At 71.6% G+C, this 228,767-nt stretch carries 199 protein-coding genes and 5 pseudogenes; 92 read left to right on the top strand and 112 right to left on the bottom strand.

The annotated features are described in order from the left end of the window. Window positions 1–108 precede the first annotated feature (108 nt). The 3 genes and pseudogenes from ACWD26_RS15420 to ACWD26_RS15430 form a co-directional block, all read right to left on the bottom strand. Window positions 109–743 (bottom strand): annotated as a pseudogene (locus ACWD26_RS15420) (DUF305 domain-containing protein). 93 nt (window positions 744–836) lie between these two features. Beyond that, a complete protein-coding gene (locus tag ACWD26_RS15425) occupies window positions 837–1,292 on the bottom strand; it encodes a DUF6153 family protein (protein ID WP_451270118.1) in 456 nt (151 codons plus the stop codon). Window positions 1,293–1,447: 155 nt separating this feature from the next. Beyond that, window positions 1,448–3,235, bottom strand: coding sequence for a serine hydrolase (locus ACWD26_RS15430; RefSeq protein ID WP_451270120.1), 1,788 nt, complete (start codon window positions 3,233–3,235; stop codon window positions 1,448–1,450). Window positions 3,236–3,453: 218 nt separating this feature from the next. Here ACWD26_RS15430 and ACWD26_RS15435 point away from each other — a divergent pair, with 218 nt between their 5' ends. Further along, entirely contained in the window at window positions 3,454–4,566 is a 1,113-nt protein-coding gene (locus tag ACWD26_RS15435; RefSeq protein WP_451270122.1) for an NAD(P)H-dependent flavin oxidoreductase, read from the top strand. A gap of 188 nt (window positions 4,567–4,754) precedes the next feature. Continuing rightward, on the top strand, window positions 4,755–6,248 hold the full coding sequence (locus ACWD26_RS15440; RefSeq protein WP_451270124.1) for an acyl-CoA synthetase: 1,494 nt from the start codon (window positions 4,755–4,757) through the stop codon (window positions 6,246–6,248). 90 nt (window positions 6,249–6,338) lie between these two features. On the opposite strand, the gene ACWD26_RS15445 is transcribed toward ACWD26_RS15440, so the two are convergent. Further along, the gene (locus tag ACWD26_RS15445; protein ID WP_451270126.1) at window positions 6,339–7,154 is read right to left on the bottom strand and encodes an SAM-dependent methyltransferase; all 816 of its coding nucleotides are present in this window, start codon (window positions 7,152–7,154) and stop codon (window positions 6,339–6,341) included. 81 nt (window positions 7,155–7,235) lie between these two features. Continuing rightward, complete coding sequence (locus ACWD26_RS15450) at window positions 7,236–9,656, bottom strand: penicillin acylase family protein (protein WP_451270128.1); 2,421 nt, start codon at window positions 9,654–9,656, stop codon at window positions 7,236–7,238. Window positions 9,657–9,887: 231 nt separating this feature from the next. Between ACWD26_RS15450 and ACWD26_RS15455 the strand changes: the two genes are divergently transcribed. Beyond that, entirely contained in the window at window positions 9,888–11,387 is a 1,500-nt protein-coding gene (locus ACWD26_RS15455; RefSeq protein WP_451270130.1) for an acyl-CoA synthetase, read from the top strand. Between the two features lie 99 nt (window positions 11,388–11,486). After that, on the top strand, window positions 11,487–12,326 hold the full coding sequence (locus ACWD26_RS15460) for an alpha/beta fold hydrolase (RefSeq protein WP_451270132.1): 840 nt from the start codon (window positions 11,487–11,489) through the stop codon (window positions 12,324–12,326). 22 nt (window positions 12,327–12,348) lie between these two features. Here the strand turns inward: ACWD26_RS15460 and ACWD26_RS15465 are convergent, their stop codons facing one another. Next, window positions 12,349–13,968 carry an acyl-CoA synthetase gene (locus ACWD26_RS15465; RefSeq protein ID WP_451270134.1) on the bottom strand — a complete coding sequence of 540 codons (1,620 nt, stop codon included), beginning with the start codon at window positions 13,966–13,968 and terminating at the stop codon, window positions 12,349–12,351. Between the two features lie 168 nt (window positions 13,969–14,136). Between ACWD26_RS15465 and ACWD26_RS15470 the strand changes: the two genes are divergently transcribed. The 5 genes from ACWD26_RS15470 to ACWD26_RS15490 all read left to right on the top strand — a co-directional run bounded on the left by ACWD26_RS15470 (window position 14,137) and on the right by ACWD26_RS15490 (window position 18,530). Further along, window positions 14,137–14,937, top strand: a complete 801-nt coding sequence (locus ACWD26_RS15470) for a crotonase/enoyl-CoA hydratase family protein (RefSeq protein ID WP_451270136.1) — start codon at window positions 14,137–14,139, stop codon at window positions 14,935–14,937. A 114-nt stretch (window positions 14,938–15,051) separates the two neighbouring features. Beyond that, window positions 15,052–15,993 (top strand): Zn-ribbon domain-containing OB-fold protein, encoded by a 942-nt coding sequence (locus ACWD26_RS15475; RefSeq protein WP_451270138.1) that lies wholly within the window; start codon window positions 15,052–15,054, stop codon window positions 15,991–15,993. Then, a complete protein-coding gene (locus ACWD26_RS15480) occupies window positions 15,990–17,039 on the top strand; it encodes a thiolase domain-containing protein (RefSeq protein ID WP_451270140.1) in 1,050 nt (349 codons plus the stop codon). Before ACWD26_RS15475 ends, ACWD26_RS15480 begins: the two co-directional genes overlap by 4 nt. Further along, on the top strand, window positions 17,036–18,202 hold the full coding sequence (locus ACWD26_RS15485; RefSeq protein ID WP_451270142.1) for a thiolase domain-containing protein: 1,167 nt from the start codon (window positions 17,036–17,038) through the stop codon (window positions 18,200–18,202). The genes ACWD26_RS15480 and ACWD26_RS15485 overlap by 4 nt, the downstream gene beginning before the upstream one ends. An 82-nt stretch (window positions 18,203–18,284) precedes the next feature. After that, window positions 18,285–18,530, top strand: a complete 246-nt coding sequence (locus ACWD26_RS15490; protein ID WP_451270144.1) for a DUF397 domain-containing protein — start codon at window positions 18,285–18,287, stop codon at window positions 18,528–18,530. 91 nt (window positions 18,531–18,621) lie between these two features. On the opposite strand, the gene ACWD26_RS15495 is transcribed toward ACWD26_RS15490, so the two are convergent. Next, window positions 18,622–19,563 (bottom strand): hypothetical protein, encoded by a 942-nt coding sequence (locus ACWD26_RS15495; RefSeq protein ID WP_451270146.1) that lies wholly within the window; start codon window positions 19,561–19,563, stop codon window positions 18,622–18,624. Between the two features lie 134 nt (window positions 19,564–19,697). Next, entirely contained in the window at window positions 19,698–20,618 is a 921-nt protein-coding gene (locus tag ACWD26_RS15500; protein ID WP_451270148.1) for a transglutaminase-like domain-containing protein, read from the bottom strand. A gap of 187 nt (window positions 20,619–20,805) precedes the next feature. Between ACWD26_RS15500 and ACWD26_RS15505 the strand changes: the two genes are divergently transcribed. Next, on the top strand, window positions 20,806–21,408 hold the full coding sequence (locus tag ACWD26_RS15505) for a CGNR zinc finger domain-containing protein (protein ID WP_451270150.1): 603 nt from the start codon (window positions 20,806–20,808) through the stop codon (window positions 21,406–21,408). A gap of 89 nt (window positions 21,409–21,497) precedes the next feature. Then, window positions 21,498–21,995, top strand: coding sequence for a hypothetical protein (locus tag ACWD26_RS15510; protein WP_451270152.1), 498 nt, complete (start codon window positions 21,498–21,500; stop codon window positions 21,993–21,995). A gap of 110 nt (window positions 21,996–22,105) precedes the next feature. On the opposite strand, the gene ACWD26_RS15515 is transcribed toward ACWD26_RS15510, so the two are convergent. Beyond that, window positions 22,106–24,079 (bottom strand): N-acetylmuramoyl-L-alanine amidase, encoded by a 1,974-nt coding sequence (locus ACWD26_RS15515; protein ID WP_451270154.1) that lies wholly within the window; start codon window positions 24,077–24,079, stop codon window positions 22,106–22,108. A gap of 162 nt (window positions 24,080–24,241) precedes the next feature. Next, a complete protein-coding gene (locus ACWD26_RS15520; RefSeq protein WP_451270156.1) occupies window positions 24,242–25,384 on the bottom strand; it encodes an aminoglycoside phosphotransferase family protein in 1,143 nt (380 codons plus the stop codon). A gap of 234 nt (window positions 25,385–25,618) precedes the next feature. On the opposite strand from ACWD26_RS15520, the gene ACWD26_RS15525 reads away from it, so the two are divergent. Beyond that, window positions 25,619–27,115: a DNA-binding protein NsdB gene (locus ACWD26_RS15525; RefSeq protein WP_451270158.1), complete on the top strand. Its 1,497-nt coding sequence runs from the start codon at window positions 25,619–25,621 to the stop codon at window positions 27,113–27,115. 24 nt (window positions 27,116–27,139) lie between these two features. Here ACWD26_RS15525 and ACWD26_RS15530 read toward each other — a convergent pair whose 3' ends face one another. Further along, complete coding sequence (locus ACWD26_RS15530) at window positions 27,140–28,570, bottom strand: PP2C family protein-serine/threonine phosphatase (RefSeq protein WP_451270160.1); 1,431 nt, start codon at window positions 28,568–28,570, stop codon at window positions 27,140–27,142. 478 nt (window positions 28,571–29,048) lie between these two features. On the opposite strand from ACWD26_RS15530, the gene ACWD26_RS15535 reads away from it, so the two are divergent. After that, on the top strand, window positions 29,049–29,462 hold the full coding sequence (locus tag ACWD26_RS15535; RefSeq protein ID WP_451270162.1) for an SsgA family sporulation/cell division regulator: 414 nt from the start codon (window positions 29,049–29,051) through the stop codon (window positions 29,460–29,462). Window positions 29,463–29,502: 40 nt separating this feature from the next. Here ACWD26_RS15535 and ACWD26_RS15540 read toward each other — a convergent pair whose 3' ends face one another. The 3 genes from ACWD26_RS15540 to ACWD26_RS15550 all read right to left on the bottom strand — a co-directional run bounded on the left by ACWD26_RS15540 (window position 29,503) and on the right by ACWD26_RS15550 (window position 33,068). After that, window positions 29,503–30,603 (bottom strand): baeRF3 domain-containing protein, encoded by a 1,101-nt coding sequence (locus ACWD26_RS15540; RefSeq protein WP_451270164.1) that lies wholly within the window; start codon window positions 30,601–30,603, stop codon window positions 29,503–29,505. Window positions 30,604–30,767: 164 nt separating this feature from the next. Continuing rightward, window positions 30,768–31,298, bottom strand: coding sequence for a DUF4232 domain-containing protein (locus ACWD26_RS15545; protein ID WP_451270166.1), 531 nt, complete (start codon window positions 31,296–31,298; stop codon window positions 30,768–30,770). A gap of 123 nt (window positions 31,299–31,421) precedes the next feature. Continuing rightward, window positions 31,422–33,068 carry an alpha/beta hydrolase gene (locus ACWD26_RS15550; protein WP_451270168.1) on the bottom strand — a complete coding sequence of 549 codons (1,647 nt, stop codon included), beginning with the start codon at window positions 33,066–33,068 and terminating at the stop codon, window positions 31,422–31,424. 349 nt (window positions 33,069–33,417) lie between these two features. Between ACWD26_RS15550 and ACWD26_RS15555 the strand changes: the two genes are divergently transcribed. Further along, window positions 33,418–34,266 carry a GNAT family N-acetyltransferase gene (locus ACWD26_RS15555; protein ID WP_451270170.1) on the top strand — a complete coding sequence of 283 codons (849 nt, stop codon included), beginning with the start codon at window positions 33,418–33,420 and terminating at the stop codon, window positions 34,264–34,266. On the opposite strand, the gene ACWD26_RS15560 is transcribed toward ACWD26_RS15555, so the two are convergent. Together ACWD26_RS15560 and ACWD26_RS15565 are read right to left on the bottom strand one after the other, a co-directional pair. After that, window positions 34,244–35,461, bottom strand: a complete 1,218-nt coding sequence (locus ACWD26_RS15560) for an acyltransferase family protein (RefSeq protein WP_451270172.1) — start codon at window positions 35,459–35,461, stop codon at window positions 34,244–34,246. The two genes, ACWD26_RS15555 and ACWD26_RS15560, sit on opposite strands and share 23 nt — an antisense overlap. A 61-nt stretch (window positions 35,462–35,522) precedes the next feature. Further along, on the bottom strand, window positions 35,523–36,023 hold the full coding sequence (locus ACWD26_RS15565) for a nucleoside deaminase (RefSeq protein ID WP_451270174.1): 501 nt from the start codon (window positions 36,021–36,023) through the stop codon (window positions 35,523–35,525). 217 nt (window positions 36,024–36,240) lie between these two features. On the opposite strand from ACWD26_RS15565, the gene ACWD26_RS15570 reads away from it, so the two are divergent. After that, on the top strand, window positions 36,241–37,035 hold the full coding sequence (locus ACWD26_RS15570; protein ID WP_451270176.1) for a GNAT family N-acetyltransferase: 795 nt from the start codon (window positions 36,241–36,243) through the stop codon (window positions 37,033–37,035). Between the two features lie 59 nt (window positions 37,036–37,094). On the opposite strand, the gene ACWD26_RS15575 is transcribed toward ACWD26_RS15570, so the two are convergent. From ACWD26_RS15575 to ACWD26_RS15585, 3 genes are all read right to left on the bottom strand, one after another. Next, window positions 37,095–37,997, bottom strand: coding sequence for an N-acetyltransferase family protein (locus tag ACWD26_RS15575; protein WP_451270178.1), 903 nt, complete (start codon window positions 37,995–37,997; stop codon window positions 37,095–37,097). 214 nt (window positions 37,998–38,211) lie between these two features. Beyond that, entirely contained in the window at window positions 38,212–38,475 is a 264-nt protein-coding gene (locus ACWD26_RS15580; RefSeq protein WP_451270180.1) for a GlsB/YeaQ/YmgE family stress response membrane protein, read from the bottom strand. Between the two features lie 207 nt (window positions 38,476–38,682). Next, window positions 38,683–39,903, bottom strand: a complete 1,221-nt coding sequence (locus ACWD26_RS15585; protein ID WP_451270182.1) for an aminoglycoside phosphotransferase family protein — start codon at window positions 39,901–39,903, stop codon at window positions 38,683–38,685. 165 nt (window positions 39,904–40,068) lie between these two features. Between ACWD26_RS15585 and ACWD26_RS15590 the strand changes: the two genes are divergently transcribed. After that, the gene (locus tag ACWD26_RS15590; protein ID WP_451270561.1) at window positions 40,069–40,839 is read left to right on the top strand and encodes an ArsR/SmtB family transcription factor; all 771 of its coding nucleotides are present in this window, start codon (window positions 40,069–40,071) and stop codon (window positions 40,837–40,839) included. A 95-nt stretch (window positions 40,840–40,934) separates the two neighbouring features. Here ACWD26_RS15590 and ACWD26_RS15595 read toward each other — a convergent pair whose 3' ends face one another. The 3 genes and pseudogenes from ACWD26_RS15595 to ACWD26_RS15605 form a co-directional block, all read right to left on the bottom strand. Beyond that, on the bottom strand, window positions 40,935–41,384 hold the full coding sequence (locus ACWD26_RS15595; RefSeq protein WP_451270184.1) for an SPW repeat protein: 450 nt from the start codon (window positions 41,382–41,384) through the stop codon (window positions 40,935–40,937). Between the two features lie 69 nt (window positions 41,385–41,453). Beyond that, the gene (locus ACWD26_RS15600; protein WP_451270186.1) at window positions 41,454–42,875 is read right to left on the bottom strand and encodes a cryptochrome/photolyase family protein; all 1,422 of its coding nucleotides are present in this window, start codon (window positions 42,873–42,875) and stop codon (window positions 41,454–41,456) included. Between the two features lie 139 nt (window positions 42,876–43,014). Then, a pseudogene (locus tag ACWD26_RS15605) lies at window positions 43,015–44,072 on the bottom strand (SDR family oxidoreductase). A 278-nt stretch (window positions 44,073–44,350) separates the two neighbouring features. Here ACWD26_RS15605 and ACWD26_RS15610 point away from each other — a divergent pair. Beyond that, window positions 44,351–44,428 (top strand): putative leader peptide, encoded by a 78-nt coding sequence (locus tag ACWD26_RS15610; RefSeq protein ID WP_351405193.1) that lies wholly within the window; start codon window positions 44,351–44,353, stop codon window positions 44,426–44,428. Window positions 44,429–44,722: 294 nt separating this feature from the next. Further along, window positions 44,723–45,874, top strand: a complete 1,152-nt coding sequence (locus tag ACWD26_RS15615; protein ID WP_451270188.1) for an LLM class flavin-dependent oxidoreductase — start codon at window positions 44,723–44,725, stop codon at window positions 45,872–45,874. Between the two features lie 32 nt (window positions 45,875–45,906). On the opposite strand, the gene ACWD26_RS15620 is transcribed toward ACWD26_RS15615, so the two are convergent. Continuing rightward, window positions 45,907–46,950, bottom strand: coding sequence for an acyl-CoA dehydrogenase family protein (locus ACWD26_RS15620; protein WP_451270190.1), 1,044 nt, complete (start codon window positions 46,948–46,950; stop codon window positions 45,907–45,909). 199 nt (window positions 46,951–47,149) lie between these two features. On the opposite strand from ACWD26_RS15620, the pseudogene ACWD26_RS15625 reads away from it, so the two are divergent. The 6 genes and pseudogenes from ACWD26_RS15625 to ACWD26_RS15650 all read left to right on the top strand — a co-directional run. Then, window positions 47,150–47,353: pseudogene (locus ACWD26_RS15625) on the top strand (winged helix-turn-helix domain-containing protein); the annotation flags it as partial. A 204-nt stretch (window positions 47,354–47,557) separates the two neighbouring features. Further along, window positions 47,558–48,445, top strand: coding sequence for a glycoside hydrolase family 19 protein (locus tag ACWD26_RS15630; RefSeq protein ID WP_451270192.1), 888 nt, complete (start codon window positions 47,558–47,560; stop codon window positions 48,443–48,445). 248 nt (window positions 48,446–48,693) lie between these two features. After that, the gene (locus ACWD26_RS15635) at window positions 48,694–49,632 is read left to right on the top strand and encodes an oxidoreductase (protein ID WP_451270193.1); all 939 of its coding nucleotides are present in this window, start codon (window positions 48,694–48,696) and stop codon (window positions 49,630–49,632) included. Between the two features lie 48 nt (window positions 49,633–49,680). Beyond that, window positions 49,681–50,901, top strand: a complete 1,221-nt coding sequence (locus ACWD26_RS15640) for a hypothetical protein (RefSeq protein ID WP_451270195.1) — start codon at window positions 49,681–49,683, stop codon at window positions 50,899–50,901. A gap of 216 nt (window positions 50,902–51,117) precedes the next feature. Beyond that, window positions 51,118–51,558 carry a VOC family protein gene (locus ACWD26_RS15645; protein WP_451270197.1) on the top strand — a complete coding sequence of 147 codons (441 nt, stop codon included), beginning with the start codon at window positions 51,118–51,120 and terminating at the stop codon, window positions 51,556–51,558. Between the two features lie 132 nt (window positions 51,559–51,690). Beyond that, complete coding sequence (locus tag ACWD26_RS15650; RefSeq protein WP_451270199.1) at window positions 51,691–52,761, top strand: adenosine deaminase; 1,071 nt, start codon at window positions 51,691–51,693, stop codon at window positions 52,759–52,761. On the opposite strand, the gene ACWD26_RS15655 is transcribed toward ACWD26_RS15650, so the two are convergent. The 3 genes from ACWD26_RS15655 to ACWD26_RS15665 form a co-directional block, all read right to left on the bottom strand. Continuing rightward, window positions 52,743–53,264: a mycothiol transferase gene (locus ACWD26_RS15655; RefSeq protein WP_451270201.1), complete on the bottom strand. Its 522-nt coding sequence runs from the start codon at window positions 53,262–53,264 to the stop codon at window positions 52,743–52,745. The genes ACWD26_RS15650 and ACWD26_RS15655 overlap by 19 nt on opposite strands. 86 nt (window positions 53,265–53,350) lie before the next feature. Continuing rightward, entirely contained in the window at window positions 53,351–53,815 is a 465-nt protein-coding gene (locus tag ACWD26_RS15660) for a hypothetical protein (RefSeq protein ID WP_451270203.1), read from the bottom strand. 43 nt (window positions 53,816–53,858) lie between these two features. Beyond that, on the bottom strand, window positions 53,859–54,479 hold the full coding sequence (locus ACWD26_RS15665) for a hypothetical protein (RefSeq protein WP_451270205.1): 621 nt from the start codon (window positions 54,477–54,479) through the stop codon (window positions 53,859–53,861). A 244-nt stretch (window positions 54,480–54,723) separates the two neighbouring features. Between ACWD26_RS15665 and ACWD26_RS15670 the strand changes: the two genes are divergently transcribed. Beyond that, window positions 54,724–56,127, top strand: coding sequence for a helix-turn-helix domain-containing protein (locus ACWD26_RS15670; RefSeq protein ID WP_451270207.1), 1,404 nt, complete (start codon window positions 54,724–54,726; stop codon window positions 56,125–56,127). Here ACWD26_RS15670 and ACWD26_RS15675 read toward each other — a convergent pair. Continuing rightward, complete coding sequence (locus tag ACWD26_RS15675; RefSeq protein WP_451270209.1) at window positions 56,117–57,022, bottom strand: LysR family transcriptional regulator; 906 nt, start codon at window positions 57,020–57,022, stop codon at window positions 56,117–56,119. The two genes, ACWD26_RS15670 and ACWD26_RS15675, sit on opposite strands and share 11 nt — an antisense overlap. Before the next feature lie 127 nt (window positions 57,023–57,149). Between ACWD26_RS15675 and mgrA the strand changes: the two genes are divergently transcribed. Next, complete coding sequence (mgrA, locus tag ACWD26_RS15680; protein ID WP_451270211.1) at window positions 57,150–58,148, top strand: L-glyceraldehyde 3-phosphate reductase; 999 nt, start codon at window positions 57,150–57,152, stop codon at window positions 58,146–58,148. Between the two features lie 107 nt (window positions 58,149–58,255). On the opposite strand, the gene ACWD26_RS15685 is transcribed toward mgrA, so the two are convergent. Then, window positions 58,256–58,669 carry a nuclear transport factor 2 family protein gene (locus tag ACWD26_RS15685; RefSeq protein WP_451270213.1) on the bottom strand — a complete coding sequence of 138 codons (414 nt, stop codon included), beginning with the start codon at window positions 58,667–58,669 and terminating at the stop codon, window positions 58,256–58,258. Between the two features lie 426 nt (window positions 58,670–59,095). Here ACWD26_RS15685 and ACWD26_RS15690 point away from each other — a divergent pair, with 426 nt between their 5' ends. From ACWD26_RS15690 to ACWD26_RS15705, 4 genes are read left to right on the top strand one after another with little or no spacing between them, the layout of a single operon-like run. Then, entirely contained in the window at window positions 59,096–59,506 is a 411-nt protein-coding gene (locus ACWD26_RS15690; RefSeq protein ID WP_451270215.1) for a hypothetical protein, read from the top strand. A gap of 58 nt (window positions 59,507–59,564) precedes the next feature. Beyond that, a complete protein-coding gene (locus ACWD26_RS15695) occupies window positions 59,565–61,889 on the top strand; it encodes an FHA domain-containing protein (RefSeq protein WP_451270216.1) in 2,325 nt (774 codons plus the stop codon). Between the two features lie 5 nt (window positions 61,890–61,894). Then, window positions 61,895–62,593 (top strand): hypothetical protein, encoded by a 699-nt coding sequence (locus tag ACWD26_RS15700; RefSeq protein WP_451270217.1) that lies wholly within the window; start codon window positions 61,895–61,897, stop codon window positions 62,591–62,593. Beyond that, complete coding sequence (locus ACWD26_RS15705) at window positions 62,586–63,590, top strand: serine/threonine-protein kinase (protein WP_451270219.1); 1,005 nt, start codon at window positions 62,586–62,588, stop codon at window positions 63,588–63,590. Before ACWD26_RS15700 ends, ACWD26_RS15705 begins: the two co-directional genes overlap by 8 nt. Here the strand turns inward: ACWD26_RS15705 and ACWD26_RS15710 are convergent. Then, a complete protein-coding gene (locus ACWD26_RS15710; protein ID WP_451270221.1) occupies window positions 63,565–64,026 on the bottom strand; it encodes an RpiB/LacA/LacB family sugar-phosphate isomerase in 462 nt (153 codons plus the stop codon). The genes ACWD26_RS15705 and ACWD26_RS15710 overlap by 26 nt on opposite strands. A 32-nt stretch (window positions 64,027–64,058) precedes the next feature. Further along, a complete protein-coding gene (locus tag ACWD26_RS15715; RefSeq protein WP_451270223.1) occupies window positions 64,059–64,514 on the bottom strand; it encodes a MarR family winged helix-turn-helix transcriptional regulator in 456 nt (151 codons plus the stop codon). A 190-nt stretch (window positions 64,515–64,704) separates the two neighbouring features. Between ACWD26_RS15715 and ACWD26_RS15720 the strand changes: the two genes are divergently transcribed. Next, complete coding sequence (locus ACWD26_RS15720; RefSeq protein ID WP_451270225.1) at window positions 64,705–66,168, top strand: MFS transporter; 1,464 nt, start codon at window positions 64,705–64,707, stop codon at window positions 66,166–66,168. A 134-nt stretch (window positions 66,169–66,302) separates the two neighbouring features. Here ACWD26_RS15720 and ACWD26_RS15725 read toward each other — a convergent pair whose 3' ends face one another. Together ACWD26_RS15725 and ACWD26_RS15730 are read right to left on the bottom strand one after the other, a co-directional pair. Continuing rightward, window positions 66,303–66,980: a hypothetical protein gene (locus ACWD26_RS15725; protein ID WP_451270227.1), complete on the bottom strand. Its 678-nt coding sequence runs from the start codon at window positions 66,978–66,980 to the stop codon at window positions 66,303–66,305. A gap of 83 nt (window positions 66,981–67,063) precedes the next feature. Then, complete coding sequence (locus tag ACWD26_RS15730) at window positions 67,064–68,626, bottom strand: amidohydrolase (protein WP_451270229.1); 1,563 nt, start codon at window positions 68,624–68,626, stop codon at window positions 67,064–67,066. A 227-nt stretch (window positions 68,627–68,853) separates the two neighbouring features. Between ACWD26_RS15730 and ACWD26_RS15735 the strand changes: the two genes are divergently transcribed. Genes ACWD26_RS15735 through ACWD26_RS15745 form a run of 3 tightly spaced genes read left to right on the top strand, consistent with a single transcriptional unit; the run spans window position 68,854 to window position 73,639 of the window. Beyond that, entirely contained in the window at window positions 68,854–70,563 is a 1,710-nt protein-coding gene (locus tag ACWD26_RS15735) for an ABC transporter ATP-binding protein (RefSeq protein ID WP_451270231.1), read from the top strand. Next, window positions 70,560–72,569: an ABC transporter ATP-binding protein gene (locus ACWD26_RS15740; protein ID WP_451270233.1), complete on the top strand. Its 2,010-nt coding sequence runs from the start codon at window positions 70,560–70,562 to the stop codon at window positions 72,567–72,569. The genes ACWD26_RS15735 and ACWD26_RS15740 overlap by 4 nt, the downstream gene beginning before the upstream one ends. After that, window positions 72,569–73,639 carry an iron-siderophore ABC transporter substrate-binding protein gene (locus ACWD26_RS15745; RefSeq protein ID WP_451270235.1) on the top strand — a complete coding sequence of 357 codons (1,071 nt, stop codon included), beginning with the start codon at window positions 72,569–72,571 and terminating at the stop codon, window positions 73,637–73,639. The genes ACWD26_RS15740 and ACWD26_RS15745 overlap by 1 nt, the downstream gene beginning before the upstream one ends. A gap of 62 nt (window positions 73,640–73,701) precedes the next feature. Here the strand turns inward: ACWD26_RS15745 and ACWD26_RS15750 are convergent, their stop codons facing one another. Both ACWD26_RS15750 and ACWD26_RS15755 read right to left on the bottom strand, forming a co-directional pair. Further along, the gene (locus ACWD26_RS15750) at window positions 73,702–73,911 is read right to left on the bottom strand and encodes an MbtH family protein (protein ID WP_257561783.1); all 210 of its coding nucleotides are present in this window, start codon (window positions 73,909–73,911) and stop codon (window positions 73,702–73,704) included. A gap of 14 nt (window positions 73,912–73,925) precedes the next feature. Continuing rightward, entirely contained in the window at window positions 73,926–92,810 is an 18,885-nt protein-coding gene (locus ACWD26_RS15755; protein ID WP_451270563.1) for an amino acid adenylation domain-containing protein, read from the bottom strand. 197 nt (window positions 92,811–93,007) lie between these two features. Between ACWD26_RS15755 and ACWD26_RS15760 the strand changes: the two genes are divergently transcribed. From ACWD26_RS15760 to ACWD26_RS15770, 3 genes are all read left to right on the top strand, one after another. After that, window positions 93,008–94,048: a FecCD family ABC transporter permease gene (locus ACWD26_RS15760; RefSeq protein ID WP_451270237.1), complete on the top strand. Its 1,041-nt coding sequence runs from the start codon at window positions 93,008–93,010 to the stop codon at window positions 94,046–94,048. 482 nt (window positions 94,049–94,530) lie between these two features. After that, a complete protein-coding gene (locus ACWD26_RS15765; RefSeq protein WP_451270239.1) occupies window positions 94,531–95,640 on the top strand; it encodes a FecCD family ABC transporter permease in 1,110 nt (369 codons plus the stop codon). Between the two features lie 205 nt (window positions 95,641–95,845). Continuing rightward, window positions 95,846–96,667 (top strand): ABC transporter ATP-binding protein, encoded by an 822-nt coding sequence (locus ACWD26_RS15770; protein WP_451270565.1) that lies wholly within the window; start codon window positions 95,846–95,848, stop codon window positions 96,665–96,667. A 29-nt stretch (window positions 96,668–96,696) separates the two neighbouring features. On the opposite strand, the gene ACWD26_RS15775 is transcribed toward ACWD26_RS15770, so the two are convergent. Continuing rightward, entirely contained in the window at window positions 96,697–97,644 is a 948-nt protein-coding gene (locus ACWD26_RS15775; protein ID WP_451270241.1) for a methionyl-tRNA formyltransferase, read from the bottom strand. Window positions 97,645–97,765: 121 nt separating this feature from the next. Here ACWD26_RS15775 and ACWD26_RS15780 point away from each other — a divergent pair, with 121 nt between their 5' ends. After that, on the top strand, window positions 97,766–99,082 hold the full coding sequence (locus ACWD26_RS15780) for a lysine N(6)-hydroxylase/L-ornithine N(5)-oxygenase family protein (RefSeq protein ID WP_451270243.1): 1,317 nt from the start codon (window positions 97,766–97,768) through the stop codon (window positions 99,080–99,082). Between the two features lie 140 nt (window positions 99,083–99,222). Then, complete coding sequence (locus ACWD26_RS15785; RefSeq protein ID WP_451270245.1) at window positions 99,223–100,047, top strand: ABC transporter permease; 825 nt, start codon at window positions 99,223–99,225, stop codon at window positions 100,045–100,047. Window positions 100,048–100,126: 79 nt separating this feature from the next. Here ACWD26_RS15785 and ACWD26_RS15790 read toward each other — a convergent pair whose 3' ends face one another. After that, complete coding sequence (locus ACWD26_RS15790; protein ID WP_451270246.1) at window positions 100,127–101,413, bottom strand: streptophobe family protein; 1,287 nt, start codon at window positions 101,411–101,413, stop codon at window positions 100,127–100,129. Between the two features lie 185 nt (window positions 101,414–101,598). On the opposite strand from ACWD26_RS15790, the gene ACWD26_RS15795 reads away from it, so the two are divergent. Then, a complete protein-coding gene (locus tag ACWD26_RS15795; RefSeq protein WP_451270248.1) occupies window positions 101,599–102,933 on the top strand; it encodes a DUF6777 domain-containing protein in 1,335 nt (444 codons plus the stop codon). A gap of 224 nt (window positions 102,934–103,157) precedes the next feature. Here the strand turns inward: ACWD26_RS15795 and ACWD26_RS15800 are convergent, their stop codons facing one another. From ACWD26_RS15800 to ACWD26_RS15830, 7 genes are all read right to left on the bottom strand, one after another. After that, a complete protein-coding gene (locus tag ACWD26_RS15800; protein WP_451270250.1) occupies window positions 103,158–103,292 on the bottom strand; it encodes a hypothetical protein in 135 nt (44 codons plus the stop codon). A gap of 159 nt (window positions 103,293–103,451) precedes the next feature. Then, the gene (locus tag ACWD26_RS15805) at window positions 103,452–104,294 is read right to left on the bottom strand and encodes an ABC transporter ATP-binding protein (protein ID WP_451270252.1); all 843 of its coding nucleotides are present in this window, start codon (window positions 104,292–104,294) and stop codon (window positions 103,452–103,454) included. Beyond that, the gene (locus tag ACWD26_RS15810; RefSeq protein ID WP_451270254.1) at window positions 104,291–105,256 is read right to left on the bottom strand and encodes an ABC transporter ATP-binding protein; all 966 of its coding nucleotides are present in this window, start codon (window positions 105,254–105,256) and stop codon (window positions 104,291–104,293) included. Before ACWD26_RS15810 ends, ACWD26_RS15805 begins: the two co-directional genes overlap by 4 nt. Beyond that, window positions 105,256–106,098, bottom strand: a complete 843-nt coding sequence (locus tag ACWD26_RS15815) for an ABC transporter permease (protein ID WP_451270256.1) — start codon at window positions 106,096–106,098, stop codon at window positions 105,256–105,258. Before ACWD26_RS15815 ends, ACWD26_RS15810 begins: the two co-directional genes overlap by 1 nt. Further along, on the bottom strand, window positions 106,095–107,048 hold the full coding sequence (locus ACWD26_RS15820) for an ABC transporter permease (RefSeq protein ID WP_451270258.1): 954 nt from the start codon (window positions 107,046–107,048) through the stop codon (window positions 106,095–106,097). Before ACWD26_RS15820 ends, ACWD26_RS15815 begins: the two co-directional genes overlap by 4 nt. 7 nt (window positions 107,049–107,055) lie before the next feature. Continuing rightward, window positions 107,056–108,714, bottom strand: coding sequence for an ABC transporter substrate-binding protein (locus tag ACWD26_RS15825; RefSeq protein WP_451270567.1), 1,659 nt, complete (start codon window positions 108,712–108,714; stop codon window positions 107,056–107,058). A gap of 26 nt (window positions 108,715–108,740) precedes the next feature. Further along, a complete protein-coding gene (locus tag ACWD26_RS15830; protein ID WP_451270260.1) occupies window positions 108,741–109,952 on the bottom strand; it encodes a C45 family autoproteolytic acyltransferase/hydolase in 1,212 nt (403 codons plus the stop codon). Between the two features lie 126 nt (window positions 109,953–110,078). On the opposite strand from ACWD26_RS15830, the gene ACWD26_RS15835 reads away from it, so the two are divergent. The 3 genes from ACWD26_RS15835 (at window position 110,079) to ACWD26_RS15845 (ending at window position 112,198) form a co-directional block, all read left to right on the top strand. After that, window positions 110,079–110,984: a MurR/RpiR family transcriptional regulator gene (locus tag ACWD26_RS15835; RefSeq protein ID WP_451270262.1), complete on the top strand. Its 906-nt coding sequence runs from the start codon at window positions 110,079–110,081 to the stop codon at window positions 110,982–110,984. 63 nt (window positions 110,985–111,047) lie between these two features. Then, window positions 111,048–111,638 carry a DinB family protein gene (locus tag ACWD26_RS15840; RefSeq protein ID WP_451270264.1) on the top strand — a complete coding sequence of 197 codons (591 nt, stop codon included), beginning with the start codon at window positions 111,048–111,050 and terminating at the stop codon, window positions 111,636–111,638. Between the two features lie 113 nt (window positions 111,639–111,751). Further along, on the top strand, window positions 111,752–112,198 hold the full coding sequence (locus tag ACWD26_RS15845) for a helix-turn-helix domain-containing protein (RefSeq protein WP_451270266.1): 447 nt from the start codon (window positions 111,752–111,754) through the stop codon (window positions 112,196–112,198). A 4-nt stretch (window positions 112,199–112,202) separates the two neighbouring features. Here ACWD26_RS15845 and ACWD26_RS15850 read toward each other — a convergent pair whose 3' ends face one another. From ACWD26_RS15850 to ACWD26_RS15860, 3 genes are read right to left on the bottom strand one after another with little or no spacing between them, the layout of a single operon-like run. Further along, window positions 112,203–112,643, bottom strand: coding sequence for a hypothetical protein (locus ACWD26_RS15850; protein WP_451270268.1), 441 nt, complete (start codon window positions 112,641–112,643; stop codon window positions 112,203–112,205). Window positions 112,644–112,686: 43 nt separating this feature from the next. Then, window positions 112,687–113,289: a ClpP family protease gene (locus tag ACWD26_RS15855; protein ID WP_451270270.1), complete on the bottom strand. Its 603-nt coding sequence runs from the start codon at window positions 113,287–113,289 to the stop codon at window positions 112,687–112,689. After that, window positions 113,289–113,945 (bottom strand): ATP-dependent Clp protease proteolytic subunit, encoded by a 657-nt coding sequence (locus ACWD26_RS15860; protein WP_451270272.1) that lies wholly within the window; start codon window positions 113,943–113,945, stop codon window positions 113,289–113,291. Before ACWD26_RS15860 ends, ACWD26_RS15855 begins: the two co-directional genes overlap by 1 nt. A 221-nt stretch (window positions 113,946–114,166) precedes the next feature. Here ACWD26_RS15860 and ACWD26_RS15865 point away from each other — a divergent pair, with 221 nt between their 5' ends. Continuing rightward, window positions 114,167–114,649, top strand: coding sequence for a VOC family protein (locus tag ACWD26_RS15865; RefSeq protein ID WP_451270274.1), 483 nt, complete (start codon window positions 114,167–114,169; stop codon window positions 114,647–114,649). Between the two features lie 158 nt (window positions 114,650–114,807). Further along, the gene (locus ACWD26_RS15870; protein WP_451270276.1) at window positions 114,808–115,809 is read left to right on the top strand and encodes a TerC family protein; all 1,002 of its coding nucleotides are present in this window, start codon (window positions 114,808–114,810) and stop codon (window positions 115,807–115,809) included. A gap of 29 nt (window positions 115,810–115,838) precedes the next feature. Here the strand turns inward: ACWD26_RS15870 and ACWD26_RS15875 are convergent, their stop codons facing one another. From ACWD26_RS15875 to ACWD26_RS15885, 3 genes are all read right to left on the bottom strand, one after another. After that, the gene (locus ACWD26_RS15875; RefSeq protein ID WP_451270278.1) at window positions 115,839–116,771 is read right to left on the bottom strand and encodes an SGNH/GDSL hydrolase family protein; all 933 of its coding nucleotides are present in this window, start codon (window positions 116,769–116,771) and stop codon (window positions 115,839–115,841) included. A 121-nt stretch (window positions 116,772–116,892) separates the two neighbouring features. Then, window positions 116,893–117,570, bottom strand: coding sequence for a DUF3105 domain-containing protein (locus ACWD26_RS15880; RefSeq protein ID WP_451270280.1), 678 nt, complete (start codon window positions 117,568–117,570; stop codon window positions 116,893–116,895). Between the two features lie 90 nt (window positions 117,571–117,660). Continuing rightward, window positions 117,661–118,071, bottom strand: coding sequence for a DUF6153 family protein (locus ACWD26_RS15885; RefSeq protein ID WP_451270282.1), 411 nt, complete (start codon window positions 118,069–118,071; stop codon window positions 117,661–117,663). A gap of 196 nt (window positions 118,072–118,267) precedes the next feature. Here ACWD26_RS15885 and ACWD26_RS15890 point away from each other — a divergent pair, with 196 nt between their 5' ends. Both ACWD26_RS15890 and ACWD26_RS15895 read left to right on the top strand, forming a co-directional pair. Then, window positions 118,268–119,077, top strand: a complete 810-nt coding sequence (locus tag ACWD26_RS15890) for a VOC family protein (RefSeq protein WP_451270284.1) — start codon at window positions 118,268–118,270, stop codon at window positions 119,075–119,077. 124 nt (window positions 119,078–119,201) lie between these two features. Next, the gene (locus tag ACWD26_RS15895) at window positions 119,202–119,930 is read left to right on the top strand and encodes a ribonuclease H family protein (protein ID WP_451270286.1); all 729 of its coding nucleotides are present in this window, start codon (window positions 119,202–119,204) and stop codon (window positions 119,928–119,930) included. 31 nt (window positions 119,931–119,961) lie between these two features. On the opposite strand, the gene ACWD26_RS15900 is transcribed toward ACWD26_RS15895, so the two are convergent. The 3 genes from ACWD26_RS15900 to melC1 all read right to left on the bottom strand — a co-directional run bounded on the left by ACWD26_RS15900 (window position 119,962) and on the right by melC1 (window position 121,775). After that, a complete protein-coding gene (locus ACWD26_RS15900; RefSeq protein WP_451270288.1) occupies window positions 119,962–120,414 on the bottom strand; it encodes an SRPBCC family protein in 453 nt (150 codons plus the stop codon). Between the two features lie 94 nt (window positions 120,415–120,508). Next, window positions 120,509–121,333: a tyrosinase MelC2 gene (gene melC2 / locus ACWD26_RS15905; RefSeq protein ID WP_451270290.1), complete on the bottom strand. Its 825-nt coding sequence runs from the start codon at window positions 121,331–121,333 to the stop codon at window positions 120,509–120,511. Between the two features lie 85 nt (window positions 121,334–121,418). Beyond that, window positions 121,419–121,775, bottom strand: coding sequence for an apotyrosinase chaperone MelC1 (melC1, locus tag ACWD26_RS15910; protein WP_451270292.1), 357 nt, complete (start codon window positions 121,773–121,775; stop codon window positions 121,419–121,421). A gap of 337 nt (window positions 121,776–122,112) precedes the next feature. On the opposite strand from melC1, the gene ACWD26_RS15915 reads away from it, so the two are divergent. Next, window positions 122,113–123,324, top strand: a complete 1,212-nt coding sequence (locus ACWD26_RS15915) for an FAD-dependent monooxygenase (RefSeq protein ID WP_451270294.1) — start codon at window positions 122,113–122,115, stop codon at window positions 123,322–123,324. Window positions 123,325–123,341: 17 nt separating this feature from the next. Here ACWD26_RS15915 and ACWD26_RS15920 read toward each other — a convergent pair whose 3' ends face one another. Then, window positions 123,342–123,968, bottom strand: coding sequence for an alpha-ketoglutarate-dependent dioxygenase AlkB (locus ACWD26_RS15920; protein WP_451270295.1), 627 nt, complete (start codon window positions 123,966–123,968; stop codon window positions 123,342–123,344). A 109-nt stretch (window positions 123,969–124,077) separates the two neighbouring features. Next, window positions 124,078–124,752 (bottom strand): AIM24 family protein, encoded by a 675-nt coding sequence (locus ACWD26_RS15925; protein ID WP_451270297.1) that lies wholly within the window; start codon window positions 124,750–124,752, stop codon window positions 124,078–124,080. Window positions 124,753–124,852: 100 nt separating this feature from the next. Between ACWD26_RS15925 and ACWD26_RS15930 the strand changes: the two genes are divergently transcribed. Beyond that, a complete protein-coding gene (locus tag ACWD26_RS15930) occupies window positions 124,853–125,536 on the top strand; it encodes an NUDIX domain-containing protein (RefSeq protein WP_451270299.1) in 684 nt (227 codons plus the stop codon). 19 nt (window positions 125,537–125,555) lie between these two features. Here the strand turns inward: ACWD26_RS15930 and ACWD26_RS15935 are convergent, their stop codons facing one another. After that, on the bottom strand, window positions 125,556–126,464 hold the full coding sequence (locus ACWD26_RS15935) for a LysR family transcriptional regulator ArgP (RefSeq protein WP_451270301.1): 909 nt from the start codon (window positions 126,462–126,464) through the stop codon (window positions 125,556–125,558). Between the two features lie 79 nt (window positions 126,465–126,543). On the opposite strand from ACWD26_RS15935, the gene ACWD26_RS15940 reads away from it, so the two are divergent. The 3 genes from ACWD26_RS15940 to ACWD26_RS15950 all read left to right on the top strand — a co-directional run bounded on the left by ACWD26_RS15940 (window position 126,544) and on the right by ACWD26_RS15950 (window position 129,623). After that, on the top strand, window positions 126,544–127,149 hold the full coding sequence (locus tag ACWD26_RS15940) for a LysE/ArgO family amino acid transporter (protein WP_451270569.1): 606 nt from the start codon (window positions 126,544–126,546) through the stop codon (window positions 127,147–127,149). 134 nt (window positions 127,150–127,283) lie between these two features. Then, window positions 127,284–128,612 (top strand): MFS transporter, encoded by a 1,329-nt coding sequence (locus ACWD26_RS15945; protein WP_451270303.1) that lies wholly within the window; start codon window positions 127,284–127,286, stop codon window positions 128,610–128,612. A 42-nt stretch (window positions 128,613–128,654) separates the two neighbouring features. After that, the gene (locus tag ACWD26_RS15950) at window positions 128,655–129,623 is read left to right on the top strand and encodes an aldo/keto reductase (RefSeq protein ID WP_451270305.1); all 969 of its coding nucleotides are present in this window, start codon (window positions 128,655–128,657) and stop codon (window positions 129,621–129,623) included. Window positions 129,624–129,675: 52 nt separating this feature from the next. Here ACWD26_RS15950 and ACWD26_RS15955 read toward each other — a convergent pair whose 3' ends face one another. After that, the gene (locus ACWD26_RS15955; RefSeq protein WP_451270307.1) at window positions 129,676–130,176 is read right to left on the bottom strand and encodes a hypothetical protein; all 501 of its coding nucleotides are present in this window, start codon (window positions 130,174–130,176) and stop codon (window positions 129,676–129,678) included. A gap of 651 nt (window positions 130,177–130,827) precedes the next feature. Between ACWD26_RS15955 and ACWD26_RS15960 the strand changes: the two genes are divergently transcribed. The 3 genes from ACWD26_RS15960 to ACWD26_RS15970 all read left to right on the top strand — a co-directional run bounded on the left by ACWD26_RS15960 (window position 130,828) and on the right by ACWD26_RS15970 (window position 133,737). Beyond that, window positions 130,828–132,234 carry a carboxylesterase family protein gene (locus ACWD26_RS15960; protein ID WP_451270309.1) on the top strand — a complete coding sequence of 469 codons (1,407 nt, stop codon included), beginning with the start codon at window positions 130,828–130,830 and terminating at the stop codon, window positions 132,232–132,234. A 129-nt stretch (window positions 132,235–132,363) separates the two neighbouring features. Then, window positions 132,364–133,386 (top strand): alcohol dehydrogenase catalytic domain-containing protein, encoded by a 1,023-nt coding sequence (locus ACWD26_RS15965; protein ID WP_451270311.1) that lies wholly within the window; start codon window positions 132,364–132,366, stop codon window positions 133,384–133,386. Between the two features lie 198 nt (window positions 133,387–133,584). Beyond that, window positions 133,585–133,737, top strand: coding sequence for a hypothetical protein (locus tag ACWD26_RS15970; protein WP_451270313.1), 153 nt, complete (start codon window positions 133,585–133,587; stop codon window positions 133,735–133,737). Window positions 133,738–133,768: 31 nt separating this feature from the next. Here the strand turns inward: ACWD26_RS15970 and ACWD26_RS15975 are convergent, their stop codons facing one another. After that, on the bottom strand, window positions 133,769–134,599 hold the full coding sequence (locus tag ACWD26_RS15975; protein WP_451270315.1) for a helix-turn-helix domain-containing protein: 831 nt from the start codon (window positions 134,597–134,599) through the stop codon (window positions 133,769–133,771). Window positions 134,600–134,812: 213 nt separating this feature from the next. On the opposite strand from ACWD26_RS15975, the gene ACWD26_RS15980 reads away from it, so the two are divergent. The 3 genes from ACWD26_RS15980 to mraY all read left to right on the top strand — a co-directional run bounded on the left by ACWD26_RS15980 (window position 134,813) and on the right by mraY (window position 136,590). Further along, window positions 134,813–135,208 carry an MmcQ/YjbR family DNA-binding protein gene (locus ACWD26_RS15980; RefSeq protein ID WP_451270317.1) on the top strand — a complete coding sequence of 132 codons (396 nt, stop codon included), beginning with the start codon at window positions 134,813–134,815 and terminating at the stop codon, window positions 135,206–135,208. Beyond that, a complete protein-coding gene (locus tag ACWD26_RS15985; protein WP_451270319.1) occupies window positions 135,205–135,444 on the top strand; it encodes an MmcQ/YjbR family DNA-binding protein in 240 nt (79 codons plus the stop codon). Before ACWD26_RS15980 ends, ACWD26_RS15985 begins: the two co-directional genes overlap by 4 nt. 78 nt (window positions 135,445–135,522) lie before the next feature. Then, window positions 135,523–136,590: a phospho-N-acetylmuramoyl-pentapeptide-transferase gene (gene mraY, locus ACWD26_RS15990; protein ID WP_451270321.1), complete on the top strand. Its 1,068-nt coding sequence runs from the start codon at window positions 135,523–135,525 to the stop codon at window positions 136,588–136,590. A 91-nt stretch (window positions 136,591–136,681) separates the two neighbouring features. Here the strand turns inward: mraY and ACWD26_RS15995 are convergent, their stop codons facing one another. Beyond that, entirely contained in the window at window positions 136,682–137,071 is a 390-nt protein-coding gene (locus ACWD26_RS15995) for a RidA family protein (RefSeq protein ID WP_451270323.1), read from the bottom strand. A 72-nt stretch (window positions 137,072–137,143) separates the two neighbouring features. Here ACWD26_RS15995 and ACWD26_RS16000 point away from each other — a divergent pair. Beyond that, window positions 137,144–138,053 (top strand): annotated as a pseudogene (locus ACWD26_RS16000) (LysR family transcriptional regulator). A gap of 40 nt (window positions 138,054–138,093) precedes the next feature. On the opposite strand, the gene ACWD26_RS16005 reads toward ACWD26_RS16000, so the two are convergent. The 6 genes from ACWD26_RS16005 to ACWD26_RS16030 form a co-directional block, all read right to left on the bottom strand. Continuing rightward, window positions 138,094–139,173: a protein kinase family protein gene (locus ACWD26_RS16005; protein WP_451270571.1), complete on the bottom strand. Its 1,080-nt coding sequence runs from the start codon at window positions 139,171–139,173 to the stop codon at window positions 138,094–138,096. A gap of 95 nt (window positions 139,174–139,268) precedes the next feature. Next, a complete protein-coding gene (locus tag ACWD26_RS16010) occupies window positions 139,269–139,826 on the bottom strand; it encodes a GNAT family N-acetyltransferase (RefSeq protein WP_451270325.1) in 558 nt (185 codons plus the stop codon). Window positions 139,827–140,372: 546 nt separating this feature from the next. Continuing rightward, window positions 140,373–140,912, bottom strand: a complete 540-nt coding sequence (locus ACWD26_RS16015; protein WP_451270327.1) for a DUF6624 domain-containing protein — start codon at window positions 140,910–140,912, stop codon at window positions 140,373–140,375. 14 nt (window positions 140,913–140,926) lie between these two features. Beyond that, complete coding sequence (locus ACWD26_RS16020; protein ID WP_451270329.1) at window positions 140,927–141,313, bottom strand: ATP-binding protein; 387 nt, start codon at window positions 141,311–141,313, stop codon at window positions 140,927–140,929. Between the two features lie 29 nt (window positions 141,314–141,342). Further along, window positions 141,343–141,474 carry a hypothetical protein gene (locus ACWD26_RS16025; RefSeq protein WP_451270331.1) on the bottom strand — a complete coding sequence of 44 codons (132 nt, stop codon included), beginning with the start codon at window positions 141,472–141,474 and terminating at the stop codon, window positions 141,343–141,345. Between the two features lie 251 nt (window positions 141,475–141,725). After that, window positions 141,726–143,138, bottom strand: a complete 1,413-nt coding sequence (locus ACWD26_RS16030; protein WP_451270333.1) for a hypothetical protein — start codon at window positions 143,136–143,138, stop codon at window positions 141,726–141,728. Between the two features lie 303 nt (window positions 143,139–143,441). Here ACWD26_RS16030 and ACWD26_RS16035 point away from each other — a divergent pair, with 303 nt between their 5' ends. From ACWD26_RS16035 to ACWD26_RS16050, 4 genes are all read left to right on the top strand, one after another. Beyond that, window positions 143,442–144,263 (top strand): helix-turn-helix domain-containing protein, encoded by an 822-nt coding sequence (locus ACWD26_RS16035; protein WP_451270573.1) that lies wholly within the window; start codon window positions 143,442–143,444, stop codon window positions 144,261–144,263. Window positions 144,264–144,266: 3 nt separating this feature from the next. Beyond that, entirely contained in the window at window positions 144,267–144,518 is a 252-nt protein-coding gene (locus tag ACWD26_RS16040; RefSeq protein ID WP_451270335.1) for a DUF397 domain-containing protein, read from the top strand. A gap of 400 nt (window positions 144,519–144,918) precedes the next feature. Further along, entirely contained in the window at window positions 144,919–145,728 is an 810-nt protein-coding gene (locus ACWD26_RS16045) for an SAM-dependent methyltransferase (RefSeq protein ID WP_451270337.1), read from the top strand. 89 nt (window positions 145,729–145,817) lie between these two features. Then, complete coding sequence (locus tag ACWD26_RS16050) at window positions 145,818–146,231, top strand: MarR family winged helix-turn-helix transcriptional regulator (RefSeq protein ID WP_451270339.1); 414 nt, start codon at window positions 145,818–145,820, stop codon at window positions 146,229–146,231. 4 nt (window positions 146,232–146,235) lie between these two features. Here the strand turns inward: ACWD26_RS16050 and ACWD26_RS16055 are convergent, their stop codons facing one another. From ACWD26_RS16055 to ACWD26_RS16080, 6 genes are read right to left on the bottom strand one after another with little or no spacing between them, the layout of a single operon-like run. Further along, window positions 146,236–147,981, bottom strand: coding sequence for a PP2C family protein-serine/threonine phosphatase (locus ACWD26_RS16055; RefSeq protein WP_451270341.1), 1,746 nt, complete (start codon window positions 147,979–147,981; stop codon window positions 146,236–146,238). Next, entirely contained in the window at window positions 147,978–149,048 is a 1,071-nt protein-coding gene (locus ACWD26_RS16060) for a SpoIIE family protein phosphatase (protein ID WP_451270343.1), read from the bottom strand. The genes ACWD26_RS16055 and ACWD26_RS16060 overlap by 4 nt, the downstream gene beginning before the upstream one ends. Beyond that, a complete protein-coding gene (locus tag ACWD26_RS16065; protein WP_451270575.1) occupies window positions 149,048–149,488 on the bottom strand; it encodes an anti-sigma regulatory factor in 441 nt (146 codons plus the stop codon). The genes ACWD26_RS16060 and ACWD26_RS16065 overlap by 1 nt, the downstream gene beginning before the upstream one ends. Further along, window positions 149,488–149,868, bottom strand: a complete 381-nt coding sequence (locus ACWD26_RS16070) for an STAS domain-containing protein (RefSeq protein ID WP_451270345.1) — start codon at window positions 149,866–149,868, stop codon at window positions 149,488–149,490. Before ACWD26_RS16070 ends, ACWD26_RS16065 begins: the two co-directional genes overlap by 1 nt. Before the next feature lie 56 nt (window positions 149,869–149,924). Next, entirely contained in the window at window positions 149,925–150,824 is a 900-nt protein-coding gene (locus tag ACWD26_RS16075) for an STAS domain-containing protein (RefSeq protein ID WP_451270347.1), read from the bottom strand. A 59-nt stretch (window positions 150,825–150,883) separates the two neighbouring features. Next, window positions 150,884–152,068 carry a PP2C family protein-serine/threonine phosphatase gene (locus tag ACWD26_RS16080; protein WP_451270349.1) on the bottom strand — a complete coding sequence of 395 codons (1,185 nt, stop codon included), beginning with the start codon at window positions 152,066–152,068 and terminating at the stop codon, window positions 150,884–150,886. 63 nt (window positions 152,069–152,131) lie between these two features. Between ACWD26_RS16080 and ACWD26_RS16085 the strand changes: the two genes are divergently transcribed. Continuing rightward, a complete protein-coding gene (locus tag ACWD26_RS16085) occupies window positions 152,132–152,605 on the top strand; it encodes a MarR family winged helix-turn-helix transcriptional regulator (protein WP_451270351.1) in 474 nt (157 codons plus the stop codon). A 180-nt stretch (window positions 152,606–152,785) separates the two neighbouring features. Here the strand turns inward: ACWD26_RS16085 and ACWD26_RS16090 are convergent, their stop codons facing one another. Continuing rightward, window positions 152,786–153,190, bottom strand: a complete 405-nt coding sequence (locus tag ACWD26_RS16090; RefSeq protein ID WP_451270353.1) for an STAS domain-containing protein — start codon at window positions 153,188–153,190, stop codon at window positions 152,786–152,788. 116 nt (window positions 153,191–153,306) lie between these two features. Next, window positions 153,307–154,179, bottom strand: a complete 873-nt coding sequence (locus tag ACWD26_RS16095; RefSeq protein WP_451270355.1) for an RNA polymerase sigma factor SigF — start codon at window positions 154,177–154,179, stop codon at window positions 153,307–153,309. A gap of 334 nt (window positions 154,180–154,513) precedes the next feature. Between ACWD26_RS16095 and ACWD26_RS16100 the strand changes: the two genes are divergently transcribed. From ACWD26_RS16100 to ACWD26_RS16110, 3 genes are all read left to right on the top strand, one after another. Beyond that, window positions 154,514–155,353 carry a SigB/SigF/SigG family RNA polymerase sigma factor gene (locus tag ACWD26_RS16100; RefSeq protein ID WP_451270357.1) on the top strand — a complete coding sequence of 280 codons (840 nt, stop codon included), beginning with the start codon at window positions 154,514–154,516 and terminating at the stop codon, window positions 155,351–155,353. A 106-nt stretch (window positions 155,354–155,459) separates the two neighbouring features. Next, entirely contained in the window at window positions 155,460–155,768 is a 309-nt protein-coding gene (locus ACWD26_RS16105) for a DUF5133 domain-containing protein (RefSeq protein ID WP_451270359.1), read from the top strand. 45 nt (window positions 155,769–155,813) lie between these two features. Continuing rightward, window positions 155,814–156,272 (top strand): ATP-binding protein, encoded by a 459-nt coding sequence (locus ACWD26_RS16110; RefSeq protein ID WP_451270361.1) that lies wholly within the window; start codon window positions 155,814–155,816, stop codon window positions 156,270–156,272. 39 nt (window positions 156,273–156,311) lie between these two features. On the opposite strand, the gene ACWD26_RS16115 is transcribed toward ACWD26_RS16110, so the two are convergent. The 3 genes from ACWD26_RS16115 to ACWD26_RS16125 form a co-directional block, all read right to left on the bottom strand. Beyond that, window positions 156,312–156,746, bottom strand: a complete 435-nt coding sequence (locus tag ACWD26_RS16115; protein ID WP_451270363.1) for an ATP-binding protein — start codon at window positions 156,744–156,746, stop codon at window positions 156,312–156,314. A gap of 171 nt (window positions 156,747–156,917) precedes the next feature. Beyond that, window positions 156,918–158,642, bottom strand: coding sequence for a SpoIIE family protein phosphatase (locus tag ACWD26_RS16120; RefSeq protein WP_451270365.1), 1,725 nt, complete (start codon window positions 158,640–158,642; stop codon window positions 156,918–156,920). A gap of 147 nt (window positions 158,643–158,789) precedes the next feature. After that, window positions 158,790–159,878 (bottom strand): glutamate--cysteine ligase 2, encoded by a 1,089-nt coding sequence (locus ACWD26_RS16125; protein WP_451270367.1) that lies wholly within the window; start codon window positions 159,876–159,878, stop codon window positions 158,790–158,792. A gap of 225 nt (window positions 159,879–160,103) precedes the next feature. Here ACWD26_RS16125 and ACWD26_RS16130 point away from each other — a divergent pair, with 225 nt between their 5' ends. Together ACWD26_RS16130 and rox are read left to right on the top strand one after the other, a co-directional pair. Next, complete coding sequence (locus ACWD26_RS16130) at window positions 160,104–160,337, top strand: hypothetical protein (RefSeq protein ID WP_451270369.1); 234 nt, start codon at window positions 160,104–160,106, stop codon at window positions 160,335–160,337. 386 nt (window positions 160,338–160,723) lie between these two features. Further along, window positions 160,724–162,148, top strand: a complete 1,425-nt coding sequence (gene rox / locus ACWD26_RS16135) for a rifampin monooxygenase (RefSeq protein ID WP_451270371.1) — start codon at window positions 160,724–160,726, stop codon at window positions 162,146–162,148. A gap of 27 nt (window positions 162,149–162,175) precedes the next feature. On the opposite strand, the gene ACWD26_RS16140 is transcribed toward rox, so the two are convergent. From ACWD26_RS16140 to ACWD26_RS16150, 3 genes are all read right to left on the bottom strand, one after another. Further along, window positions 162,176–163,042 carry an endonuclease/exonuclease/phosphatase family protein gene (locus ACWD26_RS16140; RefSeq protein WP_451270373.1) on the bottom strand — a complete coding sequence of 289 codons (867 nt, stop codon included), beginning with the start codon at window positions 163,040–163,042 and terminating at the stop codon, window positions 162,176–162,178. A 140-nt stretch (window positions 163,043–163,182) separates the two neighbouring features. Beyond that, window positions 163,183–163,341, bottom strand: coding sequence for a hypothetical protein (locus ACWD26_RS16145; RefSeq protein ID WP_451270374.1), 159 nt, complete (start codon window positions 163,339–163,341; stop codon window positions 163,183–163,185). 176 nt (window positions 163,342–163,517) lie between these two features. Further along, window positions 163,518–164,429 (bottom strand): squalene/phytoene synthase family protein, encoded by a 912-nt coding sequence (locus tag ACWD26_RS16150; RefSeq protein ID WP_451270376.1) that lies wholly within the window; start codon window positions 164,427–164,429, stop codon window positions 163,518–163,520. 200 nt (window positions 164,430–164,629) lie between these two features. On the opposite strand from ACWD26_RS16150, the gene ACWD26_RS16155 reads away from it, so the two are divergent. After that, entirely contained in the window at window positions 164,630–165,697 is a 1,068-nt protein-coding gene (locus ACWD26_RS16155) for an AraC family transcriptional regulator (protein ID WP_451270378.1), read from the top strand. Then, window positions 165,667–166,137, top strand: coding sequence for an SRPBCC domain-containing protein (locus ACWD26_RS16160; RefSeq protein WP_451270380.1), 471 nt, complete (start codon window positions 165,667–165,669; stop codon window positions 166,135–166,137). Before ACWD26_RS16155 ends, ACWD26_RS16160 begins: the two co-directional genes overlap by 31 nt. Before the next feature lie 42 nt (window positions 166,138–166,179). On the opposite strand, the gene ACWD26_RS16165 is transcribed toward ACWD26_RS16160, so the two are convergent. Then, window positions 166,180–167,904 carry an eCIS core domain-containing protein gene (locus tag ACWD26_RS16165; RefSeq protein WP_451270382.1) on the bottom strand — a complete coding sequence of 575 codons (1,725 nt, stop codon included), beginning with the start codon at window positions 167,902–167,904 and terminating at the stop codon, window positions 166,180–166,182. Window positions 167,905–168,083: 179 nt separating this feature from the next. Next, complete coding sequence (locus tag ACWD26_RS16170; RefSeq protein ID WP_451270577.1) at window positions 168,084–168,515, bottom strand: nuclear transport factor 2 family protein; 432 nt, start codon at window positions 168,513–168,515, stop codon at window positions 168,084–168,086. 302 nt (window positions 168,516–168,817) lie between these two features. On the opposite strand from ACWD26_RS16170, the gene ACWD26_RS16175 reads away from it, so the two are divergent. After that, a complete protein-coding gene (locus tag ACWD26_RS16175) occupies window positions 168,818–169,525 on the top strand; it encodes a haloacid dehalogenase type II (protein ID WP_451270384.1) in 708 nt (235 codons plus the stop codon). 105 nt (window positions 169,526–169,630) lie between these two features. Here ACWD26_RS16175 and ACWD26_RS16180 read toward each other — a convergent pair whose 3' ends face one another. Beyond that, window positions 169,631–170,470, bottom strand: coding sequence for an aldo/keto reductase (locus tag ACWD26_RS16180; RefSeq protein WP_451270386.1), 840 nt, complete (start codon window positions 170,468–170,470; stop codon window positions 169,631–169,633). Between the two features lie 188 nt (window positions 170,471–170,658). Between ACWD26_RS16180 and ACWD26_RS16185 the strand changes: the two genes are divergently transcribed. From ACWD26_RS16185 to ACWD26_RS16205, 5 genes and pseudogenes are all read left to right on the top strand, one after another. Further along, complete coding sequence (locus ACWD26_RS16185; protein ID WP_451270388.1) at window positions 170,659–171,156, top strand: DUF2975 domain-containing protein; 498 nt, start codon at window positions 170,659–170,661, stop codon at window positions 171,154–171,156. Further along, entirely contained in the window at window positions 171,156–171,374 is a 219-nt protein-coding gene (locus ACWD26_RS16190; protein ID WP_451270390.1) for a helix-turn-helix domain-containing protein, read from the top strand. The genes ACWD26_RS16185 and ACWD26_RS16190 overlap by 1 nt, the downstream gene beginning before the upstream one ends. Before the next feature lie 163 nt (window positions 171,375–171,537). Beyond that, window positions 171,538–171,831, top strand: a pseudogene (locus tag ACWD26_RS16195) (hypothetical protein); the annotation flags it as partial. Window positions 171,832–171,878: 47 nt separating this feature from the next. Beyond that, the gene (locus ACWD26_RS16200) at window positions 171,879–172,124 is read left to right on the top strand and encodes a hypothetical protein (RefSeq protein ID WP_451270392.1); all 246 of its coding nucleotides are present in this window, start codon (window positions 171,879–171,881) and stop codon (window positions 172,122–172,124) included. Between the two features lie 675 nt (window positions 172,125–172,799). Beyond that, on the top strand, window positions 172,800–173,516 hold the full coding sequence (locus tag ACWD26_RS16205; RefSeq protein ID WP_451270394.1) for a polysaccharide deacetylase family protein: 717 nt from the start codon (window positions 172,800–172,802) through the stop codon (window positions 173,514–173,516). Between the two features lie 153 nt (window positions 173,517–173,669). Here the strand turns inward: ACWD26_RS16205 and ACWD26_RS16210 are convergent, their stop codons facing one another. From ACWD26_RS16210 to ACWD26_RS16250, 9 genes are all read right to left on the bottom strand, one after another. Continuing rightward, complete coding sequence (locus ACWD26_RS16210) at window positions 173,670–174,368, bottom strand: CHAP domain-containing protein (protein WP_451270396.1); 699 nt, start codon at window positions 174,366–174,368, stop codon at window positions 173,670–173,672. Between the two features lie 116 nt (window positions 174,369–174,484). Next, window positions 174,485–177,685 carry an AfsR/SARP family transcriptional regulator gene (locus tag ACWD26_RS16215; protein ID WP_451270398.1) on the bottom strand — a complete coding sequence of 1,067 codons (3,201 nt, stop codon included), beginning with the start codon at window positions 177,683–177,685 and terminating at the stop codon, window positions 174,485–174,487. 251 nt (window positions 177,686–177,936) lie between these two features. Further along, window positions 177,937–179,016, bottom strand: a complete 1,080-nt coding sequence (locus ACWD26_RS16220) for a glycoside hydrolase family 5 protein (protein WP_451270400.1) — start codon at window positions 179,014–179,016, stop codon at window positions 177,937–177,939. Between the two features lie 210 nt (window positions 179,017–179,226). Next, window positions 179,227–180,087, bottom strand: coding sequence for a 3-hydroxybutyryl-CoA dehydrogenase (locus ACWD26_RS16225; RefSeq protein WP_451270402.1), 861 nt, complete (start codon window positions 180,085–180,087; stop codon window positions 179,227–179,229). A 21-nt stretch (window positions 180,088–180,108) separates the two neighbouring features. Beyond that, the gene (gene icmF, locus ACWD26_RS16230) at window positions 180,109–183,339 is read right to left on the bottom strand and encodes a fused isobutyryl-CoA mutase/GTPase IcmF (protein WP_451270404.1); all 3,231 of its coding nucleotides are present in this window, start codon (window positions 183,337–183,339) and stop codon (window positions 180,109–180,111) included. Between the two features lie 82 nt (window positions 183,340–183,421). Further along, the gene (locus tag ACWD26_RS16235; protein ID WP_451270406.1) at window positions 183,422–184,399 is read right to left on the bottom strand and encodes a PDR/VanB family oxidoreductase; all 978 of its coding nucleotides are present in this window, start codon (window positions 184,397–184,399) and stop codon (window positions 183,422–183,424) included. Between the two features lie 19 nt (window positions 184,400–184,418). Continuing rightward, complete coding sequence (locus ACWD26_RS16240) at window positions 184,419–185,609, bottom strand: acetyl-CoA C-acetyltransferase (protein ID WP_451270408.1); 1,191 nt, start codon at window positions 185,607–185,609, stop codon at window positions 184,419–184,421. Between the two features lie 30 nt (window positions 185,610–185,639). Further along, window positions 185,640–186,245 (bottom strand): histidine phosphatase family protein, encoded by a 606-nt coding sequence (locus tag ACWD26_RS16245; RefSeq protein ID WP_451270410.1) that lies wholly within the window; start codon window positions 186,243–186,245, stop codon window positions 185,640–185,642. 105 nt (window positions 186,246–186,350) lie between these two features. Continuing rightward, window positions 186,351–187,889, bottom strand: coding sequence for an AMP-binding protein (locus ACWD26_RS16250; protein ID WP_451270412.1), 1,539 nt, complete (start codon window positions 187,887–187,889; stop codon window positions 186,351–186,353). 196 nt (window positions 187,890–188,085) lie between these two features. Here ACWD26_RS16250 and ACWD26_RS16255 point away from each other — a divergent pair, with 196 nt between their 5' ends. The 3 genes from ACWD26_RS16255 to ACWD26_RS16265 all read left to right on the top strand — a co-directional run bounded on the left by ACWD26_RS16255 (window position 188,086) and on the right by ACWD26_RS16265 (window position 190,962). Then, the gene (locus ACWD26_RS16255) at window positions 188,086–189,324 is read left to right on the top strand and encodes an acyl-CoA dehydrogenase family protein (RefSeq protein ID WP_451270414.1); all 1,239 of its coding nucleotides are present in this window, start codon (window positions 188,086–188,088) and stop codon (window positions 189,322–189,324) included. A 72-nt stretch (window positions 189,325–189,396) separates the two neighbouring features. Continuing rightward, window positions 189,397–190,161, top strand: coding sequence for an SDR family NAD(P)-dependent oxidoreductase (locus ACWD26_RS16260; RefSeq protein WP_451270416.1), 765 nt, complete (start codon window positions 189,397–189,399; stop codon window positions 190,159–190,161). 3 nt (window positions 190,162–190,164) lie between these two features. Next, entirely contained in the window at window positions 190,165–190,962 is a 798-nt protein-coding gene (locus ACWD26_RS16265) for a ThuA domain-containing protein (protein WP_451270418.1), read from the top strand. 36 nt (window positions 190,963–190,998) lie between these two features. On the opposite strand, the gene ACWD26_RS16270 is transcribed toward ACWD26_RS16265, so the two are convergent. From ACWD26_RS16270 to ACWD26_RS16285, 4 genes are read right to left on the bottom strand one after another with little or no spacing between them, the layout of a single operon-like run. Further along, window positions 190,999–192,042 carry an NAD(P)-dependent alcohol dehydrogenase gene (locus ACWD26_RS16270; protein ID WP_451270579.1) on the bottom strand — a complete coding sequence of 348 codons (1,044 nt, stop codon included), beginning with the start codon at window positions 192,040–192,042 and terminating at the stop codon, window positions 190,999–191,001. Then, window positions 192,042–193,139 (bottom strand): ABC transporter permease, encoded by a 1,098-nt coding sequence (locus ACWD26_RS16275; protein WP_451270420.1) that lies wholly within the window; start codon window positions 193,137–193,139, stop codon window positions 192,042–192,044. The genes ACWD26_RS16270 and ACWD26_RS16275 overlap by 1 nt, the downstream gene beginning before the upstream one ends. A gap of 27 nt (window positions 193,140–193,166) precedes the next feature. Further along, window positions 193,167–194,687: a sugar ABC transporter ATP-binding protein gene (locus ACWD26_RS16280; RefSeq protein ID WP_451270422.1), complete on the bottom strand. Its 1,521-nt coding sequence runs from the start codon at window positions 194,685–194,687 to the stop codon at window positions 193,167–193,169. After that, window positions 194,684–195,826: a sugar ABC transporter substrate-binding protein gene (locus ACWD26_RS16285; protein WP_451270424.1), complete on the bottom strand. Its 1,143-nt coding sequence runs from the start codon at window positions 195,824–195,826 to the stop codon at window positions 194,684–194,686. Before ACWD26_RS16285 ends, ACWD26_RS16280 begins: the two co-directional genes overlap by 4 nt. Before the next feature lie 372 nt (window positions 195,827–196,198). Between ACWD26_RS16285 and ACWD26_RS16290 the strand changes: the two genes are divergently transcribed. From ACWD26_RS16290 to ACWD26_RS16305, 4 genes are read left to right on the top strand one after another with little or no spacing between them, the layout of a single operon-like run. Further along, window positions 196,199–197,605: an aromatic ring-hydroxylating oxygenase subunit alpha gene (locus ACWD26_RS16290; RefSeq protein WP_451270426.1), complete on the top strand. Its 1,407-nt coding sequence runs from the start codon at window positions 196,199–196,201 to the stop codon at window positions 197,603–197,605. Further along, entirely contained in the window at window positions 197,590–197,916 is a 327-nt protein-coding gene (locus ACWD26_RS16295) for a 2Fe-2S iron-sulfur cluster-binding protein (protein ID WP_451270428.1), read from the top strand. The genes ACWD26_RS16290 and ACWD26_RS16295 overlap by 16 nt, the downstream gene beginning before the upstream one ends. A 6-nt stretch (window positions 197,917–197,922) precedes the next feature. Further along, window positions 197,923–198,138 (top strand): transposase, encoded by a 216-nt coding sequence (locus ACWD26_RS16300; RefSeq protein ID WP_451270430.1) that lies wholly within the window; start codon window positions 197,923–197,925, stop codon window positions 198,136–198,138. 3 nt (window positions 198,139–198,141) lie between these two features. Continuing rightward, window positions 198,142–199,197, top strand: coding sequence for an NADP-dependent oxidoreductase (locus ACWD26_RS16305; RefSeq protein ID WP_451270432.1), 1,056 nt, complete (start codon window positions 198,142–198,144; stop codon window positions 199,195–199,197). A 13-nt stretch (window positions 199,198–199,210) separates the two neighbouring features. Here ACWD26_RS16305 and ACWD26_RS16310 read toward each other — a convergent pair whose 3' ends face one another. The 7 genes from ACWD26_RS16310 to ACWD26_RS16340 form a co-directional block, all read right to left on the bottom strand. Then, entirely contained in the window at window positions 199,211–200,227 is a 1,017-nt protein-coding gene (locus tag ACWD26_RS16310) for a glycosyltransferase family 2 protein (protein WP_451270434.1), read from the bottom strand. A 153-nt stretch (window positions 200,228–200,380) separates the two neighbouring features. Next, window positions 200,381–200,782: a hypothetical protein gene (locus tag ACWD26_RS16315; protein ID WP_451270436.1), complete on the bottom strand. Its 402-nt coding sequence runs from the start codon at window positions 200,780–200,782 to the stop codon at window positions 200,381–200,383. Window positions 200,783–200,943: 161 nt separating this feature from the next. Next, the gene (locus ACWD26_RS16320; protein WP_451270438.1) at window positions 200,944–203,322 is read right to left on the bottom strand and encodes a glycosyltransferase; all 2,379 of its coding nucleotides are present in this window, start codon (window positions 203,320–203,322) and stop codon (window positions 200,944–200,946) included. A gap of 133 nt (window positions 203,323–203,455) precedes the next feature. Then, on the bottom strand, window positions 203,456–203,770 hold the full coding sequence (locus ACWD26_RS16325) for a putative quinol monooxygenase (protein WP_451270440.1): 315 nt from the start codon (window positions 203,768–203,770) through the stop codon (window positions 203,456–203,458). Window positions 203,771–203,840: 70 nt separating this feature from the next. After that, a complete protein-coding gene (locus ACWD26_RS16330) occupies window positions 203,841–205,577 on the bottom strand; it encodes a PEP-utilizing enzyme (protein WP_451270442.1) in 1,737 nt (578 codons plus the stop codon). Window positions 205,578–205,629: 52 nt separating this feature from the next. Next, window positions 205,630–206,454 (bottom strand): SDR family NAD(P)-dependent oxidoreductase, encoded by an 825-nt coding sequence (locus tag ACWD26_RS16335; RefSeq protein ID WP_451270444.1) that lies wholly within the window; start codon window positions 206,452–206,454, stop codon window positions 205,630–205,632. Further along, window positions 206,451–207,758, bottom strand: a complete 1,308-nt coding sequence (locus tag ACWD26_RS16340) for an aromatic ring-hydroxylating oxygenase subunit alpha (protein ID WP_451270446.1) — start codon at window positions 207,756–207,758, stop codon at window positions 206,451–206,453. The genes ACWD26_RS16335 and ACWD26_RS16340 overlap by 4 nt, the downstream gene beginning before the upstream one ends. Window positions 207,759–207,913: 155 nt before the next feature. On the opposite strand from ACWD26_RS16340, the gene ACWD26_RS16345 reads away from it, so the two are divergent. The 4 genes from ACWD26_RS16345 (at window position 207,914) to ACWD26_RS16360 (ending at window position 212,012) form a co-directional block, all read left to right on the top strand. Then, window positions 207,914–208,369 (top strand): VOC family protein, encoded by a 456-nt coding sequence (locus ACWD26_RS16345; protein WP_451270448.1) that lies wholly within the window; start codon window positions 207,914–207,916, stop codon window positions 208,367–208,369. 96 nt (window positions 208,370–208,465) lie between these two features. Further along, window positions 208,466–209,470 carry a thiamine pyrophosphate-dependent dehydrogenase E1 component subunit alpha gene (locus tag ACWD26_RS16350; protein WP_451270450.1) on the top strand — a complete coding sequence of 335 codons (1,005 nt, stop codon included), beginning with the start codon at window positions 208,466–208,468 and terminating at the stop codon, window positions 209,468–209,470. A gap of 5 nt (window positions 209,471–209,475) precedes the next feature. Continuing rightward, entirely contained in the window at window positions 209,476–210,501 is a 1,026-nt protein-coding gene (locus ACWD26_RS16355) for an alpha-ketoacid dehydrogenase subunit beta (protein WP_451270452.1), read from the top strand. Between the two features lie 5 nt (window positions 210,502–210,506). Then, complete coding sequence (locus tag ACWD26_RS16360; protein WP_451270581.1) at window positions 210,507–212,012, top strand: 2-oxo acid dehydrogenase subunit E2; 1,506 nt, start codon at window positions 210,507–210,509, stop codon at window positions 212,010–212,012. Between the two features lie 40 nt (window positions 212,013–212,052). On the opposite strand, the gene ACWD26_RS16365 is transcribed toward ACWD26_RS16360, so the two are convergent. Next, window positions 212,053–212,658 carry a TetR/AcrR family transcriptional regulator gene (locus ACWD26_RS16365; protein ID WP_451270454.1) on the bottom strand — a complete coding sequence of 202 codons (606 nt, stop codon included), beginning with the start codon at window positions 212,656–212,658 and terminating at the stop codon, window positions 212,053–212,055. A 140-nt stretch (window positions 212,659–212,798) separates the two neighbouring features. Between ACWD26_RS16365 and ACWD26_RS16370 the strand changes: the two genes are divergently transcribed. Further along, a complete protein-coding gene (locus tag ACWD26_RS16370; protein ID WP_451270456.1) occupies window positions 212,799–213,443 on the top strand; it encodes a TetR/AcrR family transcriptional regulator in 645 nt (214 codons plus the stop codon). 76 nt (window positions 213,444–213,519) lie between these two features. On the opposite strand, the gene ACWD26_RS16375 is transcribed toward ACWD26_RS16370, so the two are convergent. The 6 genes from ACWD26_RS16375 to ACWD26_RS16400 form a co-directional block, all read right to left on the bottom strand. Next, on the bottom strand, window positions 213,520–214,674 hold the full coding sequence (locus tag ACWD26_RS16375) for a thiolase family protein (protein WP_451270457.1): 1,155 nt from the start codon (window positions 214,672–214,674) through the stop codon (window positions 213,520–213,522). Next, complete coding sequence (locus ACWD26_RS16380) at window positions 214,671–215,147, bottom strand: Zn-ribbon domain-containing OB-fold protein (protein WP_451270459.1); 477 nt, start codon at window positions 215,145–215,147, stop codon at window positions 214,671–214,673. The genes ACWD26_RS16375 and ACWD26_RS16380 overlap by 4 nt, the downstream gene beginning before the upstream one ends. A 25-nt stretch (window positions 215,148–215,172) precedes the next feature. Beyond that, window positions 215,173–216,291: an acyl-CoA dehydrogenase family protein gene (locus tag ACWD26_RS16385; protein WP_451270461.1), complete on the bottom strand. Its 1,119-nt coding sequence runs from the start codon at window positions 216,289–216,291 to the stop codon at window positions 215,173–215,175. Further along, the gene (locus tag ACWD26_RS16390; RefSeq protein ID WP_451270463.1) at window positions 216,288–218,945 is read right to left on the bottom strand and encodes a putative PEP-binding protein; all 2,658 of its coding nucleotides are present in this window, start codon (window positions 218,943–218,945) and stop codon (window positions 216,288–216,290) included. Before ACWD26_RS16390 ends, ACWD26_RS16385 begins: the two co-directional genes overlap by 4 nt. Then, window positions 218,942–219,574 carry a hypothetical protein gene (locus tag ACWD26_RS16395; protein WP_451270465.1) on the bottom strand — a complete coding sequence of 211 codons (633 nt, stop codon included), beginning with the start codon at window positions 219,572–219,574 and terminating at the stop codon, window positions 218,942–218,944. The genes ACWD26_RS16390 and ACWD26_RS16395 overlap by 4 nt, the downstream gene beginning before the upstream one ends. Before the next feature lie 94 nt (window positions 219,575–219,668). Beyond that, window positions 219,669–220,505 carry an enoyl-CoA hydratase/isomerase family protein gene (locus ACWD26_RS16400; RefSeq protein ID WP_451270467.1) on the bottom strand — a complete coding sequence of 279 codons (837 nt, stop codon included), beginning with the start codon at window positions 220,503–220,505 and terminating at the stop codon, window positions 219,669–219,671. A gap of 120 nt (window positions 220,506–220,625) precedes the next feature. Between ACWD26_RS16400 and ACWD26_RS16405 the strand changes: the two genes are divergently transcribed. Further along, window positions 220,626–221,843, top strand: a complete 1,218-nt coding sequence (locus ACWD26_RS16405; RefSeq protein ID WP_451270469.1) for an acyl-CoA dehydrogenase family protein — start codon at window positions 220,626–220,628, stop codon at window positions 221,841–221,843. Window positions 221,844–222,082: 239 nt separating this feature from the next. Beyond that, window positions 222,083–222,775: a DUF5701 family protein gene (locus tag ACWD26_RS16410; protein ID WP_451270471.1), complete on the top strand. Its 693-nt coding sequence runs from the start codon at window positions 222,083–222,085 to the stop codon at window positions 222,773–222,775. A 6-nt stretch (window positions 222,776–222,781) separates the two neighbouring features. Here ACWD26_RS16410 and ACWD26_RS16415 read toward each other — a convergent pair whose 3' ends face one another. After that, window positions 222,782–223,177 (bottom strand): Imm7 family immunity protein, encoded by a 396-nt coding sequence (locus ACWD26_RS16415; RefSeq protein ID WP_451270473.1) that lies wholly within the window; start codon window positions 223,175–223,177, stop codon window positions 222,782–222,784. Between the two features lie 79 nt (window positions 223,178–223,256). Then, entirely contained in the window at window positions 223,257–224,072 is an 816-nt protein-coding gene (locus ACWD26_RS16420; RefSeq protein WP_451270475.1) for an SAM-dependent methyltransferase, read from the bottom strand. 302 nt (window positions 224,073–224,374) lie between these two features. Here ACWD26_RS16420 and ACWD26_RS16425 point away from each other — a divergent pair, with 302 nt between their 5' ends. After that, window positions 224,375–225,949 carry a TIGR03086 family metal-binding protein gene (locus tag ACWD26_RS16425; protein ID WP_451270477.1) on the top strand — a complete coding sequence of 525 codons (1,575 nt, stop codon included), beginning with the start codon at window positions 224,375–224,377 and terminating at the stop codon, window positions 225,947–225,949. Between the two features lie 8 nt (window positions 225,950–225,957). On the opposite strand, the gene ACWD26_RS16430 is transcribed toward ACWD26_RS16425, so the two are convergent. Beyond that, window positions 225,958–227,625 carry a SpoIIE family protein phosphatase gene (locus tag ACWD26_RS16430; RefSeq protein ID WP_451270583.1) on the bottom strand — a complete coding sequence of 556 codons (1,668 nt, stop codon included), beginning with the start codon at window positions 227,623–227,625 and terminating at the stop codon, window positions 225,958–225,960. A 353-nt stretch (window positions 227,626–227,978) separates the two neighbouring features. Continuing rightward, the gene (locus tag ACWD26_RS16435) at window positions 227,979–228,659 is read right to left on the bottom strand and encodes a class I SAM-dependent DNA methyltransferase (RefSeq protein WP_451270479.1); all 681 of its coding nucleotides are present in this window, start codon (window positions 228,657–228,659) and stop codon (window positions 227,979–227,981) included. Between the last annotated feature and the right edge of the window lie 108 nt (window positions 228,660–228,767).

Raw genomic sequence — 228,767 nt, forward strand, 5'->3', positions numbered from 1 at the left:
CTCCCCTTCTGCCGCCCCGTCCCGGCCCCTGGGCGGTGGGGGTGGGGCGCGGGGCCGGGCCACGGGTGGGGCCCCGCCCGCCGACCGATCGGCTCGCGGCGCGGGTGGTCAGAGCCGGTCGAGGATGCGCTTCAGCTGCTCGACCTCGTCGGACTGGCCCTTCACGATGTCGCCCGCCATCTTCATGGCGTCGGCGTTCTCGCCCTTCTTCTGCTCGTCCTGGGCCATGCCGATGGCGCCGTTGTGATGCTCGATCATCATCTCGGCGAACATCTTGTCGAAGTCGGCGCCCTTCATGCCCTTCAGGTGCTCCATGCCCGAGTCGGACATCATGCCGTCGCCGTCGCCGTGCTCCATGCCGGGCATGGTCTCGGCGTCGGTCGGCCTGTTCCAGCCTCCAGCCAGCCCTTCAGCGTCTCGATCTCGGGGCGCTGGGCCTTCTCGATCTTCCCTGCGATGTCCTTGAGCTCCGTGTCGGAGGCCCGGTCGTCCGCGAGCCCGGCCATCTCCAGCGCCTGCTCGTGGTGCGGGATCATCATCTGCGCGAACATGACGTCCGCGTCGTTGAAGCCCGCGGATCCGGCCTCGTCGGTCGCGGACGTCGAGCTCTTGCCGCTGCCGTGATCCATGTCGCTCATGTCGCCGCCGCAGGCGGAGAGGAACAGGGCGCCGGCTGCGGCGGCGCCCGCGACGGCAGCGCGGCGGACGTGCTTGCGGCGCGGGGCATGCGTGTAGGCGGTCATGTCGATTCACCTCGTGTGTGGGTTCTTTGGCTGTTCGGGAGCAGGCGAAGCCGCGGGGCCGCGCGTGGCGCGCGCCCGCGAGAGCGGTTCGGCCTACAGCCGCAGAACTGACAGACGGGTGAGATCGGGTCCGTTGGGCGGGGGTTCGGGTCGAGCGACGGCGGCGACCTGGGCGAGAAGCCGGGTCAGCCACTCCTGGTGACGGCTGGGCGCCGACTTGGAGAGCGCGATGACCACCCACGCGCCGAAGAGGACCGCCACACAGAGGGACTCCATGTCCATGGCCATGGAGGACCCGGGCGAGGGCGTGGAATCCGACATGTCCGGGGCGTGGCCGCCGACGGCTCTGTCGCCGGGAACGCTCCTGGCGTCGTGGCCCGAAGCCGTCCCACCCGTCGCCGCCGAGTGCGGCGCGGTGCTCAGGGTGGAGTGCGCGGAGTCGCTGGGGTGTCCCATGCCGTGCATCGCGAAGACGCCCAGAGCGAGCACGGCGACGAGCAGCAGGTGCCCCAGGGCACCTCCCGCGCGCACGTACCAGCCCACCCTCACGCGTGACTCCATCGTTGACGGTTCCGGATCTGCTTCCCCGACAGTACCCAAGCGACGTCGGCCGTGCCGGGGGAGGGGGCGATCGCATACGACTGCCGAGCCACTGTCGGCGCCGCGGCGTCGCGCGCGGCGGAGCGGCACAGGCGTCGGCTCGCCTAGTCGGTGGCGGCGGTCCAGCCCACCGCGGTGATCCGCCCCGCGTCCGCCGGACGTGACTCGTCGAAGAGAGCCTGGCCGCCCGCCTCGATGCGCAGGTCGTCGACGTAGACGCCGCGGCCCACGTACTGCCGATCGGTCGTGTACCGCCAGCGGACGGTGAGTCCGGCGGCCTGCGGCAGAACCGCGGCGACCCGGTGCCATACCCGGCCCGACCAGCCCGTGACCGAGCCGGACGGATGCTCCTGAGGGGTGCCCTCGCCGCGTACGGTCATGAAGGGGGCCGGCTGCCAGGTGCCTCCGCCGTCGGTGGAGGTCTCCAGGAACAGGGCGTCGGATCGGGGTTCGGTGTCCCACCAGAGAGCGCACCGCAGGCGGGGCCGCCCGGCGGTGCCGGTGGTGGTGTCGAGCGGCGGGAGGGCGAGCGTGGCCGTGGTCGCCGTCGCCATGCCGGAGAACCAGGAGCTTCGGCCATGGGTGGGGCGTACGGGAACGGCCCGGGCGAGGTTGTTCGCCGCGGCGACCCGGGGTGCGGAGCCGGAGCGCCAACTGCGCACCGGATGCACGGAGTTGCCCAGGACGACGAGGAACGAGTCGGTGGTCGGGTCCAGGACGAGCGAGGTGCCGGTGAAGCCGGTGTGTCCGGCGGTGCGCGGGGTGGCCATCGCGCCCATGTACCAGTGCTGGTAGAGCTCGAAGCCCAGCCCGTGCTCGTCGCCGGGGAACGCGGTGTTGAAGTCGGTGAACATCAGCTCCACCGACTCGGCCTCCAGGATGCGGGCCCTGCCGTAGACGCCTCCGTTGAGCAGGGTGCGCCCGAGGACGGCCAGGTCCCAGGCGCAGGAGAAGACACCGGCATGGCCCGCGACCCCGCCGAGGGCGAAGGCGTTCTCGTCGTGCACCTGACCCCACACCAGACCACGGTCGAGGCCGGACCACGGGAGACGCGCGTCCTCGGTCGCCGCGATCCCCGGCTTCCAGGAGGCCGGAGGGTTGAAGCGAGTGCGGCGCATCCCGAGCGGATCGGTGATCTCGCTCCGGAGCAACTGGTCCAGAGGGCGCCCGGTGATCTCCTCCAGGACGAGTTGCAGCGAGATCAGGTTCAGGTCGGAGTACAGGTACTTCGTGCCCGGCGGGTTCAGTGGTGCCTCGTTCCAGATGAGCCGGAGCTTTCCCTCGTACGTCGGCTCCTTGTACAGCGGGATCCAGGCACGGAACCCCGAGGTGTGCGTGAGGAGTTGGCGCACGGTGATGTCCTGCTTGCCCGCCGCACCGAACTCGGGCAGATACGAGGCGACCTTCCCCTCCAGCTCCAGCGCGCCCCGCTCGATCTGCTGCACCGCGAGGATCGATGTGAACAGCTTCGACACCGAGGCGAGGTCGAAGACGGTGTCCTCGGCCATCGGGATTTGCCGCTCCGCCGGAAACTTGACCCCCGTGTCCGTCCCCTCGTCGTACGCCGAGTACCGCACCGCCATCCCGATGGGCCGGTGCAACGCCACCGTCCCACCCCGCCCGGCGAGCAACACGGCACCCGCGTACCAGGGGTGTTTGGGGGAGGGCCCCAGGAACGCCTCGGCGTCGGTCACGAGCCGGTCCAGATGCTCTGACAGCAGGCCGGCCCGCTCGGGAGACCCGCGACGCAGGGTCGGCCGAGCGCCGCCGGCGGAGGGGGAGGCGGCGGCCGGTCCGGCGGGGAAAGGGGCGACGGCGAGGGCGCCGCCCAGAGCCAGGAAGCGTTCACCCAGTTGACGGCGGCTCAGCTCACCCATCGCATCACCGGTCATCGCGAAGCCTCCCTGGAGTCGCCTGGAAACAGTCAACACCCGTGCCACCCACGCCCCAAGGGGGCGCGAGGAACTACGCCGAGCCCCCACAAACCCGCAGCCGCCGAACCGCCCCGTGGCACATCCCCAGGCACCCCCCCAGGCACCCGCCCACCAAATCTGACGGAGCATCAGAAAACCTCTTCCCTCGTCCGGAGGACTACGGCATCCTGCGCACCATGCAGACGGAGCTGAGCAACAAACTCGGAGTCCAGTACGCCGTCTTCGGCTTCACGCCGTTCCCCGCCGTCGCCGCTGCCATCAGCCGGGCCGGCGGCTTGGGCGTGCTCGGCGCGGTCCGCTACACGGCCCCCGACGACCTCAAGCGCGACCTCGACTGGATCGAGGCCCACGTCGACGGCAAGCCGTACGGGCTGGACGTCGTGATGCCGGCCAAGAAGGTCGAAGGTGTCACGGAGGCCGATGTCGAGGCGATGATCCCCGAGGGGCACCGGCAGTTCGTGAAGGACACCCTCGCCCAGTACGGCGTGCCCGAACTCGCCGAGGGGGAGGCCTCCGGCTGGCGCATCACGGGCTGGATGGAACAGGTCGCCCGTACCCAGCTCGACGTCGCCTTCGACTACCCCGTCCGGCTGCTCGCCAACGCGCTCGGCTCGCCCCCCGCCGACGTCATCGACCGCGCCCACGAACAGGATGTCCTCGTCGCCGCGCTCGCCGGCAGCGCCCGCCACGCCCGCAAGCACGCCGACGCCGGCATCGACATCGTCGTCGCCCAGGGCTACGAGGCCGGCGGGCACACCGGTGAGATCGCCTCCATGGTGCTGACCCCCGAGGTCGTCGACGCCGTAGCCCCGTTGCCCGTCCTCGCCGCCGGCGGCATCGGCAGCGGACAGCAGGTGGCCGCCGCCCTCGCGCTCGGCGCCCAGGGCGTCTGGCTCGGCTCGCTCTGGCTCACCACCACCGAGGCCGAACTGCCCTCGCCCCGGCTGATCGAGAAACTGCTCGCCGCCGGCTCCGGCGACACCGTCCGCTCCCGCGCCCTCACCGGCAAACCCGCGCGCCAGCTCCGTACCGAATGGACCGAGGCCTGGGACGACCCCGCCGGGCCCGGCACCCTCCCCATGCCCCTCCAGGGCCTGCTCGTCGCCGAGGCGGTCTCACGCATCCAGAAGTACGAGGTGGAGCCGCTGCTCGGTACCCCGGTCGGGCAGATCGTCGGCCGGATGAACAGCGAACGCAGTGTCCAGGCCGTGTTCGACGACCTCACCCGCGGGTTCGAGCAGGCCGTGGACCGCATCAACCGGATCGCCGGAAGGAGCGAGGGACAGTGAGCGAAGCCCACCAAGGCGCAGCCAACCAAGGCCCAGCGCCCCAAGGCGCAGCCAACCAAGGCCGAGCGCCCCAAGGCCCAGCCAACCAAGGCCGAGCGCCCCAAGGCCCAGCCTCCCAAGGCCAAGCACCCCATGGCCGGCCTCCCCAGGGTTTCTGGGCCCAGGCCACCGCCGACCCCGACCGCACGGTGCTCATCGCCCCCGACGGCGAGGTGTGGACCGCCGGGCGGCTGCACGCCGAGACCAACCGCCTGGTGCACGGACTGCGCGCGGCCGGACTGGAACGGGGCGACGCCTTCGCGGTCGTCCTCCCCAACAGCGTCGAGTTCCTCACCGCCTACCTCGCCGCCACCCAGGCCGGCTTCTACCTCGTCCCCGTCAACCACCACCTCGTCGGCCCCGAGATCGCCTGGATCGTCTCCGACTCCGGCGCCAAGGTGCTCATCGCCCACGAACGGTTCGCCGACGCCGCACGGCACGCCGCCGACGAGGCGAAGCTGCCCGGCAGCCAACGCTACGCGGTCGGCACGGTCGAGGGCTTCCGCCCGTACGCCGAACTCCTCGACGGGCAGCCGGAGTCGGTGCCCGAGGAGCGCACCCTCGGCTGGGTCATGAACTACACCTCGGGCACCACCGGCCGCCCCCGCGGCATCCGCCGCCCGCTGCCCGGCAACCTCCCCGAGGAGTCCTACCTCGGTGGCTTCCTCGGCATCTTCGGCATCCGGCCGTTCGACGACAACGTGCACCTGGTGTGTTCACCGCTCTACCACACGGCCGTCCTGCAGTTCGCGGGAGCGTCCCTGCACATCGGGCACCGGCTGGTGCTGATGGACAAGTGGACACCGGAGGAGATGCTCCGCCTCATCGACGCGTACCGCTGCACGCACACCCACATGGTCCCCACCCAGTTCCACCGGCTCCTCGCGCTGCCCGAGGAGGTGCGCGCCCGCTACGACGTGTCGTCGATGCGGCACGCCATCCACGGCGCCGCACCCTGCCCGGACCATGTGAAGCGGGCCATGATCGAGTGGTGGGGCGAGTGCGTCGAGGAGTACTACGCGGCCAGCGAGGGCGGTGGCGCCTTCGCCACCGCCGAGGACTGGCTGAAGAAGCCCGGCACGGTCGGCAAGGCCTGGCCGATCAGCGAACTCGCGGTCTTCGACGACGACGGCAACCGGCTGCCGCCCGGCGAACTCGGCACCGTCTACATGAAGATGAGCACCGGCGGCTTCTCGTACCACAAGGACGAGGGCAAGACGCGGAAGAACCGCATCGGCGACTTCTTCACCGTCGGCGACCTCGGCCTCATCGACGAGGACGGCTATCTCTTCCTGCGCGACCGCAAGATCGACCTCATCATCTCCGGCGGCGTCAACATCTACCCCGCCGAGATCGAGGCCGCCCTCCTCACCCACCCCGCCGTCGCCGACGCCGCCGCTTTCGGTATCCCGCACGACGACTGGGGCGAGGAGGTCAAGGCCGTGGTCGAGCCCGCCCCCGGCTTCACGCCGGGGCCGGCGCTGGCCGAGGAGATCCTCGCCCACTGCGCCCGTCGACTCGCCGGGTACAAGCGCCCGAAGAGCGTCGACTTCACCGAGGCGATGCCGCGCGATCCCAACGGCAAGCTCTACAAACGGCGGTTGCGGGAGCCGTACTGGGAGGGGCGTGAGCGGACGGTGTGAGGTGTCCGAGCACCGGTCGACGTGACGGGACGGCCGGTGCCGGCCCCTTCGACGGCCGGTGCGCCTGGGCCTCAGGCTCGCGCGTGGACCTCACGGCTTGCGTGCGACCCCGCCCACCGCGATCACCTCGCGCGGCCGGGAGGCCGCCGCCGGATCGGGACGCCAGTCGTTCAGCGGCACGACGCCCGGCTCCAGCAGCTCCAAACCGTCGAAGAAACCGGCGAGTCGGGCCGGGCTGCGGAGGCAGTAGGGGGCCGCGCCGCTCTCGTTGTAGCGGCGGGTGGCCTCGGCGTTGGCCTCGTTCGTGTCGACGCTGTCGTTGAACGCGAGGTAACTCCCCGACGGCAGGGCGGCCAACAGGGCGCCGACGATGGCGCGGGCCTCGTCGTAGTCCGCGATGTGCCCGCTCACCTGCATCAACGTCAGCGCCACGGGCCGGGAGAGGTCGAGGGTCCTGGTCGCCTCACGGAGGACCGTCTCGGGATCGTGCAGATCGGAGTCGATGTAGTCCGTCGCCCCCTCGGCGGTGCTGCTGAGCAGCGCCCGCGCGTGGGTGAGGACCAGCGGGTCGTTGTCCACGTAGACGATCCGCGCGTCCGGGGCCACCCGCTGGGCGATCTCGTGCGTGTTGTCCGCCGTCGGCAGGCCGGTGCCGATGTCGAGGAACTGGCGTATCCCGGCCTCACGGGCGAGGAAGGTCACCGCCCGGCCGAGGAAGGCCCGGGAGTCACGGGCCAGGTCGGTGATGCCGGGGAACACCGCGCGGAAGGCGTCGCCCGCCGCGTGGTCGACCGGGTAGTTGTCCTTGCCGCCCAGCCAGTAGTTCCAGATACGGGCCGAGTGCGGCACCGTCGTGTCGATCTTGGTGGTCGAATCCGTCGGGGGACGTAACGAGTCCTGCGCCACCGGGTGGCCTCCTCATGAGGAACGGTTATATGCCAAAGGCATGGTGCCGCCCCCGGGCGGGGCGGCACCACATCCCTTCGCTCATTGGCTCACACGGACCACCCTCAGTTTCGGCGAGGACAGGATGTCCTTCTCGCAGAAACGGGACGTCACCCACTTCTCCGCCGAGAACAGCCGCGTCTGGTCGAGATGGTGCGGCGAGTTCGGGTTCGAGGACTGCGAGTACGTCAGCAGCGTGCGGGCCACCGGGCAGCGGCCGCCGTCCCAGCCGACCGCCTGGATATGGCTGGAACCCGACGAGACCTCCGGGTAGACGCCCTCGGCGGGGCGCCACGGCGACTCGATCTTGTTCCACACGCCCAGCGCCTCCGTGCCGCCGGACACCGGGATGCGCCGGCCGTTCCGTACGACGAACTGGTGGTCGCCGAGCTTCGCGTCGAGCGCCACGCCCGCCGCCCGTAGATCCCTCACCGTGTCGGCGAGCGCCGTGGCCAAGCCGGGAGCGGCGGTGTTCAGCGTGTTCGGGGTGTTGACCGGGTCGGCGGCCGAGAAGGGCACCTTCCAGAACTGCTCGCGCGGCACCACGGCGTTCAGCCGCCGCCAGAATCGGTCGAAGAGCAGCGCGCCCCGGCTGTCGGTGTCGGTGGTCCGGTCCCAGGCCTTGAACACGGCGCACGCCTCGGACACGTCGACGACCTCGTCGTCACTGCCCGTCGCCGTGCCGCCCGGCAGCGCGGCACACGCCCGCGCCACGTCGTCGACGGTGAGATCGGCCGCGGGCACCCGGTTCGCGAACTGCTGCCGCTGGAGGTCCCGGACGGTGAGGCCGCCCCGGTCCGCCATCGCCGCCACGTCCTCGATCGCGCCCCGCGTCCGCATCGACCGCTGCGTGCCCACGTTGCCGAAGACCCGCTCGTACCCGGTCAGCGGCTGGTCCGCGTTGGCCAGCCAGGCGCTGTCGTTGGAGTTCTCCGCGTACGGCGCGTCCTTCAGCGTCGGCATCCTCGCGGGTCCGAAGATCCCCGGCTGCACGGCGTCGGCGTCGCTGCCGAGCGCGCAGTCGGCGCGGGACCCGTCCAGGACGGCGACACCCGCCGACGGATAGGTGGCCTTGCCCAGGGGTGTCGAGCAGCGGGCCGCCAGCTCGTCCGTGATCCGGGGGAGGGTCTGCGACTGGGTGAAGAGGGTGTGCCCGACCGAGTCGGCGGCGACGGTGTTCACCCAGGGCAGGCCCTGGTGCCGGGCGAGTGATGTGAGGACGTCCGCGGTGCCGCCCGCCCGCGCGAAGCCCAGCGAGGTGTCGGTGAAGCGGATGTTCGCCGCGTTGGGGTCGTTGAGGGCGTACGCCGTGCCGGCCGTCCAGGGCAGCGGGAGGTCGGCGCCGAGCGAGGTCACGACCGGGCCGTACCGCGTCCACCACTGGGCGCGGGTGACCGGGGAGCCGTCCTTCACGCCGACGGTGACGGTCCGCTTCGTCATCCGCTCCCGCTCGCCGTCCACCAGGTACGTGGTCGGGTCGGCCGGGTCCAGGGTCAGCTGATGGAGGTTCATGGGGACACCGGTCGCGACGGTGTGGCTCCACGCGACCTTCGCGTTGAACCCGATCTGGGTGATCGGCGAGCCGAGCAGTGCCCCGCCGGAGACGTTCAGCTCACCGGGGATCGTCTGCTGGGCCTGCCAGAAGCGGCGGCCGCCGGCCCACGGGTAGTGCGGGTTGCCCAGCAGCAGACCGCGGCCGTTCGCCGTGGTGTCGCCACTGAAGGCGACGGCGTTCGAACCCATGTCCGCGTTGCCGGCGTCGAACAACTCGCTCGCGGCCCGGGCGGCGGTCCTCGCGTCCGGCACGGCGGCCGTGCCCGCAGCGGTGCCAGAGGCGGGCGGTTGCGCGGTGGTGATCGTGTCCACCACCCTCCCCTCGCCGCCCAGCACGGCGAGGGCGTACGCGCGGGAGAACACGTCGAGCGTGGTGACCGGCCGCACCCAGGCGGCCCCCTTGCATGCGGGGTCCGTGATCCGGTTCTTCTCCAGCCACGCGTTGTAGCCGGCCGCCCAGCCCCGCATCAGGTCCTCGGCCTCGCGGCTCGGCCCGAGCGGCACGGGCTGGTCCATCAGCCGCCGCACCGTGCCCGCGTCCCGGACGCCCCGGAAGTACAGGTCGCTCGTGAGGTTCCTGGTGGCGGAGGAGAGCGAGAAGTCGGGCGCCGCGTCGGGCCCGAAGTAGCGGGAGCGCTCGCCCTTCACGGTCACGAACCCGTCGGCGAGCACGCACACCTGGTCGGCGGCCTGCGCCCAACCGGTGCCGAAGCCGAGGTTCGCGTAGTCCTTCGCGACGATGTGCGGAACGCCGTACTCGGTGTAGCGGATCACGGCGGACAGACCACCGTGGGCCGTGCGGCGGTCACGGGCCCGCTCGTCGTCGGCGGCGGTGGCCGACGGCAGTACGGCCGAGGCCGTGAACAGGGCGACGGCCGAGACCACGAGCTGTCTCAGGCGGGTGCGCATGGAGCCTCCCAACATCAGCGAGGGAAAGGACGGTTGAGCGTGTCAACACGAGCGTGCGTAGTCCATGTGTGTGATGGATCTTCCCCTCTGGTTGACTCGCGCCCCAAGGGCGGAAGTTGAGCCACTTCACGCCATGTGTGCCGGATTCCGGCCACGCGGGTGGTGTGCTTGACCTGGCTCGCGCGACGGACCGAGGATCGCGTCAGAACCGTGGACGAAGGAGCGGACAACATGACGGCTGGTCGCAGCGTGACGGTCGACGGGACACTGCGGCGCAGCGCCCGGCGGACCCCGGCCCGTGTCGCGATCCGCTACGGCGAACGGTCCTGGACCTACGCCGAGCTGGACGACGCCGTCTCCCGCGCCGCCCGCGTCCTGCGCGACACCGGACTGCGGCCGGGCGACCGGGTCGCCGCCTACGGCCACAACTCGGACGCCTACCTGATCGCCTTCCTTGCCGCCGCCCGCGCCGGTCTGGTCCACGTACCGGTCAACCAGAACCTCACCGGCGACGACCTGTCCTACCTCCTCGACCAGTCCGGCAGCACGCTCGTCCTCACCGACCCGGACCTCGCCGACCACCTCCCCGAGGGCACCCGCACCCTGCCGCTGCGCGACGCGGACGACTCACTCCTCGCCCGGCTCACCGCCACGGAGCCGTACGACGGCGAGGAACCCCGCGCCGAGGACCTCGTCCAGCTCCTCTACACCTCGGGCACCACCGCGCTGCCCAAGGGCGCGATGATGACGCACCGCGCGCTGGTGCACGAGTACCTCAGCGCGATCGCCGCCCTCGACCTCCAGGCCGGGGACCTGCCCGTGCACTCCCTGCCGCTGTACCACTCCGCGCAGATGCACGTCTTCCTGGTGCCCTATCTCGCGGTCGGCGCCACGAACACCATCCTCGACGCACCCGACGGCGACCGGATCCTGGACCTGGTGGAGCAGGGCCGCGCCGACAGCCTCTTCGCGCCGCCCACGGTGTGGATCGCCCTCTCCAACCGCCCCGACTTCGCGACCCGCGACCTCAGCGGCCTGCGCAAGGCGTACTACGGCGCCTCGATCATGCCCGTGCCCGTCCTCGAACGGCTCAGGGAACGCCTGCCCGAGCTCGCCTTCCACAACTGCTTCGGCCAGAGCGAGATCGGCCCGCTGTCCATGGTCCTCGGCCCCTACGAGCACAAGGGCCGGATGGACTCCTGCGGGCGACCCGTCATGTTCGTCGAGGCCAAGGTCGTCGACGAGGACGGCGAGGAGGTGCCCGACGGCACCCCCGGCGAGATCGTCTACCAGTCGCCGCAGCTCTGCGAGGGCTACTGGGAGAAGCCGGAGGAGACCGCCGAGACCTTCCGCGACGGCTGGTTCCACTCCGGTGACCTCGCCGTGCGCGACGCCCACGGGTTCTACACCGTCGTCGACCGCGTGAAGGACGTCATCAACTCCGGTGGCGTACTGATCGCCTCACGCCAGGTCGAGGACGCGCTCTACACCCACGACCAGGTCGCCGAGGTGGCGGTCATCGGCCTGCCCGACGACCACTGGATCGAGGCCGTCACGGCGGTCGTCGTACGCCGGGGCGAGGTGACCGAGGACGAACTCGTCGCCCACACCCGCGAGAAGCTCCCCCACTTCAAGGCGCCGAAGAAGGTGCTGTTCGTGGACGAGCTGCCGCGCAACGCGAGCGGAAAGATCCTCAAGCGGGAGTTGCGGGACCGGTTCGCGCAGGCCTGACCGGTTCGCTGAGGCCTGACCGGTTCGCTGAGGGACTGATCGCCGCCGCGCCGGTGTACTCCGTTGCGGTGGCCGACGCCCGACATGAAGATCGACGCCATGCCGACCTTCACCGCATCCGACGGAACCGAACTCGCCTACCACCTCCGGGGCGAGGGCGACCCCCTTGTCGTCCTTCCCGGCGGCGCGATGCGCGCCTCCGCCTACCTGGGCGACCTGGGCGGGCTGACCGCCCACCGCCGCCTGGTCCTGTTGGACCTGCGCGGTACGGGCGACTCGGCGACACCGGCCGACCCGGCGACCTACCGCTGCGACCGGCAGGTCGACGACGTGGAGGCACTCCGCGCCCACCTGGGCCTTGAGCGCATGGACCTCCTCGCCCACTCGGCCGGCGGCAACCTCGCCATGCTCTACGCGGCCCGGTTCCCGCGGCGGATGTCCCGCCTGGCGCTGATCACCGCCACGCCCTGGGCGGTGGGCCTGCCGGTGACCGTCGAGGACCGCCTCGCCGCCGCCCGCCTGCGTGAGGAGGAACCGTGGTTCGCCGAGGCGTATCCGGCCTTCGAGGCGGCCTGGACCGGCCGGGGCCCCTTCGACGACGCCATGATGCCCTTCTTCTACGGCCGCTGGGACGACACGGCCCGCGCGCACATGGCCGCCGAGGAACAGCAGACCAACGACGCGGCGGCCGCCGTGTACGGCTCGGCCGGTGCCTACGACCCACCTGCGACCCGGGCCGCCCTCGCCGGACTGCCGGCGCCCGTCCTCGTGTACGCGGGCGAACTCGACACCGGTCCGACCCCCGACCTGGCCCGCAGCGCGGCCGCCCTGTTCCCCGACTCCCGGTTCACGGTCCAGCCCGGCGGCGGGCACTTCCCGTGGCTCGACGACCCGGAGGGGTTCGTACGACGGGTGACCGCCTTCCTCGCCGGGCCCTGAGCCCGGGTCGGCTGCCGGGCGCTCAGCCCTCCGCCGCCACCGCCACCGACCGCGCCCAGCGGTAGTCCGCCTTGCCGCTGGGGGAGCGCTGGATGGTGTCGGTGAGGACGAGCTGACGGGGGATCTTGTAGCCGGCGAGGTGGGTGCGGCAGTGCGTCTGGATGTCCTCCAGGGAGGGGCGGGCGGCACCCTCGCGGAGCTGGACCACGGCCGCGACATGGTTGCCCCAGCGGGCGTCCGGCACCCCGGCGACCAGCGCGTCGTACACGTCGGGATGGGCCTTGAGGGCCTGCTCGACCTCCTCCGGATACACCTTCTCGCCCCCGGTGTTGATGCACTGCGAGCCCCGGCCGAGGACGGTGACGACACCCTCCTCGTCGACGGTCGCCATGTCACCGAGGAGAACCCAGCGCTCACCGTCCCGCTCGAAGAAGGTCTCGGCGCTCTTCCTCGGGTCGTTGTAGTAGCCGAGGGGGACATGGCCGCGCTGCGCGACCCGTCCCGGCACACCGACCGGGACCGGCTCGAACGTCGCCGGGTCCACGACCTGCGTACGGGAGTGCACGCGGATACGGAAACCGTCGCCCGCGCCCGAGTCCTCCGTCGCCGTGCCGTTGAAGCCCGACTCCGACGAGCCGAAGTTGTTCAGCAGCATCGCGTTCGGCACCAGGGCCTGGAACTGCCGCCGGACCGTCTCCGACATGATCGCGCCGGAGGACGACACGCTGAACAGCGACGAGCAGTCGGTGCCCTTCATCGGGCCGTTCAGCGCGTCGATGAGCGGGCGCAGCATCGCGTCGCCCACCAGGGACACACTGGTGACCTTCTCCCGCTCGATCGTCCGCAGGGCCTCCTCGGGCACGAACTTGCGGTGGATCACGACCCGTTGGCCGAAGTTGAACCCGATGAACGCCGTCAGCGTGGACGTGCCGTGCATCAGCGGGGCCGTGGGGAAGAACGTGATCCCGTCACCGCCGGCCGCGACCCGATCGGCCAGCTCCTCCGGGGCCTTCACCGGCTCGCCGGTCGGTGCGCCGCCGCCCAACCCTGAGAAGAACAGATCCTCCTGACGCCACATCACCCCCTTCGGCATGCCCGTCGTACCACCGGTGTAGATGATGAACTGGTCGTCGCCCGAGCGGGCCGGGAAGCCGCGCTCGGGCGACGCGGACGCCTCGGCCCAGGTGAAGTCCACGACGTCGAGCGCGGGCGCGTCCGGCGCAGGGGTCCCCACCCGCACCAGATGCCGCAGCTTCTCCGTCCGTGGTCGCGCCTTCGCCACCCGCTCGGTGAATTCCGCGTCGAAGACCAGGCCCACCAGATCCGCGTCCCGGTAGAGGTAGACCAACTCCTCCTCCACATACCGGTAGTTGACGTTGACCGGTATGATCCGCGCCTTCAGGCAGCCGAGCGCGGTCTGCAGATACTCGACGCCGTTGTAGAGGTGCAGCCCCACGTGCTCACCGGGCCTGATCCCGCTGTCGAGCAGGTGGTGGCCGATCCGGTTCGCCGCCGCGTCCAGCTCCGCGTAGGTGAGCCGGCGGTCCGCGCCCGTACCGGGGATGTCGAGGTACGCGAGCGCCGCCCGGTCGGGGACGACGTCGACGACCGACTCGAACAGGTCGGCAAGGTTGTACTCCACCGCGCTCCTCCTGACCTCGCTGCCCCTCGGTTGCCGGTCATCAGAGCAAAGGGCGGCACAACTGTGAAGAGGCCACGCACAGAAATCTGACTGTCTGTCAGAAAACCCTTGAAGTGCCGACCCGCCTCCTGCAACCTGTTCTCGTTTCCTGCGGACGGAGGACACCGGATGAGCGGCACCGAACACCTCACCGTGCGGCGCGAAGGCGCCACACTGGTGCTCACGCTCAACAGGCCCGAGGCCAAGAACGCGCTCTCGCTGCCGATGCTCGTCGGTCTGTACGACGGCTGGGTCGAGGCCGACGAGGACGACGAGGTCCGCTCGATCGTCCTCACGGGAGCCGGCGGTGCCTTCTGCGCCGGGATGGACCTCAAGGCCCTCGCGGGTAAGGGAATGGAGGGCCAGCAGTACCGGGACCGGCTCAAGGCTGACCCCGATCTGCACTGGAAGGCGATGCTCCGCCACCACCGGCCGCGCAAACCGGTGATCGCCGCGGTCGAGGGCCACTGCGTCGCCGGTGGCACCGAGATCCTCCAGGGCACGGACATCCGCGTCGCGGGGGAGTCGGCGACGTTCGGGCTCTTCGAGGTCAAGCGCGGGCTCTTCCCGATCGGTGGCTCCACGGTCCGGCTCCAGCGGCAGATTCCGCGCACGCACGCGTTGGAGATGCTGCTCACGGGGCGGCCGTACAGCGCGCGTGAGGCCGCCGGGATCGGGCTGATCGGGCATGTCGTGCCTGACGGCACGGCTCTGGCGAAGGCTCTGGAGATCGCCGAGCAGGTCAACGCGTGTGGGCCACTGGCCGTGGAGGCCGTGAAGGCGTCCGTGTACGAGACGGCCGAGATGACCGAAGCGGAGGGGCTGGCCGCCGAGTTGAAGCGGGGGTGGCCGATCTTCGACACCGGTGACGCGAGGGAGGGGGCTCGGGCGTTCGCCGAGAAGCGGCCGCCTGTCTACAAGCGGGCGTAGGTGCTCCGCTTGCAGAGCGGTTTTCGGCTGCGGGCCGCCCGTGGTCGGTCGCGCTCCCCGCGCCCCTTAAGGGGCGCGCCTGTCGCCCCCCTTTCTTGAAGGAGGCAAGCCCCCATGTCCGCAATTCTCAAGGCACCTCTCACCGTTGAGTTTCCTTTCACCCGCTCCCTCGGGCCGGTGCAGAGCGCTTTCCTCACCGGGCTGCGCGAACGCGTCGTCCTCGGTGTGCGTACCGGTGACGGCCGGGTCCTCGTGCCGCCCGTCGAGTACGACCCCGTCACCGCCGAGGAGATCCGCGATCTGGTCGAGGTCGCCCCCACCGGCACCGTGACCACCTGGGCCTGGAACCACGAACCGCGCCGCGGCCAGCCCCTCGCCACCCCCTTCGCCTGGGTCCTGGTGACGCACGACGGCGCCGACACCGCCCTGCTGCACGCCCTCGACGCCCCGGGCCCCGAAGCCGTACACACCGGTATGCGCGTCCGTGTCCGCTGGGCCGAGGAGCGTTCCGGCGCCATCACGGACATCGCCTGCTTCGAGCCGTACGACGGGGATCCGGTGGAACCGGCAGGTCACAGCGGCGAGTTCGTCGACCCCATCACCGGGATCGTCGCCACCGCCCGTCTCGACTACACCTACTCGCCCGGCCGCGCCCAGACCGGCTATATCAACGCCCTCGCCGAGCGCCGCAACGTCGGCGAGCGCTGCCCGTCCTGCCGCAAGGTGTACGTCCCGCCGAGGGGCGCCTGCCCCACCTGCGGTGTGGCCACGGCCGAGCAGGTGGAGGTCGGGCCGGGCGGCACGGTGACCACGTTCTGCATCGTCAACATCAAGGCCAAGAACCTGGACATCGAAGTCCCGTACGTCTACGCCCACATCGCCCTCGACGGAGCCGACCTCGCCCTGCACGGCCGAATCGCCGGCATCCCCTACGACCAGGTGCGGATCGGCCTGCGCGTCGAACCCGTGTGGACGGAAGGCGCTCGCTACCCCGACCACTACCGGCCCACCGGCGAGCCGGACGCCGAGTACGACACGTTCAAGGAGCTGCTGTGAACCGGGAGATCGCCGTCGTCGCCTTCGCCCAGACCGACCACCGGCGCACCAGCGACGACCTCTCCGAGGTGGAGATGCTCATGCCGGTGCTCCACCAGGTTCTGGAACGGACCGGGTTGAAGACCGCCGACATCGGCTTCACCTGTTCCGGCTCCAGCGACTACCTCGCCGGCCGCGCCTTCTCCTTCACCCTCGCCCTCGACGGCGTGGGCGCCTGGCCGCCGATCTCCGAGTCGCACGTCGAGATGGACGGCGCGTGGGCTCTGTACGAGGCCTGGGTGAAGCTCCAGACCGGGGACGCCGACACCGCTCTCGTCTACTCGTACGGCAAGTCCTCACCCGGGTCCGTACGGGACGTCCTGACCCGGCAGTTGGATCCGTACTACGTCGCACCCCTGTGGCCCGACTCCGTCGCCCTCGCCGCCCTCCAGGCCCAGGCGCTCATCGACGCGGGCAGGACGGACGAGTCGGCGCTGGCGGCCGTCGGGGCGCGCAGCCGTGCCGACGCCGCCGCCAACTCCCACGCACAGCTGAGGGGTTCGGTGCCTCAGGGCGATTACCTCGTATGGCCGTTGCGGACCGGCGACTGCCCGCCCGTCGGCGACGGGGCCGCCGCCGTGGTGCTCGCGGCGGGGGAGCGGGCCCGGGACCTGTGCGAGCGGCCCGCCTGGATCCGCGGCATCGACCATCGCATCGAAGCGCACGGCATCGGCGTACGCGAGCTGACCGACTCGCCGTCCACACGCCTCGCCGCCGAGCGGGCCGGAGCCTTCGAACGGCCTGTGGACACCGCCGAGTTGCACGCCCCGTTCAGCTCACAGGAGGTGATCCTGCGCGAGGCGCTGGAGCTCGACGACGACGTGCGCGTCAACCCGTCGGGCGGGGCCCTGGCCGCCAACCCGGTGATGGCCGCCGGGCTCATCCGGATCGGCGAGGCGGCCGCCCGTATCCACCGGGGCGAGTCCGACCGGGCGCTGGCGCACGCCACCTCCGGCCCCTGTCTGCAACAGAACCTGGTCGCCGTACTCGAAGGGGATCCGCGATGAGCAAGGAGCCCGTGGCCGTCGTAGGGGTCGGCCAGACCAAGCACGTGGCGGCGCGGCGGGACGTCTCGATCGCCGGACTCGTCCGCGAGGCCGCCCGACGGGCTCTCGACGACGCGGAGTTGACGTGGGCCGACATCGAGGCCGTCGTCATCGGCAAGGCGCCCGACTTCTTCGAGGGCGTGATGATGCCCGAGCTGTACCTCGCGGACGCGCTCGGCGCGGTGGGCAAGCCCATGATGCGGGTGCACACGGCGGGCTCGGTCGGCGGCTCGACCGCGCTGGTCGCCGCGAGCCTGGTCGCCGCCCGCGTCCACGGCACCGTACTGACGCTCGCCTTCGAGAAGCAGTCCGAGTCGAACGCCATGTGGGGCCTGTCCCTGCCGATCCCGTTCCAGCAGCCGCTGCTGGCCGGCGCGGGCGGCTTCTTCGCCCCGCACGTCCGGGCGTACATGCGGCGCAGCGGCGCCCCCGACACCGTCGGCTCCCTCGTGGCGTACAAGAACCGCCGCAACGCGCTGAAGAACCCGTACGCCCATCTCCACGAGCACGACATCACGCTGGAGAAGGTCCAGGCCTCGCCGATGCTGTGGGACCCGATCCGCTACTCGGAGACCTGCCCGTCCTCCGACGGGGCCGTCGCGATGGTGCTCACCGACCGTGCCGGGGCCGACCGGGCACCCCGCCCCGCCGCGTGGATGCACGGCGGCGCGATGCGCAGCGAACCGACGCTGTTCGCCGGCAAGGACAGCGTGTCGCCGCGCGCGGGGCGGGACTGCGCGGCCGACGTGTACCGGCAGGCGGGCATCGCCGACCCGCGGCGGGAGATCGACGCGGTGGAGATGTACGTGCCGTTCTCCTGGTACGAGCCGATGTGGCTGGAGAACCTCGGCTTCGCCGACGAGGGGGAGGGCTGGAAACTCACCGAGTCCGGCGTCACCGAACTGGGCGGGGATCTTCCGGTCGACATGTCCGGCGGGGTGCTGTCCACCAATCCGATCGGCGCCTCCGGCATGATCCGTTTCGCGGAGGCGGCGCTGCAGGTGCGGGGGTTGGCGGGAGAACACCAGGTAGAGGGTGCCCGCCGGGTGCTCGGGCACGCCTACGGCGGCGGATCGCAGTTCTTCTCGATGTGGCTCGTGGGCGCCGAGCCGCCCACCTCCTGAAGCTCCCCCTCGCGTGGCCTGTCGGCGGTGGAGGTCGATCGCTAGTCTGGCGGGCGGACGACGAACCGGGAGGAGCACGGACGTGGCCGAGAGCACCATGGAGCAGCGATCGCTCAACGGCTGGCACAAGCCGGCGCAACTGGACCTCAGCAACGCGGACTGGCGGTCGAGCAGCCAGGGGCGGGGGGATGTCCAGATCGCCTTTGTCGAGGGTTTCATCGCCATGCGCAACAGCGGCAGCCCCGAGAGCCCCTCGCTGATCTTCACCCCCGCCGAGTGGGGCGCCTTCGTCTCGGGGGCCCGCGAGGGCGAGTTCGACCTGACCTGAGCGGCCGGACGTGTCGAGTCGGTGGGCGGGCGGGGCCGCCGCCCGCCGACAGGGAGGGGAGCGCCCTGAGGCAGCGCTTCCCCGTGTGAGGTCAGCCGCTCAGTGGCCGCCACCGTTCTTCCCTCGCGGCGTCGACACTGCTGCCCCACACGAGCGTTCCATCGACCAGGCCGGGCCTGTCCCGTGTGGCCAGGGCCGGGGCTTCGAGCATGTCGGCGGCCTCTTCCAAGTAGGTGACCAGTGTGTCGAGTTCGTCGTCGGGGGCTTCGGCGTAGCGGGACCAGCGGCCCAGGTGGCCGGTCGTGGTGTCCAGGTACAGCCCCGAGGTGTTGTCGGCCGGGCCGAGGGCGACGACCGGGATCCAGGCCGGTTTCCACACGGTGATCCGCTCCTCTTCGGGGCGGCCGGCGTTGCGGGTCTCCTGGTCGGCCTGGGAGTCCGTCTTCAGCCTGTGGACGGCGGTCACGGCGTCCAGGGTCATCAGAGCCCGGTTGCCGGGCAGACAGCCCCGGCCGTCGGCCCCGTCGTCGCCCGCGGTCAGCATCCACAGGACGCGCAGCTCGACAGGTATCCGAACACCGAGGTCGCTCTCCAGAGCGGCTATGGCGGCGGGGCCGGCGCCGGCGCGGAGCGCGGCGTAGGAGTCGGGGGCATTGCGCCGGAGCCAGCGGGTGATGCGATGCCAGGCGTCGGCGACCCCCCGCACGATGATCGCGTCGGCAGCGGGGTCGGCGAGCCTCTCCTTCTCTCGCTCCTCTTCCTGGGCAGGCGCGGCGGGCTCGGCGGGGCGGGCCGGGTTCGCGTACCGGATCTCGATCCGGTCGGGCTCGCGGATGTAGCCGACCGCCAAGGCGGGGCAGTCCTCGAACAGGTCGCCGTCGACCGTCACGGTGAGGATGCCCGGCAGTCCCGACGACCGGCCCATGTCCGGGTCGTCCGCCAGCCGGCCCGCCAGCACCTTCAGGGCGTAGGGGACGCCGGCCCCGATCCCGGCGGCGGTGTCGCGCAAGAGCGGGTCGATCTCGACGTTCAAGCCTGATGCTCCTTACGGGTCGGACGGAGGTCGGTGCCCCTCACACAGGAGGAGGTCCGCTCTCACCGCAGGGAGAGACGGCCCAGGTACGGCTGACGGTACGCCGGGGCACGCCACGCGGCCCCGGCCCGCCGTCAGCGCAGGGCGACCTCGCGTGGGCCGTTGTACGGGGCCAGCGACAGCACGGTGCCCGGAGTCCTCAGCCCCTCGTGACCCGTGAACCACTCGCGTGCCGCGGCGAACTGGACCTCGTCGCCCACGACCGGCGCGACCTCGTCGTACAGCGCGCGGACCGGGTCCGTGAGCTCCTGGCCCGCCTCGGTCTCCGTCCCCCAGATGTCCCACAGCAGCGTCTCGACCTTGTTGAGGGCCGCGAGGTCGAGCCGGACGTTCCCCGCCACGAACCACTCCCCGTGCAGCGGTCCCTCCGCCGGCGGGTGGAGACCGAACGCGTCCGGGTCGGCCTCCCCGGACCGGATGGCCCGCCAGGCCTTGCCCGCGACGAGGAACCGGTCGCGCGGGACGTCCATCGGGTCGAAGTCGATCTTCCAGGCGTCGACGATCAACGGATCCGTCAGCTGCGCGTCGGCGAACAGCCAGCCCCGGGCCGGGTCCCAGTACTCGGTGACCACGTGGTCGCAGTGGAATCCGTCGCTGCCGAAATAGGTCGCGAAACCGGACCGCAGCCGGGCGGGCACACCCATATGGCGCAGGAGCGAGCAGTGCAACAGCGAGAAGTCCCGGCACACGCCGACGAAACGGTCCTCGGGCTCCCGGCGGTGCGACAGCGGCGCGTCGTCGCGCTCGACGACGATCCGCAGGATGTCGTCGAGGTAGCGGGTCTCGGCGTCGTTGTGCAGCCTGTCCTGCGGGTGGGCGTGGCGGAACATGGCGTCCTCGCCCCGATGGATCATCAGATCCCTTGCCACGCGGGCTAGTCGAGCCACGTCGCGCGGCAGGTCGGCGTAGAGCGGGGCGAGCTCGCCCGGATCGGTGAACGTGCTCTGCGTGGCGTAGAAGGCGGCGACGTCCGGTGCGAGATGTGCGGCTGGCACGACTGAACCCCCAGATGAATCGGCCACGCGTTCGATTTGCGGACCGGTTCGGCTCACCGTGCCAAAATTCCCCCGCAATTGTCCAGAGCTCCCGCATCCCCGCCGGGAATGCGGTCGCCCCGGAATATCCCCCTCAAATTCAATCCCCCTCCATTTAATGGATGGCGGCTCGCCTATCATTAGCATCATGGAGTACTCGATCAGCGTGGACGCGCGGCTCGCCCTGGACCTCGCCCTGACCGTCCGCCACGACGGCAACGGTGGCATCGCGGACGACCTGACCGAGCCCACGGGGCTCACGGCCTGGGTCCACGCGCACCCGGACGCCCTGCCGGGCACCTCCGGCTTCACCGCCGACGAGGCCACGCTCACCGCCGTACGCGATCTCCGCGCCGCCGTCAGGGCGCTCCTCGCCCGCGCCGTCAGCCCCGGCGCGCCCAGCCCGGCCGACGCCGCCCGGCTGCTGCCGGTCCCCGAGGCCCTGGCGCGCCTCAACGAGGCCGCCGCACTGACCCCGACCGTCCCGGTGCTCTCCTGGGGCCCCGACACCGAACCCGTCGTACGCCACCAGCCCGTCACCGGCGAGGACCTCCTCACCGCCACGCTCGCCCGCGCCGCCCTGGCCTTCCTCGCGAGCCCGGAACGACAGCGGCTGCGCGCCTGCCACGCGCCACGCTGTGTGCGCTACTTCCTCAAGGAGCACCCCCGCCAGGAGTGGTGCAAGCCGTCCTGCGGCAACCGCGCCCGTGTCGCCCGCCACCACGAGCGGCACAAGAAGATGGCGAGCTGACGGCCGAGGAGGCGCTGCCCGCCACCAGGAGCGCGGGGCCGGGACACTCTGCGGCTCCACCGCCGGACGGCACGCCGTACCATGGCGGCATGTCCTTCCTCCGCCGCCGCAGCGCCACCCCCGCCGGGCCCGATTTCGACGTACTGGCCATGGACCCGGGCGACTGGCCGGGCAATCTCGGTGCCGGCCTGCTGCCCGCTCCCGACGGCAGCTGCCAGGGCGTCTTCCTGCGCTACGACCTCTACGGCGGCCGTGGCCCCGCCATGATCATCGGCAACCTCCCGGAGGGTTCCCCGGCGCGCGAGGTCGCCGACGGCGAGATCCCCTTCGAGGTGGCCCAGCTGCTGATCGCGCTGGAGAACGAGGAGGACATCACCGTCGTCGGCTCCGAGGACCTCCCGGTGATGCAGGGCGACAACCTCCTGATCGTCCGCCGTCTCAAGCTCTCCGAGTCCCGGATCTCCTGCGTCCAGTTCGACCGCAGCGACAACGTCCTGGTGACGATCGCCGCCTGGGACCGCCCGATCACCGACGACCTGTACGCCCTGCTCAAGCCGCTTCCGGCGGAGCTCTTCCAGCAGGGCTGAGAGCAGAAGGACGAAGAGAAGACGAGAAAGGGCCGGGTTCACACCCGGCCCTTCTTCGTGCCCTCAGAAGGTCTCGTCCTCAGAAACCTCGTCGTCCGGAGGCCCCGTCCTCACGCGGTCGGCAGCACCAGCACATCCGCCGCCCGCACGAACGCCACCCGGTGGCCGAACTGGATCTCGTAGTAGAGGTCCTTGCCGACCACGACCCGGTGCCCGCTCGTGTCGAAGGAGACGGCGTAGTAGTACTCGCCGGGCACCCGGTCACCGGCGACGTACTTCTGGCCCTTGAGGAGCTTGTACGGCAGCGGGGAGACCGCCTGGGCGGGCACGCCCGCCGGGTATGCCCCCGCCTCCGGGTAGGCACGGCCGTACACCAGGATCTCGGTGAGCCCGTTCCTGGGCGTCACGACCACACCGGCCGCGCCGACCGCCGTCGGCTGCTTCTTCGGGTTCCTGAACCAGGCCTTCTGGCCCAGGTACCAGATCGCCGTCCAGTCGCCCTGCCGCCCGGCGACCGCGTACTGCTGCCCGGTGGAGACCCGCGAACCGAGGTCGTTCACATCGATCGTGGAGGCGTCGCCCCCAGGCCGCAGACCGATGTCCTTGATCAGGGGCGAGGTCACGTCGGGCTCGCTGTACAGGCGTACGGCGCTGGAACCATGCACCGCGCAGGGCTTGCCCCTGCTCACGCAACCGGTGAACTCGGGCCTGTTGTCGGGGTAGTTCGGGAGGATGGTGACCAGGGCGCTGTTGCTGTTGGACGTCGGGCCGAACGGCTTGCCCAGCAGCTCGAAGTAGTGCTGCCAGTCCCAGTAGGGGCCCGGGTCGGTGTGCATCCCCGGGATCGTCGCCGTCGTCGGTCCCGGCACGGTGTCATGGCCCAGGATGTGCCGGCGGTCCAGCGGGACGCCGTACCTGTCGGCCAGATACTTCACCAGCCGGGCCGACGTGCGGTACATCGCCTCCGTGTACCAGGCGTCGGGCGAGGCGAGGAAACCCTCGTGCTCCAGGCCGATCGACCCCGCGTTGACGTACCAGTTGCCCGCGTGCCAGCCCACGTCCTTGTTCTTGACGTGCTGGGCGATGTGCCCGTCCGTGGAGCGCAGCGAATAGTGCCACGACACATACGTCGGGTCCTGGACCAGCTGCAGGGTGGTGTCCCAGGTGGCCTCGGTGTCGTGGACGACGATGTACCGGATGCGCTGCGACTTCGGACGGTCGGCCAGGTCGTGGTTGCCGTAGTCGTTGTCGCCGGACTCCTTGTACGGCGCCGGGATCCACTCGCAGGACACCGTCGTCGGGCACTCCGTGCCGGCCGCGGCCGCCGCGCGCAGCCCCGCTCGGGACAGCTGCCCGGTGTCGGGGCGCAGCTCCGGCTCGCCGGCCAGCGTCACCCGCTGGCCGGCGTCCGTGATCCGCCCGGCGCCGTCGCGGATTACCGCGAAGACCTCGTCGGCGTAGGCCGCCGCGGTCGCCCGGTCGTCGGCGCCCGAGAAACGGGCCACCGCCCCGTACCAGGCCGCCGGATCGGCACTCGGCTCCGCCCCGAGCTCCCGCTGAGCGGCGGCCAGCAGCGCGGCACCGCCGGCCACATTGGCCTCGGCGTCCGTGCGCAGGGTTTCCGCGGGCAGGCCCGTCAGCTCGGCGGCCTTCGTCAATGTCCGCAGCCGGACCGGGAGTTCGGAGCCTTCGGGCAGATCCGCCTCGGGCACCAGAGGCGCCCGGGAATCGTCGCCGCGCGCGTCCTCCGCACCCTCGCTGTGGTGCGGGGCTTCGGCCAGGGCCGTCCGGGCGTCGGTGAGGTGCATGGGGCCGTAGCCGCCGGTGACACTGGGCGCACCGCCGTGCGCGTCCCAGCGGGACTGGAGATAGGACACGCCGAGCAGGACGCTGCGTGGCACGCCGTACTCGACGGCCGCGGCGGCGAAGGCGCCCTGCAGACGGGCGGAGGAGGACGACTGGGTGGCGGGCGGGGCCGCTCCCAGCAAGGGCAGCAGCAACACGGCGGGGGCCGCGGCCACCGCCGTGTTGCGGATACGTCTGGGGCGTGGGGTGGGCCTGCGGTCGGTGGGGGATCCTCGCAAGGCGGCCTCCTGGAACGGTGGGGCGTTGGCGGGGCGTGCGGGACCGAGTGCGGACAGTGCTATCGGTCGGCCGACGATCCGTCAATCATGCCCGGAGGACGGCATGACGAAGGTCCGCGGCGCGCCCCTCGTCCAGGGCGCACCGCGGACCTTCCCATTGCCTCAGCGAGTACCGACCGCCGCCCGTACGGCCTTGCGGGCCAGCTGGCAGTCGTCGTGCAGCCGCCTGAGCAGCAGCCGCTGTTCCTCGCCGGACGGCGCGGCAGCCGGGTGGGCCGGGCCGGGCGCCGCCGGGGTCGAGCCGTGCATCGAACGCTGCACGGCCGTCTCGTAGGTACGGATCTCCCGGGTCAGGACGAGCATCAGGTTCACCAGGAACGCGTCCCGTGAGGCCGGGCCCGCCGACTGCGCCAGCTGACTGATCTGCCGCCGCGCCACGGGGGCGTCGCCGAGGACGGCCCACAGCGTCGCCAGGTCGTACCCCGGCAGATACCACCCCGCGTGTTCCCAGTCCACCAGCACTGGACCGGCCGGTGAGAGCAGGATGTTCGACAGGAGGGCGTCGCCGTGGCAGAACTGGCCCATGCCCTGACGGCCCGACGCGTGCGCGATGCCGTGCAGCAGCTTCTGCAGATCGCCCATGTCCCGGTCGGTCAGCAGACCCAGCTCATGGAATCGCGAGATCCGCTCCGCGTAGTCCAACGGGGCGTCGAAGGTCCCCGCCGGTGGCCGCCACGCGTTCAGCCGGCAGATCGCGCCCAACGCCGCCCGGACGTCGGCGCGCGGCGGCGCCTCCACCGGATGCCGCTGGAGGGCGGCCACCCGGCCCGGCATGCGCTCGATCACCAAGGTGCAGTTGTCCGGGTCCGCCGCGATCAGTCTCGGCGCCCGCACCGGCGGGCGGTGCCGGACGAACGAGCGGTAAGCGGCTATCTCGTGCCGGAGCCGCTCCTCCCAGATGGACGAATGGTCCAGTAAACACTTGGCGACGGCCGTGCTGCGCCCTGTCGTACCGACGAGCAGCACCGAGCGGCCGCTTCGGCGCAGCACCTGGACCGGAGTGAACTCCGGACAGATGCGATGCACCGAGGCGATCGCCGTGCGCAGCTGCGCGCCCTGAGGGCCGGACAAGTCGAGTCTCCCGCTGAGCGGTTGGGTGCCGAGCCCCGGAACGCGCCGCGTCCGGCCGGCACCGAGCACCGGGGCCGCCGTGCGCGTGGGGTCGAGGTAGGGGCCGCCGCTGCCCGGCTGGCGGGGGTGCAGCGACCGGGGAGGAGCGGACACGGAGGACGATGCTGCGTACATGGGGGAAGACAGATCCCTTCGTGTGCCGGCGGTTTCACGCGCTACCCGCCCCGGCCGTCCAGATGCACCCTGGGGAGTGTCCGTCGGGCGACCGGGTCGGGGTGGCGCTTTCCTACCTGACACCGGATGGGCCGTGGCACACCATCTAGCGCACCCTGGCGAAGCCTGGCGAATAGTCCCCGAGCAACTGACAGCGGGCTACATTCAACTCAGCCGAGAACCTGGGGGCTTGACGTGAGCGGACAACCCAATACCCGACTCGCAGACCTGTTCGGCCTGGCCGGCTGGTCGAAGGGAGAGCTCGCGAGGCTGGTCAACCGGCAGGCGGCGGCCATGGGCCACCCCCAGCTGGCGACCGACACCTCACGGGTGCGGCGGTGGATCGACATGGGAGAGATCCCGCGCGATCCCGTGCCGCGGGTGCTGGCGGCGCTGTTCACCGAGCGTCTCGGCCGTGTCGTGACCATCGAGGACCTCGGTCTGGTCCGGCACGGGCGTACGGGAAAGCGGCAGGGCGGCGGGAATGTGGAACATCCCGACGGTGTGCCGTGGGCGCCCGAACGGACTGCCGCGGTCCTCACCGAATTCACGGGAATGGACCTCATGCTCAACCGACGCGGCTTGGTGGGTGCGGGCGTCGCGCTCACCGCGGGACCCGCACTCAGCAGCGCCATGCACGACTGGCTGCACACCGATCCGGCCCTCGCGGCCGACGCCCCCGACCTCGACCACCCCCTGCACGCCGACCCCGCCGGGTTCGACCGCTACGAGGCCGCCCCCATCGGGTCGCAGGAGATCGAGGAACTGGAGCGCTCGGTCGAGGTGTTCCGGGCCTGGGACGCGGCCCGCGGCGGCGGGCTGCAACGCAAGGCTGTCGTGGGGCAGCTGAACGAGGTGGGTGGCATGCTCTCCTACCGCCACCCCGAACATCTCCAGCGGCGCCTGTGGGGCGTCGCCGCCAACCTGGCCGTCCTCGCCGGCTGGATGTCGCACGACGTCGGCCTCGAACCCACCGCCCAGAAGTACTTCATCATCGCCGCCCACGCCGCCAGGGAGGGCGGTGACCGGCCCCGCGCCGGCGAAGCCCTCTCCCGGGCGGCCCGACAGCTGGTGCACCTCGGCAAACCCGACGAGGCGCTCGACCTCATGAAGCTCGCCCAGTCCGGTTCCGGTGAGCAGGTGCTGCCGCGCACCAAGGCCATGCTCCACACGGTCGAGGCCTGGGCGCAGGCCTCCATGGGCAAGGGCCAGGCCATGCGCCGCACCCTGGGCCAGGCCGAGGATCTGTTCGTCTCCGACCGGGGGGACGTGCCGCCGCCCAGCTGGATGCAGATGTTCAAGGAGGAAGACCTCTACGGCATGCAGGCCCTGGCCTACCGCACCCTCGCGGAGCACGACCCGGCGGCGGCCAAGCAGGCACAGCACTTCGCGGAGAAGGCCCTCGAACTGCGCGTCGACGGCAGGCAGCGCTCGAAGATCTTCGACTTCCTGTCCATGGCCTCGGCGTCCTTCATCGCCGACGACCCGGAACAGGCGGCCAGCTACGCCCGTCTCGCCCTGGTGTCGATGGGCTCCAACTCCTCCCACCGCACCTGGGACCGGCTGCGTCAGATGTACCGGCTCACCGGTCAGTACTCCAGCTATCCGAAGATCCAGGACCTGCGGGAGGAGATCAAGCTCGCCCTGCCCAAGATCCCCTCGAAGAACAAGGGCGACATCGCCTCGGCATGACCGCCGGGCACGGCCACTGAACCGTCAGGAACCGACCCTGGCCACGAGCACACAGGCGTCGTCAGCGCGCTCGGTCTCGCCGAACTCCTCCACCACTGTCCGTACACACTCCTGGGCCGTACGGGCCTCGCCGAACCGTGGGGCCAGGTCCAACAGCCGCTGGACGGCTGCCGCTCCGTCCCGCCGGGGGACCAGTCCGTCGGTGTGCAGGAGCAGCAGATCGCCCTGTTCGAGCGTCACTTCGGCCTGCCCGTAGACGGCACCCGAGGTCGCTCCGAGCAGGACGCCGTCCGGTGAGGTCAACACACGCCCCGTCCCGTCGCGGAACAGCAGCGGGGCGGGGTGTCCCGCCTGCGCCCAGACGAGGGTGCGGGTCGCGGGCCGGTAGCGGCAGCAGACGGCGCTGCCGAGGGCCGGTTGCACGGTGGCGTCCAGTAACTGGTTGAGGCAGGCCATCAGCTGCCCCGGCTCGGTGCCCGCCACCGCCATCCCGCGCAGCGCGCCGATCAGCATCGCCATGCCCGAGGTGACGGTGACGCCGTGCCCGGTGAGGTCGCCGACGCTCAACAGGCTCTCCCCACCTGGCAGTTCGAGGGCGTCGTACCAGTCGCCCCCGATCAGGGCGCTGGTCGAGCAGGGAAGATAACGGGCCGCCAGGTCCAGTCTCGAGGGCCCCTGTTGCGGGAGCTGCAGGGAGCCGCGCCACGGCGGCAGCACGGCCTCCTGCAGCTCGACCGCGATCCGGTGCTCGGCCTGCGCGATATGCCGTTGACGGTGCAGCGAGTCACGGGTCTCGTTCACCGCCCGCTGGCTGCGCCGCAGTTCGCTGACGTCCCGCAGCACGGCCCACATCGAGGCCGTACCGCCGTCGTCGTCGAGCACGGGTTCGCCCATCATGTGCACGGTGCGTACCCCGCCGTCGGGGAGCACGATCCGGAACTCCCCGTCGATGCGTTGCGCGTCGATGAGGCAGTCCGTGACCATCGCCGTCAGCTTCGGCCGGTCCTCGTCGAGCACCAGCGAGGGCAGTTCGTCGAGGGTGAGCGGCGGGGCGGCCGGGTCGCGGCCGAGGATCTGGTACAGCTCCCCGGACCAGCTCGCCTCGTCCGTCAGCAGGTTCCACTCGGCGCTGCCGACTCGGCTGAGCAGCGACTCCCGCCGGGGCGCCGGGGCGGGTGCGACCGGGAGACCGGGTGGGGGCACGGGGGCCGACGGCGGGGCCGGGCCGTCCCGCAGCTGGGCCAAGTGGTCGTCCAGGTCGCTGAGTTGGTGCAGTGCCAGGTCGTAGAGCGCGCGCTGCCAGCGGCCCTCGGGGTCCCCTCCGTCGTCGGGCGCGTCACGCCGTACGGCGTCCATGTCGCCCCGTAGCCGTCGCGTCTGCGAGATGAGCGCGTCGACCGTGCCGCGTCGGGGCGGCTGGGCGGCGGGACGATCCGCAGAGAGAGGGGACGGCATCACGTACTCCGATGGGGGACGGTACGACCAACGCTGACGTAAGGGCCGAATACGACTGTTGCACAGCCCGCGACGCGCTGTAAGGGATTTGGCAAGACACGATACGGTGGTGCTTCTGGCATATGCCACCGTCCTTGCGGCTGGGGTCTTCCACGGCAAGTCGGTACGCGCCCTTAGAGGCCAAGTCGTAGAGATGGTACGCGACTTGACGGATCGTCGGCCGTATTCACATGTCTCTCATTCCCATGTTCGAGGGGCATATGTGCGAGCCCTCTCGATTACATAGAGCGGCATATGTAAATCCGAACGCATCGACGCTCGTGGACGCGTCGGGAGCCGAGAGATGGGTGACATAGCTCACACGGATGAATCCAGGAAGCCGCGTCATGCGAAAGCCCTCCGAGAGGTCGAAGAGGCACGTCGGCGCACCGGTCGGCCCGCACCGCAGGAAGAGCTTCACCCGAAACGGAGATCGTTCATGACCGTCACGCTGGAACAGGCCGCCCGCGCCCTCCTCGTCACCGCCGAGGACCGGGAGGTCCCGGTGCCCGCGAGCCTGCGCTACTCCTCCGACGATCCGCTGGCCGTGCATCTCGACTTCCCGGCCGACATCTCGCTCAACGGTGACATGGTGACGTGGACCTTCTCCCGCGGCCTGCTGGAGGAAGGGGTGCTCGCACCCGCCGGCGCGGGCGACGTACACATCTGGCCCTGTGGACGCTTCCGCACCGTGGTGGAGCTGCACTCGCCGTACGGCATGGCCCTGCTCCAGTTCGAGAAGGCGGCTCTCCAGCGCTTCCTGCTGCGCAGTTACGCCGTCGTCGCCGCTGGAAGAGAGGAGCTGGGCCCGGCGCTCGACCGGGGTCTGGCGTCCCTCATCGGCGGTGTCTGACGCCCGGCCCGGCGGGACCTCCGTGTGCGCGGGCCGGCACTCAGTACCGCAGGACGCCCGCGATGCCCCGGGCGTCGCCGAGCGTGCCGTCGGGTACGAAGCGGACCTCGGCGCCCGTGTCCAGGCACCGCTCGACGATCTCGTCCACGATGTCCTCGCGCGCGTCGAGGTCGCCGCTCTCGGCCGGGACGAGGTGACCGCCGTCGCTGTCGGCGCGGACGGTCGTCCGGTAGTTCTCCTCCACGGCCAGGAGCTGGATGCGACCCTGCTGCGCGTTCTGCCGGACCTCGTCGACACCGGCCGCGAACGCCTTGTGTCCACGGGCCGCTTCGAGCCGCCGGGCCACGGTGTCGGCGTTCCGGCGGTCCTCCGCGGCGACGAGGGGCCGGACGGCCTGCCACACGGTGTCCGGGGTGCCGTGCGCGAGACCGCCGTGCGGGATGTGGGTGGCGTCCTTGGTGATCGTGCCGATCTCGTCGAGCAGGGACAGCGCCGCCGTCTCCCCGGTGACGTACAGGGGCCTGGGGCGCGTGCGCAGCACACGGGCCAGCGCGGTGTCGGCATCGCGCAGGAAGTGGCGGGTGTCCTCGTCACGGAAGGCGGACGGCAGGTCGCCGATCTGTTCCTGGCGCTCGGCGTCGAAATTGTCGCGATCCCTGGTCAGAGGGAAGCCGCCGACCTGTGCCTCGGTGACGCGGTCACCGCCGCCGTCCCACAGCGTGACCCGGTCGGAGGAGACCGAGAGCACCCAGAACGGCCGCTCGGCGGCCTGCGCGGCCACCAGGTTGCGGGTGAGGAAGGTGTCCGAGAGCACCACACGCTCCGGCACCGGGCGGGCCAGTGACCAGACCTGGTGCTCGCCGGGCGCGGCGAAGATCACCAGACCGTCCTCGGTGTGCGTCAGGTCCACCTCGGCCAGTGCCTGGTCCAGCTGTTCGGCCACGTCGTTGCGCCGCTCCCGCGTCACCGCGGGATCGTGCTCCAGTCGCTTCTTCGCCTCGGCGACTACATTGCGCAGCCGGACCGGATCCTGGGCCTTCTCGGGTTCCCGGCGGTGCGTCGGCGTCAGCACCGACACCGCGGGATAGGGGCGCGGACGGCGCAGTTCGGTGAGGGTCGCGGGACTGAGGGCATGCTCCATGACTTCACGATAGGACTGATTCGCGTGTCGGGCATTTGGGGTAAACCGGATGCCGGTGCGGGCGGTCCGAGCGGCCGGAGGCGAGCATGGGAGGAGCCCGTCGGCACACCGCGGAGAAGGTGTGTGCCGACGGGCTCCCCGGTGGTGGGTGCCTGCCGCGTGGGTCAGCCGACTTCCTTCTTCAGCGCCTTGTCGGCGGCGGCCTTGGAGGGCTTCCACCAGGTCGTCACCGGCTCCCAGACCTTGACCTTCTTGCCCGCGCCCAGCTGCTTCGCCGTGAAGGTACGGCCGTTGTAGTTCGGGTTGGCGGACACGGTGACCGTGCCGACGCGGCGCGCCTCCGGGTCCTTGAGGTCGGCGATCGTGCGCACCGCCGCGTACACCGTCTTCCCCGCACCGACCTTGTACGGACCGCTCTCGCCCGACGGCACCGGCAGGGCCGCCCCGTCGAGGTCGCCGAAGGTGACGACGGGAAGGCGGTCGATCGTGCAGGTGCGGGCGCCGGTGTTCTTGACGGAGATGTGCACGACCCTTGCGTCCTTGGACTGCTTGGCCCCCAGCTTCAGGACCTTCGCCTTGCACACCGGGGTCTTGGCGGCCGGCTGCGCGGCCAGGCCCTGCGGGGCGCCCGCGAGGAGCAGCGCGGCGCCGGCGGTCGCCGCGGTCGAGAGAGTGAGAACGGAACGGATACGCATCGGTGGAATCCCCCAGTTTTGGTCACGTACGGGTACGGCACGCCCAAAGGCGACGCGCAACAGTGTGACGCGCGAGATGTGCGCGGGGTTGTACCGAAACGGTCCGTGTTACAGGCCCGATGCTCAACCGTCGGCTCCGCATGAACTTCCGTCGTCCGGCAGCGATCCGTACAGCAGGAAGTCGTCGACCTTCTCGTGCACGCACTTCGACGATCCGTACCCGGTGTGCCCCTTGCCCTTGTTGTCGAGGACGACCGCCGAGGAGCCGAGCCGCTTCGCCGTCTCCACGGTCCAGCGGTAGGGGGTGGCCGGGTCGCCCCGGGTGCCCACGAGCAGCATCTTCGGGGTGCCGACGTCCTTTACCTTCTCGCGGATGAAGTCGGTGCCCGCGGGGCGGCCGTGGCACAGGAGCACCTGGGTGAGCCGTTGTCGGCCGAACACGGGGGAGGCGTCCTCGTACTCCGCGCGCATGTCCGCCAGGTTTTCGGTGATCTGTTCGGCGGTGGGCCGGTCGGGGTCGTCGGCGCAGTTGATCGCCATCAGCGCGGCGGGATAGTTGTCCAGCGGGACGTCCTCCGGGTCCACGAGGCCGCCGTCCGCGGACGGTGTCCGGGACGCGCCGGGCTCGGTGGGCTCGGTGGGCTCGTGCGGACGGTTTGGTGCCGAAGACCGGTGCGGGCCGCTCGGCGCGGCGAAGCCGCCGCCCGCGAGCGCCACGACGCCCCGGGTGTCGCCGTCGTGGACGAGCATGTTGAGCGCCTGGGTGAGCGCGGGCCACATCTGTTCGCTGTAGAGAGCGTGGCTGATGGCGCCCACGAGGTCCTGGCCCGAGAACTCCTGCCCGAAGTCCGTCGGCACGGGGTACTCGTCCAGCGAGTCGACCAGCATGACGACCTGCTCACGGGCCGAGCGGGCGTCCTGCCCGAACGGGCACGTCAGTTCCTCGGTGCACGCGTCGAGGTAGTCCTCCAGCGCGGTCTGCTGGCCCTCGGCGCCCACCAGGCCTCGCTCGGTCAGCGGTTCGGTGAGGGTGTCCACCCCGTCGAGGACCATCCGGCCCACCTTCCGGGGGAACTGCGTCGCGTACACCGCGCCCAGCCGGGTGCCGTAGGAGAAGCCCAGGTAGTTGAGCTTCTTGTCGCCGAGGGCGGCGCGCATCACGTCCAGGTCCCGGGAGGCGTTGAGGGTGCCGATGTGGGGCAGCACCGGCCCGGAGTTCTTCCGGCACGCCTCCGCGGCCCGCCGCAGCCGCTCGAGCGCCGCCCGCGGGTCGTTCACGCCCTCGCCGTTCTCGGTCACCTCAAGGGCCTCGCCGGTGCCGTCGCCACAGCTGACGGGCGAGGAGCGGCCCACGCCGCGCGGATCGAAGGAGACGACGTCGTAACCCTTCGTGAGAGTCATGAACTCGTCGCCGCCGTAGGCGAGTTCGGGGACGCCCGGGCTCCCGGGGCCGCCGAAGTTCAGCAGGAGCGAACCGCGCGAGTCGCCGGTGGCCCGGTAGCGGGCCATCGCCAGGTCGAGGGTCCCGGCCTTGGGCCGGGAGTAGTCGAGCGGCACGGTGACCTTGCCGCACCGCAGATCCTTGGGCACCTCCATGCCCTCACACTTCGACCAGGTGATCTTCTGTTTGTAGAAGCGGGCCAGGTCGGACTGCTTGTCGTCCTTCTTGCCGTCGGTGCCCGCCGCTGTGGCCGACAGTCCGGCCACCAGCAGGGCCAGCACCGCGACCGCGGCTCCGGCGAGCGGGCGCCGTCTGTGCGTGGACCGCATGCGTGCCTCCAGGGAAGCCCGGCCAGGGGCGGACGGGGACAACCCCCGGATCACGATAAGCGGGCCCTCGCGGCCACGCCTCCCGGCGGGCGGGACCCACGAAATCGCCGTATCCTGCGCCGCGCCGATCTCGTGCGCCGGTCGTGGACGTGTCGCTCGTACGCGTGAACCGGGCCGTCGGCGCGGCCTCGCGGAGCCGCTCGGAACAGGCCCGTCGCCCGGCACATCGGCCGTTTCCCGCGTCGCGGGCGCGCTCGGCCGTCGGCGAGGATGCTGCGGGGACGCGGCCGACCACCGCGTCCGCGGCCGCACGGCGGCCGCACCGCCGCCTCGGCGAAGGAGCGCACAGATGACCTCTCCGGCCCGTCAGGACCTCGTCGTCACCCCGGCCACGCTCGACGACTGGGCGGTGGTCGCCCGATGGGCCGGCGACGAGGGCTGGAACCCGGGGCTCTCCGATCCGTCGTGCTTCTTCGCCCAGGACCCCGACGGCTTCTTCATCGGCCGGCTCGACGGGGAACCGGTCTCGTCCGTCTCCGTCGTGAACTACGGCGACGACTACGCCTTCCTCGGCTTCTATCTCGTACGGCCCGACCTGCGCGGCCACGGCCACGGCCTCGCCACCTGGAAGACCGCCCTCGCCCACGCCGGCAGCCGCACGGTCGGCCTCGACGGCGTGGTCGCGCAGCAGGACAACTACCGGCAGTCGGGCTTCGAGCCCGCCCACCGCACCTTCCGGTACTCCGGAGTCGTGCCCGGGACCACCGTGCCCGCCGATGTCCGGCGCGTCGAGGACGCCCGCTCCGTCGCGGCGTACGACAGCGCCTGCCACCCGGCCGACCGCCCCCGTTTCCTGGAGCACTGGCTGACAACCGACGGACACCGGGCCCTCGCCCGGATCGTCGACGGGCGGCTCACCGGCTACGGCGTCATCCGCCCCGGTCGGGACGCCCCGCGGATCGGCCCGCTGTTCGCCGACACCGCCGCGGACGCCCGGGCGCTCCTCGTCGGACTGGCCGCCGAGGCCGCGGGCCGTGAGCTCGCCATCGACGTGCCGGAGCCGAACGCGGCCGCCGTGGCGCTGGTCGAGGAGTACGGGCTGACGCCCTCCTTCGAGACGGCCCGGATGTACACGGGGCCGATCCGGCCGTACGCCGAGGACCGCGTCTTCGGGATCACGACTCTGGAACTCGGCTAGGCGACGGGGCGGTGTCTCCCGTCCCGGCCGGGGGAGCGGCCTGTCCCGTCCTGGCCGGGGAAGCGGTGTCTCCCGTCCCGGATGGGGGAGCGGCCTCTCCCGCCCTGGCCGGCCGGGCGGCGTCGCCCTTCTTGAAGGCCCACTCCATGCGCGGCTCCACGACACAGCGGAGCACGGTCCGCACGGGCGAGGTGCACAGCAGGGTGATGCCGCCGACCGCTGCGGCCGTGACCGCCAGTTCCCCGAGCGGGGTGTGCAGCCACTCCACGGCGTACCAGTCCCGGAAACGCGCCCACTTGATCACGAAGCCGTGCAGCAGATAGCCATACATCGTGCCCGCGCCCAGCGCCGTGAACCACAGGTGCCGGCGCGGGACCCAGGCCAGGAAGCAGGCCGTCAGCAGGACCGCCAGACAGAACAGGGCGGGCGTGGTCAGCAGGCCCGCCCAGCGGGACACACCCTGGCCGGTGACGCTGCCCCGGTGATAGAACCAGCCCGCGTCGAACCACGGCGCCACCCAGTACGCCGCCACGACCGACCCCAGCCCGACCGGGAGCAGGCACAGACGCACCCGGCGGCTGCGCAAGCGCTCGAAGTGCTCGGCCCGCAGGGTCAGCCCCAGCACGAAGAACGGCAGGAACCCCAGGACCCGCTGGATGGAGACGTCGCCCCCGAGATCCGGTGAGACGGCCGCCAGCATCGCCAGCCCCAGGGCGATCGGCAGGGGGTGACGCAGCATCAGCCACAGGGGAGTGGTCAGCCGCCAGATGAACAGCGCGACCAGGAACCACATCACGTACCAGGGATCCAGCAGGCTCAGCGGATAGCCCGGGTCGTCCTGCGCCCACCGGTAGAACAGCGTGTACGCCGTCTCGAACACGACGTACGGCAGGACCACGCCCGTCAGCAGCCGTTTCAGCCGGCCGGGCGCCATGTCGAAGCCGCGCGAGAAGTAGCCGGAGATCAGCGCGAAGGCCGGCATGTGGAAGGCGTAGACGGTGAGGTACGCGGCCGTCGCGGCCCGGCTGCCGTACGTCAACGGCTCCCACGCGTGACCGCAGGCCACCAGCACGATGGTGAGGTACTTCGCGTTGTCGAAGTACGGGTCCCGCGAGGTCCGCCCCGGTCGCGGCTTCTCCTGGTCGGGCGGGGCCGCGGGGGCGGGGCGGGAGTGCTGTACCACGTCTTCGGACATCGGCGAAAGGTCTCCGGACAACGACAACGGAACCCGGACCGCCTGCCCCGTCCCGCCGGCCTCACTCATCACCGGCGAGACTCCCGCCGGTTTTGGCGTGGAACCGACGGTGCAGGGCCCGCACCTCCCCGACCAGCTCCGGCACCGGCCCCTCGACCGTCACCCCGGGGGCGATCTCCTGCACGGGCAGGGTCCGCACCGGCGGCGCGGGAACCCCCAACTCGACCAACCATGCGGCGAGTTCGGAGGAGGCGACGTACACGATACGGCCGAGACCCACCCAGGCATGGGCGGCCGCGCACATCGGGCAGTGCTCTCCCGAGGTGTACACGGTCGCCACGGCGCGCTCCCCAGGTGTGAGGTGGGCGGCCGACCAGCGCGCCAGTTCGAACTCCGGGTGACGGGTGCGGTCACCTCCCGCCACCCGGTTGTGGTCCTCGGCCAGCACCATGCCGTCACCGCCGACCAGGACCGAACCGAACGGTTCGTCACCGGCCTCCAGCGCCTCGGTCGCGAGCTCCACACAGCGTCGTAGGTACACCAGTTCGGAATCGTTCACCATTGTCGTACGCACCCTCCTCATGGACCGCTCGGCCGCGCTCCGCCGGGTGCACCCTACGGCGTGTGTCCGAAGGCGCGCGGCCGTTCGCGAGCGACACCCGTACGGCCGCACGGGCGGCTCAGCGAACGGTGCGGGCACGGGGGTGGCGGCGCCGCACGTGCGGGAGAAGCGGGTGAATTCCGTTGCCAGGGCGAACGACTGATGATGGAGTGAGCGCATGGATCACGCTGCTGTGCTGGCACTGTTCGACCGGGACATGCGGGAGGGCGCTCGCCCCGACGGGCCCGGAGCCCGGATCGAGCGCGTGGGCAAGGTGGTGCGCCAGGTCGGTTCCGAGAACGGCTGGAGCGGTGTCGTCTGGTCCGACCTGGATGAGGCGGGCGCCGACGAGGCCGTCGCCGAGCAGATCCGGTACTTCTCCGGCCTCGGACGCGACTTCGAGTGGAAGCTGTACGGCCACGATCTCCCCGTCGACCTGGGGCAACGCCTGCGCACGGCCGGTTTCACGCCCGCTCCGGAGGAGACGCTGATGGTCGCCGAGGTCGCCGACCTCAGCCTCGACGTCGAGCCGCCGGAAGGCGTACGGATCCTGCCGGTCACCGACCGCGAAGGCGTGGACATGGTGGCCGAGGTCCACGAGAAGGCCTTCGGTACGGACAGCTCCCGGATGCGCCACCAGCTTCTGGCCCAGCTCACCGGGGACACCGACCAGGTCGTGGCCGTCGTGGCCCTCGCCGGTGACGAACCGGTGAGCGCCGCCCGTATGGAGCTGCTTCCCGGGACGCGCTTCGCCGGTCTGTGGGGCGGCGGCACCGTCGAGGGCTGGCGCGGCCGGGGCGTCTACCGGGCCCTCGTCGCCCACCGAGCCCGTGTCGCCGCCGACCGGGGCTACCGCTACGTGCAGGTCGACGCCCTGGCCCGCAGCCGACCGATCCTGGCCCGCCTGGGCTTCGAGCCGCTCACGACGACCACGCCGTACGAGTACGCGGTGGGGAGCTCGGCTGCGGCGTGACCGGAGAAGGTGGGGTCACCCGGCGCCCCGCCGGGTGACCCGGCGGGGCGCCGGGTGCGTCACAGGTCGAGCTGGTACTCGATCGCATGGTGCGTGGGCCGGTAGCCGAGGGCGTCGTTGACCTGGCGCATCGGGGTGTTGTCCGCCGCGGTGTCGGTGAGCAGGGCGACATCGGGGTCCAGAGCGTGGGCGTGGAGGATCGCCGCCGCCTTCATCCAGAGGCCGATCCCGTGGCCCCGGTGCTCGGGGAGCACGGCCGTACCGTAGTGCTGACCGTCCCCCTTGCCGTCGCCCTTCCCGTCGCCCTTCCCGTCGCCCGGCAGCACCAGCTCCGAGAAACCGACGATCGTGCCGCTCGCTGTGTGCACGGCCGCCACGGTGTACAGCGAGTCGCCGCGCTTCGCGATCGCCTCGGCGGCCGACACGACGCGCTCGACGTCCCAGACCACGGTCCCGTAGTCGGTGTCGCCCATCGGCATGTCGTCCATCGCGCGACGCGAATCCGCGTAGGTGGGGGCGAGTTCGGTGGGCACGACACCTGTCCAACGGGCCAAGTGGTAGCCCGGAGGGGGCAGTTCGACGATCCGGGTGAGGTGGCCGGGGTCGATGTCGGCGAGTTCGAGCCGGGCGTACGTCAGGGACAGCACCGTGCGGAAGCCGCGCGCCGCGAGGAACGCGTCGCCGGGGGAGCCCTGTTCGGCCTGGGCGAGGATCGCGCGGCGCCGCTCGGCCCGGGCCGTTTCGACCGCCGCGTCGAGCAGGGCGGAGCCCACGCTCCGCCGGCGCTCGGATGGGTGCACGGCGAGGTCCAGTTCCGCCAGATGCCTCTGCCCTTCCTTGGTGAACAGCCGCAGGAAGGCGGAGCCGAGGGGTGTGCCGTCCGTCCCGGACGCCAGCCAGGCCAGACGGCGGCTCGACGGGGAGGCGGCGGGGTCGATGAGCTGGGTGACACGCGGCGGCAAGAGAGCTCCGGGGCTGGTCGGCGAACGGGATGGCGAGGCCATGCGACGCTAACGGCCGCATGCGACCACCCGCAACGGGTTTCCGGGCGCACGCGGGCCCCGGCCATCAGCTCGACCTGCAGCACATACGAGCGTTGGCCGTCGTCTCGGCACGCATGATCACTGGCCGCCCTTCCCGGGCCCGCGTGACCGCCGACCGCCCCCGCGCGACCCCTCAGCGCCGGGCCTTCGTGCGGTCCAGTGCCGCGACGCCCAGGGCCGCCAGGCCGATCTGGATGAGCCACTCGACCCAGTCGACGCCATCGGTGTCGGCCACGCCGACCCCCGCGGCGATCGCGGATCCGATCAGCGCCGCGACGATGCCCACGAGGATCGTCAGCAGGATGCCGATGCGCTGCCGGCCCGGCACGACGAGTCGGCCGAGCACACCTATGACAATGCCGATGATGATGGCACTGATGATGCCGTCGATCTCCATCTGATCTCCGCCCCTTGTCGTCGGAATCCCCGCAACCGTGCGAGTGCCCTTCGAACGCGAGTGCAGTCCCCTCCCTGTCGCGGGTTCTTCACGAGGCTGCCACCCCTCCCGTGACGGTCGGCGCCTCCGCGGCGATGTCCATGACGTCCGCCCGTGGGTCGCCACCCGGACCGTGTCCGCCGGCGTCCGCTCGTCGGCACGATCCCGCTAGCCCGCCACCTCCGAGAAGTCGGAGCTCGGGCGTGCGGCGCACCGGAGTGCCTTCCGGATCACCGCCGCCGGGTCTCCCTCGTGATACGGCCGCTCCGAGGCCTCGATGCCGTCGAGGAACTCCTGGTAGCGCACGGCGTGGGCGAGGTGCGCCAGCGGCTCGGCCACGGCGAGCGCGCGGGCGGGGTCGCTCGCCGGGACATGTGTCTTCCAGGCGTCGCTCCAGACGCTGACGGCCGTGGAGCGTACGGCCTCGGGGAGGAAGTCGTACAGACGCAGACAGTCGAGGACGGGGTTGCCCCAGTGGGCGTCGGCGAAGTCCACGACCACGGGCGGGCGGCCGTCGCTGCGCCAGTTGCCCGGATGGAAGTCGGCGTGGACGAGCGTGTCGGGGAGCCCGCAATCGGCGAGCCGGTCCCACCGGCCCGCCAACTCCCTTGCCGCGTCCCGCTCCTGTTCCGTGATGTCCAACTCGGCGGTGCGGTCGAGCAGTTCGCGCACCAGCTCGCCGAGGACCCGGTCCCGCCGGTCCCGGAGCCCCGGTGGTCGCCGGTCGGTCAGCGCGGCCTGCGCGGCGACGAACCGGCGGACCCCGGCCTCGACCGTGGCGGCGTCGGCGGCCCAGCAGTCCTCGCCGGGGATGTGTTCCAGCAGCACCCGCCGCTCGCCCGAGGCGAGGACCGTCGGTACCAGCTCCGCGTCCACCTGGGCGTACGTGGCGATGACCGTGGCCTCGTCGGAGGCGAAGGGCGGCGTCGCCTTGAGCCACACCGGCCCCTCCTCCGTGGGCAGCCGGAAGAGCGCCGCCAGGTTCCACGTCCGTCGCTGCTCGACCGGCCCTGTCACCGGTCGCCCCAGCGCGGCCAGCGTCCTTGCGGCCCAGTCGAGCAGTTCCCGCGATCCGTCGGCGCCGGCCCACGGCGATCGACGTACGTCGTCGGTGTCCAACAGCCCCCGGTCCACCTGGTGTCGGTCGAGCAGCCCCGGCTCTGGCGGCTCCAACGCCTCGACGTGATACGTCACATGCCCGTCCCGGCCACCCTCGCCCCCGTCGACTCGCAGGAGTCGCAGGACGAGCACGGGTACGCCGAGTGCGCGCTCCAACTGCCTCACGACCGGCTCGACTTCGGCCCACCACGGAACGTCGACGGGGAAGGGGCCTGCGACACCGAGGAAGTCCTCACCCGATGTCACCCATGCGCTCACGGTTCGACTCACGGCGACAGTCTGAGCGCCGGAACGGTCGGCGGCGAACGAAATATCGCCGAGGGGCCCGCTGCCGCTGCCGCTGCCGCTGCCGCTCCCGCTACGAGCGGGAGGACGATTGACATGCAGGTAATTGCCTGCATAACGTGGAGTGTGCGATCAGAGAACGACCCCGCGATGGACAAGGTCTTCAAGGCGCTGGCCGACGAGACGCGCAGGAGGCTGCTGGACCGGTTGCACGAGCACAACGGTCAGACGCTGGGTGAACTGTGCGAGCGGATCGACATGGCCCGGCAGTCGGTGACACAGCACCTGACCGTCCTGGAAGCCGCCAACCTGATCAGCGCGGTGCGGCGGGGGCGGGAGAAGCTGCACTACCTCAATCCGGTCCCGCTCCACGAGATCCGGGAGAGGTGGATCGACAAGTTCGAGCGCCCGCGGCTGAGGGCGCTCGGCGCCGTGAAACGACGAGCCGAGGAAGCCATGACCGGCAAGCCCACATTCGTGTACGTCACCTATGTCGCGAGCACACCCGAGAAGGTCTGGGAGGCGCTGACCAGCGCCGATCTGACCGCTGCCTACTGGGGGCACAGGAACGAGTCGGACTGGCGCCGGGGCTCGCGCTGGGCGCACGTCCGCACTGACGGCTCAGGCGTCGAGGACGTCGTCGGCACGGTCGTCGAGAGCGAGCCCCCGACCCGCCTCGTCACCACCTGGACCTCGCCGGAGAACGAGGGCGAGGAGGACACATACTCGCGGGTCACCTTCGACATCGAGCGGCACGCCGACATCGTGCGGCTCACCGTGACCCATGAGGACCTGGAGGACGAGGACGCGCTCGCCGAGGTGTCCTTCGGCTGGCCCGCGGTCCTGTCCAACCTCAAGTCGCTGCTCGAGACCGGCAGTGTGCTGCCGCAGGAGCCGTGGGAGGTGCCGCGCACGCGGTGAGGCCGGTCATGGGGGCCGGCCGGGGTGGACGGCGACGGCCGACCCGCCTGAGCGGGTCGGCCGCCGTTACCCCTCGCGGGCGTTCCTGTGTACCCCTACGGTGTGCGTCCCGCACGTGTGCCGCCCTTGGCCGCGGCGCCCGCGCACACCATCCCCAGCAGCAGGGCCAGGCAGCCGATGATGATGTTGTTGACCACGACACCGGCGTCCGGGCTGTCGCCCACGATCCACGCCGAGATGATCATCCAGACGCCCAGCGCGCACATGGCCCAGCTCAGGCCGTACATCCTCTGGGGCGCGGCGGTGAAGCCGAGGGCCAGCAGACCGATCGCGATGCCCACGATGAGGTTGTGGGGCACCAGCGAGGGCTGGCTGGTCGTGTAGTGCAGGATCCACGGGGACACGGCGCAGTACAGACCGAGCAGGAACACCGGTCCGTCCACGAGCGCCACATCGCGACCACCGAGCATGCGGGCGTACCGATCCTGCATTTCGGTTACATCAGGGTGGCTGGAGATGTCACCCCTGTGTGAGACGTTGGCCATGACTCGACTCCTTTGAACTCTGCAGGCCTGACCGCGTCTGGTGGGGTATGCGGTAAGCGCCGCGTACGTTCATTCTGCGCTTATTTCGCCTTTATGTGTAGTCGTCGCGGGGGAGTGGCTCCAGGGTTTGCGTCCGCGCAGGAACCGTTCCCGCCCCTCGGACAGGTCGACGACCGGATCCGGGTAGTCCAGCGTGGCGCGGTCGAGTCCGCGCAGCTTCCACGGCTCGTGCACGGCCGGCCCCTCGACGTCCGCCAACTCCGGTACCCAGCGCCGTACGTACGCCCCCTCCGGGTCGTACCGCTTCGCCTGGGTGACCGGGTTCAGGACGCGGTTGGGGCGGGTGTCGGTACCCGTGCCCGCCATCCACTGCCAGTTCAGCTGGTTGTTGGCGATGTCGCCGTCGACCAGCAGGTCCCGGAAGTGGCGGGCGCCCACGCGCCAGTCGACGTACAGCGTCTTGGTGAGGAAGCTCGCGGTGAGGAGCCGTCCCCGGTTGTGCATCCAGCCCTCGTGGAGCAGTTGGCGCATCGCCGCGTCCACCACCGGGTAGCCGGTGCGGCCCTCCCGCCACGCCCGGATGTCCTCGCGGGCCGTCCGCTCCGAACGCCAGCGGTCCCGCTTGGTGCGATAGTCGGCGACCGCCGCGTCCGGTCGGGCGGCCAGGACCTGGCGGTGGAAGTCGCGCCAGGCGAGCTGCCGTACGAACGCCTCGGTGCCGGGCCCGCCCGCCGCCCGCGCCCGCTGCACGACCTCGACGGCTGAGACGGTGCCGAAACGCAGGTGCGGCGAGAGCCGGGAGGTCGCGTCGCCGGCGAGGTCGTCGTGGCGGTCCTCGTACGACTCGATGCCCGACCGCAGCCAGGCGGTGAGCCGTGCGCGGCCCACCGCCTCGCCGCCTGCCGCCAGGCCGGGGGACAGGCCGGACAGCTCCTCGCGTGACGGGACCCTCTCCGAGGCGATCCCGTCCGGCACCCGCACGGTGCGCGGGGCGGCCAGGGGGTCGCGGAGCCGTTGGCGCGACCAGTGGCCGAAGTACGGCGTGAAGACCGCGAAGTGGTCCGAGCCGGCCGGCGCGACCGCGCCGGGGTCCACGGCGGATGTCACCGTGTCGTGGACGTGCAGGCGCACGCCCTCGCCCTCCAGCGCGCGCCGCAGCCGTTCCTCCCGGCGCTGGGCGTACGCGCTGACGTCGGCGGCCAGATGGATCTCCTCGGCGTCGGCCTCGGTGGCCACCTTGCACACCTCCTCCACCACGTCCCCGGAGCGCACCACGAGCCGGCCGCCCCGCGCGCGCAGTCCCGCGTCGAGGTCGCGCAGACAGTCGGCGAGGAACGCCAGCCGGTTGGGCACGGCGAACCCGGCCCCCGCCACGGCCCGGTCGCGCACGAACAGCGGGACCACCTGCCGCGATCCGTCGAGGGCCGCGCGCAGCGGCGGATGGTCGTGCAGACGCAGATCGGCGGTGAACAGGACGACCGAGACGTTCATGGACGCACTCCGGGGAAGGGAAACGGATCACGCACTGCTTGCGGCGGAAGGCGCCCGGCGGATGCACCGGTCGAAGACGGAGGGCCGGGACAGGCGGCCCCGGAGCAGGCCAGGGCGTAGGCATCTGCTCCCGCGCCGGTCAGGGGGTGGGTGCCCGCTTCCGCGCACGGGCCGTCGCGTCCGCCACCGCGGCCCGTGCGATGTTGCGGGCCATGCCGCCGAACACGACGGCATGGAAGGGCGAGACGCTCCACCAGTACACGTGGCCGAGCAGTCCGCGCGGATGCAACAGGGCACGCTGGCGGAACAGGGTGCGCCCGTCGTCGTCCGTGTCCGCGCACAACCTCCAGCCACGCCAGGCCCGGCAGCCGCATCTCCGCCCGCAGGCGAAGCAGCCGCCCCGGCTCGATCTCCTCGACCCGTCAGAAGTCCAGCGGGTCGCCCACCCGTAGCCGCGCCGCGTCCCGGCGGCCCCGGCGCAGGCCCACCCCGCCCGCCAGCCGGTCGAGCCACCCCCGTACGGCCCAGGCCGGCGGAAAGGAGTACCAGCCGTTGTCCCCGCCGATGCCGTCCGGCAGACCCGCACAGCCGACGAGGGCCCAGCACGTCCCGGACGGCGACGGGCTGGATCCGGGTGCGCACCCATCTCGGGGTGACCATCACCGGCAGCCGCTCGGTGAGGTAGCGCGGCATCTCGAAGGAGGCCGACCCCGAGCCGGTGACGACCGCCGCCCGCAGCACGGCCGTGGGTACGCCCGAGTCCAGCAGGAAGCGGCCCACCTCGGGGCGCGAACGCAGATGCGGCGACAACTCCCGCGCCGGTACGCCGTACGGGGTGAGGCCGCCCGGGTAGACGAGCCGGCGCAGCCCGGCGGCCCGGGCCCGCTCCCCGAAGATCCGGGCGGCCCGCCGGTCCGTCTCCTCGAATTCCCTGCCCGTGCCCAGCGCGTGCACCAGGTAGAACCCGACGTCGGCGTCCCGCATCGCCCGTGCGACGGACTCCGCGTCGGTGACGTCCCCACGCACCACCTCGACCGCGCCGGCCCACGGATGGCCGCGCAGCCGGTCCGGTGAGCGGGCCAGGCAGCGCACCCGCAGGCCCGCCTCCAGCAGCTCCGGGACGAGCCGGCCGCCGATGTACCCCGTCGCACCGGTCACCAGGCAGAGCGGTTCGCTACCGCGTTCGAATCCCGTCATGGTTCCTCGGTTTCTCGGTTCCTCGGTCCTTCGCGTGGACGTCCCCCGGAATCACTTCCCCCGGAAGGGTTGTCACGGATACGCCGGAGGAGCGGCGCCGCGCGATCGGGTGAGTTCGGTCCACCTGTACGGGGCGGGTGACAGGAACGTGTGGTGATGTCCGTGCAGTTCAAGCGTTCCCGGCACGCCTTTGTGGAATTCGATGGTCCGCGATACGAGACCGGTCGGGTTCTCCTTGACCGCCGTCACCGGCAACTGCCACGATCGACGGCATGCAGATGCGACTGGACCTCACGCGGCGACGCCATGTCGACCTCGCACGCGTCTCCAGCGCCTCCTGTCGCGCCGCAGCCTGATCGCCCCTCTGCGATCCGCCGCACTTTTCTCCTTTCCCGCCTGAATTCACCGTGCTCGGGCACCCCTTGAAACACCTGCGCGCCTCTTGAAGCGCCCACGTACCCCCTGAATTCGGCGTGCCCGAAAACACTCCGCGATCCGCACACTTCACAATCCGCTCACTCCACAACCCGCGCACTCCACAATCCGCAGTTCCGCATGCCTGTGGCGCCCTCATTCCATGAATTCGACGCCATGGGCGCGACTCCCCGACGAGCTGTTGAGCCGCGGGCATTCCCGAACGGAGACCCCACGTGTCCCTCACCTTCCACTGGTTCCTGCCCACCAACGGCGACAGCCGGCATGTCGTCGGTGGCGGTCACGGCACCCCCGCCACGGCGTCCGGCCGGGACCGGCCGCCGACGGTCGCCTATCTGAGCCAGATCGCCCGTGCCGCCGAGGACCTCGGTTTCGTCGGCGCGCTCACCCCCACCGGTGCCTGGTGCGAGGACGCCTGGCTGACCACCGCGATGGTCAGCCAGAACACCGAGCGTCTGAAATTCCTGGTCGCCTTCCGACCCGGCTTCGTCTCACCCACCCTGGCCGCCCAGATGGCCTCCACCTTCCAGCGCCAGACCGGCGGCCGGCTCCTCCTCAACGTCGTCACCGGAGGCGAGAGCCAGGAACAACGCGCCTACGGCGACTTCCTCGACAAGGACGACCGGTACCGCCGAACCGGCGAATTCCTGGAGATCGTCAGGGAGTTGTGGGCGGGCAGGACCGTCGACCTGAAGGGCGAACACCTCCAGGTCGAGGACGCGAGGCTGGCCCGGCTGCCCGACCCGGTGCCCGAGCTGTACTTCGGCGGCTCCTCACCCATCGCCGGGGAGATCGCGGCGCGGCACGTCGAGGTCTACCTCACCTGGGGCGAGCCGCCCGCCAAGGTCGCCGAGAAGATCGCCTGGATCAGGTCCCTCGCGGCGAAACAGGGCCGCACCCTCCGCTTCGGCATCCGGCTGCACGTCATCACCCGCGACACCGCCGAGCAGGCCTGGGCGGAGGCGAACCGGCTGTTCGACGGCTTCGACCCCGAGACCGTACGGTCCGTCCAGGCGGGGCTCGCCCGCAGCGAGTCCGAGGGCCAGCAGCGCATGCTCGCCCTGCACGGCGGCAACCGCGACAGCCTGGAGATCCACCCCAACCTCTGGGCCGGCATCGGCCTGGTGCGCGGTGGCGTGGGCACCGCCCTGGTCGGCAGCCACGACGAGGTCGCCGAGCGCGTCAAGGAGTACCACGCCCTCGGCATCGACGAGTTCGTCCTCTCCGGCTACCCACACCTGGAGGAGGCGTACTGGTTCGGCGAGAACGTCCTCCCACGCCTCGCCGCCCAGGGCCTGTGGCGGCACCCCTTCGCCGAGCCGGTCACCCCGGTCGCCCCGGCGGCACAGGTGCCGTTCGCGAGCTGACGCGAGGCGCGGAACCGCGAGGGGGCACGGGGTCAGTAAGCGGCCGACAGTGAGCCGAGGTGTGCCCGGCGCACCTCGGCGGTCTGCCCCTGCACCAGCAGGAACATCGCCTCACGGGCCAGCCGTTGGGCGCGGTTGTCCAGGGCGAGAGCCCGTCCGCCGACGACGACGACCGCGGCGGTCGTCGCCGTGCGCATCAGGTCGAACGCCTTGGTCTTGAGGGCCAGCCGCTCCTCCATGTGCTCGTGCGGCGCCGGATGGTCGGCGAGGGCGTACGCCTGCCGCCGTACCTTGTCCAGCCGCAGACGCAGCGCCTTGGTCGTGGGATCGTCCTGGTCCAGCAGACCGAGGGCGGACTCGGCGACCCCGAACACCGCCGGTGAGGCGTTCGTGGGCTTGGGGCGGTCGCTCGCGGCCCAGGACTCGTACGGCGCGTGCAGGGCCACGGCGTCGTCGGGGATCCAGAGCCCGTCGAGCTGGAGCGAGACCGTGCGGGCCGCCGTGAGCGCCGCGAGCCGCACGGGCGCGGAGGCCTTGAGCCCGGACTGCTGCCTGGCCTCGGTGAAGGCGAACACCACCTCGTCCGCGTCCGTCACCCCGGCCAGCAGCATCACGTCGTTGAGCCCCCACCCGGTGTACCAGGGGACCGTCCCGTGGAACCGCCAGCCGCCCCGCTTCGGCACGGCCCGTACCGGAACCCGGGGGTACCTCCGCAGGTGGGCGTATGCGACACCGGACAGCAGCTCGCCCGTGGCCAGCTTCCTCAACAGGCTTTCGCGGGCGGGGAGTTCGCTCTTCACGAGGGTCAGCACGGGTGTGTGGTGCTGGGTCTGCACGAACCATGTGGAGCAGCACGCCCCCGCCAGGATCTCCGCGGTCTCCCGCGCGACGGAGTTGGGGGCGCCGGACCCGCCGTACGCCACCGGCGCGCTCACTCCGAGCAGCCCCGACCGCTTGATCGCCTGAATACTGCTCGCGGGCACCCCCTCCTGATCGACGCGCTCCGCCTGAGGCGTGAGCACCTCGGCGGCGAGTGCCTGCGCCTGGACGACGAGGGGGTGCGGTGACGTGGTCATGGGACGATTCTCCCCGGCTCCGGCCCCGAAGATCACACCTTTGACGACCGGAAGATCACATCCTCTCCACCTTGCGTGGCGGCGAATCCGCACACCCAGGACGAACCGAGGTACGCGGCGCAGGCCCGAACGAGGCGGAATTGCTTGACTTAGGCAAACTTCTGCTACGGTAGCGGCATGTCCCCACCGCGCCCCACCGAAGCTGCTGAGCCATCTGCTGGCCAACGCGGAGCGGGTGCTCTCCAAGGAGCGGATCAGCCGTCACGTGTGGGGAGAGTTCCGCGCCCATGGCGTGATCGAGAAGCTCGTCGCCCGGCTTCGCCGCAAGGTCGACCGGGAGGAGTCCGCGCTGATCCACACCCGCCGGGGCTTCGGCTACTGGCTCGGCTGCCCCGGCGACTGACCTGACCTCGCGTCATGCGAGTTGACTGGTCTACACCCTTGACTGGTACAGACCAACGCGGTTGAGTGTGCCACCACACCCCCCACCACGGCCGCCCCCACGCCGTGGCCGGCTCCGCCGGCGCGTGCGCGCGAGGTCCTGTCCCCGTCATGCCCTTCGGGCCCCCGCCCGGGTGCGGCCGTGCTCCACGAAGGAGTTGGTCCCGTGTCGAGGCGCCGTATATCCGCCCTGCTGGCCGCGCTGGTCATCGGCGGTTCCGCACCCCTGCTGCTGCCCGCCCAGAGTGCGTCCGCCGCACCGTGTTCGAGCTACGCGAGCTGGGTGGCCGGCAAGTCCTACGTCACCGGCGACATCGTGCGCTACAGCGACGGCAAGGCGTACATCGCCGAGCACGACAACCCGGGGTACGACCCCACCATCAGCACCTGGTACTGGGAGCCGTACGCCTGTGAGAACGGCCCCACCAACCCCTCCGGTTTCGTGGTGAGCGAGGCGCAGTTCAACCAGATGTTCCCGAACCGGAACGCCTTCTACACGTACAGCGGGCTGCGGGCGGCCATGAGCGCCTACCCGGCCTTCGCCAACACCGGCAGCGACACCGTCAAGAAGCAGGAGGCGGCCGCCTTCCTCGCCAACGTCAACCACGAGACCGGCGGGCTCGTCCACATCGTCGAGCAGAACACCGCCAACTATCCGACCTACTGCGACTGGGGCAGGCCGTACGGCTGCCCGGCGGGACAGGCGGCTTACTACGGCCGAGGCCCCATCCAGCTCAGCTGGAACTTCAACTACAAGGCCGCCGGTGACGCGCTCGGTCTGAACCTCCTGGGCAACCCCTGGCTGGTGCAGAACGACGCGGCCGTCGCCTGGAAGACCGCCCTGTGGTACTGGAACACCCAGACCGGCCCCGGCACCATGACCGGCCACCACGCGATGGTCAGCGGCGCGGGCTTCGGGCACACGATCCGCAGCATCAACGGCTCCCTGGAGTGCGACGGCAAGAACCCCGCGCAGGTGCAGAGTCGAGTGAGCGCGTACCAGCGGTTCGTCCAGATCCTCGGCACCTCGGCGGGCGGCAATCTGTACTGCTGACCTCGACGCGACGGTCATGATGTCATGCACCTGACTTCTTGCGGGGGCTCGGTCCACGGCCGGCCCCCGTTTTCCCTTCGACGCGAGGCGTGCGGGTTGTGGGGCAGGGAGGGCCGCACCCAAGAGGCGCGCCTCGGAATCCGGCACCGCGAGCGTCACGATCTCGACGACGAGTCGGCCCCAGCCGGACGTTGAAGACCAGGCAAAGCCCGCCGGGCGCGGCGGTCGGCGCGTGCGAGACTGCGTCGATGACCTCGGAGACGATCAACGCGGCCGCCGCGGGCACCTGGACACTCGGTGACCTGCCCGTCCATCGCGTCGGCTTCGGCGCGATGCGGCTGACGGGCAGCGCCGCCTTCCATCTCGGGGCGCCGAGGGAGCGCGAGCGGTCGATCGCCGTGCTGCGGCGCGCGGTCGAACTGGGCGTCAACCACATCGACACGGCCGCTTTCTACTTCTCCTCGCTGCGCTCCGCCAACGAACTGATCAACAGTGCGCTGGGCGGGCCGTACCCGGACGACCTGGTCATCGTCACCAAGGTCGGACCGCATCGCGAGTACTCGGGGGAGTGGGGCACGGCCGCCCGGCCCGACCAACTGCGCGGACAGGTCGAGGAGAATCTGCGGCAGTTGGGCCGCGACCACCTGGACGTCGTCAATCTGCGCCGGATGCGGCAGGACTCCATCGCCGAACACTTCGGCGCGCTGGCCGAGTTGCGGGACGCCGGACTCATCCGCCACCTCGGCGTCTCGGACGTCGAACCCCGGCACCTCGCCGAGGCCCGGGCGATCGCGCCCGTGGTCTGCGTCCAGAACCAGTACGGCCTGCACAGCCCGGACCCCGACGCCGACGAAGTACTCAGGGCCTGCGGCGAAGCGGGCATCGCGTTCGTCCCGTTCTACGCGATCGCCGGCGACGCCGGCCCCCGGGGCGCGAGCACCGCGCACGACGACGAACTGCTCGCCGTCGCCCGCGCCCACGAGGTCACCCCCGCTCAGATCCGGCTCGCCTGGACCCTCCACCAGGGGCGGCACGTTCTCGCCATCCCCGGCACGGGAGACCCGGACCATCTCGCGGAGAACATCGCCGCGGGAGCCCTCCGGCTCACGGCGGAGGAGGTGGCCCGGCTGGACGCGGTGCACCGAGGCGAGGCATCAGCGCAAAGCGGCACCAACAGGTTCATATAGGCTGCCTGTTCTGCCCCTGTCGTTCGTCACCCCCCGGGAGAGTCACCCGTGAGCGTAGCCACCGCCCACTCCGCATCGGCCGTACCGCCCGCCGACGGGACGCCCGCCACGCCGGAGGCCACCGGGGGAATCCCGACGCGGGACGACGGCTTCTGGGTCGAGCCCGGCGCGGCCGAGGAGCAGACCCCCGAGGGTGCTTCCGGCGCCGAGGTGCCGGCCCAGTCGTCCGGCGAGGAGGCTCCCGCACAGGCGCCCGGCGATGACGCCCCGGCCGATGTCGTGGACGAGCAAGTCGCCCGCGACGCACGTGAGTTCGGGGTGTACGCCCGCACCGGCGGCTGGGCGTTCGCGCTGAAGGTGGCGCGGAGCGTGCGGCCCGGCGGGGAGGCGGCGGGCGAGACGCCGAAGGTGTCGGCGAAGCGGTTCGCCGAGCTGGCCGGGTGCTCGCCGGAGCGGGTCATGCGCTACTACAAGGCGTGGGACAAGGCGGCCGACGACGGCATGGTCCCGCACTTCGAGGCGCTGACCCCCGGCGAGGAGATCGACCTGCCGGACTCGGACGTGTGGCTGACGTACTACAGCTCCCGCTCCAGCGCGACCTCCGACCGCGGCACCGCGATCACGGCCGCGGCCGAGGCCGAGGGCATCCGCCCGACCAAGGCCCTGGAGGTCGCCGAGAACCCCACCGCGCTGCGCGCGGCGATCCTCGCAGACCCGTCCACCGCACAGGCGGCCCGCACCGCCCTCCTCGACCGCCTCAAGGAGGACCCCTCCCTCCAGACGGAACTGGCCCGCGACATCGCCCGCACCGACGAGCTCAAGAAGGCTGTGGCGAGCGAGACCCAGGCGGCCAGCCGTATCGGCTACGTCCGCCAGATCGTCGAGAACGGTCAGGTCAAGACCCCGGCAGGGCAGGTGATCGACGCCACCGCCGAACTGCGTGCCGAGGCCGAGCGGCACCTGTCCCTGATCGACGAGCTGGACGACGACGAGGACACCGGTGAGTGGGCGACGGAGGCGTACGACTCCGTCAAGGAACTCGTCGTCCAGGCCGTGGAGGCCGACCCCGAGCTGCGGGTCCAGGAGCGCCGGACGAAGTTCTACAGCAGCCTGCAGAAGGCGACGAAGGTCTTCGAGGAGCTGACCCTCGACGACGCCGTCGACCTCGACGCCATCTACGAGGACGACATGCTCCAGCGTCTGGAGGAACTGCAGCAGGCCCTCACCACCTGCATCGCCGCCCTCCGCAAGGCCTCGCCGGGCGAGTGATCCCGGGCTGCGGCCCTCCCCTGACCTGAGGCCCCCTGAGCGGCAGGGGGCCTCAGTCGTGCCGTGCGGGACGCTCTCGCGCCGTGTGGGAAAGTGCCATTTGCCTCCGGAGCGTGTTACGTATAACCTCCCGGGAACCCCGAGCGACCCCCGAGCGATCTTCGGACGATCACCGCACCGTTTCCGCGAGATCCGCGCCCCACCCGAGAGGCCCCGATGAGACGCATAGCCCTGGTCACCCTCGTGGTCGACGACTACGACGAGGCGATCCGCTTCTACACCGAGGCGCTCGGCTTCCTGCTCGTCGAGGACGAACCGAGGCCCGACGGCAGCCGGTGGGTGGTCGTCGAACCGGGCGGCGAAGGACCGGGAAGCGAACAACCGGGCGGCGATGGACGGCGCGGCGAAGGACCGGGCGGCGGACTGCTGCTCGCGAGGGCCAAGGACGAGGCGCAGCGCGGCCGCATCGGCGACCAGACAGGCGGACGCGTGGGTTTCTTCCTGCACACCGACGACTTCGCCCGCGACCACGCCCGGATGCTGGCCGCCGGCGTCCGGTTCCTGGAGGAGCCGCGCCACGAGCCGTACGGGTCGGTCGCCGTCTTCGAGGACCTGTACGGAAACCGCTGGGACCTCCTCCAGCCCGCCACCGGCTGAACCGGGCCGACATCGCGGCCCGACCGGCCTGACGGCCGCCCCGGCGCAAACCCAGCCGCGCTGCCGCCGACCGAGTACTTCGTCACCCCGCTCCACCCACACCACCGCACCACCTGCCGAGGAACGAACGCCATGACCGAGCCCCGCATCGACGCCGACACCATCCGCCGCCTCCCCAAGGCCGTCCTGCACGACCACCTCGACGGCGGTCTGCGCCCCGCCACGCTGGTGGAACTCGCGGCGGAGGTCGGCCACACCCTCCCGGAGACCGACCCCGAGGCCCTCGCCGCCTGGTTCTACGAGGCCGCCAACTCCGGTGACCTGGTGCGCTACATAGCCACCTTCGAGCACACCCTCGCCGTGATGCAGACCCGGGAGGGCCTGCTGCGCACCGCCGAGGAGTACGTGCTCGACCTGGCCGCCGACGGCGTCGTCTACGGCGAGGTGCGCTACGCCCCCGAGTTGAACACGCGGGGCGGGCTCACGATGAGCGAAGTCGTCCAGACCGTGCAGGAGGGCCTGGCCGTCGGTATGGCCAAGGCGGCCGCGCAGGGCACCCCGGTCCGTGTCGGCACGCTGCTGTGCGGGATGCGCATGTTCGACCGTGTCCGCGAGGCCGCCGACCTGGCGGTGGCCTTCCGGGACGCCGGCGTCGTCGGCTTCGACATCGCGGGCGCCGAGGACGGCTTCCCGCCCGCCGACCACCTGGCCGCCTTCGAGCACCTGCGCCGCGAGAGCGTCCCCTTCACCATCCACGCCGGCGAGGCCCACGGCCTGCCCAGCATCCACCAGGCCCTCCAGGTCTGCGGCGCCCAGCGCATCGGCCACGGCGTCCGCATCACCGAGGACATCGTCGACGGCAAGCTCGGCCGCCTCGCCTCCTGGGTCCGCGACCGCCGTGTCGCCCTGGAGATGTGCCCCACCTCCAACCTCCAGACCGGCGCGGCCACCTCCATCGCCGAGCACCCCGTCACGGCTCTGAAGGACCTCGGCTTCCGCGTCACCCTCAACACCGACAACCGTCTGGTGTCGGGCACCACGATGACCCGCGAGATGACCCTGCTCGTCGAGGAGGCCCACTGGACCCTCGACGACCTGCGCACGGTCACCGTCAACGCCCTCAAGAGCGCCTTCATCCCGTTCGACGAGCGGGGCGCCCTCATCGAGGACGTCGTCCTGCCGGGCTACGCTGCCGCGTCCTGACTCCGCAGCAAACCCCGCACGTAAGCCGCCTGGCCGACGTGCTGAAGATCGTCGGCCAGGACACTGACCAGGCGTACGCCGAGGGTGACGGCCGGCGTCCACCGCTCGTCCACGATCCGGTCCAGGTCGTCGGGGCCGAGGCCGTGCACGAACTCCAGCGTCTGTTCGTGCACGGCGTCGAAGTACCCGGTGAGCAGGTCACCGGAGTCGACCCGCACCTCCGCGACCTGCGCCGGGTCGTGTCCGTAGCCCGTGTCACGCGCCGGCAGAGCGAGCCCGAAGCGCTTCTCCCAGCCCTGTGACAGCCAGACCTGGTCCAGCCCGGAGGCGTCGGCCACGTGGTCGTCCTGGATCCGGGTGAGGTGCCAGACCAGCCAGGCGACGGAGTTGGCGTCGGGGGCGGGACGGGCGTGGAGGTCCGCCGGGGACAGCCCGTCCACGGCGCCGTGGACCTCTTCCTTGATCCGGCCGTAAGCGTCGATGAGAACGTCCTTCACATCCATACGTCCACCATCGGGCATCGGGCCCGCGCCCGCACCGCCCACGCACCGCAGCGCCGGTCCCCCGATCCGGCGCTGCGAGGACCCTGTCAGCTTCCGGCGGCGCCCTTCGTGCCGATGTGGAAGATCTTCAGGTCGCGGGTCATGTCGACGACCAGCTTGGTGGTCCTGCCGTCGCCCCAGGTGAAGGTGATGCCGGCCTCGGTGTGGTTCGCGGTGCCGTTGTCGGTGACCTTCCACCGGGCCGGGGTGTTCTGGGCGCGCAGGACGCCGTCCGCGTTGTTCTTCTTCTCCCAGGCCTTGAGTTCCTTCTGCAGGGCGGGTGTCAGGTAGTACTTCCGCAGCTCCTCGGCGAGCTTCCCGCCGCCCTCCGGGTCGCTCCGGGCGTCGATGTAGGAGCCGTAGAAGTCGGCGATGCGGGTGATCGGGTCGGTCGGCTCGCCGGTGACGGTGCGCGGGCCGCCGGCCGACGCGGTGGCCGTCACGCCGAGGCCGAGGGCCAGGGCGAGGCCCGCCGCCAGAGCCGTACGGCGGGTGGTGCGCGTGCTGGTCATGTGTGTGTGGTCCCCGTTTTCCGGTGCTGAGTTCCTCGGTTGCTCAGTGGAGCTTGTTGACGGCGGTGGTCGTCGTCTTCTTGAAGGCCTTGACCGGCGCGTCCTTGAATCCGCCCATCTGCCCCCAGTCCACGACGGTGACGGTCCGGCCGTCCCGGCCCACGGACAGGAGCCGGATGTCCATGGCCCCCCACGACGTCACCGTGGCCACCCCGTGGACGCGGGCGCCCTCCTCGACGGGCAGCGTCCCGAGGTCCCGGTACTCGGCCTCGACGTCCGGGTCGGAGGAGTCGCTCACGCAGTTCCGGAAGTCCTTGTTCAGCCGCGTGGCGAGCGCCTTGGCCTTGCTGTCGCTGCCGGTGACGACGATCAGCTGCCTGGCACTGGTCTCCAGGTCCGTACGGAAGGAACGGTGGTTGATGTCGTACGCCAGGAGCGCGTCGCCCAGGCAGTACTGGAGCTCCTCGGGGACGCCGTCCTCGATCTCGCCGGCCGTCCAGGAGGACGAGGGGTGCGGCGGGAGCTCGGACGCCGAGAGGTACTTCGGTGCGCTGCTCGCCTTCGCGGCGGCGGCCGGTACGGCGCTGGCGGCGAGTGCGGAGCCCGCGGTGAGGCCCGCCACGACGAGTGCGGTGAGCGTGCGGGCTCGGGTGTGCTTGGGCATGGGTGTCCCCCGTGAACGAGTACCTGCATGGGTACGTGGATGAGTGGTGCTGCCGCGTCGCCGCCGACGCCGGATGGTCCGTCCGGCCCTGGTCGGTGCGACACCAAGAGCATCGGCCGTCACGGGGCGTGAGCGCAACGGCCGACGTCCGATCCGCGGCCATGGAACCATCCCAGCCCTTCTGACGTGCATGTATGGGGAGTGCCTGGGATGCCGTCCCGGGACGGGGAGGACGTGGAGAACAGTGTCGGCAGCACCGGACGACGTGCGGGAGTTAGCGGCGGCGCTCACGCGCATCAAGGAACGCACGGACCGCAGTTACGGGCAGCTGGCCCGCCGCCTCAACATGAACACCTCGACGCTGCACCGCTACTGCGCGGGCGACACCGTCCCGCTCGACTTCGCGCCCGTCGAACGCTTCGCCGCGCTCTGCGGAGCGACCGGGGCGGAGCGGCTCGAACTGCACCGGCTGTGGCTGCTCGCAGTGGCGGCACGGCAGCGGGCGCGTACGGGTGGGGGAGGGGCCTTTGCCGCGACGGCACCGGAACCGGCCGATCCGGTCCAGCCCGTCGACGCCGCCGATCCCGCCGAACCTGTTGCGTCCACCGAATCCGCCGAGCCGCCCGCGGAGTCCACTGAGCCCGCCGGGTCGGTCGAGCCCACGGAGCCGGTCGAGCCGGTCGCCGCGCTCATGTCGGTGCCCCCGCCCCGCCGCCCCTGGCACCGTCGCCGACGCACCCTCGTCGGCGCGGCCGTCCTGGCGGTGCTCGTCGCGACCCTGGGCAGCCTGGCGGCGCTGCCGTCCGGCAGTCCCCCGGCGGGCCGCAGCGCCCAGGGTGGCGAGCCGACACCGTCCCGTACGACCACGGGAGCCCAGCGTCCGTCGACCGCGCCCACGAGCGTGTCCCCCTCACCGGACAGCGGCGGCACGAAGAGCCCTTCGGGCACACCCTCGCCCTTGCCCACCGAGCCCGAAAGCAGTCCCCCGAAGAACGGGGACACCCAGGAGCGGCGGCCCCCGGCCACCGGGGTGCCACTGACCTGGACGGCGAACTCCCAGCTCTGGTCGCTCGGCTGCGGTCACGACTACGTCGTCGCCAAGCCGCCGAAGGAAGTGCCCCCGCCGCCGACGCCGCAGGACGCGGGCGTCTGGGCCGCGACGCAGCGGGGGGTGCACGGCCGGAACACGATCGTGGAGATCACGGTGCAGGGGCGGAAGTCCACGGCCGTCGTCCTGACGGCGCTGCGGGTCCGCGTCGTGGGACGCGCGGCTCCCGCCGAGGGCAACGCCTACGCGATGGACCAGGGATGCGGAGGACGGGTCAGCCCCCGGTACTTCGACGTGGATCTGGACAAGGACCGGCCGATCGCCCGCCCGGTCGACGGTGCCGACCTGGACGTGCGGATCCCGGCGGTGCGTCTTCCGTACCGTGTGTCGGCCGAGGACCCGGAGGTGCTGAGGGTCTCCGCCGAGACGGAGACCTGTGACTGCAGCTGGTACCTGGAACTGGAGTGGTCCTCCGAGGGCCGTACCGGCACGGTCCGGATCGACGACGACGGCCGCCCGTTCCGCACGACCGCGATCAAGGGACTGCCGCGCTACGAGTACGACACCTCGAACCGCCGGTGGTCGCCCGTCACCGGCTGACCTCGGGACAACCGGCCGGCGGGTCGAGCAGCCCCAACAGGGCACGCGCCGCCGGGCTCGTGGCCTGCGGGGGCGGCAGCAGGGCGACCGTCTCGTACACGGACTCGTCGGTGCCCTTGACGGTGAGGGCGACGAGGGAGTCGCGCTTGTGGGCGAAGTGGCGCGGGACCACGGCGATGCCGAGGTCCTCGGCCACGAGATCGAGGAGGCTGTGCACGTCGTTGACCTCCAGGGCGACGGCCCGGCGGACGCCCGCGGCGGCGAAGACCGCGTCGGTGGTGCGGCGCGGGCCCCAGTCCGGGTGGAAGTCGACGAAGACCTCGCCGCCCAGCTCCTCCGGCGTCACGGCGGCGCCGGCGACCGCGAGGCGGTGGCCGGCATGGCACAGGACGGTCATCGGCTCGCTGGACAGGGGCACGACCCGCAGTCGGTCGGTGTCCTCCTGCGCCGCCCGCACCGCGAAGGCCAGGTCGAGGCGGCCGCTCGCCACCTCCTCCGCGAGGGCGCCCGAGCCCGCCTGCCGCAGACAGATCTCCACATCGGGGTGGCGGCGCCGGAACGTGGCCAGCAGCCCGGCCACATGCACCCCGGCGACACACTGCTCCGACCCGAGCGCGAGCATTCCGCGCAGTACGCCCTGCACGGCGGCCACCGCCTCACGGGCCGACCGCACCTGCGCCAGGATCCGCTCCGCCTCGGTCAGCAGCGCCCGCCCGGCCGGTGTGAGCATCACCCGACGGGTCGTCCGCACGAACAGCGGGGTCTGCAACTCGCGCTCCAGGGCCCGTACGGAGGCGGACAGACCCGACTGGGACACCAGCAGACGTTCGGCGGCCCGGGTGAAGTGCTCCTCCTCGGCGACCGCGACGAAATGCTGGAGATGACGGAGTTCCATGACTCAGAAGCGTATGCGCTGAATCCCATCGGATTCTTCTGTTGGACCAATGCACCCAGGTCGCGAAAGAGTGGACACCGGTTCTCAGGGACTCCGGTCCCCCCGCGCCAACCTCTCTGGAGTCGCGTTGTACACCGCACACCCCGACCGCTACGCGGACATGCCCTACCGGCGCGCCGGACGCAGCGGTCTGAAACTGCCCGCGCTGTCGCTCGGTCTGTGGCACAACTTCGGCCCCGACCGGTCCGTCGAGACGCAGCGCGCGATCCTGCGCCGCGCCTTCGACCTGGGCGTCACCCACTTCGACCTGGCCAACAACTACGGCCCGCCGCCCGGCTCCGCCGAGTCCGCCTTCGGTGACGCCCTCAAGGCCGACTTCGCCGCGTACCGCGACGAGCTGATCATCTCCACCAAGGCGGGCTATCTGATGTGGCCCGGCCCGTACGGCGAGTGGGGCTCCCGCAAGTACGTGCTCTCCTCGCTCGACCAGAGCCTGAAGCGCATGGGCCTCGACTACGTCGACATCTTCTACTCGCACCGCCCCGACCCGGAGACTCCGCTGGAGGAGACGATGGGCGCGCTGCACTCGGCGGTCCAGCAGGGCAAGGCGCTGTACGTCGGTGTCTCCAATTACTCCGCCGAGCAGACCCGCGAGGCCGCCCGCATCCTGAAGGAGCTGGGCACCCCCCTCCTGATCCACCAGCCGCGCTACTCGATGCTCGACCGGCGCCCCGAGAGCGAGGGCCTGCTCGACGCCCTCGACGAGCTCCAGGTCGGCTCCATCGTCTTCTCCCCGCTGGAGCAGGGGCTGCTGACCGGCCGCTACCTCGACGGCATCCCGGAGGACTCGCGGGCCGCGAGCGACAGCCCCTTCCTGAACTCCGACGCCCTCACCGAGGACCTGGTGGGCAGGCTGCGCGCGCTGGACGAGGTCGCCAAGTCCCGGGGCCAGACCCTGGCCCAGCTCGCCCTGGCCTGGACGTTGCGCGGCGGTCGCGTCACCTCCGCCCTCGTCGGCGCCAGCAGCGCCCGGCAGATCGAGGACAGCGTCGGCGCCATCGCCAACCTCGACTTCGAGGCGGACGAACTGGCCCGCATCGACGCGATCATCGAGGGCAAGGGCTGAGGTCCCAGCCCTCGTGTCGTCCTTCGCTCCCGGTGGTCCTCTGCTGACCGGAGACCGCCGGGAGCGGAAACACTCATCGCGGGTCAGGGGACGGCGGGGCGGCCAGGTCAGGCCTCCGTCGCCGGGACCCGGTCCAGAAAGCCGTACACGCTGCGGATACGTCCCTCTGCGTCGAGCGTGATCACGTCGAACCCGGCGACCGGAGCGGTACCGCCCGCCTCGTCCACCAGCTCCCAGCCGAAGCGGGCGGTGTCATGGTGTCCGTCGACGGCCGTGACCAGATGGAAGGCGAGGCCGGGGAACTGTTTCCGGGCCGCCGTGATCAGCGCGGCGATCTCCTCGTGCCCCCGCACGTCGGCCAGCGGATCGGTGTAGCCGCCGTCGGCGGTCCACGCGGCGGCCACCGCTTCGGCCAGTGCCTCCTCGCCGCCCGCGTTCCAGGCCTCGAAGTAGCGGGCGACGGCGGTCTCGTAGCGGTCGCGGGCGACGGCGGTCTCGTAGCGGTCGTGAGTCGCGGGCATGATCGTTGAACCCTCCATCGAGGACGTACGTATGGGGCGGATACCGGGTCCGGGGCCGGCCGCGGCCTCCTCGTGATCCGGCACCGCACACGATGCCCGGCCGTGCCGAACGGCGTCGATTACCTCGGGGGTCATCCCGAGGGAGCCCCGGTCGGAGGGCCCGTCGAATCGTTTCAGCCATTCACACCTCCGCATATGCCAAGAGACTGGCCGAATTGGCATGGTGACAGAGGGTCAGGAGTGGCGATACTCGAGTGACAGGGCGATTGAGGCATGAACGAACGCGCCGCAGTGCGCGGTCATGACGTCACTGTGCGTGACTTCTCGTCGCCGGATGCGCACGACCAGCAAGTCTGCGAGGCGAGAGCAAGTCCGCGCGGCGAGTCGGGCCGGGCGGGGTCGGCGGTGCGATCGGGGGAGTGAAGCGTGCACGACGAATTCCTGTGCCATGTCACCGCGTACGGCATGTGCGGCGGCCAGCGCGTCGGCGTGCCCCTCGGTACCTATCGCGCCCCCACGTTGGCGTTGGCCCTGTGGTGGATGCGCGACCGCGCGTTATGGATCGCCGAACGCCTCGACCCGCGGCCCGAGAACCCCAACTTCCCCCCGAACGCGGTCGTTCCGGTCGCGGACACCGTCCCGGACGTGCCGAGCCTGCTGCGCGCCTGGTCCGCCGACGGCCGGCAACAGGAGCTGGTGGCCGAGGAGTTGGCCGCCGGGAACCTGGTCAGGATCGCCACCAACGACGACACCACCGAGTACGAGCTGCTCGCGGAGTCCGTCGACGCCGTGCGCATGCAGCGCATCGCCCAGAGAATCGCCGCTCCCGCCGCCTGACCCCGGTGCCGGCGGTACGGTCAGGCACATAACCGGGCGCATCGGTAGAATTTTCTCCATGGCAGAGCGGTCGATCGCACCGACTGCGCCCGAGCTCGTGCTGGAAACCGAGGCGGGCTCCGTGGTGATGACCCCCAGCCGCGAGTACCACGTGGGACGCGACCCGCTCAGCGACGTCGTCCTCGACGACGACCGGGTCTCATGGCACCACGCGGTGCTCCGGGCGGAGGTCGACCACTGGACGATCGAGGACGAGAACAGCACCAACGGCACGTACGCCGACGGTCACCGCGTCCACGAGTGGGACGTGGGCCCCGGCAGCGTCATCCACTTCGGGAGCCTGCCCGACGGCCCCCGGGCCGTGCTCACCGGCCTCGCCCCCGAGCGTCCCTCCGGTATCTCCCACCCCGCCTCCACCGGCACCTTCCGGCAGCCCACCAGCGTCCGCCCGCTGCCCGAGCGGACCGTCCGCATCGGCCGCGCCGCCGACAACGACCTCGTCATCGACGACCTCGTCGTATCCCGCCGCCACGCCGAGCTGCGGGCACTCCCGGACGGCACGTACGAGATCGTCGACGTCGGCAGCCACAACGGCACCTTCCTCAACGGCGCGCCCGTCGACCGGGCCCCGGTCACTCCCGGTGACATCGTCGGCATCGGCCACTCCGCGTTCTGCCTGGTCGGCGACGAACTCCAGGAGTACGTCGACACCGGTGAGATCTCCCTCGACGTCCAGGAACTGACCGTAGCCGTCGACCGAGGCCGAAAGACGCTCCTGGACGAGGTGACGTTTCCGGTCGGCGAGAAATGTCTCCTCGCCGTCGTCGGCCCGAGCGGCGCCGGCAAGTCCACCCTCCTGAACGCCCTGACCGGCCAGCGCCCCGCCGACAGCGGCACGGTCCTCTACGACGGCCGCGACCTGTACCGCGACTACGCCGAACTGCGCCAGCGCATCGGACTCGTCCCGCAGGACGACATCCTGCACGCCCAGCTGACCGTCCGCAGAGCCCTCGCCTACGCCGCCGAACTGCGCTTCCCCCAGGACACCGCGAAGGCCGAGCGGCAGGCACGCGTCGACGAGGTCATCCGCGAACTGGGCCTTCAGCAGCGTGCCCGCCAGCCCATCCACAGCCTCTCCGGCGGCCAGCGCAAACGGGTCAGTGTCGCCCTGGAACTGCTGACGAAACCGTCCCTGCTGTTCCTGGACGAGCCGACCTCCGGCCTCGACCCCGGCATGGACCGCTCCGTGATGCACATGCTGCGCGGCCTCGCCGACGACGGGCGTACGGTCATCGTCGTCACCCACAGCGTCCTCAGCCTCGACGTCTGCGACCGGCTCCTCGTCCTCGCGCCCGGCGGCAAGGTCGCCTACTACGGACCGCCGGACGACACCCTCGCCTTCTTCGGCTTCGAGCAGTGGCCGGAGGCGTTCGAGGCCTTCGAGCGGGACCAGGAGCGGGACTGGGCCGGGGAGTACCGCGACTCGCCCTTCCACCGCCATTACGTCACCGCGTCCATGAGCCGGCCCTATCTCCCCGAGGACGCGCCGGCCGAGGTGGCGCCGCCGCCCACACCGCAGAGCTGGGGCGCCCAGCTGGGCACCCTCGTCCGCCGGTACGCGGCGGCCCTCGGCGCCGACCGGACCTTCCTCGCCATCATGATCGCGCTGCCGTTCGTGATGGGCGCGATGGCCAGGGCGCTGGCCGGCAGCACGCTGGACCGGGAGACCGCCATGAACGCCCTGCTCATCCTCTGCGTGGGCGGTGTGCTGACCGGCGCGGCGAACGCCGTGCGCGAACTGGTCAAGGAACGGGTCATCTACCGGCGCGAACGAGCCGTCGGCCTGTCCAGATCCGCGTACCTCATGTCCAAGGTCGTCGTCCTCGGCACGATCACCGTCCTCCAGGCCGTCGTCCTCACCCTGGTCGCCCTGCTCGGTGTCGACCTCGGCGCCCCCGGCGGCGAAGGCGTGCTGCTGGCGCCGCTCGTGGAGATCACGGTGGCCGTGGCGCTGCTCGCGTTCACCGCGATGATGCTCGGCCTCGTCGTCTCCGCGCTGGTCCGCAAGGAGGAGGTCACCATGCCGCTGCTGGTGCTCCTCGCGATCGTCCAGGTCGTGTTCTGCGGCGCGCTGCTGGACGTGAAGGGCACGATCGTCCTCGAACAGCTGGCGTGGCTGGTGCCCTCGCGGTGGGCGTTCGCCGCGATGGCCGGCACGATCGACCTGGAACGGACCGTCCCCGACAAGTCGGACCCGCTGTTCGAGCACTCGGCGGGCGTGTGGCTGCTCGACCTGGGGATGCTCGTCGTCCTCTCGCTGCTCTGCGGTCTGCTCGTCGCCCGTCTGCTGCGCCGCGGCGAACCGGCCGTGATGCGGAAGTAGCCGTGATGACGACCCCCGGGTTCCTCCCCACGCATGTCGTCCCGCCGGGCGGCCTGCCCGCCTGGGAGACGCCCGACCCGTCCCGGCCCACCGTGTCCCTCGACGCGCTGCTGCCGGTCCAGCTCCTCGACCGACGCGGCGACTGGGGCCGCGTCCTGTGCGCCAACGGCTGGTCCGCCTGGGTGGACGGCCGCCTCCTCGTCGCCGTGCCGCAGGACCCGCCCGCCGCCGGCGCCGCCCTCGCCCGCACGGCCGACCCACGCCCCCTGCTGGCCCGCGCGGAGGAGGCTCTGACGCGCTACCGCACCGAGGCGGAGGCGCTGGCCGCCGGACATCGCGACGGGGAGACCTTCCGCGACCGTACGAAGGGTCTGCGGATCGGCGTCGTCGTCGACGGCGAGTCGCTGTGGCTCTTCGACGCCGCGCACGAACGGTGGGTGTACTGCGACGGGTCGCGGCTGAGCACGTTCGCGGTGGGGGACGAGCCGCACGAGACCCCGGCAGCCCCGCAGGTCCCGCCGGTCGCCGCCCCGGCACCGGAGCCGACCCGCGTCGTAGGGGAACCCGAACGCGGACCGGAGGACCCCCGGTCACCCGACCGGCGGCCGGGGGAGCACGGGTCGGCCGACCGGCGGCCGGGGGAGCACGGGTCGGCCGATGACGAACCCACCCGCCTGGTGCCACCGGTGACACCCGATGGGTGAGACGCGGCCGTACGCGGGGCGCCCGTCGGAGCTCGTCGGACGGCAGATCGCGGGCTATCGCATCGAACGCGAGATCGGCCGCGGCGGAATGGCCGTCGTCTACCAGGCCCTGGACCTGCGGCTGGAGCGGACGGTCGCGCTGAAGCTGCTCGCCCCGGAACTGGCGCGCAACGACACCTTCCGCCGCCGCTTCACCCACGAGTCACGGGTGGCCGCCGCGATCGACCACCCGCACATCGTGCCCGTCTTCGAGGCGGGGGAGACGGACGGCGTCCTCTACATCGCCATGCGGTACGTCGCCGGCAGCGACCTGCGCCATCTCCTGGACCGGGAGGGCCCGTTGCCGGTCACGACCGCCACCCGGATCGCCGCCCAGGTCGCCTCCGCGCTCGACGCGGCGCACGACCACGGTCTGGTGCACCGGGACGTGAAACCGGGCAACATCCTGGTCGCGCAGGGCACCGACAGCGACCACCCCGAGCACGTCTATCTCACCGACTTCGGCCTGACGAAGAAGTCGCTGTCCCTGACGGGCTTCACCAGCGTCGGCCAGTTCGTGGGGACGCTCGACTACGTGGCGCCGGAGCAGATCTCGGGCAAGCCCGTCGACGGCCGCTGCGACGTCTACAGCCTCGCCTGTGTCGTCCACGAGACACTCGCCGGCCGGCCGCCCTTCCAACGGGACGACGACATGGCCCTGTTGTGGGCCCACCAGTACGACGAGCCGCCCCCGCTCACCGGCGGGCGCCCCGACCTGCCGCCGGCCATGAATCAGGTCATGGCGACGGCGCTGGCCAAGTCCCCGGACGACCGGTACGACTCCTGCCTGTCCTTCGTGGCCGCGCTCAGGGCAGCGGGCACGACGCGCGGCTTCCCGCCCGGGCACGCCCCGACCCGGGCGGTCTCGCCGAAGACACCCGGACCGCCCGAGGCCCCACCGGAGCCGCCCCCCTGGGCCGGGCCCGTCTTCATCAGGTCCGGCCGGCACCCCGGCTGACGTCGAGCCGCTCGACGCGGGCCACGTTCTCCCGGTCGTCCGCGTCCTGGCTGGCCTCGGCGGCGAACCAGGCGTCCAGGATCTCCTTGAGCAACGGCTCGGAGGTCAGCCGCAGACCGATGGCCAGCACATTGGCGTCGTTCCAGCGGCGGGCGCCGTCGGCCGTGTACGCGTCCGTGCACAGGGCGGCCCGCACCCCGGGCACCTTGTTCGCCGCGATCGACGCGCCCGTACCCGTCCAGCAGCACACGACTGCCTGGTCCGACACACCGGAGGCGACCTCGCGCGCCGCCGCCTCCGAGCAGGCCGCCCACCGGGGGTCGTCCCCGGCACGCAGCGCGCCGTGGGTCACTACTTCGTGGCCCCGGCCGCGTAGCTCCGCGAGGAGGAGGCGGGCGACGGGCTCGTCCATGTCCGAGGAGACGGAGATCCGCATGCTCCCGAGGCTACCCCGCCCTCGCGCTCCGGCTACGGGCGCGGCCACGGCTTGCCGGCCAGCCGCTCGATGCTCGTGTTGAAGCGTTCGAGGTAGTCGGCGAACCCGGCGATGTCCTCGTCGGACCAGCCGGCCAACACCATGGCGAGCGTACGGACGTTGCCCTCCCGCTCCTCGTCGAGGCGACGCTCGCCCTCCTCGGTGATACGGAACTTGCGGGCCACGCCACCCTCAGGGTCGAGGATGTGCTCGACCAGCCCGGCCCGCAGGGCGGCGGCGGTCTGCCGGCGCAGGGTGGAGGCGTCGAGGCCGAAGGCGTCGCTCAGTTCGCTGATCGACATCGGTCCTTCGACACGGATGCGGCTGAGCAGGATGTACGCACTGCGCTCCAGCGTGGAGTCCTTGCGGCGCCCCTTGCTCTTGCTCAGATGCTGGTAACGCCCGAGCAGCATGTTCTCGTACTCGACCCGGCGCGTCGGCTCTTCCACGGTCGCCTACCTCCTCGTTGCGGTTACCGCCAGGGCGATCTTTCCATCCCGCCGGGCCGGGCCCGCCGAACCAGGCATCGTACCCAGAGTGTGCAAGATGCACGGGAGATGTGTCATGCACTAGGCAGGTAGGCTGCACGCCAGGTGCATGACGTATGCCCAGTCGCCGGTTCACCGCACGGAGGATCCCTTGACGGCCAACCCACCGCCCGCCACCCGCCCGGGCGGCGTCATCGCGACGCTCGCGCTCGCCGGCATCACCGCCTCGATCATGCAGACACTGGTGACACCGCTGCTCACCGAACTGCCCACGATCCTCGGCACCAGCGCCGCGAACGCCTCCTGGGTGATCACCGCGACGCTGCTCACCGCGACGGTCTGCGGTCCGATCGGCGGACGCCTCGGCGACCTCTACGGCAAGCGGCGCATGCTCCTGCTCTGCTGCACCCCGCTGGTGATCGGCTCGGTGGTGTGCGCGCTCTCCTCGACCGTCGTGCCGATGATCGTGGGCCGGGGTTTGCAGGGCATCGGCATGGGCGTGGTGCCGCTCGGCATCAGTCTGCTGCGGGACGTCATGGCGCCGGAGAAGCTCAGCGGCTCCATCGCCCTGGTCAGCGCCTCCCTGGGCATCGGCGCCGGCCTGGGCCTGCCGATCGCGGCCGCGGTCGCGCAGTACGCGAGCTGGCGGGTGCTGTTCTGGGGAGCCACCGGTCTCGCTCTCGCGGTCACCGCCATGATCTGGTTCCTCGTCCCCGAGACGCCGGCCGGCGCCAAGGGCCAGCGCTTCGACTTCGTGGGCGCCTTCGGCCTCGGCGGCGGCGTCGTGTGCCTGCTGCTCGCGGTCTCCAAGGGCGCGGACTGGGGCTGGGGTTCGGCGACCACGCTCGGCCTGTTCGCCGGAGCCGTCGTGCTGCTGCTGGGCTGGGGCCTGTGGGAACTGCGCACCCGTGAGCCGCTGGTCGACCTGCGCACCACCGCCCATCCGCGCGTGCTCCTCACCAATGTGGCCTCGATCCTCGTCGGCTTCGGCATGTACGCGCAGGCGCTGATCACTCCGCAGCTGCTCAGGTTGCCTGAGGCCACCGGCTATGGTCTCGGCCAGTCGATGCTGGCCATGGCCCTGTGGATGGCCCCGGCCGGGCTGATGATGATGGCGCTCTCTCCGCTCGGCGGAAAGCTCACCACCGCCCGCGGCCCCAAGTTCACCCTGGTCACCGGCTCCCTGGTGCTCGCCACCGGCTACGGGCTGTCGCTCGTGCTGATGGGCTCCACCTGGGGTCTGCTGATCATCTCCCTCGTCGTCAGCTCCGGCGTCGGCCTCGCCTACGGCGCCATGCCCGCACTGATCATGAGCACGGTCCCGCTGTCCGAGACAGCCTCCGCCAACAGCTTCAACACGTTGATGCGAGCGCTCGGCACCTCCACCGCCGCCGCCGTGGTCGGCGTGGTCCTCGCCCAGATGACCACCCCGTTCGGTGGCCTCAGCCTGCCGTCGGAGGACGGCTTCCGCACCGGCCTGATGATCGGCTGCGGTGCGGCCCTGGTCGCCGCCGCGGTCGCCGCGTTCATCCCCGCCGCCCGGGTGACCGCCGAGGAGACGGGCCCCGAGGAGCGGGAGCCGAGCAGCGCCCAGGCACCGGCTTCCGCAGCGTAGCGGCCGACGGGCCGGGCCCGTCGCCCGACCGCTCCGGCGCGGGAGGGCGAACCGGCGAGGCGGGAGGACTCATCGGCGGGCCGGGGATGGCGGAACCGCGGGAAGCTACACCGAGGCAGAAGAGGGTGATCCGCTCATGTGGTGGAAGGCGGGTCCAGGGGCCGCACGGTGAGGGACCACGGGCCGTCGGAGCGGGCGTAGATGAGGCAGGGGCCGGTGAGGGGCGCTTCGCCGTGCCAGGGGCCGACGTGGTTGGCCAGTTCGTCGAGGAAGCCGGTGCCGTCGGGTTCGAAGGTGTCGACGAGGAAGTAGCCACCGTCCTCGGCCTGCGGATCCCCCTCGTACCGCAGAGTCGCGATCCCCGGCCCGCCCGTGTGGCGCAGCACGTCCGAAGCCGGGCGTCGTGTGAGGCCCTCGCAGGTCAGCGCACTCGACACCGGGCTCACGTCGACCGTCCACGGTCCGTCCGCCTGGACGCGGAGCGCGCGCACCGGCCGGTCGTCGCCGTTCACCAGGGCTCGGCAGGAGAACGGCCCGTCGGTGTAGACGAGTTGGCTCTGCGAGTGCAGCCTCCCGTCCAGCGCGTCCACGACGAAGTGCCCGCTGCCCGTGTGCGTGATGTCGAGGATGACCGGCCCCGGGCCCGTGGTCAGCTGGGCGACCTTGTCGCCTTCGCCGCCGAGCCGCTGCAGCGCCGGGCCGCCCCCGGTGAGCAGCGGGGGCGCCTGCCGAGGCACGTCGTCGCTCTTGCCGACTCCGGAGAGCGGCACCACATCGGCCCGCTGCTTCGCCCCGCGCTGGAACCACCTCATCGCATGCCCCCTGGTGACGTCTGCGCACAGTATTGGGCGTACGGGTCTCCGCGTACACAGGGATCGGCCTTCGAGCCCCGCCGTCAGTACTCGTCCTCGCCCTCGACGAACGTCCGCACCACCTCGATCTCCCCGATCCGCGACACGTCCACCCGGCGTGGATCGTCTCCGAGCACCACGAGGTCGGCCCGCCTGCCGGGGGAGAGGCTGCCGGCGTCCGCCTCCCAGTGGCAGGCTCGGGCCGCTTCGACGGTGTACGCGCGCAGCGCCTCCTCGACCGTGATCGCCTCGGCGGGGCCGATGAGGCGGCCGGACTCGGAGGCGCGCTCGACCATGAACTGGATCGCCCGCAGCGGGGCGCCGTTCGCCACCGGGCGGTCGGAGCTGCCGGCGACCCGGACCCCGTGGTCGAGGAAGCCCCGGCCCCGGTACAGCCAGCCGGCTCGGTCCGCGCCCATGATCGTGGCGTAGTCGTCGCCGTAGTAGCGCAGGAAGCTCGGCTGGATGACGACGGTGACGCCCAGAGCGGCCAGCCGGGGGAGTTGGTCGGGGCGGACCAGGCCCGCGTGCTCGACACGATGGCGCGCCTCCGGGCGGGGGCTGAGCTTCCGGGCCTTCTCCAGCGCGTCCAGGGCGACATCGAGGGCCCGGTCGCCGATCGCGTGCACGGCGAGCTGCCAGCCGGCGAGATGACCCTCGACGATGGTGCTCTCCAGCACCTCGGGCTCGTGCATGAGCTGGCCCGAGCCGTCGCCGCCCAGGTAGGGGCTGGTGAGGGCCGCCGTACGGGCCATCATGCCGCCGTCGGTGAAGACCTTGAGCGCGCCGAGGGAGAGGGGGCCCTCGCCGAAGCCCGTGCGCAGGCCGAGGTCGATCGCCCCGTGGGTGGTGTCCTCGGCGGCCGCGCCCACCGGGCGGAGCGCGTCGGCCGCCACCATCAGCCGTACCCGCAGCGGCAGTCGGCCCGACTCGTGGGCGAGCTGGTACGCGGCGCCCTCGATGGGGCTGTGCCCGAAGAGCCGGGCCCCGACCCCCGCCTCGGCGCACCCCGTGACGCCCTCGGAACGGCACACACGCGCGGCATGTCCGATCGCCGCCGCCAGATCGGTGAGCGAGTGCGGCGGCCGGGACCGCAGCGCGGCCCCCATCGCGCCCTCCGCGAGGAAGCCGTCCGGCCGGGCCACGTCCGCCGGAAGTCCGCTGAGGACCGCCGAGTTGACCAGGCAGGCGTGCCCGGAGAGGTGGCCCAGATACACCTTGCGCCCGGCGCTGACGGCGTCGAGGTCGACCGCCGTGAGAGGTCTGTCGAGGGTGCGCTGGTCGTAGCCGCCGAAGTCCACCCAGCCGCCCGCGGGGGCCTGCGCCACCGCCTCCGCCACCACGCGCAGCACGTCGTCGGCACGCCGGCTCGGCGCGACACTGGGCGACTTCGCCTTCAAGCCCGTCCACGCCAGATGCACATGGGCGTCGATGAAACCGGGGAGCACCGTGGCACCGCCCAGGTCCAGCGTCCGCCGGGCCGGCAGCCCCGCCACGTCCTCGTCCAGGCCGACTACGCGCCCCTGCCAGATCCCGAGTTCCCGCGCTTCCGGGCGGTCCGGATCCATCGTGACGATACGGGCGTTGGTGATCCTGGTGCTGAGCACGAACAGGTCCTTCCGGTCGGGCGGTCGCCCCGGTGAGGTCTCGTGTTGATGAACTGCCTTGATCTGTGCGCCAGTTGACGGTTCGGTCCGCTAATGTCCCGGCGTCCGTGGGGGGTCGGTTCGTCGCGACGGCGATTCAGGGCTGGTCCAAGAAGACAAATGTAGTTAGCCTTACCTAAGTTTTCTTGTTCGTTTCCTGTGTTGGCGAAACCGGTCCGGAGGGATGCGTGAGAAAAGCGGACCCGCCGGGACGGAAGGTTCTGTGGCGCGCGGTCGGCGGACAGCGTCGGGACGTCGTGCTGGGCGCGTTTCTGGGGATGGGACACCAGACGGGCGAGGCCCTCGTGCCGGTGCTCGTCGGACTGGTCATCGAGCGCGGAGTCGTGGACGGCGACGTCCCCGGACTGCTCCTGTGGCTCGGCATCCTCGCCGCCGTGTACGTCGGACTCTCCTTCAGCTTCCGCTTCAGCGCGAGAGCAGGGGAGCGCGCCTCCGTCACCGCCGCACACCACCTCAGGACCGCACTCGTCGGCCGTGTGCTCGCTCCCGAGGGTGGCGCCGAAGAGGGGCGCCTGCCGGGTGAGTTGACGAACATCGCCACCGAGGACGCCAAACGGGTCGGCGCCGTCGCCATGGCCCTCATCGTCGCCTTCGCGGCGACGGCGGGCCTGGTCGTCAGCGCGGTGGCCCTGCTGCGGGTCTCCCTCGTCCTCGGTCTGCTCGTCCTCCTCGGCACCCCGCTGCTGCTGTGGCTCGGACATCTGCTGAGCAAGCCCCTGGAGCGGCGCAGCGAGACCGAGCAGGAACGCGCGGCGCAGGCCTCCGGCGTCGCCGCGGACCTCGTGGCCGGGCTGCGCGTCCTCAAGGGCATCGGCGCCGAGCAGGCGGCCGTCGCCCGCTACCGGCGCGTCAGCCAGGACTCGCTCTCCGCCACCCTGCGCGCCGCCCGCGCCGAGGCCTGGCAGAACGGCGTCGTCACCATCCTCACCGGCGCCTTCATCGCCCTGGTCGCCCTCGTCGGCGGACGCCTCGCCGCCCGCGGCGACATCGGCCTCGGCGAACTCGTCTCCTCCGTCGGGCTCGCCCTGTTCATCGTCGGCCCGCTCACCGAATTCGCCTGGATCAACGCCGAGTTGGCCCAGGGCCGCGCCTCCGCCGCGCGTATCGCGGAAGTACTGGACGCCCCCGGCGCCGTGGCCCCGGGCCCGGCGACCGACGACACCTCGCCGAGCGGAGTCGAGGGCCGGCTGACGCTCCGCGCACTCTCCCACGGCACGTTGCGCGGCGTGGACGTCGACATCGCCCCCGGTGAGACCGTAGGCATCGCCACCACCGATCCCGCCGACGCCTCCGCGCTGCTGCGCTGTCTCGGCCGCCGCGTCGACCCCGACGAGGGCACCGTCGAACTGGACGGCACGGCACTTACCGCGCTCGGCCTGGGAGCCGTACGCTCCGCGATCCTCGTCGCCGAGCACGACGCCGACCTGTTCGAGGGCACGGTCCTGGAGAACGTCACGGCGGCGGCCGGCGCCCTCGCACCGGGGGGAGTCACGACCGTGCTGGCCGCCTCCGGCACCGACGAGGTCGCCCGCGCCCTGCCCGACGGCGTCGACACCGCCGTGAGCGCACGCGGCCGTTCGCTGTCCGGCGGGCAGCGGCAGCGCGTCGCCCTGGCCCGGGCCCTCGCCGCCGACGCGCCGGTCCTCGTCGTGCACGAGCCCGCCACCGCCGTCGACGCCGTCACCGAGACGCGGATCGCCGCCGGGATCAGGGACGTCCGCAGGGGGCGCACCACCCTCCTGGTGACCAACAGCCCTGCCCTGCTCGCCGTCACCGACCGGGTTCTGCTCCTGCGCGACGGCCGCGTCACCGCGACCGGCGACCACGACCGGCTCGTCCACGACAGCGCGGACTACCGTACGGCGGTGCTCACATGACCGAACCCGGCGAGACGGTGGAGGCGGCACCCGGCGAGGCGGTAAGGGCCGAATCCGGTGAGGCGGTGGAGGCCGTGCCCAGCGAGACCGCGGCGGCCTCACCCAGCCAGAGCCCGGCGTCCGCGCCCAGCGACACCCTGACGGCCGTGTCCGGCGAAACCGTGGGCCCCGCGACCCGCGGCGAGTACGCCGGCCCCGTTCTGCTCCCCGTCGCGACGCCCGCCCGCACCCGCGCCGCAGTCGCCGAACTGCTGCGTCCACAGCGGCGGTTGGCGCTGTCCGCGTTCACCGTCATGGTCGGCTCCACCGCCGTCGGCCTGCTCGTGCAGCCGCTGCTGGGCCGGATCGTCGACCTGGCGGCCGAGCGCGGATCCGTCGACGCCATCACGGCGACCGCCGGACTGCTGGTGGCCGTCGCCGTGGCGCAGGGCGTCACCGCGGGGTTCGGACTGTCGCAGATCGCCCGGCTCGGCGAGACGACCCTGGCCCGGCTGCGCGAACGCTTCGTCGAGCGGGCCCTGGCACTTCCGCTGGACCGGGTGGAGAAGGCCGGCGCCGGTGACCTCACCGCCCGGGTCACCGCCGATGTCTCCCTCATCGCCGACGCCGTACGCAACGCGCTGCCCGCACTGGGGCGTTCCCTGCTCACCATCTTCCTGACCCTCGGGGCGATGGCCCTGCTCGACTGGCGCTTCCTGCTGGCCGCGCTGCTCGCGGTCCCCGTCCAGGCGGCCACCGCACGCTGGTACGTCGCCCGCGCGATCCCTCTCTACGCCGAGCAGCGGGTGGCCGCCGGAGCCCAGCAACAGCAGATGCTCGACACCATCGGCGGCAGCTCCACCGTGCGGGCGTTCCGGCTGGGGCGGGAGCACACCGAGCGGGTCACCGAGCGGTCCCGGTCCGTGGTGGCGCTGACCATGCGGGGCGTACGGCTCGTCCTCGGCTTCTACAGCCGTCTGCACATCGCCGAGTACATAGGGCTCGCCGCCGTCCTGGTCACCGGCTACTGGCTGGTCCGCGAGGGCTCCGCCAGCATCGGTACGGCGACCGCGGCGGCCCTGTACTTCCACAGCCTGTTCGGGCCCGTCAACGCGGCGCTCGCCCTCCTCGACGACGCCCAGTCGGCCACGGCGGGCCTCGCCCGGCTCGTCGGCGTCACCGACGAACCCGTGCCTCCGGCGCCGAGTCACACCGTCGAGGCCGGCGGCGTCGACGTCACCGTACGAGGGCTCAACCACGCCTACCGGACCGGGCACCCCGTCCTCCACGACATCGACCTGACGATCCGCCACGGCGAACGCGTCGCCCTCGTCGGCGCCAGCGGGGCCGGCAAGACCACCCTGGCCCGACTGGTCGCGGGCATCCAGCCGCCCGCCGCCGGCACCGTCCTGGTCGGCGGCATCCCGCCCACCGAGCTCGGCTCCGCCGCCTCCCGCACCATCGCCCTGATCACCCAGGAGACCCATGTCTTCGCGGGCCCCCTCGCCGACGACCTGCGCCTCGCCAGACCCGACGCCACCGACGACGAACTGCGAGCCGCGCTCGACCGGGTCGACGCCCTCGCCTGGGCCGAGGCCCTGCCCGACGGGCTCGCCACGGTCGTCGGCGACGGCGGCCACCGGCTGAGCGGCGCGCGGACCCAGGCCCTCGCACTCGCCCGGCTGATCCTCGCCGACCCGCCGCTGGTGATCCTCGACGAGGCCACCGCCGAGGCGGGCAGCGCCGGTGCACGCGCCCTGGAGAAGGCGGTCGCCCGCGCCGTCGACGGCCGCACCGCGCTGATCGTCGCCCACCGCCTCAGCCAGGCCGCCACCGCCGACCGCGTCGTCGTCATGGACGCCGGCCGTGTCGTCGAGAGCGGCACCCACGACGAACTCCGCGCCGCGCGGGGCTCGTACGCCGCCCTCTGGTCGGCCTGGTCGGACGCCCGCGACACCGGCCCCCGGCCGGACCCCCAGACCCCCACACGTACCGCTCCACAGGAACCCGAACCGAAGGACCACTGATGTTCCGCTCCCGTAGAGCGCCACGGCTCGCCGTCGCACTCGCCTCCGCCACCCTGCTCCTCGCCACCGCCTGCGGTGGCGGCTCCGACGACGCCTCCGACGCGTCGGACGCCGGCGCGGAGGCGAGCACCTCCTCCGGCGAGTCCGCCTTCCCGGTCTCCATCGACCACAAGTACGGCAGCACGACGATCGAGGAAGAGCCCGAGCGGATCGTCACCGTCGGCCTCACCGACCAGGACGCGGTCCTCGCCCTCGGCAAGGTCCCCGTCGGCACCACCGAATGGCTCGGCGGCTACAAGGGCGCCATCGGCCCCTGGGCCGAGGACGAGCTCGGCTCCGCCGAGGCGCCCACCGTCCTCAAGGACACGGGCACCGGCCCGCAGGTGGAGAAGATCGCCGCTCTCAAGCCCGACCTGATCCTCGCGGTGTACGGCGGACTCACCAAGGAGCAGTACGAGTCCCTGTCCAAGTTCGCCCCCGTGGTCGCCCAGCCGAAGGCGTACAACGACTGGGGCGTCCCGTGGCAGGAGCAGACGGAGAGGATCGGCAAGGCGCTCGGCAAGCCCGAGGAGGCCGCCGCGGCGGTCGCCGACACGGAGGCGAAGATCAAGGCCGCCGCCGAGGAGAACCCCGGCTTCAAGGGCGCCACGGCGGTCATGGCCACGCCGTACGAGGGCATGTTCGTGTTCGGCAGCCAGGACCCGCGCTCGCACCTGCTCACCGACCTCGGTTTCTCCCTCCCCGCCGACCTCGACAAGGTGATCGGCGACCAGTTCGGCGCGAACATCAGCAAGGAGCGCACCGACCTGCTCGACCAGGACGCCCTCGTGTGGCAGGTCACCGACGTCACCAAGGACGCCGACAAGCTGCACAAGGACGCCTCCTACAAGGACCTGACCGTCGTCAAGGAGGGCCGCGAGATCTACGTCAGTGAGACCAGCGACTACGGCAACGCCCTGTCCATGGGCACCGTCCTCAGCCTGCCCTACGTGGTGGAGCGGCTGGCCCCGCAGCTGGCGGCGGCCGTCGACGGCAAGACGGACACCAAGGTGGAGCAGCCCGCGTCCTGACACGGCCCGGGTGCATGTGAAGCAGAGGGGGGCCGGTCGCCGACCGGCCCCCCTCTCGCGGGTCAGCCGTCCATCGACTCGGCCAGGCTGCGCGGCCGCATGTCGGTCCAGTGGGTCTCGACGTGGTCCAGGCACGACTGCCGCGAGTCGGGCCCGTGGACCACCCGCCAGCCGGCCGGCACGTCCACGAAGTCCGGCCACAGGCTGTGCTGGTTCTCGTCGTTGACCAGCACCAGGTAGACGCCCTCGGGGTCCTCGAACGGGTTGCTCATTCCACTCCTCTTCCTCATTTCGGGTTCCGCTCCGCCCACACGACGAGCCCGCGCAGGGCCCGGAACCAGGTCTCGGCGAGATCCTGGACCGTCTCGCGTGGCAGCAGTCCCTCCAGATACGACCAGTGCGCGGCCAGCACCGGCCCGTCCGCCCGGTCCTCGGTCACCACGTTGATCTCCAGCGCGTGACCCTCCCGCATCGAACCCTCCGGCCCGATGTCCGCCGCGTCCTCCTCCGGCGCGTACGACCAGTCCGTCTCCTCCGGGATGCCGAACCGGCCCAGGTAGTTGAACTCCACGCGCGCCGGCTCGTGGGCCGCCAGCGCCGCGCGCGTCCGCGGGTTGAGGTGCCGCAGCAGGCCGTACCCGACACCGTTCGCGGGCAACGACGCCAGATGCTCCCGCACCCGCCGTACGGCTTCCTCCGCCGCCCGGCCACCGGCGAACGCCTCGGCGATGTCCACCGGCCCCGGATCGAGCCGTACCGGGAAGACGCTGGTGAACCAGCCGACCGTACGGGACAGATCGACCCCGTCGCCGCCCAACTCCTCCTCGCGGCCGTGCCCTTCGAGGTCGACCAGGACCGAGGTGTCCGAACCGCCGTCCCGGCGCCGCCGGTCGGCGAAGGCGAGGCCGAGTCCGGCGAGCAGCACGTCGTTGACGGCGGCCCCGAACGCGGCCGGCACGGCCGACAGCAGGGGGCCGGTGTGCTCGGCGGGCATCCGGAGGACCACTTCGCGCCGGGTGGCGGTGGTGTCGCGGGCCGGATCGGGCTCCCGTACGAGCGGGAAGGGCTCCGAGTCCCCCTGCAAGATGCTCGCCCAGACGGGGAGTTCGGCTTCACGGGCCGGGTCCTGGGCCAGCTCGGTGAGCAGCCGCGACCAGCTTGCGAACGACGTCTCGACCGGGTCGAGACGCACCGGCCTCCCGGCGGAGACGTCCCGCCAGGCGGTGGCCAGGTCCGGCAGCAGCACGCGCCACGACACGCCGTCCACGACCAGGTGATGAGCCATCAGCAGCAGCCGGCCCGGCGCGTCGCCCGCGTCGAACCACACGGCCCTGACCATCACCCCCGCGTCGGGGGCGAGGAGCGCCCGGGCCGCGTGCGCCCGCTCGGCGACCACCTCGCCGAGAGCCGTCGCGTCGAGTCCGGCCACGTCCACCCGGTCGATCCACCCGGCGGCGTCGACCGCCCCGACGGCCGGCACATGCAGCGACCAGTTCTCGGTGGCGTCGGGCGCGGGCCGTACGAGGGTCGCCCGCAGCAGGTCGTGGCGGTCGGCGAGGGCCTGGAGCACCGCGGTCAGGCCGGGCAGGTCCAGTGCGGCGGGGGTGCGGACGAGCGCCGACTGGTGGTACGAGGCGAACGGGCCGCCCAGTTCGCGCAGCCAGTGCATGACCGGGGTGAGGGGCACGATGCCGGTGCCGTCGTCCTCGGGGCGGTGAGCGGTCGTCCCCACCGTCTCGGCGACCGCGCCCAGCGCCGCCACCGTGCGATGACGGAACACCAGCCGGGGGGTGATGCGGACGCCCGCCGCACGCGCACGGCCGACGAGCTGCATCGCGACGATGCTGTCACCGCCGAGGGTGAAGAAGTCGTCGTCCACGCCCACCCGTTCCAGCCCGAGGACGTCGGCGAAGACGGCGCAGAGCGTCCTCTCCACCTCGGTGGCGGGCGCGCGGCCCGACGACAGGGCGGAGAAGTCGGGCGCGGGCAGCGCGGCCCGGTCGAGCTTGCCGTTCGCCAGCTCCGGGAACCGGTCGAGGGCCACGACGGCCGCCGGGACCATGTGGTCGGGGAGCCGGGCGGCGACCTGGGCGCGCAGCGCCGCCGGGTCCGGGACTGCGCCCGGGGACGACGGGATCACGTACGCGACGAGCAGTTTGCGCGGGCCCTCCTGACGGACCGTCACCAGCGCCTGGCCCACGGCGGGATGGGCGGCGAGCACGGACTCGATCTCCGCCGGCTCGATACGGAAGCCACGGATCTTGACCTGGTCATCCGCCCGGCCGAGATAGTCAAGCCGTCCGTCGGCCGTCCAGCGGGCCAGGTCGCCCGTCCGGTACAGCCGCGAACCGGGCATCCCGAACGGGTCGGCCACGAACCGCTCGGCCGTCAGCCCGGGAGCGCCCAGATAGCCACGGGCGAGACCGCCGCCCGCGAGGTACAGCTCTCCGGTGACACCGGGCGGCACGGGCTGGAGGAGCCCGTCCAGGACGTACGCCCGGGTACCGGCCACCGGCCGGCCCACGAGCGGGCGTTCGCTGTCCCCGACCCGTCCCACCAGGGCGTCCACGGTCGACTCGGTCGGCCCGTAGAGGTTGAACGCCTCGGTGCCGCGCAGCTCGGCCAGCCGCCGCCACAGCGCGATCGGGACGGCCTCGCCGCCCACACCGACCACGGCGAGCGGGCAGTCGTCGTCGAGCGTCAGGCCGCTGTCGGCCATCTGGGCGAAGAACGACGGGGTGACCTCCAGGAAGTCGAACCGGTGCCGGACCACGGCCGCGGCGAGCAGTTCGGGGTCGCGCCGCACCTCCTCGGACACGATGTGCACACAGTGCCCGTCCAGCAGCCACAGCTGGGGCTGCCAGGACGCGTCGAAGAAGAACGACCAGGCGTGCCCCGCCCGGAGATGGCGCCGGCCGGTCGCCTCGACGGCCGGCGCGTAGAGCGTCTCGCGGTGGCTGTGGAACAGATTGCCCAGCGTCTCGTGGGTGATCACCACCCCCTTGGGGCGGCCGGTGGAGCCCGAGGTGTAGATGACGTACGCCGGGTGACGCGGCGTCAGAACACCGGTCCGGTCGGCGTCGGTGAGGTCCGTGGCCTCCCGGGCCGCGATCCGGTCGGCGGTGGCGGGATCGTCGAGCACCAAGGGCTCGGCGTCCGGTGGCAGGGCCGCCCGCAGTTCCCGGGTGGTGAGCGTCAGCACGGGCCGGGCGCCGTCGAGGACGTCCGCCGTACGTTCCGCCGGCGCGTCGGGGTCCAGCGGCAGGTAGGCCGCACCCGCCTTGTGCACGGCCAGCACGGCCACCAGGAACCGTGCGGTGCGCGGCAGCGCGAGAGCGACGAACCGCTCGGGCCCGGCGCCGAGTTCGACCAGCAGCCGAGCCAGGCGATTGGCTTCCGCGTTCAGTTCGGCGAAGGTCAGCTCCATGCCGTCCGAGGCGACGGCGGGCAGGCCCGGGTGCAGCCGTGCCCGCTCCTCGAAGAGCGCGGGCACGGTCGTCGGCCCCGCGACGAGCGGTCGGCTCTGCCAGCCGTCGGTCAGCTGCCGCCGCTCGTCCGCGTCGAGGATGTCGATGCGTCCGAGCGTCAGGTCCGGGTCGGCGACGACGGCCCGCAGGAGGCGCCGCAGCCGGTCGGCGAAGGACTGCGCGGTCGCGTGGTCGAACAGGTCGGCGCTGTACTCCAGCACACCGTCGACACCGCTGCCGTCGCCGCGCTCCACGAAGTCGAAGGACAGGTCGAACTTCGCGGTGGAGTTGACTACTTCGTCCCGGCGGGCCCGCAGCCCCGGCAGTCCGTCGTCCTCGTCGCCGGCCGCCAGATAGACGACCATCACCTGGAACAGGGGGTGCCGGGCCAGCGACCGGGCCGGGTTCAGCACCTCCACCAGCCGCTCGAACGGAACCTCCTGGTGGTCGAAGGCGGCCAGGTCGGCTTCCCGCACCCGGCCCAGCAGCTCCCGGAACGTGGGCTCGCCGGACGTGTCCGTCCGCAGCACCAGCGTGTTGAGGAAGAACCCGACCAGGTCCCCCAGCGCCGCGTCGGTCCGCCCGGAGATCGGGCTGCCGAGGGGGATGTCGTGACCGGCGCCGAGTCGACTGAGCAGGGTCGCCACGGCGGCCTGCATCACCATGAACACACTGACACCGTGATCACGTGCCAACGTGTCGATCCGGGCCGCCAGTTCGGCGTCCAGCGAGAGATCGGCGGCTCCGCCCCGGTAGGTCGACTCCAGCGGGCGCGGCCGGTCGACGGGCAGGACCAGCTCCTCCGGCAGGTCGGCCAAAGCACGCCGCCAGTAGGAGATCTGACGTGCCGCCAGGCTCGCCGGGTCCTTCTCGTCACCGAGGACGTCCCGCTGCCACAGGGTGTAGTCGGCGTACTGGAGCGGCAGCGGCTCCCACGTGGGCGCCCGTCCCGCCGTACGGGCCGCGTAGGCGATCGCCAGGTCCCGGTTCAGCGGGCCCTGCGACCACTCGTCACCGGCGATGTGGTGCAGCAGGAGCAGCAGCGTCCACTCCCCGGGGCCCGTGCGGAACACATGTACGCGCAACGGCAGTTCACGGTCCAGCTCGAAGCCGTACGCCCCCGCCCGCGCCAACCGCTCGGCGAGCCGCCCGGCGTCCGTGTCCTCCACCTCGAACGGCACCAGCACGTCGTCCGCGTCCAGCACCCGCTGGTAGGCCCGCCCCTCCTCGTCGGGGAAGACCGTGCGCAGCGTCTCGTGCCGTACGACGAGATCGTGCACGGCCGCCCGCAACGCCTCGACGTCCAGCTCACCGGTCAGCCGCCAGGCCGAGGGGATGTTGTACGTCGCACTCGGGCCCTCCACCTGGTACAGCACCCACAGGCGGCGCTGGGCCGACGACAGCGGCAGCCGCTCGGGACGCGCCCGCGTCCCGAGCGCCGGCCGGGCCCGGACATCGGCCGTGGAGCCCTCGGCCAGCCGCCGCGCGAGCCGGGTCACCGTCGGCGCGTCGAAGACCGCACGCAGCGACACCTCCGCCCCGAACGCCGCCCGCACCCCGGCGACCAGCCGCATCGCCAGCAGCGAGTGGCCGCCCAGGGCGAAGAAGTCGTCGTCGACGCCGACCCGGTCCACGCCCAGCACGTCCGCGAACAGACCGCAGAGGATCTCCTCACGGGGGTCACGCGCCCGGCCGCCGGTGCCGCTGCCCGCCCCGAAGTCGGGCGCGGGCAGCGCCCGGCGGTCCAGCTTGCCGTTGGGCGTCAGCGGCAGCGCGTCGAGGACGACGACGGCCGCGGGGACCATGTGCTCGGGCAGGGCGGCTGCGGTGTGGGCCCGCAGCACCGCCGGGTCGGCCGTCTGTCCGGTGACGGGGACGACGTACGCGACGAGGCGCTGCTCGTGCGGGACGACGACCGTGTGGGCCACGGACCCGTGCCGGGCGAGTACGGCCTCGATCTCGCCGGGCTCGACGCGCACGCCACGGATCTTGACCTGGTGGTCGCTGCGGCCGAGGAAGTCGAGTGTGCCGTCCGGCCGCCAGCGGGCCAGGTCGCCCGTGCGGTACATCCGGGCACCGGGGCCGCCGCAGGGGTCCGCGACGAACCGCTCGGCCGTGAGACCCGGGCGGTCGAGGTAGCCCCGGGCGAGCTGGACGCCCGCCAGATACAGCTCACCCGCCACACCCGGCGGCACCGGCCGCAGCGCCGCGTCCAGGACGTACGCCCGGGTGTTCCACACGGGACGCCCGATCACCACCCGGTCGGCTCCCGGCACCACCTGGCCCGCCGTGACGTCGACCGAGGCCTCCGTAGGCCCGTACAGGTTGTGCAGTTGCGCCGGCAGCACCGCGTGGAAGCGCTCCGCCACGGGCAGGGGCAGTGCTTCACCGCTGCACAGCACCCGCCGCAGGCTCGTGCACCGCGCGACGGTCGGCTCCTCCAGGAACACCTGGAGCATCGACGGTACGAAGTGCGCGGTCGTCACACCCTGTTCACGGATCAGCTCCGCCAGATACGCCGGGTCCTTGTGGCCCTCCGGCCGGGCGACCACCAGCGCGGCCCCCGTGATCAGCGGCCAGAAGAACTCCCACACCGACACATCGAAGCCGGACGGGGTCTTCTGCAGCACCCGGTCGTCGGCGCCGAGACCGTACGCGTCCCGCATCCACAGCAGCCGGTTGACGATGCCCTCGTGCGGCACGACCACCCCCTTGGGGCGACCGGTCGAACCGGAGGTGTAGATCACATAGGCCGGGCTCGACGGGGCGTACGTGGTGGGAAGTTCGCCCTCCGGTCCCTGAGGCAGCGCGTCCTCGACGACGCACACCGGCCGGGCCTCCTCCAGCATGAGCGCCATCCGCTCCCGTGGCTGGTCGGCGTCCAGCGGCAGATAGGCGCCACCCGCCCGGTGCACCGCCAGTAGGGCCACGACCAGGTCCACCGAACGCGGCAGCGCCACCGCCACCGTGCGCTCCGGGCCCACGCCCATCCCGGCCAGGACACGTGCCGTCCGCTCCACCCGTGCGTCCAGCTCCGCGTACGTCAGCCGCTGGTCGTCGTGGACGAGAGCGAGCGCGTCCGGCGTCCGCGCCACCTGCGCGCGGAACAGCTCCGGCAGAGTCGTCGCGGGTACGTCGTGCCCGGTGTCGTTCCACCGGACGAGCACCGACTCCCGCTCGGCCTCCTCCAGTACCTCCAGATCCCTCACGGGGGTGTCCGGTGCGACGGCGACCTGCTCCAGCAGCCGCGCCAGGCGCCCCGCCATGCGCTGGGCCGTCGCCTCGTCGCACAGGTCGAGCGCGTACTCCAGCAGCAGGGTGAGGCGACCTGGGCCCACCTCGTCCACGAACGTGAAGTGGAGGTCGAACTTGGCCATGCCCGTGTCCATGTCGAACCACTCGGTCGGCACACCGAACACATCCGGGTCGCCATCGGGCCGGTAGTGGTAGCCCAGCATGACCTGGAAGAGCGGATTGCGGCCGGCGACCCGAGGGGGATTCACGGCCTCGACGACGTGGTCGAAGGGGAGGTCCTGGTTCTCGAACGCCTCCAGGGCCGACTCCCGGACCCGCTCGAGGAGCTGGGTGAAGGTCAGGCCGGACTCCCCGTCCGACAGATCCGTGCGCAGCACCAGCGTGTTCACGAAGAACCCGACCAGATCGTCCAGCGCGTCGTCCGTGCGCCCCGCGATGGGCGCCCCCAGCGGAATGTCGTCGCCGGCGCCGAGCCGGTGCAGCAGCGCAGCCGTGGCCGCCTGGAACAGCATGAACATACTGGTGTTCGCGGCACCGGACAGCTCCCGCAGGGCCCGGGCCGTGGCGGGGGAGAGGTCCAGGCGCACCTTGCCGCCACGCCCGGTCGGCTCGTCCGGTCGGGGCCGGTCGAGGGGCAGGGGCAGTTCCTCCGGCAGGTCGCGCAGGGTCTCGGTCCAGTAAGCCAGCTGTGCCTCGCCGACCTGACCGAGCAGCGTGTCCTGCCAGAGCGTGTAGTCGGCGTACTGGACCGGCAGCGGCACCCACCGCGGTGCGCGGCCCTCGGCACGGGCCCGGTACGCGGTGGTGAGGTCCCCGAGGAACGGCCGGTCCGACCACTCGTCGGTGGTGATGTGATGCAGCACGAGCGCCACCACCTGGTCACCGTCGCCCAGCCTCAACACCTCGGCACGTACCGGGAGTTCGGTGGTCAGGTCGAAGGGCCGCCGCTGAGCCGCCTCGATCCGCGCGGCCAACTCGTCCTCGGTGACCTCGCGGACCTGGAACTCGGGCTCGGCCGCGCCCGGCGGCACGATCCACTGGTAGGGCTCGCCCTCCTCCTCCAGAAACCGTGTCCGCAACGCCTCATGACGGTCCGCCACATCAGTCAGCGCGGCCCGCAGCGCGTCGAGGTCCAGTTCGCCGCGCAGCCGGAAGACGAGCGGGAAGTTGTACGCCACCGCCCCACCGGTGATGCGCTCCACCAGCCACAGCCGCCGCTGGGCCGCCGACAGCGGAATGCGCGCGGGCCGCTCGGCCACCGGGCGCAGCACGGGCCGCGCGGGCCGGCCGCCCTCCGCCCGCAGCGCCAGCGCCTCGGGGGTGGGCGCCTCGAACAGGTCACGGATCGCCAGCTCGGCGCCCAGTTCGGTGCGGGCCCGGCTGATCAGCCGGGTCGCGAGCAGCGAGTGGCCGCCCAGGTCGAAGAAGTTGTCCTCCGCGCCGGTGCGGGGCAGCCCCAGCACCTCGGCGAAGAGCCGGCACAGCACCTCCTCGACAGGGGTCGCCGGATCCCGCCCCTCCGACAGGGCCACCACCGGCTCGGCGTCCGGCAGCGCCCGGACGTCGAGCTTGCCGTTGTCGTTCATCGGCAGCCGGGGCAGCACCACGAAGGCGGCGGGCAGCATGTAGCCGGGCAGCCGCTGCCCGAGGTCGTCGCGGAGCCGCCTGATGAGCGCGGTGTGGCCGCGCCCCGCGGCCGGGGTGTTGGCGAACGGGGCGTCGCCGCGGTCGGCGCGCGGCCGGTACAGGCCCGCCGTGCGGGAGGTGTCGGTGCTGGGCACGAACACCGCCTCGTAGAAGCCGGGTTCCTCGGACCACGTGGTGAGCAACCGGTGGCCGCGTGCCTCGGCCACCTCCCGCAGATCCTCCGGCTCCACACCCGTCGCGGCGACGGGCGACGGCCGGCCGGTGTCCAGGGCACGCAGCCCGGCGAGGTCGCCGGCCGTGCGGGCGTCCGGGACGCCCCGCACCCGCAGCGGTCCGGAGCCGTCGAGCCGGGCGAGGAGCGCGTCCCGCCCGCTCCAGTCGACCGCCGGGACGCCGTCCAGCGAGAGTGCCGGATCCCCCTCGTACAGCACCACGTCGTACCGGTAGCGGGTCAGTTCGTTGTGGTGGCGGCCCGCCTTGGTGCGCAGGTCGACGCCGACACCGAGGGTGGTGAACCAGTCCGGGTCGACGAGGAGTTCCTTCTCCAGGGCGAGCCCGCGCTCCACGGCGCGACGCACTGCCTCGGGCTCCGCGTCCGCGTCGACGCGGGCGGCCTGGATGCCTGCCTGGAACACGCGGGCCTGCCGCAGATCGCGCACGTCACCGAGGAACAGCGCGCCGCCCGGTGCCAGCAGCCTCAACGCACCCCGGATCACCTTGCGCAGATGGTCCAGGCTGGGGAAGTACTGCACGACGGAGTTGATGACGACCGTGTCGAAGAAGCCGGTCGGCAGCCCGTCGGTGACCTCCGCCGGCTGGCAGCGCAGCTCCACCTTCCGCGCCAGCTCGGGGTCGGCCCGCAGTTCGTCGCCGAGCTTGCGGATGACGGGCGCGGCGAAGTCCGTCGCCCAGTACGCCTCGGCGTCCGGGGCGAGCCGCGACAGCAGCAGACCCGAACCGACGCCGATCTCCAGGATGCGACGAGGCCGCAGCTCGCGGACGCGTTCGACCGTCGCCTCGCGCCACTCGCGCATGTGCTCCAGCGGGATCGGCTCGCCGTCGTAGGAGCTGTCCCAGCCCGCGAAGTCCTCGGTGAAGAGGGCGGTGCCGATCTCGGTGTACTCGGCGGAGTAGATCTCCCGCCACTCCCCGATCTGCTCCCGCTCGGCCGACTCCCTGGCGCCCGCGTCGGGTTCGGCCGGGACGACGTACCCGACGAGCCGCTTCGTTCCGGGCGCGGAGGTGTCGTCGCGGGCGATCACGGCGGCCTGCGACACCTCGGGATGCTGCGCGAGCGCGGTCTCGATCTCGCCCAGCTCCACCCGGTAGCCCCGGATCTTGATCTGGTCGTCGGTACGGCCGAGGAAGTCCAGGTTGCCGTCCGGGCGGCGGCGTACCAGGTCACCGGTGCGGTACATGCGCTCGCCCGGCTGCCCGTACGGGTCCGCCACGAACCGCTCGGCGGTCAGGCCGGGCCGGTCGAGGTAGCCGCGCGCCAGACCGACGCCCGCGATGTACAGCTCGCCCGCCACACCGTCCGGCACCGGCCGCAACCATGTGTCCAGGACGCGGGCCCGGGTGGCGCGGATCGGGCGGCCCACGGTCGGGGTCGCGCTGTCCTGCGTACCACCGCCGAGCGTGTTGATCGTGTACTCGGTCGGACCGTACAGGTTGTAGCCGTACGTGCCCTCCGTGTCCCGCAGCGTGTTCCACACCGTCTCGGTGACGGCCTCGCCGCCGAGCAGCACCAGCGGCGGCCGGTGGCCCTCCAACAGGCCCTCCTCGATGAGGAGATGGGCGTAGGTGGGGGTCACGTTGACGACGTCGACGCGGTGTTCCTCGCAGTACGCCACCAGCGCGGTCGCGTCCCGCCGCAACTCCTCGTCGCAGACGTGGACCTCATGCCCCTCGACGAGCCACAGCAGTTCCTCCCAGGACATGTCGAACGCGAACGACACGGTGTGCGCGATCCGCAGCCGCCGCCCGCCCGCCGACGCGATCGCCGGGGCGAAGATCTCCTTCTGGTGGTTGAGCTGCATGTTGGTCAGGCCGACGTACGGGGTGACGACACCCTTGGGGCGGCCCGTCGAGCCGGAGGTGTAGATGACGTACGCCGGGTGGTCCAGGCTGAAGGACACCGACACCGGGTCGGCCGGCAGGCCCGCCAGCTCGGCCGCCACCGCCGGGTCGTCGAGCAGCACACGCGGCGTGTCGCCCGTCAGCGTCCGCGACACGCCCCGCGTGGACAGCAGGAGCAGCGGGCGGGCGTCCGCCAGCATCAGCGACAGTCGCTCGGCCGGATGGTCGAGCTCCAGCGGCAGGTACGCCGACCCCGTGCGCAGCACCGCGAACAGCGCCACCACCATGTCGATCGAGCGCGGCAGCCCCAGCGCGACGACCCGTTCGGGTCCGGCGCCCCGCGCGATCAGCAGCCGCGCCATGCGGTTGCAGCGCGCGTCGAGCTCCGCGTACGTGAGGGTCTGCGCGCCGAAGACCAGGGCGGTCGCGTCCGGGGTGCGGGCGGCCTGCGCGGCCAGCATGTCCGCCACCGTCTCGTGCGGCACGGGCTGTCGCTGCCCGGACTCCTCGCGGGCGAGCGCGGCGGCCTCGGCGGGCAGCAGGGGGTCCAGGGAGCCGACGGGGGCGTACGGGTCGGCCACCAGCCGGTCGACCAGCAGCACGAAACGGTCCAACAGGCGTCGCGCGTAAGCGCCTTCCAGCAGGTCGGGCCGGTAGGCCAGCGTCACCCGGACCCGCTCACCGGGCGTCACCACCAGGTTCGCCGGATAGTGGGTGGCGTCCACATTGGCCACGGCCGTCGCGCCGTGCCGCTCGCGCAGCTCGGCCAGCCGCTCCTCGGTGTCGCCGTTGCGCAGCACGAACAACGTGTCGAACAGCCGCCGGTGACCGGTCTCCGCCTGGAGCACACCCAGGCCCAGGTACTCGTACGGCATGACCTCCAGCCGCTCGCTTTGGATGCGGCGCAGCAGAGCGAGGACCGGCTCACGGGGGTCGAAGGCGATGCGCGCGGGGACGGTGTTGAGGAACATGCCGATGACGTTCTCGACGTCCGGAACCTCGCTCGGCCGCCCGGCGACCGTCGTACCGAACGCGATGTCGGTACGGCCCGTCGCGCCGGCCAGGACCAGGCCCCAGGCCGCGTTGAGGACGGTGTTGAGGGTCAGGCCGTGGCCTCGCGCGATGCCGCGCAGCCGCTCGGCGACCGTCGCGTCGAGCACGGCCTCCAGATGCTCGGGGATCACCGGCTCCCGGTCCCGGTCGGAGGCGGCCGGCACCAGGAGCGTGGGCTCCTCGAAGCCGGACAGGGCCGCCCGCCAGGCCCGCGTCGCCTCGGTGTCGTCCTGCCGCTCCAGCCAGGTCAGGTAGTCACGGTACGAACCGGGACGGGCGAGGCCCGCCGGGTCGCCACCGCTCTCGTACAACGCGAACAGCTGGTCGAGGAAGAGCCAGGCCGACCAGCCGTCCCAGAGGATCAGATGACGGCCTACGATCAGCCGGTCGCCGCGCTCCTCACCGAGCCGCACGAGCAGCATCCGGAAGAGCAGAGGACGGGTGAGGTCGAAGCGCTGCGACCGCGACTCGGCCAGCAACTCGCCCATCCGCACGTCCTGTTCGGACTCCGGAAGCCCCGCCAGATCCACCTCCGTCAGCGGGATCTCGGCGTCCCGCACGATGAACTGCACCGGCTGGCGCAGCCCTTCGCTCGTGAACCCGGCCCGCAGGCTGGGGTTGCGGGCCAGCAGCGTGCGCACGGCGGCCGACAGCCGCCCGGCGTCCACGCGGTCGGCGAAGTCGAAGGACTCGTGGACCGTGTACACGTCCAGCGAGCTGTCGTCGAAGTTCGAGTGGAAGAAGAGGCCCTCCTGGAGCGGGGCGAGAGGCCACACGTCCTCGATCCGGCCCGGTGCGAGCCGCTCGACCCGCTCCCGCTCCTCCTCGGTCAGCGCGAACGCGGCCACGGCGGGCGCGTCTTGGGCGGCTGTCTCCTCCACCTGGGCCGCCGCCGCGAGCGCCGCCGGTGTGCGGTGCTCGAACACCTCGCGCGGGCCGATCAGCAGACCCGCACGGCGGGCCCGGCTGGAGACGGCGATCGAGCTGATGCTGTCACCGCCGAGCAGGAAGAAGTCGTCGTCGACACCGACCTCCGCCAGCTTCAGCACCGCCGCGAAGATCTCGGTGAGCAGCCGCTCCCGAGGGCTGCCGGGGGCCCGGGTGACCGTGGCCCGTACCGCCTGCGGGGCGGGCAGCGCGGCCCGGTCGAGCTTGCCGCTGGGCGTGAGCGGCAGCGCGTCGAGGACCACCCAGGCGCCGGGAACCATGGGGGAGGGCAGGGAGCCGGCCAACGCCTCGCGGAGGTCTGTCACCTCGGCGCCGCCGGCGGGCACGACGTAGGCGACCAGCGCGTCCTCCCGTACCGTCACGGCGGCCTGCGCCACCTCCGGCAGGCGTACGAGCGCGGCCTCGATCTCGCCGAGTTCGACGCGGTTGCCGCGCAGCTTGACCTGCCGGTCGGTGCGGCCCAGGTACTCGATCACCCCGTCCGCGCGCCGCCGGACCAGGTCGCCGGTGCGGTACATACGGCTGCCCGGCGGGCCGTAAGGGTCGGCGGTGAACCGCTCCGAGGTCAGCGCCGGGCGGGCGTGGTAGCCACGGGCGAGCTGGACGCCGGTCAGATACAGCTCGCCGGGGACGCCCTCGGGGACGGGCCGCAGACAGGCGTCGAGGACCCGGAGGCCGGTGTTCCACACGGGACGACCGATGGGCACGGACGCGCCCTGCTCCTCGTGGGAGGCATCGGGGGCGTAGGGGTGGTACGTGACGTCGACGGCGGCCTCGGTCGGGCCGTAGAGGTTGTGCAGCGGCACGCCCGTCAGCGCGTGCCAGCGGCGCGCGGCGGTGACCGGCAGCGCCTCGCCGCTGCTCAGCACGCGCCGCAGCGACACCGACCAGGCGGGGTCGCCGGTGACCTCGTCGTGCTGGAGGAAGGCCTCCAGCATCGACGGCACGAAGTGCAGGGTCGTGATGGCCTGCTCGCGTACGAGGCGCGCCAGGTAGGCGGGGTCGCGGTGGCCGTCGGGGCGGGCGAGCACCACGGTCGCGCCTTCGAGGAGCGGCCAGAAGAACTCCCACACGGACACGTCGAAGCTGGACGGCGTCTTCTGCAGCACGCGGTCGTCCGGGCCCAGCCCGTACTCGCCCTGCGTCCACGCCAGCCGGTTCACGATGGCGCGGTGGGTGACGACGACCCCCTTGGGGCGTCCGGTCGAGCCGGAGGTGTAGATCAGATAGGCGGGGTCGTCGGGGCATGCGGCGACGGGGGCGACGGGGTTCCCTACGGGTTCGTCGTCCGGGGTGTCGAGCAACAGCACTGAAGGAACGTTCCGCTCGGGCGGCCGGGGCGGTTCCGGCAGCCGGTCCGCCGTCGTGGACAGGGTGACCACCGTCGTGGCGCCGGAATCGGCGAGCATATGGGTCACCCGGTCGGCCGGATAGTCCAGGTCCACCGGCAGGTAGGCGGCACCCGACTTCAGCACCCCGAGCAACGCCACCATCAGCTCCGCCGAGCGCGGTACGGCGACCGCCACGAAGGCCCCCGGCCCGGCACCCCGGCCGCGCAGCCGGACGGCCAACTCCTCGGCGCGGGCGTTTAGTTCGGCGTAGCTCAGTTGCTCGCCCTCGAAGACGACGGCCGTCGCCCCCGGCGTCCGTGCGACCTGCGCGGCGAACGCCTCGGCCAGGGTGGTCTCCGGTACGGGGCGTTCCTCGCCGGCGGGATGGGCGCCGAGCGCCTCGTCGGGGGAGAGCAGCACGACAGAGGCGGCCGTACGGTCCGGTGCCTCGGCGATGGCCTCCAGGACACGGACCAGGCGGTCGCCGAGGGCACGGACGGTGTCGCCGTCGAGGCGTTCCGCGTGGTGCTTGAGCCGCAGGTCGAGCCGGCGCCCGGGCTTGACGACGAGGGCGAGGGGATAGTGCACGGCGTCGTGGAAGGCGTCGCCGGTGATCCGTACGGTGCCCGACGTGTCCCGGAGGTCCGACTCGGCGGGGTAGTTCTCGAACACCACGAGGGTGTCGAAGAGTTCGCCCGAGCCCGCGTGCCCGGTGAGCCGCTGGATCTCGGCCAGGCCCAGATGCTGGTGGTCGAGCAGCCGGGCCTGCTCCTCCTGGAGACGGACGAGCAGAGCGGCGAGGGACTCGCCGGGTGCCCAACGGAAACGCGTCGGGAGGGTGTTGATGAACAGGCCCACCATCGAGGCGATGCCGTCGACCTCGCCGTCGCGCCCCGAGACCGTCGTGCCGAACACGACGTCGTCCCGGCCGGTGAGCCGGCCCAGCAGCATTCCCCACGCGCCCTGGACCACCGTGCCGAGGGTGACACCGTGCTCACGGGCCCGCTCGCCGAGCCGCGCGGTGGTCCGCTCGGACAGTTCCACCCGCACCTGCTCCGGGTGTACGGGGGCTTCGTCGGCCGGAGCGCCGACCAGCCGCGTCGGCTCGTCCAGCCCGGCGAGCGCGTCCCGCCAGGCGTCGCGGGCGGCGTCGCGGTCCTGCTCGGCGAGGCGGCGCAGGAAGCCGCGGTACGGGGCGACCTCGGGCAGCGGGGGCGCGTCGTCGCCGTAGAACGCCATCAGTTCGCGGTGCAACACCGGCAACGACCAGCCGTCCGCCACGATGTGATGGAAGGTCAGTACCAGGCGGCTGCGCTCCTCACCGAGCCGCACCAGGGCGCAGCGCAGCAGCGGCGGTGCGGCCAGGTCGAAGCCCCGGGCGCGCTCGTCGGCGGCCACGGCCTCGCCCAGCGTCTCCCGCACCTCCCCGTCCTGCGACGCGAGGTCGACCTCCCGCCACGGCAGTTCGGCGTCCCGCGTGATGACCTGCACCGGAGTGCCGTCCGGACGCCGGCGGAAGGCGGCCCGCAGCGGCGCGTGCCGGTCCAGCAGGCGTTGCGCGGCCCGGCGCAGCACGGAGCCGTCGACCGGCCCGGCGAGATCGATTACCTGCTGGACGACATACGTGTCCCCGCCGGCGCCGCCGGTGAGGGAGTGGAAGAAGAAGCCCTGCTGAAGCGGGGTGAGGGGAAGCAGTTCCTCGACCGGCAGCGGGTGCGTGCCCTGGATCCCGGCGAGTTCGCGCTCGTCGACCTCCACCAGCGGCACATCGGCGGTGTGCTCGTCGACACGCTCGACGGCGGCCTTCGCCAGGGCCTCGACCGTACGGTGCCGGAACACCTCACGGGTGGTGAGCTTGAGGCCCGACTCCCTTGCGCGGATGAGGAGTTGGATGGCGCTGATGCTGTCGCCGCCGAGCGCGAGGAAGTCGTCCTCGGCCGTCACCGCGTCCAGCCCCAGCACCTCGGCGTACAGCGAGCACAGCAGCTTCTCACGGGGGGTGCGCGCAGCGCGGCCGGAGCTCATCACCGCGTAGTCCGGCGCCGGCAGCGCTCTCCCGTCGATCTTGCCGCTGGGAGTGACCGGCAGGGTGTGCAGCGGGACGAACGCCGAGGGGACCATGTAGTCGGGCAGCCACTCGGCGGCATGCCCGCGCAGGGTCCGCATCAGCGCGCCGACGTCACGGAAGGGCGCGGGCCGGTTGGCGTGCGGATAGGCGTCGGCCGTCCGGTAGAGCGGGCCGAAGTCGCCGTCCAGCGTGAACACCGCGTCGAACGCACCGTCGTCGGCGCTTCCGTTCCAGGTGAGCGCCGCCCGGCAGCCGTGCTCCGCCGCCAGCGCGTGCACGTCCTCCGGGTCGGTCCCGGGTGCCGCCTCCTGGCTGCTGCCCTCCAGCCGCCGCAGATCCGCCAGGTCGTCCGCGAGGCGCGCGTTGGGCACACCGGTCACGCGCAGCCCGCTCGGGCGCCCGGCCAGCAGCCGTGCCAGACCGTCGAGCCCGCCGACGGTCGACCAGCGCACCTCCGGCACTGCCCGAGGGGCCGCCGGAGCCCCGGCGCGCAGCACGACGTCGTACCGGTACCGGCTCAGCTCGTTGTGGTGTGTGGCCCGTTTGATGCGGATCTCGGCGTCGAAGCCGTCCAGCGCGGCGAAGAAGTCCGGGTCGAGAAGGAGTTCGCCCTCCCAGCGCACCGACCGCTCGACGGCCGCCCGCAGTGCGCTCTTGTCCTCGTCCTCGTCACCGGTCGCCCTCCGGGCCTCCACCGCCGCGCGCAGCGGGCGCAGCAGCCGCAGGTTGCGGACGTCGCCGACGAAGATCCGGCCGCCGGGGGCCAGCAGCCCCGACACCTGGCGCAGCACGTCGGTCAGGTACTCCCCGCTGGGGAAGTACTGGGCGACCGAGTTGATCACGACCGTGTCGAAGTACCCGGCCGGCAGCCCGTCGATGTCGTGGGCGGGCTGGGCCCGCAGCTCGACCTTCGCGGCCAGCTCGGCGTCGGCGTCCACCTGCGCGCGCAGGGCCGCCACGGCCCGTGCCGACAGGTCGGTGCCCCAGTAGGCCTCGCAGCCGGGCGCGATCGCGGACAGGATCAGGCCGCTGCCGACGCCGATCTCCAACACGCGCCGTACGCCGCCGAGTTCACGGATGCGTTCGACGGTCGCGGCCCGCCATTCGCGCATCTCCTCGACGGGGATCGGCGTGCCGTCGTACATGCTGTTCCAGCCCGCGTAGTTCTCGCGGAGGCCGGAACCGGCAGCGCCCTGTCCGCCCGCGTCCTCGGCGCCGGCCGCGCCGTAGAGGAGGTCGTGCAGCTCCTTCCACTCCTCGACCCGGGTGTCCGGGTCCGCGTCGCGGGGCCCGTCGAGGGCGGGGACGACATAGGCGGCGAGGCGGCGGTCGCCGGGCCGGTCCTCGCGGACGACCACGGTGACCTGGTCGACGGCCGGATGGCCGCGCAGCACCGACTCGATCTCGCCCGGTTCGATACGGAAACCGCGGATCTTGACCTGCGCGTCGGCGCGCCCCAGGAACTCCAGCCGCCCGTCGGCCCGCCAGCGGACCAGGTCACCCGTGCGGTAGAGCCGTTCACCGGGCTCTCCGAACGGATCGGCGACGAACCGCTCGGCGGTCAGATCAGGCCGCCCGAGATAGCCCCGGGCCAGGCCCGAGCCGCCCAGATACAGCTCGCCGGTGACCCCGGCGGGCACGGGCCGCAGGAACGCGTCCAGGACGTACGCCCGGGTCCCCGGGTCGGGCACCCCGATCGGGACGATCGCCCCGGCCGGGATGTCCGGATCGCACAGCCCGAGCGTGGAGTTGGTGGTGGCCTCGGTCGGGCCGTAGGCGTTGAACATCATCCGGCCGCGCGCGTACCGCCCCACCAGCTCGGGGGAGACGCGCTCGGTGCCCGCCAGCAGGGTCGCGTTCGGCGGGAGTCGCACGTCGTCGGGCATGGCGGCGAGCAGCGCGGGCGGGAGAATCATGAAGGTGATGCCGTGCGCGTTCGCGTAGTCGGCGAGGGGCGCGCCGGGCACCCGCCGTTCCGCCGGTACGACGACGAGGCGGCCACCGGACAGCAGCCCGAGGCACAGGTCCCAGAAGGCCACGTCGAAGCTGGGCGAGGCGAACTGCAGCACCCGGCTGTGCGGGCCGATGCCGAACCGCTCGCTCTGGGTGGCCACCAGCTTCGCCACGCCGCCGTGCGCCAGGACGACACCCTTGGGGCGGCCGGTCGAGCCCGAGGTGTAGATCACGTAGGCGGCGTTCAGGACGGTCAGGGGCGCCCCGCGGTCCGCTTCGGTGGGGTCGTGGGCCGGGCGCAGCGCCAACTCCGCGGCCGTGCCGGGCGAGTCCAGCTCCAGGACCGTCATGTCGTCGGCCGGGTCGGGGAGGTCCCGCGCGGTCTCCCCGGTGGTCACCATGCAGACGGGCCGCGCGTCGCCGAGCATGTACGCGATCCGGTCCGCAGGGTAGTCGTGGTCGATCGGCAGATAGGCGGCGCCCGCCTTCATGACGGCCACCTCCGCCACGATCAGCTCGGCGGAACGCGGCAGCGCCAGGGCGACGATCCGCTCGGGACCGGCGCCCCGGGCGATCAGCGCGTGTGCCAGACGGTTGGCGCGCTCGTCCAGCTCGGCGTAGGTGAGTTCCTCGTCCTCGAAGATCAACGCCACCGCGTCCGGCCGCTGCCGCACCTGCGCGGCGAACATCGCGGGCCAGGTGTCCGCGGGCACCGCGTGCGCGGTGTCGTTCCAGTCGAGGACGACCTGGCGGTACTCCTCCGGCCCCATCAGATCGAGACGAGCCACCGGCGTGTCGGGCCGGGCCAGCGCGTCGGTGAGGAGCGTCCGGTAGTGCCCGAGGAGCCGCTCGATCGTCGTCCCGTCGAAGAGACCCGGCGGGTACGACGCCCGCGCCGAGCCCTCGTCCACCTCCAGCAGCACGTCGACCGGGGCCGGCAGCTCCCCGGCGGGCCGCGCGCCCGTGGCGAACGCCGTGTTGAAGAACAGGCCGCCGCCACGCGTCGGCCGGGGCCGCAGCTCCTCCACCAGGAGGCCGACCGGCACCCGGTGGGTCTCCGCCTCCTGCCACGCCTGGGTCACCCGCCGCACCAACTCGGCGAAGGTGGGCTCGTGTTCGACGGACACCCGCAGCGGAAGCCCACCATGACCCACCGTCAGATCCGTCGCCCCGGTGTAGCGGTGCAACAGGGCGGCGAACGCCGCGAGTCGTACGGCGTCGGGGGCGTCCGGAACATCCGGCAGCACACGCGTCTCCCGTTCGGGAAGCGGCTGCGGCGGATGGGGCCGATCGGCGGGCAGTGAGATCTCCAGCGGAAGCGGCGAGAGCAACCGCCGCCAATGGGCCAGGACTTCCTCGGAACCGCACACAGCAGTGAGCCTCCCCAGCGGGTCGGGGTCCCGGCCCTGGGCCGGGGTCGCCGACATACTAAGGTAAGGGTTACCTAATTCACAGGGTGCTCATGGAGAGTTACCCACGAGACGGAACGGCAATCGACGGAAGACCTACAGTTCAACCCGCGCTCGCCCTACAGTTAAGGCAAGCCTCATCAAAGAAAGTTGAAGACGTGGGGACCTCGACGGTCCGGGCGGCGAAAGGCCCCCGCGCGGTACTGCTGCTGACGCTCTCGGGCGCGGCCCTGCTCACGCTGTGCGCCCTGTCGATGGCGTTCGGCGCGCTCGGCGTCCCCCTCGACCAGGTGTGGCACACTCTGCTCGGCGACGCCCCCGACACCCGTGTCGACACCGTCATCTGGTCCGTACGCCTGCCGCGCACCGCCCTCGGCCTCGCCACCGGCGCCGCGCTCGGCCTCTCGGGCGCGCTGATGCAGGCCCTGACCCGTAATCCGCTCGCCGACCCGGGCATCCTCGGCGTCAGCGCGGGCGCGGCCTTCGCGGTCGTCCTGTCGGTCGGGGTGCTCGGCATCGGCTCGCTGTACGGGTACATCTGGTTCGCCTTCGCCGGCGCGTTCGTCGCGAGCGTCCTGGTCTACCTCCTCGGCGGGCTCGGCCGGTCCGGCTCCACCCCGGTCAAACTCGCCCTGGCCGGGGTCGCCGTGACCTCCCTGCTGTTCTCGCTGACCAGCGCCATCGCCCTCACCGACCCGGACGCCCTCAACCGCTACCGCTTCTGGAACGCGGGCTCCCTCGCCAACCAGGACGAGGAGGTCCTGCTGCGGGTCCTGCCGTTCCTGGCGGTCGGCGCGATCCTCGCCCTCGCCAGCGCGCCGGCCCTCAACCGCCTTGCGCTCGGCGACGACGTCGCGAAGTCGCTCGGGCTCAAGCTCGGCCTGGTCCGTGTCCAGGGGGTCGTGGCCATCACCCTGCTCACCGGGGGAGCGGTCGCCGTCATCGGGCCCGTCGTCTTCGTCGGCCTGGTGGTCCCGCACATCGCCCGCGTCCTCGCCCAACTCGCCGGCATCGGCCCGGACCACCGCTGGCTGCTGCCGCTCTCCGCCGTACTCGCGCCCTGCCTCCTCCTGGCCGCCGACATCGCCGGCCGACTCATCGCCCGCCCGACCGAGGTCCAGGCCGGCATCCTGGTTGCCTTCATCGGCGGCCCCTTCTTCATCGCCCTGGTCCGCCGCCGACGCCTCGCGGAGCTGTGAACGATGACTTCTCGACCGTGGAGACACGGAGGTGTGGCCGGGGAGGCGGGGGGTGCGGTGGTTGTGACCGTCGGGCCTTCGGATGCGGTGGTAGTGACCGCCGAGCTGCGGGCTTCGCGGCCTGGGCTCACTGAGCCGTGGGGTGCGCGGCCTCTGGACGCCGAGTTGCGGGCTTCGCCGCCCGGGCTCACCGAGCCGTGGGCTTCGCGACCCGAGACAGCCGCGACACCCGCCACACCCGTGACAGACGAGGCGGGTACTGGCCAACTCATCGCCACCGCGCCCTCGATCGGCTGGTCCATGGTTCCCGAGCCGCGTATTCACCGGTCCATGGTCTTCGAGCCGGGTAACCGCCGCTCCCCGCTCCCCGCCCCGCGCAATCGCCGATCCACGGTCCCCGAGCCGTGCCACTGGCAACCCGGCGCCTACGCAACAGTGGCGCCGGCGGCCCATGACCACCGAACCCGTGGAGCTGTGAGCCGATGACCACCGAACTCGCGCCCGTGCCGCCCTCGAAGGGCGCCGTGGATCCGAGGCCCAGGCGCCGCACGGCCGACCGGATCGCCTTCCGGCTCCCGGTCCCGCCCGTGTCCGGTGTCGTACGTCCCCGGCTGCTGGCCGTCTGTCTGCTGCTCGCGGCCGCCGCGTTCCTGGCGTTCACCGTGGAGACCTCGATCGGGGACATCGCCCTCCCGCTCACCGATGTGATGCAGGCCCTGGTCGGCACGGGCGACCCCGCCACCGAGCTGATCGTCCACGAACTGCGGCTGCCGCGCGCCCTGGCCGGACTGCTCGTCGGAGTCGCCTTCGGCGTCTCCGGCGCCCTCCTCCAGACGGTCACCCTCAACCCGCTGGCCAGCCCCGACATGATGGGCATCACCCAGGGCGCCGGCACGGCGGTCGTCGCCGGGATCGTCCTCGGCTGGGACGGCGGCCTCGGCACCCAGGCCCTGGGCCTGCTCGGCGCGCTGACCGCCGGTCTGCTGGTGTACGTCCTGGCCTGGAAACGCGGCACCACCGGCTACCGCATCGTCCTCGTCGGCATCGGCATGGCCTGGATCTGTACGAGCGTCACCGACTACCTCATGGCCCGCGGCCAGCGCTTCCAGGCACAGGCCGCCCTCGGCTGGCTCGTCGGCAATCTCAACGGCCGCACCTGGGAACAGATCGGCCCGCTCGCCGTCACCATGGCCGTGCTGCTGCCCCCGGCGATCCTGCTCGGCCGGCAGATCCGTGTTCTGCAACTCGGGGACGACGTCGCCCGGGGCCTCGGCACCCGTGTGCAGATCGTCCGCGTGGCCGTCCTGCTCATCGCCGTCGTACTCGTGGCCTTCGGCACCGCCACCGCCGGGCCCGTCGCCTTCGTGGCGCTCGCCGCGCCCCAGGTCGCCCAGCGCCTGGCAGGCACCCCGTTCCCGCCACCCGTCGCCGCGGGGCTCACCGGCGCCGTACTGGTGCTCGTGTCCGACCTCGTCGCCCGGAAAGTCATCCCGGACACGGAACTTCCGGTCGGGGTCGTCACCGGTGTGCTCGGCGCACCCGTACTGCTGTGGCTGCTCATCCGCGCCAACCGCGCCGGTTCAGGAGGCTGAAGACGTGTCATCGAAGTACGAACCGGCCACCGCGCGCGACAGCCGCGCCGACAACGGCGCCGGCGACCGCGCCGCAGGACACGGTGGCCACCCCGCCGGGCCCGGTGGCCACCCCGCCGGACCCGCGGACCGCACCACCGGGCCCGGCCGCGACCGCACCACCGGCCCCGGTGGCAGTCCCGCCCGTCCCGTCGACGGCCCCGACCTGCGCGCCGAGGGCCTGCGCCTGGCCTACGACGACCGGATCGTCGTCGACGGCCTCGACCTGGCGATCCCCACCGGCCGGGTCACCGCGATCGTCGGCGCCAACGCCTGCGGCAAGTCCACCCTGCTGCGCGCCCTGGCCCGGCTGCTGACCCCCAAGGCGGGCGCCGTCCATCTCGACGGCCGCTCGGTGCACTCCATCCCGACCCGTACGCTCGCCCAGAAGCTCGGCATCCTCCCGCAGACCCCCGTCGCGCCCGAGGGCCTGACCGTCATCGACCTGGTGGGACGCGGGCGTTCACCGCACCAGACCTGGTGGCGGCAGTGGTCGCGGAGCGACGAGGAGGCCGTGCACGAGGCGCTCGCGGCCACCGCCATGACCGACCTCGCCCACCGGCCCGTCGACGAACTCTCCGGCGGACAGCGGCAACGCGCCTGGATCGCCATGGCCGTCGCCCAGGGCACCCCCGTGATGCTGCTGGACGAGCCGACGACCTATCTCGACCTCGCCCACCAGATCGACGTCCTCGACCTCGTCACCGACCTCAACCGGCACCAGGGCCGCACCGTGGTCATGGTGCTGCACGACCTCAACCAGGCCTGCCGGTACGCCGACCACATCATCGCCATGAAGGGCGGGCGCATCGCCGGAGAGGGCGCCCCCGCCGACGTCATCACCGCCGCGACGGTCGAGGACGTCTTCGGCCTGCGCTGCGTCGTCGGCGAGGACCCCGTCAGCCGCACCCCCATGGTCATCCCGATGGGCCGCCACCACGAGGGCACGGACTCCGCCGAGGTGTCCGTGTCGGGCACCACCGGTTGACGGAGAACCGGCGGCGCCGCGCTCCTGACCTACGGGCGGGCCGTCAGGTAACCGCCCATCGTGCGGAAGTAGTCCGTCGCCGCGTGCTCCGTGCCGTCCTCCGTCCGCACCCGCTCGACCACCAGTCCCGGCAGCCGCCCGGAGCGCGCCTCGGCACCGGCGACGATGACGACGCCGTCGCCCTCCCGGATGAAGATCCGGCCCGGCGTGCCGCCGTAGCGTCCCTCGGAGACGGTGGCCGAGATGATCCGGAGGCGTTCCCCGCGGTGGTGGGTGAACGCGTTCGGATACGGGTCGGATTGCGCCCGCACGAACCGTTCCAGGTCCTCCGCGGGCCATGTCCAGTCGATGCGGCTGTCCTCCAGGGACCGCTTGTGGAAGAAGCTCGACCGGGAGCGGTCCTGTGCCGTCCACACGGCCTTGCCGGAGGCGATGAGTTCGAGCGAATCGGTGACGAGCGGGCCGATCAGGTCGACCGTGCGGTGGAACAGGTCCGTGGCCGTGTCGTGCGGCCCGACCGGCACCGAGCGCTGCAACAGCACGTCGCCCATGTCGAGTTCGGCGTCCATGCGGTGGGCGGTGACACCGACCTCCTTCTCCCCGTTGATGAGCGCCCAGATGAGGGGGGAGAAGCCGGCGTACTGCGGCAGCAGCGAGTCGTGGATGTTGAGCGTGCCGTGCGGCGGCAGGTCGAAGATCTCGGGCGGCAGCCAGGTGCGCCAGTTGTTGGCCACGATGAGGTCCGGATCGGCCTCCTTGAGGGTGCGCAGAAGCTCGTCGTCGCCCGGCCGGTTGCGCAACAGCACCGGCACACCGTGCTGTTCGGCGAGATCGGCGACCGAGTCGCTCCAGATTTTTTCGTACGCGTGATCGCTCTTCGGATGGGTGACGGCAAGTATCACATCGTGTCCGGAGTCCAGCAGAGCCTGCAGCGTTCGGTGTCCCCAGGTCTGGTACCCGAACATGACGACCCGCATATGAGCCCTCCTCAGCCGTTGCTAGGTAAGGCTAACCTTATCTAACATGTCTCTGCTTGGGGGAGGCTGTGTTCCAGCTTGGGAATCTCTGTGACCCCTGTCTATGGGAGGCGATGACGCGGTGACGACGCTGCAGACCGGGCCTGACTCCATCTACGACGTACTGGGTATCGGGTTCGGTCCATCGAATCTCGCACTCGCCATCGCGCTCCACGAACACTCCGTCAACTCCGTTGACGGGGAAGGGCTTCGGGTCGGCTTCCTGGAGAGACAACCCCGGTTCGGATGGCATCGGGGCATGCTCATCGACGACGCCACCATGCAAGTGTCCTTCCTGAAGGACCTGGTGACGATGCGTGATCCCACCAGCGACTTCAGCTTCCTGTGCTATCTGCGGGACCGGGGTCGACTCGTCGACTTCCTCAACCTGAAGACGCTCTTCCCGCTGCGCATCGAGTTCCACGACTACTTCGAGTGGGCCGCCGCCCGGGTCTCCCACCTCGTCGAGTACTCCGCCGAGGTCGTCTCCGTGCGCCCCGTCACCCGCGACGGCGAGATCCGCTACTTCGACGTCACCAGCCGCGTACCGGGCGAACCGGAACGCCTGACCGTCCGCCGCGCCCGCAGCATCTGCGTCGCCACCGGCCTGGAACCGCACCTTCCGCCCGGCGCCGCCCTCTCCGAACGGGTCTGGCACAACAGCGAGTTGCTGCCGCGGGTCGAGCGTGCCCGGCGCTCCGGACAGCCGGTACGCCGCGCCGTCGTCCTGGGCGCCGGCCAGAGCGCGGCCGAGGCCGTGGACTACCTCCACCGCAACTTCCCCGAGGCGGAGATCTGCTCGGTCTTCGCCAAGTACGGCTACACACCCGCCGACGACAGCCCCTTCGCCAACAAGATCTTCGATCCCGCGGCCGTCGACCTGTACTACGGCGCGCCCCGCGAGGTGAAACAGTCGCTCTTCGACTACCACCGCAGCACCAACTACTCGGTCGTGGACATGGACTTGATCGAGTCCCTGTCCCGGGCCATGTACCAGGAGCAGGTCCAGGGCCGGGAACGGCTGCGGATGCTGAACGTCTCCCGGCTGCGCGAGGTCGAGGCGGGCACGGACGACGTCAAGGTGACCGTGGAGTTCCTGCCGACCGGGGAGCGCGAGATCCTCTCCTCCGACCTTCTCGTCTACGCCACCGGTTATCAACCCCAGGGCCTCGGTGACAACTTGGGGGAGGTAGGCAAACTCTGTCTGCGCGACGACGAGGACGCCCTGCGGGTCGGCCGCGACCACCGGGTGGCCACCGCCCCCAACGTCACCGCCGACATCTACCTCCAGGGCGGCACCGAACACACCCACGGCCTCACCTCGACCCTGCTGTCCACCACGGCCGTACGCGCCGGGGAGATCTGCGCCTCCCTCCTCGCACGCCGTGCGACGGTCTGACGGCGTCGGAGGGGTGACCGGAAGGGATGACGAAGGGGTGATGGAGGGATGATGTCGGACCGGATGCGTGTGAACAGGCACCGGAACGGACGGAGGCCGTCCTGATGTGGGCGGACGGGCCGCGCGGATAGGGTCGACGCGTGCGTCTGTTCGCCGCCGAGACACTGCTGCCGGTCGACGCGGCGCTCGCGGTGGCGCTCACGGTCCTGCTGATCGTGGCCACCGCGGTCACCGCCGTCTTCCGGCTGTCCCCGGACGGCGCGTACGGCCGGGCCCGCGAGATCGTGATCGCCGGTCTCAGGGCGACCGCCCAACTGGCCGCCGTCTCCGTGGTGATCGGCTGGGCCGTCCACCACACGGCGGCCCTGCTCGGCTTCCTGTTCCTGATGTTCGCCGTGGCGACCCGTACCGCCGGCCGTCGCGTCACCGCCAACCGCACCTGGTGGTGGGCGGCCCTGCCCCTCGGCGCCCCCGTGGCCCCCGTCGTCGCCGGACTCGTACTGGCCGACCTGCTCACCGTGCCCGGCATCGCCATCGTCCCCGTCACCGGCATCCTCATCGGCGGGGCCCTCACCGCGACCGTGCTCGCGGGCCGCCGCGCCCTGGACGAACTCACCCAGCGCCACGGCGAGGTGGAGGCCTGCCTGGCGCTCGGCTTCCTCGACCGCGACGCCCGCCTCGAAGTGGTCCGCGCGGCTGCCTCCGACGCCCTGCTGCCCGCCCTCGACCAGACCCGCACGGTCGGCCTCGTCACCCTGCCCGGCGCCTTCGTCGGCATGCTCCTGGCCGGCGCCTCACCCGTAGTCGCCGGCGCCGTCCAGGTGTTCGTCCTCATCGCCCTGCTCGCCGTCGAGGCACTCTCGGTAGCCCTCACCGTCGAACTCGTCGCCCGCCGCAGAATCCACCGGGACGCCGACCCGACCAGCCCCGGAGCTCGCCGTCCGACCGGCCCGGCCACCGGCTGACCCGGGGCGGGCGTCGTACGGCGTCCACCCTGCCACCGGCGGCACGCGGCGGCCCCCCACCTGCGGCCGGCGCCCACACCTACCGGTGGTCGGCGTCCGTGTCGACCGCACCCCGCCGCCGTACCCCCTTCGCCAGCACCCCGCCCAGGAACCCGGTCACCAGCCCCCACACCACGGCGAGCCCCAGCGCCGTCCAGGTCCGGGGCCGCAGGAACAGTTCGCCGCCCAGGTCGCCGCCGAGGTCGCCGATGCCGAGCACCGACAGCCCGTAGTGCGCGGAGATCCGGCCGACGAGACAGACCATCAGGACGGTGAGCACCAGGGCGGCCGCCATGTGCACGGCGTGCTGCCACAGCCGCACCCGGGCCGGGGAACGGGCCGCCATCACGAATGCGGCGAGCAGCAGCAGGACCGCGTTCACGACCACCAGCCACCACACCCGGTCGTCGTACTCGGCCAGCGAGCTCAGGTTCAGGGTGGAGACGTCGGGCCCGCGCAGCACCTCGTCCAGGAGCTTCGGCATCGGCAACCCGAAGGGCCCCTCGACCTGGCCGTCCCAGGTCGCCCCCAGACCGATCGTGAAGGTCAGCCAGACGACGTTCGGCAGGCCCAGCAGGATCACGGCGGCCGTCTCGGCGGCGTGCCCACGGGTCACTGCCACCACCACCGCGATCACCAGCCCAAGGGCGACGTACGCCAGCAGCAGCCCCACCATCGCGTACGCGGCCGGGCGTACCGACTCCTGGAACCGCAGCAGCCGTGCCGGGAGCGGGGCACCGCGCGACACCAGCAGCGCCAGGACGAGGACGCCGGCGAGCCAGAGCAGCCCGAAGAGGAGCGTCGGTGCCATGGCCGTCTCGAATCCCACGTCGGCGGAGACGCCGAAGAAGTCGGCCACCTCGCCGAGCGGGATGTCGAAGGTCTGCCGGGCCGCGAGCGCGAGGCCGACCAGCGCCGCCAGCCACAGGGCGGCGATCCGGGCGGCCCAGCCCGCCAGTTCGGCCGACCCCGCGACCGCCCGGTGCCGCAGGGGCCGCAGGAACCCGGCGGCGATCACCAGCGCGCCGACGAGGGTCACCGACAGCGGGATCACGGTCAGGCCCGCCTCGGTCTCGGCGATGGACCCGGCTTCGCCGGAGAGCTCGATGGTGCCGCCGACCGCCGTCACGACCGTGGCCGCGACGACACGGGGGAACGCGTTGTCCGGGAGGTCCGCCGCACCCGCCGCCCACAGCCCCAGCGACGCCGTCACGATCATCGCGAGAAGCCCGGCCAGGACCGTGCCGAGGGCCTGGAGCCAGCCGTGCCGGGCGACCGCCCGCTCCGGTGCTGTCGTCCGCTGAGGACGCAGGGTCTGGGGACTCACTCTTGCCACGCTAAGCACGGCGAAGGCACTCCGCGCGCCGGGAGGACCAGGCCTCCTTCGGCCGGGGGGCGGCGTCCCCCGGCTTGCGAGCGACAAGGGACCAGAGCACACAATGGGCCTGTTGTGTGAGAAAACGGCATAGAAGCTGCAAGTCGCCGCAGAATCCCTACGGCGGGAGAAGACCCGTGAGCGTCGATCAGCCGTCCTCCGGCCGCCCGACAGGACCGCCCTCCGGCCCCCTGTCCGGGCCGTCGCGACCCGGCCCCACCCCGCACGGCCCGACGCGGCCGGGCGGCGAGGTACCACCGGAACCGCCGAGCGACGCCTCGGGCCCGGGCGGAACCGCTGGCGGTCCGGGAGGACCAGGCGGACCGGGCGGATCTGGCGGCGGGCCAGGAGGACCGGGCGGGGGCTCCGGCGATTCCGGGCCGGGGCCCGGCGGCCCCGGCCGTCCGTGGTGGCGGTCCGGTCCCCGGATCGCCCTGATGGCCGTCGCGGCCGCCGTCGCGGTGATCCTGATCGTGGTCCTCACCCGCTCCGGCGACTCGGGCGACGCCGCCGACGGTGAGGTCTTCCTCCAGGCCGCGGGCAAGACCGGCCCCGACCCGTTCACCGAGTCGACGGCGACGGACAGTTCCACCCCTCCCGAGACCCCCGCGGCGACACCGAGCAGATCGGAACCCGCCAACGTGACGCGTGCCGTGGACGGTTCGGCCCCCGGCCTCTACGGCGGCACCCGCAACGTCGCCAGCTGCGACGTCGAGAAGCAGATCAAGGTGCTCCAGGCCAACCCCGCCAAGAACGAGGCGTTCGCCTCCGTCGCCGGCGTCAAGTCCTCCGACGTGCCCGCCCACCTGCGCTCGCTCACTCCGGTGCAGCTGCGCATGGACACCCGCGTCACCAACCACGGCTACCGCGACGGCGCCGCCACCAGCTACCAGGCCGTCCTGCAGGCCGGGACCGCCGTCCTCGTCGACGACCGAGGGGTGCCCCGGGTGCGCTGCGCCTGCGGCAACCCGCTGAAGCCACCGGTCGCCCTGAAGACCACACCCGAGCCGAAGGGCGACTCCTGGCCCTCGTACCGGCCGCAGAACGTCGTGGTCGTCGAGCCCTCGACGGTGATCATCAACGTCTTCGTCCTCTACGATCCCGAGCGCGACGACTGGTTCACCCGGCCGAGGGGCGACACGGGCGGGAAGGACAAGAAGACCACCCCACCCGTCAACCAGCCCTCGCCGTCGGTGTCGACGTCGTTCTCCGAGGAACCGCCCTCCAAGTCGCCCGAGCCGTGCCCCCCGACTCCGGGCGCCAAGCGCGAGAACGCCGACCCGTGCCCCTCGTCGTCCTCGGTGGCACCCTCCACCCCGACCCCGTCGAAACCGGAGACGGAGACCTCCGCACCCGAGCCCGAGCCGAAGCCGGAGAGCCCCGAGACGGCCGACTCGCCGGACGACACCACGACGAGCGAGTCGGCCCCCCTCGACCGGGTCCCGGAGGCGATCGGGGCCCCGGCCTCCTGACCGGTCACCGAGGCAGTCCGGGCCCCGCGTGGCTCACTCGTCGATCGCCGACCCGAACAGCGGGTCCACGTAGGGCGCCCCGAGCGACGCGCCGTTGTACGTCCACGACCCCGAGGCCATGATCGCGTCCGCGCCCGCCGGGAACACCCACACATGACCGTCCCCGGTGTTCTCGCCCGGCGCGGCGGCCAGCAGTCCGAAGCGGCCGTCGCCGTTCGGGTCCGTCAGCCGGACCTGGGCACCCCACTTGTCGCCCTGCCGGGCACCCCGGCGTACGCGGACGGCGCGGTGGCGATCGCCGCGCCGGAGACGAGAAGAAAGGTGGCCGCCGCGAGGGCGGCCGAACGGTTCTTGCGCATGTACGGCTCCAGACGGAAAGGACGGCCGGGCAGCGCGGGGGTGTCCGGAAAGGGCCCGTTCCTTGTCCGGCGCCCTGTTCGACGACGGATGGGGGGCGAGGGTTGCACGGGAGTGCACAGCACTTGAGGAGGCTCTTCCTCCGGGTGCGGCCCGGGTCCCTACTCGGCGAGTGCCGCCCGCGCCGCGACCGCGTCGTCCGGGTCCCAGCCCTCCCTCGGCACGGCGGCCAGCAGCAACCGCGTGTACGGGTCGGCCGGTTCGCCGAGCACCCGGTGTGTCGGCCCCTGCTCGACGACCTGTCCGCGCCGCATGACCAGCACCTCGTCGGTGATGTGCTGGACCACGGCGAGGTCATGGCTGACGAAGACCAGGGCGACACCGGTGTCGCGGCGGATCTCGTCGAGGAGGTGGAGGATCTGCGCCTGGATCGACACATCGAGGGCGGCGACCGCCTCGTCCAGTACCAGCACCCGAGGCTGGACGGCGATGGCCCGGGCGATGGCCAGCCGCTGCCGCTGCCCGCCGGACAGTTGCCGGGGCCGCGCGTCGTACTCCCGGGCGCCGAGCCCCACTTGATCGAGCAGTTCGGCGGCGAGCCCTTCCTCCCGGCCGTGCAGCCGCAGTGCCGTGCGCAGACACTGCCCGGCCGTCAGCCGTGGGTCGAGCGAGATGTACGGGTCCTGGAAGACCATCTGGATCTCGCGGGCCCTGGCCAGCCGGGTCTCCCGGCGCCTCGGGGCACGGGCTTCCCTCGGGCGGCCGTCGACCGCGACCGTGCCCGAGTCGGGGCGTACCAGCCCGACGAGCATCCGGGCCACGGTCGTCTTGCCCGACCCGGACTCCCCGACGATGCCCAGGCAGCCGCCGCGAGCCACCGTGAACGACACGGACTCGGCGGCGGTGAGACGCCCGAGCCCCGGCAGGGGGTAGGTCTTGCACAGCTTGTCGACGACGAGCGGGGCACCGCCGGCCGGATGCGTGCTGAGGGGGGTGTCGGTCATGTCGTCGTGGTCCTTTCCGCGGCGACGACGGACCCGGCGGCGGCCGGAACGCGCCGACAGGCCGCCGACCCCCCGTCCGGCAGTGTCACCGCCTCCGGCCGCCAGGTCTCGCAGTCGGGCTGGGCGTCGGGGCAGCGGGGCGCGAACGGGCAGCCCGGGAAGGTGTCGCCGAGGGACGGCGGACGGCCCGGGATCGGCAGGAGGGGCCGTGCCGTCTCGCCCAGGGTCGGCGAGCAGGACAGCAGGCCACGGGTGTAGGGGTGCGTGGGGTCGTCGAAGAGGGCTCCGGCGGTGCGCTCTTCGACGACCCGGCCCGCGTACATGACGTAGACACGGTCGCAGTACGCGGCGGCCAGGTGCAGGTCGTGGGTGATGAAGAGCAGCCCGGCCCCGGTCTCGGCCCGCAGGAGGCGCAGTTGGGCGAGGATCTCGGCCTGGGTGGTGACGTCGAGCGCGCTCGTCGCCTCGTCGGCCAGCAGCAGCCGGGGCCGCGCCGCGAGCGCTCCGGCGATGACGACGCGCTGGAGCATGCCGCCGGACAGTTCGTGCGGACGCTGCCGCAGCCGGTGTTCCGGGTCGGACAGACCCACGGCGGCGAGGAGTTCGACGGCCGTCTTCCGGTCGGCTCCGCGTTCGCGGAGGAAGTCGCCGATGCGGCGTACGGGGTTGAGGGCGGCCCGTGGGTCCTGGTGGATCATCGCGACGGTACGGGCGCGGTGGCGCCGCAACTCCTCCCCGGTCAGGGAGAGGACGTCCGCGTCGCCCATCCGTACGGTGCCCGAGACGCCCGCCCCGCCGGGCAGCAGCCCCAGCGCGGCCTTCGCGGTCGTCGACTTGCCGGAGCCGGACTCGCCGACCAGGCCGACGACCTCACCCGGGGCGACCCGCAGGGAGACGTCGTCGAGGGCCGGGCGCGCGGCACCCGGGATCGCGACGGTCAGGTGATCGATGGTGAGCAGCATCAGCCCTGCCTTCCGAGCCGGTCGGCCGCCCGGACACCGACCACGTTGAAGGACACGACGACCGCGGCGATGGCCGTGCCCGGGACGAGAGCGGGCAGCAACGCGCCCTGGACGACGGCAGCCTGCCCCTCCTGCACCATCAACCCCCAGTCCGAACTGGGTGGTTGGGCTCCGAAGCCGAGGTAGGAGAGGGTGGCCAGCGACATCAGCGCCTCTCCGAAGAGCACCACCAGATAGCCGGTCACCGCCCGGCCGAGGTTCGGCACCAGATGGAACGCGCAGATCCGGGCGCCTCCCATGCCCTGCACCCGGTAGGCGTCCACGTACGGTTTGCGGGCCTCGGAGAGGGCGAGGGAACGCGTGTACTTGGCGACGGTCGGTGTGTACGCGAGGCCGAGGGCCAGCACGGACGTGGTCATACCGGTGCCGAAGACGGCGATGATCAGGACGGTGAACAGCAGCCCGGGGAAGGCGTACATGACGTCCGTGACCCGGGAGACGAAGGCGTCGACCCAGCCGCCGCGCCACGCCGCGAGCACCCCGAGCGTGACGCCGAGCAGTGCGGCCACCGCGAGCAGCACCACGGGAGCGACCAGGCTGGTGCGGGCCCCGTACAGGACCCGCGAGAGCAGGTCCTGCCCGGAGGCGTCCGTGCCCAGGAGATGGTCGCCGCTGGTGCCGGCGAGCGACGCGGACAGGTCGATCGCGTCGGGCGCGTACGGCGCGAGGAGCGGTGCCAGCGCTGCGGCCAGGACGACCAGGGCCAGGAATCCGGCGGCGACCGTGACGCCGAGGGGACGGCGGGACCGTACCCCGACCGGGGCGAGTGTGAGGGTGGTCATGCGGTGCGGGCCTCCTCGCGGACGCGCGGATCGAGGAGCGGATGGACCAGGTCCACGACGGTGGTGACGGCGATGTAGCCGGTGACCATCAGCAGCAGGACGGCCTGGGCGACGGGGAAGTCATGGGTGTTGATCGCGCCGACGAGCAGCGAGCCGATGCCGCTCATCCCGAACGCGGTCTCCACGACGACCGTCCCGGCGAGCATCCCCGCCATGACCAGACCGCACATGGTGATGATCGGGCCGAGCGCGTTGCGCAGCACATGGCGGCGGACGATGTCGCGTTCCGGGATGCCGGAGGCACGGGCCGCCTCGACGTGGTCGGAGGCGGCGGCCTCCGCCATGGCCTGCCGGGTGACCCGGCTGATCAGGGCGAGCGCGCCGAGCGCCAACGACAGCGCGGGCAGCGTCAGATGGTGCACGGTGCCGGCGAACCCGTCGCCGCTGCCGGTCACCGGGAACCATCTAAACCGCACCCCGAACACGGACACGAGCGCGATCGCGGCGACGAACGACGGCACGGACGCGGCGAGCGTGGTCCCGCCCACCACCGCCGAGTCCACCCATGTGGACTGCTTCACCGCCGCCAGGACGCCCGCGCCCACCCCGAGGACGACGAAGAGCAGCGTGGCGTAGGCGACCAGGCCCAGGGTGGTCGGCAGCCGGGCCGTGAGCAGGTCGGACACCTGGTCGCTGTACTTGAAGGAGCGGCCGAGGTCGAGGTGGAGGCAGTCCCACAGCCAGCGGCCGTACTGCACGACCAGCGGCTCGTCCAGGTGGTACTGGGCCCGGACGGCCGCGAGCCGCTCGGGGGTGAGCTTGTCGCGGCCGCCGGCCAGGAAGACGGCGGGGTCTCCGGGCGCCGCGTACACGGCGGCGAAGATGACGAACGAGGCGGCGAAGAGCGTGGCCAGGAATCCGGCCAGCCGCCGCGCGATACGGGCGGGCATTGTGGGCTCAGCCCTTCTTGGCGCCGAGCCCGGCCGCCCACGGGTAGTAGAGATACGCCTGGGAGGCGGGCGCCCCGGTCAGCCTTTCGCTCAGCACCAGCACCGAGGGCACCTGAGCGACGGGGATCCACACGGCGGCGTCCGCGAACAGCTTCTGCACGTCGACGGCGAGGGCCGCCCGCTCGGTGTCGTCGAGGGTGCCCAGCGCCCGGCGCACCTTCTCGTCGTACGTGGCGTCCTCGTAGCCGACCCAGTTGTTGGACGAGTCGGACAGCCCGTTGTCGTAGAAGCCCATCGGGTCGGACTTGGAGATGTACCAGTCCGCGACCAGCACATCGATCTCGGCACGGGCCTGCGGATCGCTGTAGAACTCCTCGAACTGCGCGGCCGGCACCGTCTTGATCGTGGCCTTGACCCCGATGCGCTGGAGGGCGGCCCGTACGGCGTTGGCGACGACGGTACGGCCCTGGGTGGCGTCCGTGCCGATGACGATCGGCTCGCCGGGTGCCCCCGCCTCCTTGACCAGCTCCTTGGCCTCGGCGATGTCGTCGGCGTCCGGCGAGGCGGGTGCGGTGGCCGCCAGCTCCTTCTGCGCGGCGGCGAACTCGTCCTTGGCATAGCCCCAGGAACCCGAGCCGACCGGGCTCGCCCACGGCTCCACGTACCCGCCGTACCCCGACGTGGCGATACCCGCCCGGTCGAGCGCCAGCGACAGGGCCCTGCGGATCTCCGGGTCCTTCAGCCCGCCCCGCTCGGTGGGGATGAGGTCGATGGTCGCGGTCGAGGGGCCGTAGTACTGGGCGAGCCCCTCGACGCCACCCAGGGCGGAGGCCGTGTTGGGCGACTCGGCGAACGTGCCGTCGGCCGCTCCGGTCTTCAGCGCGTTGACCAGGGCGCTGTCGGACGCCCAGCGGAAGACGACCTCCTGGGTGAGCGGCTTCTCGCCCCAGTAGCCGTCGTGGGCACGGATGGTGATCGAGTCACCGGACTTCCAACCGCTCAGCTCGTACGGTCCCGAGCAGGCGTCGCTCTGGCCCGGCGTACCGAAGTCCTCGCCTGCCTGCTCCACCTGCTCCCTGTTCCAGACGATGCCGGCGTCACCGGCGAGCGCCTTGGTGAACAGGGCGTCGGGCTTCTTGAAGCGGATGGTGATCTCGGCGTCGCCGGTCTTCTCCATGGAGGCGACGTTGGGGAACTCGTCGCTCTGCTCCATGTCGGGGTCGGCGTGCCGCTTCAGGCTCCACAGCACGTCGTCGGCGGTGAGCTTCGAGCCGTCGTGGAAGGTCACCCCCTCGCGGACGGAAAGGACGAGGGTCTTGTCGTCGGGGGTGGTGGCCTTCTCGGCGAGGAAGGGCTTGATCGTCATGTCGGGCTGGAGCTGGTAGAGCCGCTCGCAGACATTGGTGAGGACGACGCGGCCGGCGCTGGTGCCCTGGGTGTCGAGGTCCAGGGAGTCGGGTTCGTCCTCCAGCAGCCAGTTCACCTTCTCCACGGCGCCCTGGGCGGCGGGGGTCGTCGCGGTGAGCTTCAGTTTCGCGGCGTCGGCCGGTGCGCCGCCGGTCGCGGCCGTGTCGGCGCCGCTGCAGCCGACGGTCGTGAGAAGACCCGCGACGGCCAGCCCGGCGGTCACCGCTCTCCGTGTGTTCGTTGTCTTCGTCCTCGTCATCGCCATCGGGATGAACTCCTGTGCTCTCAGCTGGGACAGTCGGTGGAGGGGGTGCCGTGCGGGCCGTCGTAGAGGTTCCAGGGCAGGTGCTGGTAGTCGCGGTCGCAGGGGGTGCCCGCCGTGACGTGGTAGTCGCCGCTGGTCAGGTCCACGCAGGAGGAGACGAGCGTGGTCCAGTGCTCCACGACGGGCCTGCGGGTGTCGGGGTGGGTGCAGAGCGACTCGGGCAGTCCGAGGTGGTCGGACATGGCCTGCTTGATGAGCTTGCGGGACTCGTCGGGCCCGGTGGAGCCGCGCAGCGCCCTCAGACCCTGCTCGGCGCGGGGTACGCGCACCAGCGAGTCGGAGGACAGCGGGCGGTAGCCGGCGGCGATGGCCGCGGGGACTCCCGCCTGGTAGTGGTTGCCGTGCACCAGGAGTCCGTCCCGCGCGTGCAGCCAGCCGTGCCCGGCGGGAGTGGTCTCCAGGTCGACGGCGAAGCCCTCGCGGCAGGTCAGCAAGGCGTTGGAGGCGATGTGCGCACGGGTGCGGCACAGCACGTCGAGGGCGTCCGTGATGCTCGCCTGGTCCAGCACACTGCGGCGTACGACGGTCTGCGGCAGGCCGACCGTGTCGTCGAAGCGCCCGCCCAGACCGTTGGCGTTGAGCGCGATGCCCGCCGAGTTGGCGCCCTGCCGGCCGACCTGACCGGCCTCGACCTGCATGATCAGGGTCGGTGCGGGTGGCTGCACGATCCGCAGCATGACGACCGTGTCGCTGGCGCCCGCCCGCCAGTCCCAGTTCTGCCCGGCCCACACATGGCCGTCGCCGCTGGCGGGCCCGTACAGCGCGAACGAGGTGCAGCCCTCGACCCGTTCCTCGGCGACCGTCTCCGTCTCCGACTCGGGCGCGGACATCTCGGCGAACGACTGGTCGTAGAGGACCTCGCCACGGGCGTTGAGCGCCAGCACGTCCAGCAGGGTCACGCCGGCCCCGTCGGCGATGCCCCGCATCTCCTCCAGCAGGTGCGGCGCGTACGAGGCCACCGGCTCCTGCCAGCGGGTGGCGCGGGCGGTGACCTGGTCCCAGGTCAGCCCGGCGGCGTGGCCGAAGGCCTCCTCGTAGTAGGCGAGCGCCGCGTGCAGTTGGGGCCGGACGGCCTCGCCGTACTGCCGTCCGCGCTCCAGGGGAGCGCCGGAGATCTCGACCAGGGGGAGAAAGCGGGATGAGGGGGCTGCCAGGGCAGAGGGGGATGCCATTCTTCTCCTCGCGACGGAGAGCTGCCCGTACCCACGACGTGCTGTAACGTCGGTTACGGGAATCTCTCCTCTTGGAATGCGTTGTCCAGGAGAGTAACGGTCGTCACAAGGAAGTCAATGTCTGTAATGAAAATTTCAGATCACGGGGATCTCGGAGAGGGCCTGGCCCGGCTCCGGGCGGCGGTCCGTGACCACTGGGAGAGCCTCTCCGCCTCCGAGCGCGCGGTCGCCCAGTACCTCGCCAGCGCCCCCGTCGAACAGCTCCTCTTCGCCGGCGCCCAGGAACTCGGCACGGCCAGCGGGACCAGCAACGCCACCGTGGTCCGCGCGCTCCAGCGCCTCGGTTACGCCGGCCTGCCCGCCCTCAAACGCGAGCTGGCCACCGGCTTCACCGCGGCCGTGGCCCCCGAGGTGCGGCTGAAGCAGCGCATCGCCCATGTCGGCCCGGACCTGGACGGCATCTGGGGCGATGTGCTCGACGAGGCCCAGGAGCGCATCGAGCAGACCCGACGCCTGACCGGACCGGACGCCCTGCGCGCTGCCGTGGCCGCACTCGCCGACGCCGGCGAGATCCACTGCTTCGGGATCGCCGCCTCCGAACCGGCCGCCCGCCACCTGTCCCTGGCGCTCGGCCGCATCGACCGCCGGTCCCGCTTCTCCGGCGCCACCGGCTTCGCCCTCGCCGACCACCTCCTCGCGCTGCGCCAGGGCGACGCTGTGGTGATCTTCCAACCGGGCCGTGCTCTGCACGAGTTGACCGTGCTCGTCGAACGCGCCCGGGCGGTCGGCGCCCGGGTCGTCCTCGTCACCGACGAACTCGCAGAGGAGTTCGGCGACCGGGTCGATGCCGTCCTGACCGCACCGCACACCCCGACGGGCATCACCTCGGAGGCCCTCACCGCGCTCGTCGTGGCGGACGTCCTGCTCCTCGCCCTGACCACCCTGGACGAGACGCGGGCCGTGGACACCTCCCATCAACTGACCGTGCTCCGCGACCAGTTGATGCCCACGAGGAACAACCGCAAGAACTGAGCACAGTGGTGCGGGACGAAAAGCGGTGGCGGAGGACCCCCGCGACCACCGAAGCTCCTCCGCATGACTGACCATGCTGAGAAGCGGCCCGACGAACAGCCCCTGCCGGAGCGGAAGCTCGGGTGGGGCGACCGGTTCGTCGGCCCCGAGGGCGATCCGCGCGGCGAAGGAGGCTTCGAGGGGGAGCGGGCCACACTGGTCGGGTATCTGCGCAACCAGCGGCTGACCCTGGAGCTGAAGTGCGAGGGGCTCGACGCCGAGGCCCTGGCGCGCCGCGCGGTGCCGCCGTCCACCATGTCGCTGCTCGGGCTCGTACGCCACCTGGCCGGCGTGGAACAGTACTGGTTCCGCGAGGCGTTGGCGGGCCGGGCGGCGCCGCGCCACTACCGCGCCGGCGACGACCCGGACGGGGACTTCAACGGCGCCGTGGCCGACCCCGAGGCCGTCGCCGACGCCTGGCGCACCTGGCGCTCGGAGGTCGACTTCGCCGAGAGATTCGTGGCGGCGGCCCCCGACCTCGCCGTCACCGGCCGTCACGACGACGAGCCCATCGCCCTCCGCGAGGTCCTGGTCCACATGATCGAGGAGTACGCCCGCCACAACGGCCACGCCGATCTCCTGCGCGAACGCATCGACGGCCGCATCGGCCAGTGACGCCTGGACCGGGCTCCGTTGCGGGATTTTTCTGAGGGATTTCCCTGCGGGATTTTTCTGAGGGCGGAACGCGGACCCCTTCCCCTCCCGCCCGGAGTTCCTAGGCTGAACAAGTGAGCCGACAAGCGCCGAACGAAGCCCGCGTCATTCCCCTGCGCCCGGCGCAGGCCCCTGCGACCGCCCCGCCTCCGCAAGGCCGCACCGCTCAGGGCCCCCGCCCGGTCCGCGCCCCCGAGGCCCCGCCCGTCAGGGAACCCCTGTGGCGCGACCTCGTGGGTGACGTGCTCCGCCGCGAACGACTCATCCAGAAGCGCACGCTGAAGGACGTGGCCGACGCGGCCCGCATCTCGATGCCGTACCTCTCCGAGGTGGAACGAGGCCGCAAGGAGGCCTCGTCGGAGGTCCTGGCGGCCGCCGCCCAGTCCCTCGGCCTGACCTTGGGCGACCTGCTGTCCCTGGCCCAGACCGAACTGACCCGCCACACGACATCCACCCGCCGCACGACCCCGCCCCGCACGACGACCAACGCCCCCTACAACGGGCTGTGCCTGGCCGCCTGATCACTCACCGCATCCCCGTCCCCAGCGAAGAGAGCTGTTCGCGCACCCACGCGGGATCGGGATTGACGTACGGCCGACCCGCCACCACGACGGTCGGCACGGTCTCGTCGCCGTCGTTGGCCGCCCGCACGGCCGGATCACGCCGGATGTCGACCCAGTGCAGCTGACGGGCGCCACGGCCGAGCCGGATACGCAGTCGCAGGCAGTACTTGCAGCCCGACCGCCAGAAGACCACCGGCCGGCCGTCGACCGCACTGCGGCGCCGTGCCTCCAGCGCGCCGATCGACCTCGGGAAGACCAGAGGTGAGTGCACAGCCGCGAGCAGCGCGGACACCAGCAGAAACGCCACCGCCGCGACGGGGCTCCCTGTGAGGATCAGCCCCGTCGCGGCGAGTGCGTCGCCCGAGAGCACAAGCAGCATCGGCAACATCCACGCACGCGTCATGAAGACGCAGGCTACCGAAGCGCTCAGCCCCCGTGGGCGGGCCTCAGACCTCCACCAACCGTCGGCTCAACACCTCGTCGGCGAGCCCGTACGCCACCGCCTCCTCCGCGGTGAAGACCTTGTCCCGGTCCATGTCGGCCCGCAGGTCCGCCACATCGCGATGCGTGTGCCGGGCGAGGACCTTCTCGACCTGGGCACGGATGCGGACCATCTCCTTGGCCTGGAGGGCGAGGTCGGAGATCGTGCCCTGGCGGCCCCCGCTCGCCGGCTGGCCCAGCAGCACCCGCGCGTGCTCCAGCACGAACCGCCGCCCCGGGTCCCCGCCCGCCAGCAACACCGCCGCCGTCGACGCCGCCTGCCCCACGCAGAACGTGGAGATCGGCGCCCGCACGTACGACATCGTGTCGTAGATCGCCATCAGCGAAGTGAACGATCCCCCGGGCGAGTTGATGTAGACCGCGATCTCGCTCTCGGGCGCCGACGACTCCAGATGGAGCAGTTGCGCGATGACGACGTTCGCCACCCCGTCGTCGATCTCCGTGCCGAGGAAGATGATCCGCTCGGACAGCAGCCGGCTGAACACGTCGTACGAACGCTCGCCCTGCGGGGTCCGCTCGACCACGTTCGGAATGGTGTACGTCCCCATCACTGCAGCCCCATCCGTCGACGTGAAGAGGCCGGCCGTACGTCGTCGAGCGACTCCACGACCCGGTCGACCATCCCGTACTCCCTGGCCTGCTCGGCCGTGAACCAGCGGTCGCGGTCGCCGTCCCGGGAGATCGTCTCCTCCGACTGTCCCGTGTGCTCGGCGGTGATCCGCTCGATGGCCTTCTTGATGAAGTCCAGGTTCTCCGCCTGGATCTCGATGTCGGCGGTGGTGCCGCCGATGCCCGCCGACGGCTGGTGCATCATGATCCGCGCGTTGGGCAGCGCGAACCGCTTGCCGGGCGCGCCCACGCTGAGCAGGAACTGGCCCATGCTCGCCGCGAAGCCCATCGCCAGCGTCGACACGTCGTTCGGGATCAGCCGCATCGTGTCGTAGATGGCGAGGCCCGCCGTCACCGCGCCACCGGGACTGTTGATGTACAGGCTGATGTCCGTGCGCGAATCCTCCGCCGACAGCAGCAGCAACTGGGCGCAGACGCGGTTGGCGGAGACCTCGTCGACCTGGGTGCCGAGGAAGACGATCCGCTGCGCGAGCAGTTGCGCGGCGAGATGCTCGTCGAAGCGTGACGGCGGGGTGCCGCCCTCGTCGGCACGCGGGGCGAGCGTCGGTGCCCAGCCGGTGATCAGTGGAGCCACGGTTCCTCCCTGAGGATGGACGCGACCTCGGTGGCCGCTGCCTCCACTCTCCCCACGAACCGCCCCTCACCTGGACTTTCTCTGCCGGTGGCAGATTCGCCGACAGCAGAGCGCCACCGCCCGCGCCTCGCCCGCCCCACCTCGTGCCCGCGCCACCGATGAGTTTCCGGACCAGGATCGGTCGACACAGAAGACGACACACTCCGCCGGAGGAGGCACACATGTCCAGCGACGGATTCACCACCTGCCTGTGGTTCGACGGCCAGGCCGAGGAGGCGGCCGCCCACTACGTCTCGATCTTCAAGAACTCCCGGATCGGGAGGGTCACGCACTACGGCGAGGGCGCGCCCCAGCCGGCCGGCTCGGTGCTCACCGTGGAGTTCGTGGCCAACGGCCAGCAGTTCGTCGCGCTGAACGGCGGCCCGGAGTTCAATTTCACCGAGGCCATCTCCTTCCAGATCCTCTGCGACGACCAGGACGAGGTCGACCACTACTGGAGCAGGCTCACCGAGGGGGGCGGCGAGGGCGGCCCGTGCGGCTGGCTCAAGGACAAGTTCGGTGTGTCCTGGCAGGTCGTCCCCAACGGGCTCATCGACATGATCAGCGACCCGGACCCGCAGAAGGCGGCCCGCGCGACCGCGGCGATGATGTCGATGGGCAAACTCGACATCGCCGCCCTGCAGAAGGCGTACGCGGGCGAATAGCTCCCCGACACCTTCCTCACCCTGGTGGGCGGCTCCCGTGACGGAGCCTCCCACCAGGAGGCACACAACACTTTCGAAAGTTCTTTACCGGAACCGGGTAGCGGTCGCACAGGAGGCCGGTGACTCTTTCCTGTGCACCACCTGTACCCGGAGGAACCTTGAACGTCTCCCTGACCACCTGGCTGCTCACCATCGTGGCCCTGTGCGTCCTCGTCGCCGTCGACTTCTTCATCGGCCGCAAACCCCACGATGTGTCGATCAAGGAGGCCGGCATCTGGTCGGCCGTCTGGATCGCCCTGGCGATCGCCTTCGGCCTGGGCGTGCTGGCCGTCGGCGGGGGCAAACCCGCGGGAGAGTTCTTCGCGGGCTTCATCACCGAGAAGTCCCTGAGCGTCGACAACCTCTTCGTCTTCGTCCTGATCATGGCGAAGTTCGCCGTGCCCTCGCAGTACCAGCAGCGTGTCCTGATGGTCGGCGTCCTGATGGCGCTGGTGCTCCGCGCGATCTTCATCGCGGCCGGCGCGGCGATCATCTCCAGCTTCTCCTGGGTGTTCTACATCTTCGGCGCGTTCCTGATCTACACCGCCTGGAAGCTGGTCGAGGACGCCCGCAAGGGCAGCCACGAGGAGGAGTACGAGGAGAACAAGCTCCTCAAAGCCGTGGAGAACCGTTTCGGGGTGGCCGACCGGTACCACGGCACCAAGCTGTGGATCGAGGAGAACGGCAAGCGCGTCATGACCCCGATGCTGGTCGTGATGCTCGCGATCGGCTCCACGGACGTCCTGTTCGCCCTGGACTCCATCCCCGCGATCTACGGCCTCACCCAGGACCCGTACATCGTCTTCACCGCCAACGCCTTCGCCCTGATGGGCCTGCGGCAGCTGTACTTCCTCATCGGCGGCCTCCTGAAGAAGCTCGTCCACCTCTCCTACGGACTGTCGATCATCCTCGGCTTCATCGGCGTCAAGCTCGTCCTCCACGCCCTGCACGAGTCCGGCGTCCACGTCCCGGAGATCTCCATCCCCTTCTCCCTCGGCTTCATCGTCCTGGTCCTCGCCGTGACGACGGTGACCAGCCTGTGGGCGTCGAAGAAGCAGGCGGAGCAGCAGCAGAAGGCGGTGGGGGGCACCGAGGACGAGCCCGCCTCCGAGGAGGTCTAGGCCGCGCCGCCCGAGAGCGATCCACTCGCTCAGTCGCTCGCGTCGGCGATCGTCCGGGTGATCTCCCGGGCGATCCGGGTGATACCGGGGGAGGGCACCGGGCACGGCTTCGGCTTGGACGTCGTGGGAGCCAGGCAGAAGTGCAGGTAGTCCTTGTCGTGGTGGAGAGCGGTACGGTCCTGGCCGGGCTGGGTGCAGTAGCCCTCGTGCTCGCGCTCGTACGCGGTGCACGGCAGGTACTGGGTCCACGTGTAGCGGTCGGAGGCCGGGCTCACGGTCCTGCCGGCGTCGGCGACGAGGTCACCGGAGGCCTTGGCCTGCCGCTCGTACAGGGCGTTCACCCGGCGTACCCGGTCGGGGGTCATCGGGTCCGGGCCCTGGAGCACCCACACGATCCTCGGCCGCTGCGTGCCGCCCGCGTTCGCGATCTGGTCGGTGAGCTGCTCGGCGGCGGCCGAGTACCGCTGGAAGTACTCCGCGCGGGCCTTGTCGTACGTGACGCCGTCCATGCACGGCGTGTAGTCCCAGGCGTTGCCCCAGAACTGCAGGACCACGTAGTCCGGTGTGATCCGCCGCACCAGCGCGGCCGCCTTGTCCTTCGGCGGGACGAGCGACCGGTCGGCGGTGCCCTCCAGGTAGTCGCAGAGGGTGGTACCCGAGTACGGAGCGCTCGTGTAGCGGGCGTCGAGATCGTCCTTGAGTAACTCGCCGAGGACCTTCTGGTTCTCCATGGCGAGGGAGTCCCCCAGGTAGAGCACCTTGGGCGCCGGCTTCGCCGCGTCGGCGTCCGCGTCGCCGCCCGGGGACGCGGTGGCGGCCCGCTGCCGGGTGGTCGCCGACGCGTCCGGTGCCGCGGCCGACGGCGGTGGCTCGTCGGGCCCGGACTCCGGATCCCCGCACGCGCCGAGCAGCAGCGCGGCGAGCACCGCCCCCGTCACTCCCACGATCCACGGCTTGCGCATACGGCGACTCCCGCCCCGGCCATCGAAACGGTTCCCCAGGCAAGCACAGCCCGGGACGAGGGGGAAGACCCGTGTCGGCCACGAGGGCGTCCGGCCCGGCCGGACGCCCCACGCGGTCAGCTCACGGCGTCATGCCGCCGGAGCACGCGGCACCCGGCTCCGGCGTCTGCTCGCCCTGCACGTACTTGTCGAGGAACTTCCGCACGCGCGGGTCGGACGCCTTGTCCACCTTCAGCTGGTGCTCCCAGGCGCTCAGCACGATCGGCGAGGACTGGTCCTCGTAGGGGCTCATGAAGGTGTACGTCGTCTTGTTCACGAGCTCGGTCAACGACTCGACGTCGGCCTTGGCCGCCTTGTCGTTGTACGTGATCCACACGGCGCCGTGCTCCAGCCCGTGCACGGCGTTCTCGTTCGGCACGGGCTTGGTGTACACCTGCTTGTCGCAGTTGACCCACACCTGGTTGTGGTCACCGCCGACCGGCGGGCTCATCTTGTAGTCGACGGTCTCGGTGACGTGGTTCTGGCTGAGCTTGGACCAGCTCTTCACGCCGTCGATCGGCGCGGCCTTGGCCTCGTCCTTCTCCTGTGCGGCGTTGATCAGATACCAGCCGCCGCCCACGAGCCCGGCGAGGATCGCGCCGGTGACGCCCAGAGTGATCAGGCGCATACGCCGCTCACGGGCCTGCTCCGCCTTGCGTAGCGCCTCGACGCGGGCGCGCCGCTCCGCCTCTTTGGCCTTCGGGCTGTTGTTCCTGCCCTTCGGTCCGCCGTTCTTGGCCTTGGACTTGGATGAAGCCATGGGGATCGTCCTTCTCCCCGCCGTGCCCGCACGGGCGTGGCGGTCCTGCGAGTCGTCTTGGGGTCTGTCCTGCGGGGGCCGGTGCTCGGCCTAGACGCGGAGCAACTGCAGTTCGTGGAGATCGGGAGGGCGGGCCCGTCCCGGCTTCCGGGAGCTGTCGGGCGCGACAGAGTCGGTAGCCGTCGCGGGCTGCCACGACGCGGCGGTGTGGTCCGCGCCGGGCAACGGCACCTGGCCGAGGACCGCGCGCGGGTCGGGGGAGTGGCAGCCGTGCTCGTCGGGGCCGTGCTCGCAGGGGTCGCGCTCCACCTGGTCCGCCTGCGTCGCGACCGGCCGCTCCGCCGACACCGAGTGCGGACGTTGCTCCGGCCCCTCGTCGGCGGGCGTGTCCGCACAGAACAACAGCAACGTGGCCAGGGCCGACGAGAGCACGAGCACCAGATGCGCCGACCGGCTCCGGGCGCACGGCATCGCCGTACGTCTGAACGGTCGGCCGTACATGGATGCACCTGATGAGTTGAGGCGAACGGGAGTGCGAGCGCCGCTGAAATTATCAGACACCGCACAGCTGTGGTCCCCTCCCACGGAAGTGGTGCTGGTTTCACGCGGTCTGTCCCGTTCGCCGCGCGTGCGGCGCGGCTCCTGGCTAGCGTGAGAGCCGGGGAAACCACCCGTCGAACCGAGGAGAGTGGCAGTCATGGCCGCACATCCCGAGGGAACGCCCTGTTGGGCCGACGCGATGTTCAGCGACATCGAGGGGGCGAAGAGTTTCTACGGCGACGTACTGGGCTGGACGTTCGGCGAGTCGTCCACCGAGTTCGGCAACTACACGCAGGCGTACGCGGACGGCAAGGCGGTGGCCGCGGTCGTCCCGCCGATGCCCGGGCAGGAGGGCCAGTCCGCCTGGTGCCTGTACTTCGCCTCGCCCGATGTGAACGCCACCGCCACGAAGATCCGTGACAACGGCGGCGAGCTGCTGATGGAACCGATGAAAGTCGGCGAGTTCGGCTCGATGCTGCTGGCCCGCTCCCCGGACGGCGTCGTCTTCGGGGTCTGGCAGGCCGGCGTCCACGAGGGCTTCGAGGCCATGGGCGTGCCCGGCGCGTACGTCTGGTCCGAGATCTTCACCCGCGAGCCGGAGAAGTCCGACACCTTCTTCCCGGCCGTCTTCCCGTTCCGGGCCAAGCAGATGGACGACCCGGACAACCCGCAGATGGACTTCCGGGTCTTCGACCTCGGGGCGAACCCGCTCCTCGGCCGGATGAAGATGACAGAGGAGGACTTCCCGCCGGAGGTGCCCTCGTACATCAACGTCTACTTCACCGTCGCCGACTGCGACGACGCGGTCGCCAAGGCCACGAAGCTGGGTGGCGTCCTGCGCTTCGGCCCGATGGACACCCCCTTCGGACGTTTCGCGGCGCTCAGCGACCCGCAGGGCGCGTCGTTCTCGGTCATCGACGTCACCAACACCCAGGGCGAGATGCCGACGCTCACCGACGTCGACTGAGCGGACGGGCTGAGTGGAGGGACTGAGTGGACGGACCGAACGGACACGGAGACGGACTGAGCGGACACGGAGACGTGCGCGGGGGCGTGGGACCCGTGGACGGTCCCACGCCCCCGCGCATGGCATGATCGAGCGCATGCCGGAACGTGTTGTGGCCGCCTGCGACGGAGCCTCCAAGGGAAACCCCGGACCAGCGGGCTGGGCCTGGGTGGTCGCCGAGAACGACGAGATCCCTTCGCGCTGGGAGGCCGGCCCGCTGGGCAGAGCCACCAACAACATCGCCGAACTCACCGCACTGGAGCGACTGTTGGCGGCCACCGACCCGGCCGTCCCGATCGAGATCCGGATGGACTCCCAGTACGCGATGAAGGCGGTCACCACCTGGCTGCCCGGCTGGAAGCGCAACGGCTGGCGCACGGCCGCCGGTAAGCCGGTCGCCAACCAGGAACTCGTGGTCCGTATCGACGAGTTGCTCGCCGACCGCTCTGTGGAGTTCCGCTACGTCCCCGCCCACCAGGTCGACGGCGACCGCCTCAACGACTTCGCCGACCGCGCGGCGAGCCAGGCGGCCACCGTCCAGGAGCCCGCCGGCACGGAGCTCGGCTCCCCGGAACCGCCGGCCGCACCCGACACGGTCCCGGGCCGCCGCGCCACGGCGAAGAAGCCCGGGAAGGCGGGTCGTACCGGCGGACGTTCCGGCTCGTCCTCCTCCTCGTCCCGCACCATCAAGGCGAAGTTCCCCGGCCGCTGTATGTGCGGCCGCCCGTACGCCGCGGGCGAGCCCATCGCCAAGAACGACCAGGGCTGGGGCCACCCGGAGTGCCGTACGGCGGAGACCACCGGGGCCCCGTAGCCCTTGGGGCGAGCACGGGAAGGCGCGGGCGTCACACGACGGTGCCGCGCCACTCCCCGGTCTCCCGGCCACGCTGCTCGATGAAGTCCCTGAAGCGCTCCAGGTCACCCTTGGTCTGCCGCTTCACGACACCCAGCTTGTCTGCCACCTTGTCGGCGGCGCCCTCGGGCTGGAACTCCATCTGCAGCATCACCTTCGTACGGCCCTCGGCGAGATGGTGGAAGGTGACGACGCCGGCCTGCCGGGCCTCACCGGCGACGGTCGTCCACGCGACCCGCTCGTCCGGGATCTGCTCGGTGATCTCCGCGTCGAACTCCCTGTGCACGCCGTCCACCTTGGTCACCCAGTGCGTGAGCGTGTCCGACCGCTGCTCGATCCGCTCGACCCCGCTCATGAACGCGGGGAACGTCTCGAACTGCGTCCACTGGTTGTAGGCGGTCCGCACGGGGACCTGGACCTCGATGGACTCCTCGATCTGCGTCATCGGTCGCCTCCTCACATCGTTGGCTTATCGGTCACGTCCGAGTCTGTCGGGCGCGTCCGGCGCGGGTACCCAGGTCCCCGGCGGATCAACGTCGTCAGGCCGCGTCGAACGTGTAGTGCGCGGTGTGGTCGAGCAGCGCCGCCGGGGTGGTGTCGTTCCACGGCTTCATCGTCTCGTTCAGGTCGACCACGTTCGGCGTCCCGGCGGCAGGCGCGTACGGGGAGCCCGGGTGCAGGCGCTGCCAGTCGGCCCACAGCTTGTCGACGAACGCGTGGTGGAGCCAGAACACCGGGTCGTTGGGGGAGACCCCCGTGCCCATCTGCCCGCCCACCCAGACATGCACCCGGTTGTGGAGGTTCACACCGCGCCATCCCTCCAGGTGATTGCGGAAACCGTCCGAGGCGCTGTTCCAGGGGGCCATGTCGTACGTGGACATCGCGAGCACGGAGTCCACCTCGGCCCGGGTGGGCAACTGCCGTACCGCGCCCCCGAGGTTCCGTCGCAGATAGGTGCGGCCGTCGACGCGGATGGTGATCGGCCAGTTCCCGGTGGACGCCGCGAACGGCCCGTCCATCACCCGTCCGTCGCGGCTGCGTCCGGTGCCGCCGAGGAAGTCGGGGGCCCACAGGGACGAGCCTGCCGTGCGGTCGGCCGTCCAGTCCCAGTAGGGCAGTGCGACGGTGGAGTCCACGGACTGCAGGGCCCGTTCGAACTCCAGCAGGAATCTGCGGTGCCAGGGCAGGAAGGAGGGCGAACGGTGGCCCGTGCGTTCGCCGTTGTCCGTGTCGCCGAGGATGAAGGCGTTGTGCGTCGCGACGAAGGCGTCGTAGCGGCCCGAGCGCTTCAGCGCGATCAGCGCGTCGACGAAGCGCCGCTTCTCGTCGGCGGTCAGGGTCGCCTGGTTCTTGCGTATGGTCATGACTCTGCGGCTCCTTGCGGTGGTTCGGTGCTGCGGGTGCGGGTGCGGGTGCGGGTGCGGGTGCGGGTGCGGGTGCGGGTGTGGGTCAGTTGAAGGGGACGAGACGGGCGCCCCGCAGTTCGTCGACCGCCGCGCGGGCGGCGGCGCGCGGGGTCGGCACGGGGGAGTAGTGGCTGACGACGCTGATCCAGCTGCCGTCGGCGTTCCGCATCACATGCAGCTCGGCCCCGTCGACGAAGACGGCGTACCCGGCGCCGTGATGGTGCCCGCCGCCCCCGGTCGCGTGGCCCTGTATCCGGCGGCCCCGGTAGACCTCGTCGAAGGACTCGGGCCCCTGGTGGCCGTCGTGGTCGTCCGCGACGGCGGCCGTGATCGGGGCACCGGCGGTCGCGGCGAGGGCGACCGCGGCTCCGAGAGCGCGACGGCGGGTGATTTCGGGCATGCGGAAACCTCCTGGGAGAGGGGGGCTGATGACTCGTCATGCCTATCGAGCAGGTGGAGAACAGGAGAAATCCCGGGAAGCCGGTTGGCTGTGATCCGGACAATTGGGCAGATGTCGTGCAAGGTTGAACAAAGATGATCTTGCTGCGGCGCGTGCTCGAGCGAGGGTGGAGGGGGAAATTCCGCCCGACGGTACGGGTGTCGCCGATGATCTTGCGGTATCCGTGTGAATTGAGTGGCCGGGGTCACGCGGGCAAAGTGACGCGAACCCGGACCGTGCACGCGCTGCTACTCTTCGTGGTCAATTGATCGCTTTGCGCAGCAAAATGGGAGTGTGCGTGAAGATCGCGTGCGTCGGCGGCGGACCCGCAAGCCTCTACTTCTCGATCCTGATGAAGCGGCAGGACCCGTCCCACGACATCACCGTCCATGAACGGAACCCGGCCGGATCGACGTACGGCTGGGGCGTGACCTACTGGTCCGAGCTGCTGGACAAGCTCCGCGAGAAGGATCCCGAGACGGCCCTCGCCATCAGCGAGAACTCCGTCACCTGGAACAGCGGGATCGCCCACGTCCGCGACCGTACGACGGTCCAGCCCGGCGACGACGGCTTCGGCATCGGCCGGCGCCGCCTGCTCGAACTGCTCGCCGAACGGGCCCGGTCCCTCGGCGTACGGGTGCGGTACGAGCACGAGATCACCGCCGACGCGCTGCCGGACGCCGACCTCGTCGTCGCCGGCGACGGCGTCAACAGCGCGGTGCGCGGCCGGTTCGCCGACCACTTCGGCAGCGACATCACGCTCGGCCGCAACGCCTACATCTGGCTCGGCACCACCAAGGTCTACGACGCCTTCACCTTCTCCTTCCAGGAGACCGACCACGGCTGGATCTGGGCCTACGCCTACCCGTTCAGCGACGAGCAGAGCACCTGTGTCATCGAGTGCTCTCCGAAGACGCTGAACGGCCTCGGCCTGGACCGCATCGGGGAAGCGGACGGACTCGCCCTGCTGGAGAAGCTCTTCGCCGACATCCTGGACGGCCACCCGCTCCTGGGCCGGGCCCAGGACGACGGCACCGCCCAGTGGCTCAGCTTCCGCACGCTGACCAACCGCTCCTGGCACCACGGCAACGTCGTCCTGCTCGGCGACGCCGCCCACACCACGCACTACTCCATCGGCGCCGGCACCACCCTCGCCCTGGAGGACGCCATCTGCCTGGCCGAAGCCCTCGGCGCCCACCGGGACACGGAGACCGCGCTCACCGCGTACGAGCGACGGCGCAAGGCCGAGCTGCTCCGGCCGCAGAGCGCGGCCCGCTACAGCGCCCAGTGGTACGAGAACATCCAGCGCTACATCGCCCTCCCCCCGGAGCAGATGTTCGCCCTCCTCGGCCAGCGGCACTCCCCGCTGCTGCCGTACGTGCCACCGCAGCTCTACTACCGGCTGGACCGCGCGGCCGGCCGCCTGGAGGCCCTGCGTCGTCTCAAGCGCTGGCTCGGTCCGAAGCTGGCCCGCACGTCGCAGTCACGTGCCCTCGCCGGCCGGAAGTAGTCGGCCCCGGACGGCCTCTAGCGCACGCCCCGCGGGCGGAACTGGATGCTGATGCGCGGCCCCACCGCCCGCGTCGACTTGGGTATCGCGTGGTCCCAGGTGCGCTGGCAGGAGCCGCCCATCACGATCAGGTCGCCATGGCCGAGCGGGAACCGGAGGGCCTCCCCGCCGCCGTGCGGGCGCAGGGCCAGATCGCGGGGGTCGCCCACGGACAGGATGGCCACCATCGTGTCCTCCCGGGCGCCCCGGCCGATCCGGTCGCCGTGCCAGGCCACGCTGTCCCGGCCGTCGCGGTAGTAGCACAGCCCCGCCGTGGCGAACGGCTCGCCCAGCTCGGAGCCGTAGTGCGCGGAGAGCGCCTCCCGGGCCTCGTCCAGGACGGGGTGCGGGAGGCGCTCTCCGACGCCGTAGTAGGCCAGCAGCCGGGGGACGTCCACGACCTGCTCGTACATCTGCCGCCGTTCGGCCTTCCAGGGCACCTCGTCGGCGAGCCGCGTGAACAGCGCGTCGGCCCCGGCCAGCCATCCGGGCAGGAGATCGACCCAGGCCCCGGCGCTCAGCTCACGTCGACGCAGGCCGTCCAGTGAGCCGAGCCGGAGGTCGTCCGACTGGTCGAAGAGGGAGCCCTGGAGGTGCATGGCCATACAACCAGCGTACCCCCCTATTCGAAAGCCTGTTCGCTCGCGTGGTGTCCTGGGTGGCGGACCCGTTCTCGGTGGCTTCGGGTGACGCCCCCTCCCTCGTCGCCCGCTGTCAGTGCTGCTGTGCCTGCGGGGTCAGCTCGCTCGGCCGGACGACCACGAAGCCCTCGCCCTCCAGTTTCAGCTGCACGGCCTCGCCGGAGCCGCCGCGGATCATCGAGCCGAAGGACTGGGAGCGGTGCAGCGAGGTGTTGAGGTGGGCCGACCAGCCCACGACCGCGTCCGTGTCGACGAACACGGGCAGCTGGGTCGAGACCGGGATGACGAGCGGGTTGCCGTCGCAGACCAGACCGAGCCTGCCCTGCCCGGTGAAGACGCTGTTGAACAGACCGCCGCCGGTCATGCCCGCACCCTTCACCGTCTTGATCTCGTACGACAGCGAGGCGTCGAAACAGAGCACGTTGCGGCCGTTGACGGTGAACGTGTCACCCGGCTCGATGTCGACGACGAAACAGTTCTGCGCCTCGTGCGCGAACCAGGCCTCGCCCTGACCGCGCACCGCCATCAGCGGCAGCCCCTCCCCGGTGACCGCGCGCTTGAGCATGCCGCCCACGCCCTGGCCCTTGCGTTCGAACTGCAGGTTCCCGCGATAGGCGATCATCGCGCCCTGCCGCGCGAGCATCTCGCCGTTGACGGCGTACTTGATGGACTTGGCGTTCTGCACGCTCATCCCCGGCGCGTGCGCCGGCTGGACCATGTTCTCGCTGGAGAAAAGATCGCTCTTCATACGGGCATGCTGTCCCGGAGTGCCCGATTCCGCCAAGCGACGCGCGAGGCAGCGGAATTGAGCGACTGACATCGCCCTGACCGGAATGGTAAAAGCGGACATGACCAACAAGACCGTCGGCGTCGACATCCCGGACCGCCGGGGCCGCACCGGACTCGACCGCACCGGCCGGGACCTCACCGGCAACCCACGGGTGAAGGTGCGGGAGGTGAAACTGCTCTCCAGCCACTGGTACGTGGAGCGCACCACGACCTTCGACTTCCAGCACGCCGACGGCACCTGGAGCACCCAGGAGCGGGAGACGCACGACCGGGGCAACGGCGCCACCGTCCTCCTCTACGACGCCGAACGCGAAACCGTGCTGCTCACCCGGCAGTTCCGCTACCCGGTGTATGTCAACGGCCACCCCGACGGGATGCTCGTCGAGACACCGGGCGGCCTGCTCGACGAGGAGGACGAGCATCCCGAGGTCGCCGTGCGCCGCGAGGTCGTCGAGGAGACCGGGCACACCATCGGCGAGATCCAGCACGTCTTCGACATCTACATGAGCCCCGGCTCCGTCACCGAACGCGTGAGCTTCTACGCCGCCTCGTACGGTCCGTCGACACGCACCCACGAGGGCGGTGGCCTCGACGAGGAGGGCGAGGACATCGAGATCGTCGAGCTGCCCTTCCGCCGTGCCCTGGAGATGATCCGCAGCGGCGAGATCGCCGACGCCAAGACCATCATGCTGCTCCAATGGGCGGCGCTGGAGGGGCCGTTCAGCGCCGGAGGCACGGCGTAAGGGCAGCGGCCCCCCCGCCTCAGGGGTCGAGTGCCTCGGCGGCCTCGGCGGCGACCGCCTCCGCCACGGCCGTCAGGGCGGGGGAGTCGAGCTTCCACTGCTGCCAGAACAGCGGGGCGTCCACCGTCCGCTCCGGCGCCAGGTTGACGAGCCGTCCGGTGGCGAGCAGCCGCTCGGCCTGGGCGGCGGGCACCATGCCCCAGCCCATCCCGGCGGCCACGGCGTCGACGAACCCCTCCGACGTCGGCACGTAGTGGCGCCGGGAACTGGCCGGGCGGCCATGCGTCAGGCCTCGGACGAAGGCGTCCTGGAACTCGTCGCGCCGGTCGAAGAACACGACCGGCGCGTCGGCGATCACGTCCGTCAGCGGTAGGCCCGATCCGACGCCGAGCCACCTCTCGGCGAAGGCGGGAGCGGCGCAGGGCAGGTAGCGCATCCGGCCGAGCGCCCGGACCGAGCAGCCGGCCACGGCGTCCTGGGCCGAGGTGACCGCGGCCATCACCAGCCCCTCGCGCAGCAGCCGGGCCGTGTGCTGCTCGTCCTCGCGGAGCAGCTCGTAACACGGGCGCAGTTCCTCGGGCACCCGGGTCAGGGCGGGCAGGAACCAGGTGGCCAGCGAGTCGGCGTTCACCGCGATCGATACGCGCGTGGCCTCCCCGGCGCCCGTCATACCGAGCGCGGCGTGCGCGTCGTGTTCGAGGCGGGCCAGCTGCCGCGCGAACCGGACGATCACCTCGCCGGATTCGGTCGGCCGCACCGGCTTCTCACGGATCAGCAGGACCCGGCCGACCCGCTGCTCCAACGTCTTGACCCGCTGGCTGACCGCGGACGGCGTCACATGCAGAGCACCGGCCGCCGCGTCGAACGTGCCCTCGTCCACCACCGCGAGCAGCGTGCGCACCAGATCGAGCGGGAGCTGAGTCATCACAGGTGCTAATGATACGTAAGAATCTTTAGCTGTACGCATGAGTGGTGTGTTTCCTAGCGTCATGGGTGTGTTCAGCGAAATGACCGCCCTCGCGGCCGGATTCGGCACCGGCCTGTCCCTGATCGTCGCCATCGGCGCCCAGAACGCCTTCGTCCTGCGCCAGGGGCTGCACCGCGACGCAGTCCTCCCGGTCGTGGCCATCTGCGCCCTCTCCGACGCGCTGCTGATCGCCCTCGGCGTGGCCGGGGTCGGCGCGGTGGTCGTCGCCTGGCCCGGAGCGCTGAAGGCGGTCGCCCTGGTCGGCGGCGGCTTCCTCCTGGTCTACGGAGCCCTGGCCGCCCGCCGCGTCCTGCGGCCCGGCGACGACGCGCTGCGCACGGAGAACGGGTCGGCGGGCTCCCGGCGCCGCGCCGTCCTCACCTGTCTCGCGTTGACCTGGCTCAACCCGCACGTCTACCTGGACACGGTGTTCCTGCTGGGCTCCATCGCCTCCGACCACGGCTCCCTGCGCTGGACCTTCGGCCTGGGCGCCGGCCTCGCCAGCCTCTGCTGGTTCGCGGCCCTCGGCTTCGGCGCACGGCTGCTCAGCCGCCACCTGGCCCGCCCCTCGGCCTGGCGCGTCCTCGACGGCCTGGTCGCGGTGACGATGCTCGTGCTCGGCGGCATGCTGATCGCCGGAGCGTGAGCCCAGGCACGCGCGGGGGCGGACGGGTCGCGGCGACAGCATGTGAGACGGCCGCGAATCCCGCTGTCCCGACGGGGGCGATCTCCGCGATAGTGGTGCCCGTATCGAAAGATGTATCGAGCATCAGGATGCCCGTGGACACCACCAAGAGCAGCGCCGGCGACGACACGGCCCCGGAGGACGACCCACCCGCGACACCCCGCCGGGGCTGGCGCCGCTGGGCGATGGACACCCGCCCCCTGCGCCGCCCCGCCTACCGGCGCCTGTGGTCCTCGACCATCGTCACGGCGGTCGGCAGCCAGCTGACCGCCGTCGCCGTGCCCAAGCAGATCTACGACATCACCGGCTCCTCCGCCTGGGTCGGCTACGCGAGCCTCGCCGGCCTGCTGCCCCTGGTGGTCTTCGCGCTGTGGGGCGGCGCGGTAGCCGACAGCGTGGACCGCCGCACCCTGCTGCTCGTCACCAACACCGGCATCGCCGTCACCTCGGTGCTCTTCTGGGTCCAGGCCGTCACCGGCCTGGAATCCGTGGGAGTCCTGATGGCCCTGCTCGCCCTCCAGCAGGCGTTCTTCGGCCTGAACTCACCCGCCCGCAACGCCTCCGTCGCCCGCCTCGTCCCCGCCGGCGAACTGGCCGCTGCAGCCGCCCTCGGCTCGACCGTGATGCAACTCGGCCTGGTGGCCGGGCCGTTGCTCGCCGGCGCCCTCATCCCGGTCATCGGCCTGGCCGAGCTCTACCTGATCGACGCGCTGGCCCTCTGCATCACCTTGTGGGCGGTCCACAAGCTGCCCTCGCTGCCGCCCCTGGACACCACCACGAACCGGCGGGCCGGCTGGCGGGAGGTCGTCGCGGGCTTCCGCTACATCGCCCTGCACAAGGTGCTGCTGCTGTCCTTCCTCGCCGACATCATCGCGATGGTCCTGGGCATGCCCCGCGCCCTCTTCCCGCAGCTGGCCGACACCACGTACGCGCCCTACGGCGAAGGCCTCGCCCTCGGCCTGCTGTTCGCGGCGATCCCCATCGGCGCCGTCGTCGGCGGCCTGATGTCGGGCACCTTCTCCCGATCGGACCGGCACGGCCTCATGGTCATCGCCGCCGTCATGGCCTGGGGCGCGGCCATCACCGGCTTCGGGCTGAGCACCAGCCTCTGGTTCGCCGTGCTGTTCCTCGCGGCCGCCGGTGTCGCCGACATGGTCTCCATGGTCTTCCGCGGCGCCATCCTGCTGTCCGCCGCCACCGACGAGATGCGCGGCCGGATGCAGGGCGTCTTCACCGTGGTCGTGGCCGGCGGCCCCCGCCTGGCCGACGTCCTGCACGGCACCGCCGGCGCGGCCTTCGGCGCCCGTACGGCGGTGGTGGGCGGCGGCCTGCTCGTCGTCGTCGCGATGCTGCTGCTGGCGACGGTGACACCGGCACTGCGTCGGTACCGAATCCGACGGACCGCCACACCTGGTCTTCCGTAGGCTGCTTGTCAGCCGCACACCCCACAGGCAGGAGCAGTGACGATGCAGTACGTGAAGCTCGGCGCGACGGGTCTGGACGTGTCCCGGATCTGTGTGGGATGCATGAGTTTCGGCCTCCCGGACCGAGGCACGCACGAGTGGACCCTGGACGAGGAGGCGTCACGGCCCTTGATCCGGCGGGCTCTGGACGCCGGCATCAACTTCTTCGACACGGCGAACGTGTACTCCGACGGCACCAGCGAGGAGATCGTCGGCCGCGCGCTCGCCGAGTTCGCGCGCCGCGAGGAGATCGTCGTCGCGACCAAGGTGAACGGCGCGATGCACCAGGGCCCCAACGCCAAGGGCCTGTCCCGCAAGGCGATCATGACGGAGATCGACAACAGCCTCCGGCGCCTCGGCACGGACTACGTGGACCTGTACCAGATCCATCGCTTCGACCCCCACACCCCGGTCGAGGAGACGATGGAAGCTCTGCACGACGTGGTGAAGGCGGGCAAGGCCCGCTATCTCGGGGCGAGTTCGATGTACGCCTGGCAGTTCGCCAAGATGCAGCACACCGCCCGGCTGAACGGCTGGACGCGGTTCGTGTCCATGCAGAACCACTACAACCTCCTCTACCGCGAGGAGGAGCGCGAGATGCTCCCGCTGTGCGAGGACCAGAGCGTCGCCACGCTGCCCTGGAGCCCGCTCGCCCGTGGCCGCCTCACCCGCGACTGGGGCGCCGTCACCGAACGCACCGAGACCGACAACTTCGGCAGGACCCTCTACCAGGAGGGTGACCGGGAGATCGTCGACACCGTCACCCGTATCGCCGGCGAGCGCGGGGTCCCCCGGGCCCAGGTCGCCCTCGCCTGGCTGCTGAGCCGGCCCACCGTGACAGCCCCGATCGTCGGCGCCACCAAGCCCCACCACCTCGACGACGCCGTGGCCTCCCTCGACATCACCCTCACGGAGAAGGAGACCGAAGAGCTGGAGCGCCCCTACACACCCCGCGCGATCAGCGGCCACTGAGACCGGCGGCGCCCGACTGCGAGAGGAGGGCCCGTGCGGGGAGGCGCGGGCGTCACAGCCGGGCGTACTCCAGGCGGACCGTGGTGGCGAGGCGGGCGAGGGCTTCCTCGGCGCCCTCGCGGTCGGTCTTGTCGAGGAGGGCGAGGGCGTCGGCGGCGGCCAGGCGTACCCGCTGGGGCACCTCGTCGAGCGCGGCCATGCGGTAGGCGATCGTACGGCGGGCCGCCCGCTCCTCGGCGCTGACGCCGTTCGGCCCGGTGCGGGGGAAGACGGCCGCCTCGTAGGCGGTCACGTGGATCAGGACTCCGTGTGCGATGCCCTCGGCGTAACCCCGCTGCCCGGCCTGCCGCTGGGCCATGGCGAAGTGCGCCATGGCCCGCCGCCGCACGATGAGCGAGCCCACCATGCCCACGAGTCCCGCACAGAGGGCCGCCCCCAAGGCCACGAGACCACCGCCGATCAGCGCGCCGATGAGGGCACCGCCCGCCATCAGCAGGCAGGTGAGCCCGGTGGTGAGCATCAGCAGGGCGCGCGCGGGGGTGAAGGAGGCCATGAGGTGCAGTGTCTCAGCCCTGGCGGGGTGCCTGAGCGGTGGGCCGGAGGCGAGGACGACGACGCGGTCCGTGCCGGACGCTCGGTCGGCGCCGGGGTGGCGGGTCACTGGCCACCGCGGGGGCCTGGATGGTCCCTGCGCGACAGCCGTGCCGTGAGCACCGTTTCGAGTGACTCGGCGTCGGCCGGCGCCGGCGACCCCGTAGCGGGTGTTCGTTGCGGGCGTCCTCGAAGTTCGCCTCCGTCCCCGGCTTGATCCATTCCGAGAGTCACGAGGCCGAGACCGGACGGCAGATGGCGTACTGCCGCCGCCTTCGTACGGGCCGCTCCCGGCAGCGGCAATCCCGCAGGACAGAAGGCTCACCCACCCTACGCGGTTCACGACGCCGGTACGGCACCGATCTGCTGCATCACCCCGAGGAGGTCGGGTCGGCCCCGTTCGCCGACGATTCGGCCGTCGGCCACGTAGTAGAAGTTCATGGCCTGCACCGAGATCGTGCTGCCGAAGTGTCACCTGATGACCACCGGGTGACTGCTGTCCGCTCGGCGGTCTACCGGAGTCCAGGGAATGCTTGGAGAGCGTCACCGCGAGCGATCAGTCGCCGGCACGCTGCGCGAAACACCCGAACCGCACTGGAAGGAATCTCACGCCATGACCGCGACCCCGCCCAAGGCTCCGACTGCACCAGGGGTGCGGTCCTGGTGGGGAATCCCGTACGCCACCGCCGAGCGGTACCGCCGCCCCGTGGTCGCGGACTTCGATCCGGACCGCCCCTATGACCGCAAGGGCGTCGTCTCTGTCCAGCCCGACGCCGGCGACTGGCTCGAAGCGGACAGCGGGATGGGCGAGGACTGCCTGAACCTGAACGTGTGGGCCCCCGAGCGGCCGGCCGACAGAGCGCTTCCGGTGGCCGTGTACATCCACGGCGGCGGATTCGAGTACGGCGCGAACACGCAGATCACCTCGAACGCCTCAGGTCTCGCCGCGACGGGGCGCGTGGTGGGCGTGTCGATCAACTACCGGCTCGGCGCCCTGGGTGCGCTCTCGCTCTCGCAGTACGGCGGCGCTCTCGCCGAGGCCGGCAACCTCTGTCTGCACGATGTCATCGCCGCGCTGATCTGGATCAAGCAGAACATCGCCCACTTCGGCGGTGACCCCGACAACGTCACCGTCTACGGCCACAGCGGCGGCGCCTTCGCCACCTTCGGGCTGCTCGGAGCCCCTTCCGCCAACGGCCTGTACCGGCGACTGGCCGGGTTCTCCGGCGGGCCCTCTCGTGGCATCCAGCCCTGGTGGGCCGAGGAACTCGCGCACCGGTTCGTCACCGAACTCGGCGTCGCGGACAACCCGGAGAAGCTTCTCGAGCTCGACACAGCCTCCCTGGTGGCCGCCCTGAGCAAGGTCTGTCCGACGGACCTCGGAGTCCGAGGCGGGATGGACAACCAGGTCATCGGCATCGTCCAGGACAACCCCCTGAACGTCCTGGCCTCGGGCACGCACCGCGATGTAGACGTGCTGTTGAGCATGGCCAGCGACGACATGGGCTGGTGGGTGGCGAACGACCTCGACCGGTTCGACCCGGGCACCGTCGACCGCATCACCGACCAGCTCGTGGGGTGGCGCATTCCCCGCTCCCGCGCCAAGAAGATCGTCCACGCCTACGACCAGGGCGGCCGCACCCCGGCCGAGGTCCGCGCCGCACTCCTGTCGGACTACATCTTCGGGCTCCCCGCGGCCCGCGCCGCCCTGGCGCACGCCGCTGCGGGCGGCAACGCCCATCTTCTGATGATCGGGTCCGCCGAGGGCGCGCCCGCCGTGCACGGCACCGAGATGTACGCCCTGGTCGGCCAGGAAAAGCCGGGCCGCAGCCCCGAACAGGCCGAGCGTGACACGCGTATCCGCGACATCGTGCTCGACTTCGCCACCGGCGAGCAGACCCGTCTGTGGCCCGCCGTCACGGACCGGCCCGCCGCGGAAAGCGTCGGCAACCCGCCCTTCGAGGCCGGCGCCCACTACCAGGCGGCCCTCGACCTCTGGGAGAGCATCGACCGCCCCTGACGGTCACCGGGCGATACCGAGATACGCAACGGCGCAGGGCCACCACTGACTGATCACCCGGGCACCTGCGCCCGGAGCCCCGGCTCCGCCTTCACCTCCCCGGGGGACGAACAGAGCAAGGAGCTCGGCATGAGCCAACCGACAGCAGCCGGCCACGCCGCACCGGCGACCATGCGGGCCGTCGTCGTCACTCGGCCCGGCGGCCTCGACGCACTGGAGATCAAGGATGTCCCGGTGCCCGTACGCAAGCCCGGCTGGGTGCGGATCAAGGTCAAGGCGTTCGGCGTCAATGAATCCGAGGTCACCACCCGCAAGGGTGAGTCGGACGCGGTGGTCACCTACCCGCGCGTTCCCGGCATCGAAGGCGTCGGCGTGGTCGACGAGGCCGACAAGGACAGCGGGCTGCGGCCGGGCCAGCAGGTGGCCACCATGATGGGCGGCATGGGCCGCTCCTACGACGGCGCGTACGCCCAGTACATGACCGTCCCCGCGGGGCAGGTCATCCCGTTCGAGACCGGCTTGCCGTGGGAGGTCGTCGGTGCGCTGCCGGAGATGTTCCAGACCGCCTACGGATCGCTGACCACCGGCCTGGACCTCAAGGCCGGGCAGACGCTGCTGATCCGCGGCGGCACTTCCACGGTCGGGCTGAGCGCGGCCACGATCGCGAAGGACCTCGGAGCCACCGTGCTGTCCACTACCCGCAGCCCGGAAAGGGCCGGGGAACTGCGGGCCGCGGGCGCCGACCATCCCCTCGTCGACAGCGGCACCCTCGCCGACCAGGTGAGAGAGCTGATGCCCGACGGTGTCGACGCCGTACTGGAACTGGTGGGCTGCTCGGTCCTCGCCGACACCCTCCGCACCGTCCGCCGGCACGGCACCGTCTGCTTCACCGGAGCTCTGGCGGGCCAGTGGACGATCCCCGACTTCACCCCGTTCATGATCCCGGGCGGGGTGCGGCTGACCTCCTACGGCGGTCAGGCCGCCGACCTCCCGGCCGACGTCTTCGCCCACCAGCTCCAGGCCATCGCCGCAGGGCGCCTCAAAGTCCGGGTCGCGAAGGTCTACCACGGCCTGGAACAGGTCCGTGACGCCCAGGCCGACGTCGAGTCCGGCACCACGCCGGGCAAGCACGTCGTCGTCCTGGACGACTGAGACCTGGGCACCTGGGAAACGACAACCAACCACCCCCGATGCACGACGGTCGACGACGGCCGGCACAGCATCCGTAAGAGGAACCGGCAGAGGAACCGATAGGGGCGTCGACAAGGCGGAGATCAGCAACACCATCCGGGAGTTGGGAGACGTCTTTCAACGAACGGTGGAGTGTGGGGAACTGGTCGTGAAGTGGTCGTGAACACCTACGTCCTCGACGACAACGGCAAGGAACGGCAACGGCGCGCCTGGGACGCCACCGAGGCGTACCGGCTGACCGGCGTCGATTGGCACATCGTGTACTTCCACGGGGCGTTCACGCAGACCGCGAAGGCAGCCGTCGCCTCCTGATGGGCAAGGGGCCTCCGCCGCCGGGCTTCCGTCACGCGTCGGTCCTCGCTTCGCGGCCCGCGAAGGCGGCCGGGGTGAGGCCGGTGCGGTCGCGGAAGAAGCGGCCGAAGTTCGCGGGATCGGTGAAGCCGAGGTGGACGGCCACAGTCCGGGCGTCCCACCGGGCACCTCCCAGCAGGCGCCGGGCTTCCAGGAGGCGCCGCTCGTCGATGAGTTCACGCACCCCCTTGCCGGTGGCGTCCCGGGCGGCACGGCTCAGGGTGCGGACCGAGCAGCCCAGCAACTCGGCGTAATCCGCGGCTTGATGCAGTTCACGGAAGTGCAGCTCCAGGGCGTCCAGGAAGCGCCCGTACCTGTCGGCGCGACCCGAGCCGGCCGTGGCCGTGTCGACCGGGACGATGCCCGGGGAGTTGGCGAGGCGCAGCAGCAGCGATTCGAGCAGGCTGCGCCGCAGGGCGTGGTGGACGTCGAGGGGGCGGCGCCCGAGTGCGCGGTGTTCGTCCAGGAGTTGGAGTGCCGTCTGCTGGAGCCAGGCGGCGTCGTCGGGGCGTGGGCTCAGCACCGCAGGGGCCGCGTGCGCGGTGAGCGGGGCCAGAAGACGGGCCAGGTCGGGCCGCAGCACGTCCGGCTCGAACAGGATGAACGGGCCGCGGGCCGCGCCGGGCGGATGCCAGCACTGCGCATGCCCCGGACGCACCCACAGCCACTGGCCGGGGGCGACGGTCCGCGTGACGTGGTCGACGTCATGTCGCAACTCACCCTCGGTGACCGCGATGAGGTAGTGGAAGGTGGCACGGCCCGGACGGGGCGGGTTCCACGGCCAGTCGTCGTGCTGGGCGAAGAAATCCTCGACGGTACTCACCTCAAGGCCGTAGGGAGTACCGACCGGGGGCTGGAAACCGTACAGCGGAACCTCAGCTGGGTCGGCCTGCCTGCTCGGCCCGGAGTGTCGCTTGTCGACCATCACGTGTCCGCAGCCTACCGCCTTTCCAGTCGGCTTCGACGGAAGGATGGGACGGGCCACCGCGCCCGCGCGGCGCGCCCTCCGCCCACCACCTGAGAAGGCTCACCACCCATGAACGGATCGGCCCTGCACAAGACCGCCGCCGACTGCGCGGAGGAACTCCCCGGAGCCCAGCTGGAGCACCCCTTCGGCCCCGACTGGGAGGTCTTCAAGGTACGCGGCAAGGTGTTCATGCTGATGACCGAGGTCCCGGGGCGGCCCGTCGTGATCCTCAAGGCGGACCCCGGCGAGGCTCACGCCCTGCGGGAGCAGTACAGCCACATCACCCCCGGCTACCACATGAACAAGAAGCACTGGATCACACTGGAGGGCGGAGAAGGTGTCGAAAAGGAGCTCGTCAGGGAGCTCGTCACCGACTCCTACCGGCTCGTCGTCGCCCGCTTGCCCAGGGCTGAGCAGCCCGTCGACCCGCACACCTACGGCACCGGTACGCGGGCGGCCCGGTGAGTGCGGCCGGCGACCGGCTCCAGGACAGGGCCCGCCAGGCGGCCCTCGCCCTCCCCGGCGTCAGCCACGGATACCCCTTCACCCAGGGACTCGACGTGTACAAGGTCGCGGGCAAGGTGTTCCTGATCGTCACCGACGACCCGGACGATCAAATCGTCACGGTCAAGTGCGTGCCGCGGGCCCTCGCCTTCGCCGCCAACTACCCACCGGCGTACGAAGATCAGGTGCCTGCATAGGGTGGTGCCTGTGAGAATCAGCGACACCGGTGAGGCAGTCGCGTATCCGAGCGCGACCGAGGGGGAGACCGCCGTCCGATGAACCAGATCCTGTTTGCCGGGGCCATCGGCCTGTTCCTGACCTTGATCGGCACACCCCTGCTGATCAAGCTGCTGGCTCGCAAGGGCTACGGGCAGTTCATCCGTGACGACGGCCCACGCGGCCACCACGGCAAGCGCGGAACCCCCACCATGGGCGGCATCGCCTTCATCCTGGCGACCCTCGCCGCGTACACGCTGACCAAGATCATCACCGGTGCGAGCCCGACCTACCCCGGTGTCCTGGTGCTCTTCCTCATGGCGGGCATGGGTGTGGTCGGCTTCCTCGACGACTACATCAAGATCGTGAAACGGCGGTCGCTGGGGCTGCGGGCCGGGGCGAAGATGGCCGGCCAGCTGATCGTCGGCATCGTGTTCGCGCTCCTCGCCATCCGGTTCGCGGACGACCGGGGCCAGACACCGGCGTCCCTGAAGCTGTCGTTCGTCACCGACTTCGGCTGGACCATCGGGCCGGTGCTGTTCGTCGTATGGGCACTCTTCATGATCCTGGCCATGTCGAACGGGGTGAACCTGACCGACGGTCTGGACGGCCTCGCCACCGGTGCGTCGGTGATGGTCTTCGGCGGCTACACCTTCATCGGTCTGTGGCAGTTCCAGAACTCGTGCGCCAACGCCATGGAACTCACCGACCCCGCCTCCTGCATCGAGGTACGTGACCCCCTCGACCTCGCCGTCGTCGCCGCCGCGTTGATGGGCGCGTGCTTCGGCTTCCTGTGGTGGAACACCTCGCCCGCCAAGATCTTCATGGGCGACACCGGCTCCCTGGCCCTCGGCGGCGCCCTCGCGGGACTCGCCATCTGCTCCCGCACCGAACTGCTCCTCGCCGTTCTCGGCGGGCTCTTCGTCCTGATCACCCTGTCGGTGGTCATCCAGGTCGGTTCGTTCAAGCTGACCGGCAAGCGGGTCTTTCGCATGGCCCCGCTCCAGCACCACTTCGAACTCAAGGGCTGGTCCGAAGTCCTGGTCGTGGTCCGCTTCTGGACCATCCAGGGCATATGCGTGATCGCGGGTCTTGGCCTCTTCTACGCGGGGTGGGCCGCGGGGTGAGGCGCTGACGGGTCCCGGGAACCGTCCGGTCGTCCGTCGGCCCGGCGCGTGGCCGTCCCGTCATCCGCTGGCCCGGCGCGTGCCCGTCCCGTCAGCCGCCGGCCCGGCGCGCGTACACCTCGATCTCGATCTTCATACGGGGGTCGGCGAGACCGCACACGAGCATGGTGGCGGCCGGGCGTATCTCCCCGAAGGCGCGGCGCAGGACCGGCCAGCAGGGCTCGAAGTCGTCCCGGTCGGGCAGCAGATACCGCACCCGCACCACGTCGGCGAGGGTGCGGTCCGCCTCGCTCAGCGCGGCTTCGATGGTGCGCAGACACTGCTCGGCCTGCTCCACCACGTCGTCGGAGATCGTCATGGTGGCGTAGTCGAACCCGGTCGTCCCGGACACATGCACCCAGTCCCCGTCGACCACGGCCCGGGCATAGCCGATCTGCTCCTCGAACGTCGAGCCGCTGAGGATCGCGCGTCGCTCTGTCATGCCCCGAACGCTAGGTGACCTGGGTGGACACGTCCAATACGGCACTGGGGACGGGCTGATATCTCTTGGCGTATGGAGCGCCCCGAACTTCCCCTCCCTCAACTGCACGCCTTCCTCGTGCTCGCCGAGGAACTCCACTTCGGCCGCGCAGCCGCCCGCCTGGGCATCGCCCAACCCCCGTTGAGCCAGCAGATTCGCCGTCTGGAGGAGAAGGTCGGCCACGCGCTGTTCCACCGTGCCCCAGGAGCCGTCACCCTCACCCCCGCCGGCCGGCAACTCCTGCCCGCCGCCCGCGGGACCCTCACCGGCCTCGCGGACGGCCTGGCTGCGGCCCGGGCCGCCGGCAGCGGCCGGACCGGCCGGCTGCGGATCGGCTTCGCCGCCTCCCTCGCGCTGACCGTCCTGCCGGGCCTGCTCCGCACCTTCCGAGAGCGGTTCCCCGACGTGGAGTTGGACATCCATGAGATGACGACGGCTCCGCAGATCGCCGCCCTGCACGACAGGACCATCGACATGGGCCTGCTGCGCGAGCCGCCCGACGGCGAGACGGACCTCGGCTTCAGGACGGTCCTGACGGAGCCCTTCGTGGCCGTCCTGCCGTCCACGCACCCCCTCGCCGCCCAACGGACCGTCGTCGTCGGCCAGTTGGCGGACTCGCCGTTCGTGCTCCTGCCCCGCGCGGTCGGCCCGCAACTCCACGACCGCATCATCGGCCTGTGCGTCGCGGCGGGCTTCACCCCCCCGAGTCGCCCAGCACGCGGTGGAATGGCAGACCGTCTGCGCCCTGGTGGAAGCGGGCCTGGGCGTCTCCCTCGCCCCGGCCGGCATCGGCCGCATCCGCCTCAAGGGCGTGGCCTTCCGGCGTATCGCCCCCCACACCGCCCACACCCGAGTCGCCGTGGCCTGGCGCGAGAACGACCCGAACCCCCTGCTCGCCAACCTCCTGACCACCATCGGCCAGGAGCTGCCGGGCGAGGCATGAGGGCCCGGATCCATGCCGAGCGCCGGCCTCCGGGCGGGCGTCAGCGCACGGGGGAGCCGTGCTCCCCGCCGAGCAGGCGGATCTCATCCAGCTGCGGGTACGGGGTCTGTCGGCTCCGGCGCTGGAACTCGCGCTCGAAGCCCGATACCGCGGCGGCGATCGGCGCGTGCCGGGCGATGATCGCCGCGGCCGCCTCCGGGATTCCTGTGGGGCGCTCGCCCTCCGCGAAGGCGCGCAGGAGAGCGTAGCGACCGTCCCCGTCCTCCCTCTGGTACCCGTACAGAGCGGTGACCAGCCATTTCACCAGATACGTGGCGGTGTAACAGCGATCGTAGAGCCGATGCCGGTCGAAGAAGTCGGCCTCGTCCTGCGACATCTCGAAGCGGGAGGAGACCGCGAGGCCGTAGTCCGCGAAGTAGAGGCGCCGGCCGTCGGTGAGAATGTTCTCGAAGTGCGCGTCGAAGTGCAGGAGCCCCCGCGCGTTCATGAACGAGGTGCCGGCTTCCAGGCCTTGCTCCACCAAGGCGCAGGCCCGGTCGGCGGCTTCGTCGCCCGCTTCGATCCGATCGCTCAGCCACTGGTGCAGGTTCTGCGGGATGTACTCCAGGAACAGCGCGACGCTCGCCGAGGACCGCTGGAGAGCCTCGATCCGGCGGCGCACCTGCGATCCGCCGCCCCAGTAAGCAACAGCCCGTTCGACGTCGGCCAGTTCCTCGGGCAGGGGCGTCGAGTCCGGCAGCACCCTCCAGTGGTACATCAGGGGGAAGCCCTCGTGCTCCGCCGCGAGCACCCAGTTCGTCGTCATGATGTGCACGGCGAGCTCTCTCCAGGCCCCGAAGCTCGGTGCGCCGAGGGCGCCGATGCCGTACTGGCAGAAGACGGGCAGCGCGAACAGATTCGCCGTGGACCGGACGTGCTCAGGTCTCCTCTCCAAGTCGGTGAGGGGCACCCGCTTCACGAAGACCGGCGTTCCGGCGACCTCCAGCAGGGCCGACTTCCCACCGATGCCGGACCCGACCGGCACGGCCGTGTCCACGAGCTCGCCCAGGGCGCGATCACTGCACAGGGCCAGGGATGTGGAAACGGCACCATGGGCGGCCAGACGCGCACCGCGCGACATGTCGGGGCGCTTCACTGCGGCGTAGGCGTCGAGCGGCTGACGTCGAGCCGGTGGCATCAGGGGCTCGGCCGAATCGTTCGCAGTCATGGACGAGCTCAGGATGACCAAGCGGACGCGGACAGTCGGAACACCACGTTCCGTCGTAGGGGTCCCTCCGGCATGCTCGGGTCGTCGAAGTCGTCGGTCGGGTCGTGGGTCATGTCGAGGCGTCGCATCACCGCCTGGGAGCGGAGGTTGGTGGCGGTGGTCACCGCGAGGATCTCCGGGAGGCCGAGGCTCTCGAAGCCGAACCGTACGGCGGCCCGCGCGGCCTCGGTGGCGTAGCCGTGGCCCCAGGCCGTACGCGCCAGTCGCCAGCCCGCCTCAACCCCGGAGAACGGCATGTCCTCCTCCACGGGGTCCAGCCCGGCGAAGCCGATGAACTCGCCCGTGGCCCGCACCTCCACCGCCCACCAGCCCCAGCCCCGCCGGTCGAGGTCGGCCTGGAAGCGGACGATGGACGCCTCGCTCTGCTCTTCCGTGAGGACACCCGGGAAGTGCTCGCGCACCTGCGGATCGGCGTTCATGGCCGCCCACGGGGCGAGGTCGGACGTCCGCCAGTCGCGCAGGAGCAGACGATCGGTTCGCAGCTCGAAGCCGCCGCTGTAGGACATCGCGCCAACCTAGCCCGATCACGGGGCGGGAGCGATCGAATATCCGGGGAGTACCGGGATCCTGCCAGCGGTTTGGGCGGCCGACGGGGCGCACCGGGGCCGGCGGCCGACTGGGTGCGGACGCGGCGCCTACGCGCTCTTGCCACCGGGCCGTCGCCCGGTCTCGCAGGCGCTGCTCGGGCAGAGGCGCCGGACGGTCGGCCACGACGGCGGCTCGCGGAAGCGGGTTGCCGGGGAGGGGGCGCGGACCTCTCGGCTGCCGCGTCGACGAGATCGAGGCTGCTGGCCCGGGGCGAACACATCGTGCCCATCCCCGGCACCCGCAGCGCGGAGCGCATGGAGGAGAACGCGGGCGCCGCCGACGTCACCCTGACCGGTACCGGCCTCGCCGCGATCGACGAGATCCTGCCCACGGCGGCTTCGGCGGCCGCTACGCCGAGGGACACGTGCCCACCTGGATCTGACCCGGGGCCGCACCGTCCTTCCCCTCGCTTTCACCCCGCAGGGCCCGCAGCGCGTCACCCCCGCCCGCGCCGAGCGCCATGCCTAGAGCCCGCCGCTCGCGCCCAACCCGCACCGCACCGCCCTCAGATGCTCGGCCAGGGGACCGAGGCCCACGTCGTGTCGGCGTTCGTCGACGGTCTCGGGGTTGCGGACGGGATACGGGAAGAGGGTGCCGGGGTTGATGCGGGTGCCGTAGAACTGCGGCTGGTTGAGTGCGACGGCGCAGTGGTCGGCGATGTAGGCGTGGTGTACGGCGGGGCAGCGGCCGTCCGCCACGGCCTCGGCGATCAGGTCGCGGCACGTGAGCTGGAAGCCGAGGTCGGGGGAGTGCAGGAGGATCATGAGGGCCGCTGTCGAGGCGGGTTCCCCGACCAGTTCGGCGGTGGGCCAGCCATGGCGGGCGACGATCGCGCGGAGCGCCTCCGCGTTGCCGGCGTGGCACTCGGCGATACGGTCGCGGGCCATCGCGGTCGGCGCGGACCGGGCCTCGTGGGCCAGCCGCCGCTCGTCCTCGGCCCTGCGGACCAGCTCGGCGGCGAGCACCTGCTTGCGGGGCGGCGCGGTGCCGGAGGTGGGTTCCATGGCCGGGGCGCCCTTCACACCGGCTCCCGGACGGCGAGCGAGAACCACACTCTCTTGCCCGCGTCCCCCGGTTCCGGCGGATCGGTGCCCCAGTCGTCGGCCAACGCGGCGACGATGGACAGCCCTCGTCCGGACTCGGCGTCCGCGTCCACGGACCGTGGCCGGGGCGGGGCGGGGGAGGGATCGGCGAGCGTCACGCGCAGCTCGCGCTCGGAGCACTCCAGGACGACGGCGATGGTGTCGGCGGGATCGGCGCTCGCATGCCGGACCGCGTTGGCGAACAACTCGTCGGTGGCGAGGACGGCGTCGTCGAGGATCGCGGACAGTTCCCAACGGGCAAGGTGCGCCGCCACCGTGCGCCGTACCCCGGCGGCGCACGACGGGTGCGCTGCCACCGCCATCCGGAGGAGGCGGGACCTCCTGAGTGAGATCAAGGCAGCCTCACCGCGCCCACGGAGCCGCCCGCCCCCTCGGACGGGGCGCCGTGGACGCTCCACCCGGGGTCGTGCACTGCTGCGGCAGGGGTCCGTCGGCGGGGCGTGCCGACACTGACTGCCGTCATCGAGTTCCTCCTTGTCACGCACGGCGGCGGGGCGGACCGGCGCGGCGGGTCGCCGGTGCTGTTGTCGAAGACAACAGCACCGGACACACGAAATACCAGGTGGTGGACGGGTTGTGCAGGTGCGGGCGGGTAGTGGCGCGCGCTGCATGGGTTTCCCGCCATGGTGAACGTCGACGAGAGCCCGTCCCTCCGGGAGCGGTGCGTCCCCGCCGGGTGGCCCGGTATGCGCGGCACCGCCCGCGACCGGCGCGTCAAGCGGCCGCCCCCAGCACCACCCGCGACCGGCGCTCGAAGTCCTGTACGAGGGGCTCGTGGCGGCGGGATGCCAGCCGGCCTCTGAAGTCGCGCAGGGCCTGGATCGAGCGTTCGCTGTGCACGCCGCTGAGCGCTTCGAGGGCGTCGCCGGCCGTGGCGATCGCTTCGTCGAGACGGTTCTGCTGGAGGTGGGCCGTCGCCAGGACGGACCGGCTGATGGCCTGGCGCCGACGGCGGTCGGCGTGGGCACGCACCGACTCACGCGCCGTGTGCTCGGCCTGCGCGGCGAGGCCCAGGTCACGGAAGCAGACGGCGGACTCGGCCTGCAGGTAGTGGTGGTCGAGGAACCGTACCCAGGGCGACTCCTGGGCGGCACCCCGGCTCGCGTCGAGCTGCTTCTCGGCGGCGCGCAGGGCCTCGGCGGTCTCACGGGGCCGGCCCAGCGCCGCGTGCCCGCGCGCGGACATGGCGTGCAGCCGCATCAGCCCGAGGGGACTGCCGGAGTCCTTGGCGGTGGCGACCCCGGCCCGGGCCAGGGCCACGCCCTCGTCGGGGCGGCCCAGGCTGGTCGCCAGATGGGACAGCCCGGCCAGGATCTGCCCGCCGAGCACATGGTCACGCCCTTCCGCGCAGAGCCTGAGTCCCTGCGTCATGTACCGCTGGGCCAGGCCGTACTCCCCGGCGTCGTACGAGCTCCAGCCCGCCATGGCGGCGAGCCGGGCGGCGGCGGCGAACAGTGCGCGGCGGTGGTGCGGTGGCGTGCCGCGCTGCTGGAGCAGGGGGACGACCTCGGTGGTGAGGTACTGCACGATGCTCGTGCGGATACCGCCGCCCCCGTAGTGGTTGTCCATCTCGTCGAACATCCGGAGCATCGCGTGGACCTGCTCCACCGGTCCGCCGGCCGACACCGGCGCGAGCCTGGGTGCGTCACGGCTCTCCACCAGCCAGAGCAGCCAGGCCCGCTGAGGGTTCGTCAGCGCACCCGGCACGAACGGCACCGAACCGAGCAGACTGCGCCGGGAGATGTCGGTGGACCCAAGCTCGGCCAGGGTGTGCAGGGTCTCCGCGACATTCTCGACGTACATCAACGCCCGTCCCGTCACCGGTCGTCCGCGGTCGAGCGGGAAACCGAGGTCGGCCGGAGTGAGCGCGCGGCCCAGCCGTTCGCCGAGCACCGCGGCGATCAACTCCGGTGTGTTTCCACGTGGTTGCTGGCCCTGGAGCCAGCGGGTGACGGAGGCCTTGTCGTAGTTGGTCTCCGAGCCCTGGCAGCGGCCCAGTTCATTGACCCGGAGAGCGAGGGAGGCGTACGAGCAGCCGGCTTCCTTGAGGGCAGTCGCCAGCGGCTTGTTGGGCCCGCCGGCCCCCTTGACCGGGTTCCTTGGTAATCCGTTCGTCACGGCGGCCATCCAGGTGTCGCATCGTGTCGGCGCGCGGCTTGACCCGTGCCCGCCGTGGCGCCAACTCCTGGGCGGGCCGGAGGAGTTCGAGAAACGCTGCCCGCGATGTGCGGCAGGTCACTCGAGCACTATGGTGGCCGAACAACTCAGCCCGCAACCGGCGTTCTGATAATTTCAGAATGAACTGCAAGGAGCTGTCCGTGTCAACGGATCGCGTGGCACACTGCACGCTGTGAATCCCGCCCCGGGAGGTTGCACGTGAGTGAGACCCGCGTCGGAGGGAGCGCCCCCGCGGCGCCCACGGTCCTGCGCATGGTCCTCGGAAAACGGCTCCGGCAGTTACGGGAGCGGGCCGGAGTCTCCTTCGACGACGCGGCACGCGCCATCGAGGTCACCGCTCTGACGGTCCGCCGCATGGAGAAGGCCGAAGTCGGCCTCCGCATCCCCTACGTGAAGGAGCTGCTGCGCACCTACGGCGTCCCCGGCCCCGAGATCGAGGACTTCCTCTCCCTGGCCCGCGAGGCCAACCAGCCCGGCTGGTGGCACAAGTTCCGTGACGTGCTGCCCGAGTGGTTCAGCGCCTACGTGAGCCTGGAGAGCGAAGCCGCCGTCATCCGCCTCTACGAACCCCAGTACGTCCCCGGCCTGTTGCAGACCCACGACTACGCCGCCGCCCTCATCCGCGTCGGCTTCCCCAACGCGAGCCCCGAGGAAGTCGAACGGCACGTCGCGCTGCGCCTCAGACGTCAGGACCTGCTGGTCAAGCCCGAGGCACCGGCCGTCTGGGCCATCCTCGACGAGACCGTGCTGCGCCGGGCCGTCGGCGGCCCCGACGTGATGCGGGCCCAGATCGACCGGCTCGCCGAGGCCACGGAACGGCCCAAGGTGAGGATCCAGATCATGCGGTTCGCCGCCGGCCCCCATCCCGGGGCGTACGGCCCCTTCCACTACTTCCGGTTCGGCTTCTCCGAACTCCCCGACATCGTCTACACCGAGGGCCTCGCGGGCGCCCAGTACGTCGACCAGCCCGCGGACGTCGTGACCTACCTGGAGGTTCTGGACCGGATGTCCGTGCAGGCGGAACCGGTGGCCCGGACCAGGGACATCCTGGCGGCACTACGCAAGGAGTTGTGACACATGGCAAGGACACCCGACGGCCCCGTCCACAGCGGCATGCCCGCACCCGAGCTCGGCGCGGAGGGCTGGCGCAAGCCCTGGAGCGGCACCAACGGCGGCTCCTGCGTGGAGGCCAAGCGGCTGCCCGACGGCAGCGTCGCCTTCCGGCAGTCCACCGACCCCGACGGCCCCGCCCTCGTCTACTCGCGGGAGGAGATGGTGGCGTTCCTGGAGGGCGCCAAGGCGGGACAGGCGGACTTCCTCATCGCCTGACCGCCTCCCGACCGAGCCGCTGACCGCTTCCCGACCGAGCCGCCCCGCTTCGTCCGACAGCCCTTCGGCCATCACGCGGATCACTACGCCCGCACAACCGGACAACCCGCACACGCACTCCCGTCACCTCCCGGCCGTGCACAGACTGGGGTCCTCCAGGCCGCGCACGGGCCCGGGAGCCGACACCCGCCACGCACCACCCGAAGGGAGCGGCATGCCTACGCCGCCTCGTGCTCCGCGTCGAGCCATGCCGCCCGCCGCGCGCGCCGGCCGCCCCGGCCGGGCCGCTCCCGAGGGTGGGGCCGTGTCCCCGCTTCTCGTCCGCCCCAACTCTGGCGAAACCCAGGGCAGTTGACGGTAGGTTAGCGACGACCACGCGATGTGAGGCAGGAGAGTTCCCATGGCAGACGGCCACCCCACTCCCGATCAGGAAGCCCTGTCGAAGATCGACACCACGGTGCCGCACTCGGCGCGCATCTGGAACTACTGGATGGGCGGCAAGGACAACTACGAGGTCGACCGCGTCGCGGGCGACGCCTACCGCGAGATCGCCCCCAACATCGAGGCGATGGCCCGCGCCTCCCGCGTCTACCTCATCCGCACCGTCACGTTCGTGGCCCGCGAGTGCGGCATCCGCCAGTTCCTGGACATCGGCACCGGCCTTCCGACGTACGACAACACCCACCAGGTCGCCCAGAAGGCCGCCCCCGAGTCCCGCATCGTCTACGTCGACAACGACCCGCTGGTACTGCGGCACGCGCAGGCCCTGCTCACCAGCACCCCAGAAGGGGTCACCGACTACGTCGACGCGGACCTCCACGACCCGGACACCATCCTCGAAGCCGCCGGGAAGATCCTCGACCTCGACAAGCCGGTGGCCCTGATGCTGATGGGCATCCTCGGCCACATCCAGGACTACGAGGAGGCCAAGGAGATCGTCCGACGCCTCCAGGCCGCCCTGCCGTCCGGCAGCTACTTCGTCCACTACGACAGCACGGACACCGACGCCGAACTCAAGCGCGCCCAGGAGGGCTACGACGACACCGGCGCCGTCCCCTACGTCCTGCGCAGCCCCCGGCAGCTGCACGCCTACTACGAGGGCCTCGAACTCCTGGAACCCGGGATCGTCTCCTGCCCCCTGTGGCGCCCGGAACCGGGCACGAACCCGGAGCCCACGGACGTGTACGGGGGAGTGGCCTACAAGGCGTAGCGACAACTGCCCGGTGCGGGAGGCTCGGGTGGACCGGGAGTGTGCGGTGACGGTCGTGTACTCCCGGGGACTTCGGGTAGGCCCCCCGCATGACCGGCCCCGCGGATCTCGCCCGGCAGGTTCTCGACGCTGTGGAGAGCCTGGCGCCGCTCTGGTTCTCGGCCGTCGAGGACGTGACCCCGCGGCTGTCCCCGAGACAGGTCCTGGCGCTGAGAGCGGTGCTTCACCGGCCCGAGCTGAACCTCACCTCTCTGGCCGAGCAGCTCGGCGTCGGCCTGCCCACGGCCAGCCGGCTCTGCGACCGGCTGGAGGCGGCCGGCATGCTCCAGCGGAGCGTCCGGCTCGACGACCGGCGCGAGGTGCGCCTGGTGGTGACCGCGCGCGGCCGCAGGTTCCTCGCGGACGTCACCGAGTCGCTGTCGGCACGTCTCAGCGACGTCCTCGGGGCGATGCCGCCGGCGGAGCGCGCGCGTGTCGAGCAGGTGCTCCGGGCCCTGGGGTGACTCCTCAGGGGAGCTGGGCCGTGATCTCCCCCGCCCCGCTGTGCACATGGCACAGCAGCAGGCACACGTCGTCCTCGTGCTCGTCGTCCAGCAGCGGGTGCAGGAGCCGGTCGGCCGACCCTTCGAGGTCGTCGTCGAGGGTGTCGGGCGGGAGCGTCCCGAGGGTCGCCGCCAGCTGCTCGATACCCGGGTCGATGCCCTGGGCGCGGCGCTCCACCAGCCCGTCCGTGTAGAGCGCCAGGGTCGACCCGGGCGCCAGCGGCACGGTGTGGTCGGCGATCTCCTGGTGGATGGGGATGCCGAGCATCGCGCCCGGCTTGGCGTCCAGGATCCGTACCTGCCCGTCGGGCGAGCGCAGCACGGGGGGCGGATGGCCCGCGGCGGCCCAGGTGAGGGTCGGCTCCTGCGGATGGAACCGGGCGATGACGGCGGTGGCGTAGAGGTCGGGCTGCAGATGGTGCAGGAACAGGTGGAGACGGGTGAGGAGCTGGCCGGGGGTCTTGCCGTCGACCGCGTAGGCGCGCAGCGCGGTCCGCAGCTGGCTCATCATGACGGCGGCGTGCAGCCCGTGCCCGGTGACGTCACCGATGATGGTGATCAGGCTGCCGTCGGGCTGGCGGAAGGCGTCGTACCAGTCGCCGCCGATGTTCAGGCCCCGGGTGGCAGGCAGATAGCGCGCGGCGAGCCGCAGCCCCGGGGTGGTGGGCAACTCGGTGAGCAGGGCGCGCTGCAGGGTCTCGGCGATGTCGCGGTTGTGCTCGAAGCGCCGGGCGTTCTCCAGGGCGACGCCGGCCCGCCGGGCGAGCTCGATCAGCATGAAGGCGTCGTCGGCGTCCCAGCGCTCGTCGTCGGGCGGTGACAGCGTCAGGACGCCGAGCGGAGCACGACGGGTCATCAGGGGCACGCACAGCAGCGGCCGGGTGGGATCGAGCGCGGAGGGCGGCTGGTCGTCGACACCGGGCAGACCGCCCGGGTGATCGGCGGCGTACTGGGGGCGCCCACGGCGGGCCGCGAGGACGGCGGCCGCCGGACGCGGCCCGCCCCGGCGCACATCACCCTCGCTGTCGAACAGCCATACGTCCGCCGTGCGGGCGTACCGGGGCACCAGCAGCGTCGGCAGCAGCCGCACGATCGCGTCCGGGTTCAGGGACGCCGTCAGGGCGGCACTCGCGTCGGCGAGGAAGGTGAGTCTGCCGCGGGCGTTCTCCGCCTCCTGGCGGGCCTTCTGCTCGGCGGCGAAGAGTTCGCGCTGCGCGCGACCGGCCGCGTCCAGCTCGGCGTGCAGGGCGAGGACGCCCTGGTTGGTCTGGTGGAGTTCCTCACGGTGGAAGGCGACCAGCGCCTCCTGCTCGTCGAGCTTCTCCAGCAGCAGCGCGGCGTCCTCGTCGGCCCCGAACAGGGCCTCCGCCAGCGTCGTCGGATCGCAGGCCACATGGTCGCTGTCCGGCAGCCGCGCCTCCTGCGAGCAGGCGACCGTCAGCCGCCAGGGCTGCCGGAACTCACCCGGCCGCCGGTTCGCCGACGTCACCTCGACCAGGAACCGGGTGCCGCCGGGCCGTGCCGTGGTGGCCCGCGCGGTCAGCAGCCATGTGCCGCCCTTGGTGAGGCACTGCCGCAGCTGCGCGCTGAGCACGGACACCAGCCGGGCCCGGTCGGTCGTGGACACCCCGTGCGCGGTGGCGAGCCGCGCGGTGGCGATACGCGCCCGAGCGGCGTCGGTGACGGAACTGACGTGCCAGGTACGGGTCATGGGAGGCGGTCCGGCGGGGAGGGGCTCAGTACCGCGACGGTGGTGTCGTCGCGTACCGGCCGGGCGGGGCTGCTCGCGTCGCGCACGATCACGGCGGCGATCACAGCGGGGTCGAGGCTGGGGCTGTGGGCGACGGGGCCCGGGCTCCAGCGGCTGGGCAGGCCGTCGCTGTGCAGCACGAGCAGACTGTCGTCCCCCCAGGCGACCTCGTGCTGCGGCAGGTGCGCCGCCCGGTGGGCGCCGACTATGCCGGGCCGTGACAGCAGTGGCTGCCAGCTCGCACCGGTGCGCAGCCGTGCCCCGATGTTGCCGACGCCGGCGAACAGCAACCGCCCGGCGGCGACGTCGAGTTGGGCCACGGCGACGGCCGCGCCCCGGGTGTCGCGCAGCGCGCCCTCCAGACGCCGCAGCAACTGCGCGGGAGGCAGCTCGGGCACCCGGCACAGCTGCTCCACGGCCGCCGAGGACGCGCGGGCCGCCGCCAGGCCGTGGCCCAGCCCGTCGGCCAGCATCAGCGTGGTGAGGTCGCCCGCCCGGACCCACGCCCAGGCGTCGCCGGAGAACTCCGCGCCGGCGAAGGGGACGTTGACACCCCCCGCGCGCACGGGCGGGGCGGGGGAGGGGGCCGGGCCGCCCCGGCGGCCCCGACGGGAACCGAGCCGCGCCAGGGCGACGGTGCCCCGGCCGACCGTGCTGTGCAGGTCGAAGTCGTCGGCGACCCGGCGGCAGGTGCCGAGGCCCGCGCCGAGCGAGGACGTGGTGGAGAAACCGTCGCGCAGGGCGCTCGCGACGTCGCGCACCCCCGGTCCGTGGTCGATCGCCACGATCTGCACCATGGAGGCCGCGCCGTCCGCCCGTTCGGGCGCGGGCCGGGCCACGACTTCCAGCAGTATCAGCCCGCCATCGGCGTGCTTGAGCAGATTGGTCGCCAGCTCGGTGGCCACCAGCGCGCAACCGGCGGCGCGGCCCTCGTCGAGCCCGGCACGGGCCGCCGCGGCCTCGGCGGCCACCCGGGCGTCGCGCACCCGGGTCGAGTCGTGCACCGGCACCTCCCAGACGCGTGGCATCAGCGCTCCTCGCGCGGTCGTGGCGCACCCGACAGCCAGGAGGTCACCGTCACCGTGGTGCCCGAACCGGGCCGGCTGTCGATCGCGAACTCGTGGACGAGCCGGCGTGCGCCGCCCAGCCCCATGCCCAGACCCTCGCCGGAGGTGTAGCCGTCGAGGAGCGCCTGGTCGAGGTCCGCGATGCCCGGCCCCTCGTCGCTGAAGGCCAGCCGCAGCCCACGCGTCCCACCCTTGTCCACGGGCTCGCAATCCATCTGGCCTCCGCCACCGTGGACCAGGGTGTTGCGCGCCAACTCACTGGCCGCGGTGACCAGTTTGGTCTGCTCGACCAGGCCGAAGCCGAGCTGGGCGGCCGCCTGCCGCACATGCTGCCGTACCCACACCAGATCCAGATCCGAGTGGATCGGCAGGCAGGCGGAGACACCGCCGGCGGTCTGCATCACGGACTCTCCTGGCGGGCGTGCCCACGGCGGGGGAAGGTCGGGTCCGATTCGCCGAGGAGACGCAGCGCGTCCTCGGTGCTGAGCGCGGTGCGCAGTCCGGGCAGGGTCAGCCCCAGCTCGACCAGGGTGATGGCCACCGCCGGACGCATGCCCGCCACCACCGTGCCGGCGGCGAGCAGACTCGTCTGGGCCGCGATGTCGCCGAGCACCCGGCCCAGGAACGAGTCGACGATCTCCACACCGGAGAGGTCGATGACCACACCCGTGGCCCCGCTGCGCGCGACCGTGTCGCTGATGTCCTGCTGGAGCTGTTCCGCCGCGCCGTCGTGCAGATCGCCCTGGAGCGACACCAGCAGGACGTCGCCGAGCTTGAGCACGGGTACGGGTGCCCCGTACGGGGACGGACCGCCGTAGGAGGCGGGCGGGCCGCCCCTCACCTGGACCTCGAACCGGCGTCGTCACGGGACACGATGTCCGTGCCCTGCTTCCGCAACGCATACGCCAGGGCGTCCGCGAGACTCGTGCGGGTGAGCACCGAGCTCAGGTCGATGCCCAGATGGACGATGGTCTGCGCGATGGGCGGGCGGATGCCGGAGACGATGCACTCGGCCCCCATCAGCCGCGCCGCGGCCACTGTCTTCATGAGGTGCTGGGCCACCAGGGAGTCGACGGTCGGGACCCCGGTGATGTCCAGGATGGCGAACTTGGCGTGCTGCTCGACGATCGAGTCGAGGAGCCTTTCCATCACCACCTGGCTGCGCGCGCTGTCCAGCGTGCCGATCAGTGGGACGGCGACGATGCCCTCCCACAGCTTGATCACCGGCGTGGCCACCTCCATCAGCTGCAGTCGCTGCCGGTGGATGAGCTCCTCGCCCTCGTTGAGCGCCGTCTCCAGCACCACCAGACGCAGGGTGCCCATCAGGACGGTGAGGGTGGTGGTGCACTCCCGCAGGTGCGTGGCCGGCGCGGCGGCGAACTCGGCGAGGAGGAGTTCGGTGATGGGCGGGCGCAGCGCGTCCACCTCGGCGGAGATCTGCGTGACGGTGGAGCCGGCCCGGGCCCGGGCGGCGGCCGTCCGCGCGAGCTGCTCGCGCACGACATGGAAACCGCCGGCCTCCGCGTCCTCGACGCTTTCCGACGCGGCCACGGCGGCGAGCGCGTCCACCACGGCCCGGCCCGCCTCCACCGCCTCGTCGCGGGAGTGGGTGAAGACGGTGCGGAACAGTGCGGCGTCGGCCCAGCGTTGCGCGATCTGTTCCTGGCGGTTGCGCAGGAAGCTCGCCACTTCCTGCGCCGGTGTCACCTGCTGGTCTGCCGTGTCCTGCTCCGGCACGGGTCTCTCCTCACTTGCTGTCGCGTCTTCCCGCTCCGGGAAACGCCTGGTGGACGGACTTATCGGTGGGACCGGTCGGCCTCCTCCCGGCCGAACCAGTCGAGACAGACCACGAGTGCGTCGTCGTCCGCCACGGGGGTGCCGCGGTGACCGGAGAGCTCTCTGAGTACCGCACCGGGGACATCGGCGGCGGGAAGCAGCCGCGTGGCGTTGACCGCGCGGGCCAGCGCCCGTTCCCCGTACGTCTCCCCGCCGGGCGTGGCGACGGAGTACACCCCGTCGCTGACGAAGACGAGCCGGTCGCCCGGCTCCACCGTCAGCTCCTGGGCGACGTACCGCGTCTCCTCGAACATGCCCAGCGGCAGCTGCGCCTCCAGGGCGACCAGGGTGACGCTCCCGTCACGCAGCAGCAGCATCCGGGGCGAGCCCGCGTCGACGACCTCCAGGCGCCCGGTGGTCAGGTCCAGATCCAGCAGGAGCACCGACAGATGGACGGACCCGCCGTACTGGGCGTGCACGGCCTGGTCGGCCAGGGCCGCCTGGTCGGCGATGGGCACGCCCGCCCGGCGGGCGTTGCGCAGCGCGTTGATCCCCAGATTGGTCAGCAGGGAGGCCTCGATGCCCTCGCCCATGCCGTTGGTGATGTACAGCATGAGGTGGTCCGCGTCGGCGGACCAGTCGAAGTTGTCGCCGAAGATGGCGTAGGCGGGCTCCAGTTGGCCGCCGAGCGCGTACTCGGGGCAGGTGGCGGAGCGGCCCGGCAGCAGCTGCCACTGCATCTCGGCCGCCAGGGTGAGCCGGCCGGCGCGACGCGCCCGGACGTACAGATCGGTGTCCCGCTCCGCGACGACCAGCTCGTGACCCAGGACCCCGGCCAGCTCGGCCAGTTCGGCGAGGCACTTGTCCGCGTACGCGGCGGACGGCAGCGCGAGACAGAGCACGCCGAGCCGGTCACCACGCACCGTGACCGGCAGATGTGCCCGTACCCGGCCGTCGCCGAGCTTCTCCACGTACGGCTCCTGCGCCCCGAACGCCCGGCCGGTGGGCCCGTCGTGCATCGGCAGGGGCTCCGGCGGGTCGGGGCGCGTGGACACCGGGCGCAGGGTGGTGAGCGAGTAGTCGGCCAGGTAGAGCTGGACGTCCCGCGCCGACCAGTCGTCGCTCAGTACGTCGCGGATCGCGTCCACCAGGTGGTGCGGAGCAGCGGAGCGAAGGGCTCGTTCGGCTGCCACGAATCTGTTCACGATGTCGGATACGCCGTTCTTTCCACAGCTGACAGTGTTCGAGATGCCTGGAAGAGTGGGGCCGTGACTTCCTCCTCCCACCCCCGGCCGGACGAGGTGGCCCGTGTGACCTCCGAGGCGGCCGAGCTGCTGGAGGTTCTGTGGGGACGCGCCTCGACGGCCCCGGTGTCCGCCTCCCAGCTCCGCGTGCTGTTCATCCTCGAGCACCACGACGGCATCAATCTGCGCATGCTCGCCGACGCTCTCGGCTCCACCCCGCCGTCCACCAGCCGGCTGTGCGACCGGCTGGAGGCGGTGGGCTTCGTCGAGCGCCGGGCCAGCACGGCCAGCAGGCGCGAACTCAGTCTGCGGCTGAGCCGCCGCGGACGATCCTTCCTGGTGGACCTGCGCGCCCGCCGCGAACACGCCCTGCGGTCGGTGCTGGAGGAGATGCCCGCCGCGAAGCGGACCGCGCTGCTGGAAGGGCTGGAGGCGTTCTGCGCCGCCGCCGCGTCACAGATCCACGAGGGCGATGCCGACGACGCCCGGAGCGCCTGACCGCCGCCGACCCGGTCCCGGTCCGACAGCCTCATCACAACCCTTCCCCTGCGCTTGGCCCCCGGCTCACTCTGTTGCCTCCCGGCCATAGTTGTCAAACGACAACTGTTGGCCATGTGCACGCCCGTTCCCGCCGACGGACCGGCCCGAGAGGCCCTGGCCGCCGGCGGGCGACAGGGCCTACTCCTGTGCCGGATGCTCGTCCGGCTGCGGGGCCACCTGACCGGAGTCCACGGCGGCCAGCGCCTCGTCCACGCTGTCCACCGTCGCCACGGTGATGCTGACGCCGGTCAGATCGAGAATCCGGCGTACGGCCGGTGCCGGGGCGATGACGTACACGCCGCCGGGGATCCGCCGCACCTCCTGGTACGTCCGCAGGATGATGTTCATGCCGGACGAGTCCATGAAGGGGACCGCCGACACGTCCAGCAGGAAGTGCCGTCGGCCGTGGCGAAGTTGGTTCGCCAGATGGTGCTGCAGCTCGGTCGCCGTGTCGATGTCCAGTTCCCCCTCGATCGTGAGCAGCACGGCGTCGTCACGAGGCAGATCGACCTTGATCGACAGGGGGTTCTGGGCAACGGACACGAGGGCCTCCTGGCTCTACCGACCGGGGGCACGGTGCCCCGATCCACGGATTCGACGCATCGCCCGGCGATGCGCTCGTGCGCATACCCGCGAATCGTCCGGACACACAGCCCCGATCAGGCGACTCCGGGTTCCAGCAGACCGGTGCGCAGCCGCTTGATGATGCGGCTGATCAACCGGGACACATGCATCTGGGACACCCCGAGCTGCTCGGCGATCTGCGACTGGGTCAGTTCCTCGACGAACCGCAGGTGCAGGATCCGGCGCTCCCGGTCGTCGAGTTCGGCGATCAGGGGTGCCAGCGACTGGAAGTCCTCGACGAGTTGCAGCGAGGGGTCCTCCTCGCCGATGAGGTCGCCCAGTACGGTGTCGCCCTCCTCGCCGCCGTCGGAGGTGAGCGCCGCGTCGAGCGAGGAGGTGTTGTAGCCGTTGGACGCCTTGCGCGCCTCGATGACCTCCTCCTCGGACAGGGACATCAGCTCGGACAGCTCACGCGTCGTCGGCATACGGCCCAGCCGGGACTGCAGCTCGTCCGTCGCGCGGGCCAGCTCCACCCGCGCCTCCTGCAACCGCCGCGGCACATGCACCGCCCAGCTCGTGTCCCGGAAGAACCGCTTGATCTCGCCGACGATGTACGGCACGGCGAACGTGGTGAACTCCACCTCCCGGGACAGCTCGAACCGGTCGATGGCCTTGATCAGCCCGATGGTGCCGACCTGGACGATGTCCTCCAGCGAGTCCTCCCGGCCCCGGAAGCGCGAGGCCGCGTACCGCACGAGCGACAGGTTCATCTCGATGAGCGTGTTGCGCACGTACTGGTGCGCGTGCGTGCCCTCCTCCAGCATGGTCAGCCGGTCGAAGAACTGCCGCGACATCTCCCGTGCGTCCTTCGGCCTGACCTGCGACGGATCCTCGATCAGGGGGAGATCCACCCCGTCCGTCACGACCCCCCGTGCCGTGGCCGTTGTCCGTGCCGTCACGGCTGCCATGCTGTCCACCCCTCTCGCCCGAAGCCTTGCTGCCATCCCACGCCTGCCCCGGTACCGGCGACTCAGTCCAACTCGTTCCTGAAAGGGACTGTGTTGCTCCGCACTCTGGCCGGAAGTCGTCGCCGCCCCCCGAAGCCGGGGATCACCGGCGGTCGACGGCCCGTCACGACGAACGCGCGCACCGCTGTTTGCCCACCGGATCGCGGGGCAAGCGGAGTTCCACGCCTCCGCATCGGAGGTGGTCGGCGGAAGCGGTGTTCCGTGCCCGGGCCTTGGTCGCTCGCCCACCGTTCCCGCCGCAAGTCCCTGAAAGCGTCGTTCAGGAGCGATTCCCATGCTGGTCAATGTGTCCGCAAACGGTTCCGGTACATCCGTACGTCCCGGTACGTCCGACAGGAGGACGCACGACGACGCCCCCGAGACCGCCGCCGCCTTCGCCCGCCTCGCGGCGATGGACGAAGGACCCGAGCGTGACGTCGTACGAGACGAACTGGTGCGGGCCTGGCTGCCCATGGCGCACCGCATCGCCGGCCGCTTCCGCAATCGCGGCGAGTCGCTGGAGGACCTGCGCCAGGTCGCGGCCATGGGCCTGGTCAAGGCGGTGGACCGCTACGAGCCCGACCGGGGCGCGTTCGAGAGCTACGCCGTACCCACCATCACCGGAGAGATCAAGAGGCACTTCCGCGACCGGATGTGGACGCTCCGCGTGCCCCGGCGCGTCCAGGACCTCCGCAACAAGGTGCGCGTGGCCCGCCGCGAACTCAGCCAGACCTCCGGCGGCGGCACCGAGCCCTCGATCGCCGACATCGCCACCCACACCGGGCTCACCGAGGAGGAGGTCAACGCCGGGATGGAGGCGCTCGACAGCTTCAGCGCCCTGTCCCTGGACGCCGAGATGTCCTCGGGCGACGACGGCTACAGCCTCGCCGACACGCTCGGCGCGCCCGACTCGGCGTTCGACGTCGTCGTGGACCGGGAGGCGGCCAAGGAAGGGCTGCGCCGGCTGCCCGAACGCGAGCGCGCCATCCTCTACATGCGCTTCTTCGAGGACATGACGCAGAACCGCATCGCCGACCGTCTCGGCATCTCCCAGATGCACGTCTCCCGTCTCATCAGCCGCAGTTGCGCCCGCGTCCGGGACGAGGCCCTCGGCCGGACCACCCCTCCTTCCTGACCGTCGGCCGCACGCCGCCGTCCCGGCCGGCCCCGAGGCGTACGCCGTGGTCCCGGCCGGTCCTTCCGACGTATTCCGAAGCCCCGATCACCCAGGAGCGAAACAGATGCTGATGCCCCATCCCGCGACCCTGCGCCGGCTCGTCGAGGAGTACGAGTCGCTCATGGCCCACGGGGGCGAGCAGAGCGATCTCCAGACCGCTCGCCGCGCGCAGGACCTGGCGTACACGTTGTGCGTGTCCACGGGCACTCGTGACGTCCGCCAGGCCCTGGAAGCGGCACGCCGGCAGCTCGCGGCCGCGCAGGCGACCACGACCGCCGAGCTGTGCGGGAAGCGGGTGGTGGTGCCCACGGGGGAGCTCGACAGCCATGGTCCGAGCGAGAGCGGGTATGTGGCGCTTCATGAACCGTGCTGAGCCGAGCTGTCCCGAACCGTCTATCCCCCGGACACGATGACATCGATGGAACGCCACCCGATCGGAAACCACGGCACCGCTCCTGTGGAGGCCTCGTCCGCGCGGGCGGGGCGTCCACCGGTCGCGATCACCAGTGCCGCCGCCGCCCGCGGCTATGTACGGGCGTTCGTGGGGGAGCGATGGCGTTCCGCGGCCGGACCGCCGACCGAGGAGTCGATGATCGATCTCATCCTCGTCGTCTCCGAACTGGTCACGAACGCCGTCCGGCACGGCGGGGGCATCGCGGGATTCGACGTCACCCTCACCCCCGAAGGCGTCCGGCTGAGCGTGCGCGACTACAGCACGGCCCTGCCCGTGGGCATCCACGGGCCGGGCGTGCTGCCCGGCGCCCACGAGGGCCGGGGCTACGGATGGCCGCTGATCAACCGGCTGTCCAGTGAGGTCGACGTGGAGCGCCGCCCGGCCGGCGGCAAGACGATCAGCGTGCTCGTACCGCTGAGCTGACCTCTCACCAGGCTCGTCTCACCAGGACAGCCTCACCTCTCACCAGGGCAGGAAGACGTGTACGTCCTTGCCCTGGGCGTGCACCACCACGCTCACCTCGTCGCACAGCGTGTGGATCAGGTACCAGCCGATACCCCCGCCCCCCTTGCTGGGGCTGAAGGGGCGCGGCGCGGGCGAGGTGGTGCTCGTGTCCCCCAGCGTCACATGCACCCCGTCGAGGGTGCGCCGCATCGTCAGCTCGAAGCGCCCCGGAGCGTACTGCACCGCGTTGGCGGCCAGCTCGGTGACGACCAGCAGGATGTCGTCCCAGTGCTCCACGGCCGCCGGCGGGGACGTGCGCGCCAATGTGCCAAGGAACCCCTCGGCGACCGTGCGGGCGCCCGTCACGTCGCCGAGTTCTCCGTCGAAGGCGGCGTGAGTGTCGTGGATCTCCTCGGCAGTCAGTTTGTCGTCCCTACGCGGCTCTGTTGCCATCTCGTCTTCCCCGGCTCGGCTCTTCGAGGCGCACGCGATGTCGCGTACCCCTCCGACGCACGTGTTTCCCGAGCGGGGAGGGGCTACGCGTGCGAAAGCGCAGGGATGTGTGAGGCCTTCGGGAAGAAAGCGGCCCCGCCACGCCTCCGGCCGACGCCGGCGCTCTACCGATCACCCCGCCTCACCGTCCTCGCCCGGCGTCCTGAAGACCAGCAGGGCCACGTCGTCGTCGTTGTCGACCGGACGGGTCCGCTCCAGGAGCAGGTCGCAGAACACATGCAGGGGCCGGTGGGCGAGCGCCGCCGCGTGCTGGCGCAGGCGCGCCATGCCCCGGTCGAGAGGGTGCGCCGGGGACTCGATCAGACCGTCCGTGTACAGCACGAGCGTCGACAGCGGCGGGAGCGGGGTGAGCGTGTCGGTACGCGGCCGGATCAGGCCCGTGCCCAGCAGGTGGTCGTGCTCCTCGTCCAGGAAACGGGACCGGCCGTCGCGCGTGATCAGCAGCGGCGGCGGATGCCCGGCATTGGTCCACCGCAGCGCCCACTCGCCGTCGCCCGTCCGCTCCACCCGGCCGAAGATCACGGTCGCCATGGACGCCTCGGTCACGTTCACCACGGCCTGGTCCAGCCGCTCCACGATCATGCTCGGCGGCTCGTCCAGCGCCCAGGCGTAGGCGCGGAGCATGTTGCGGACCTGCGCCATGCCGGCCGCCGCGTCGATGTTGTGCCCGACGACGTCTCCGATGGCCACCGCCAGGGACCCGTCGGCCAGCGAGAACGCGTCGTACCAGTCCCCGCCGACCTGCGTGGACTCCGACGCCGACTCGTAGCGCGCGGCCATCGACAGCCCCGGCACCTCCGGCATCTGGGGCAGCAGATGGCGCTGCATGGTCTCCGCGATGTGCCGCTGTCGCTGGTAGAGACGGGCGTTCTCCAGAGCGAGCCCGGCCCGGCGGGCTATGTCCTCCAACAGGGACAGCTCGGCGTCGGTGAAGGCCCCCGGCCGGTCGCTGAGGCCCAGCGTGAGGGCGCCGAGCACCGCGCGCGGGCCACGGATCGGCGCTATCGCCGCCGAGTGCAGACCGGTCGTCCGGAACAGCTCCTGCTGCGCGACCGTGATCCCCGAGTCCGCCGGCCCCTGGTAGGTCTCGGGCCCGGCCAGCGCCGACGCCGCCCCGCGCAGCGCCCGGGACAGCGGCATGAACGACTCCTCGTGCACCGGCGGCAGCGGGCCCTCCAGGTCCTCGCGCCGCACCACGGATCCATGGTGGTGGGTCGCCACCGTGGTGCGCCAGACGTCGTCGCTCTCGGTGATCAGATCCACGATCGCCCAGTCCGCCAGCCGGGGCACCACCAGCCGGACCAGGCGCGCGACCGCCTCCTCGGAGTCCAGCGTGGAGGTCAGCCGGGTCGTCGTCTCGGCGAGCAACGCCAGCCGGTCCAGCTGTGACAGCGTCGCCGCCCCGGCGGCCGGGACCACTCCACTGTCCGGGACGGACTCGTAGAAGAGCACCACCGCGCCGGTCGCGGCGCCGGCGAGCCGGCACGGTGTGACCAGCCAGGTCACCGGCAGCAGCGTGGCGTCACCGCGGCGGAACCACTCGCGGTCCCCGCCTCTCGTACGGCCGCTGAGGAACGCTTGCATCATCGAGCACGCCGCCCTGGGCATCGTCTGGCCGAGGTGATCGCGGTGCAGCAGCTCGTGGGCGTCCCGGCCGACGAGGCCCTCGGCCGGTATGCCGATCAGTTCCTCGGCCCGGCGGTTCACGGCGACGATGGAGCCGTGGTCGTCCACCGCGTACATGCCGGCGTGCACGAGATCCGGCAGGCCGTCCGGCAACCGCACAGCCGGGCCGGGCGGCTGCCAATCGGTGTGATCCGGACTCCACGTGCTCATGTTCGAGCTCCTCCGACTCCGTCGTCGACGGGACTATGACCGTACGCGCCGACGGGACGAGGGCCGCCGGTGCTGCACGCATTACCCCGTCCCCGACGACCTACGCGCACGAGGCCCTCGACCGCAGGTCCGAGTATGCGGGCGGCCTCACGCCTGGGTGTGCCGGACGCAGGCCGTGACGACCTCGCGCAGGCTCCCCGTCCGCTCCATCACCTCGCGCTGCACGCGCGCACCGTTGCCGCGCCCCATCAGCTCGGCGACGGCCGCACGGGCCCGCTCCGCGTCACCGTTGGCGACCAGGGCCTCCTCGACGTGGTCGAGCAGCGCGCCGATCACCTCGACTGCGGGCCGGGGCCGCATCGTCACGGGGTCAAGGAGGTTCTCCGACATCCCGGAGCGGGCGGCACGCCACGTCGCCAGCCGCAGCAGTCCCGCACTGTGCCCGAGCGGCTCCCGGCCGGCCCGCCACTCGCGCGCCGCGGTGTCGACGAGCCCGCGGGCCAGCGCCGCGACGAGGACCGCGGTGTCGGGGTGCAGACAGACATCCGCGACCCGGATCTCGACGGTCGGATACCGCTGCGACAGCCGGGCGTCGAAGTAGACCATCCCCTCGTCGCGGACGACGCCCGTGGCGATCAGGTCGCTGACGCACTGGTGGTACCGCTCGGCCGAGCCGAAGATGTCCGACGGACCGGCCATCGGCCACAGGTCCCACACCTGGGTGCGGTAACTGGCGTACTGGCTGTCCCGGCCCTGCCAGAAGGGCGAGTTCGCGCTCAGGGCCGTCAGGACGGACAGCCACGGCCGCATACGGTCCAGGACGGCGACACCCTCGTCGTCGGACTCCACGGAAACGTGCACATGACAGCCGCAGACCAGCTGTACCTGCGTGGCCAGGCCGAACTCCCGCGCCATCCACAGATACCTGCTGTTCATGGTGATCGTCGGGCTCACGGGCAACGGCGACGTGGCCAGCGCCGCGACCGCGCTGCCGAGCCCCTCGGCGTGCCGCGCCGCGTCCTTGCGGCAGCGGATGATCTCGGCCCCCAGAGCCGCCATCTCCGACTGCGGGTGCGTGGCGAACTCCACCTGCTCGTCGTGGAGTTCCTTCTCGAACACGTCCTGCCCCGCGCCCTCCTGCGCGGCCCGCGCGAGCACCGCCGCGGCCCGTGCTTGCGGCTCACCGGTCTCGGGATCGACCAGGAGCAGTTCCTCTTCCACTCCGACGGTACGCACGTCATCTGGCCCTTCTGCGGGGAGGTGGTGACAGCCGTGTGCCCTCGGACGGCGCCGGGACACCTCACCGGGTGACGAGCGGGCCGTTGTCCGCGCGAAGCCGTGCATGGGGCGACGGCGTCCACGCATGCCGTGTACGCGGCGACGGCCCGGGTACCCGTCCGGCGCTTCGGGAGCCGTACCGGGCAGGTGCGGCCCCTAGTCCGCGACACGGAGGAGGAGAACGTGACCAGCACCACCGAGACCGGCCACGTGACCGGAACGGCCGACAAGGACTACAACCTGATCTGGTACGTCGAGGCCTGCCTGGAGAACGCGCTGCGCCTCGAGTCGTACATCCAGGACGCGGAGCGGGCGAAGGACACCGAGGTGGTCGAGCTGTTCCGCAAGGCGCAGGCCGACAGCCGCAAGGGCGCCGACCTGGGCAAGCAGCTGCTGCGCCGCCGTCTGAGCGACTGACGCCCCGTCCTGGCCCCCCAACCGCACGCCCGGGTGAGAACGGCGCCTCACCCGGGCCGCCCGCGGCTCTCGTCAAGTGGGCCCGAGCCCGGGTCACGACCATCGGACGCTCCCTTCTCCCGAGGACAGAGGGAGGACCAGCGCCATTGTGGGCACGGTCGGGATCGTCACGCGAACCGGCCGGAGGGAAATCGGCTACGCCGCGCGCGGAGCCGCCGAGCGAGGTCTCGTCCCTCTGCAGCGGACGGAAAAGGCGAAGGCAAGGAGGGTCGACCCCACTCCTTGCCACTCTCAACTTATAGCGCGCACGGGGGCTTGCGGCAAGACCCGGGTCGTGCCGCAGAATCGCCGGCCGAAGCAGGAATCCATGCGCACAGGGGGTTGTGATGATCGACGTGATCGTGGCCGGCGGGGGGCCCACCGGACTGATGCTGGCGAGCGAACTGAGGCTCGCCGGGGTGCGTACGGTCGTCCTGGAGAAGCTGACCGCACCGAGCGGGGAATCCCGTGGGCAGGGTCTGCACGTGCGCAGCGTCGAGATCATGGATCAGCGCGGTCTGCTGGACCGGTTCCTCGAGGTCAGCAAGAAGTTCCAGGTCGGCGCTTTCTTCGGCGGCATCATGAAGACGTGGCCAGAGCGTTTGGACACGGCCCACGCGTACGGGCTCGCCACCCCGCAGCCGGTCACCGAGCGGCTGCTCGAGGAGCGTGCGCGCGAACTCGGCGCCGACCTCCGGCGCGGCCACGAAGTGGTCGGGCTGTCGCAGGACGAGAACGGGGTGAGCGTCGAGCTGGCGGACGGTACGCACCTGCGCTCGCGCTACCTCGTCGGATGCGACGGCGGCCGCAGTACGGTGCGCAGGCTGCTCGGCGTCGGATTCCCCGGTCAGCCCGCCACGGTCGAGACGCTGCTGGGCGAGATGGAGGTCACCGAGGATCCGGCGACGATCGCCGCGGTCGTCGAGGAGGTCCGCCGTACCCAACTGCGGTTCGGTGTCAGCCCCGGCGAGGACGGGGTGTGCCGTGTCATCGTGCCCGCCGACGGTGTGGCCGAGGACCGCGCGACCGCGCCGACCCTCGAGGAGTTCAAGCAGCGGTTGCGGGCGGTCGCGGGCACCGACTTCGGCGCGCACTCGCCGCGCTGGCTCTCCCGCTTCGGCGACGCCACCCGGCAGGCGGAGCGCTACCGGGTCGGCCGGGTGCTGCTGGCCGGCGACGCGGCGCACATCCACCCGCCGACCGGCGGGCAGGGGCTCAACCTGGGCGTGCAGGACGCGTTCAACCTCGGCTGGAAACTGGCCGCCGCGGTCGACGGCTGGGCACCGGACGGACTGCTGGACAGCTACCACGCCGAGCGGCACCCGGTGGGCGCCCGCGTGCTGGACAACACCCGCGCGCAGATCACGCTGCTGGGGACCGACCCGGGCGCGATCGCGCTGAGGGAGCTGTTCGGCAGGCTGATGGACTTCGAGGAGGCGAACCGGTACATCACCGGGATGATCACGGCGGTCGACGTCCGCTACGACTTCGGCGAGGGCCACGAACTGCTCGGCCGGCGGATGCGCGACCTGAGGCTGAAGAGGGGGCGCCTCTACGAGCTGATGCACGACGGCCGCGGACTGCTGCTCGACCAGACCGGCCGTCTCTCGGCGGCGGGCTGGGCGGACCGGGTCGACCACGTCGTCGACGTCAGTGAGGAACTGGACGTGCCCGCCGTGCTGTTGCGGCCGGACGGCCATGTGGCATGGGCCGGCGACGACCAGCGGGACCTGCTCGACCGACTCCCGCGGTGGTTCGGCGCCGCCGCCTGAGCGTGGGGTGCGGGGCCCCGGAGTCGTTCAGAGCGCGAGATCGACGACGACGGGCCGGTGGTCCGACACGGGCGTCCGAGGCGTACGCGCGCCGACGGCGGCACCCTGGGACGTCCCGTCCACCAGCACATGGTCGAACCGCACCAAGGGGCGGTGCGCGGGGTACGTCGGCACACGCGCCAGATCCCGCCACCCTCGACCACCCGTCGGGGAGACCGACTCGGCCGTGTTCAGGACGACTCGGGGAATCGCGCCGATCAGATTGAAGTCGCCCAGCAGGACATGAGGACGCGGAAGACCGGTGACCCAGTCGCGGACGGCGAGCAACTGCCCGATGTTCCACCCCGGGACGAACGAAAGGTGCACCGCCACCACCGTGAACGGCCCCCGCGGTCCCACCACCACGGCGGCCAGGGCCGCGCGGGGCTGATCGCGGACGAGGGTGAGCCCGGCCCTCCCGGCCACCCGCAGCGGCAGAGCGAACGGAGCCGGGGTGAACCGCCTGGCCCTCCACTCGCGCACCGGCAACCTGGACAGCAACGCGATGCCGTGCGAGGGAACGTCACCCTCCCGCCTCACCTCCCGGCGGCCGTACACCCGCAGTCCCGCCACGGCCGGGTCGAACACCCACCCCGCGCCGGGCACCGCACGGCCATGCGCCGCCGACGCGTACCGCCAGTCCCGCGCCCCCATCGCCTCGGCGGCGACCCATGCCTGATCCACACCCCCCGACCGCTCCTGCAGCCGGTCGACCTCCTGCAAGGCCACGACATCGGCATCCCACGACGCGACGGCCTCACCCAACGCGAGCCCCGCGTCCACCCCCGGCAGGTCAACAGGCCGGCCGTCCCGAAGGGTCCGCCCGTGCAGCACATTGAAGGTCCCGAACCTCATCGCCGCACCCTATGCCGGAGCCGCGCGGCGCCCGCACGCATCAAGACCGGGCGACCCCCGCCGACCGTCGCCGGCCGGCCACAGATCGTCGTGGGCGGCGTCCATGAACGCGACCTGCGCCCGATACAGCACGGCCTCCTCTACGCCGCGCCCCCGCGCGCCGCCTCGGTCAGACGGGCCGCGAAACGATAGACGGCGCCCCGCAACGGCTCACTCCTGGCCGCCCGATCGATCTCCGCGTGCGCGAGCCACATGGCGTCCACGAGCTCGCCGACGCCCGCATCGCCCTGCGCATCCACCTCCGCGTCACCACCCGCGGCGCACGGACTCCCTCCGCGACGTGGGCCGGAGCCCGCACCGCCTTCCGCCCAACGCCACACCCGCCGGGGACAGCACCGCCGGACCCAACGCACCCCAGATCCCATTCCGAGAGTCCCTCAGCCGCCTCTCACCGCTTCTCGGCGGACCGCCCTGCTCAGCGCTGTTCCCCATGAGCCTTTCGGCGAGCCTCCAGCAGGACCCGCAGTGTGCCCGCCGGCGGCGGGGACGCCGAGCCGCGCAGCAACCGGGTGCCACGTTCGAGCGCCGCGTCGGCGGTCAGCAGCTCGATCCGGATGACAGCGTCCACCAGCACGCCGGCGGGGCTCGCGGTCAGAGCGGGCAGTTCCCTGGCGGCCCGCAAGGAGCTACGCGCCTCCTCGATCTGATGCTCCACCAACTGCCGTACACCAGCGGACTCACGACGCTCTGCGAGATCCTCCACCGTGACCGAGAAGCGTTCCAGCGTCTCCAGCGGGATGCCCAGACGTCCTGCGGGCACGTCCTCGGCGAGATCGTTGACGAAGTCCAGCCGCTGGCTGCCGTCGATGAACGTACGGCACCCCGCGCGGAAGAGCCCGTCGTCGCTCTCCGGGCCCAGCAACGACGCGATCAGCATGAAACCGGGCAGCGAGTAGGCGTCCACATAGGCCTGGTAGTCCGCCTCGGTGGCGAACCCCGCGAACTCCAACTCGGCGGTGGCGGTGGACAGATACTCCTCCACCACCTCCCGAAGCCGCGGATACGCCCGCGTGGTGTGCAGCAGAGTACGGATCAGCGGATCGTCGCTCACCCCCGCGTCCAGCGCCTTGCGCACCTCCTGCTCCCATGCCGCCCACGCCGAGGCTCGCCGCGCCTTCGGGCCGCTGTCCAGGAGGTTGTCCCCGTGGTGCATCACCGCCGTCGCCGCCACGACATGGGGGAACACCGGTCGGGGCAGCAGCAGCCGAGCCGCGAGATACGAGGCCCGCCGAAAACGCGCCACCAGCTTCCGCTGGGCGCCGTAGTCCGAGCGCAACTCCGGCTCCAGCACACCCGCGGCGTCCAGGCTCCGCTTCCATGTACGCATGCGTTGATCGTAGAGGGACGCCGAGGCGGGACCGATGCCTCACAGGGGCCCGGTTGCCCCTGCGACCGTGCGCAGGGACCTGCCCCTTCACCTCTGGCGCCGGAACGGATGCGCCGGAGCGCATGCGCCGGAACCGCGGCGGTCTGCGCGTGTAAGGATGTCGCCGCGAATACCTGTCAGGCGTATCGGAGATGGACGCAATGATCGGAACCGTGTTCCGCAGCGAGGACGTACCTGCGGGAGACAGGTTCGACTACTGGCGAGAACTGATCGGCGCGACGCGTACGAGCGAGGTGATCAGCGCCCACGCCGCCGACTTCCGGGCGGAGGTGCGGCTGATGGAGCTGGGGCCCGTGACCGTGTGGCCGGCGTCGTTCCTGCCGACGCGCTACCGGCGCAGCCGGCGGATGGTGCGCCAGTCCGACCCCGAGCTGTACCACCTGACGCTGCTGCTCGACGGAGGGCTGGCCCTCGACCACGCCGGGCGGTACGACACGTTCGGCCCGCGTGACCTGCACCTGGCCGACAGCTCGCGGCCGTACGACCTCCGTGCGGCGGACGGCCGGGGAGCCGGCGTCATCAGGGGAGTGGGCGTCGACTTCCCCAAGGCGCTGCTGCCACTGCCACCGCACCAGGTCCGGGAGCTGCTGGGCCGGGGGCTGCCGGGACGGGACGGCCTCGGCGCCCTGCTGGTCGACTTCCTCCTGGGCCTGGAGCGGCAGGCCGACTTCCTCCAGCCGGCCGACGCGCCCCGTCTGGGCACGGTCGTACTCGATCTGCTGTCGGCCTGGTTCGCGCACGCGGTGGAGGCCGAGGCCGCCCTGCCGCCGGAGACCCGCCGGCATGCCCTGACGCAACGCATCCGGGCGTTCATCCGACAGAACCTCCACGACCCGGAACTCAGCCCACCGATGATCGCGGCCGCGCACCACATCTCCCTCAGCTACCTGCACCGCATCTTCCAGCAGGAGACCCAGGGCGAGACGGTGGCGGCCTGGATCCGCGCCCGCCGCCTGGAGGGTGCCCGCCGCGACCTGGCGGATCCCTCCCTGCGCACCACCCCGATCCACGTCGTCGCCGCCCGCTGGGGCATCCCCCGCGCCTCCGACTTCACCCGGGCCTTCCGGACCGCCCACGGTCTCTCACCCAGCGAGTTCCGGCTCCAGGCGCTGTCCGAACGGCAGGAGAGGACGGTCGATTCCGAGTCCGCGGGACGACGAAACGTTAGGTTGGGCCCATGTACTCGACGCAGGTCTCCAGGCATGTGAACGCCTCACGCCCGACCGTGTACCGGGCGCTTCTGGACGCGGACGCGATCGCGCGGTGGCGTGTCCCGGCCGGCATGAGCAGCCATGTGCACGAGTTCGACGCCCGCGAAGGAGGGAGGTTCCGTGTCTCGCTGACCTACGACGCGCCGACGGGCACCGGCAAGTCGGAGGCCCACACCGACACGTACCACGGCCACTTCGCGAAGCTCGTACCGAACGAGGAGGTGGTCGAGGTCCTCGCATTCGAAGCCGACGACCCGGCGTTGCGCGGCACGATGACGATGACCACCACGCTCACCGACGCGGACGGCGGCACCGATGTCCTGATGGTGCACGAAGGGATTCCCGACGCCGTACCGGCCGCCGACAACGAGACAGGCACGCGCATGGCACTGGCCAACCTCGCCCGGCTCGTCGAGGCGGAGGAGCGTTCCGCATAGCCGGCGGGCGCTCCGCGCAGCCCGTCGGGGCGGGGGTGCCGCTCACTTCTTGAGTGGCTTGCGGTCGGGGTTGTAGAGCCCCTTCGGCAGGAAGGTGCAGGTCGGCACGTTGTTGGTGGTGCAGTACTCGAAGAGGGTCTTGCGCCGGCCGGCCGACTTCCCTTCCTTCGGCGGCGGTACGGTCGTCGTGGTGAAGGGAATGTAGACGAACGTGCCCCTGACCTGGGCGTCGTTCACGGTCGCGCCGTAGTACTCGAAGTTGCCACCCGACGCGGCCGTCGTGAAATCGCGGTGCTTTCCGCTCACGACGTCGGCCATCGCCAACTTGAAGTAGGTGTAACCCCGGATGTGGGCCCGGCTCAGACCGGTGTCGGCCGCCAGAGCGTCCACGGTGGTGCCCTCCTTCACCTCCGTCCACTTGGCCGGATCGAAGTCGGCGACCTTCGCGTTCTTGGTGAGGGCCAGCATCTTCAGCAGCGTCGCCTGGGTCTTGTCGGCCGCGATGCCGGGCGTCTTGAGGTCCGTGCCGAGCGAGACGAGCTTGTCGAAATCCTTGGCGTTGAGCGAGGTGAAGTACTTGCCGTCGGTGTCGATGTCGTCCTTGCTCGCCGAAGGCTCGGCCCGCGTCGAGGTGTTGGGGCCGATGAACTGATTTCCGGCCTGCCACTCGAAGAACGACTGACGGATGTCCCCGTAGCTGATCCCGTACACGTTCTCGCTGTCCGGGACCTTCTGGTCGGCGAGTTTCTTGCGCAGGTCCCGCCGGAACTCCGGCGTGTTCGCACCGTCCGGCACCTTCACCTTGAGGTTGTCCAGCATCTGCTCGGTGATTTCACGGGGCACCGCCGCGGCGAGCACCTCACGCCTGCCGTTCTCGTCCAGTCTGCCGAGGGCACCGAGGAGCGTGGAGTGGGCCACGATGTGGTGCGCGGTCGTGGCCCACCCGTCGTGCTCGGCGGGCTTGGCGTACGGGTTGTCCTCACGCCGCTGCACGCTGGTCCCAGCCGAGGGCGGCGCCGCCACGGACCGCTGCGCGGCCACCGGCGCCATCGGTGCGGGCTGGGAGAGCGCCCGGGCCGCGTTGGCCTCCGCCGCGCGTTCGTAGGCGTCGCCGGGGTTGCTGATCCGCAGCCCGGAGCCGTTGTCCGTACCGGCGACGGGACCTTGGCGCTGCTGGATCACATGGGTCAACTCGTGGGCGAGCGTGTGCCGGTCGCCCCCGCCCTCGCCGATGACGACATGACTGCCGGAGGTGTAGGCGCGGGCACCGACCTCCGCCGCCGAGGCCCTCGCGGCGGCGTCGTCGTGGATGCGGACGTCGGAGAAGTCCGCGCCGAGCCGGGCCTCCATGTCGCCGCGCGTCGCCTCGTCGAGCGGCCGGCCGCCGGTGCGCAGCACGTCGTGCACGGCGGACCGCTGTACGTCCCGCACGCCCTGCGGCCACGCCTCGTCGCCTACGGCGGACTGCCGCACGTCTCGCTCGCCGGACCGCTGCACGGGGGGCCGCCCGCTCTCCGGATGACCGCACCCCGGCCCGTGCGTGTGCTGTTCCTCCGTCGTGCCGGCCCCCGCCCGGTCCCGCGCACCGGGATGCCCGGCCTGGCGGAGCAGTTGGACCACGGCGGAGTTCCCCGCGCTGCTCTGCAGGGCGGCCAACGCGTGCGACGGCGCCCCGGCTGCCGTCGCCGGCCCGGCCGAAGGGGTACGGGCGGGGCCGCGGCCGTGTCGCTCGGTTTCCGGTCGTCTGGCGTTGCCCTCGGCACGCATGGGGCCCTCTTCCCGCAGATGAACACACAACTCCCCGCCTGTCTACCGGCTCCGCGTCGGCGCGGACAGGTCCGGAAGGGCAGCGCCGGCCGTCCACGAGGGCACGGTGCGGGCGTCCCACGGACACGCGGGGGTCGTCCGATGATGGTGGGCTTACCGGGGCTCGTCCGCCCAGGCTCTCATGGGGTGCAGGCCTCGGCGATCGACAGGCTGTTCTCGTAGAGGTGGTGCCGGGTGATACGGCCGTCCTCGACGGTGAGGCGCAGCGCGAACGGGCCCTCGAAGGACTTCCCCGTCGCGCGTACGGTTCCCGACAGGTGCCCCGTCAGGACGGCGTCGGTGCCGTCGACGAGGAAGGCGTCGACGGACGCGCGCGCGTCCTCGGGCACGGTGTGCTCCATCAGGTCCGTGAACTGGGCGGCGCATTCGGCGGCGGTGGAGCGGGGGCGGATCCACGGGACGGCGGGGTTCTCGGCGAGCAGCCAGTCGACGTCGTCGGCGAAGAGCTCTGTGAGCCGCCCGGTGTCCCCGGCCATCCGGGCGGTGAGGAACTCCTGTACGACGGCCCGTGTGTTCTCGGCAACGGAACTCGCGGTGGCGGCCGAACCCATGGTGGTGGCCGAACTCGCCGTGGTGGCCGAACTCACCGTGGTGACGGTGGACTTGACGGACATGGTGCCCTCCTCGCTGCTGCGGCCGGATCCCGGCGGTCGTTCCCGCCGATGTGCTTGATCCTGCCGGGGGAGGGGAGAACGGTCGATTACCTCGGGGGTCATGAGCGGCGGACGACAGTGCGGGGCGGGGTCGGAATGAGGGCGGTTTCCCGCCGCGTTCACCTGGGAGTGTCCGAGTGTCCTTTCTCGCCCCTGCTCGGTGCCCCTCTTTTGCCCCTTCTCGACCAGGAGACTCCGCCATGCCAGAGCTGCTGGAGATCGACGCCGTCGTGTTCGACGTGCTCGGCACCCTCGTCGACGAACCCGCCGGTCTCCGCGCCGGCATGCGCGGACTCGTCCCGTCGCTCGACGACCCCGGCGTAGAACGGCTTTCGTCGCTGTGGCGGCAGCACATCGACCGCGAGCAACGCCGCGTCCTCGACGGCGTCCGGTCCTACGCCCCCAGCGACGTCCTCGACCTGGAGGCCGCCCGGCTCGTCGCCGACGCCGCCGGGGTCGACGACCCGACCGCCGTACGGGCGCTGGCCCTCTCAGGCCGCCGGCTTCCGCCGTGGCCGGACACCGTGGCGGGGCTCGCCCGCCTCGCCGAGCGGTTCCCGCTGATCGGTCTCTCCAACGCGAGCCGGACGGCGCTGCTGGAGCTCAACGCCCATGCCGGACTGCGCTGGCACCAAGCCCTGTCCGCCGAGGACGTCCGGACGTACAAGCCGGACCCGGCGGTCTACCAGCTGGCCGTCGCCGTCTCCGGACGACCTCCCGAGCGGTTGCTGATGGTCGCCGCCCACGCCTGGGACCTGCGCGGAGCACAGCACCTCGGCCTGCGCACCGCCTACGTCGCCCGCCCCGTGGGCGACCCGCCGACCCCCTCCGACCGCTTCACCCTGCACACCGCCGACCTGAACGACCTGGCCGACCAACTCGAACGTGCCCAACTCCGGCCCGGCTGAGGGTTGTTCTCGTGGTGCTCCGCAGGGGACATGAGGGCACCTGAGCAATCGGCTCGGATGCCAGTCACAGCCTGGCATGCCTGCGCCACCTGCCCGCAAAAAGCCCTACGCCGCCTCGGACAGACGGTCGAGGCGAGCGTGCTGCGCCGGGGCCAGTTCGAGACGTTCCGCGGCGAGGTTCTCCTCCAGGTGGTCGATCCGGGCGGTGCCGGGGATCGGGAGGATGATGGGGGAGTGGCCGAGGAGCCAGGCGAGCGCGACCTGCGTGGGGGTGGCACCGGACTCGGCCGCCACGGCGGCGACCTCCGCCTTCGCCCCCGACTCCCCCCAGGCGACAGGGCGCCACGGCAGGAACGCGATTCCCGCCGCCTCGCAGGCCGTGAGCACGGGCTCGTGCTCACGGGCGAGCAGGTTGTACCGGTTCTGCACGCTCGCGATGTCGACGATCTCCCGTGCCTGGTCGAGTTCGTCGACGGTGACCTCGGACAGCCCGATCCGGCTGATCTTGCCCTCGGCCTGAAGGTCCCGCAGCGTGCCCACCTGGTCGGCGAGCGGCGTCTCGGGGTCGATGCGATGCAGCTGGAGCAGCTCGATCCGCTCGACGCGCAGTCGGCGCAGGGCCTGCTCCACCTGCTCGCGCAGGACGGCCGGCCGCCCGTCGAGCCTCCACTCTCCGGCCTGGCCCGATCGAGAGACGCCGACCTTGGTGGTGATGAGCAGGCCCTCGGGGTAGGGGAAGAGGGCCTCGGCCAGGAGCTCCTCGTTTGCGCCTCCGCCGTACATATGGGCGGTGTCGATCAGCGTGACACCCAGCTCGACGGCCCGCCGGGCGACCGCGAGAGAGCTCTCGCGGTCCGCGCCCGGGTCCGTCGGCAGGTGCATCGCCCCGAACCCCAGCCGCCGTACGTGCAGATCCCCACCGATACAGAACACGGTCGATGCCACGTGTCGTCTTCTCCCCCTCGCTCAAGGGCCAACGCTAACAGCACGGTTGGTCACGACACCCGCCCGTCGACGAGGACCGGCCACCGGCCGGAACACCGGCTGGCCGAGGCGAAGGTGCGTCCTCCACCTCTTGCCCTGGTTATCGATTTTCGATAGATTTCCATCGCTGGTCGATGGGTGGAGGACTGATGGGGAAGCTGATGGTGCTGGCATTGCGTGCCGTGCTCGTGGCGCTGTTCGCGGGTTCGGTGTTCGTGCAGGGGGTGATGGTGCCGCTGCTGGCCGTGGATCTGGACAACGCCGGCGGGGACGCGGTGCCCGTGCGAACTCCGGTGCTCGTGATCGTGGTCCTGGGGATGGTGACGGTGCAGGTCGTCCTGGTCTGTGTGTGGCGGTTGGTCACGATGGTCCGGCGCGACACCGTGTTCTCCCACGCCGCATTTGGCTATGTGCACGGGGTGATCGGCGCGATGGCGGCCGCCTCGGTCCTGGTGTTCGCGCTCGGCGTGGTCCTGGCGCCGGGTGAGGCCGTACCCCCGGGCATCGTGCTCCTGCTGGGCGTGATCGGCCTGGCGGTCCTGGGGATGGCGCTGATCGTCCTCGTCCTGCGGATGCTGCTCGCGCAGGCCGTCACGCGCGACATCGAGGCGACGCGGATGCGGGCCGAGCTGGCCGAGGTGATCTGATGCCGATCGCCGTCGACATCGACGTGATGCTCGCCAAACGGAAGATGTCCGTGGGGGAACTCGCGGAACGCGTCGGCATCACCCCCGCCAACCTGGCGGTGCTCAAGAACGGCCGGGCGAAGGCGGTCCGCTTCACCACCCTCGCCGCGCTGTGTGAGGTACTCGAGTGCCAGCCGGGAGACCTGCTCCGCTGGGAGACCGAGACCCCCGTGGACTGACGCCCCCGTGGACTGACGCCACCGTGGACTGACCGCCCCGGCAGCCGCCCCGGCCCCGGCAGCCGCCGGGCCCCGGCTGTCCTGGCTGACCTGTCCGGCCGCGGAACACCGCCACTGCGAAACTCGGCGGCGCGCCTGGCCGGGAATCGATAACGTGCGAGTCATGGCTGACCATGCGGGCCGTCCGCTGCTCTTCCTGGACATCGACGGAACGCTCCTGCCGTACGGCGGAGGGCGGCTCCTCTCGGCCCCCGAGGAGTGGGACGGTTGGCAGGACCTGTCGAATCCCCAACTGGCGAAGATCGACCCGGCCCACGGTCCGCGTCTGCTGGCACTGCCCTGCGATCTGATGTGGGCCACCGCATGGATGGAGGACGCCAACGAGGTGTTGGCTCCACTGCTGGGGCTGTCAGCCCTCCCGGTCGTCGACCTGCCGGACGGGCCGGAGGAGGGTAGCGGTGTCGCGGGCGGGGCGAGCAGCGTGATTGTCGGTGGGAGAGCCTGATGACAGGCAGCAGGTCCAGCACGGATGTCAGGGGCGGCCACATCGGACTGGTCGTCACGATCACTGCCCTGGTCGTCATTGCCGGTTTCTCGGGCCCTCGCTGGACTGTGATCGTCGCGGGTTGCTTCACCGCCTGGTTCGTCCTCGCGCTGACCGTCATCCGCATCAGGGGTGGACGCGGCGCAGAGGCCATTCGACGGGCTTACGTCGCCACTTTCGGCTGGGGCGACTACGTCACCCCCTGAGGGAGTTAAACGGCACGCCTGCTCTAGTTCACGCACCGTGCTTCGGGACATCGGCAAGCGCAGGGCTTTGGCGCCTCCTGTCCCGGCACGTCCTTCACCGGCTGCCCCCCGCCCGCCACGCAGGCCCAACCTCGTCGGCAGTGGTCGCGTGCCGGTCGGAGTTGTGCCATTCGTCGTCCGAGTTTTTCGAGGAACTTCCAGACCCGTCCGCTCCCGGCCACCGCGAACAGATGACCGCCGCCGTCGTCGGCGAAGGTCACGGAGGGGTCCGTCGATGTGGAGCAGCGTGGTCAGATCCGCGGGGATCGGTGTCAGCTCCACGAGCGCGTCCGTCACGGTGTTGTGGCCGGGCGGGAATCCATGACGCGCCTCGAGCGACCGCGTCAGCCCCTTGAGCGCGCGGTCCGCCTGCTCGCACCCATCACGGACCCGGTCGGCGTTCAGACGCTCACCTGGCACGATCGACATCTCCCTGCCCCCGCCGAGCACGCCCTGCGATGGGGCCGATCTCGATCCGGGCCCCGGCCGTCGGTGTCGTAGCCGGTGTGCAAGCCGCGTATGAGCCCGTCATCGCACAAAAAGCCATAGAACATACGTACATCCTTGCCCGCGTCGGGTGCGTCTTACAGGAAGTCCACTGCCTGCACAGGAAGTTCACGGCTCCTGGAGGAACCGATGCACCGACGCCTCGTCACCTCGGCCATCACCGCCGCCCTTTGCGGTACCACGCTGGCCGGTACCGCCACCTCCGCCTCCGCCGCACCTGTGGCCGTCGACTGCCGCAAGGTGAAGTGCGTCGCGCTCACCTTCGACGACGGGCCGGTCGCCGACACCCAGCGGCTGCTGCGCCTCCTGAACGACCGTAACGTCAGAGCGACCTTCTACGCCGTCGGCCAGAACGTCCAGAGGAACCCGGCGACGGTGCGCGCCGCGGCGCTCGCCGGTCATCAGATAGGCAACCACAGCTGGGACCACGCCAACCTGACCAAACTCAGCGCCGCGAAGATCACGTCGCAGCTGTCCCGCACGGACACGGCGATCAAGCAGGCGACCGGCAAGAAGCCCACCACCGTCCGCGCCCCCTACGGTGCCCACAACGCGGCCGTCCGCAAGGCCGCCGGGCGCCCGCTGGTCCACTGGAGCGTCGACACCCTCGACTGGAAGTACCGAGACACCGCCCGGATCATCAAGACCGTCAACACGCAGACCAAGCCCGGGGACATCGTGCTCCTGCACGACATTCACAAGACCACGGTCGACGCCGTGCCCGGCATCATCAAGGCCCTCAAGGCACGCGGCTTCCACTTCGTGACCGTCGACCAGCTCTTCGCACCGACCAAGCTGCCCGCCGGAAAGGTCACCTACCACAACCGCGGCGCCTACCGGCCGTGACCAGGGGCAGCACCGCCACCCGAGCCGCACTGCGGGCGGGACCGTACGTGCCACCACGCGTTGGGTAGGAGGCGGTCGGCCCCCCGGGGCCGGTCTCACGACCGGCCCCGGGGGGCTCCCCCGTGGTGCCTGGCTCTCGTTGCCCGCCGCTCGTTACTTCTTGGGCGTCACGTAGCCGACGACGTCACCGGCCTTGGTGTTGTACCGGGTGCGCTGGTAGACGCCCTCGGTGCCGCCCTTGCCGTTCTTGGTGGTGTTGCCCTCGATGGTCGTCAGCGCCTTGGTCTTGGGGTTGTAGCCGATGACGATGCCGATGTGGTCGACGTCCCAGCCGTTGGTCCCGAGGCTCGGCGAGCTGCCGTCCCAGTCGTAGAGGACCGCGTCGCCGATCTTCGGGGTGTAGGAACCCCGCGCGTGCCACGCGCCGATGGACTTGCGGGCCCGGTAGAAGGAGCCGGCGAAGGCGTCGGTGCCCTTCGTCCGGGCGCCGGAGTTCTTCCAGACGTAGCGGACGAAGTCGGCGCACCAGTTGTTGGTGCGCCACTGCAGGCCGCCGACCTTCTTGCACTTGCCGACGGAGCCGCTCTTCGGGGCGGTGGCGACAGCGCTGTAGTAGTTGCAGTTGCCGGCCATCTCACGATTGCGCGGCGAGAGCTTCACCTGCTGCTGCGCCTTGCTCTTGATGGCCGTCTGGAGAGACACGGCCGCCGCCGAGGACGACTGCGTCGACACCGGCGCGGCCGAAGCCGCCTCCGCGGTCAGCGCTCCGCCCGCGAGAGCCGAGATCAGCAGGAGGGTGGCGGCGCGCCGCGCGGGCACCTTGGCCGAGCTGTGCTTGGTGATGCTGGACATCGGAAGTCCTTTCCCCGTTGAATCCCCGTTGGTGCCGGGGGAGTTCGGGCTGCTCCCGTTCCCCTCCGACACCAAGAAGCTTCGCGGGGCCCGCTACAACTTCCCTTCAGGTCCTCTCAACCTTCCTCTCTGCGTTCTTGCAGCCCCCTTGTAGTCCCGTCCGGCTCCCGTGCCTCGTGCGCCTCGTACGCGACGAAGACCTCGCCCGCCTCCGCCCGCAGGGCCGCCGCCCCCTGTCCGTCGCCGAGGCGATCGCGTACTTCCGCCAGGGAGCGCAGAGTACGGGCCCGGGGCAGGGGGAGCCGCAGGGCCTCCCACAGGGCGACCGACGCCCTGAGGTGGGTCTCCGCCTCGGTCAACTTCCCCTCGACGAGGGCGCATTCGCCGAGGGTGCGCCGCACCAGTGCCTCACCCCACCGGTCGTCGTACGTCCGGCACACGTCGAGCAGGCCGGCCAGGTCCGCCGCCGCTTCCCGGGTGCGGCCGAGCCGCAGGCGTGCCTTCGCCCGGGCCTGTGCGGCGTACGCGCTCATCAGACGGTCGCCGAACTCCTGGAGGATCGCCAGGGACCGGCCGGACAGTTCCTCGGCCGCCGCGTACTCGCCGAGCGCGCGGTGCAGCAGCCCGTACGTCCGCAGGGCGAGCGCCTCGCCGCGTCTGCTGCCGAGGCGACGGTAGGCCTCCAGGGACTCGTCGAGGAGAACGCGAGCGGTGGCGTACTCGCCGAGTTCGAGGTGGACCGACCCGGCGAGACGACAGGCCAGGCCGAGCCCCGTCGCGTCGTCGAGCCGTCTGAAGTCCTCGATGGCGCGGGTGAGTTCGCGCGCGGAGTCCCGTAACCGGCCCTGCTCGCGGTAGGTGCCGCCCAGACCCGCGAGGGCCGCCGCGTGGCCCCGCACGTCGCCGAGGTCGGCACACAGGTGGACCGCCCGCCGGTAGTGGTCCACGGACTCGGTGAAGTTGTCCTGCTCGTAACGGAGTTGGCCGAGGCCGATGAGCAGCAGAGCCTCCCCGGCGCGGTCCTCGGCGCGGCGTACGGCGGCCAGCGCGGCCTCGTGGGTGCGCGACCACGACTCGAAGCGGTTGTTGACGATGTAGGCGGACGAGCACAGCGTGACGGCGGCCTCGCGGGCCAGCGCGTGCAGATCCATGGCTGCGGCGCGCTCGACGGCGGCGGCGATCGCGCCGGCCTCCGCCTCGAACCATCCGGTCGGGTCGGCCAGCACCTGCCCGGCGGCCCGGTCGCCGACCGGCCACAGGGTGCGCGGGTTCTGGAGCACCACCTCCCCGGAGGGCCCCGCGGCGGTCGCCCGGGCGGTGAGCCACAGCCAGCCGCCGAGCGCCCGGCCGAGGGCGGCGGCGCGCTCGGCGCGCGGTTCCTCCGCCTCGGCGCGCTCGGCCGCGTACACCCGGACCAGGTCGTGCAGGCCGAAGCGCGGCTGCCCGGCGCGGTCGATGCCGGTGAAGTGCAGCAACTGCGCGTCGATGAGCCGCTCCACGACGGCCTCGGCGTTCTCGGCGTTCTCGACCTTCTCGGCGTCCTCGACGTCTCCGGTGTCCTCAGCCTCGGCCTCGGGTGTCTCCGGCAGATCCAGCAGCGCGCCCACCGTCCAGGCGGCCACGTCGGGCGCGCCGAGCAGGGCGAGGCGGCGCAGGGCGGTACGGCCGAGGTCGTCGAGCGCGTCGTAGCTGAGACCCAGTCCGGTGCGTACCTCCAGATCGCCGATGGTGAGCTCGTCGAGGCGGCGGCGTTCGTCGGCGAGGCGGTCGGCGAGCATGCGCGGCGTCCAGTGGCGGCGGGTCGCGAGACGGGCCCCGGCGATGCGCAGGGCCAGCGGCAGCCCGCCGCACAGGGCGACGATCCGGCGCGCCGCCTCGGGGTCGCGCCGGACGTGCTCGTCGCCGGCGATCCGGGCGAGGAGGTCGATGCCCAACTCGTCGCCCAGTACGTCGAGTCCGGTGCGGGCCACGCCGTCGAGGCCCGCCAGCCGGGCGCGGGAGGTGATCAGCACACCGCAGCTCGCGCTCCCCGGCAGCAGCGGTCGTATCTGTGCCTCACTGCCCGCGTCGTCGAGGACCAGCAGCACGCGGCGCCGGGCGAGCAGGCTGCGGAACAGGTCGCCGCGTTCGGGGAGACCGTCGGGCGGCTCGGCGCCCAGCGCGCGCAGCAGCCGGGCCAGCACCTCGGCGGGCGGCACCGGATCGCTGAAGCCGTGCAGTTCGGCGTAGAGCTGGCCGTCGGGGTAGTCGGCGGCGACCCGGTGCGCGACCTGTACGGCGAACGCGGATTTCCCGATGCCGCCGGGCCCGGACACGACCGCGACCGGCATCGCCTCACGGGGGCCGGTCAACAGAGCGGCCACCTCGGTGAGTTGTTCCTCCCGACCGGTGAAGTCACCGATGGCGGGCGGGAGGAGGGCGGCGCGGGGGCGGGGCCCGGGTCGCGGCCGCTCACCGCCCGGGCCCTCGCCCCCGGTGGCGTCGGAGGCGGTCGGCCGCCGGGAGGCAGTCCGACGGAGGGGGTCGCCCGCGCGGGGTTCGCTCTTCTCCACGGCGGGGGCCGGCATCAGATCCGGGTCCGACCGGAGAATCGCCGCGTGCAGCCGTCGTAGCCCCGGGCCCGGGTCGATGCCCAACTCGTCGGCGAGTACGGCACGTCCGTCCGCGTACACCGTCAGGGCGTCGGCCTGTCGGCCCAACCGGTAGAGGGCGAGCATCAGGTGCCCGCGCAGCCGCTCCCGCGTGGGGTGGGTGCCGACCAGGGCGGTCAGCTCGGCGACCAGGCTCTGCTCATGGCCGGGCAGGGCGAGGTCGGCGGAGATCCGGTCCTCCAGGGCGGCCTGCCTCGCCTCCTCCAACCGCTCGGCTTCGACGCGCAACGCCTCACCGATCCCGCCGAGGGCCGAGCCGCGCCACAACTCCAGCGCGTCGCGCAGGAACCGGGCGGCGCTCTGGTGGTCGCCGCAGGCCGCACGTTCCCGTCCCTGCGCCGTGAGCCGCTCGAAGTCCTCGAGGTCGATCCGGTCGCGGTCGCCGTCCACGCGCAGCAGATAGCCGGGCGGGCAGGTCTCGATCCCGTCGGCGTCGGTGGGCAGTGCGCGCCGTAGTCCGGAGACATACGTCTGGATCAACGCGCGCGCCGAGTCCGGTGGTTTGTCGCCCCAGATCGTGTCGATCAGCGTCCCGGCGGAGACCACCCGCCCGGGGCGCAGCAGCAGCGTGGCCAGCAGGGCGCGGGGTTTGGGCCCGCCGAGCGAGAGCCGGCGGCCGCCGGACCAGACCTCGACCGGGCCGAGCAGTCGGTACTCCAGGCTCACAGCGCCCCCGTCCCCGCACCCATTGCGCGTGCATGCCAATTGGGTCAGCTCGGGCATCGTACGCATCCGGCATATGGGGGGTCACGGAGAACATGCGCGGCTACGGAGGCCTCTTTCGCCTTCTGTGCGGCAGCGGTCGATCCGGGTTCTGTGCGGCGGCGGCCGAGGCGCGGCCGATGGGCCCGACGGTGCCCGACGGGAGCGGGTGGCTGTGTGCCGCCGAGCCGCTCCCGCCGACCCTTTCGCTCCGGTCAGAAGTCGTCCGCCGTCCTGATGCGGTCGCGGATCCAGACGCCCGCGGGCTTGAGGGAGGACGTGCCGGTCCACGGTCCGTTGCCGGCGCAGGTCCCCGGCTTGAAGACGGCGCCGGTGCGGCCGTCGTCGGAGAAGTTCCAGTTGACCCAGCTGATCTTCTTGGCCTTCATCAGGTCGAGGTAGCGCTGCGCCATGGCGAAGTCGTTCGCGCCCTCACCCGCGTAGTTCTGCGTGCCGAACTCGGTGACGAACACGGGTATGCGGTCGGCCGCGCGGGAGAGCGCCTGGAGGTACTCGTCCCGGTGCGAGTACGCGTAGAAGTGGAACGTGTACATGATGTTGGCCGCGTTCACCTGGTTGTTGATCACCTCGGACTCGTTCGAGCCCTCCGAGACGCCGAGCGAGGACCAGGCGCGGGTGCCGACCAGGATCGGGGTGTTCGGGTCCTTGGCCCTGATGACGGGGATGAGCTGCTCCGCGTAGCTCTTGACGCGGGACCAGCTCACCCCGCTGGGCTCGTTGGCGATCTCGTACAGCAGGTTGTTCTTGTCGCGGTGGCGCTGGGCGATCTCGGAGAAGAAGGTCTTGGCGCGGGCGAGGTTCTGGTGCGGGTCACCGGGGTCGAGCATGTGCCAGTCGACGATGGCGTACATGCCGCGGGCCGTGGCCTGCTCGATGGCGGAGTGGACGAGGTCGGTGAAGCGGCGCGGATCGGTCTCGTAGCCGCCCTCCTGGACGTACATGGAGATGCGCAGGACGTCCGCGTTCCAGTCGGTGGCGAGCGCGTTGAGCGAGCCGTTGGTGACGCACTGGCTGTACCACTGCAGACCGTGGGTGCTCATCCCACGGAGCTGGATCGTTTTTCTTTGCTGGTTGCAGAGCTTGGTGCCGCAGACGGCGAGCTGTCCGTTGGCGGCGACCGGTGTGGCCGCCGAGGGCGCCGTGGTCGCCGCGGGGGCCGCGGTCGCCGACGGGTGGGTGGGGGTCGCGGGGCCTGCCTGTGCGGTACCTGGGATCAGGGCAAGGCCGAGGAGGAGCAGCACGGCGACGAGCAGAACGGATCGTGCCGGTCTCATGGGGGTCTCCCGACAACTGGTAGGAAACTTTCCTAACGGTCAGGGAATAGCAGTTGGTCCGGACCTTTGCAAGGGACCTGGCAAACACGGCCGGCGCGATGGGCTTGTCGGGGGTGTTGGCGGCGCTGGTGGGGCCGGTGCGAGTGGCGTAGGGGAGGCCGGCGGGGAGCGGGTCGCCGGGGGCCCGCCCCGGCAGCCGGGAGTCCTCGTTCAGGTGTCGTAGGTGTGGAAACCCCGGCCGCTCTTACGGCCGAGGTGGCCCGCGGCGACCATGCGGCGCAGGAGGGCGGGAGGCGCGTACAGCGGCTCCTTGTACTCCTCGTACATCGACTCGGCCACGGCCTGGGCGGTGTCGAGGCCGATGAGGTCGAGCAGGCGCAAGGGCCCCATGGGGTGGGCGCATCCGAGTTCCATGCCCCGGTCGATGTCCTCCGGCCGCGCGGCGCCCGACTCCACCATCCGTACCGCGCTGAGCAGATAGGGCACCAGGAGGGCGTTGACGACGAAGCCGGAGCGGTCGGGCGCCTGGATGGCCTGTTTGCCCAGTTGCTCGGCGAAGTCGCGGGTGCGTCGCACGGTGTCCGCGCTGGTGGTGAGCGCGGGGATGATCTCGACCAGCTGCTGCACGGGCACGGGGTTGAAGAAGTGCATGCCGATGACCTGTGCCGGCCGCTCGGTGACCACGGCGAGATCGACGACGGGGATCGAGGAGGTGTTCGTGGCCAGGATCGCCCCGGGGTCCTCGACCGCCTTGTCGAGGGTGCGCAGGACATCGGTCTTGATGTCGCGGTTCTCGGCGACGGCCTCGACGACGAACTGGCGGTCGGCCAGGTCACTGAGGTCAGCGGTGAAGGAAAGCCTGGCGAGGGCCTGGTCCCGCTGCTCCTCACTGAGCTTGCCGCGCCGCAGGGCTCGGTCGAGGGAGGCGGTGAGTCGGCGGCGGCCTGACTCGAGCGCGTCCGGTGTGGCCTCGGCGACACGGACGTCGACGCCGCCGCGGGCGGCGACCTCGGCGATGCCGGAGCCCATGAGGCCGCATCCGACGACGCCGAGACGGGTGACGGGATTCATCTGAGGTCCTCTTTCGTTGAGTCAGACGTTGCGGCGGTACTGGCCGCCGACCTCGAAGAAGGCCTCGGTGATCTGCTGGAGCGAGCAGACACGGGCGGCGTCCATGAGGACGGCGAAGACGTTGTCACCGCTGACCGCGGCGTCCTTGAGGGCGGCCAGGGCCGCGTGGGCCGGCTCGTGGTGGGACATCTGGAACTCCCGGACACGCTCCAGTTGGGACTGCTTCTCCTGCTCGGTGGCGCGCGCCAGCTCGATCACGCCCGGCTCGGCGGTGTCCGCGTGGGGGCTGCGGAAGGTGTTGACGCCGATCAGGGGCAGGCTGCCGTCGTGCTTGCGCTGCTCGTAGAGCATCGACTCGTCCTGGATGCGGCCGCGCTGGTAGCCGGTCTCCATGGCGCCGAGCACACCACCGCGTTCGCTGATCCGCTCGAACTCCTGGAGGACGGCCTCCTCCACCAGGTCCGTGAGCTCGTCGATGATGAACGAGCCCTGCAGGGGGTTCTCGTTCATCGCCAGGCCCCATTCCCGGTTGATGATCAGCTGGATGGCCAGCGCCCTGCGGACCGAGTCCTCGGTGGGGGTGGTGACCGCCTCGTCGTAGGCGTTGGTGTGCAGGCTGTTGCAGTTGTCGTAGATCGCGATGAGGGCCTGCAGCGTCGTCCGGATGTCGTTGAAGTCCATCTCCTGGGCGTGCAGGGAGCGGCCGGAGGTCTGGACGTGGTACTTCAGCTTCTGGGACCGCTCGCCCGCCCCGTACTTCTCCCTCATCGCGACGGCCCAGATCCGGCGGGCGACCCGGCCGAGGACGGAGTATTCGGGGTCCATGCCGTTGGAGAAGAAGAACGACAGGTTCGGGGCGAAGTCGTCGACGCGCATGCCGCGGGCGAGGTAGGCCTCGACGTAGGTGAAGCCGTTGGCCAGGGTGAACGCCAGCTGGCTGATCGGGTTCGCGCCCGCTTCGGCGATGTGGTAGCCGGAGATCGACACCGAGTAGAAGTTGCGGACCCGGTTCGCGATGAACCACTCCTGGATGTCGGCCATCATCCGCAGGGAGAACTCGGTGGAGAACAGGCAGGTGTTCTGGCCCTGGTCCTCCTTGAGGATGTCGGCCTGCACCGTGCCGCGTACGTTCGCCAGCGCGTGCGCGCGCAGCTCGGCCGCCTCGTCCGGCGACGGATCGCGGCCCTCGGTGGCGCGGAACCTCTCGGTCTGCTGGTCGATGACGGTGTTGAGGAAGAACGCCAGGATCGTCGGCGCGGGTCCGTTGATCGTCATGGACACCGAGGTGGTCGGCGCGACCAGGTCGAAGCCCTCGTAGAGCGCCTTCATGTCCTCCAGCGTGGCCACCGAGACTCCGGAGGTGCCGACCTTGCCGTAGATGTCGGGGCGTTCGTCCGGGTCGCGGCCGTAGAGGGTGACGGAGTCGAAGGCGGTGGACAGGCGGGTGGCGGGCTGGCCCTCGGACAGCAGCTTGAACCGGCGGTTCGTGCGGAACGGGTCGCCTTCGCCGGCGAACATCCGCGCGGGGTCCTCGCCGTCGCGCTTGAAGGGGAACACCCCGGCCGTGAAGGGGAAGTGGCCCGGCAGGTTCTCCCGGCGCCAGAACCGCACCAGCTCCCCGTGGTCGGTGAACCGGGGCAGGGCGACGCGAGGGATCTTGTTGCCCGACAGGGACTCACGGGTCAGCCTGGTGCGGATCTCCCTGTCCCGCACCTTCACGACCTGCTCCTCGCCGGAGTAGGAGGCGACGACAGCGGGCCAGTTCTCGATCTGCTCCCCGACGTCGTGCGGAAGCCGCTTGCGGGCGTCGTCGAGCAGGGCCCGCACGTTCCCGGCGTCGGAGCCGGCCTCGACGAGCTCGCCCTCGACCGCCTCCAGACGCTGCACCCGCCGGGCCGCCTCGGCCAGCAGCCCGGTCTGAGCGTGGTACGCACGGACGGTGTCGGTGATCTCGGCGAGGTAGCGCACCCGGTCCGCCGGAACCACCTGCCGGATGCCGGAGGAGTGGCGCACGTCCACCGGCACCAGCGCGCCCTCGGACAGCGGCAGCCCCTTCTCGGCCAGGCAGGCCTTGAGGTGCTGGTGGAGCGCGGTGACACCGTCGTCGTTGAAGGTCGCCGCCGAGGTGCCGTACACCGGCATGTCCTCGGGTCGCATGCCGAACGCCTCGCGGTTGCGGACCAGTTGGCGGCCCACGTCGCGCAGCGCGTCCTTGGCGCCGCGCCGCTCGAACTTGTTGATCGCCACGACGTCGGCGAAGTCGAGCATGTCGATCTTCTCCAACTGCGAGGCCGCGCCGAACTCCGGTGTCATCACATACAGGGAGGTGTCCACGAACGGCACGATCGCCGCGTCGCCCTGGCCGATGCCCGGCGTCTCCACGATCACCAGGTCGAAGCCGGCCGCCTTCACCACGTCGATCACATCGGACAGGTGCTCGGGCAGTTCGCGGCTGCCTCGGGTGGCCAGGCTCCGGAAGAAGACCCGGTTCCCGTCGAGGGAGTTCATCCGGATACGGTCGCCGAGCAGCGCGCCGCCGCCCCGGCGCCGGGTCGGATCGACCGCGATCACCGCGATCCGCAGCTTGTCCTGCTGGTCGACACGGAAGCGGCGCACCAGTTCGTCGGTGAGCGAGGACTTGCCGGAGCCGCCGGTGCCGGTGATGCCGAGCACCGGCACGACCCGGGCCGCGGCGGCGGCGCGCAACTGCCCGAGGAGATCCGGGGGCAGCTTGCCCAGCTCCGCGCCGGTGAGGGCACGGGCGATGGCGAACCGGTCACCGGCGAGCACGGCGGCCGCGTCGGTCGGCCCGCTGTCCCAGAGGTCGAAGTCGCAGTCCAGCACCACCGAGTTGACCATCCCGGCGAGGCCCATCCGCTGGCCGTCCTCGGGGGAGAAGATGGTCACCCCGCTCCCGCGCAGCCTGGTGATCTCCTCGGGCACGATGACGCCGCCTCCGCCGCCCACCACGCGGATGTGCTCCGCTCCCTGCGAGCGCAGCGACTCGACCAGGTACTCGAAGTACTCGACGTGCCCGCCCTGGTACGAGGAGACCGCCACGCCGTGTGCGTCCTCCTCCAGCGCCGCGTCCACGACCTCCCGCACCGACCGGTTGTGTCCGAGGTGGATCACCTCGGCACCCTGGGACTGGAAGATGCGCCGCATGATGTTGATCGACGCGTCGTGCCCGTCGAACAGAGCCGAAGCGGTGACCAGGCGGACGGGGTGCACGGGCCGATGCAGAGCGCTCATGAAGGCCTTCCCGGGCAGGGCGGGGTACTGATGGACGAAGAAATAGTAGGACGTCCTAGTAAATTGCTGGAAGTGATCGCCGTCACAGATCGAGGACCAGCCGGGGCCCGCACGAGCGGGAGACGCAGATCAGCATGGTCTCGCCGGTGGCCCGCTCGTCCTCGGTCAGCAGTGAATCGCGGTGGTCGGGCCTGCCGTCGAGGACGTCGGTCTCGCAGGTACCGCACGTGCCCTCCCGGCAGGAGAAGTCCACGGTGACTCCGGCCTCCTCCACGGTTTCGAGCACCGAACGGCCCGGCTGCACGGTGAGGGTGAGCCCGGAACGGGCGAGCTCCAGCTCGAACGCCTCGCCCGGGTCGGTACCGGCCGTGCGCACCGGGGCGAACCGTTCGACGCCCAGCGTGCCGGGCGGCCAGCCCGCGCACCGCTCCTCCACCGCCCGCAGCAGGGCTTCGGGACCGCAGGCGTGCACCAGCGTGCCCTCCTCGGGCTCGCCGAGGTGGGCGGCGAGGTCCAGCAGACCGTACTCGTCCTGCGGACGGATGAGCACCCGGTCCCCGTACGGGGCGAGGCGGTCCAGGAACGCCATGGAGGCGCGGGTACGGCCGCCGTACAGCAGACGCCAGTCGGCCCGCGCCGCCTCGGCGGCCTCGACCATGGGAAGGAGGGGAGTGATACCGACGCCGCCGGCGATGAACAGATGGCGTGCGGCGGGCCGCAGCGGGAAGTTGTTCCGCGGTCCGCGCACCCGCACGGTGGTGCCTTCGCGCAGGTGGTCGTGGACGTACGCGGAGCCGCCGCGCCCCTGCGGCTCGCGCAGCACGGCGATCTGCCAGGCCCCGCGCTCGGCCGGGTCTCCGCACAGGGAGTACTGACGGACCAGGCCGCCGTCGCCCCCGTCTGCTCCGACCAGGTGTACGTCGATGTGGGCGCCCGGTGTCCAGGCGGGGAGCGGACCGCCGTCCGGGCGGCACAGGGTGAGGGAGACGACGCCGTCGGCGGCCCGGGTGCGGGTCGCCACGGCAAGGATCGTGTCGATCGAGGACAGGTGGTCGTTCATGGTGGTTCGGCTCCGGGGTTCAGGCCTGCGTCGGTACATGCAGCAACAGCGCGTCGCCCTGGCCGCCGCCCCCGCACAGCGACGCCGCGCCGCTGCCGCCTCCGCGTCGCCGCAGTTCCGCCGCGAGAGTCAGCACCAGCCGGGCTCCGGTCATGCCGACCGGGTGCCCGAGCGCGATCGCTCCGCCGTTGACGTTCACCTTGTCCAGCGGGAGGTCCAACTCCCGTATCGAGGCCAGGGCCACTCCCGCGAACGCCTCGTTGATCTCGCAGAGGTCCAGGTCGGCGGCCGTCAGCCGGCCGTCCCGGGACAGGGCGTCGCGGACCGCGCCGGCCGGCTGGACGAGCAGCGAGGGATCGGGGCCCGCGACCGTGCCGTAGGCGCCGATCTCGGCGAGCGGCATCAGGTCCTCCCGCCGGGCGCGCTCCGCGCTCATCACGACGACGGCCGCCGCGCCGTCGGACAGCTGTGACGAGTTGCCCGCGGTGATGGTGCCCGCGCCGGAGAAGGCCGGCTTCAGGCGCCCAAGGCTCTCGGCGGTGCTCCCCGGCCGCACGCCCTCGTCGGTGTCGACGACTGTCTCGCCCCCGCGTCCGGCCACGGTGACGGGGGCGATCTCCTCGGACAACGCTCCCGACTCCTGGGCGCGGGCGGCCCGTTGATGGGACAGCGCGCTGTACTCGTCCTGTTCCTCCCGGGTCAGGGCCAACGGCTGTTGGTAGCGCTCGGTGGCCGCGCCCATGGAGACGCCGTCGAAGGCGCAGACGAGCGCGTCGCGGTCGAGTGCGTCCTCCATCGCCGTCGAACCGTACTTCCAGCCGGTCCGAGCCCCGCGCACCAGGTGCGGGGCGCCCGACATGGACTCCATACCGCCCGCGACGACCACCTCGTGGCGGCCGGAAGCGATCATGAGGTCGGCCAGGGCGATGGCGTGCAGACCGGAGGGACAGAGTTTGTTGACGGTGCTCGCGGGGACGGAGAACGGAACACCGGCGCGGATCGCGGCCTGCCGGGCCGAGTTGGGGCCCGCCCCGGCCTGTACGACATGACCCATGACGACGGCCTCCACCGCCGAGGGGTCCAGGCGGGCGGCGGCCAGTGCCGCGCCGATGGCATGGGCGCCGAGGTCGACCGCGGTCAGAGTACTCAGGGCGCCCATCAGTCTTCCGATGGGCGTTCTGGCTCCGGCGACGATGACGGATCCGGGCATGGCCGGGACCTCCAGGGGTGAGGGACGGGGTCAGGCGATCGCGTCGACGGCACGTACGGCGATCATGTGGGCCGTCTCGTTCACCGAGTGCGGAACGATCCGGCCGCCGGGCATCCGCCGCACCCGGCTGACGGACGTGTAGTCGGGGTGGAACCAGAACATCGTGGGCAGGCCGAGCACCGTCGCCAGATAGGTGTTGGTGATGCCGCCGTGGCACACGGCGGCGACCCGGCCGCCGGGATGCGCGTCGAAAATGGTGTCCATGGCCCGTACGGCACGTCCGCGGAAGGCGTCCCAGTCCAGGTCGGGCACGAAGTCCTCGTAGCGACCCTCGGCGAGCGCCGTCGCCCGGGGATCGTCCGCGCCGATCTGCTCCGGTGGCGTGTAGGGCTGCGACACGTCGGTGTCCCACTCGCGCAGGTCGTCCAGCACGGTGGCGGACATGCCGGTGAGCCGTTCCAGGGGTGCCACGGTCTCGCGGGCACGGCGGAACGGGCTGACGTACAGGGCGTCGATGTCCTCGTGCACGAGCCAGGCGGCGAGGCGCTCGGCCTGGGCGGTGCCCTCGGGCGACAGCCCCGGGTCGAACACGCCCGCCAGGGGGAGGCCGTGCCGGATGAGGAGGAGTTCGGTCATGGATGATCCTTCGTACGCGGGAAGCCGGGAAGCCGGGAAGCCCGGAAGCGGGGAAGCAGAAAGCGGGAAGCCGGGAGGGCGGGAAGGCGAGAGGGGCGGGTCGGCTCAGCCGGCGATGGTCCGTTCCGAGCCCCAGTAGGGACGGCGCATCGCGCGCTTGTCGAGCTTGCCCATCGCGTTGCGCGGCAGCTCGGGAACGAACTCGTACGACTTCGGGCACTTGTAGGCGGCGAGGCGCTCGCGGCAGAACCGGTCCAGCTCATCGGCCGGCGGCTCGTCCCCTGCCACCACGACCAGCGCCCGCAGGGACTCGCCGAAGTCCGGGTCGGGCACGCCGATGACCGCGACCTCGGCGACCGCCGGGTGCTGCCGCAGTACCGCCTCGCTCTCGGCCGGGTAGAGGTTGACCCCGCCGGAGACCACGACGTCCGCGGCCCGGTCGGTGATGAAGATGTAGCCGTCGGCGTCGACGTAGCCGATGTCGCCGAGTGTGAAGACGCCGGGGGAGAGATAGGCGGACCTGGTCTTGTCCGGGTCCGCGTGGTAGCGCACGCCCTGGTCCTCCGGCGCCCGGAAGGCCAGCAGGCCCCGTTCGCCTGGCGGCAGACACCGGCCGTCCTCATCGGTGACCAGGACCTCGAACGGGGGCCGGACACGTCCGACCGAGCCCGGATGCGCCAGCCACTCGTCACTGCTGATGCGGGCCACGGTTCCCGCCTCGCTGGCGCCGTACGACTCGGTCAGCACCGGACCGAACCAGTCGATCATGGCTCGCTTCACGTCCGGCGGACACGCGGAGCCCGTGTGGGAGACCTGCCGCAGGCTGGAGACGTCGTACCGGGCGCGAACCTCGTCCGGGAGGGCGAGCAGCCGTTGGAAGTGGGTGGGCACCATCACCGTCGAGGAGACCCGCCACCTCCGCACACGGCTGAGGAACGTCTCCGCGTCGAATCTGTCGAGGACGACCACCGGCTGACCGGCCGCCAGGTGCCGCAGAGAGGTCAGCGGCGCGTTGTGCTGCAGGGGGCCGCACACCAGGTGCGCTCCCGGCGGGAATCCGGGCCGGGCGGACATCGCGGCGAGGTAGGCGGAGGCGTCGGCGACCGGGCCGCTCACCCAGCGCACCTCGGTGCCGCGCGCCCGTCCGGTGGTGCCCGAGGTGTAGACCAGCGGAGGCCGGGCGGGCCGGTCCGTCGGGAGGGCGCGACCGGCGCGCGCGGCCGCCAGCCACAGGTCCCAGTCGAAGGCGTGCCCGATCGCCGGGGTTCCGTGCAGCACCAGCGGCAGGCCCAGTTCCCGGGCCGCGTCGAGGGCGGCACCGGCGCCGACGGGTCCGGCGATGATCCCGGTCACGCCCGCGTCGATGATCTGGTCGACGAGTTCCCCCGACGTGAGGTTCCGGGACGTGGCCACGGTGCCGACCCCGGCCCGCAGACCTGCCAGATGGGCCACCAGCGTCGGGATCGCGTTGTCGCCGAGGACGGCGACGCGGTCGTGGGGGCCGGGCGCGAACTCCAGCAGCCGTGCCGCCGCCCGTGTCACCTGGTCGACGAGTGCGGACCAGGACAGCACGCCCAGGTCGTCCGCCAGGGCGGGCTCGTCGGGTGTCTCCTGGGCACGACGGTCGAGTGGCAGCAGCGACATGGCTCCTCCGACGGCTCCTCGGTCCTCTCCCGATTCGAGGGGGAGAGGGAATGCGGAGACTGTAGCGTTTATCAAGAAAGTACGGAACACTCTGATCCCGAGCAGAGGCGTTAGCACACGCTCAAGCGGTCGGACGGACACGCCTCATAAGACTCGTTACTGAATCTGTCGTCTGGTAAGTGCCCGAGGAGGAGCCATGTCCCAGCCCGATCCGGACGCCTGGCGCACACAGGTCCGGCAGTGGCTGGCCACCGTGCTCGAACCGGCGCGTGCGCCGGAGTCCGCCGGAGAGGCCGCCGATCTCGCCGTGTTCCACAGACTCCCGGAGGACGAGGAACGGCTGCTGCTGGAGCGCTGCCGCGCCTACCAGCGGGCCCGCTTCGATGCCGGCTACCAGGCGCTGACCCTCCCGGCGGACAAGGGTGGCGCGGGCCTGACCGCCGCCCATGTGGCGGCCTTCGCCGAGGAGGAGTCCGCCTTCGAGGTGCCACCGTCCACCGAGCTGATCAGCGTCACCGTGCGCCTGGTCGCGATGGCCGTCTCCCTGTTCGGCACGCTCGACCAACGCCATGACTACGCACGGCCGTTCCTGCGCACCGACCTGCTGGCCTGCCAGCTCTTCAGCGAGCCAGGGGCCGGCTCCGACCTCGCGGCCCTGCGCACCCGCGCCCGGGAAGAGGGCGACGACTGGGTGATCGACGGTCAGAAGGTGTGGACCTCGGGCGCCCAGTTCGCCGACTACGGTCTGCTGCTCGCCCGCACGGACCCGGACGTCGTCAAACAGGCCGGCATCACCGCCTTCCTGGTCCCGATGGACGCCCCCGGTGTGGAGGTGCGCCCCATCCGTCAGATGAGCGGCGGCGCCTCCTTCAACGAGGTCTTCCTGAGCGGCGTACGGGTCCCGGACCGGCTCCGGCTCGGGCGACCGGGCCAGGGCTGGGAGGTCGCCACCACCACCCTCGCCTTCGAGCGGACCGCCTCCGGCAGCGGCAACCGCCGCAAGGGCGGCACCTTCTCGGACGTGCTCGCCCTCGCCCGCTCCCTCGGCCGCACCGCAGACCCCCTGGTCCGCCAGCGCCTCGCCGACCTGTACGTACGGACTGCCCTGCGCGCGGCCACCGTGGACCGTGTCGCCAGGACGAGCGCCTCCGGCGGCCGGCCGGGTCCGGAGGCGTCGTTGACCAAGCTCATGGCCTCCGACCTGCTCACCCGCACGGGACAGGCCGCCGCCGAGCTGATGGGAGCGCGGATCAGCGCCGACACCGGGGAACCGGGCACCTTCGCCTGGACCCAGCACCTCCTCGGCGCCCCCGGCTACCGGCTGGCCGGAGGCACCGACCAGATTCAGCGCAATCTGATCGGTGAACGGGTGCTGAAGCTGCCGCCGGAGCCGCGCGCGGACCGGGCGCCGTTCTCGCAACTGCCCGGCAACTGAGAGGCCTTTCCCGGGAGCCGATCGACCGGGACCGTTTCGGCCATCACGGGCCATCACAAAGGAGTGACATCGATGGATCTGGGACTGACAGACGCGAAGGCACTGGTGACCGGCGCGAGCCGGGGCATCGGCCGCGCGATCGCCGCGACCCTGGCGGCCGAGGGCTGCGCGCTGGCGCTGTGCGCCCGGGGCGAGGAAGGGCTGGCCAAGGCCGCCGCCGAACTGCGGGCCGAGGGGGCCACCGTGTTCGCGGAGCCGGTCGACGTCACCGACCCGGCCGCACTCGCCGGTTTCGTGGAGCGGGCGGCCGGTGAACTCGGCGGCCTGGACCTGCTGGTGTCCAACGTGTCGGCGGGCAACGTGAAGGGCCCCGAGTCGTGGGAGGCCAGCCTGCGCGGCGACCTGATCCCGTTCGCGGGACTCGTCGAGGCGGCCCTGCCCCACCTGGAGGCCTCCGACCGGGCCGCCGTCGTGGCCATCGGCACCACCAACGCCTCCGACACCGCGCGCCCGGCCGGAGCGAACTCGTACTCCGCGCTCAAGGCGGCCGTCGTCCAGCACGCCTCGGCCCTCGCGCACGCTCTCGCGCCGAAGGGCATCCGCGTCAACACCGTCTCGCCCGGCCCGATCGACTTCCCCGGCGGCGCCTGGGAGACCATCCGCACCAGCCGCCCGGAGGTGTACGAGGAGGTGCTCGCCAAGCTGCCCATCGGCCGCTACGGCACGGCGGAGGACGTGGCCGCGGCGGTGGCGTTCCTGCTCGGGCGGACCGGCTCCTTCTGCGTCGGGGTCAACCTCGTGGTGGACGGCGGGCTGCTCACCCGCGTCCAGTACTGAGCCGTGGCGGGCCCGGCCGGCCGCCTGGACGCCGTACTGGTCTGCGGCGGCCGCTGGCACGACTTCGACCACGCGCGGCTGCGGCTGCTGGAACTGCTCGGTGAGCATCCGCGCGTGCGCACCACGGTGTACCAGGACTACGACTGCCTGGCCGCCCTCGACGACGCCGACCTGCTGGTCACCTACACCTGCGACGTCCGGCCCCGCCCGGCCCAACGGGCCGCACTGGCACGGTTCGCCGAGCGGGGCGGGCGCTGGCTCGCCCTGCACGGCACCAACGCGGTGATCGAACCGTCGACGGGTGCCGGACCGCTGGTGTTCACGACTCCACGGCTCCTCGGGGACGTGGCGGAGGTGCTCGGCAGCCAGTTCCTCGCCCACCCCCCGATCGAGCCATACGAGGTGCGCGTGACCCGGCCCGACCATCCGCTGGTCGCCGGGATCGGACCGTTCACGGTCACCGACGAGCTGTACGTGTGCGAGCTGTACGGGGAGCTGGAGGTGCTGCTGCACGCCGACTACACGGGACCGTGCCGCGGTTTCGCCGAGGGCGACACGGCGGCCCTCGACGGCGCGCCCCGGCCGGTGCTGTACCTCAAGCGGCACGGCCTCGGCGAGGTCTGCTACTTCACCCTCGGCCACTGCCGGGGCCGCTACGACATGCAGGACCTCGGCGTGGACGACACCGGGCGCGTGGACGTGGGGCCATGGCGGACACCGGAGTTCCTGACGGTGCTCCGACGCTGTGTGGAGCGGGCGGTGGAGGGGCGAAACCCGGCAGACGAGCGGGCCGGCGTCTGAGCGAGGCTCGGGCGCCGGCCCTGCGGAGCACGCGGCTCAGGCGTGCGGCACCACCACCGCGCGGCCGTTGATCTTCCCGGCGTGCAGGCGCTCGTACGCCTCGGGCGCCTGCTCCAGCGTGAAGGTCTCGACGTGGGAGGAGACGAGGCCCCGCCGCGCGAGTTCGAGGACCTCCATGAGCTCCGTCCGGCTGCCCCAGTACGGGAAGGAGGCCGACACCTCGAACGGCAGCCCGCCCCCGAAGCCCACGGCCAGCGTGCCGCCGCCGAGGCCGACGACGGTGACATCGCCCTCCACCGCCACCGACGCGGCGGCGACCGCCAGGGTCGCCTCGGCTCCGACGAAGTCCAGGACGACCTCCGCTCCCGTACCGGCGGTGAGTTCGCGGATCCGTGCGGCCGCCTCGCCGTCGGAGAGCAGCGTCTCGTGCGCGCCCACCTCGGCGGCCAGCTCCAGCTTCTCCTCGCTCACGTCGAGGGCGAGCACCCGGGCCGGGGTCAGCGCGCGCAGCAGTTGCACCGCGAGATGACCCAGACCGCCGACGCCGATCACCACCGCCGTGGTGCCGGGCAGGAGCTTCGGCAGCGACCTGCGGATCGCGTGATACGGGGTCAGCCCGGCGTCGGTGAGGGGAGCGGCCTGGACAGGGTCGACCCCGCTCAGCGGAACCAGGTGGCGGGGCGAGTCCACCAGCATGTACTCCGCGAGGGCACCGGGCCGGCCGAGCCCCGGCGGCAGGATGCCGAGGCCGGCGGCGTGCGGACAGCAGTTCTCCTTGCCTTCGGCGCACTTGTGGCAGCGTCCGCAGCCCCACGGGCCGTACACCGCCACCGCCTCGCCCTCCGTCACGGCCGTGACACCGGCGCCCACCGCCGCCACCGTCCCGACACCCTCGTGACCGAGCGTCATCGGCAGCGCGTAGGGGAACTGCTCCTCGGGCCAGCCCATCACGGCCAGGTCGGAGTGGCACAGCCCCGCCGCCGTCACCTTCAACAGCACCTGCCCCGGGCCGGGTTCGGGCACCGGGACCTCCACGACCTCGGGGGCGTGCCCCACCCGTCGGTACTGGACAGCCTTCATCATCGGATCTCCTTGCTGGTGGTCGGGTCCGGCCGGGGCGCCGTCCGGCGGCGCAGAACGGTGGGCAGGGCGATCCGGCCGCCGGTGAGGACCAGGGCCACGATGAGGACCGAGCCGGTGAACAGGCTCGCGGCCCACTGCGCGCTGGTGGCGAGCCCGAGTCCCGTGATGCCCGTGCCGAGCAGGAGGACCGCGAGGACCGTGCCCCAGGCGTTGAAGCGGCCCGCGCGCAACTGGGTCGCCCCGACGAACGCGGCGGCGTACGCCGACAGCAGATACGGGGTGCCCGCGGTCGGCGATCCGGATCCCACCGAGGCCGCGAAGACGACGCCGGCGAAACCGGCGAGCAGGGCCGAGGCCACCAGGGTCAGAAAGCGCAGCCGGTCGGTACGCACCCCTTGCAGCCGGGCCGCGTCGGCGTTGAAACCGGTCGCGTACAACCGCCGCCCGGTGGCGGTGTGTTCCAGCACGAACCAGATGGCGAGCGCGGCGAGCAGCAGATACAGCACCGGCAGCGTGATGCCGCCCGCGTCCAGCTGGGCGATGCTCGCGAACGGCTCGGCGAGCAGGCGCACACCGGTGATCGAGCTGTCGTTGGTGACCATGGTGATCAGGGACTGGATCAGCGCGCCGGTGGCCAGGGTGGCGATGAACGAGTCGACGCGCAGGACCACCACCACGATGCCGTTGACGACGCCGACCAGCAGCGCGGCGGTCATCGCCAGGGCGATCGCCGCGCCGGGACCGAGTCCGGCGGTGACCATGAAGTAGGCGGTCAGCACGCTGGTGAGCGACATCGTGTAGGCGATCGAGAGGTCGAAGACCCGTGCGGCCAGCGGCGGTACGACGCTGAGTGCCACCAGGCCCGCCACGGCGTTGCCGTTCAGTACCTGCTTGACCGTGATGGTGGTCGGGAACGTGTCCGGCGCCCAGACGCTGAAGAGCACGACGATGACCAGCCACACGTAGACGGCGCCGATGTTCCGGAAGGACAGGGCGGCCGCCGCCCGTCGGCCCGGTGTCCTCGGTACGGACACCGGGGATCTCTCCGGTGCGGACGGCGGGAGTTCCGCCGCCCGGGTCGGGGTGGACGTCATGCGACTCGGTTCCTTCCAGGGCTCATGTCACTCGGTTCCTTCCATGGCGTGCACGAGCGCGGACTCGGTGACTTCCCGGCCGCTGATCTCCCGTGCGATCCGGCCGTCCCGGACCACCAGGACACGGGTGCACAGTGCGAGCAGATCCTGTGTGTCGGAGGAGGAGACGATGACGCCCATGCCCTCACCGGCCTGACGCTCTATCAGGTCGTACAACTGCAGACGGGTGGCGATGTCCACCCCTGCCGTGGGTTCGCACATCGCCAGCACCGGAGCGCGCTGGGCCAGACAGCGGGCCATGACGACCTTCTGCTGGTTGCCGCCGCTCAGCGTGGTGATCCGGGCGCCGGCTGGACGGCGGCCGGCCGTACGCACCCCGACCCGCCGGATCCAGTCCTCCGCCAGGGCGGACTCACGGCGCCGGCGCAGCCGCCCGGAACGGGCGCGCAGCCGGTCCAGGAGCGGCAGGGTGAGGTTCTCGCCGACCGAGAAGTCGCCGATCACTCCCTCGCCCGCCCGGTCGGCCGGGACCAGCGGGAGGCCCAGGCCGTCGGCGTCACGCGCCTCGGTCCACCGCTCGGAGCGCTCCGACAGCCGCAGCCTGCCGCTGACCGGCCCGGCATGGGCCCCGCACACCGCGTACGGCACGATCTCGTGGCCTGAACCGACGAGACCGGTGATGCCCAGGCGCTCGCCCCTGGCCAGGTCGAAGCCGACTCCCCGCAGTGGCCCGGCCCACAGGTCGCGGACCTCCAGCACGGGGGCGGAGGGACCGGAAGGGGGCGCGGGACGGTGGTCGGTCTCCATCTCCTCGCCCGCCATCAGTTCCGCCAGCGAACGCGGAGTGAGTTCGGCGACCGGACGCGTGGCGATCCTGCGCCCGCCGCGGATCACGGTGACCCGGTCGGCGAGCGCGAAGATCTCGTCCATCCGGTGCGAGACGTACAGGACGGAGGCGCCGGCGTCGCGGATCTCCCGCACGATCTCGAACAGGCGGGCCACCTCGCCGGGTGGCAGTACGGCGGTGGGCTCGTCGAGCACCAGGACACCGCGGCGGCCCTCCCAGCCCTGCAATGCGGCGGCGATGGCCACCACCGTGCGCTGGACGGGGGTCGCCGTCGCCAGGGGCCGGCGCACGTCGATGCCGAGGCCGAACCGTTCGACGAGCGCGGTCGTCCGCCGCTCCATCTCACGCCAGCGGATGTTGCCGAAGGCCGTGCGCGCGAAGCCGTGGCTGAGCGCCAGGTTGTCGATGGCGCTCAGCTCGCCCACCAGCCCCAGCTCCTGGTGGACGAAGCGGAGCCGGTCGTGCCGGGAAGCGGTGACATGGCCCAGGTCGAAGGGCTCGCCGTCGAGTTCGGCCACCGCACCCGGCTCCGCGTGGTGGTAGCCGGCGAGGATCTTGATGAGCGTGGACTTGCCGGAGCCGTTGGGCCCGATCAGGGCGTGGATTTCGCCGGGTGCCACCTCGAGGTCGACGTCCTTCAGTGCCTGGGTGCCGCCGAACCTCTTCGACAGGGCGGCCACCCGGAGCACAGGGCCCGTCAACTCAGCCCCCAGAGCGCCTTGAACTGCGCCTGGTAGTCCTCGACGATCGGGAAGTCGCCGTCGGCCGAGGGCAGGTTGTCCTTGGTGACGAGCATGTTGGGCAGTGCGGCCTGCTGGTCCACGTCCATGGGCTGGCCGGTGAAGTGCCGGGCCAGCGCGTCGGCCTGGAGCCAGGCCGTCTCGTGGGAGTTGAGTGCCATCGCGCCGTCGGTGAGGCCGCTCTGGATGTACTGGTAGTTCTGCGCGTCACCGACGTTGACGACGATGTGCTTGCCGGTGATTCCGGCGGTCTTCAGCGCGGCCGGCACGCCCACGTTGAGCAGGCCCAGGGAGAAGACGACATGGGTCACCTTCGGGTGCGACCGGAGGTACGACACCACGCGGTCCGGCATGTCCTTGCCCACCGCGGTGATCGGCACGTCGACGTTGTCCAGTCCGCAACCGTCGCACCATTTCTCGTACTTGGCGGCGAAGGAGTCCTTGACGGGCTTGAGGATCGTGTACGCCGGAAGGTCGAAGTAGACGGTGTCCGCCTTGGCGTCACTGTTCGACACCACCCATGAGGCGAGCATCTCGCCCTGGACACCGACGTCGTCCGGCCCGTTCTTCAACAGGGAGATGCCGCCGCCCAGCAGGTCGTCGGCGTTCGACTGGAGGACGGGGATCTCGGCGGCCTTCAGCCGGGCCAGCTGCTTGGCGTAGACGGCACGCGGGAAACCGGAGGCGACGACGGCGTCCGGCTTGTCGCGCAGGGCCTGCTCGTAGGCGGCCTGGACGGACTCCGGGGTGCCCTGGGTGGCGATCTGCTTCACCTCCCAGCCGAGTTCCTCGGCGGCCTCGGTGAAGAAGTCGGCGAGGTCCTTGCAGGACTGGACGCCGCAGAGGATGAAGTCGATCTTCTTGCCCTTGGGGATCTTCTTGCCGACGGGCTGGGTGAGGGAGATGGAGTCCGGGCGCTCGGAGTACTTCGCCAGGGCCTCTCGGGCCGCCGTCAGACCGGGCGAATCGGGTGCCGCCGCCTGCGTCGAGTCGGCGGCCGGGGTGGTGCCGGTGCCGCACGCCGCCAGGGCGAGCAGGGAAGCGACGGGGACGGTCGCGGTGAAGGCGCGGCGGACCGCGCGACGGGGTCTGGAACTCATCGTTGAGTGCTCCCGTGGTGTGACGCCTGTGCTGCCGCGACCCGCGTCGCTCACGCGTCCGCGGCGGTCGGCTCCGGTCAGGCGGATCGATGCTGTGGGACTCCGGGGCGAGAACGCCGCGGCGCCGGGGCCGGGACGGGCAGTGACCGTCCCGGAACAGAGAAACTTATGAGGCACTACAGCCTCAAGTGGGTCGGAGTGTGACATGCCGCAGCGGGCTTGGGGAGAGGGTCGCCGTAATAAATTTCCAGGTGCACGGTGGAATTCCGTGGTGACCTCGGAAGGTGCGGAGGTCGTTCAGTGGCGGGAGTGTTGCTCCGGGCCGTAGCGTCTAACTACACTCACTCTAAAGTTTCTGCCGGAGGAGAGATGATGGACGAAACGTCGGAGCCGGCCAGTGCGCGGTGCCCCGGGCCCAGCGTCCAGGACTACCTCGACCAGGACAGCCGCCCCGTTCCCCCCGCCCTGAGGTACGAGCGGAACGACCACCTCGGCAGCGAGGACATCGACACCGCCCGCTTCACCTCCCGGGAGTGGGCCGAACGCGAGATGCGACAGGTCTGGCGGCGCGTCTGGCAGTTCGCCTGCCTGGAGAGCGAGATCCCCGAGGTCGGCGACCACGAGGTCTACGAGATCGGCGACGACTCCCTCATCGTCGTGCGCACGGCCCCCGACGAGATCCGCGCCTTCGTCAACGTCTGCCTGCACCGCGGACGCAAACTGCGCACCGGCGGCGGCAACGTCAGCGAGTTCCGCTGCTCGTTCCACGGCTTCGCCTGGAACCTCGACGGCACGATGCAGACCCCGCCCTGCGCCTGGGACTTCCCGCATGTCACCCCCGAGAAGTTCGCCCTCCCCGAGGCTCAGGTGGCCACCTGGCGGGGCTTCGTCTTCATCAACATGGACCCCTACGCCGAGTCCTTCGACAGCTACCGCGGCACCTTCGACGAGTACTACATCTGGCCGTTGGAGAACCGCTACAAGTCGCTGCACATCGGCAAGGTGCTGCCCTGCAACTGGAAGATCGCCCAGGACGCGTTCATCGAGTCCTTCCATGTGATCGCCACACACCCGCAGATGCTGCCGTGGCTCGCCGACGCCAACTCGCAGTACGACGTCATGGCGGACCAGCCGAACTGGAACCGGATGATCAACATCCAGGGCGCGCCCAGCCCGCACGTGGCGGACTCCGTCACGGAGGAGGACGTCCTGGAGACCTTCTACGACTCGCGCGCCTTCTACGCCGCCGCCCAGGGCCGTGACCTGGTGAGGCAGGAGGGCGACGAACTGCCGGCGATCCCGCCCGGCGGCACCGCCCGCCAGGTCCTCGCCGAGCGGATGCGCGCACAGCTCGCAGCCACCTCGCAGCAGGACTTCTCGGAGACCCCCGACACCGAACTGCTGGACGCCATCAACTACCTGCTGTTCCCCAACTTCAACCCCTGGGGCGGCGCCAAGTCCAACATCATCTACCGATTCCGGCCCAACGGCCTCGACCCCGACTCCTGCACCGCCGAGATCATCTTCATGTCGTCCCCGAAGCAGCCCGGCGAGATACCGCCCCCGGCGAAGATCCGCTGGGTGCCGGAGGACATGCTCTTCGCCGACATCCCCGAACTCGGCGTGCTCGGCCCCGTCTTCGACCAGGACTGCGAGAACCTGCCCTACGTCCAGCAGGGCCTGAAGGCCATGCGCAAGCCCGGCATCACCCTGGCCAACTACCAGGAGAGCCGCATCCGCCACTTCAACCGGACGCTCGACCAGTGGATGGACAAGTGACCCACCGGGTGGCGGTCAGACCCTCCGGCGTCGAGCTCGAAGTCCTCGACGGCGAGGACCTGTTCACCGCCGCCCAGCGGCTCGGCTACCGCTGGCCCACCGTCTGCGGCGGCAAGGGCACCTGCCGCACCTGCTTCGTCCGGGTCGAGGAGGGCGCCGAGAACTGTTCCCCCGTGGGCCCGCTGGAGCGCGAGGGCATCGAGGCCCTGCGCAGGCCGGTGGACGGCCTGACCCGGCTCGCCTGCCGGCTCCGGGTCGAGGGCCCGGTGACCGTGACCAAGAGCGGCGTGCGCCGCCGAGTGCAGGAGTGAGGCCCCATGTCCAAGCAAGTGATCCACCCGCTGACCGGGCATGTGTACCGGCTCACCGAGGACGGACTGGTCGAGGTGACCGACCCGAAGACCGGGACCCGGGGCATCTTCGACTTCCAGGCCCGGTGGCAGTCGGGCGAACTGCGCCACGCCGACCTGCAGATGGCCGGCTGGGTCGGCCGCCTCGCCCGGCGGCGTACGGCCCCGCAGCCGGAGGAGTGACCCGTGACGCCCCGCACCACCCGGGTGGTCTGTCTGGTGCGCCGACCCGACGGAGAACCGCTCCCCGGTGACTTCGCCGTCGAGGAACGCCCCCTGCCGCCCCTGGGGGAGGGGCAGCTGCTCGTGCGCAACCTCTACATGAGCGTCGACCCGTCCATGCGCGGACGCCTGGAGAGCACCGAGAAGCACTACACGCACAACTTCACCCCGGGCTCGCCGCTGGACGGCCGTGCCCTCGGCGTCGTGGAGGAGAGCCGCTGCGCCTCGGTGCCCCCGGGCACGTACGTACGCCACCAGCTCGGCTGGCGGGAGCGGGCCGTACTGGATGCGGCGCACACCGACGGCGCGGGCCGCATCGACCCCCGGCTCGCGCCGCTTCCCACCTGGTTGGGGCTGCTCGGCCAGACGGGATTCACCGCGTACGTCGGTCTCACCCGGATCGCCGCACTACGTCCCGGCGACACCGTCTTCGTGTCGGCGGCGGCCGGGGCCGTGGGCAGTGCCACCGGCCAGTTCGCGCGCCTGCTGGGCGCTGACCGCGTCATCGGGACCGCCGGAGGGCCGGACAAGTGCGCCCTGCTGGTGAAGGAGTTCGGCTACGACGCCGCCGCGGACTACCGTGCCGAACCGGTGCGCGAGGCACTGGCCCGGCTGGCGCCCGACGGCATCGACGTGTACTTCGACAACGTCGGCGGTGAGCAGCTGGCCGCCGCGCTGCACGCGTTGCGCACCGGTGGCCGGGTCGCGCTGTGCGGCATGATGTCGCAGTTCGGCGGCGACCGGCGGTCCGCCGACATCAACCAGTTGATCCAGGCGGTCCTCAAACGACTGACCCTGCGCGGCTTCATCGTCCGCGACCACGAGGACCTGCGCCCGGAGTTCGAGGACCGGGTCTCCGGCTGGCTGCGCTCGGGAGAGGTGGTCGCCCGAGAGACGGTCGCGGACGGCCTCGACAACGCGGCGCGGGCCCTGCTGTCCCTGCTGTCCGGCGGCAACACCGGCAAGATGCTGGTCCGGCTGGCACCGGACCCGTACGGCCGTACGTCGGCCACCGGATGAGCCGGCTCCCGCGTCAGACGGCGGAAACCGTCGCCGGGGCGGGAGCCTTCTCCCGGGCGGCGTCCTTCTCCGGGGCGGGAGCCCTCTCCGGGACGGGCGGACCGGCGGCGCCGTCGCGAGCGGCCAGTGCCTTCTGCAGTCGCTGGATGTGGTAGTACTGCACCCGCGCGGTGCGCTGCAGGGCCATGACGGCGGCCAGGAACTGGTCCATCTCGGCAGCCCGGGTGAGGATGTCGTCGGGTACCTGCTCGTCCCGCAGGCAGGCCTCCGCGTCCTGGCTGAGCACGGCCTGCGCCCAGCCCCGGGTGACCGGCTTGAACAGGCTCGGATGCTTGGCCACGATCCGCGCCCGGATGGCCAGGTCGTTCTCGGCGGCTTCCAGATGCAGTCCGGTGTCCTTGTTGCGCGCCCCGAACAGCGGCTCATGGATGTGGTGGGCGTCGAAGCCGTGCTCGACGCAGCCGATCCAGAAGTCCCAGTCCTCTCCGGCCCGCATGCTCTCGTCGTACCCGCCCACGGTCTGCCACACCTCACGCCGGTACAGCGAGCAGTAGAACATGATCAGCCGCTGGAGCATCAGCTCTCTGCTGTAGGCGGGGAGGGACATCGCCTGCGGGGGCAGATCGTCGTCGGTGAAGGTGAACACATCGGTCGAGGCGATGGCGATACCGGGGTTGGCGTCCAGGACCGCGACGGTCTTCTCCAGCATCGTGGGGGCGATCACGTCGTCGGCGTCCAGCGGAAGGACGTAGCGGCCGACGGCGGCCTCGATCCCGGTGTTGCGCGCGGCGGAGACGCCGGCGTTGGCCTGCTGGAGCAGCCTGACGCGCCGGTCGGGATGGCGGTCGATCAGGGACCGGACCACCTCGACGGTGTTGTCGGTGCTGCCGTCGTCCACGATGACGAGCTCCCAGTCCTGGAAGGTCTGGGCAAGGACGCTGGAATGGGCCTCGGGCAGATAGCGGGCGTAGTCATGGCAGGGGATGACCACCGAGACCACAGGGTCGGAACCACGGGGACTGTGGGGCATGTGCGGTCTTTCGCTTCGGAAGGGGAAGGCGGCGGGACGGAAGCCGGGAGGACGCGGGTGGCGACGGGTGGGCGGATGCGGTGTGCCGGGCGCGGGGGCGCCCCCCCCGACCCTCTTCGAGGGCCACGCCCGAACAGACCGCTGAGCCATGCCCTAGCTGCGCTGGTGCTGATCTGTGTAGCGGTGGTCGCGCACGGGCTCGTGCTGGTCACGTCCGTGCGCGTGGTGGTCCAGGCAGAACCCGTAGTCGGTGATGGTGACGTTGCCGATCGGAGTGCAGCAGTACCCGTACTCGGTGATCGTGACGTTGCCGATCGGCGTGCAGCAGTGCCCGTAGTCGGTGATCGTGACGTTGCCGATCGGCGTGCAGGGGGTCCCGGACCCGGGGGTGAGGCTGGCCTCGCCCTCTATGGACTGCCCTTGGTGTCCGTACTTCGCGGACGCCGTCAGCGTGTCCGGACCGATGGCGGCGTAGGCCGCCTCCGCGGTGTTGAGCAGACCGGCGGTGGCCAGTGCCGCGGGGAGGGCCAGCGAGGTGATCACACGGGCTTTCACGGTGGTGCCTTTCTGACAGGGGATGGGGACCTGCCCAGAAGCGCCGGAAACCTCCACGGCGAGGGCAGTGGAACCACCGTAAAATCGCTCACTTAATGTGTCAAAACGAACACTCACAGTGACAAGGGTGGCTGGGTCGACGCCCGCCCAGCCCCCACCGGTCAGGAAACGGGAACGGATTCGGCGCGCTCCGGTTCCGGTACGGCATGGTGCGGATGCACCACTTCCAGATCCGGCAGCGCCCAGCAGGCGGTGCCCATGTCCTGGGCCATCGCGGCCAGCCCCTCGGTCTCGATGAGGTGCCGGTAGGGGAAGGACGGGAAAGCGAGGCCGTCGCGGTGCAGGTCGGCGCGCACCAGCAACGCGGTGCCGCCGACCGAGTCGACACGGACGAGTCCTTGCCCGCGCAGCTCGTCGAGATACATCCGGCCGAATCCCCTGGGAGGCTGAAGAATGCCGTCGCGAAGCCACTGAGCCCAGTTGAGCGCACCGGATCCGGGCCTGAGGACAAAGGTGTTGAGGTCGTACGTGGGCCCACCGGGTGCGGTGGCGCAGTGCGGGACGACGATGTCCTTGCGTGCGCCGAGGAGGCGTTGGACGAGGTCCGTCGGGTAGTCCGTGACGTCGACGTCGAGCCACAGCACCCACTCCTCGTCGATCAGTGCCCGGGAGAGGAGGTGGTTGCGCACCTTGGCCAGCACCGACCGGCGCCGGCGCTGGATGCCGGGCTCCCAACGGGGACCGGCCAGTTGGAGGCCGAAATCGCGGTGTACGAGCGTCACCCGCCGGAACTCCGCATCGAGGTCCGGCAGGACCCGCCGGAGGAGTTCGGGCGTCGAGTCCCTGCTGTCGCCCTCCAGCAGGCCCAGCGAGATCGACTCGCGCGGATAGTCCAGGGCGCGCAGGCGGTCCAGGTAGACGGGCAGGAACGCGGCCGCGTCCTTGAGAGGGGTGAGCACCAGCACCGAGGGCCGCTCCTCGGCCGGCGCCGGGGCGGGCTCGGGGGTCGTCCGCGGTTTCGGCTCGCGGGTCCCGGCGGCGTCGGCTCCGGTCTCCGCGTGGGCGATGTCCCCCGGCTGGAGCGGCAGCCTGGTCGCCATGGCCAGCAATCGCTCGGCGTAGTCGCCGGGTTCGGCCCAGATCTGGGTCGCCACCTCGAAGTGCTCCGCGAAGTGCGACTCGTCGAACGTGTTGTTCCCGTGGCACACGTATGTGTACAGCTCGGGCGCGTCGACAGAGACGACCCGGCAGGTCCGGACCACCTCTTCCGCCACCGGGGTGTCCTCGCCCCGGCGCTGCGCCGGGTAGCGCGGGAGCCGGTCCTTCGCGCACACCATCGAGCCTTCCCAGACCCGCGCACAGGAGATCGCCAGCCGGCGGCGGGCGGGCCACCACAACCGCTCACGGGCGAGGAAGCAGGCCTCGGCGTCGAGCGAGAGAATCGCCGCCATCTGCGTCTCGACCCGCTCCGGGTCGTACAGGTCGTCGTCGTCCCACTGGCACACGTACGGTCCGGTGGCCCGGTCCACCGCCTCGTTGCGCAGTTCCCCCAGCGTCCGTCCCTCCGGGGGAAGCCGGTGATGGCGGATCCGCGGGTCGTCCAGATCGCGGATGTGCCGCTCCAGGATGTCATCGGTGCCGTCCTCCACCACGACCAGTTCGAGGTTCGGGTAGGTCTGGGCGCGGAAACACCTGATCGCACGCTGGGCCGTAGCCGACCGGTCCTTGGTCACCATCAGGCACGACACCGTCGGCGCGGGCGCGCCCGAGGCCCAGCGGCGGCGCTGTGCCTCCACGTTGAGCAGACCGTCGGCGACCGGTTGCAGCTCCTGGCTGACCCAGAACGGGAACCGTGTGCCAGGGGAGAGTCGCGGCGGGGCCGGGGTGTCGCACGCCCAGCTGCCCGACCAGTGGTGCACGGCGGTCGCACGGTCGTAGTCCGCTTCCTGCGGGCCGAACAGCTCTGTCGCGTACGGGCTCAGTTCGGGGTACAGGACCTCGGGGGCGAGAACCGTGATCGAGTCCGGCTCCGGGGCGCTGTCGATCGCTCGGGTGAGGAAGAACGGGCCTGTCGCGTCGAGCGTGTGGGACTGCTTGTGGGCGCCGACCAGTCGCCGGTGCACATGGGCCCAGAAGGGATGGCCCGGCCGTGACGCGATGAACGCGTTGCCGACGATGCGGTCGAGGCCGCGCCGCCGGGCGAGCAGCAGCCGTGTGTGCGCCTCGGGTTCGCAGCCGAGGACGAGTTCCCGTCCCTCAAGGATTTTGTCGACCGGGCTCAGGCACTCGAAGTCCAGATCCACGTAGAGCCCGCCGAAGTGGTCGAGCAGGAAATAGCGAATCGCGTCGGCCCGCATGATCGCTTCGGGGTAGCCGTCGTAGATCGGCAGGAACCAGGGATGGTGCTCCTGGAGGAATGCGCGGTTGTCCGCGTCGGTCCACAACCGGTACCCCCAGCCGGGGTGGTGCAGCCGCCAGGACTCGGACCACTTCTGCCATTTCGGCGGGAGATCGGAGTCCTTCCACGTCTGGTGGATCAAGGGGGGAATTGTCTTCTGTGTGGGCATTCACGCAGTATGTGGGACTGTCCGGTCAACGGGTTTTCCCGTGGGGTCCGTCGGTGGAGCATTCACCCGGGAGGCCCACCTCCTGGCAGCACGGCGGATGACGGACTCAGCGCATGGGCCGTGCCGCGGTGACGCCGAACGCGTCCAACGAGACCCCCACCCTGGTCAGTTCGGCCGCGGCGGTGCGGAAGTCCTTGATGTGCGGGGTGGCGAAGTGCTCGTCGAGGGCCTGCCGGGAGGCCCAGCGCTCGTACACCCGGATGCGCCGCTCGTCGGTGGGATCGGCGGTCATCGCGTAGTCCAGACAGCCGGGCTCCTCCTCACGGGTACGCCGTCCCAGCTCGACGAGATGCCCCAGCATCGTGTCGCGGTCGCCGGGCTCGTAGTCCATCCAGCCGGCGACGATGACTTCCTCTGCCACGGTGGTCCTTTCGTGGTCGTGCCCGCGGGCCCGTCGAACGGGCAGGGAGAGCCGACGGGCCCGCGGTGCTTCAGATGGCGGCTGCCGCCGGGACGCCGTCCACGGTGACCGTGCCCTTGTCGCCGTCGACCGTGACGACCATGCCGTCCCGCAGCCGCCGCGTCCCGCCCTCGACGGAGATCACCGCCGGGATGCCCAGCTCACGGCAGACCACCACGGCGTGGCTGTTGAGCGCCCCCACGTCGACGACGGCCGCTCCGGCGACCAGGAACAGTGGCGTCCAGGCCGCGTCCGTGATCGGGGCGACCAGCACCTCGCCGGGCTCCAGCGCCTCGCACGAAGCCGGGTCGGTGACCACCCGCACCCTTCCGGTGTAGGTGCCGTGGCTGCCGCCCACGCCACCGAGCACATCACCCTCGACGGCCGCCGGGGTCCGCTCCTCGGCGCGTCGCGGCCAGCTGTCGATCTCGGTCCGCGCGTCGTCGGCGACGAAGAACGGCGGCTCCAGCTCGTGCAGGCCCGCGTACTCCTCGAGCCGTCGCGCGATGACGGGACCGAAGGACCCCGGGTCGGCGACATAGTCGTCGAGTTCGGTGTCCAGCAGCATCATCACGTCCTCGGGCCGGGCGAAGAGCCCCGCCTCGACGCCGCGCCGGCCGAGCTCCCGTACGGCCATACGGATCTCGTTGACGACGGTGACGCAGTTCGCCTTGGTGCGCTCGCGGGCCGGGATCCACACCTGCGAGGCGTGCGTACCGGCGTCGAACAAGGGCTGCGCGTCCTCGGGCAGCGCGGCCCGGATCTCCCGCGCCGTCCGCTCACGCCCCTCCGTCAGCCGAGCGCGTCGGGCGGCCGGGGAGTCGTCGTCGGGGCTGTGCCGGATCCGGTCGACCAGGGCCAGCGCCTGGACGGGCGCCGCCTCCCAGGACAGCGCGTGGATGTCCCACTCGTTGGGGCCGCGATCGCCGGACTCCGCCAGGAACTCCTCGAAGGAGTCACGGAACGCCTTCACGTCACCGGTCGCCCCGTCGAGTGCCTCCTCCACCGCGGCCGGACCACGGTCGAACAGCGCGCTCAGCTCGGCCGAGGCCGCCACCTGGCGGGACAGCGTCCACAACCCGGTCGACGGGGAGGCGGAGTCGACGTCGCCGAGCCCGCCGATCAGGTCGAGCATCGCGCCGGGGCGGTCCACGCTCGCGCACAGCGGGCCGAGGATCGCGGGTCCCACGGACGCGGGCAGCGACGACTCGACGTGCCGCTGGAAGGTCGTCTCCACCTCGTCCAGCAACGACCGCGCGTGCGCCACCAGTTCGGCGTCGGACAGCCGCGTCAGGTCGGGGCGTGAGCGGCGCAGGGCGCGCAGCCGGTCCCGGTCGGCGTCGGCCTCCGGGAAGCCGGCCTGGCCGAGCATCCGCTGTAGCGTCGCGCCCGCCTTGGCGGTCAGCTCCTCGTCCTGGTCGTCCGGGTGCGCCACGTACACCGGCGTGTCGGAGCGCTGACCGACGAAGGCCGTGTCGATCTGGTCCGCCGTCTGACCCATGCGGATGCCGAACAGCCGCATGTGCGACAGGTTGAGGTAGAAGTGGCCGCCGAACATGCCGACGAACGGCGGTCGGGGGCCGGCCACCTCCTCCTCGCGGTAGATGCCGAACCCGACGAATCCGCGACGCCAACCCCGCAGGCCCCGCCCCCAGACCAGGGTCCAGCCCAGCGGGCTGGCGGGGTCCGGCAGGGTCTCGCCCGCGTTGGCCCGGGTGTAGTGCGGCAGCCGCTCACTGCGCTGCCAGTCCGTGATCCAGCTCTTCATGACGGAGATCTCCCGCTGTCCGTACCCGCGCCTGCCCCTGCCCGTCCCTCGCCTACCACTGCGCTGTTCCGCCGTCGACGCTGATCAGCGTGCCGGTGATGCCCGCCCCCGCCTCGCTCGCGAGCAACGAGGCGACCGCCGCGACCTGCTCCACGGTGGTGATCTTCTTGGTGGCGGCATGCTCGGCGAACCGGCCCAGCCACTCCTCGTACGAGATGCCCTCGGCCTCGGCCGCGGCGGGACCCGCGGCCCGCATGAGGTCGGTGTCGACGGCGCCGGGGCAGATGGCGTTGCAGGTGATGCCCTGGGTGCCGTACTCGAAGGCGGTCGCCTTGGTCAGACCGTGGATGGCGTGCTTGTTGGTGATGTAGTGGCTGATCGCGGGCTTGTTGGCCTGCTTGCCCTCCACCGACGAGATGTTGATGATGCGGCCCCAGCCGCCTTCCAGCATCTTCGGCAGCGCACGGCGGGTGCCGTAGAAGTAGCCGTTGACGTTCAGGTTGAGGGCGTCGTGCCACGCCTCGTCGCTGAGCTGGTGGATCGGGGCGAAGCCGGAGCTGCCGCCCACGTTGTTGACCCAGATGTCGAGCCTGCCGAAGCGCTCGGCGGCGAAGTCGGCGAGGCCCTCGATGTCCTCCTGGCTGTTGGCGTCGCAGGGGTGGAAGACGGCCCGGTCCCCGGCGCCCATCTCCTCCAGGGCCTGCTTGCCCTTGATCTCGCTGCGGCCGCTGACGACGACCGTGGCGCCGTCGGCCAGGAAGGCCTCGGCGATGGCGCGGCCGATGCTGCGCGTGCTGCCCGTGATCACCGCGACACGTCCGTCGAGGCTGCCCGTAGCCACCATGGTGTTCTCCCGCGAGTGTTGTTGGTTGCTCACCTGGCGGCTCTGGAGGCTGCTGTGGCGCCTTCGTCCAGGTGTCGGTGAATGGTGCGGTGGAAGTGCTGGAGTCCGGGCTCGTTGCGTCCGAAGACGAAGTCGGTCCCGTCGAGGGCCTTGAGGCCCTGCTGGACTCCGTAGGTGGTCGCGTAGTCCTCGTCGCGGACCACCTCGTGGAACCACGCGCCGAACCGGTCGGCGGCCTGGCGCTCCTCCTCGGTGACCGCCGGTTCCCGCAGCAGGATGATCTGCTGGGTCACCGACTCGGTGGCCGTCCGGGGGAGCACCAGGGAGACCGCGATCTTCTGGCGCCAGCCGCCGGCGATCGCGAGGCCCGGGAAGAGCCAGTAGATCGGCCCGACGCAGTCCCCGGGGTCACGCTGGTCCGGAGGCTGCTCGACCGCCTGCGCGATGGGGCGCAGGGCCGGTGCGATGCGTTGGTGGGGGCCCCAGGTGTCGTGGGCCATCATGTTCGAGAGGTTGGTCTCGAACACGGTCTTCGGGTGCAGCGAGGCGAAGTGGTACGTCTCCAGATACCCGTCGAGCGTGACCTTCCAGTTGGGGCTGGTCAGTTCGCCGGTGGAGTAGTGGTGGCACTCCGCCAGTCGCAGCCCCTCCAGCAGGGGCTGCAGATCGCCCAGCCAGGCGTCCAGGTCGGGCTCGGCCGCCGGGTCCAGCGAGACGAAGACGATCCCCGCGCGCTCCCCGGCCGGGAGCCTGACGAGGCCCCGGCCCTCGCGCGGAACCTCACCGAAGGTCTTCTCGGCGTACACGCCCCGCAGCTCCCCGGTCAGGTCGTACGACCAGGAGTGGTACGGGCAGGTGAGCCGCCTCGACACCCCGCAGCCGGGTTCGAGGAGCTTGGCCCCCCGGTGCCGGCACGCGTTGATCATCGCGTGCACCGTGCCCTGTCGGTCACGGGTGATCAGCACCGGGATGCCGAGCACGTCGATCGCCTTGTACGTGTTCGGCCCGGGAAGCTCACAGGACATGGCGAGCGGCAACGGGACGCTGCGGTGGACGGCGTCCGTCTCGCGCTGCCAGCGGTCGGCGTCGAGGTAGTGGGCCACGGGTTCCGTCCACTGGCCGTCCGCCTCGTGCGTCGTGTTGTCGCGGTAGTGCGCCATCACACGCTCGACGAGTTCGGCGGCCTCCCGACGCATCGTCACGGACGCGGCGTCGGTGGAGCGGTCCTGGCTGATCCACGACGAGTACTCGGGGGCCGAGGCGGCTGAGGCGGCTGAGGCCGACGGCCTGCGCCCGGCGTCCGTCTCCCGAATCTCCGGCGAACTGGTCTGGACCACGATGTCCTCACAATCCTCCCAGCCGCGAGCCGGTGACCGGCTTCGGAAAGCGACAGCTGGGTTGTGTCCGAAACGACAACAGGACTTAGTGTGCTCTGTCAATAGAAAGTGTCGAAGTCGCCGCTCGGTGTCCCGTGGGGGTGGATGTGATGGTCATGACCCGGCCGTTCGAGGTGGGTGTGGTGGTGCGGGACCTGGAGCTGATGGAGCGCTTCTACCGCGACGTGATCGGCTGTCGCGCCGAGCGCCGCTCACGCGTGCCGGAGTCCGTCGGGGGTCCGGCCGGGCTCGGGGGCGAGGTGGCCGTCGTCTGGTTGCGGGTGCCCTCCGGAGGGTGCGTCAAGTTGATCCTTCCCCGGTCGGCCTCGGTGTCGGTGTCCGCGGCGCCCATGCCGGCCGGGCGTCCGGGACTGTCGTATCTCACCTTCCACTTCGACGACCTGGACCCGGTGCTGGCGGCGCTGTCGGCTGCGGGTGCCCGGCCCGTGTCGGACCCGGTCGTGGTGCGGACGCGCGGCCGGCGGATCAGCTTCTGGGCGGATCCGGAGGGCAATGTCGTGGAGTTGGTGGACACCCGGGCCCACGACCCCGGTGCGAGGCATAGTAATTAGAGACGCTGTTCAGTAAGGTGCCCCATGCTGGTTACTGTAGACCGGCACAAGTAAGTCCGATTGCTTGGCAACCTCCCTCGGGCGAAGGGGCGGACGATGGCTCAACGAGCGTCGACGGCGTCGAAGAAATCCGCGCAGGTCAGCGGTCAGGTCGTCAAGGACCTGCACGAGCGCATGGTGCGCATCCGGCTGTTCGAGACCGAGGCGGGAAAGCTCATGGAGGCGGGCAAGCTGCCCGGTTTCCTGCACCTCTACGTCGGCCAGGAAGCCGTGGCCGCCGGCGTGATGACGGCCCTGCGCGACGACGACCAGATCACCTCCACCCACCGCGGCCACGGGCATGCCGTGGCCAAGGGCGTCGGCTTCCGCGAGATGTACGCCGAGCTGTACGGCCGGGTCACCGGCGCCTGCCTCGGCCGCGGCGGAAGCATGCACATCAACGACCTCACCCGCGGCATGCTCGGCGCCAACGGCATCGTCGGGGCCGGCGTCCCGATCGCCGTGGGCGCCGCCTTCGCCGCCCGGTACAAGGGTGAGGACAGCGTCGCCGTGACCTTCTTCGGCGACGGCGCCACGAATATCGGCGCCTTCCACGAGGGCGCCAACATGGCCGCGATCCTGGGCCTCCCCGTGGTCTTCGTCTGCGAGAACAACGGCTATGCGGAGTTCACCCCGCAGTCCGGGCACATGCTGCTCACCGACGTCGCCGACCGGGCCGCCGCCTACGGCATGCCCAGCGTGATCGTCGACGGCATGGACGCGGTCGCCGTCCACCGCGCTGCCGCCGATGCCGTCGCACGCGCCCGGGCAGGCGAGGGCCCCATGTTCATCGAGGCCAAGACCTACCGCTACTTCGACCACCAGGGCGTCAAGGGCCTGCGTCATCCCTACCGCTCGGACGAGGAGGTCGCCGAGTGGAAGGCCCGCGACCCCATCGACCTGATCGAGGCCCGGGCGGTCGCCGACGGCACCGCGACCCGTGCGGAGCTGGACGACGTATGGCGGCGCACGCGCGAGGAGATCGCCGAGGCCATCGCGTACGCCGAGGCGAGCCCGCTGCCCGACCCCGCCGACCTGCTGCTCAACGTCTACTCGGGATGACCGCCATGACCACCACCACCGAAGCGCCGTCCGTCCCCCCGGTCGCCGCCTCCCGCAAGCTGACCTACGTCAAGGCCTTCAACGAGGGTCTCGCGCAGGCCATGCGCGAGGACGAGAACGTCTTCGTCGCCGGTGAGGACGTGGCCGGATACGGCGGCGTCTTCCGCATGTTCGACAACCTGCTCGACGAGTTCGGCCCCCGGCGCATGATCGACACCCCGATCTCCGAAGCCGCCCTGGTCGGCCTCGGCGTGGGAGCCGCCGCCCGGGGTCTGCGTCCCGTCGTCGACCTGATGTTCATGGACTTCATCGGCGTCTGCCTGGACCAGATCGTCAACCAGGCGGCGAAGATGAAGTACATGTTCGGCGGCTCGGCGTCCGTGCCGCTCACCATCACCACCGCCTCCGGGGCGGGCCTGGGTGCCGCGGCCCAGCACAGCCAGAGCCTGGAGGCCTGGCTGGCCCATGTGCCCGGCCTCAAGGTGGTGATGCCGTGCGACGCCTACACCGCCAAGGGCCTGACCGTCTCGGCCATCCGGGACGACAACCCGGTCGTCGTCATGCTGAACAAGGTCCTGCTCGGCAGCGCCGGCGAGGTGCCCGAGGAGATCTACGGCATCCCGCTGGGCCGGGCGCACACGGCGCGAGCCGGCTCCGACGTCACCGTCATCGCCCTCGGCCGCATGGTGGGGGAGGCCCTCGCGGCGGCCGACGAACTCGCCGCCGAGGGCGTGGAGGTCGAGGTCATCGACCCCCGTACCGTGCAGCCCCTGGACACCGAGACGATGTTCGCCTCCGTCCGCCGCACCAACCGGGTGCTCGTGGTGCACGAGGCCGTCACCTTCGGCGGGCTCGGAGCGGAGATCGCCGCGCAGATCCAGGACGCCGCCTTCGACTACCTGGACGCGCCGGTCCTGCGCATCGGCGCCCCGTTCTCCCCGGTGCCCTTCTCTCCCGTCCTGGAGAAGGCCTACGTGCCCGATCGCGCCCGCATCGCCCAGGGCTGCCGGCGCCTTCTCGAAAGGGCGTGACCGACATGGCGGTCGAGGTTCTGCTGCCGAAGATCGGCCTGACCATGCAGGAAGGCACGATCGACGAATGGCTCGTCCCCACCGGCGCGGCCGTCGCGGAGGGCGACGCGCTGCTGCGGCTGGCCACCGACAAGGTCGACGTCGACGTCGAGGCGGAGGCCGGGGGACTGTTCCACCCCGTGGTCCCGGCGGGCACGACCCTCCCCGCCGGGGCCCTCATCGGCTGGCTGCTGGCCGAGGGCGAGCAGCCACCGGACCCGGCGAGTACGCCGATGCCCGCCGGGTCCGGGTCCAGCGCGGGCACGGCCTCGGTTGCCGTGCCCGCACCCGGCGGCGGTGCGGCTACGACTGCCGTGCCCGCACCCGGCGGCGGTGTGGGTATGGGCGTCCCGCGCGTCCTCGGCGGTGGTGTGGGTAGAGGCGCGCCGCCCGTCCTCACCGGTGCCGGGGCGGGCCCCGACGCCGCCGGTGCCGCCGTGGCGCCCACCGCCAACGGCACCGGTGACCGGCTGCTGTCCTCGCCGAACGCCCGGCGGGTCGCCGCTGCCGCCCACGTCGACCTCACCGCCGTACGCGGCACGGGGCCGGGCGGCCGGATCGTCTCCGAGGACGTGGAGGAGTTCCTCGCGGCCCTGCACGACGACCTCGTCGCACCGGCCCCGCCCGGCGGCGCCCCCTCCTCACCGCTGGTCCGCAAGCTGGCGAGGGAACGGGGTATCGACCTCACCGGCGTGAACGGCACCGGGCCCGGCGGCCGGATCCGCCGGTCCGACCTCGACGCCGTCACACCGGCGCCCGTTCGCCGGAACGCGGCCCCTCAGCCCGGTGACGTCCTCCCGCTCACCGGGATGCGCGGCACCATCGCCCGCAGGATGCACGCCAGCCTTCAGGAGATGGCGCAGCTGACGCACGGCTACGAGGTGCGGATGGACGCCGTGGTGGCCCTGCGGGACCGGCTCAAGGAGGAGTGGGCCGACGGCGAACTGCCGGTGCCCAGCCTCAACGACTTCCTGATGAAGGCCGCCGCCCTGGCCCTGCGCGAGCACCCGCTGCTCAACGCGACGGTGCGGGAGGACGGCATCCATCTGCTCGACGGCATCCACCTCGGCTTCGCGGTGGCCGTCCCGGGCGGTCTCATGGTCCCCGTGATCGAGGACGCGGTGGCACTGCCGCTGCCCGAGATCGCTCGCCGGTCGAGGGCCCTGGCCGAGGCCGCGCGCGAGGGCCGGATCTCCCCCGCACAGCTGGAAGGGGCCACCTTCACCGTCACCTCGCTGGGCGGATACGGCGTCGACTTCTTCACCCCCGTGATCAACCCCGGCAATGTCGCGATCCTCGGGGTGGGCAGGCTCAGGGACGGCGTCGAGTGGGCGGACGACCGGCCCCTGCGGACGCGGGTGCTCACGCTGAGCCTCACCTTCGACCACCGAGCCGTGGACGGGGCGCCCGCCGCCGAATACCTGTGCAGCGTCGGTGAGTTGCTGCGCAAGCCCCTGCGCCTGCTGGTGTGAGCCGGGCGTCGCGGGGCAGGCGGGACTTTCGCAACAGGCCCTAGACGGCCGGGTCGGCGATCCGCTCCGCGAGATCGCCGACCTCGCGGACGAAGAAGCGGTGTCCGAGCGACCGGTAGACGTCGTCGCCCCGGACCTGTGAGATCGCCGCGGTCTCCAGCAGCGCCAGCAGGCCCAGGCCGATCACCGCCGCCTCGGCGTCGGAGACGGACTCACGGGCCTTGCGGATCAGCCGGACCAGCTCGTTCAGCAACTGCGTACGGCTCTCCTGGCGCAGGGTCTCCGCTTCCTGGCTCATGCCGGCCGACGACACGAAGAACACGGTGGCGGCGGACCGGTGCTCGCCCAGCCAGGCCAGGAGCGTGGTGACCGCGGCTCCCACGTCCGAGCCGGGCTCATGGGCCTCCGTGATCGCCTCCAACTGGTCGCGCAGCGCGGTGGCGAACGCCCCCATGGCCGCCGCCAGGACCTGGTCCTTGGAGGAGAAGTGGTAGTACACCGCCGCCGAGGTCATCTCCGCGCGCGAGGCGATGTCGGCCACCGTCACCTCGTCCGGCGGCTGGGTGGCGAACAACTCCGTGGCCGCCTCGATCACCCACTGCTTGCGCGAGGGACGGTGAGCGGCGCGGGTTCCGGATGTCGTCATGCTGTCAAGTATGCCGCGAGCTCGGTGCCCCGGAGGCCAACGTGCAGCGGGAATCGTGCGGTCGGGCGGTCGGAGTTACTGGATACAATGGTCAGTACGCAGGACCCAAGGAAGCGGCTTGTCGGCAGCGGGCAGGGAGCATGATGGCCACCACGAAGAACGGCAAGCAGCCCGCACACCGACCCTCGCGGCGGCAGCACATCATCACCGCTGCCGTGCGGGTGTTCGGTCGCAACGGGTTCGCGGAGACCAGCATCCAGGACATCGCGGACGAGGCCCAGGTGGTCCCCACAGCCGTCTACTACCACTTCGACGGCAAGGAGGAACTGCTCGAACTCTCCATGCGCCGCGTCTTCGACCAGCTGAACGCGGTCGTGGAGGCGGCCCGGCCGGAGTCGGAGCCGGGGGACGCCGAGGGCCTGGTCCGTGTCATCGACGCCGTGTGGGACTGGGTGGAGAAGAACCCGGACGAGGCCCGCCTCTACCAGGTCCAGGTCGCCTCCGCCAACGGCAACGTCAAGGTGCTGCGGGACGAGTTCGAGCAGCGGCACATCCAGCGCGGCTACGACTATCTGCCCGAGGGCAGCACGCGCAGTCCCCGCGCGGCGAAGGCCCGGCACGCCGCACAGGCGCTCGCGGTCCGCACCCTGATCAGCACGACCATGCTCGTCACCGCACTGCGGGCGGAGGGCGGGCCACTGGCCCAACTGCCCTCCCGGTCCGTGCTGGAGGCGGTCAGGGCGCTGGCCCTGCGCATCGTCGCCGCCGAGCAGAAGCCGGCGTAGCCCCAGCCGCATCACCGGCCCGAGGCGGTCCACCAGGCACGGTCCCCTCGCCGTGCGGCGTGCTCGCCGCCTCCTCTCACACCGTCAGGACCGAGCACGCGCTGATCCCGGGCGCCCCGTACACATGGGTGAAGCCCACCCGGGGAGCGCCCGGCACCTGCACACCGGGCGCCCGGCCCTGCAACTGTCGGACGACCTCGTGGAACTGGCGCAGCCCGGACGCGCCCACGGGCTCCCCGCCGGCCAGACAGCCGCCGTCGGTGTTGACGGGTGTCCGGCCCGTGGGATCCGTGGCCCCGGCGGCCAGCAGCTCCTCCTGCTCGCCGTGCCCGCACAGCCCGGTCTCCGCCAGGTGGATCAGCTCCGAGCCGCTGTCGGTGTCCTGCAACTGGGCGACCTGTACGTCCGCGGGCCGCACCCCCGCCGCGCGGAAGGCCGCCTCAGCGGCGTCGACGCTGGGACTGCGGTGCGGTCCCGGCGGCAGCCAGGGGGAGAACACCTCGAACGAACCGAACCGCCGGGTCCGGAAGGCCAGTGACGCCAGCCGGACGGGCCGTTCGCACAGGTCGAACGCGCGGTCGCCGAGCGCGAGCACCAGTGCCGCCGCGCCCTGGCCGGGCGAACAGAACATGTACTGGGTGAGCGGGGGACTGACCTCGGTGGAGTCGAGGATCTCCCGCTCCGTCAGCGGCTTGCGGCGCCAGGCCAGAGGATGGTGCGAGCCGTTGCGGAAGGCCCGCGCGGCCACCATCGCCAGCGCCCGCTCCGAGATCCCGTGCTCGTACAGGTACCGCTGGGTCTTCAGCGCGAAGAACTGGGTCGTGAGCATCATGCCGGTCTCGGCGTACCAGTCGCCCAGGCCGTAGCGGGCCGCGGAGACGTGGAACGCGCCCCGCTCGTGCTTGTCGAACCCCACCGCCAGCCCCAGGGAGGCCTCGCCCGCGCGCAGGGCGCCTGCCACCGCGAGCACGGTGGAGGCACCGGTCGCGCAGCCGTTCTGCACATTGACGAACGGCACTCCGGTCAGGCCCAGCCGGCCCACCAGGGTGTCGGGCTTGCCGGACACGTCGGAGCCGCCGGCCGCGTAGCCGATGTCCGCCCAGGCGACGCCGGCGTCGGCCAGCGCCTCTCGCACCGCGCGCTCGGCCATGTCCATCCCGGTGACGCTCTCGTCGCGGCCGAAGGGATGCATCCCGCACCCGACCACGTACACCTCGCCGCGCCCGCTCATCGCTCCCCGTCCCGCTCCGGGCGGAACGCGAAGGTCACCACCTCGGTTCCGTCCTCGTCCCGGTACGCGGGCACCATGGTGAGCCGGACCGGCAGACCGATCCGTATCTCCGCGCGGGGCACCGCCAGCCGCGCTTCGACCAGCACCTCACCGAGGTCCACATAGCCGACGTGGTAGGGCCGGTGACCGCCGGACGGCGCCCGGTACGGTGGTTTCGGCGGGAACGCCTGAAGCGTCCACGACCACACCCGTCCGCTCACCGGCAGTACGTGCGCGGACATCATCCCGTCCGAACACCGGGGGCACGAGCCCTGGCGGGGGAAGACGACGGTGGCGCACCCGGAGCAGCGCGCGCCCACGAGACGCGGTGGGTCTCCGCCGTCGAACTCCCGGTTCCGCTGCTCCGGGCTCCGCTGGTCGTCCCGGTTCTCCCGGTTCTCGAACAGCGACTCGTCGATGAGCCTGGTGGTCACGTTCCGTTCCTCCTTCCTCTCCACGTCACCAGCCCAGCAGCCCGGCCAGCCGTTCCCGATGGTGTGCGGCGCCGCCCAGCAGCACCGCGTCGGACTGGGCGCGCCGGAAGTACAGGTGCGCGTCGTGCTCCCAGGTGAAGCCCATCCCGCCGTGGAACTGCACGCACTCGGCGGCGACCGAGACGAACGCCTCGCCGCACCACGCCTGCGCCACCGCCGCGGCCTCGGCCAGCGCCTGAGGCGAGCCGTCCGCCCGGACCGCGCGCACCACGGCCGACCGTGCGGCCTCGACCTGGAGCAGCATGTCGGCGCAGGCGTGCTTGACCGCCTGGAAGCCGCCGATCGCCCTGCCGAACTGGGTACGGTCGCGCACATGGGCCACCGTCATGTCCAACGCGGCCTGTGCTCCGCCCAGTTGCTCGGCGGCCAGCGCCACCAGAGCCACGTCCAGGGCCCGGGAGACGACACCCGCTCCCTCGCCGCCGCCGGTCAGCGCCCGGGCCCGGGCACCGCTGAAGGTGACCACCGCCTGGCCCCGGCTGAGGTCCAGGGTGGGCACCCGGCGCACCGTGACCCCCGGCTCGCGGGGGTCGGCCAGGAAGAGGTCCACCCCGTCGGCATCGGTGGCGGCCACCACCAGCGCCTCGGCGTCGGCGCCGTCGAGGACGAACGGCGCGGTGCCGTCCAGCAGCGGAACGCCACCCCGCCAGGAGACGGCGACCGGCACGGCGTCGGCCCGCCACGTCCCGTCGGGCGAGGCCACCGCCAAGGCGTGCACGGTGCCCTCGGCCAGCCCGGCCAGCACCTCGCCGGCCGTACCGCAGCCGGCCAGCACCTGCCCGGCCAGCACGGTGGAGGACAGCAGCGGCACCGGTGCCAGTGTCCTGCCCAGCTCCTCGCAGACGGCGGCGATCTCGGCGAGACCGCCGATGCCTCCCGCCGACTCGGGCAGACCGAGGGCCGCGAGGCCGACCTGCCGGCCGAGGGCGTCCCACAACCCGGCATCGATGCCGGGGGCCTCCTCGGACAGCCGGCGTACCGAAGCGGTGCCGCCCGCGTCCGCGCACACCGACCGTACGGTCTCGCGCAGGTCCTCAAGCTCGGTCTCCGACAGGGCCGCGCCGTCGGTCGTGGTGCTCGTCATCGTGCGCTCCCGCTCCAGGTTCCGCTCTCGTCGCGCCGCTCCTCGTCCTGCCGCCGACGCGGAGCACTGTGTGCCGCCGCCATCCGGGCCACCGGCACGCGGTGCGCGGAACAGGAGACGTAGTCGAGACCGAGGTCGTCGCAGAACGCGATCGACTCGGGGTCCCCGCCGTGCTCACCGCACACACCGAGCTTGATGCCGGGCCGTACGCCGCGTGCCCGCTCGGCCGCCAGAGCGACCAGGGCGCCCACCCCGTGGGGGTCGAGCCTCGCGAACGGGCTGGCGGTCAGGAATCCCCGCTCCCGGTACGAGGCGAGCACCTGCCGCTCGACGTCGTCCCGGGAGAACCCGTAGGTGAGCTGCGTGAGGTCGTTGGTGCCGAAGGAGAAGAACTCGGCGTGCTCGGCGAGTTCGCCAGCCAGCAGCGCGGCCCGCGGGGTCTCGATCATCGTGCCGAGCCGGTAGGGGACCTCGACCCCGGTGCGGGTGGCGACCGCGTCGGCGGCACCGCGTACGTACGCGGCCGCGGCGGCCAGTTCCTCCGGCATGCTGACGAGCGGGATCATCACCTCCAGCTCCGGCCGGACCCCGGTCGCGGCGACCTCGGTCCAGGCGGTGAAGAGCGCCTCGGCCTGCGCCGGGTAGAGCCGCTCGTGCAGCAGCGCCAGCCGCACCCCGCGCAGCCCCAGCATCGGGTTCGCCTCGCGCAGCGCGGCGGCCCGCTGCTCCTCGCCCGCGTCCAGGGCCTGCCCCGGGCCGGGCAGGAACTCGTGCAGCGGCGCGTCCAGCAGGCGCACGGTCACCGGACGGTTCCCGACCGCGGTCAGCAGAGCGTGGAAGTCCTCGTGCTGGGCGCGCTCCAGCGCCCGCAGCGCCTCGTCGCGGGCGTCCGGGTCGACGGCCAGGAGCACCCGGCGGATCAGCGGCAGCCGGTCGCCGAGGAACTGGTGTTCCGTACGGCACAGCCCGACCCCTTCCGCGCCCAGGGCGAGGGCCGTCTCCACCTCGGCGGCCGTGTCGGCGTTGACCCGCACGCCCAGTCGGCGCATGCCGTCCGCCCACTCCAACAAGGTGGACAGTTCGGGCGGCGGTCCGGCCACACTGACGCTCAGGGTCCCCGCGTACACGGCGCCGGTACGGCCGTCCAGCGAGACCGGATCGCCCTCGCGCACCACCCGCTCCCCGAAGCGGACCGTCCCGGCGGCCAGGTCGACGCGCAGCCCCTCGGCGCCGCACACGGCGGGCTTTCCGGCTCCCCGCGCCACCACGGCGGCATGCGAGGCGATACCGCCGCTGCCGGTCAGCACGGCGGCGGAGGCCAGCATCCCGGGCACGTCCGCCGGGGTCGTCTCGGCGGCCACGAGCACCACCCGCGTGCCGTCCGAGGCCAGTTCGAGGGCCCGTTCACTGGACAGCACGACCGCTCCGGTCGCCGCCCCCGGCGACGCGGGCAGCCCCCTCGTCAGGAGTTCCTCCCCGCCGGTCAGCCGCAGTTGTGCGTGCAGCAGTTCCTGCACCTGGGCGGGAGTGATCCGCCGTACGGCCTCCTCGTGGCCGAGCGCCCCGTCCCGGGCAAGGTCCGCGGCCAGACACACCGACGCCCGTAGCGGAGGGCGCGGTTGTGGTGAGGCGGCGAGCAGCGAGATCTCGTCGTCGCGCACCTCGAAGTCGACCGACACCGGCGCGCGCAGATGCCGCTCCAGGGTGAGCAGGGAGTGCTCGAGGAGCGCGCTGCCGCCCGCGAGCCGGTCCAGCGGTTCACCGGTGTGCGGCGGCGGGGCGCTACGCCGCACCCCCCGGAAGAAGGAGCCCTGGGGGGAGAGCCGCCCGGTCTCGGGATCGCGGCTGACCGCCGTGCCGTAGCCCGAGTGGTCCGCCGGGCCGATGCGCAGGGCCTGTACGTGCAGGGCGACGGCCAGATCGGCGGGGAGCCGCTGGGCCCGACGGGACCTTCTCGCACGCGGCGAGTCCCACCGGGCGAGGAGGGCCCGGGCGGCCAGCGCGAGCTGCCGCGCCGGGTCGTCGGGGAAGGGCCGGGAGCCGTGCTCCGCGACCAGGGCCAGCAGCACCTCCACGCGCGCCCGCGATCCGGGTGTGTCCAGGAGGGCGTCGTCGAGCAGCGCACCGGACACGTCGAGGGCGTACTCGGCGATCATGCGCACGGTGGTGGCCCACACCTCGTACAGCGCGTCCGCACGCCCGATGACGGCGCACAGGTCGTCGGCGCGGGCGGGGTCGACGCCGATGCAGGCCAGGTCGGGCGGGAGTCCGGCGATCTCCGTCGGCGCGCTCGCCGACAGGCGCAGCAGCAGGGGCCGGGCCGGGTCGCCGATCCGCCGCCCCGAGAGCTGTTCGACCAGGTCCACGGCGGCTTCGGCGGTGTCGCTCTCGCAGAGCGACGCGGCGGCGCCGGCGGGGACGGTGAGCCCCGGAACGACAGGCAGGCCGAGGGCCACCAGCCGGTCCATCGCCGCGCCGTGCGCGCCCAGCTCGTCGGCGTCGAGGCCCCGGATCCGCCCCTGCCCGTAGGGCACCAGGATCCGGCCGGGGGTCCCGGAGTTCCGTGACGTCCCGGAGATCCCTGATGCCCCGGAGGGCGCGCGGGGCGCCTCGGACTGTGCGAGCGGGCCCGCCTCGCGGTCGGTGAGGCTCAACCCCGGCTCCTTCTGACCAGCTCCTCTTCGCGGGCCTCGTCCTCGGCGCGGCTGATGCCCAGCACGAGCAGCAACTCCTGGTGCAGCCGCATCCACACGGTGTGGTACGAGTCGCACAGCGGCGAAGCCAGCCACTCCGGCGCGCCCTCGTCGAAGCAGTCGAGGGCGTCCTCCAGAGCCGTCAGGTACTGGCCGCTGCCCGCGAGCACCCGGTCCAGTCGGCGCAGCACGGGCTGGATGGCCTCGTGCACGTCTTCCAGCGACTCGCGCACCCCGGCGTCGTAGACGTCGTCGGAGTGGTCGTTGGCGGTGCCGTCGGGGCGGCACTGCCATGCCGTGCAGACGTCCCGGATCTTTCGGTTGACCGGTAGGAACGCCTCGTACGCCGCGGTGATCCGCTCCTCCTGCTCGGAGCCGGCGGGAACCCGCAGGATCCGCGCGGCGGCGGCCTTGGCACGCTCGGTCGGCAGCACCACCGGCCCCTTCACCATCGCCAGACCGGCGTCGACCAGCGGACGGTGCTCGGACTCCGGCCGGCCGCGCCACATACCACGCAGAACGAGGTCGACGACGGCTTCGGCGAGAGGCTCGTCGGACGCGTCCGGAAGGTCCACGGCAGCAGATTGCATCGCCACACCTTTTCCCCGGTTCTGTGGTGACCGGTTCCTCGGATCTGTGTTGCCCGGAGGTTACGCCCCGGCAGGCTGGTTAGTGAAGAGGGACTCAAGAAACACTTTCCGATCGTCTGGCCTCGGCCCGGCCGTCGCCCGCCTCCGGGCGGCCCCGCGCGGCGAGGAACGACGCCATGCGCTCCTGTGCCTCCCGGCCGTCCGCCAGGGCGGCGATCGACCGCGCCTCTTCAGCGAGGTGGCGGCGCAGATCGTTGCCGTCTCCGACGCCCAGCAGGCCCTTCGCGGCGCGCAGCGCGTCACCGGCGCCGGCGGCCAGATCGGCCGCGGTCCGATGCGCGACGGCGTCCAGTTCCTCGTCACCCACCGACCGGGAGACCAGGCCCCACCGTTCGGCGTCGTCGCCGGTCAGGACCCGATTGGTCAGGATCAGGTCCGCCGCCCTGCGCGGGCCCACCAGGCGCGGCAGGAACCATGACGCCCCGCAGTCCGGTGTGAGCCCGATCGCCGTGTACGCCAGCCGGAACCGCGCGGACCGGGCCGCCAGGACGATGTCGCCGACGAGGGCGAGACCGATCCCGCCGCCCGCGGCCGCGCCGCGCACGGCGGTCACCAACGGCACCGGCAGTCCGTGCAGGGCCTGTATCGCGGAGTGCGCGGCGCTCGCCACGGCGTGCACATACGCGCCGGTCTCCGCACCGCGACCGGCGAAGGCGCGCAGGTCACCCCCCACGCAGAAGCTGCCGCCCGCCGCCCGTAGCAGGACCGCGCCGCCCGGGTCCGCGGCCACCTCGGAGGCCGTGTCCCGCAGTGCCTCGGCAGTCCTGAGATCGAGGGCGTTTCCCCGCTCGGCGTCGTCCAGCCTCAGCTCCACGACGCCGTCCGGGTTGCGGACGATCCGGACCGGTTCGGTGCGCGCGGGGAGGCTCATGGGTGTTTCTCCTGTCGTCTTCCTGTCGCCGGGTGCTTCCCGGCAAGATACTGAAGACGCTATACAGTTTCTAGGATGCGACGGGTACCGACGCCCGTACGCCCTTCGGCGGGAGGTCCCGTGCCCATCCAGTTCGATGTCGATCCGACTGTCGCCCAACTCGCCGCGACCACCGCCGAATTCGTGCGCGAGGTGGTCATCCCGGCCGAGCGCGAGTGCGGCGGGTCCGTGCACGACGCCCCCGAGGCACTGCGCGAAACCCTGCAGAAAGCCGCCCGCGACGCGGGTGTGTTCGCACCCCACGTACCGACGCGGTGGGGCGGACACGGGCTCGACCTGCGCGGACAGGCGGGCGTCTTCGAAGCGGCGGGCTACTCGCTGCTCGGACCGCTGGCGCTGAACTGCGCGGCCCCGGACGAGGGCAACATGCACCTGCTGGAGAAGGTGGCCACGGAAGAGCAGAAGCGGAGGTATCTGCGTCCGCTCGCCGCGGGGGAGACCCGCTCATGCTTCGCCATGACCGAACCGGCTCCGGGAGCGGGCGCCGACCCCCGCTCGCTGCGGACCACCGCGACCCGCGTTCCCGGCGGCTGGCGCATCGACGGACGCAAGTGGTTCATCACCGGCGCCCATGGAGCCGGCTTCGCCATCGTCATGGCCCGGACCTCCGGCAGCCCAGGCGACCCGGGCGGCGCGACCATGTTCCTGGTCGACGCCGGCACTCCCGGTATGCGCCTCGTCCGGAACATCGAGACGCTGGACGAGTCGCTCTTCGCCGGGCACAGCGAGATCGTCTTCGAGGAGTGCGTGGTGGGGGAGGAGCAGGTGCTCGGCGCGGTGGACCGCGGTTTCGAAGGCGCCCAGGTCCGGCTCGGTCCCGCCCGGATGACCCACTGCATGCGCTGGCTGGGAGCCGCCCGCCGGGCCCAGGACGTCGCGCTGGAGCGGGCGGGCAGTCGGACGGCGTTCGGCTCGGCGCTGGGTGACCTCGGCATGGTCCAGCAGATGCTGGCCGACTCCGAGATCGACATCGAGGCGAGCCGCGCCCTGATCCTGCGTACCGCCTGGGAGTTGGACACCGGCTCCGCCGCGGCCTCGCAGCTCACCTCGGTGTCCAAGACCTTCGTGGCGGAGGCGGTGAACCGGGTGGTCGACCGTGCGGTGCAGATCTGCGGAGCACTCGGCATCTCGGCCGCCGACGCCCCGCTGGCCCGTCTCCTCAGGGAGGTGCGGCCGTTCCGGATCTACGACGGCCCGTCCGAGACGCACCGCTTCGCCATAGCGCGCCGCGCGGTACGGCCCTACCGACAGCCGCGCCCGGGCGCCGCCGACGGCTGATCCCGGCGTAGACGTCGAAGACGGGCCCCTCCCGCCGGGGATCGGAGACGTGCAGGATCCCTCCCGTCGGAGATCGGAGACGTTCCGGGCCCCTCCCGTCGGAGATCGGAGACGTTTCGGGCCTCACCCGCCGGCGATCCGCCTCCGCGACCGAACCGCTGATGATCACGCCCGGGAACGTCACGGCGGGCCGCCTCGTTATCCGTGAGCCCGTTTTCGTCGCCTTCTCTGGGAGCATCGTGCCCGAAACCACGCCCGTCACCGCCACAGCCCTCCCCGCACCTCCGACCCTGAGCGCGCAGGCCGAGCGACTGATCGGACTGGGCGTGCACGAGCTCGCCGGACTGCCCGCCGACGAGCTGCGCACCTTCGCCGAGGCATCCGAGGCCGCCGAGACATCCGCGGGCGGCGACGGTCCTCTGCTCGCGGTGCACCCCCGCCTTGCCCCCGCCTCGGCCCTCGCGCCGCTCCTCCGCCGCGACGACAAGCCGGGTTTCGTCGTCACCGACATGCCCGACGTCGACCGCTTCGCCCCCTGCGCCATCGAACTGCCTGACGCCCCTCTCTACCTGGTCACCGGCCTCGACCGCGGTGACCACATGGCGAACTGGAGCCCGGAGGAGGCACTGCCCGCCCTCACCGAGGAAGGGCGCACCCCGCTGCTGCTCACCGAGGGCATCCACTGGGTGCTCCAACAGCCGCCCGTCCTCGAGCGCAACCACTGCTTCATGACCATCGGTTCCCGGCTGCGCAAGGAGAACGGCACCCTGGACGCCCGCACCCCGGCGATCTGGATCAGCAACGGCACCGGGCGGGACGGCCGCGAACGCCGCGACGCACCCAAGGTCGGCTGGTGCTGGTGGGGCAACCGGCACACCTGGCTGGGCTTCGCCTCCGCGACGAGCCGCAGCGCCCCCAGGCCCACGACCTAACGGGCGTCAGGGGGCGAAGGGGTCCTCCAGCGCCGGGACGCATGGTGACAGCAGCGGCTCCGTATGGTGCGTGACGGTTCCCCGGACCAGTCTGAGGACGCGTACCTCGTTCTCATGGCCCGGGTCCTCGTCGTCGCGGACGTGGAGGAGCCCGTAGGAGCCGGGAGCGACCGCGGCCACATGCTCGAACAGAGCGGTGGCATCGGGCGATGAGCGGTGGTTGGAGTGGCCTCCCAGGTGGATGAACGGCTCACCGTTCATCCACCGGAGGTCAAGGAGATAGGGGCTGTCCATCCGGGCGATGCGCAGCCGAAGGTCATCGACGATCTGCCGCAGCCGGACGTCATCGTCGTCGTCGACCGCGCTCTGCCTGACCGTGATCCAGCCGTGGTACTCGAACACGGCGCGATCCTAGACCGCTCACCCGACGCCCCCTCGCTGACCGCCCGTCGCCCCGTCGCCCCGCCCCCGTGCGGCGGCGTCAGTTCTTCCGCGCCACCGCCCCCAACTGAGGTACGACCGTGGGCTCGTCCCCTGGGCCGGGGCGCCACAGGGAGCACGAAACGAGGCCGGGCTCCAGCAGGGTGAGGCCGTCGAAGTACCGGCTGATCTGCTTGCCGCTGCGTGCGGTGACCGGCGGTGTGGCGTTGGCGTTCCAGAATTCCATGGCCTCCAGTTGGAGGTCACCGCCGAGTTCGGGCTCGGTGGTGGGGTGGGTCAGCACGAGGAAACTACCGGGGGCGAGCGGCTCCAGAAGCCGACGCGCGATGGCCCGCGCCTCCGTGTCGTCGAGGACGAAGTTGAGGATGCCGAGCAGCATCAACGCGACGGGCTCGGTGTAGTCGAGGGTCTGGCCGGCGATGCGCAGGATCGTGTCGGGGTCGTGCGCATCGGCGTCGATGTAGGCCGTGGCGCCCTCCTCGGAACTGGTCAGCCGGGCCCGGGCGTGCGCCAGAACGACAGGGTCGTTGTCGACGTACACGATCCTCGACGAGGGCGCGACGCGCTGGGCGATCTCGTGGGTGTTCTCCAGCGCGGGCAGGCCGGTGCCGATGTCGAGGAACTGACGTATCCCTCGCTCCCCGGCCAGGTGACGCACCGCGCGGATCAGGAACTGCCGGTCGGCGAAGGCGATGTCGCGGATGACGGGAATCATCCCCGCGACGTGATCACCGACCTGCTGGTCGACCTCGTAGTGGTCCTTGCCGCCCTGCCAGTAGTTCCAGACACGGGCGTTGTGCGCCGTGCCGGTGTCGGGTCGCTTCTGCGGGGTGCCGGCGGCCTGGTTCTCGCTCACGTCTTCCTCTCCTCGACACGCCCAAGGATCCGATGGTGGCGGGCGGTTGAGGCCCCCCGCTGTGGCGTGACGTGGCGTCATTGTGTCGCCGCCGCTCCCCTCACGTCCGCGGTTTCGGCCGAGCGAGATCGGTTCCGACGGCCGAGCACCCGGACCGAGAGCGTCCGCACCGACGGCCACACCGGCTCGCCGCCGCCCGCGCCGCCCGCGTAGACCGCGCCGCCCCGGCCGCGACGGACGGACGCCGTGAGACGGTGGCACCGGTTGACTCTCCCTCCGTGGGAGACCCGAGGGTGGGGCGTATGCACGTCGGTGACAACACGTTCTGGAGCATCGGAGAGGTCGCGCGGAAGACCGGGCTGTCGGTGAAGCTCATCCGGCACTGGTCCGACATCGGCCTCATCCACCCGGCACACCGCACCCCGGCCGGCTACCGCCGGTACGGCACCGAAGCCCTGGCCCGTCTCCACCTGGCGCGGACACTGCGAGGGCTGGGTCTGGGACTGGCGACGATCCGGGACGTACTGGAGCGCGAGGACACCCTGTCGGAGGTGGCCGCGACCCACATCGACGCGCTGGAGACACAGATCCGCCTGCTGCGGACACAGCAGGCCGTGCTGCGCTCCGTCACCCGCCGCGACACCACTGCCGAGGGGCTCACCACCATGACCGAACTGGCGCGCATGTCCGCCGCCGAACGCCGTGCCGTCATCCAGGACTTCGTCACCGACACCCTGGGCGAACTGGACGTCCCCACCTATCGACGGGGCCTGCTGGCCGCCACCCCGGACCTTCCCGCCGACCCCACCGACGAACAGGTCGACGCCTGGCTCGAACTGGGCGAACTCGTCAGGACCCCGGCTCTGCGCGACGGCCTTCGCCGCATGGCCCACTATGCCGCCGAACACCATCCGGGCGAGCACGACGACAGCGCGCTGCGGGACGCGGAGCGGGTGACCGACGACTGGCTGCGGCGCGTGGACACGGCGATGGAGCGGGGGATCGCCCCGGACTCACCTGCGGCCGACCCCGTCGTCACCGCCGTCGTCGCGACATGGCTCCCCACACAGCCCACTGCGGACGGCGAGAGGCTCGCCGACGGTGCCCCGGCCAGAGCCCTGCTCCTCGAACAGCTCGAAGTCGCCTCCGACACCCACCTGGAGCGCTACTGGCACCTGCTGTGCGTCATCAACGGCCGGCCCGTGCGGCCCTCCATGGCGGCAGCCGGCCGCTGGCTGACCACGGCACTGCGGGCGCACCCCGAACCCGGTGCGCGGGCCGCGCGACTCGCCGAGCTGTACGACGCCGGACCGGACGCCTGGGAACCCCTCGGCGTGCTCCACGCCTGCGAACAAGTCCTGGACGCCGTCGACACGCTGGTCCTCGCGGTGGAGCCGGGCCAGTTCGACCGGCCGACGCCCTGCGCCGACTGGAACGTACGCACCCTCCTCGACCACCTGGTGTGGGAGAACCTGCTGTGGGCCGGCCTGGCCGACGGAACCCCCCGCGCCGACTTCACCGCCGACCACATCGGAGACGACCACATCGCGGCGTTCCGCACCGCGTCCCGGGCGGCACGGACCGCCTTCGCCCGCCCGGGGATGCTCGAGCGGCGCTACGGGCCCGCACCCGGACGACGGCTCGTCGAGCAGCTGGTGATCGAGATGCTGGTCCACGGCTGGGACCTGGCCAAGGCCACCGGACACCCCTACGACACCGTCCACCACCTCGCCGAGCCGGCCCTGAGCGTCGTACGGGAGATCTACGCCGACCTGCCCCGCCCCCCTGCCGGATCCTTCGCCCCACCGAGGCTGGCCCCCGAGAACGCCACCCCGCTCGACCGCCTGGCCGCCTACCTGGGCCGCACGGCCACCTGAAGTCCGGCTCAGCCGACGTCCTGGCCGGCGGTCAGGGGCTGTTCGAACCAGACCACCTTGCCCGTGCTCACCCGTGTCGCCCCCCAGCGCAGTGACAACTGGTCCACCAGGAAGAGTCCCCGGCCGCCCTCGTCGCTCAGCCGGGCGTGCCGCATCCTCGGCACCAGTGACGAGTCGTCGCCCACCTCGCAGCGCAGCACATCCGTGCAGAGCAGCCGCAGGGTGATCGGCCGGGAGGCGAAGCGGACGGCGTTCGCCACGACCTCGCTGACCATGAGCTCGGTGGACTCCACCAGGGAGTCGAGACCCCAGTCGCGCAGTGTCCTGCGGGTCAGCCGACGGGCCTGCCGCGCGGTCTGCGGACGAGGAGCCATGTACCAGTAGGCGACGGTCTCCGGCAGGATGCCCTCGAACCGGGCGGCGAGCAACGCGATGTCGTCGTCCCGGTCCCCCGCACCCAGAGTGCCGAGCGCCCGATCGCACAGCTCCTCCAGCGCCGGGGGCACGGACCCGGTGGCGGCTGCCCGCAGCCGTGCGCGCAGCCGGTCCACCCCGGTCAGCACGTCCGAGTCGCGGGACTCGACCAGACCGTCGGTGTACAGCAGCAGGGTCGCTCCGGTCGGCGCGTGCATCTCGGTGGACTTGAATCCACCGCCGCCCACGCCGATCGGCGCGCCGGGCGGGACCGGCAGGACCTCCGTACCGCCGTCGGGTCGCAGGAGAACCGGCGGCAGATGGCCGGCGTTGGACACCAGCAACCGGTGCAGCACGGGGTCGTACATGGCGTACAGACAGGTCGCCGTGTGCTCGCTGCCCAGCCGCTCCGCCTGCTCGTCGAGGTGGTGCAGGACTTCGTCCGGCGGCAGGTCGAGCCCGGCCAGGGTCTGCACGATGGTGCGCAACTGGCCCATGATCGCGGCCGAGGTCATGGAATGGCCCATCACGTCGCCGATGACGAGGGCGACACGGTTGCCGGGCAGCGGGATCGCGTCGTACCAGTCGCCGCCGACCTGCGCGGTCCGCGAGGACGGCAGATAGCGGCTGGCCAGCAGGACTCCGGCCGGCTCGGGCAGTGACGGCGGAAGCATGGTGCGCTGGAGCGTGTCCGCGACGGATGCCTCGCGCGTGTACAGCACCGCCTTGTGGATCCCGAGCGCGGTGTGGGTGGCGAGTTGGGAGGCGACCAGCAGGTCGTCGCCGGTGAACTCCGCCCGGCCGGTGCCGCGGACGAGGACGACGCTGCCCATGGCATGGCTGCGGCCGTGGAGCGGAGCGAGGATCAGCCGTCGTCCGGGCGGCACCGCGTCGGGGGAGTCCGCCGCACCCAGCAACTCGGCCACCACGGGACGAACGCCTGGAACGTCCCCGAACACCGGCCGCCCGGCCCGCAGCAGCCTGGCCAGCGGCCCGGTGGGAGCCAGGCGTACGACCTCTGCCGCCCGGACGGTGCCGGCAGCCGGTGCAGGCGGCTCGGCACCGCGGGTGGCCGCCTCCCGCAGCGGTGCGCGGTCCGCGGTGTACGGAGCGTCGGTGCGCTCGGCGAGTTCGAGGACGCCGGGGGAGTCGACGATCTCGTCGCCGACCGGAAGCGGGGCGTACAGATGAACGAGCGCCACATCGGCGAATGCCGGCACGGCCGCCCGGCACAGTTCCCGCAGTGTCTCGTCGAGGTTCATGCCGCGGGCGATCTGCCGGGTCGCCGCGTCGAGGTAGCGGAGCCTGTCGGTCTGCGGCTCGGTGACCTCGGGCCGAGCGCCCCTCGGGTGTCCGGCGGGAGTGTCCGGGGCCGCCAGGCCCCTCACTCGGCCGCCCTCCTCGGAGCCGGGCTCCTCCGACCGCGTGCGTGCCGCGTCGGCGCGGTCGCCGGACCCGGGTGAGGGAGCCGGACGCCGCGGTCGACGCCTGCGGGCAGCGGCCTCGGGTGCGCCGGCCGCCTGCCCGCCGGTGCCGCCATCGGCTCCGAGGTGCTCGGTCACGCGTGTCCTTCCGGCCGTGTGGGCCCGCCCGGGGGCGGGCGGATCAGGGGTCGTCAGGCGCGCCGTCTGCAGCGCAGGAAGATCTGTACCTCGGGCGGGACGTCCGCGGTCGCCGGAGCGTACGAGTACGAGGACTCCTCGACGATCTCGAAGCCCGCCGCCTCGACGACCTCACGCAGCTCGTCCCGGAGGTAGCCGGACACCCGGATGGTCGTTCCGATGAACGGGATCGAGAAGTCGTCCACGTCGGCCTCCACCATCGACAGCGCGAACAGGCCGTCCGGCGTCAGCAGGTGGTGGACGGTCCGCAGCGCCAGGGGAATCTCGGCGCGCGGCAGCATGAGCAGCGAGAAGAAGGCCGTCACCGCGTCGAAGCGGCCGAGGTCCCGGGGACCTCCGGGACGCAGATCCGCGATGTCCGCCTGGTGGAACACCCCGGTGGGGACGTACTGCTGGGCGAGCGCGACCATCCTGCCCGACAGGTCGACGCCGACGACCCGCAGGCCGGCCTGGGCCAGTCGGCGTGCGGTCGGCAGCCCGGTGCCGCATCCCAGGTCCAGTACACGGGATGCGGGCGGCAGGGACTCGATCAGCCACTCGGCGGACGCGACCTGTCCTTCCTTGTGCGGGAACGCCTCGTCGTAGCGGTCGCCGATGGTGTCGAAGGCCTCGGCCTGGCCTGTGCGGTCGAGCCACAGGTTCCCGTAACCGAGCTCGTCGGCAGGGTTGCTCACGAGGATTCTCCTTCGGTCCTGATGCGTAATTTTTTCACAGTTATACAGAATTGGGTGTGGTTCGGATGCGCTGATCACGACAGCCCCGCTGCGGGTGCTTGCCTCTTG

The organism is Streptomyces sp. NPDC002787, from assembly GCF_053592095.1.

Coding starts and splice junctions, on each gene's coding strand:
- ACWD26_RS15430 (WP_451270120.1), bottom strand. CDS start 3,235: ATGACCGGTGATGCGATGGGTGAGCTGAGCCGCCGTCAACTGGGTGAA.
- ACWD26_RS15435 (WP_451270122.1), top strand. CDS start 3,454: ATGCAGACGGAGCTGAGCAACAAACTCGGAGTCCAGTACGCCGTCTTC.
- ACWD26_RS15450 (WP_451270128.1), bottom strand. CDS start 9,656: ATGCGCACCCGCCTGAGACAGCTCGTGGTCTCGGCCGTCGCCCTGTTC.
- ACWD26_RS15455 (WP_451270130.1), top strand. CDS start 9,888: ATGACGGCTGGTCGCAGCGTGACGGTCGACGGGACACTGCGGCGCAGC.
- ACWD26_RS15460 (WP_451270132.1), top strand. CDS start 11,487: ATGCCGACCTTCACCGCATCCGACGGAACCGAACTCGCCTACCACCTC.
- ACWD26_RS15470 (WP_451270136.1), top strand. CDS start 14,137: ATGAGCGGCACCGAACACCTCACCGTGCGGCGCGAAGGCGCCACACTG.
- ACWD26_RS15475 (WP_451270138.1), top strand. CDS start 15,052: ATGTCCGCAATTCTCAAGGCACCTCTCACCGTTGAGTTTCCTTTCACC.
- ACWD26_RS15485 (WP_451270142.1), top strand. CDS start 17,036: ATGAGCAAGGAGCCCGTGGCCGTCGTAGGGGTCGGCCAGACCAAGCAC.
- ACWD26_RS15505 (WP_451270150.1), top strand. CDS start 20,806: ATGGAGTACTCGATCAGCGTGGACGCGCGGCTCGCCCTGGACCTCGCC.
- ACWD26_RS15510 (WP_451270152.1), top strand. CDS start 21,498: ATGTCCTTCCTCCGCCGCCGCAGCGCCACCCCCGCCGGGCCCGATTTC.
- ACWD26_RS15520 (WP_451270156.1), bottom strand. CDS start 25,384: ATGTACGCAGCATCGTCCTCCGTGTCCGCTCCTCCCCGGTCGCTGCAC.
- ACWD26_RS15530 (WP_451270160.1), bottom strand. CDS start 28,570: ATGCCGTCCCCTCTCTCTGCGGATCGTCCCGCCGCCCAGCCGCCCCGA.
- ACWD26_RS15535 (WP_451270162.1), top strand. CDS start 29,049: ATGACCGTCACGCTGGAACAGGCCGCCCGCGCCCTCCTCGTCACCGCC.
- ACWD26_RS15540 (WP_451270164.1), bottom strand. CDS start 30,603: ATGGAGCATGCCCTCAGTCCCGCGACCCTCACCGAACTGCGCCGTCCG.
- ACWD26_RS15545 (WP_451270166.1), bottom strand. CDS start 31,298: ATGCGTATCCGTTCCGTTCTCACTCTCTCGACCGCGGCGACCGCCGGC.
- ACWD26_RS15550 (WP_451270168.1), bottom strand. CDS start 33,068: ATGCGGTCCACGCACAGACGGCGCCCGCTCGCCGGAGCCGCGGTCGCG.
- ACWD26_RS15555 (WP_451270170.1), top strand. CDS start 33,418: ATGACCTCTCCGGCCCGTCAGGACCTCGTCGTCACCCCGGCCACGCTC.
- ACWD26_RS15560 (WP_451270172.1), bottom strand. CDS start 35,461: ATGTCCGAAGACGTGGTACAGCACTCCCGCCCCGCCCCCGCGGCCCCG.
- ACWD26_RS15565 (WP_451270174.1), bottom strand. CDS start 36,023: ATGGTGAACGATTCCGAACTGGTGTACCTACGACGCTGTGTGGAGCTC.
- ACWD26_RS15570 (WP_451270176.1), top strand. CDS start 36,241: ATGGATCACGCTGCTGTGCTGGCACTGTTCGACCGGGACATGCGGGAG.
- ACWD26_RS15580 (WP_451270180.1), bottom strand. CDS start 38,475: ATGGAGATCGACGGCATCATCAGTGCCATCATCATCGGCATTGTCATA.
- ACWD26_RS15590 (WP_451270561.1), top strand. CDS start 40,069: ATGGACAAGGTCTTCAAGGCGCTGGCCGACGAGACGCGCAGGAGGCTG.
- ACWD26_RS15595 (WP_451270184.1), bottom strand. CDS start 41,384: ATGGCCAACGTCTCACACAGGGGTGACATCTCCAGCCACCCTGATGTA.
- ACWD26_RS15600 (WP_451270186.1), bottom strand. CDS start 42,875: ATGAACGTCTCGGTCGTCCTGTTCACCGCCGATCTGCGTCTGCACGAC.
- ACWD26_RS15610 (WP_351405193.1), top strand. CDS start 44,351: ATGCGACTGGACCTCACGCGGCGACGCCATGTCGACCTCGCACGCGTC.
- ACWD26_RS15620 (WP_451270190.1), bottom strand. CDS start 46,950: ATGACCACGTCACCGCACCCCCTCGTCGTCCAGGCGCAGGCACTCGCC.
- ACWD26_RS15635 (WP_451270193.1), top strand. CDS start 48,694: ATGACCTCGGAGACGATCAACGCGGCCGCCGCGGGCACCTGGACACTC.
- ACWD26_RS15645 (WP_451270197.1), top strand. CDS start 51,118: ATGAGACGCATAGCCCTGGTCACCCTCGTGGTCGACGACTACGACGAG.
- ACWD26_RS15650 (WP_451270199.1), top strand. CDS start 51,691: ATGACCGAGCCCCGCATCGACGCCGACACCATCCGCCGCCTCCCCAAG.
- ACWD26_RS15655 (WP_451270201.1), bottom strand. CDS start 53,264: ATGGATGTGAAGGACGTTCTCATCGACGCTTACGGCCGGATCAAGGAA.
- ACWD26_RS15660 (WP_451270203.1), bottom strand. CDS start 53,815: ATGACCAGCACGCGCACCACCCGCCGTACGGCTCTGGCGGCGGGCCTC.
- ACWD26_RS15665 (WP_451270205.1), bottom strand. CDS start 54,479: ATGCCCAAGCACACCCGAGCCCGCACGCTCACCGCACTCGTCGTGGCG.
- ACWD26_RS15675 (WP_451270209.1), bottom strand. CDS start 57,022: ATGGAACTCCGTCATCTCCAGCATTTCGTCGCGGTCGCCGAGGAGGAG.
- ACWD26_RS15685 (WP_451270213.1), bottom strand. CDS start 58,669: ATGCCCGCGACTCACGACCGCTACGAGACCGCCGTCGCCCGCGACCGC.
- ACWD26_RS15695 (WP_451270216.1), top strand. CDS start 59,565: ATGGCAGAGCGGTCGATCGCACCGACTGCGCCCGAGCTCGTGCTGGAA.
- ACWD26_RS15700 (WP_451270217.1), top strand. CDS start 61,895: ATGACGACCCCCGGGTTCCTCCCCACGCATGTCGTCCCGCCGGGCGGC.
- ACWD26_RS15705 (WP_451270219.1), top strand. CDS start 62,586: ATGGGTGAGACGCGGCCGTACGCGGGGCGCCCGTCGGAGCTCGTCGGA.
- ACWD26_RS15710 (WP_451270221.1), bottom strand. CDS start 64,026: ATGCGGATCTCCGTCTCCTCGGACATGGACGAGCCCGTCGCCCGCCTC.
- ACWD26_RS15725 (WP_451270227.1), bottom strand. CDS start 66,980: ATGAGGTGGTTCCAGCGCGGGGCGAAGCAGCGGGCCGATGTGGTGCCG.
- ACWD26_RS15740 (WP_451270233.1), top strand. CDS start 70,560: ATGACCGAACCCGGCGAGACGGTGGAGGCGGCACCCGGCGAGGCGGTA.
- ACWD26_RS15745 (WP_451270235.1), top strand. CDS start 72,569: ATGTTCCGCTCCCGTAGAGCGCCACGGCTCGCCGTCGCACTCGCCTCC.
- ACWD26_RS15750 (WP_257561783.1), bottom strand. CDS start 73,911: ATGAGCAACCCGTTCGAGGACCCCGAGGGCGTCTACCTGGTGCTGGTC.
- ACWD26_RS15765 (WP_451270239.1), top strand. CDS start 94,531: ATGACCACCGAACTCGCGCCCGTGCCGCCCTCGAAGGGCGCCGTGGAT.
- ACWD26_RS15775 (WP_451270241.1), bottom strand. CDS start 97,644: ATGCGGGTCGTCATGTTCGGGTACCAGACCTGGGGACACCGAACGCTG.
- ACWD26_RS15800 (WP_451270250.1), bottom strand. CDS start 103,292: ATGCGCAAGAACCGTTCGGCCGCCCTCGCGGCGGCCACCTTTCTTCTC.
- ACWD26_RS15805 (WP_451270252.1), bottom strand. CDS start 104,294: ATGACCGACACCCCCCTCAGCACGCATCCGGCCGGCGGTGCCCCGCTC.
- ACWD26_RS15810 (WP_451270254.1), bottom strand. CDS start 105,256: ATGCTGCTCACCATCGATCACCTGACCGTCGCGATCCCGGGTGCCGCG.
- ACWD26_RS15815 (WP_451270256.1), bottom strand. CDS start 106,098: ATGACCACCCTCACACTCGCCCCGGTCGGGGTACGGTCCCGCCGTCCC.
- ACWD26_RS15820 (WP_451270258.1), bottom strand. CDS start 107,048: ATGCCCGCCCGTATCGCGCGGCGGCTGGCCGGATTCCTGGCCACGCTC.
- ACWD26_RS15825 (WP_451270567.1), bottom strand. CDS start 108,714: ATGACGAGGACGAAGACAACGAACACACGGAGAGCGGTGACCGCCGGG.
- ACWD26_RS15830 (WP_451270260.1), bottom strand. CDS start 109,952: ATGGCATCCCCCTCTGCCCTGGCAGCCCCCTCATCCCGCTTTCTCCCC.
- ACWD26_RS15835 (WP_451270262.1), top strand. CDS start 110,079: ATGAAAATTTCAGATCACGGGGATCTCGGAGAGGGCCTGGCCCGGCTC.
- ACWD26_RS15840 (WP_451270264.1), top strand. CDS start 111,048: ATGACTGACCATGCTGAGAAGCGGCCCGACGAACAGCCCCTGCCGGAG.
- ACWD26_RS15850 (WP_451270268.1), bottom strand. CDS start 112,643: ATGACGCGTGCGTGGATGTTGCCGATGCTGCTTGTGCTCTCGGGCGAC.
- ACWD26_RS15855 (WP_451270270.1), bottom strand. CDS start 113,289: ATGGGGACGTACACCATTCCGAACGTGGTCGAGCGGACCCCGCAGGGC.
- ACWD26_RS15865 (WP_451270274.1), top strand. CDS start 114,167: ATGTCCAGCGACGGATTCACCACCTGCCTGTGGTTCGACGGCCAGGCC.
- ACWD26_RS15875 (WP_451270278.1), bottom strand. CDS start 116,771: ATGCGCAAGCCGTGGATCGTGGGAGTGACGGGGGCGGTGCTCGCCGCG.
- ACWD26_RS15880 (WP_451270280.1), bottom strand. CDS start 117,570: ATGGCTTCATCCAAGTCCAAGGCCAAGAACGGCGGACCGAAGGGCAGG.
- ACWD26_RS15885 (WP_451270282.1), bottom strand. CDS start 118,071: ATGTACGGCCGACCGTTCAGACGTACGGCGATGCCGTGCGCCCGGAGC.
- ACWD26_RS15890 (WP_451270284.1), top strand. CDS start 118,268: ATGGCCGCACATCCCGAGGGAACGCCCTGTTGGGCCGACGCGATGTTC.
- ACWD26_RS15895 (WP_451270286.1), top strand. CDS start 119,202: ATGATCGAGCGCATGCCGGAACGTGTTGTGGCCGCCTGCGACGGAGCC.
- ACWD26_RS15900 (WP_451270288.1), bottom strand. CDS start 120,414: ATGACGCAGATCGAGGAGTCCATCGAGGTCCAGGTCCCCGTGCGGACC.
- melC2 (WP_451270290.1), bottom strand. CDS start 121,333: ATGACCATACGCAAGAACCAGGCGACCCTGACCGCCGACGAGAAGCGG.
- melC1 (WP_451270292.1), bottom strand. CDS start 121,775: ATGCCCGAAATCACCCGCCGTCGCGCTCTCGGAGCCGCGGTCGCCCTC.
- ACWD26_RS15920 (WP_451270295.1), bottom strand. CDS start 123,968: ATGGCCATGCACCTCCAGGGCTCCCTCTTCGACCAGTCGGACGACCTC.
- ACWD26_RS15925 (WP_451270297.1), bottom strand. CDS start 124,752: ATGAAGAGCGATCTTTTCTCCAGCGAGAACATGGTCCAGCCGGCGCAC.
- ACWD26_RS15930 (WP_451270299.1), top strand. CDS start 124,853: ATGACCAACAAGACCGTCGGCGTCGACATCCCGGACCGCCGGGGCCGC.
- ACWD26_RS15940 (WP_451270569.1), top strand. CDS start 126,544: ATGACCGCCCTCGCGGCCGGATTCGGCACCGGCCTGTCCCTGATCGTC.
- ACWD26_RS15950 (WP_451270305.1), top strand. CDS start 128,655: ATGCAGTACGTGAAGCTCGGCGCGACGGGTCTGGACGTGTCCCGGATC.
- ACWD26_RS15955 (WP_451270307.1), bottom strand. CDS start 130,176: ATGGCCTCCTTCACCCCCGCGCGCGCCCTGCTGATGCTCACCACCGGG.
- ACWD26_RS15960 (WP_451270309.1), top strand. CDS start 130,828: ATGACCGCGACCCCGCCCAAGGCTCCGACTGCACCAGGGGTGCGGTCC.
- ACWD26_RS15965 (WP_451270311.1), top strand. CDS start 132,364: ATGAGCCAACCGACAGCAGCCGGCCACGCCGCACCGGCGACCATGCGG.
- ACWD26_RS15980 (WP_451270317.1), top strand. CDS start 134,813: ATGAACGGATCGGCCCTGCACAAGACCGCCGCCGACTGCGCGGAGGAA.
- mraY (WP_451270321.1), top strand. CDS start 135,523: ATGAACCAGATCCTGTTTGCCGGGGCCATCGGCCTGTTCCTGACCTTG.
- ACWD26_RS15995 (WP_451270323.1), bottom strand. CDS start 137,071: ATGACAGAGCGACGCGCGATCCTCAGCGGCTCGACGTTCGAGGAGCAG.
- ACWD26_RS16005 (WP_451270571.1), bottom strand. CDS start 139,173: ATGTCGCGCGGTGCGCGTCTGGCCGCCCATGGTGCCGTTTCCACATCC.
- ACWD26_RS16010 (WP_451270325.1), bottom strand. CDS start 139,826: ATGTCCTACAGCGGCGGCTTCGAGCTGCGAACCGATCGTCTGCTCCTG.
- ACWD26_RS16015 (WP_451270327.1), bottom strand. CDS start 140,912: ATGGAACCCACCTCCGGCACCGCGCCGCCCCGCAAGCAGGTGCTCGCC.
- ACWD26_RS16020 (WP_451270329.1), bottom strand. CDS start 141,313: ATGGCGGTGGCAGCGCACCCGTCGTGCGCCGCCGGGGTACGGCGCACG.
- ACWD26_RS16025 (WP_451270331.1), bottom strand. CDS start 141,474: ATGACGGCAGTCAGTGTCGGCACGCCCCGCCGACGGACCCCTGCCGCA.
- ACWD26_RS16030 (WP_451270333.1), bottom strand. CDS start 143,138: ATGGCCGCCGTGACGAACGGATTACCAAGGAACCCGGTCAAGGGGGCC.
- ACWD26_RS16035 (WP_451270573.1), top strand. CDS start 143,442: ATGGTCCTCGGAAAACGGCTCCGGCAGTTACGGGAGCGGGCCGGAGTC.
- ACWD26_RS16040 (WP_451270335.1), top strand. CDS start 144,267: ATGGCAAGGACACCCGACGGCCCCGTCCACAGCGGCATGCCCGCACCC.
- ACWD26_RS16045 (WP_451270337.1), top strand. CDS start 144,919: ATGGCAGACGGCCACCCCACTCCCGATCAGGAAGCCCTGTCGAAGATC.
- ACWD26_RS16050 (WP_451270339.1), top strand. CDS start 145,818: ATGACCGGCCCCGCGGATCTCGCCCGGCAGGTTCTCGACGCTGTGGAG.
- ACWD26_RS16055 (WP_451270341.1), bottom strand. CDS start 147,981: ATGACCCGTACCTGGCACGTCAGTTCCGTCACCGACGCCGCTCGGGCG.
- ACWD26_RS16060 (WP_451270343.1), bottom strand. CDS start 149,048: ATGCCACGCGTCTGGGAGGTGCCGGTGCACGACTCGACCCGGGTGCGC.
- ACWD26_RS16065 (WP_451270575.1), bottom strand. CDS start 149,488: ATGCAGACCGCCGGCGGTGTCTCCGCCTGCCTGCCGATCCACTCGGAT.
- ACWD26_RS16095 (WP_451270355.1), bottom strand. CDS start 154,179: ATGGCAGCCGTGACGGCACGGACAACGGCCACGGCACGGGGGGTCGTG.
- ACWD26_RS16100 (WP_451270357.1), top strand. CDS start 154,514: ATGCTGGTCAATGTGTCCGCAAACGGTTCCGGTACATCCGTACGTCCC.
- ACWD26_RS16105 (WP_451270359.1), top strand. CDS start 155,460: ATGCTGATGCCCCATCCCGCGACCCTGCGCCGGCTCGTCGAGGAGTAC.
- ACWD26_RS16110 (WP_451270361.1), top strand. CDS start 155,814: ATGGAACGCCACCCGATCGGAAACCACGGCACCGCTCCTGTGGAGGCC.
- ACWD26_RS16115 (WP_451270363.1), bottom strand. CDS start 156,746: ATGGCAACAGAGCCGCGTAGGGACGACAAACTGACTGCCGAGGAGATC.
- ACWD26_RS16120 (WP_451270365.1), bottom strand. CDS start 158,642: ATGAGCACGTGGAGTCCGGATCACACCGATTGGCAGCCGCCCGGCCCG.
- rox (WP_451270371.1), top strand. CDS start 160,724: ATGATCGACGTGATCGTGGCCGGCGGGGGGCCCACCGGACTGATGCTG.
- ACWD26_RS16140 (WP_451270373.1), bottom strand. CDS start 163,042: ATGAGGTTCGGGACCTTCAATGTGCTGCACGGGCGGACCCTTCGGGAC.
- ACWD26_RS16150 (WP_451270376.1), bottom strand. CDS start 164,429: ATGCGTACATGGAAGCGGAGCCTGGACGCCGCGGGTGTGCTGGAGCCG.
- ACWD26_RS16155 (WP_451270378.1), top strand. CDS start 164,630: ATGATCGGAACCGTGTTCCGCAGCGAGGACGTACCTGCGGGAGACAGG.
- ACWD26_RS16160 (WP_451270380.1), top strand. CDS start 165,667: ATGTACTCGACGCAGGTCTCCAGGCATGTGAACGCCTCACGCCCGACC.
- ACWD26_RS16165 (WP_451270382.1), bottom strand. CDS start 167,904: ATGCGTGCCGAGGGCAACGCCAGACGACCGGAAACCGAGCGACACGGC.
- ACWD26_RS16170 (WP_451270577.1), bottom strand. CDS start 168,515: ATGGGTTCGGCCGCCACCGCGAGTTCCGTTGCCGAGAACACACGGGCC.
- ACWD26_RS16175 (WP_451270384.1), top strand. CDS start 168,818: ATGCCAGAGCTGCTGGAGATCGACGCCGTCGTGTTCGACGTGCTCGGC.
- ACWD26_RS16185 (WP_451270388.1), top strand. CDS start 170,659: ATGGGGAAGCTGATGGTGCTGGCATTGCGTGCCGTGCTCGTGGCGCTG.
- ACWD26_RS16190 (WP_451270390.1), top strand. CDS start 171,156: ATGCCGATCGCCGTCGACATCGACGTGATGCTCGCCAAACGGAAGATG.
- ACWD26_RS16200 (WP_451270392.1), top strand. CDS start 171,879: ATGACAGGCAGCAGGTCCAGCACGGATGTCAGGGGCGGCCACATCGGA.
- ACWD26_RS16205 (WP_451270394.1), top strand. CDS start 172,800: ATGCACCGACGCCTCGTCACCTCGGCCATCACCGCCGCCCTTTGCGGT.
- ACWD26_RS16210 (WP_451270396.1), bottom strand. CDS start 174,368: ATGTCCAGCATCACCAAGCACAGCTCGGCCAAGGTGCCCGCGCGGCGC.
- ACWD26_RS16220 (WP_451270400.1), bottom strand. CDS start 179,016: ATGAGACCGGCACGATCCGTTCTGCTCGTCGCCGTGCTGCTCCTCCTC.
- ACWD26_RS16225 (WP_451270402.1), bottom strand. CDS start 180,087: ATGAATCCCGTCACCCGTCTCGGCGTCGTCGGATGCGGCCTCATGGGC.
- icmF (WP_451270404.1), bottom strand. CDS start 183,339: ATGAGCGCTCTGCATCGGCCCGTGCACCCCGTCCGCCTGGTCACCGCT.
- ACWD26_RS16235 (WP_451270406.1), bottom strand. CDS start 184,399: ATGAACGACCACCTGTCCTCGATCGACACGATCCTTGCCGTGGCGACC.
- ACWD26_RS16240 (WP_451270408.1), bottom strand. CDS start 185,609: ATGCCCGGATCCGTCATCGTCGCCGGAGCCAGAACGCCCATCGGAAGA.
- ACWD26_RS16245 (WP_451270410.1), bottom strand. CDS start 186,245: ATGACCGAACTCCTCCTCATCCGGCACGGCCTCCCCCTGGCGGGCGTG.
- ACWD26_RS16250 (WP_451270412.1), bottom strand. CDS start 187,889: ATGTCGCTGCTGCCACTCGACCGTCGTGCCCAGGAGACACCCGACGAG.
- ACWD26_RS16255 (WP_451270414.1), top strand. CDS start 188,086: ATGTCCCAGCCCGATCCGGACGCCTGGCGCACACAGGTCCGGCAGTGG.
- ACWD26_RS16260 (WP_451270416.1), top strand. CDS start 189,397: ATGGATCTGGGACTGACAGACGCGAAGGCACTGGTGACCGGCGCGAGC.
- ACWD26_RS16270 (WP_451270579.1), bottom strand. CDS start 192,042: ATGAAGGCTGTCCAGTACCGACGGGTGGGGCACGCCCCCGAGGTCGTG.
- ACWD26_RS16275 (WP_451270420.1), bottom strand. CDS start 193,139: ATGACGTCCACCCCGACCCGGGCGGCGGAACTCCCGCCGTCCGCACCG.
- ACWD26_RS16285 (WP_451270424.1), bottom strand. CDS start 195,826: ATGAGTTCCAGACCCCGTCGCGCGGTCCGCCGCGCCTTCACCGCGACC.
- ACWD26_RS16290 (WP_451270426.1), top strand. CDS start 196,199: ATGGACGAAACGTCGGAGCCGGCCAGTGCGCGGTGCCCCGGGCCCAGC.
- ACWD26_RS16300 (WP_451270430.1), top strand. CDS start 197,923: ATGTCCAAGCAAGTGATCCACCCGCTGACCGGGCATGTGTACCGGCTC.
- ACWD26_RS16310 (WP_451270434.1), bottom strand. CDS start 200,227: ATGCCCCACAGTCCCCGTGGTTCCGACCCTGTGGTCTCGGTGGTCATC.
- ACWD26_RS16330 (WP_451270442.1), bottom strand. CDS start 205,577: ATGAAGAGCTGGATCACGGACTGGCAGCGCAGTGAGCGGCTGCCGCAC.
- ACWD26_RS16345 (WP_451270448.1), top strand. CDS start 207,914: ATGACCCGGCCGTTCGAGGTGGGTGTGGTGGTGCGGGACCTGGAGCTG.
- ACWD26_RS16350 (WP_451270450.1), top strand. CDS start 208,466: ATGGCTCAACGAGCGTCGACGGCGTCGAAGAAATCCGCGCAGGTCAGC.
- ACWD26_RS16355 (WP_451270452.1), top strand. CDS start 209,476: ATGACCACCACCACCGAAGCGCCGTCCGTCCCCCCGGTCGCCGCCTCC.
- ACWD26_RS16360 (WP_451270581.1), top strand. CDS start 210,507: ATGGCGGTCGAGGTTCTGCTGCCGAAGATCGGCCTGACCATGCAGGAA.
- ACWD26_RS16365 (WP_451270454.1), bottom strand. CDS start 212,658: ATGACGACATCCGGAACCCGCGCCGCTCACCGTCCCTCGCGCAAGCAG.
- ACWD26_RS16370 (WP_451270456.1), top strand. CDS start 212,799: ATGATGGCCACCACGAAGAACGGCAAGCAGCCCGCACACCGACCCTCG.
- ACWD26_RS16375 (WP_451270457.1), bottom strand. CDS start 214,674: ATGAGCGGGCGCGGCGAGGTGTACGTGGTCGGGTGCGGGATGCATCCC.
- ACWD26_RS16385 (WP_451270461.1), bottom strand. CDS start 216,291: ATGACGAGCACCACGACCGACGGCGCGGCCCTGTCGGAGACCGAGCTT.
- ACWD26_RS16395 (WP_451270465.1), bottom strand. CDS start 219,574: ATGCAATCTGCTGCCGTGGACCTTCCGGACGCGTCCGACGAGCCTCTC.
- ACWD26_RS16400 (WP_451270467.1), bottom strand. CDS start 220,505: ATGAGCCTCCCCGCGCGCACCGAACCGGTCCGGATCGTCCGCAACCCG.
- ACWD26_RS16425 (WP_451270477.1), top strand. CDS start 224,375: ATGCACGTCGGTGACAACACGTTCTGGAGCATCGGAGAGGTCGCGCGG.
- ACWD26_RS16430 (WP_451270583.1), bottom strand. CDS start 227,625: ATGAACCTCGACGAGACACTGCGGGAACTGTGCCGGGCGGCCGTGCCG.